At 71.9% G+C, this 162,844-nt stretch carries 151 protein-coding genes, 1 tRNA gene and 2 riboswitches (1 of these 154 only partly in view); of the genes, 56 read left to right on the top strand and 96 right to left on the bottom strand.

The annotated features are described in order from the left end of the window. The 15 genes from AAH991_RS14230 to AAH991_RS14160 form a co-directional block, all read right to left on the bottom strand. A partial coding sequence (locus tag AAH991_RS14230) for a DUF742 domain-containing protein (protein WP_346226260.1) occupies positions 1–256 on the bottom strand: 256 nt, incomplete at its 3' end. 119 nt (positions 257–375) lie between these two features. Further along, complete coding sequence (locus AAH991_RS14225) at positions 376–798, bottom strand: roadblock/LC7 domain-containing protein (protein ID WP_076434898.1); 423 nt, start codon at positions 796–798, stop codon at positions 376–378. Next, on the bottom strand, positions 798–4,040 hold the full coding sequence (locus AAH991_RS14220; RefSeq protein ID WP_346226259.1) for a sensor histidine kinase: 3,243 nt from the start codon (positions 4,038–4,040) through the stop codon (positions 798–800). The genes AAH991_RS14225 and AAH991_RS14220 overlap by 1 nt, the downstream gene beginning before the upstream one ends. Before the next feature lie 367 nt (positions 4,041–4,407). Continuing rightward, positions 4,408–4,944 (bottom strand): GTP-binding protein, encoded by a 537-nt coding sequence (locus AAH991_RS14215; RefSeq protein WP_346226258.1) that lies wholly within the window; start codon positions 4,942–4,944, stop codon positions 4,408–4,410. A gap of 28 nt (positions 4,945–4,972) precedes the next feature. Further along, a complete protein-coding gene (locus AAH991_RS14210; protein ID WP_030510865.1) occupies positions 4,973–5,332 on the bottom strand; it encodes a DUF742 domain-containing protein in 360 nt (119 codons plus the stop codon). 15 nt (positions 5,333–5,347) lie between these two features. Then, the gene (locus tag AAH991_RS14205) at positions 5,348–5,767 is read right to left on the bottom strand and encodes a roadblock/LC7 domain-containing protein (RefSeq protein WP_370022518.1); all 420 of its coding nucleotides are present in this window, start codon (positions 5,765–5,767) and stop codon (positions 5,348–5,350) included. Continuing rightward, positions 5,764–9,066 carry a sensor histidine kinase gene (locus AAH991_RS14200; RefSeq protein ID WP_346226257.1) on the bottom strand — a complete coding sequence of 1,101 codons (3,303 nt, stop codon included), beginning with the start codon at positions 9,064–9,066 and terminating at the stop codon, positions 5,764–5,766. Before AAH991_RS14200 ends, AAH991_RS14205 begins: the two co-directional genes overlap by 4 nt. Positions 9,067–9,296: 230 nt before the next feature. Further along, complete coding sequence (locus AAH991_RS14195; protein ID WP_346226256.1) at positions 9,297–11,630, bottom strand: [protein-PII] uridylyltransferase; 2,334 nt, start codon at positions 11,628–11,630, stop codon at positions 9,297–9,299. Between the two features lie 4 nt (positions 11,631–11,634). Further along, positions 11,635–11,973: a P-II family nitrogen regulator gene (locus tag AAH991_RS14190; protein ID WP_030510869.1), complete on the bottom strand. Its 339-nt coding sequence runs from the start codon at positions 11,971–11,973 to the stop codon at positions 11,635–11,637. Then, the gene (locus tag AAH991_RS14185) at positions 11,970–13,286 is read right to left on the bottom strand and encodes an ammonium transporter (RefSeq protein WP_346226255.1); all 1,317 of its coding nucleotides are present in this window, start codon (positions 13,284–13,286) and stop codon (positions 11,970–11,972) included. The genes AAH991_RS14190 and AAH991_RS14185 overlap by 4 nt, the downstream gene beginning before the upstream one ends. Positions 13,287–13,558: 272 nt before the next feature. Continuing rightward, entirely contained in the window at positions 13,559–14,491 is a 933-nt protein-coding gene (locus AAH991_RS14180; protein ID WP_142560260.1) for a sigma-70 family RNA polymerase sigma factor, read from the bottom strand. A 224-nt stretch (positions 14,492–14,715) separates the two neighbouring features. After that, a complete protein-coding gene (gene hutI, locus AAH991_RS14175) occupies positions 14,716–15,864 on the bottom strand; it encodes an imidazolonepropionase (protein ID WP_346226254.1) in 1,149 nt (382 codons plus the stop codon). Between the two features lie 53 nt (positions 15,865–15,917). After that, positions 15,918–17,261 (bottom strand): formimidoylglutamate deiminase, encoded by a 1,344-nt coding sequence (locus AAH991_RS14170; RefSeq protein WP_346226253.1) that lies wholly within the window; start codon positions 17,259–17,261, stop codon positions 15,918–15,920. 73 nt (positions 17,262–17,334) lie between these two features. Next, a complete protein-coding gene (locus tag AAH991_RS14165; RefSeq protein ID WP_346226252.1) occupies positions 17,335–18,021 on the bottom strand; it encodes an SDR family oxidoreductase in 687 nt (228 codons plus the stop codon). A gap of 45 nt (positions 18,022–18,066) precedes the next feature. After that, on the bottom strand, positions 18,067–18,405 hold the full coding sequence (locus AAH991_RS14160) for a tudor domain-containing protein (protein WP_346226251.1): 339 nt from the start codon (positions 18,403–18,405) through the stop codon (positions 18,067–18,069). Positions 18,406–18,444: 39 nt separating this feature from the next. On the opposite strand from AAH991_RS14160, the gene AAH991_RS14155 reads away from it, so the two are divergent. From AAH991_RS14155 to AAH991_RS14145, 3 genes are read left to right on the top strand one after another with little or no spacing between them, the layout of a single operon-like run. Then, the gene (locus AAH991_RS14155; protein ID WP_346226250.1) at positions 18,445–18,984 is read left to right on the top strand and encodes a PadR family transcriptional regulator; all 540 of its coding nucleotides are present in this window, start codon (positions 18,445–18,447) and stop codon (positions 18,982–18,984) included. A gap of 15 nt (positions 18,985–18,999) precedes the next feature. Next, positions 19,000–19,956, top strand: coding sequence for an ATP-binding cassette domain-containing protein (locus AAH991_RS14150; protein ID WP_346226249.1), 957 nt, complete (start codon positions 19,000–19,002; stop codon positions 19,954–19,956). Positions 19,957–19,976: 20 nt separating this feature from the next. Further along, positions 19,977–20,726: an ABC transporter permease gene (locus AAH991_RS14145; protein WP_346226248.1), complete on the top strand. Its 750-nt coding sequence runs from the start codon at positions 19,977–19,979 to the stop codon at positions 20,724–20,726. Here AAH991_RS14145 and AAH991_RS14140 read toward each other — a convergent pair. From AAH991_RS14140 to AAH991_RS14115, 6 genes are all read right to left on the bottom strand, one after another. Further along, entirely contained in the window at positions 20,723–21,541 is an 819-nt protein-coding gene (locus tag AAH991_RS14140; RefSeq protein WP_346226247.1) for an alpha/beta fold hydrolase, read from the bottom strand. The genes AAH991_RS14145 and AAH991_RS14140 overlap by 4 nt on opposite strands. A gap of 302 nt (positions 21,542–21,843) precedes the next feature. Then, on the bottom strand, positions 21,844–23,655 hold the full coding sequence (locus AAH991_RS14135) for an ABC transporter ATP-binding protein (protein WP_346226246.1): 1,812 nt from the start codon (positions 23,653–23,655) through the stop codon (positions 21,844–21,846). Positions 23,656–23,746: 91 nt separating this feature from the next. After that, positions 23,747–24,448, bottom strand: a complete 702-nt coding sequence (locus AAH991_RS14130; RefSeq protein WP_346226245.1) for a hypothetical protein — start codon at positions 24,446–24,448, stop codon at positions 23,747–23,749. A gap of 38 nt (positions 24,449–24,486) precedes the next feature. Beyond that, positions 24,487–24,681: a hypothetical protein gene (locus AAH991_RS14125; protein ID WP_346226244.1), complete on the bottom strand. Its 195-nt coding sequence runs from the start codon at positions 24,679–24,681 to the stop codon at positions 24,487–24,489. A 98-nt stretch (positions 24,682–24,779) separates the two neighbouring features. Further along, entirely contained in the window at positions 24,780–25,649 is an 870-nt protein-coding gene (locus AAH991_RS14120; protein WP_346226243.1) for a hypothetical protein, read from the bottom strand. Between the two features lie 44 nt (positions 25,650–25,693). Continuing rightward, positions 25,694–26,461, bottom strand: a complete 768-nt coding sequence (locus AAH991_RS14115) for a FadR/GntR family transcriptional regulator (RefSeq protein WP_346226268.1) — start codon at positions 26,459–26,461, stop codon at positions 25,694–25,696. A 151-nt stretch (positions 26,462–26,612) separates the two neighbouring features. Here AAH991_RS14115 and AAH991_RS14110 point away from each other — a divergent pair, with 151 nt between their 5' ends. The 11 genes from AAH991_RS14110 to AAH991_RS14060 all read left to right on the top strand — a co-directional run bounded on the left by AAH991_RS14110 (position 26,613) and on the right by AAH991_RS14060 (position 37,548). Continuing rightward, the gene (locus AAH991_RS14110) at positions 26,613–27,950 is read left to right on the top strand and encodes a glutamine synthetase family protein (RefSeq protein ID WP_346226242.1); all 1,338 of its coding nucleotides are present in this window, start codon (positions 26,613–26,615) and stop codon (positions 27,948–27,950) included. After that, the gene (locus tag AAH991_RS14105; protein WP_428833988.1) at positions 27,917–29,326 is read left to right on the top strand and encodes an aldehyde dehydrogenase family protein; all 1,410 of its coding nucleotides are present in this window, start codon (positions 27,917–27,919) and stop codon (positions 29,324–29,326) included. Before AAH991_RS14110 ends, AAH991_RS14105 begins: the two co-directional genes overlap by 34 nt. A gap of 4 nt (positions 29,327–29,330) precedes the next feature. After that, positions 29,331–30,095, top strand: coding sequence for a 3-oxoacyl-ACP reductase (locus tag AAH991_RS14100; protein ID WP_346226241.1), 765 nt, complete (start codon positions 29,331–29,333; stop codon positions 30,093–30,095). A gap of 9 nt (positions 30,096–30,104) precedes the next feature. Beyond that, on the top strand, positions 30,105–30,794 hold the full coding sequence (locus AAH991_RS14095; protein ID WP_346226240.1) for a gamma-glutamyl-gamma-aminobutyrate hydrolase family protein: 690 nt from the start codon (positions 30,105–30,107) through the stop codon (positions 30,792–30,794). Between the two features lie 431 nt (positions 30,795–31,225). Continuing rightward, the gene (locus AAH991_RS14090) at positions 31,226–32,005 is read left to right on the top strand and encodes an AfsR/SARP family transcriptional regulator (protein WP_346226266.1); all 780 of its coding nucleotides are present in this window, start codon (positions 31,226–31,228) and stop codon (positions 32,003–32,005) included. A 38-nt stretch (positions 32,006–32,043) separates the two neighbouring features. Then, positions 32,044–32,274, top strand: coding sequence for a ribbon-helix-helix domain-containing protein (locus AAH991_RS14085; RefSeq protein ID WP_346226239.1), 231 nt, complete (start codon positions 32,044–32,046; stop codon positions 32,272–32,274). Beyond that, positions 32,264–32,581, top strand: coding sequence for a type II toxin-antitoxin system PemK/MazF family toxin (locus tag AAH991_RS14080; RefSeq protein ID WP_346226238.1), 318 nt, complete (start codon positions 32,264–32,266; stop codon positions 32,579–32,581). Before AAH991_RS14085 ends, AAH991_RS14080 begins: the two co-directional genes overlap by 11 nt. Before the next feature lie 205 nt (positions 32,582–32,786). Then, a riboswitch (glycine riboswitch) is annotated at positions 32,787–32,884 on the top strand. Continuing rightward, positions 32,885–32,980, top strand: a riboswitch (glycine riboswitch). Between the two features lie 43 nt (positions 32,981–33,023). Beyond that, complete coding sequence (gene gcvT / locus AAH991_RS14075) at positions 33,024–34,115, top strand: glycine cleavage system aminomethyltransferase GcvT (protein WP_346226237.1); 1,092 nt, start codon at positions 33,024–33,026, stop codon at positions 34,113–34,115. Continuing rightward, positions 34,112–34,504, top strand: coding sequence for a glycine cleavage system protein GcvH (gene gcvH, locus AAH991_RS14070; protein ID WP_346226236.1), 393 nt, complete (start codon positions 34,112–34,114; stop codon positions 34,502–34,504). The genes gcvT and gcvH overlap by 4 nt, the downstream gene beginning before the upstream one ends. A gap of 24 nt (positions 34,505–34,528) precedes the next feature. Beyond that, positions 34,529–35,902, top strand: coding sequence for an L-serine ammonia-lyase (locus AAH991_RS14065; protein ID WP_346226235.1), 1,374 nt, complete (start codon positions 34,529–34,531; stop codon positions 35,900–35,902). A gap of 194 nt (positions 35,903–36,096) precedes the next feature. After that, complete coding sequence (locus tag AAH991_RS14060) at positions 36,097–37,548, top strand: hypothetical protein (protein WP_346226234.1); 1,452 nt, start codon at positions 36,097–36,099, stop codon at positions 37,546–37,548. Here AAH991_RS14060 and AAH991_RS14055 read toward each other — a convergent pair. Further along, complete coding sequence (locus tag AAH991_RS14055; protein ID WP_346226233.1) at positions 37,477–37,953, bottom strand: hypothetical protein; 477 nt, start codon at positions 37,951–37,953, stop codon at positions 37,477–37,479. The genes AAH991_RS14060 and AAH991_RS14055 overlap by 72 nt on opposite strands. Before the next feature lies 1 nt (position 37,954). Beyond that, a complete protein-coding gene (locus AAH991_RS14050; protein ID WP_346226232.1) occupies positions 37,955–38,632 on the bottom strand; it encodes a DUF6286 domain-containing protein in 678 nt (225 codons plus the stop codon). Positions 38,633–38,832: 200 nt separating this feature from the next. On the opposite strand from AAH991_RS14050, the gene AAH991_RS14045 reads away from it, so the two are divergent. Further along, complete coding sequence (locus tag AAH991_RS14045) at positions 38,833–40,008, top strand: amino acid deaminase/aldolase (protein WP_346226231.1); 1,176 nt, start codon at positions 38,833–38,835, stop codon at positions 40,006–40,008. Between the two features lie 311 nt (positions 40,009–40,319). On the opposite strand, the gene AAH991_RS14040 is transcribed toward AAH991_RS14045, so the two are convergent. Beyond that, positions 40,320–40,646: a DUF3618 domain-containing protein gene (locus AAH991_RS14040; protein WP_346226230.1), complete on the bottom strand. Its 327-nt coding sequence runs from the start codon at positions 40,644–40,646 to the stop codon at positions 40,320–40,322. 135 nt (positions 40,647–40,781) lie between these two features. On the opposite strand from AAH991_RS14040, the gene bcp reads away from it, so the two are divergent. The 3 genes from bcp to AAH991_RS14025 all read left to right on the top strand — a co-directional run bounded on the left by bcp (position 40,782) and on the right by AAH991_RS14025 (position 42,068). Continuing rightward, positions 40,782–41,249: a thioredoxin-dependent thiol peroxidase gene (gene bcp, locus AAH991_RS14035; RefSeq protein WP_346226229.1), complete on the top strand. Its 468-nt coding sequence runs from the start codon at positions 40,782–40,784 to the stop codon at positions 41,247–41,249. A gap of 528 nt (positions 41,250–41,777) precedes the next feature. Next, positions 41,778–41,851 (top strand) — tRNA-Leu (locus AAH991_RS14030). A gap of 94 nt (positions 41,852–41,945) precedes the next feature. Further along, the gene (locus AAH991_RS14025) at positions 41,946–42,068 is read left to right on the top strand and encodes a hypothetical protein (RefSeq protein WP_346226228.1); all 123 of its coding nucleotides are present in this window, start codon (positions 41,946–41,948) and stop codon (positions 42,066–42,068) included. A gap of 291 nt (positions 42,069–42,359) precedes the next feature. Here AAH991_RS14025 and AAH991_RS14020 read toward each other — a convergent pair whose 3' ends face one another. Next, on the bottom strand, positions 42,360–42,635 hold the full coding sequence (locus AAH991_RS14020; protein WP_346226227.1) for a hypothetical protein: 276 nt from the start codon (positions 42,633–42,635) through the stop codon (positions 42,360–42,362). A gap of 820 nt (positions 42,636–43,455) precedes the next feature. Here AAH991_RS14020 and AAH991_RS14015 point away from each other — a divergent pair. From AAH991_RS14015 to AAH991_RS14000, 4 genes are all read left to right on the top strand, one after another. Continuing rightward, a complete protein-coding gene (locus tag AAH991_RS14015) occupies positions 43,456–44,637 on the top strand; it encodes a sensor histidine kinase (RefSeq protein ID WP_346226226.1) in 1,182 nt (393 codons plus the stop codon). Positions 44,638–44,817: 180 nt separating this feature from the next. Continuing rightward, on the top strand, positions 44,818–45,483 hold the full coding sequence (locus AAH991_RS14010; RefSeq protein WP_346226225.1) for a response regulator: 666 nt from the start codon (positions 44,818–44,820) through the stop codon (positions 45,481–45,483). 113 nt (positions 45,484–45,596) lie between these two features. Next, on the top strand, positions 45,597–46,340 hold the full coding sequence (locus AAH991_RS14005; protein WP_169981977.1) for an ABC transporter ATP-binding protein: 744 nt from the start codon (positions 45,597–45,599) through the stop codon (positions 46,338–46,340). Between the two features lie 3 nt (positions 46,341–46,343). Then, entirely contained in the window at positions 46,344–48,836 is a 2,493-nt protein-coding gene (locus tag AAH991_RS14000) for an ABC transporter permease (RefSeq protein ID WP_346226224.1), read from the top strand. A 120-nt stretch (positions 48,837–48,956) separates the two neighbouring features. On the opposite strand, the gene AAH991_RS13995 is transcribed toward AAH991_RS14000, so the two are convergent. Then, complete coding sequence (locus AAH991_RS13995) at positions 48,957–49,580, bottom strand: TetR/AcrR family transcriptional regulator (RefSeq protein ID WP_346226223.1); 624 nt, start codon at positions 49,578–49,580, stop codon at positions 48,957–48,959. A gap of 83 nt (positions 49,581–49,663) precedes the next feature. Here AAH991_RS13995 and AAH991_RS13990 point away from each other — a divergent pair, with 83 nt between their 5' ends. Then, the gene (locus AAH991_RS13990; protein ID WP_346226222.1) at positions 49,664–50,614 is read left to right on the top strand and encodes an alpha/beta fold hydrolase; all 951 of its coding nucleotides are present in this window, start codon (positions 49,664–49,666) and stop codon (positions 50,612–50,614) included. A gap of 225 nt (positions 50,615–50,839) precedes the next feature. On the opposite strand, the gene AAH991_RS13985 is transcribed toward AAH991_RS13990, so the two are convergent. The 7 genes from AAH991_RS13985 to AAH991_RS13955 form a co-directional block, all read right to left on the bottom strand. Then, entirely contained in the window at positions 50,840–52,822 is a 1,983-nt protein-coding gene (locus AAH991_RS13985; protein WP_346226221.1) for a toxin glutamine deamidase domain-containing protein, read from the bottom strand. A gap of 107 nt (positions 52,823–52,929) precedes the next feature. Then, positions 52,930–54,597, bottom strand: coding sequence for a molybdopterin-dependent oxidoreductase (locus AAH991_RS13980; protein ID WP_428833987.1), 1,668 nt, complete (start codon positions 54,595–54,597; stop codon positions 52,930–52,932). Between the two features lie 67 nt (positions 54,598–54,664). Beyond that, positions 54,665–55,267 (bottom strand): RdgB/HAM1 family non-canonical purine NTP pyrophosphatase, encoded by a 603-nt coding sequence (gene rdgB / locus AAH991_RS13975; protein ID WP_346226219.1) that lies wholly within the window; start codon positions 55,265–55,267, stop codon positions 54,665–54,667. Between the two features lie 17 nt (positions 55,268–55,284). Then, positions 55,285–56,001 carry a ribonuclease PH gene (rph, locus tag AAH991_RS13970; protein ID WP_346226218.1) on the bottom strand — a complete coding sequence of 239 codons (717 nt, stop codon included), beginning with the start codon at positions 55,999–56,001 and terminating at the stop codon, positions 55,285–55,287. A gap of 5 nt (positions 56,002–56,006) precedes the next feature. Then, positions 56,007–56,759 carry an MBL fold metallo-hydrolase gene (locus tag AAH991_RS13965; protein WP_346226217.1) on the bottom strand — a complete coding sequence of 251 codons (753 nt, stop codon included), beginning with the start codon at positions 56,757–56,759 and terminating at the stop codon, positions 56,007–56,009. After that, positions 56,756–57,589: a glutamate racemase gene (gene murI / locus AAH991_RS13960; protein ID WP_346226216.1), complete on the bottom strand. Its 834-nt coding sequence runs from the start codon at positions 57,587–57,589 to the stop codon at positions 56,756–56,758. Before murI ends, AAH991_RS13965 begins: the two co-directional genes overlap by 4 nt. Positions 57,590–57,668: 79 nt before the next feature. After that, positions 57,669–58,463: a thioesterase family protein gene (locus AAH991_RS13955; protein ID WP_346226215.1), complete on the bottom strand. Its 795-nt coding sequence runs from the start codon at positions 58,461–58,463 to the stop codon at positions 57,669–57,671. A 170-nt stretch (positions 58,464–58,633) separates the two neighbouring features. On the opposite strand from AAH991_RS13955, the gene AAH991_RS13950 reads away from it, so the two are divergent. Then, positions 58,634–60,256 (top strand): DUF3352 domain-containing protein, encoded by a 1,623-nt coding sequence (locus AAH991_RS13950; protein WP_346226214.1) that lies wholly within the window; start codon positions 58,634–58,636, stop codon positions 60,254–60,256. A 271-nt stretch (positions 60,257–60,527) separates the two neighbouring features. Here the strand turns inward: AAH991_RS13950 and AAH991_RS13945 are convergent, their stop codons facing one another. The 5 genes from AAH991_RS13945 to clpS all read right to left on the bottom strand — a co-directional run bounded on the left by AAH991_RS13945 (position 60,528) and on the right by clpS (position 63,266). Beyond that, a complete protein-coding gene (locus AAH991_RS13945) occupies positions 60,528–61,475 on the bottom strand; it encodes a PLP-dependent cysteine synthase family protein (protein ID WP_346226213.1) in 948 nt (315 codons plus the stop codon). Then, complete coding sequence (locus tag AAH991_RS13940) at positions 61,476–61,754, bottom strand: MoaD/ThiS family protein (RefSeq protein WP_169981986.1); 279 nt, start codon at positions 61,752–61,754, stop codon at positions 61,476–61,478. Between the two features lie 273 nt (positions 61,755–62,027). Continuing rightward, positions 62,028–62,444, bottom strand: a complete 417-nt coding sequence (locus AAH991_RS13935; RefSeq protein ID WP_346226212.1) for a M67 family metallopeptidase — start codon at positions 62,442–62,444, stop codon at positions 62,028–62,030. Positions 62,445–62,454: 10 nt separating this feature from the next. After that, a complete protein-coding gene (locus AAH991_RS13930) occupies positions 62,455–62,979 on the bottom strand; it encodes a DUF2017 domain-containing protein (RefSeq protein WP_346226265.1) in 525 nt (174 codons plus the stop codon). Beyond that, entirely contained in the window at positions 62,979–63,266 is a 288-nt protein-coding gene (gene clpS, locus AAH991_RS13925) for an ATP-dependent Clp protease adapter ClpS (protein WP_346226211.1), read from the bottom strand. Before clpS ends, AAH991_RS13930 begins: the two co-directional genes overlap by 1 nt. A gap of 39 nt (positions 63,267–63,305) precedes the next feature. Here clpS and AAH991_RS13920 point away from each other — a divergent pair, with 39 nt between their 5' ends. From AAH991_RS13920 to AAH991_RS13910, 3 genes are all read left to right on the top strand, one after another. Then, on the top strand, positions 63,306–64,589 hold the full coding sequence (locus tag AAH991_RS13920) for a nicotinate phosphoribosyltransferase (RefSeq protein ID WP_428833985.1): 1,284 nt from the start codon (positions 63,306–63,308) through the stop codon (positions 64,587–64,589). Positions 64,590–64,653: 64 nt separating this feature from the next. Continuing rightward, positions 64,654–65,226 (top strand): nicotinamidase, encoded by a 573-nt coding sequence (locus tag AAH991_RS13915; RefSeq protein ID WP_346226210.1) that lies wholly within the window; start codon positions 64,654–64,656, stop codon positions 65,224–65,226. Positions 65,227–65,417: 191 nt separating this feature from the next. Next, on the top strand, positions 65,418–66,062 hold the full coding sequence (locus AAH991_RS13910) for a hypothetical protein (RefSeq protein WP_346226209.1): 645 nt from the start codon (positions 65,418–65,420) through the stop codon (positions 66,060–66,062). Positions 66,063–66,086: 24 nt separating this feature from the next. Here AAH991_RS13910 and AAH991_RS13905 read toward each other — a convergent pair whose 3' ends face one another. Further along, the gene (locus AAH991_RS13905) at positions 66,087–66,923 is read right to left on the bottom strand and encodes a hypothetical protein (protein ID WP_346226208.1); all 837 of its coding nucleotides are present in this window, start codon (positions 66,921–66,923) and stop codon (positions 66,087–66,089) included. Then, entirely contained in the window at positions 66,920–67,420 is a 501-nt protein-coding gene (locus AAH991_RS13900; protein ID WP_346226207.1) for a SigE family RNA polymerase sigma factor, read from the bottom strand. Before AAH991_RS13900 ends, AAH991_RS13905 begins: the two co-directional genes overlap by 4 nt. A 377-nt stretch (positions 67,421–67,797) precedes the next feature. Here AAH991_RS13900 and AAH991_RS13895 point away from each other — a divergent pair, with 377 nt between their 5' ends. Continuing rightward, a complete protein-coding gene (locus tag AAH991_RS13895; protein ID WP_346226206.1) occupies positions 67,798–68,676 on the top strand; it encodes a coiled-coil domain-containing protein in 879 nt (292 codons plus the stop codon). Positions 68,677–68,742: 66 nt separating this feature from the next. Here AAH991_RS13895 and AAH991_RS13890 read toward each other — a convergent pair whose 3' ends face one another. The 6 genes from AAH991_RS13890 to AAH991_RS13865 all read right to left on the bottom strand — a co-directional run bounded on the left by AAH991_RS13890 (position 68,743) and on the right by AAH991_RS13865 (position 76,354). Continuing rightward, complete coding sequence (locus AAH991_RS13890; protein WP_346226205.1) at positions 68,743–70,497, bottom strand: DEAD/DEAH box helicase; 1,755 nt, start codon at positions 70,495–70,497, stop codon at positions 68,743–68,745. A gap of 403 nt (positions 70,498–70,900) precedes the next feature. After that, positions 70,901–71,428 (bottom strand): hypothetical protein, encoded by a 528-nt coding sequence (locus AAH991_RS13885; RefSeq protein WP_346226204.1) that lies wholly within the window; start codon positions 71,426–71,428, stop codon positions 70,901–70,903. Between the two features lie 443 nt (positions 71,429–71,871). Then, complete coding sequence (locus tag AAH991_RS13880; RefSeq protein ID WP_346226203.1) at positions 71,872–73,062, bottom strand: hypothetical protein; 1,191 nt, start codon at positions 73,060–73,062, stop codon at positions 71,872–71,874. A 163-nt stretch (positions 73,063–73,225) separates the two neighbouring features. Then, on the bottom strand, positions 73,226–74,254 hold the full coding sequence (locus AAH991_RS13875) for a zinc metalloprotease (RefSeq protein ID WP_346226202.1): 1,029 nt from the start codon (positions 74,252–74,254) through the stop codon (positions 73,226–73,228). A gap of 185 nt (positions 74,255–74,439) precedes the next feature. Continuing rightward, positions 74,440–74,700, bottom strand: a complete 261-nt coding sequence (locus AAH991_RS13870) for a DUF3039 domain-containing protein (RefSeq protein WP_030510937.1) — start codon at positions 74,698–74,700, stop codon at positions 74,440–74,442. An 85-nt stretch (positions 74,701–74,785) separates the two neighbouring features. After that, positions 74,786–76,354, bottom strand: a complete 1,569-nt coding sequence (locus AAH991_RS13865; protein ID WP_346226201.1) for a DHA2 family efflux MFS transporter permease subunit — start codon at positions 76,352–76,354, stop codon at positions 74,786–74,788. Between the two features lie 135 nt (positions 76,355–76,489). On the opposite strand from AAH991_RS13865, the gene AAH991_RS13860 reads away from it, so the two are divergent. Next, positions 76,490–77,137: a TetR family transcriptional regulator gene (locus AAH991_RS13860; protein ID WP_346226200.1), complete on the top strand. Its 648-nt coding sequence runs from the start codon at positions 76,490–76,492 to the stop codon at positions 77,135–77,137. Positions 77,138–77,224: 87 nt separating this feature from the next. On the opposite strand, the gene AAH991_RS13855 is transcribed toward AAH991_RS13860, so the two are convergent. Beyond that, complete coding sequence (locus AAH991_RS13855; protein ID WP_346226199.1) at positions 77,225–78,262, bottom strand: leucine-rich repeat domain-containing protein; 1,038 nt, start codon at positions 78,260–78,262, stop codon at positions 77,225–77,227. Positions 78,263–78,626: 364 nt separating this feature from the next. Between AAH991_RS13855 and AAH991_RS13850 the strand changes: the two genes are divergently transcribed. Beyond that, positions 78,627–80,024 (top strand): cellulase family glycosylhydrolase, encoded by a 1,398-nt coding sequence (locus tag AAH991_RS13850; protein WP_346226198.1) that lies wholly within the window; start codon positions 78,627–78,629, stop codon positions 80,022–80,024. A gap of 184 nt (positions 80,025–80,208) precedes the next feature. On the opposite strand, the gene AAH991_RS13845 is transcribed toward AAH991_RS13850, so the two are convergent. From AAH991_RS13845 to AAH991_RS13835, 3 genes are all read right to left on the bottom strand, one after another. After that, positions 80,209–80,784 carry a YqgE/AlgH family protein gene (locus AAH991_RS13845; RefSeq protein WP_079315330.1) on the bottom strand — a complete coding sequence of 192 codons (576 nt, stop codon included), beginning with the start codon at positions 80,782–80,784 and terminating at the stop codon, positions 80,209–80,211. A gap of 105 nt (positions 80,785–80,889) precedes the next feature. Beyond that, entirely contained in the window at positions 80,890–82,299 is a 1,410-nt protein-coding gene (locus tag AAH991_RS13840; protein WP_346226197.1) for an NAD-dependent malic enzyme, read from the bottom strand. Between the two features lie 238 nt (positions 82,300–82,537). After that, positions 82,538–83,452 carry a tetratricopeptide repeat protein gene (locus AAH991_RS13835; protein ID WP_346226196.1) on the bottom strand — a complete coding sequence of 305 codons (915 nt, stop codon included), beginning with the start codon at positions 83,450–83,452 and terminating at the stop codon, positions 82,538–82,540. Between the two features lie 129 nt (positions 83,453–83,581). On the opposite strand from AAH991_RS13835, the gene AAH991_RS13830 reads away from it, so the two are divergent. Beyond that, entirely contained in the window at positions 83,582–84,088 is a 507-nt protein-coding gene (locus tag AAH991_RS13830; protein WP_346226195.1) for a DinB family protein, read from the top strand. A gap of 11 nt (positions 84,089–84,099) precedes the next feature. Here the strand turns inward: AAH991_RS13830 and AAH991_RS13825 are convergent, their stop codons facing one another. Beyond that, the gene (locus AAH991_RS13825) at positions 84,100–84,567 is read right to left on the bottom strand and encodes an Lrp/AsnC family transcriptional regulator (protein ID WP_346226194.1); all 468 of its coding nucleotides are present in this window, start codon (positions 84,565–84,567) and stop codon (positions 84,100–84,102) included. Positions 84,568–84,633: 66 nt separating this feature from the next. On the opposite strand from AAH991_RS13825, the gene AAH991_RS13820 reads away from it, so the two are divergent. Further along, positions 84,634–86,025, top strand: coding sequence for a pyridoxal phosphate-dependent decarboxylase family protein (locus tag AAH991_RS13820; RefSeq protein WP_346226193.1), 1,392 nt, complete (start codon positions 84,634–84,636; stop codon positions 86,023–86,025). Here the strand turns inward: AAH991_RS13820 and icmA are convergent. Beyond that, the gene (gene icmA, locus AAH991_RS13815; RefSeq protein WP_346226192.1) at positions 86,022–87,713 is read right to left on the bottom strand and encodes a coenzyme B12-dependent isobutyryl-CoA mutase large subunit; all 1,692 of its coding nucleotides are present in this window, start codon (positions 87,711–87,713) and stop codon (positions 86,022–86,024) included. The two genes, AAH991_RS13820 and icmA, sit on opposite strands and share 4 nt — an antisense overlap. Positions 87,714–87,908: 195 nt before the next feature. Here icmA and AAH991_RS13810 point away from each other — a divergent pair, with 195 nt between their 5' ends. Next, positions 87,909–89,645 (top strand): S8 family peptidase, encoded by a 1,737-nt coding sequence (locus tag AAH991_RS13810; protein ID WP_346226191.1) that lies wholly within the window; start codon positions 87,909–87,911, stop codon positions 89,643–89,645. A gap of 63 nt (positions 89,646–89,708) precedes the next feature. On the opposite strand, the gene AAH991_RS13805 is transcribed toward AAH991_RS13810, so the two are convergent. Together AAH991_RS13805 and AAH991_RS13800 are read right to left on the bottom strand one after the other, a co-directional pair. After that, entirely contained in the window at positions 89,709–90,419 is a 711-nt protein-coding gene (locus tag AAH991_RS13805) for a response regulator transcription factor (protein ID WP_346226190.1), read from the bottom strand. Then, entirely contained in the window at positions 90,412–92,181 is a 1,770-nt protein-coding gene (locus AAH991_RS13800) for a sensor histidine kinase (protein ID WP_346226189.1), read from the bottom strand. Before AAH991_RS13800 ends, AAH991_RS13805 begins: the two co-directional genes overlap by 8 nt. A 251-nt stretch (positions 92,182–92,432) precedes the next feature. Between AAH991_RS13800 and AAH991_RS13795 the strand changes: the two genes are divergently transcribed. Beyond that, entirely contained in the window at positions 92,433–93,782 is a 1,350-nt protein-coding gene (locus tag AAH991_RS13795; protein ID WP_346226188.1) for a serine hydrolase, read from the top strand. Here AAH991_RS13795 and AAH991_RS13790 read toward each other — a convergent pair. Then, entirely contained in the window at positions 93,772–94,317 is a 546-nt protein-coding gene (locus AAH991_RS13790) for a MarR family winged helix-turn-helix transcriptional regulator (protein WP_346226187.1), read from the bottom strand. The genes AAH991_RS13795 and AAH991_RS13790 overlap by 11 nt on opposite strands. Before the next feature lie 427 nt (positions 94,318–94,744). Between AAH991_RS13790 and AAH991_RS13785 the strand changes: the two genes are divergently transcribed. Together AAH991_RS13785 and AAH991_RS13780 are read left to right on the top strand one after the other, a co-directional pair. After that, the gene (locus AAH991_RS13785) at positions 94,745–96,892 is read left to right on the top strand and encodes a hypothetical protein (RefSeq protein WP_346226186.1); all 2,148 of its coding nucleotides are present in this window, start codon (positions 94,745–94,747) and stop codon (positions 96,890–96,892) included. 118 nt (positions 96,893–97,010) lie between these two features. Next, complete coding sequence (locus tag AAH991_RS13780) at positions 97,011–97,733, top strand: DUF4230 domain-containing protein (RefSeq protein WP_346226185.1); 723 nt, start codon at positions 97,011–97,013, stop codon at positions 97,731–97,733. Between the two features lie 84 nt (positions 97,734–97,817). Here the strand turns inward: AAH991_RS13780 and meaB are convergent, their stop codons facing one another. Both meaB and AAH991_RS13770 read right to left on the bottom strand, forming a co-directional pair. Next, entirely contained in the window at positions 97,818–98,846 is a 1,029-nt protein-coding gene (gene meaB / locus AAH991_RS13775; RefSeq protein WP_346226184.1) for a methylmalonyl Co-A mutase-associated GTPase MeaB, read from the bottom strand. Between the two features lie 12 nt (positions 98,847–98,858). Next, entirely contained in the window at positions 98,859–100,088 is a 1,230-nt protein-coding gene (locus tag AAH991_RS13770; protein ID WP_346226183.1) for an acetyl-CoA C-acetyltransferase, read from the bottom strand. Between the two features lie 93 nt (positions 100,089–100,181). Here AAH991_RS13770 and mce point away from each other — a divergent pair, with 93 nt between their 5' ends. Both mce and AAH991_RS13760 read left to right on the top strand, forming a co-directional pair. Continuing rightward, on the top strand, positions 100,182–100,604 hold the full coding sequence (mce, locus tag AAH991_RS13765; protein WP_346226182.1) for a methylmalonyl-CoA epimerase: 423 nt from the start codon (positions 100,182–100,184) through the stop codon (positions 100,602–100,604). Between the two features lie 180 nt (positions 100,605–100,784). Beyond that, positions 100,785–102,086: a DivIVA domain-containing protein gene (locus tag AAH991_RS13760; protein WP_346226181.1), complete on the top strand. Its 1,302-nt coding sequence runs from the start codon at positions 100,785–100,787 to the stop codon at positions 102,084–102,086. A gap of 379 nt (positions 102,087–102,465) precedes the next feature. On the opposite strand, the gene AAH991_RS13755 is transcribed toward AAH991_RS13760, so the two are convergent. The 4 genes from AAH991_RS13755 to AAH991_RS13740 all read right to left on the bottom strand — a co-directional run bounded on the left by AAH991_RS13755 (position 102,466) and on the right by AAH991_RS13740 (position 104,558). Further along, entirely contained in the window at positions 102,466–103,239 is a 774-nt protein-coding gene (locus AAH991_RS13755) for an alpha/beta fold hydrolase (RefSeq protein ID WP_346226180.1), read from the bottom strand. Between the two features lie 67 nt (positions 103,240–103,306). After that, positions 103,307–104,011 carry an alpha/beta hydrolase gene (locus AAH991_RS13750; protein WP_346226179.1) on the bottom strand — a complete coding sequence of 235 codons (705 nt, stop codon included), beginning with the start codon at positions 104,009–104,011 and terminating at the stop codon, positions 103,307–103,309. A gap of 20 nt (positions 104,012–104,031) precedes the next feature. Then, positions 104,032–104,349, bottom strand: a complete 318-nt coding sequence (locus tag AAH991_RS13745; protein ID WP_346226178.1) for an Rv1322 family protein — start codon at positions 104,347–104,349, stop codon at positions 104,032–104,034. A gap of 71 nt (positions 104,350–104,420) precedes the next feature. Beyond that, on the bottom strand, positions 104,421–104,558 hold the full coding sequence (locus tag AAH991_RS13740) for a hypothetical protein (protein ID WP_346226177.1): 138 nt from the start codon (positions 104,556–104,558) through the stop codon (positions 104,421–104,423). Here AAH991_RS13740 and nucS point away from each other — a divergent pair, their 5' ends adjacent. Continuing rightward, positions 104,559–105,233 carry an endonuclease NucS gene (gene nucS / locus AAH991_RS13735; protein ID WP_346226176.1) on the top strand — a complete coding sequence of 225 codons (675 nt, stop codon included), beginning with the start codon at positions 104,559–104,561 and terminating at the stop codon, positions 105,231–105,233. Between the two features lie 5 nt (positions 105,234–105,238). Here the strand turns inward: nucS and AAH991_RS13730 are convergent, their stop codons facing one another. Next, complete coding sequence (locus AAH991_RS13730) at positions 105,239–106,105, bottom strand: SDR family oxidoreductase (RefSeq protein ID WP_346226175.1); 867 nt, start codon at positions 106,103–106,105, stop codon at positions 105,239–105,241. Positions 106,106–106,176: 71 nt separating this feature from the next. Here AAH991_RS13730 and AAH991_RS13725 point away from each other — a divergent pair, with 71 nt between their 5' ends. From AAH991_RS13725 to AAH991_RS13695, 7 genes are all read left to right on the top strand, one after another. Beyond that, complete coding sequence (locus AAH991_RS13725; protein WP_346226174.1) at positions 106,177–106,962, top strand: TetR/AcrR family transcriptional regulator; 786 nt, start codon at positions 106,177–106,179, stop codon at positions 106,960–106,962. 96 nt (positions 106,963–107,058) lie between these two features. Further along, positions 107,059–107,946, top strand: a complete 888-nt coding sequence (locus AAH991_RS13720) for an ABC transporter ATP-binding protein (protein WP_346226173.1) — start codon at positions 107,059–107,061, stop codon at positions 107,944–107,946. Positions 107,947–107,986: 40 nt separating this feature from the next. Further along, positions 107,987–108,838 carry an ABC transporter permease gene (locus AAH991_RS13715; RefSeq protein WP_346226172.1) on the top strand — a complete coding sequence of 284 codons (852 nt, stop codon included), beginning with the start codon at positions 107,987–107,989 and terminating at the stop codon, positions 108,836–108,838. Then, positions 108,835–110,115 (top strand): sensor histidine kinase, encoded by a 1,281-nt coding sequence (locus tag AAH991_RS13710; protein ID WP_346226171.1) that lies wholly within the window; start codon positions 108,835–108,837, stop codon positions 110,113–110,115. Before AAH991_RS13715 ends, AAH991_RS13710 begins: the two co-directional genes overlap by 4 nt. A gap of 61 nt (positions 110,116–110,176) precedes the next feature. Continuing rightward, positions 110,177–110,794 (top strand): response regulator, encoded by a 618-nt coding sequence (locus AAH991_RS13705; protein ID WP_346226263.1) that lies wholly within the window; start codon positions 110,177–110,179, stop codon positions 110,792–110,794. Between the two features lie 212 nt (positions 110,795–111,006). Further along, on the top strand, positions 111,007–111,615 hold the full coding sequence (locus tag AAH991_RS13700; protein ID WP_346226170.1) for a TetR/AcrR family transcriptional regulator: 609 nt from the start codon (positions 111,007–111,009) through the stop codon (positions 111,613–111,615). A gap of 28 nt (positions 111,616–111,643) precedes the next feature. Beyond that, positions 111,644–112,234 carry a cob(I)yrinic acid a,c-diamide adenosyltransferase gene (locus tag AAH991_RS13695; protein WP_346226169.1) on the top strand — a complete coding sequence of 197 codons (591 nt, stop codon included), beginning with the start codon at positions 111,644–111,646 and terminating at the stop codon, positions 112,232–112,234. A 151-nt stretch (positions 112,235–112,385) separates the two neighbouring features. Here the strand turns inward: AAH991_RS13695 and AAH991_RS13690 are convergent, their stop codons facing one another. The 22 genes from AAH991_RS13690 to thrC all read right to left on the bottom strand — a co-directional run bounded on the left by AAH991_RS13690 (position 112,386) and on the right by thrC (position 135,065). Then, complete coding sequence (locus AAH991_RS13690; protein WP_346226168.1) at positions 112,386–112,784, bottom strand: DUF2550 domain-containing protein; 399 nt, start codon at positions 112,782–112,784, stop codon at positions 112,386–112,388. 19 nt (positions 112,785–112,803) lie between these two features. Beyond that, the gene (locus AAH991_RS13685) at positions 112,804–113,205 is read right to left on the bottom strand and encodes a F0F1 ATP synthase subunit epsilon (protein WP_346226167.1); all 402 of its coding nucleotides are present in this window, start codon (positions 113,203–113,205) and stop codon (positions 112,804–112,806) included. 71 nt (positions 113,206–113,276) lie between these two features. Then, the gene (gene atpD, locus AAH991_RS13680; RefSeq protein ID WP_346226166.1) at positions 113,277–114,704 is read right to left on the bottom strand and encodes a F0F1 ATP synthase subunit beta; all 1,428 of its coding nucleotides are present in this window, start codon (positions 114,702–114,704) and stop codon (positions 113,277–113,279) included. A 1-nt stretch (position 114,705) separates the two neighbouring features. Continuing rightward, positions 114,706–115,605 carry a F0F1 ATP synthase subunit gamma gene (locus AAH991_RS13675; protein WP_346226165.1) on the bottom strand — a complete coding sequence of 300 codons (900 nt, stop codon included), beginning with the start codon at positions 115,603–115,605 and terminating at the stop codon, positions 114,706–114,708. Positions 115,606–115,608: 3 nt separating this feature from the next. Beyond that, positions 115,609–117,258, bottom strand: coding sequence for a F0F1 ATP synthase subunit alpha (gene atpA, locus AAH991_RS13670; RefSeq protein WP_346226164.1), 1,650 nt, complete (start codon positions 117,256–117,258; stop codon positions 115,609–115,611). Between the two features lie 24 nt (positions 117,259–117,282). Beyond that, positions 117,283–118,092, bottom strand: coding sequence for a F0F1 ATP synthase subunit delta (locus AAH991_RS13665; RefSeq protein WP_346226163.1), 810 nt, complete (start codon positions 118,090–118,092; stop codon positions 117,283–117,285). After that, entirely contained in the window at positions 118,092–118,637 is a 546-nt protein-coding gene (locus AAH991_RS13660) for a F0F1 ATP synthase subunit B (protein ID WP_346226162.1), read from the bottom strand. Before AAH991_RS13660 ends, AAH991_RS13665 begins: the two co-directional genes overlap by 1 nt. A gap of 29 nt (positions 118,638–118,666) precedes the next feature. Continuing rightward, positions 118,667–118,897 (bottom strand): ATP synthase F0 subunit C, encoded by a 231-nt coding sequence (gene atpE / locus AAH991_RS13655; RefSeq protein WP_346226161.1) that lies wholly within the window; start codon positions 118,895–118,897, stop codon positions 118,667–118,669. An 80-nt stretch (positions 118,898–118,977) separates the two neighbouring features. Continuing rightward, positions 118,978–119,766: a F0F1 ATP synthase subunit A gene (gene atpB, locus AAH991_RS13650; protein ID WP_346226160.1), complete on the bottom strand. Its 789-nt coding sequence runs from the start codon at positions 119,764–119,766 to the stop codon at positions 118,978–118,980. A 132-nt stretch (positions 119,767–119,898) separates the two neighbouring features. Next, on the bottom strand, positions 119,899–120,114 hold the full coding sequence (locus AAH991_RS13645) for a hypothetical protein (RefSeq protein WP_169982030.1): 216 nt from the start codon (positions 120,112–120,114) through the stop codon (positions 119,899–119,901). Positions 120,115–120,176: 62 nt separating this feature from the next. Further along, a complete protein-coding gene (locus AAH991_RS13640) occupies positions 120,177–120,599 on the bottom strand; it encodes a Cg1360 family ATP-synthase-associated protein (RefSeq protein WP_346226159.1) in 423 nt (140 codons plus the stop codon). A 146-nt stretch (positions 120,600–120,745) separates the two neighbouring features. Beyond that, complete coding sequence (locus tag AAH991_RS13635) at positions 120,746–122,164, bottom strand: MraY family glycosyltransferase (RefSeq protein ID WP_346226158.1); 1,419 nt, start codon at positions 122,162–122,164, stop codon at positions 120,746–120,748. A 63-nt stretch (positions 122,165–122,227) separates the two neighbouring features. Then, positions 122,228–123,490, bottom strand: a complete 1,263-nt coding sequence (gene glyA / locus AAH991_RS13630) for a serine hydroxymethyltransferase (RefSeq protein ID WP_346226157.1) — start codon at positions 123,488–123,490, stop codon at positions 122,228–122,230. Positions 123,491–123,788: 298 nt separating this feature from the next. Beyond that, entirely contained in the window at positions 123,789–124,178 is a 390-nt protein-coding gene (locus AAH991_RS13625) for a hypothetical protein (RefSeq protein ID WP_169982033.1), read from the bottom strand. A 151-nt stretch (positions 124,179–124,329) separates the two neighbouring features. Continuing rightward, positions 124,330–127,035 (bottom strand): hypothetical protein, encoded by a 2,706-nt coding sequence (locus AAH991_RS13620; RefSeq protein ID WP_346226156.1) that lies wholly within the window; start codon positions 127,033–127,035, stop codon positions 124,330–124,332. Between the two features lie 144 nt (positions 127,036–127,179). Further along, positions 127,180–127,827: an L-threonylcarbamoyladenylate synthase gene (locus AAH991_RS13615; protein ID WP_346226155.1), complete on the bottom strand. Its 648-nt coding sequence runs from the start codon at positions 127,825–127,827 to the stop codon at positions 127,180–127,182. Between the two features lie 66 nt (positions 127,828–127,893). Further along, positions 127,894–128,748: a peptide chain release factor N(5)-glutamine methyltransferase gene (gene prmC, locus AAH991_RS13610; RefSeq protein ID WP_346226154.1), complete on the bottom strand. Its 855-nt coding sequence runs from the start codon at positions 128,746–128,748 to the stop codon at positions 127,894–127,896. Between the two features lie 144 nt (positions 128,749–128,892). Next, positions 128,893–129,939, bottom strand: coding sequence for a peptide chain release factor 1 (prfA, locus tag AAH991_RS13605; RefSeq protein ID WP_346226153.1), 1,047 nt, complete (start codon positions 129,937–129,939; stop codon positions 128,893–128,895). A 105-nt stretch (positions 129,940–130,044) separates the two neighbouring features. Further along, the gene (rpmE, locus tag AAH991_RS13600) at positions 130,045–130,263 is read right to left on the bottom strand and encodes a 50S ribosomal protein L31 (protein WP_346226152.1); all 219 of its coding nucleotides are present in this window, start codon (positions 130,261–130,263) and stop codon (positions 130,045–130,047) included. Between the two features lie 371 nt (positions 130,264–130,634). Continuing rightward, positions 130,635–132,623, bottom strand: a complete 1,989-nt coding sequence (gene rho / locus AAH991_RS13595) for a transcription termination factor Rho (RefSeq protein WP_346226151.1) — start codon at positions 132,621–132,623, stop codon at positions 130,635–130,637. 413 nt (positions 132,624–133,036) lie between these two features. Continuing rightward, positions 133,037–133,963 (bottom strand): homoserine kinase, encoded by a 927-nt coding sequence (gene thrB, locus AAH991_RS13590; RefSeq protein ID WP_346226150.1) that lies wholly within the window; start codon positions 133,961–133,963, stop codon positions 133,037–133,039. 43 nt (positions 133,964–134,006) lie between these two features. After that, a complete protein-coding gene (gene thrC, locus AAH991_RS13585) occupies positions 134,007–135,065 on the bottom strand; it encodes a threonine synthase (RefSeq protein WP_346226149.1) in 1,059 nt (352 codons plus the stop codon). A gap of 187 nt (positions 135,066–135,252) precedes the next feature. Here thrC and AAH991_RS13580 point away from each other — a divergent pair, with 187 nt between their 5' ends. Then, positions 135,253–136,839 carry a glycosyltransferase family 2 protein gene (locus AAH991_RS13580; RefSeq protein ID WP_346226148.1) on the top strand — a complete coding sequence of 529 codons (1,587 nt, stop codon included), beginning with the start codon at positions 135,253–135,255 and terminating at the stop codon, positions 136,837–136,839. Positions 136,840–136,947: 108 nt separating this feature from the next. On the opposite strand, the gene AAH991_RS13575 is transcribed toward AAH991_RS13580, so the two are convergent. The 4 genes from AAH991_RS13575 to AAH991_RS13560 form a co-directional block, all read right to left on the bottom strand. Then, entirely contained in the window at positions 136,948–138,609 is a 1,662-nt protein-coding gene (locus tag AAH991_RS13575; protein WP_346226147.1) for a glycosyltransferase, read from the bottom strand. Next, on the bottom strand, positions 138,606–139,721 hold the full coding sequence (locus AAH991_RS13570; protein ID WP_346226146.1) for a glycosyltransferase family 2 protein: 1,116 nt from the start codon (positions 139,719–139,721) through the stop codon (positions 138,606–138,608). Before AAH991_RS13570 ends, AAH991_RS13575 begins: the two co-directional genes overlap by 4 nt. Before the next feature lie 120 nt (positions 139,722–139,841). Then, positions 139,842–140,720: a polysaccharide deacetylase family protein gene (locus tag AAH991_RS13565; RefSeq protein ID WP_346226145.1), complete on the bottom strand. Its 879-nt coding sequence runs from the start codon at positions 140,718–140,720 to the stop codon at positions 139,842–139,844. A 58-nt stretch (positions 140,721–140,778) separates the two neighbouring features. Beyond that, on the bottom strand, positions 140,779–142,182 hold the full coding sequence (locus AAH991_RS13560) for a glycosyltransferase family 39 protein (RefSeq protein ID WP_346226144.1): 1,404 nt from the start codon (positions 142,180–142,182) through the stop codon (positions 140,779–140,781). 306 nt (positions 142,183–142,488) lie between these two features. Between AAH991_RS13560 and AAH991_RS13555 the strand changes: the two genes are divergently transcribed. Then, entirely contained in the window at positions 142,489–143,472 is a 984-nt protein-coding gene (locus AAH991_RS13555) for a hypothetical protein (RefSeq protein ID WP_346226143.1), read from the top strand. After that, positions 143,466–143,828: a GntR family transcriptional regulator gene (locus tag AAH991_RS13550; RefSeq protein WP_346226142.1), complete on the top strand. Its 363-nt coding sequence runs from the start codon at positions 143,466–143,468 to the stop codon at positions 143,826–143,828. The genes AAH991_RS13555 and AAH991_RS13550 overlap by 7 nt, the downstream gene beginning before the upstream one ends. A gap of 61 nt (positions 143,829–143,889) precedes the next feature. On the opposite strand, the gene AAH991_RS13545 is transcribed toward AAH991_RS13550, so the two are convergent. The 4 genes from AAH991_RS13545 to AAH991_RS13530 all read right to left on the bottom strand — a co-directional run bounded on the left by AAH991_RS13545 (position 143,890) and on the right by AAH991_RS13530 (position 148,153). Further along, positions 143,890–145,197 carry a homoserine dehydrogenase gene (locus AAH991_RS13545; protein ID WP_346226141.1) on the bottom strand — a complete coding sequence of 436 codons (1,308 nt, stop codon included), beginning with the start codon at positions 145,195–145,197 and terminating at the stop codon, positions 143,890–143,892. Between the two features lie 42 nt (positions 145,198–145,239). Further along, the gene (lysA, locus tag AAH991_RS13540; RefSeq protein WP_428833983.1) at positions 145,240–146,646 is read right to left on the bottom strand and encodes a diaminopimelate decarboxylase; all 1,407 of its coding nucleotides are present in this window, start codon (positions 146,644–146,646) and stop codon (positions 145,240–145,242) included. 128 nt (positions 146,647–146,774) lie between these two features. Continuing rightward, a complete protein-coding gene (locus AAH991_RS13535; protein ID WP_346226140.1) occupies positions 146,775–147,488 on the bottom strand; it encodes an anticodon-binding protein in 714 nt (237 codons plus the stop codon). After that, the gene (locus tag AAH991_RS13530; RefSeq protein WP_346226139.1) at positions 147,485–148,153 is read right to left on the bottom strand and encodes a TetR/AcrR family transcriptional regulator; all 669 of its coding nucleotides are present in this window, start codon (positions 148,151–148,153) and stop codon (positions 147,485–147,487) included. Before AAH991_RS13530 ends, AAH991_RS13535 begins: the two co-directional genes overlap by 4 nt. Positions 148,154–148,261: 108 nt before the next feature. Here AAH991_RS13530 and AAH991_RS13525 point away from each other — a divergent pair, with 108 nt between their 5' ends. Next, positions 148,262–149,197, top strand: a complete 936-nt coding sequence (locus AAH991_RS13525) for a zinc-binding dehydrogenase (RefSeq protein WP_346226261.1) — start codon at positions 148,262–148,264, stop codon at positions 149,195–149,197. Positions 149,198–149,214: 17 nt separating this feature from the next. Here the strand turns inward: AAH991_RS13525 and AAH991_RS13520 are convergent, their stop codons facing one another. Further along, entirely contained in the window at positions 149,215–151,236 is a 2,022-nt protein-coding gene (locus tag AAH991_RS13520) for a glycosyltransferase (protein WP_346226138.1), read from the bottom strand. 251 nt (positions 151,237–151,487) lie between these two features. On the opposite strand from AAH991_RS13520, the gene AAH991_RS13515 reads away from it, so the two are divergent. The 4 genes from AAH991_RS13515 to AAH991_RS13500 all read left to right on the top strand — a co-directional run bounded on the left by AAH991_RS13515 (position 151,488) and on the right by AAH991_RS13500 (position 157,591). After that, the gene (locus AAH991_RS13515) at positions 151,488–152,750 is read left to right on the top strand and encodes an ATP-binding protein (protein ID WP_346226137.1); all 1,263 of its coding nucleotides are present in this window, start codon (positions 151,488–151,490) and stop codon (positions 152,748–152,750) included. A 353-nt stretch (positions 152,751–153,103) separates the two neighbouring features. Further along, a complete protein-coding gene (locus AAH991_RS13510; protein WP_346226136.1) occupies positions 153,104–154,792 on the top strand; it encodes an asparagine synthetase B family protein in 1,689 nt (562 codons plus the stop codon). Positions 154,793–155,101: 309 nt separating this feature from the next. Beyond that, on the top strand, positions 155,102–156,835 hold the full coding sequence (gene treS / locus AAH991_RS13505) for a maltose alpha-D-glucosyltransferase (protein WP_346226135.1): 1,734 nt from the start codon (positions 155,102–155,104) through the stop codon (positions 156,833–156,835). A 165-nt stretch (positions 156,836–157,000) separates the two neighbouring features. Beyond that, on the top strand, positions 157,001–157,591 hold the full coding sequence (locus AAH991_RS13500; protein ID WP_346226134.1) for a superoxide dismutase family protein: 591 nt from the start codon (positions 157,001–157,003) through the stop codon (positions 157,589–157,591). Between the two features lie 68 nt (positions 157,592–157,659). Here the strand turns inward: AAH991_RS13500 and AAH991_RS13495 are convergent, their stop codons facing one another. The 3 genes from AAH991_RS13495 to AAH991_RS13485 form a co-directional block, all read right to left on the bottom strand. Continuing rightward, positions 157,660–159,933 carry an FtsX-like permease family protein gene (locus tag AAH991_RS13495; protein ID WP_346226133.1) on the bottom strand — a complete coding sequence of 758 codons (2,274 nt, stop codon included), beginning with the start codon at positions 159,931–159,933 and terminating at the stop codon, positions 157,660–157,662. Between the two features lie 216 nt (positions 159,934–160,149). Continuing rightward, on the bottom strand, positions 160,150–160,899 hold the full coding sequence (locus AAH991_RS13490; protein ID WP_346226132.1) for an ABC transporter ATP-binding protein: 750 nt from the start codon (positions 160,897–160,899) through the stop codon (positions 160,150–160,152). Beyond that, positions 160,896–161,402 (bottom strand): PadR family transcriptional regulator, encoded by a 507-nt coding sequence (locus AAH991_RS13485; protein ID WP_346226131.1) that lies wholly within the window; start codon positions 161,400–161,402, stop codon positions 160,896–160,898. The genes AAH991_RS13490 and AAH991_RS13485 overlap by 4 nt, the downstream gene beginning before the upstream one ends. A gap of 135 nt (positions 161,403–161,537) precedes the next feature. Here AAH991_RS13485 and AAH991_RS13480 point away from each other — a divergent pair, with 135 nt between their 5' ends. Both AAH991_RS13480 and AAH991_RS13475 read left to right on the top strand, forming a co-directional pair. Then, a complete protein-coding gene (locus tag AAH991_RS13480; RefSeq protein WP_346226130.1) occupies positions 161,538–162,800 on the top strand; it encodes an ABC transporter substrate-binding protein in 1,263 nt (420 codons plus the stop codon). Positions 162,801–162,802: 2 nt separating this feature from the next. After that, positions 162,803–162,844: the beginning of an ABC transporter substrate-binding protein gene (locus tag AAH991_RS13475; protein ID WP_346226129.1), read on the top strand. Its footprint extends 1,296 nt past the window's final position; the window shows 42 of its 1,338 coding nt (coding positions 1–42); the start codon lies at positions 162,803–162,805; its stop codon lies off the right edge, out of view.

The raw sequence follows: 162,844 nt of genomic DNA, 5'->3' as shown, positions 1-162,844 counted from the left end.
ACGTGCTGATCGCCTGGCGTTCGGGGGTGAGCGTGGAAAGGTCCTGATGCATCACCGTGGCGGAGGACACGAGTGCCTCCATGGCGAGCTGGAGCCGCGGTGCCGTACGTCCACCGGTGACGGCGTACGGCCGCACCAGCGAGCTCTGCTCCATCGGCGCCGGTGCCGGCGTCGGGACGGAGTTCGTGCCGCCGTACTGCCGGTGGGCGTCGCCCACCGGCGGATAGGCCTCGTTGTTCCAGCCGCCGCCTGCCACAGCGTCCTCCTGACCTTCTCGCTCTCGCTCCGGAACCCGGCGGCCGCCCCGGCCGCTCCGCTCTCAGGGCGTCTTCCCCGATCTGTCCTCCACCACGTGCCTCACTTCGCGGAGTCGCCTCACCGCGGGTGGGACGCCTGGAGTTCGGCGCGAACCGCGGGAGTCAGCACCTGACCCGCCCGCTCCACCAGCAACGTCATCTGATAGGCCACCAGACCCAGATCCGAATCCGCCGCCGCCAGCACCGCCAGACAGGACCCGTCACTGATCGACATGATCAGCAACAACCCCCGCTGCATCTCCACCACCGTCTGCGTCACCGGGCCGCCCTCGAACACCCGCGAGGCACCCTGCGTCAGACTGATCAACCCGGCCGCCACCGCCGCCAGCTGATCCGCCCGGTCCTTCGGAAACCCGTCCGAGAACGCCAGAGGCAACCCGTCCGCCGACACCACCACGGTGTGCGCCACACCCGGCACGTTGTTCACGAAGTCCGTGATCAACCAGTTGATGCCGCGTGCGGCCTGGCTCATTTCCCTCATCAGTCCTCCTTCTCAGTGTCCTGGGCATCGGGCGTGCCCAGGGCCGCCGCCCCGGGATATCCCTGGTCCTCCTCGGCCTCCCCGCGGGCGACGGCCCGGCCCTGCCGTACGCCCTGCTGGAAGCTGGAGAGCCTGCTGCGCACCCGCTCGGGCGAGAGCACGGGCGGGGGCGACGGCGGGGAGGCCGCCGCTGCCGCGGCGGGCTCCGCGGAGGGGGCGGCGGGAGCATTGGCCGAGCCGGGGACCAGGTTCGCCTTGGGCACCCGCTTGGGCAGGCCCGACGAGGTGACCCCGCCCAGGGCCGGCTCGCTGGCCGCCTTGGCCGCCTGCCAGCCGGCGTCCGCCGGGGAGGACCAGGCCCGGGTGTCCGTGCCGGTCTCGCCCTCGTCGTCGTTCTTGTCCGCCGGGACGTCGGCCTTCTTGAACCAGTCCGACTCGACCGCGGCGAAGATCGGGAGGAACTCCTCCTCCGACTCCAGCGGCGAGGTCCGCACCACCGGCAGCGGGCCGGTGTTGTCGTCGCCCTCGAAGGCGCCGCGGCCGGTCCGTCCGGCCCAGCCGGGACCGGTCTCCTGCGGGGTGCCGGGCCAGGATGCGCCTCCCGGCGGGGGCAGGTGGCCGGGCCACGGCGTGTCCACCGGGGCCTCCCCGACGTGACCCCGGTTGAAGGGGTTGGTGTCGAAGGGGCCGGCGTCGAACGCGCCCGAGTCGAAGTTCGTGGTCTCGAACGGGTCTCGCTCGGAGGGTGTCTTCTCGAACGGCGTCTTGTCGAAGGCCGCCCGGTCGAACGGTCCGGACTCGAACGGGCTGCGGCCGAACGGCTCGGACTGCCCGCCCTGACCGAAGCCGCCGGTGTCGAAGGGGTTGCGGGCGAACGGATCGGTCTCGCCCGGGCGCCCCGAACCACCGGTCTCGAAGGGGTTGCGCGCGAACGGGTCGCTGTCGGCGCTCCGGTTCGGCGGCGGCTCGAAGGGGTTGCGGGCGAACGGGTCGGGATCGAAGCCGACCGTCTCCCGCGGGAAGGACTCGAAGGGCCCACGCTCGAAGGGGTCGGCGCCGGGAGTGCCGACGCCGGGCGCGTCCGCGCCGAACACGGGAGTGCGTGACGGGTTCTCGAACGGCGTCGGGCTGGCGAGGGCCGGCGCACCGCCGAACACGGAGGCGCCGAACTGCGGCCCGGTCCCGACGGCCGGCATCGGGCTGGTCAGCTCGGGCTGCGGCATGCCGGGCACGCCGGGGAACGCCGGGCCGGCGTGGGCCAGCAGCGCCTCGGGCAGCAGCACCATGGCCGTCAGGCCACCGGTGTCCTGCTGGCGCAGCTGCACCCGGATGCCGTGGCGCAGCGCCAGGCGGCCGACCACGAACAGGCCCATGCGGCGGGACACCGACACGTCCACGACCGGCGGGTTGGCGAGCCGGTAGTTGGTCTGGGCCAGTTCCTCGGGCGTCATGCCGATGCCCTGGTCGCTGACGGAGATGATCAGCCCGCCGCCGTCGATGCGGTTGCTCGACACCGTGACCTTGGTGTCGCGCGGCGAGAAGGAGATGGCGTTCTCCACCAGCTCGGCCACGAGGTGGACGACGTCGTTGACCGACTGGCCGACGACCGACGCTCCGGACTGCACCTGGAGGTCGACGCGCTCGTAGTTCTCGACCTCCGACAGCGAGGCGCGCACGACGTCGACGATGGGCACCGGCTGACCCCAGCGGCGCGCGGCCTCCTGGCCGGCGAGGACCAGGAGGTTCTCATTGCGGCGCATGCGGGTCGCCAGGTGGTCGAGCTTGAACAGGTTCCCGAGCCGCTGCTCGTCCTGCTCGCCCTGCTCCAGGCCGTCGATCAGGGACAGCTGGCGTTCCACCAGCGTCTGCGTACGCCGCGAGAGGTTCACGAACATCGCGTTGACGTTGCTGCGCAGCCGGGCCTCGTCGCCCGCCAGCCGGATCGCCTCGCGGTGGACCTCGTCGAAGGCCCGCGCGACCTCGCCGATCTCGTCGCGGCCGATCACCTGGATCGGGGCGATGGGCGGGACCTCGGCGGCGTCGCCGGCCTCCCGCAGCTTCTGGACCGTGTCGGGGAGGCGGCTGCCGGCGATCTCCAGCGCCTCGCTGCGCAGCCGCCGCAGCGGACGTACGAGGGAGCGGGCGACGCCCGTGGTGACGAGCAGTACCGCGATCAGCAGGAGGGCGACGGCGACGGCCACGATGATGGCGCGCTGCTGCTCGTCGTCCTTGAGCGACTGGCTCCGCGCCACGATCGCGGAGGTCAGCTTTGCCTCGACGGTGCGCATCCGGTTGATGGGTTGCGACATCGCGTCGTACCAGAGGCGGGTGTCGTCCCGTACCGACAGGTCGAGGCCCTTGAGCGAGAAGCCCGCGTTGGCGCGGTCGAGCACCAGCGTGCGGATGAACTCCGCCTGGTCGACCTTGCCGCCGGTGACCGTGTTGTCGTAGTCGGTCCGCTCCTCGGGGGTGGCGCTCTTCCGGAAGGCGCGCAGCTCGGTCTCCTGCGCGGACACGGCGCCGAGGAAGTTCTGCAGCTGGGCCTGCTCGAAGCGGTCGACCGGCAGCACCGTGGTCAGCAGGCCGCGCTGCACGGAGGCGCTCTCCTTCGCGCGGGCGAGCGCGGCCAGCGTGACGGCCGACGCGGCGAGCCTGTCGTCCTGCGTGCTCTTGGCCAGGTCGTCCTGCAGGGCCAGCAGGGTGTCGATGACGAGGGTGTACTGGTCCAGGACCGCTCTGGGGAGCAGGTTCCCTTCCAGTGCCTGACTGCGCAGGGACTCCACACCGTCGAGTCTGCCGAGGATGTGCTCGATCTCGATGGCGCCGCGGCTGCCCACCTTCGACCTGACCTCGTTCGCCAGGTCGCGCACCGCGGTGGCCGCCTTGTTCGTGAGGATGATCTGCGCCTTGACGGCGGCGCTCGCCTTCGCCGGGCGGCCGATCGTCGCGTTCCAGGCGGCCCTGTCGCGCTCCGACTGGAGTTCGTGGGTGAGGCCCGCGACCTTGTCGACGAGCCGCGCCAGGTCACTGGTCTGCTGGTATTCGGACGCCGTGTTCACCGAGGTGATGACCCGAAGGCCGCCGAGCAGCAGCGCCGCCAGGGTGGGAATGAGAATCAGGGCCACAAGCCTGGAGCGCACGCGCCAGTTGCGCAGCAGGAAACGGCTTCCCTCGTCGGGCTCCTGCTCAGCCGGAACCCCGGTCCCGGGGCTCTCGTCGGTCCGGGGGTCTTGTGTCGTCACAGGCTTTGCAACCTCTCGCCGTATGTGCGCACAGGGGGGAGTGTCTCAGCACGGATGGGGCTGGCGTGACGTGCGAGACGTCCTGCAGGCGAGGGTAATTGCAGCACACCGACACCAGGGAGGCCAACCGAACACCCGTGCACAAATAGCCTAGACAGGCATGGAGATGATGTTATTTGGTTAAATATCGGGTCGGCATCAATACCGAATTCTGCCCTGCCGGCTAGGGAAGTGTCTGGCGAACGCGGCCCGCGGCTCCGGCCGCATGGTCGCACCGTACGCCGCGAGGGCGGCACCCTCCGGGGTGCCGCCCTCGCCGGACCCCTCTCCGGGGCGAGGTCTGTCGGGGACATGTGTACGTACGGGCTCAGTACTGCCTGCCGTACGCGGCCCGGACGGTCAGCACGTACTCGACCAGGCTGATGAGCGTGGATTTGACGGCATCCCGCGAGCGGGCGTCCGTACGGACGATCGGGACGTGCGGAGGCAGGGACAGCGCCTCGCGGACCTCCTCCTCCGAGTGGAGGAACTGCCCCTCCCAGCCGTTCATCGCGACCAGGAAGGGAAGCTGGGCCTCCTCGAAGTAGTCGATCGCCGGGAAGCAGTCGGCGAGCCTGCGGCTGTCGACGAGCACGACCGCCCCGATGGCGCCGCGGACGAGGTCGTCCCACATGAACCAGAACCGGTGCTGACCCGGCGTGCCGAACAGGTAGAGGATGAGGTCCTGGTCGAGCGAGAGCCGGCCGAAGTCCATGGCGACCGTCGTGGTCGTCTTGTTCGGCGTGAGCCCCAGGTCGTCGATGCCCGCGCTGGCGTCGGTCATCACGGCCTCGGTCGTCAGCGGCAGGATCTCGGAGACGGCACCGACGAAGGTCGTCTTCCCGACGCCGAACCCACCCGCCACGACGATCTTCGTCGAGGTAAGACCACGGCTAGAGCCTGCGTAGTCCACTGAGCACCCTTTCGAGCAGGTTGAGGTCTGGCTGTCCCTGGTTCAGCTGCGGCATGTGCAGGCGGACCAGACCCTCGTCGGCCATGTCGGCGATGAGCACACGTGCCACGCCGAGCGGGACCCGGAGCAACGCCGAGATCTCCGCGACCGATCGTACGGAACGACATAGCATCATGATCGACTCCTGCTCAGGGCTGAGCAGGGAATAGTCATTGCTCTTCAAGGTCACCGATGATACGAGGGTTTCCATCGCCATGTGGTAACGCGGCTCGGATCGGCCACCGGTGACGGCGTACGGACGGAACAGAGGCTCGTCCTCTGTCCCGTCGCGATCACGCATGGCCCGCTCCCATGATCATCGCCGTGACGTCTGCAGCTCGGCGCGCAGCGCCGGAGTGAGCACCTGCCCCGCCCGCTCGACGAGCAGGGTCATCTGGTAGGCCACCAGGCCCATGTCGCAGTCCGGCGCGGCGAGGACGGCCAGGCAGGAGCCGTCGCTGATCGCCATCACGAGCAGCAGTCCCCGCTGCATCTCGACGACGGTCTGCGTCACCGAGCCCCCCTCGAACACCCGCGAGGCGCCGACGGTGAGGCTGAGCAGGCCGGCGGCGACCGCCGCGAGCTGGTCGGCGCGGTCAGGCGGAAAGCCGTCCGATTGGGCCAGCCGCAAGCCGTCCGACGACACCACCACCGCGTGCGCCACGCCGGGCGTGGTGCCGACGAACTCGGTGATCAGCCAGTCGAACCTGCGTGCTTCCACGCTCAGCTCAGTCACGAGCCCTCCTCCTCTTTACCCGACCCTTCGGCGAAACCTCCGGCCGCTTGGGCCCGGCCTCGCCTAACACCCTGCTGGAAGCTGGACAGTCGGTTGCGCACCGCCTCGGCCGAGACCGGGGGACGCGGGGCGGCGGCGGCAGGGCCCTCCGCGCCCACCGAACCGGGCACCAGGTTGGCCTTCGGCGTGCGCTTCGGCAAGCCCGCCGCGGTCACGCCGCCCAGCAGGGGATCCCGGGCGCTCGCCGCGGCCTGGAAGCCGCTGTCGGCCCGCGACCGCCACCCGCCCGGGCGTTCGTCCTGTGGATCGGCGGGTCCTGGCGCCGGGGCGGAACCCGGCACCCTGGCGATCTCCCCGGTGCTCTCCCCGGCCTTCTCCTCGTCCTCACCGGCACCGGACCGCGCCGCGGGCGCGGCCTGCGGGCCGGTGTCCGAGGGACGCCGGAACCACGCGGACTCGACCGAGGCGAAGATCGGCAGGAACTCGTCTCCCCGCTCCAGCGGCGAATCCTCCACCGAGGGCAGCGGCCCGGTCGACGACGCTTCGTTCTCTGCCGCGAAGGCTCCGGGGCCGCCGGGAGACACCGGCGTGCCTGCCGCCCCGGCCGTTCCGGTGCCGGACGGCGGAAACGCCGTGGGTCCCGTGCTCGACGGAGAGAACGCCGTGGGCCCGGTGCTCGACGGAGAGAACGCCGTGGGCCCGGTGCTCGACGGAGAGAACGCGGTCGGCCCGGTGCTCGACGGAGAGAACGCGGTCGGCCCGGTGCTCGACGGAGAGAACGCCGTCGGCCCGGTGCTCGACGGAGAGAACGCCGTCGGCCCGGTGCTCGACGGAGAGAACGCCGTCGGCCCGGTGGGCGCGCCCCGCTGCGGGAGGCCCGCCGGTCCCGTGGGCAGGGACGGCCACGAATGCTCGGCACGGTCCTCGCCGCTCCCGCTCGCGGCCCCGGCCAGCGGCGACGCCGATGGTCCGGCGGACGCCGGAGGCCACGACGAGTCGGACCGCTCCCCGAACGCGGGGCTCGGGGTGTCGCCGTCCGCCGCCCTCCCGGGCGCGCCCGGCGCCGGATGCGGCCCCGAGTGCTCGGTGAACGCCCCTCCCGCGAACGGGTTCTCCGCGGGCCCGGCGGGCGCCTCACCCGTCGGCGCGCCGAACGCGGTGAACCCACCCGAGCCGTTGCCGCCGGTTCCGGCGCCGCTGAATCCGTTTCCGCCGGGCCCGTTCCCGCTGGTCGCCGGAGGCCTGCGGGATCCGACGCCGCCACCCGCCGCACCGTTGCCGGAGCTCCAGGGTTCGAACGATCCACCCCCCGGCGCGGAGCCGAGCGGGTCCGGCTCGGCGCCGAACGCCTGCCGGGCCGGCAGCCCGGCCGCCGTCTGCCCGGCCGGAACGGAGGGGCGCGGCATGGTGGGCTGGTCGGCGTTGCTGATGAGCTGGGTGGGGAACAGCACCATGGCGATGACGCCCGCGCCTTCGCCCCGGCGCAGCTGCACCCGGATGCCGTGCCGCAACGCGAGGCGGCCGACCACGAACAGGCCCATCCGGCGGGACACCGACACGTCGATCGTGGGCGGCTCGGCGAGACGACGGTTGATCTCCGCGAGCTCCTCCGGCGACATGCCGATGCCGGCGTCGGTGACGCCGAGCATCACGGCGCCGCCCTCGACGGGGCTGCTGGAGACGACGACCTTGGTGTTGCGCGGAGAGAAGGCGATGGCGTTCTCCACCAGCTCGGCCAGCAGGTGGACGACGTCGTTGGCGGCGTGCCCCGCGATCGCGATCGTACGGGGGATCCGGACGACGACCCTCTCGTAGTCCTCGACCTCCGACAGCGACGCGCGGACCACGTCGACCAGCCGGGCGGGCTGGCTGCGCTTGCGGGGCGGCTCGTGACCGGCGAGGACCAGGAGGTTCTCACTGTTGCGGCGCATGCGGGTCGCCAGGTGGTCCAGCTTGAACAGGTCGGCCAGGCGCCGGCCGTCCTCCTCGCCCCGCTCCAGGCCGTCGATCAGCGAGATCTGCCGCTCCACCAGGGTCTGCGTACGCCGCGACAGGTTCACGAACATCGCGTTGACGTTGGCGCGCAGGCGGGACTCCTCGGCGGCCAGGCGCACGGCCTGCGTGTGGACCTCGTCGAAGGCCTGCGCCACCTCGCCGATCTCGTCGCTGCTGTCGACCGCGATCGGCTGCACGTGGGACTCGCGCCCGGGGTCCTCGGACTCGCGCATCCGCCGGACGATCTCCGGCAGCCGCCGCCCGGCGATGTCGAGCGCCTCCGCCCGCAGGCGGCGCAGCGGCGAGACCATGGACCGCGCGATGAGCACGGTCGTGGCGAGCACGAGCACGAGGAGCGCGAGGATCAGGCCGCCGGCGATGAGGGCGTTGCGCTGCTCGGCCGACTGCAGGTCGCGGGCGCGGTCCTGCACCAGCCCCGACACGCGTCCCTCGACGGCCGCCATCTGCTCGATCGCCTTGGTGCTGTCCTGGAACCACTGCTGGGCCGTCCTGTCCCTGCCCCGGTATCGGCTGAGGGACTGGTTCTGCAGGCCGAGCGTGAGCGCCCACGACTTGGTCAGCTCGCTGTTGACCACGTTCGGGTCGGCGAAGAGGGTGACCAGGCGGCTCGCCTCGGCCGGCGGGGCCTCCGTGTAGAACGTCGCCAGGTAGCTCTGCTGACGTGACTGCGAGGCCAGGAAGTCCTGCAGCTCGAACGTGGTGAAGGTCTGGGTGCGCTCCATCAGCTCACGGGTGAGGATGGCCCGTTGCAGGGCCGCCTCCTCCTTGGCGTGGGCGAGAGCGTTGAGCGCGCGGATGTTGCCGACGATCGAGGCGTTGTCGTCGTTGTTGCCCAGCTCGTCCTGGAGACGCAGGATGTTGGCGATCAGGGCGCTGTAGTCCTCGGGCGCGCCGTTGTCGCGGATCCCCGCGAGGCTCGAGATGCGGCTCGAAAGCTGCTGCGCCTGCTCCACCGCACGGGTGCCGTAGTCCGCGTTGAGGTTCTTGAGGTCCGCCTTGACCTGCTGGATCAGCGGGTCGACCGCCGCGCGCTGCTGGGCGCGGGTCAGTTCGGTCTCCCCGTCGATGTTGAACTTGCGCCTGCTGGTGCCACCCCAGACGAACAGGTCCCGTTCGAGGGCGAGCTGCTCGGCGAGGTCCCGCAGGTGCACCGAGTACTCCGCCGCCGACCTGGTCCGCTGGTAGGCCGTCAGGCTGTCGATCGAGCCGACGACGCGGACGCCGGCGAGCAGCACGGCGACGAGCGTCGGGGCGACGATCAGCGCGGTCAGGCGTGTGGGCACTCGCCAGTTGCGCGGCGAGAGACGACTCCGCCGCCTGCGGTTATCGGTATTCGACTGCTCCATGCTCACCGGCCCCGCCATCGTTCGGCATGCCTTCACGCGTCTGGACAGCATGAAGTGACACAGCTATATAAGCGGGGACAATTCGACCACAAGGTCACGATGGTGAACGGCCCTACCCCTACCGCAACACCCCAATTGTTACCAAGAGGTGAGGATCGTGACCCAGCTCACCTGAGGGCGGCGAGCACGTGCTCCCGCACCTGCATACGCTGCTGCTCATCGAGGATGGGACGGCCTGTTCGATCCGCCACATAGAAGACATCCACCGCTTCTGCGCCCAGAGTCTCCACACGCGCGGCTCGTACGTCAAGCCCGCACTCGCCGAACGCGCGGCCGATCCGCCACAGCAGGCCGGGCCGGTCGTGCGCCCGCACCTCCACCACGCTCGCGGTGTTGGACGCGTCGTCGAGCAGGGTGACGCGGGGCGGCGCCACCGGCACCCGGGAGGGACGCATCGACCTCGCCCGCCGGGCCAGGCGCTGCTCGATGTCGAGCCGTCCGGCCAGGACGAGGCGCAGGTCGGCCTCCAGCGTCGCGGGGTCCGGCGGCGTGCCGTACTCGGGCGCCACGACGAACTCGATGACCGCCGTCGACCCCGCGGACGCGGCGGAGGCGGAGCGGACCGCCATACGGTGCGCCGCGAGCACTCCGGCCGCCCGCCACAGCAGGCCCGGCCGGTCGGGCGCGACCACGGTGACCGCGCTGCCGTTGACCCGCACCGCGCCGCCGCCGTGCCGGGCGAGCGCCGCCTGCTCGGGGGAAAGCGCCGGCGCGGGCGCGGGCGGCGTGCCGGACAGCACGGACCGCACCCGCCGGACCAGGTCGGAGACCAGGGACGCCTTCCAGGAGTTCCACGCGGCCGGGCCGGTGGCGTTGCCGTCGGCCACCGCCAGCGCGGACAGCAGTTCGAGCACCTGCCTCGACCCGACGGCCTCCGCGACCCGGGAGATCGTCACCGGGTCGTCCAGGTCCCGCCGGGTGGCGGTCTCCGGCAGCAGCAGGTGGTGCCGCACCACGGTCGCGAGGACGTCCACGTCCGCCTGGGGCAGGCCCATCCTGGTGCCGATGTCCCTGGCGACGATCTCGCCCGTGGTGGAGTGGTCGCCCGGCCAGCCCTTGCCGATGTCGTGCAGGAGCGCCGAGATGAGCAGCAGATCGGGCCGCGACACCTCACGGGTGAAGGCGGCCGCGCCGGCCGCGGTCTCGATGAGGTGCCGGTCGACGGTGTAGCGGTGGACCGGGTTGCGCTGGGGGCGGTGACGTACGCGCTCCCAGTCGGGGATGAGCTTCACGAGCACCCCCGCCTGGTCGAGCTCCTCCCAGACCGGTACGGCGGCGCGCCCCGCGCCGAGCAGCGCGACCAGCGCGCCGCGGGCCTCCGGGGGCCACGGCACGGGCAGCGGCGGAGACTGCGCGGCCAGCGTGGAGACCGTCGCGGGCGCGAGCGGCAGCCCGGCCTCCGCGGCGGCCGCGGCCGCGCGGAGAACGAGCGTGGGGTCGGTGCGCGGGTTGGCCCCGCGGGCCAGCACGACCTCACCGCCGTGCTCCACGACGCCGTCGGCGAGGGGCCTGCGCCCCCGGGGCGCGGGACCGGTGAGCAGCCGGTCGACCGTGCGCCAGGTGGCGTCGAACGCGTGGGAGACGGTCCGGCCCGCCTCGGCCAGACGCCGCATCAGCGCCTCGGCGTCCAGCAGGCCCAGCGTGCCGGCGACCGCGTCCTGCTCCTGGAGCACCAGGCGGTCGGTGCCGCGCGCGGTGACGAGGTGCAGCCCGTGCCGGATGTCCAGCAGCAGTTCGTACGCCTCGCGCACCCGGGGGCCGGGGGCCGAGGCGACCCAGGCGGCGGCCACGGCCTGCATCGCCTGCACGTCGCGCAGTCCGCCCCTGGCGTCCTTGAGGTCGGGTTCGAGCAGGAACGCGAGCTCGCCGCCCGATTCGGCGCGCTTGTCGGCCGAGGCGCGCAGCTCGGCCAGCCTGCGCCGGGAGTCCGCGCGCCACTCGGCGAGCACGGCCTCCCGCGCGGCCCTGGTCAGCTCGGGGTCCCCCACCACGTGACGGGCCTGGATCAGGCCGAGCACGGCCTTGAGGTCCTCCCTGGCGACCTTCACCGCCTCGTCCACGGTGCGGACCGAGTGGTCGAGGCCGACTCCGGAGTCCCAGATGGGGTACCAGATGCGGTCGGCGATCCTCGCCACGTCGTCGCGGCCGTCGTGGAGCAGGACCAGGTCGAGGTCGCTGCCCGGGGCGAGCTCGCCCCGGCCCAGGCTGCCGACCGCGACCAGGGCGATCCCGCTGATCCCGTTGGGCCCGGCGGCGGAGCCGGCCCCGAGGGGAGCGGCGGGGCCGCGCTCCTCGGGGAGGCCGCCCTTCCCTCCCGATCCCCCCTCCCGCGCGTACGGCCGCATGGCCGCCGTGCGGAACAGATCGGTGAGCCATCTGTCGATGTCCGCGGCCCGGTCCTTGCGGACCGCGGCGAACGAGCGCGCCTCCCCTCTCATCATCCGGTTACAGCGCCTCCGGCCCGCGCTCCCCGGTGCGGACCCGTACCACCGTGTCCACGGGGACCGACCAGACCTTGCCGTCACCGATCTTGCCGGTCTGGGCCGCCTTGACGATGACGTCGATGACGTCCTCGGCGTCGTCCTCCTCGGCGAGCACCTCGACCCGGACCTTGGGCACCAGGTCGACCTGGTACTCGGCGCCGCGGTAGACCTCGGTGTGGCCGCGCTGACGGCCGTAGCCGCTGGCTTCCGAGACCGTCATGCCCTTGATGCCGAACTGCTCCAGGGCGGCCTTCACGTCGTCCAGTTTGAACGGCTTGATGACTGCGGTGATGAGTTTCATGCGTCGACCTTCTTCGCGGACGCGGGCACGGGCCCGTTGACGGACGCCACTCCCGAGGAGTGGACGGTGCCGAGGTCGTACCCGGTCTCGGCGTGGGTGGTGATGTCGATGCCGGTGACCTCGTCCTCCTGGTCGATCCGGAAGCCCATCGTCTTGTCGATGATCTTCCCGATCACGTACGCCATGATGAAGGAGTAGAGGCCGACCGCGACAGGGCCGAGGGCCTGCACGCCGAGCTGGGAGATCGGGCCGCCGTAGATGAGGCCCTCGTTCTGGCCGTCCGCGAAGGGGTAGCGGGCGATGATGCCGAGGGAGACCGCGCCGATCGCGCCGCCGACCAGGTGCACGCCGACCACGTCGAGCGAGTCGTCGAAGCCGAGGCGATACTTCAGGCCCACCGCGTACGCGCAGACCGCGCCGGCGACGACGCCGAGGACGAGCGCCGCCCACGGGTCGACGAAACCACAGGCGGGGGTGATGGCGACGAGGCCGGCGACGGCGCCGGAGGCGACGCCGAGGGTGGTGGAGTGGCCGTCGCGCAGCTTCTCCACGAGGATCCACGCGCCGGCCGCGGCGGCCGTGGCGACCTGGGTGTTCATGAAGGCGAGGCCGGCGGTGCCGTCGACCGCGAGCTCGGACCCGGCGTTGAAGCCGAACCAGCCGAACCACAGCAGGCCCACGCCGAGCAGGACCAGGGTCAGGTTGTGCGGCCGCATCGGGTCCTTGCGCCACCCGGTGCGCTTGCCCAGCACGAACGCGAGCGCGAGGCCGGCGGCGCCCGCGTTCACGTGGACGACCGTGCCTCCGGCGAAGTCCTCGATGCCGAGGTTCGCCAGCCAGCCGCCGCCCCAGACCCAGTGGGCGACGGGGAAGTAGACGAGCGTCGCCCAGGCGAGGCCGAAGACGACCCACGCGCCGAACTTCGCCCGGTCGGCGATGGCGCCGCTGATGAGGGCCACCGTGATGATCGCGAAGGTGAGCTGGAAGGCCGAGAACACCAGGCTCGGCATACCGGTGCCGTCGTCCTTGGTGGTCGTGTCGATGAGGCTCTGCAGGCCCAGGGCGTCCCCGCCGCCGATGAACTTGTTGATGAAGTTGTCCCCGTCGCCGAAGGCGTCAAAGGCCAGCGAGTGCCCGTACAGCACCCAGGCCATGGTGACGGTGATGATGCTGACGAACGACATCATCATCATGTTCAGGACGCTCTTCGCCCTGGTCATGCCCCCGTAGAAGAACGCGAGCCCGGGGGTCATCAGCAGCACCAGTGCGGTGGCCGTGATCATCCAGGCGGTGGTGCCGGTATCGATCTTCACCGACGCGGCCCTCCTTACAATTTGGCGTGTGGCCGGTTATCACTCCCTCAGTGGCTTCGCCCGGGGTCACCATTGGCCGGCCGGCGCACTGACGTTGGCGACAGCGTGTTCTTCCGCCGTTTCAGCCCACGACCATGCGTGTTTCACATGTGTGAAACTCGCCGCCGACGTGTTTCGGGCGGGTTTCGGACGTGCTCGGAACGACAAAACGCGCACCCCAAGGGGTGCGCGTCGTCACGGCCGGAGTCTCCGGCCCCCGCCGGGGCCGCGGATTACGCGGCGCTGGCCATCTTGCGCAGCCGCACCAGCGCGTCGCGCTCGATGCGCCGGGCGCGGTCGCGGCCGATCCCGTAGCGCTCCCCCACCTCGGTGAGGGTGTGCTCGCGGCCGTCCACCAGGCCGTACCGCCAGCGCAGCATCTCGCGCATCTGGCCCTCCAGGCCGGTCAGCCACTGCTCCAGGCGCTCCTTCTCCAGGGTCGCCATGGCCTGCTGCTCGGGATCCGCCCAGGTCTCGTCGGCGATCATGTCGCCGAGCTCGGTCTCGTCCTCGTCGCCCACGCCGAGCTGGAGGGAGACCGGGTCGGAGGCCCAGCGGCGCAGCTCCTGCACCCGCTCGATCGGCAGGTCGAGCACCTCGGCGAGGTCGGCGTCGGTCGGCTCGGCGTCGAACTCCGCCAGCATGTCCCTGCGCACCCGCATGAGCCGCGTCATCTGCTCACCCGCGTGGGTGGGCAGGCGCACCGGCCGCGCCTGCTCGTGGATCGAGCGGCCCACCGACTGCCGGATCCACCAGGTGGCGTAGGTCGAGAACTTGTACCCCCTGCGGTAGTCGAACTTCTCCACCGCCCGGACCAGCCCGAGGTTCCCCTCCTGCACCAGGTCGATGAGCGGCATCCCCCGGCCGGAGTACTTCCGCGCGACCGCCACCACCAGGCGCAGGTTGGCCTGGATGAACTCGTCCTTCGCCCGCCGCCCCGAAATGGCGATGCGCTCCAGTTCCTCGTCGGTCGCGTCCGCGATCTTCGGCTCGCGCCGTCCGCTGTCGAGCAACTGCTCGGCGAACAGCCCCGCCTCGATGCGCTTGGCCAGCTCGACCTCCTGCTCCGCGGTCAGCAATGGAACGCGGCCGATCTCGGCCAGATACGTCCCCAGCAGATCCCGGTCAGAGACGTGCTGTTCCTGCGTCCGATTCCCCGTCGCCATCCGATGGCACCTCGTTCCGCCGCCGCGATATGCAATATGTGAGCCGGCGAACCGGGCGTGTCCGCCCCGCTCGGCACGGCCCCCGGTTTCCTGCTCCTGCCCCGGTAAACGGCCGGTCCAAGGCAAAGATTCCCCAAACGAATACGACCCGGGAATGGTTTCGTTCTCCTCCCCAAGGAGGATGCGGGGCCGGGAGAAAAGGCGATTACCCAGGTCCGGCGGGCTCAAACGAGGCGGCGTCCCATCCGCCAGACCTGCGCCGTCAGCGGCACCCCCGGCCGGTACGCCAGGTGGACGTACGACGGGGCCTCCAGGATGACGAGGTCCGCGCGGGAGCCTGCGCACAGGGTGCCCACGTCGGTGCGCCGCAGCGCCCGCGCGCCGCCGCGGGTCGCCGCCCGCACGGCCTCCAGCGGCGTCATCCCCATCTCGCGTACGGCCAGGGCGACGCAGAACGGCATCGAGGTGGTGAAGGAGGAGCCCGGATTGCAGTCGGTCGCCAGCGCCACGGTGACGCCCGCGTCGAGCAGGCGCCGCGCGTCCGGGTACGGCGACCTGGTGGAGAACTCCGCGCCCGGCAGCAGGGTGGCGACCACCCCGCTGGAGGCGAGCGCGTCCACGTCGGCGTCCGTGAGATGCGTGCAGTGGTCGGCGGAGGCCGCCCCCATCTCGCAGGCCAGCCGCACCCCGGGGCCCTCGCCCAGCTGGTTGGCGTGCACCCTGATCCGCAGCCCGGCCTTGCGTCCCGCCTCGAGCACCTCCCTGCTGTGCTCCTCGCCGAACGCCCCGCGCTCGCAGAACACGTCGACCCACTTGGCGTACGGCGCGCACGCCTCCAGCATCGGGCCGGTCACGAGCCGGACGTAGTCGTCGGCGGTCGTCCCCGGCGGGACGACGTGCGCCCCGAGGAACGTCGTCTCCTCGGTGAACTGGCGGGCGATCTCCAGGCTGCGGCGCTCGTGCTCGACCGTGAGGCCGTATCCGCTCTTGATCTCGAACGTCGTCGTGCCCTGCATGGTCATCTCCGCGACCAGCAGAGCGGTCGTCTCCACGAGCGCCGGGACGGTGGCCTCCCTGGTCGCGGCGACGGTCGAGCGGATGCCGCCCGCCGTGTAGGGCCGGCCGGCCATCCGCGCGGCGAACTCCGCGGTGCGGTCGCCGGCGAAGACCAGGTGCGCGTGGCTGTCCACGAAGCCCGGGACGACGGCCCGTCCCGCCACGTCGACCCGCTCGTCGGCGGGCGGGGCGTCGGCGGAGCGGCCGATCCACCGGACCACGCCGTTCTCCGCGACCAGCGCGGCGTCCTCGATCTCCTCACGCTCGGGGTCCGCCGTGTACAGCAGCCCGATGTCCGTGAAAACGACTGATGTCATGCCGCTCGGCCCCACGTCTCCTCATCCTCGCCACCCCGCGAACGGCGCAAACCTCACCGGCGCAGCGGGGCGAGCGCCTCGCGCAGCAGCGCCCCGGCGTCGCCGAGCACGTGCCGCCCGTCCTCCACGATCCGCCGCCCGCCGGCGACCACGGAGTGCACGTCGGGGGCGGTGGCGGCGAACACCACCGACTCCACCGCCGAGGCCTTCGTCGCGCCGGCCGTACGGACCGAATCGAGCCGTACGGAGACGAGGTCGGCCCAGGCGCCGGGCACCAGGCACCCCGCGTCGGGGAAGCCCAGCGACGCCTGACCGGCGGCGGTCGCGGCGTGCAGGAGCTGCGCGGCGGGCCAGTGCCCGCGCTCGCCCGTGACCAGCCGCTCGTCCAGCTCCACCGCCCGCGCCTCCTCGAACAGGTCGATGACCGCCTGGCTGTCGGTGCCGAGCGTGACCGGCGCCCCGGCCTCCAGGAGCCGGCGGGCGGGGCCGACTCCGTCGGCGAGGTCGCGTTCCGTGGTGGGGCACATGCAGACATGGGTGGTGGATCCGCCGAGCAGCGCCACGTCCACGTCGGACAGATGGGTGGCGTGCACCGCGGTCGAGCGCGGCCCCAGCACGCCGTGGTCGTGCAGCACCTGGACGGGTGTGGCCGAGTAGACCTCGACGCACGCCTCGTTCTCGGCCCGCTGCTCCGACACGTGCGCGTGCAGCGGCCCGGTGTGCCGGTGGGCGAAGTCGACGACGACGTGCATCTGCTCGGGCGGCACCGCCCGCACGGAGTGGATGGCCGCGCCGATCTCGACGTCCTCCTCGCCCTCGTGGACCCGGGCGAGCTCGTCGGCCCTGGCCGCCCAGCGTTCCGCGTCCCCGTCGCCGAAGCGCAGCTGGGTGCCGGTGAGCGCCTCGCCGATGCCCCCGGTCAGATAACAGGTGTCGAGCAGGGTGATGCGCAGCCCGGCTCGCCTGGCCGCCTCGACCAGCGCGTGGCCCATCGCGTTCGGGTCCGCGTACGGCCGGCCCCCGGGGCCGTGGTGCAGGTAGTGGAATTCGGCCACGGTGGTGATCCCCGCGAGCGCCATCTCGGCGTACGTCGCGGTGGCCAGGGCGAGGTAGCGGTCCGGGTCGAGCGCCTCGGCGGCCGCGTACATCCGCTCGCGCCAGGTCCAGAAGCTGCCGCGACCGGCCTGGGTGTGACCGCGCAGCGCGCGGTGGAAGGCGTGCGAATGACAGTTGGCCAGGCCGGGCAGGGTCAGCCCGGCCAGCCGTACGGCTCCGGGGGGAGGCGGCGCCTCGGGCCTGATCTCCGCGATGCGGCGGCCCTCGACGCCGACGACGACGCTCTCGACGACCTCGCCCGGCGACAGCCACGCCATCTCGCACCAGTAAGTCACGTGCACCGGTCCTCCAGGTGGGCGGCGTGGCGGTGCTGCCACTGCTGTCGAACGTGCGTCCCCGCGCCTCGCGCGGCCGTCAGCGGGTCGGCCCCGCCGCCGGCCGTACGGTGATCTCGGTGACGTGGGCGTCGGGCGTGGCCGTCACCGCGGCCAGCACGGCCCGCGCCACCGACTCCGCCTCCAGATACCTTCCCGGCTCGTACGGCCCCTGCTCCTGGGCGCGCACGTCCCTTTGCATGTCCGTGTCCACCCGACCGGGGAAGACGGTGGTGACGCGCACGCCGTGGGCGTTCTCCTCCTCGCGCAGCACGTCGGCGTACGCGCGGAGGGCGAACTTGCTGGCGGCGTAGGCGCCCCAGTTGGGGTTGGCCCGCTGCCCGGCGCCGGAGTTGATCAGCACGACGTGCCCCCGGGCCGCGCGCAGCGCGGGCAGCAGCAGCCGGGTCAGCTCGGCGACCGCGATGACGTTGACCTCCATCGTCCGCCGCCACACCTCGGCCGGGACGTCGGCGAGGTGGCCGAGCCTGGCGATGCCCGCACTGTGGACCAGCAGGTCGAGCCGGTCGATCCCCTCCACCTCGGCCGGGGTGAGCTCGGTGAGCTCCACCGCCCAGGGGCGGGCCGCCGGCAGTTCGGCGCACATGGCGTCGAGCGCGGTGCCGTCCCGCCCGCCCAGGAGAAGTTCGTGGGTCGGGGCGAGGGCACGGGCGATCGCCGCCCCCACGCCCCGCGAGGCGCCGGTGATCAAAGCCGTGGGTCGCATGGACCTCACCTTAGAGCGTCCCGCCGATCTCCCCCGGCACCGGCGTCACCGCTGCGGGCGCAGGGTCTGCGGGCCCGGGTGTTCCAGGCGCAGGGCGTAGACGTGGTGCGGGTAGCGGTGGTCGGCCGGGCGCACCCGCACCTCGCCGTCGGCGGCCTCCAGGATCACGCAGCGGTACCACTCGCCGTCCTCCAGGAACTCCCAGTGGCCGCTGAGCACGTCGAGCCCCGCGCGCCGCACCTCCTCCTCCGCCCGCTCGTACGGCCCGGCCGCGCCGAGGGGGTAGCCGAACACGGTCAGCGGCTCCCACTGCTCGCCGTCGCGCCGGACGTAGCCCAGCAGGGCCCCGTCGTCGTCTCTGCGGATCTCGTGTCTGTCGTTCACGGTTGACCACGATACTCAAGTTTGTATACAATTTTGAATATGTCATCGACGCGGGTGCTGATCCTGGGAGTGCTGCTCGACGGGCCGCTGCACGGCTACGAGGTACGCAAGAAGCTCGAACTGTGGGGCGCCCAGCACTGGGCCAACGTGGCCTTCGGCTCGATCTACCACGCCCTCGGGAAGATGGCCGAGGAGGGCCTGCTCGAAGTGGCCGGCGACGGCCGGCCCTCCGGGCGAGGGCGGACGGTCTACGCGATCACGCCCGAGGGGAGGGCCGAGTTCGACCGGCGGCTGCGCGAGCACTGGTCGGAGATCATGCCGATCGTCGACCCGTTCCAGGTCGCGCTGACGTTCCTGGACCGGCTGTCCAAGGCCGACCTGCAGGCGGTCGTGCGCGACAGGACCGAGCGGCTGCGCGAGGCGTTCGTCAGCTACGAGCGGGCCCGCGACGCCAAACGCGCGTCGGGCGCCCCGCGGCACGTGGACGAGTGCCTGGAACTGAACGCGGCCGAGTACCGCGCGCAACTGGAGTGGCTGGAACAGGCCGTCGACCGCATCGAGCGCGACGACATCCCCTAGACCGAGGAGCCCAAGATGATCATTGACGCACGGGGATTACGCAAGACCTACCGCCCCCGGGGCCGCCGCGCCGCCGAGCCGGTGGAGGCCGTGAGAGGGGTGGACCTCCGGGTCGCCGAGGGCGAGATCGTCGGCGTGCTCGGTCCCAACGGCGCCGGGAAGACCACGACGATCCGCATGCTGGCGACGCTGGTCGCACCCACAGGCGGCACCGCGACGGTGGCCGGGCACGACCTGCTGACCTCCCCCGAGCAGGTCCGGCGCCGCATCGGCTACGTCGGCCAGGCCGGCGGGGTCGACGAGAACAACACGCCCCGGGCCAATCTCCGGCTCGCCGCCCGGGTCAACGGCCTGGGAGCGGCCGAGGCCGCCGCGCGTACGGACGAACTCCTCGCGGCCTTCGACCTGACGGGCCCGGCCGACCGGCCGGCCAGAACCCTGTCCGGCGGCCAGAAGCGGCGCGTCGCGATCGCGCTCGGCCTGGTCCACCGGCCGCCGCTGCTGTTCCTCGACGAGCCCACGACCGGTCTCGACCCGCAGAACCGGGCCAACCTCTGGGAGCAGATCAAGGCGCTGCGCGACGGCGGGACGAGCGTCCTGCTCAGCACCCACTACCTGGACGAGGCCGACGCGCTGTGCGACCGCCTGGTCATCGTCGACCACGGGCTCGTCGTCGCGGCCGGGACGCCCGCCGAGCTCAAACGCGAGATCGCCGGCGACGTCGTGTCCGTACGCGTGTCCGGCGCGGAGGAAGCGGCGCGGGTGCTGGACGGCCTGCCGTACACGAGAGAGGTCAGGGCCGACGGCGGCCTGCTGCGCGTCTACCTGGACGACGGCGAGCGGGCGCTGCCGCACCTGCTGGCCGCGCTCACCGGGCGGGGCCTGGCCCTGGAGTCCGTGGCGCTCGACCGGGCCACGCTCGACGACGTCTTCCTGCACAGGACCGGCCGCTCGCTGCGCGACGCGGCCTGACCCCCCCGAAAGGTCCGACGATGCTGAAGCACACCGGCCTGTTCCTGGCCTACGAGTTGCGCAACACCGCCCGCAATCCGGTCTGGCCGCTGTTCGGCCTCCTCCAGCCCGTCCTCTATCTGCTGCTGTTCGCCCCGCTGCTGGCCAACACCATGCCCGGCGTGCCGGACGAGCGCACGCTCGCCATGTTCACCCCCGGCGTGATGGTGATGATCGCGCTGTTCGGCTCGCTGTTCGTGGGCTTCGGCATGATCGCCGAGATCCGCACCGGGGTGCTCGAACGCCTCGCCGCGAGCCCCGCGAGCCGCCCGGCCATCGTCCTCGGCCGGACGCTGCGCGACATGATCGTGCTGGTCGCGCAGGCGGTGCTGATCATCGTGGTGGCGCTGCTCATGGGCATGCGGCCCAGCCTGCCCGGCGTCGCCCTGATGCTCCTGCTCATGGCCTTGACCGGCCTGTTCGCCTCCGGCCTCTCGTACGGCCTGGCCCTGGCCGTACGGGACGAGAACGGCATGTCGCAGATCCTGCAGTTCTTCGCGCTGCCGCTGATCCTGTTCACCGGCATCCTGCTGCCGATGTCGCTCGCCCCGCCGTGGATGCGGACGGTCGCCCAGGTCAACCCGCTCTACCACGCGGTCGAGGCCGGGCGGGCGCTGTTCGCCGGCGATCTCGCGGGCGGCCACGTGGCGCTCGCGTTCGCCTTGATGGCGGTGCTCGCGGTGCCCGCCCTGGCCTGGTCGGTCCGCTCCATGCGCCGGCTCGCCGGCTAACCGTCTTTGAGGAAGGCCAGCAGGTCGTCGTTCAGGGCGTCCTTGTGCGTCACGAACAGGCCGTGCCCGGCGGTGGGGTACTCCTTGTAGACCGCCCCGGGCACGAGGGCGGCCGTACGGCGGCCGGTCGTCTCGACCCTCGCCGACATGTCGGCGGCGCCGTGCACGACGAGGGCGGGCACGCCGATCTCCCGCAGCCCGGCCCGGTGGTCGGCGTGGTAGAGCGCCTCGAAGACCCGCGACGTCGCCCACGGCGAGGCCGACAGGCACTGCGCGAGCGTCCAGTCGACGAGCGCCGGCGACACGTCGTTGCCGAGGTGCGTGGCGAACCACGCCTGCGCCTGCCGGGCGAACCACTTCGGCCGGTCGGTCGCGAACTGGGCGAGCGTCGCCCGCAGCGCCTCCTCGGGGGCGCCCTGCGGGTTGTCCGCGGTCCGCTTGAGGAACGGCAGCACGGCGGAGACGAACGCGACCCGGGCGACGCGCTCCTCGCCGTGCCTGGCGAGATAGCGGGCGATCTCGGCGCCTCCGGCCGAGTGCCCCACCAGCGTCACGCGGCGCAGGCCCAGGTGCTCGATCAGGGCGGCCACGTCGTCCGCCAGGCTGTCCAGGTCGTAGCCCGCGGAGGGGCGGTCGGAGCGGCCGTGGCCGCGCCGGTCCAGCGTCACGCAGCGGTAGCCGTGCTCGACGAAGAACGGAAGCTGGTACTCCCACATGTCGCCGTGCAGCACCCAGCTCGCCAGGAAAAGGATCGGCTCGCCCTGCCCGTAGTCCTCGTAGGCCAGTCGCGTGCCGTCGAAGGTCTCGAAGAACATGTCCACTCTCCCGCTGTCTCGCATCGGCAACCGGAGTCTGGCCGGGCGAGGTCAGAAGATCGATTACGCGGGAGGTAAAGCACGGCGGTGCGCCCCGGCCTGACCGGCCGGGGCGCACCGCCTCCGACCCGTGTCACCCGGACGCGCCCGCACGCGCGTTGGCTCCGGGAACCGGGCGGTGGTGAAGGAGAGGTTACGCACCACCGACCTTCCCGGTCTCCGGTCGAAAGAAGCTGTGGCCCGGTGTAAGGGCTGCTCACGGCTTCGCCATCGGCGTCTGCGGAGGTCCGCCGGGCCGCCGGTCAGGACGGGACGAGGAACTGCGTGGCGGCCAGCTCGCGGTAGAGCTCGTCGGCCGCGACCAGCTCGTCGTGGGTGCCGAAGGCCCGCACGCGGCCGGCCTCCATCACCACGATCCGGTCGGCCCCGGTCACGGTGGACAACCGGTGGGCGATCACCAGCACGGTCGTCTCGCGCGCCACCTCGGCCACGACCTCCCGCAGCCGCATCTCGTTGACCGCGTCGAGCTGGGAGGTCGCCTCGTCGAGCAGCAGCAGCCCGGGGCGGCGCAGCAGCGCCCTGGCGATGGCCACCCGCTGCCGCTCGCCGCCCGACAGCAGCACCCCGCGATGGCCGACCTGCGTCTCCAGCCCCTCGGGCAGCCGCTCGACCAGATCGTCCAGGCGCGTACGGGCGAGTGCGTGGGCGATCTCCTCGCCGGTCGCGCCGGGCGCGCCGAAGACGAGGTTCTCCCGGAGCGTGCCGGACAGCACCGGGGCGTCCTGCTCGACGTAGCCGAGCATGGCCCGCAGATCGCCGAGCGGCCAGTCGCGGATGTCCCGGCCGCCGACGGTGATCGATCCCTCCTGCGGCTCGTAGAACCGCTCGATGAGGCCGAACACCGTCGACTTGCCCGCGCCCGAGGGGCCGACCAGCGCGGTCATGCCGCCGGCGGGCGCCTCGAACGTCACCCCGTGGTGGACCACCGGCCGGTCCGCGCCGTAACGGAAGACGACCCCGGAGAACGTCACCCCGACGGGTTCGCCTCCCGCCCGCGTCCCGGGGGCGGCGGCGGGCTCGGTGGCGGGCTCGGTGGCGGGCTCGGTGGGCAGCGTGGCGATCTCCTGGATACGGGTCACCGCGGCCAGGCCGTTCTGGATCTGCGTGAGGCTCTGGACGATCTGGCCGATCGGGGAGACCAGGTAGAAGAGGTACATGAGGAACGCGATCAGGGCGGAGATCTCCATCTCCCCCGCCGCCACCCGCGCGCCGCCGACCCCCAGCACCGCGAGGAACGCGAGCTGGATCGACATCCACGCGCCGATCCCGGCCAGCGAGGTCCACGCGGCGGCGGCCACGCCCCGGTCACGCGCCTCGACGGCCGCCGCGCTCACCGCCGCGGTCTCCCGCGCCTCGGCCCCGCCGGCCTTGACCGTGCGGAACGCCTGGAGGGCGCGGTCGAGCACCGAGCCCATCTCGCCGAGCGCCACCTGCGCCTGCAGGGAGGCGCGGCGGATGCGCGGGGCGATGACCACGCCCAGGAGCCCGACCAGCGCGACGACGGCGAGCGTGACGACCAGCAGCGGGCCATCCATGATCGCCATCATCACGGCGGCGCCCAGGAACGTGAAGGCGGAGCCGACCAGCGAGGCCAGCGCGTCCGTGCAGACGGCACGCAGCAGCGTGGTGTCGGAGCCGACCCGCGACAGCAGGTCGCCGGGCTTGAGCCGGTCCACGTCGGGGACCGTGAGCCGCAGGATGCGGTCCACCAGGCTCCGGCGGGAGTCGAGCACGATCGTCTCGCCCATCCGCTCCAGCAGGAACCGCCCGGCCGCCGAGATCAGCGCGCCGGCCAGGACCGCGACCGACAGCCCGAGCACCGGGCCGGCCAGCGCGCCGCCCTCCCCGAACGTGTCGATCACCCGCTTGGCCATGACCGGCATGGCGAGCCCGGTGAGACTGCCGACGAGGCTGAGCACGCCGCCCAGCAGGAGCACCCGCCGGTGCGGGCGCACCTGGTCGAACAGCAGGCGCCAGGAGGCGCGCTCCCCCAGGGACGCCTTCGCCCCCGGTCCGGGCCGGCCGCCGCCGGGGCCGTCGCCGTCCGTCCCCATGGAGCCCCCTCGCGCGAACCCGGCGTGCGATCTCCCGGAGACACTAATTCACCGCAAACGCCGGTGCGCGCGGGGATTCAGCCGTCCCGGATCAGTCCACGTCCGGCACGTCGAGGTCGAACTCCGCGTCGCCGTCGTCGACGCGGCGCAGCTTGATGTCCTCCGCCCAGGCGTACGCGAAGCGGCGCACGGCGGCGACGCCCTCCTCGTCCAGGCCGCCGAACGCCTCGTCGGCGAGCAGGTCGACGGTCTCCAGCCGCTCGACCAGGTCCTCCACCCGCCACTCGTCGTCGTACCGCGCGCCGAGCTGTTCGAGCAGGCGGAAGGAGTACAGGCCGGACACCGAGGCGACGTCGGCGAAATCGCGCGGCAGGCCGCGGTCCTGCAGGGCGCGGACCTTGAGGCCCACCGCGTCGTCCAGGCCCACCACCCGGCAGGGCCCGGCGTCGGCGGGCCGGTCCCGCAGCGGCTCGCGGAGCAGGGCGACCTCGCACGACTGGCCGGTGATCTCGTCGGTGACGACGACGCGGCCGATACGGGCGCCCGCCTCGCACACCTCGGCCGACAGACCGGTGCTCCGGAACGCCTCGGCCAGCGCCGCGCCGATCTCCGTCAGCGGCGCCTCTCCGCCGGTGGCGAAGGTGAGGTCGTCGACCTGCCGCGACGTGCATCCATGCGCCAGCAGTGCGTAGCCGCCGGCGAGCAGCAGGCCGTAGCGGTCGAGGACGGGCCGCGCGTCCTCGATGAGGCGCAGGTGGAACGGCGGCGCGGAGAAGGCGCGGGACGCGGTCACCACCTCAGTATCGCCTCCGCACCCACCGTGACGATCGGTCATCCCGGCACCCCGTACAGCAGGCGGATCTCCCGGATCGTGTCCATAATCTCGTACCACGTGAGGCACAGGTCGGCCTCGGCCTCCTCACCACGTGCCTCGGCGGCCATCAGCCGGTCCCCGGTGAGCAGCGCCGCCTCCCGTTTGAGCTGGGCCGCCATCCGTTGGAACATCAACCGCTCGCGAGACTCCATTACCGCCCCTCCCGCCCCCCAACAGTTCTCACACAAGGGTGAAATACCCACAGAACCGCCTGAAATGCTCACGGAGGGATCGGCGCAGGTCACCGGACTCAGCGGGCCCGGGGACGGCCCGGCCGCCCGTGCCGCACGGTGTGGTCCGCGCCCGCCCGGGGACGCGGCGACACGACCCGACGGCGGGAGTGCCGTACGGGCAGCGCGGGCGCGGGCAGGTCGTGGCGGCCGGAGACGAACTCCTGCACCGCGATCTTCGCTCTGATCACCGGGCGGCGCCAGCGTTCCTCCCGGTGGAGCGCCCTGGCCATCAGCCGGGGCCGTGGCCGTCTCGCCCGCTCGGAGTAGCACCAGCGGGCCCACGGCGAGCCGGGCCGCGCCACCCGCACCGCCCCCACGTACAGCAGCGGCGGCACGAACAGTCCCAGCAGACCGCTCCAGATCTTCCCCTTGAGCAGGGTGACCACGGCGAAGACGAGGTTGACGACGAGGAACGCCGGGGCCTTCCAGCCCCCTCCGGCCTCCGCGCCGTCCGCGCCGTTCCAGGCGAGCGGGCGCAGCCCGAGCAGCAGCAGGCCGGTGGCCGCGATCGCCACGAAGACCGCGTCCACCGACGTCCGGCCCTCCTCCTGCCAGTAGACGTCGCGCAGGTGCAGGATCAGCGCGAACTCGTCGAGCACGAGAGCGGCGCCCACGCCGAACACGGCGGAGGAGAACGAATACCACCCCGTGGACACGTCCGACAGGACCAGCCCGGCCACTCCGCCGAGCAGCGTGAGCACCACCCCGAACACGACATGGTGGATGTGCATCTCGCCCACGCTGACGTTGCCGAGCCACCGCACCCGCGCCCTGATCAGCCGTACGTTCACCCGCGTGAAGACGAACGCCGTGATCAGCGCGACGAAGAAGCAGAACAGCGGCAGACGGTGCGCCTCGATGATGCGTTCGTGAAACCAGTCGGTCATGAAGCGATCCCCCGGCCTTCGATGCTACGGGGCGGCGGGAGTGGTCAGGCGAGGAAGCCGCGCAGCAGGGCGGCCGTGCCCTCCAGGTGCTCGGCCACCGCCCGCTCGGCCGCCTCGGGGTCGCCGTCGAGGATCGCGGCGGCGATGGCGGCGTGCTGGGCCGCCGCGTGCTCGATGTTGGGCCGCAGCACGGGAATCGCGTTGAGCAGGTCGGTCACCCGGAGCCTGGCGTCCGCGCAGGCGGCGGCCAGCAGCGGCGAGCCGGTCAGCTCCGCGATCGCCAGGTGGAACGCGATATCCATCCGGCGGTAGTCGGCCGGGGCCGCGTCGTTCACCCCGGCCAGCCGGGCGTCCAGCGTCTCCCGCTGCCGCCCGGTCAGCTCGGTGGTCGCGAGGACCCTAGCCGCCCCGCACTCGACGGCCATCCGGAACGTCAGCGCGTCCTCGAGGTCGTCTTCGCCCATGCGGGTGACCGCCCTGCGCAGGTCGCCCTTGCGCGGGCTCGGCGGCCGGTAGACGACGAAGGCCCCGCCGTACCGGCCGCGCCGTACGTCGAGGTAGCCGGCCTCCTGCAGCGCGCGGATCGCCTCGCGCAGCGTGACCCGGCTGATGCCGAGCCGGGTGGCCAGCTCGCGCTCCGGCGGCAGCTTCCCCCCGTGCGGCACGACGCCGAGCTTGATGGCCTGGAGAAGGCGTTCGACGGTCTCCTCGAACGCGTTGCCCGCCCGCACCGGCCGCAGCAGCGACACCACGCCGGTGATCCCCACGGCCGCGGGCCGCGGCCCGGACGCCTCCGCCGGGGTGGTCTCCATGCGCATCGTCCCTCCACCCGTCGCCGGGGCCCCCCGTTCCTTCGACCGAGGTTAAACCCCCGCAGCATTGTTGACGACGAGGGGAACATGGTGCTTGCATGCCCTCAATGGTCTGTTTCCAGACTTTTGGACGGGAGGCACCGTGCTCAGCGTGGAGCGACTCCGCGATGACGTCGAAGCGGGCCGCGTGGACACGGTCCTGCTCGCGGTCACCGACATGCAGGGGCGGCTGCAGGGCAAGCGGCTGTCGGCGCGGTACTTCCTGGAGGAGGTGCTGGACCACGCCGCCGAGGGCTGCAACTACCTCCTCGCCGTGGACGTCGACATGAACACCGTGGACGGCTACACCATGTCGTCCTGGGAGCGCGGCTACGGCGACTTCGTGATGCGGCCGGACCTGTCGACGCTGCGCCGGGTGCCCTGGCACGAGGGAACCGTCCTGCTGCTCGCCGACCTGGTGTGGGAGGACGGCGCGGACGTCGTGGCCTCCCCCCGGCAGATCCTGCGCCGCCAGCTCGCCCGGCTCGCCGAGCGCGGCTGGACCGCGTACGTCGGCACCGAGCTGGAGTTCGTCGTCTACGACGACAGCTACGAGCAGGCCTGGCAGCGGGGCTACCGCGACCTGACCCCGGCCAACCTCTACAACGTCGACTACTCGCTGCTCGGCACCTCCCGCATCGAGCCGCTGCTGCGCAGGATCAGGCTCGGCATGGAGGGCGCCGGGCTGTACGTCGAGTCGGCCAAGGGCGAGTGCAACCTCGGCCAGCACGAGATCGCCTTCCGGTACGCCGACGCGCTGGCGACCTGCGACAACCACGTGTTCTACAAGAACGGCGCCAAGGAGATCGCCGCCCAGGAGGGCAGGTCGATCACCTTCATGGCCAAGCCGAACCAGCGCGAGGGCAACTCCTGCCACATCCACATCTCGCTGCGGGACGCCGCCGGCACACCGGTGATGGCGGGCGGCGAGCCGTACGGGCTGTCGGAGACCGGGCGGCGGTTCATCGCCGGGCAGCTCGCGGCGATGCGCGAGCTGACCCTGCTCTACGCCCCCAACATCAACTCCTACAAGCGGTTCGTGCCCGGGAGCTTCGCCCCCACCGCCGTCAAGTGGGGCGTGGACAACCGCACCTGCTCGCTGCGGCTGGTCGGCCACGGCCCCTCGCTGCGGATCGAGAACCGGGTGCCCGGCGGCGACGTCAATCCCTACCTCGCGGTCGCCGCCATGATCGCGGCGGGGCTGCGCGGCATCGACGCCGGGCTGGAGCTGGAGGAGCCGTTCGGCGGGAACGCCTACGACTCCGGCGCCGAGCGGGTGCCGGCCACGCTCCGCGACGCCCTGGCGCTGTGGGAGGGTTCGCCGATCGCCGAGGAGGTGTTCGGCAAGGACGTGGTCGAGCACTACGCCAACAACGCGAGGGTCGAGCTGGCCGCCTTCGACGCGGCGGTCACCGACTGGGAGCTCTATCGGGGGTTCGAACGGCTGTGAAGATAGTCAATCCGGCGACCGAGGAAGTGATCGCCGAGGTCGAGATGGCGGACGCCGCCGAGGTGGACCGCGCCGTCGAGCGCGCCCGCCGGGCGTTCCCGGCCTGGAGCGCGGTGGCTCCGGGCGAGCGTGCCCGGCTGCTGCGCCGCTTCGCGCAGGTCGTGGAGGACCATGCCGAGGAGCTGGCCCGGCTGGAGATCACAGGCGCGGGCCACACCATCGGCAACGCCCGCTGGGAGGCGGGCAACGTCCGCGACGTGCTCAACTTCTACGCGGGCGCGCCCGAGCGCAACCACGGCAGGCAGATTCCCGTGCCGGGCGGGGTGGACGTCACGTTCGCCGAGCCGCTGGGCGTGGTGGGGATCATCGTGCCGTGGAACTTTCCGATGGTCGTCATGACCTGGGGGGTCGCCCCGGCCCTCGCCGCCGGCAACACGGTGATCGTGAAGCCGGCCGAGTGGACCCCGCTGACCGCGCTGCGGCTGGCGGAGCTCGCCCTGGAGGCCGGGCTGCCCGAGGGCGTGCTGCAGGTCGTCCCGGGCGAGGGCGAGGTCGCCGGCGCCCGGCTCGTCGAGCACCCGGACGTACGGAAGATCGTCTTCACCGGCTCGACCGAGGTCGGCAGGCTGATCGGCGCCAAGGCCGCCGAGCAGGTCAAGCGGGTGACGCTGGAGCTGGGCGGCAAGAGCGCCAACATCGTCTTCGCCGACGCCGACCTGGACCGGGCCGCGGAGTCCGCGCCGATGGCGGTCTTCGACAACTCCGGCCAGGACTGCTGCGCCCGCTCGCGCATCCTGGTGGAGCGTTCCGTCTACGACGACTTCCTGCCGCGGCTGTCCCAGGCCGTGCGGGAGGTCAAGGTCGGCGACCCGAACGACCCGGCGAACCAGATGGGACCGCTGGTCAGCGCCGAGCACCGCGAGCGCGTCGCCTCGTTCGTCACGGACGCGGAGGTGTACGCCGCCGGTTCGTGCCCGGACGGCCCCGGCTACTGGTTCGCACCCACCGTGCTGGCGGCGCCGGACGGCTTCGACCCCCTCGCGCCCGGCTCGGGGGCCTTCCACCGCGCGTACACCGAGGAGATCTTCGGCCCGGTGGTGTCGGTCGTCCCCTTCGACGACGAGGAACACGCCGTACGCATCGCCAACCACACCGCGTACGGGCTGTCGGGGTCGATCTGGACGCGCGACGTGGGCCGGGCGCTGCGCGTGGCGCGGGCCGTCGAGGCGGGCAACCTGTCGGTCAACTCGCACTCCAGCGTCCGCTACTGGACCCCGTTCGGCGGCTTCAAGCAGTCGGGCCTCGGCCGCGAGCTCGGCCCGGACGCGCTGTCCGCATTCACCGAGACCAAGAACGTCTTCATCGCCACGGAGTAGATCAATGCAGCGTTTGCAGGACCGCGTCGCCGTCATCACCGGCGGCGGCAGCGGCATCGGGCTGGCCACGGCCCACCGGTTCGCCCAGGAGGGCGCCAAGGTCGTGGTGGCCGACCTCGACGAGGAGGCCGGAGCCAAGGCCGCGGGAGAGGTAGGCGGCCTGTTCGTGCAGGCCGACGTGGCGAACGAGGACGACGTGGCCCGGATGTACCGGACCGCGTTCGAGGAGTTCGGCAGCGTCGACGTCGCGTTCAACAACGCGGGCATCTCCCCGCCGGACGACGACTCGATCCTCGAGACCGGCATCGACGCCTGGCGCCGGGTGCAGGAGGTCAACCTCACCAGCGTCTACCTGTGCTGCAAGCACGTGATCCCGTACATGCAGCGGCAGGGCAAGGGCTCGATCATCAACACCGCGTCGTTCGTCGCGGTCATGGGCTCGGCCACCTCGCAGATCTCCTACACCGCCTCGAAGGGCGGCGTGCTCGCGATGAGCCGCGAGCTGGGCGTCCAGTTCGCCCGCGAGGGCATCCGGGTCAACGCGCTGTGCCCCGGCCCGGTGGACACCCCGCTGCTGCGTGAGCTGTTCGCCAAGGATCCCGAGCGCGCCCAGCGCCGTCTCGTCCACGTGCCGATCGGCCGGTTCGCGCGGGCCGAGGAGATCGCCGCGGCGGTCGCCTTCCTCGCCTCCGACGACGCGTCGTTCATCACCGCCTCGGAGTTCCTGGTCGACGGCGGCATCTCCGGCGCGTACGTCACCCCGCTGTAGGGGGCGGGGATGGCTCGTCCCGTGATCGGCGTGACGTGCTACGTCGAGCCGGCGAGATTCACCGTGTGGGACATGCCGGCGGCGCTGCTGCCGTACATGTACGTCGAGCATGTCGAGCGGGCGGGCGGGCAGCCGGTCATCCTGCCGCCCGCCGGGGAGCCCGCCGAGCTGGCCGGGCGGCTGGACGGGCTGATCATCGCGGGCGGGGGCGACATCGACCCCGCCCGGTACGGCTCCGCCCCCGCCCCCCAGACCGGCTACGTCCGGAAATTTCGTGATGATGCCGAGTTCGGCCTGATGGCGGCGGCGCTGGAGGCCGGCCTGCCGTTCCTCGGCATCTGCCGGGGCCTGCAGGTCCTCAACGTGGCGCTCGGCGGCACCCTCCACCAGCACCTGCCCGACGTGGTCGGCCACACGGACCACTCCCCCGCTCCCGGCACGTTCGGCCGCCTCCCCGTACGGCTCTCGCCCGGGCTGGCCAAGATCTACGACGGCGGGGACCTGACGCCCGCCCACTACCACCACCAGGCGATCGACCGCCTGGCGGACGGCCTGGAGGTGACCGCCAGGTCGGACGACGGCATCATCGAGGCCGTCGAGGTCACCGGCGCGGCGTTCGCCCTGGCCGTGCAGTGGCACCCGGAGGCCGACGAGGACGGCCCCCTCTTCCACGCCCTCGTCGCCGCCGCCCGCCGTTGAGGGATCCGGGGCGACCCGCGCGTCGCCCCGGCCGAAATCCCGTCCCGTGGTAGGCGCACCGGCACGGCGTCCGGACCCTGCGTGATCACGCGCCGGACGGCCGGCGGTGCCCCGGTGAACACGGCGTTCGCCGATCGCGCACCCCGACAGGCGGGGCCGCCGGAAACACCCGGAGGCGCTCTCCCCGCATTCTGTAACCGATTTCATTTGATGCACGTGCATGTTCGCTCGGCATTCGGCGTTATACGGAACGCAATGTCAACTGCGGAACTGCACTCCCGGACAGGCGCCGAGAAAAACGCAATTTTGACGAATGCGGGCACAGAGGGATATCGTCAAATTCCTGTCAATGCCGCATCGCCGGCGCGTTCAGGCTGCTTTCACGTGCGAGGGGACCCGTGTTATACGCCGTGCTCGGACCGTTCCTGGCCATGAAGCCCTCGGGGGACGTCATCGCCGGACTGGCCCCCAGGCACCGGCAACTCCTGGCGCTGTTCCTGCTGAATGCCAATGTCACGCTTCATCGGGACAGGCTGATCGATCTGCTCTGGAATGGCTGTCCCACTAAATCCGCGCGCCGGAACCTTACCACCTACATCGCACAGATGCGGCGGCGGCTCTCGCCGCGGGACCCCGGCCTTTCTCCGCTCCACAGCGTGGCGGGCGGCTACCTTCTTTCCGTACCGCCGGGATCCGTGGATGCTGCAGTATTCAACCATTTCACGGCGCAGGGCAGAATCGCGCGAGACAATGGCGATTACCACAATGCCGCGCGGATGCTCGAGAACGCGCTGAGCCTGTGGCGGGGCGACGCCCTGTCCGGCATGAGGCACGTGGACGCGCTGGCCGCGTGGGCGGAGCGCCTCGACGAGGACCGGCGCGCGGCGACCGAGGACCTCTTCGACGTACGGCTGGCGCTCGGGGACCACCGCGAGATCGTCGGCGGCCTGACCCAGTGGGCGAGGCGGCACCCGCTGCGCGAACGGCCGCACCGGCAGCTCATGCTGGCGCTGCACCGGTCGGGCCGCACCCACGACGCCTCGGCGTCCTACCAGCGGCTGCGCCGGACCCTGGTCGACCGCCTCGGCACCGAGCCGTCCCCCGACACCCAGGCCCTTCACCAGCGGATCGTCACCGGCGACCCTTCCTCCATCCCGGCACGCGCCTGTGCGGGACATCGCCCGCCCCGCGACCTCGACCACGGATTGTGACGGATTGTCTGCGAAACGTATCGTCGTACCGTGACAATATGGCTGTGCTGACGATCGAGCTTGATCCGACGACCGAGCAGGTTCTCGCTCGGCTGACGGCCGACGGAAGATCGGCCACGGACGTGGTGCGTGAAGCCATCAGACTCGCGGACCGTCTCCGCCGGCTGGAGCAGGCCCGCGCCGACGCCGAGAGGCTCGGCAAGGATCCGGACGACCTGGCCGAGGTTCGGGCCATCCGCCGAGAGCTTGGCGACCCGGATGCGCGGTGACGTCCGCTTACGCGCCCCTCGAAGCCCGGTCGGCCACGAGCAGCATGGCGAGCGGTTCGCGGTCGTGGTGCAGACCGACGGCTTCGCTCTCCCCACTCTGGTCGTCACCCCCACGTCGACCAGCGCGGGGCGTGCCGTCTCCCGGCCGGAGATCGAACTGGACGGAAAGACCACGCGTGTACTGGTCGACCAGATCAGCGCCGTGGACGCTTCCCGGCTCGGCGACTTCGCGGGCCGCCTCGATCCCCACGAAATTCATGAGATCGACGTCGCCTTGAGGGGGTTCCTCGGCCTGGTCCACCGCTAGCCCGGCGCAGAGCGGCGGCCGACCCATCTCGGCATCGAGTCGTCCCTCGGCACGCAGGCTCTCCATCGGCGATCCTTCCGGCGACGCCCCCCTCCACCTGATGCGCCTTCCTGACCTCGGTGGCGCCGGCGGCGCGGGCGGGAATTCAGGGCGTCCGGCAGGTTACGTGGGTTGCGGCGAACCACTAGGCTGGGCAGCGCACCAGTGATCCCGTGCGGGAGAGCGTCCTGGCATCCGGTCAGGGCCCCTGAAGGAGCAAGCCCTCCCCGCGAACCTCTCAAGGCAAAGGACCGTACGGGCCAGGTGACCTCTGGAAAGAAGGCCGGCAGGCCTCGCCGAAGGTGAAAGTCCGGCAAAGATCGGACGAAGCTCTCAGGCGCCGATGACAGAGGGGGAGGATGCCCGATAGTTCAACGCAGCATCCGTCCTTTCCGAGGTGGGCATGTCCCGATCCACCCCGCTCCGCGGGGTCCACGAAAGCCTGGGCGCGACCCTGACCGACTTCGCGGGCTGGCAGATGCCCCTGCGTTACGGCAGCGAGTCGGCCGAGCACAACGCGGTGCGCACGGCCGCCGGGCTGTTCGACCTGTCCCACATGGGCGAGATCTTCGTCGTCGGGGCGGAGGCGGGCGAGGCCCTCGACCACGCCCTCGTGGGGCACCTCAGTGTCCTCGCGCCCGGCCGCGCCCGCTACACGATGATCGTGAACGAGACCGGCGGCATCCTGGACGACCTCATCGTCTACCGCCTCGACGAGGACCAGTACATGGTCGTCGCCAACGCCTCCAACCACGCCCTCGTCGCGCGTGAGCTCGCCGATCGGGTCCGGGGATACGACGCGCGGGTGACCGACCGGTCGGACGAGTGCGCGCTGGTCGCCGTGCAGGGGCCGCGCAGCGCCGAGATCCTGGCCCCGCTGACCGACGCCGACCTCGACGAGCTCAAGTACTACGCCATCCTCCCCGGCGTCGTCGCCGGCACGCCCGTCCTGATCGCGCGCACCGGGTACACCGGCGAGGACGGCTTCGAGCTGTTCGTGCTGAACCAGCACGCCGTGCCGCTGTGGAACGCCCTCACCGAGGCGGGCAGGGACGCCGGGCTCGTCCCCGCCGGGCTGTCGGCCCGCGACACGCTGCGCCTGGAAGCCGGCATGCCGCTGTACGGCAACGAGCTGAGCGCGGCGATCACGCCGTTCGAGGCGGGCCTCGGCCGGGTCGTCCGCTTCGACAAGCCCGGCGACTTCGTGGGCAAGGCCGCCCTCGAGCGGGTCGCGGCGAAGGACACCACCCGGCGCCTGGTCGGGCTGGTGGCGCGCGGCCGCCGCGTCCCCCGCCACGGTTACCCGGTCACCCGGGACGGCGCCGTCGTCGGCGAGGTGACCAGCGGCGCCCCGTCGCAGTCCCTCGGCCGCCCGATCGCCATGGCGTACGTCGACGAGGACGCCCTGGAAAAGGGCGGCCTGACCGTGGACATCCGGGGCAGCCAAGAACCGGTCGACGTCGTCGATCTGCCTTTCTACAGGAGGAGCAAGTGAGCACCATTCCGGACGACCTGAGCTACACCAAGGAACACGAGTGGGTGGCCGGGATCGAGGACGGCCTCACCGTGACGGTGGGCATCACGGCGTACGCGGCCGAGCAGCTCGGCGACGTGGTCTACGTGGAGGTGCACCCGGAGGTCGGCACGACGGTCGCGGCCGGCGACGCGGTCGGCGAGGTGGAGTCCACGAAGTCCGTGAGCGACATCTTCGCGCCGGTGAGCGGCGAGATCGTCGAGATCAACGCCGCCGTCACGGACACCCCCGCGCTCGTCAACTCCGACCCGTACGGCGAGGGCTGGCTGTTCCGCGTGCGCGTGGAGGAGGAGCCGGACGACCTGCTGTCGGCCGCGGAGTACACCGCGCTGACCTCCGGCGAGTCCTGACCGGCGGTTGAGAGGCGACGGTCAATGGCGATCAGCGTCTTCGACCTGTTCAAGGTGGGAATCGGGCCGTCCAGCTCGCACACGGGCGGCCCGATGGCGGCGGCGCACAAGTTCGTCCGCGGGCTGCACGAGGACGGGCTGCTGGAGAAGGTCACCCGGGTCGAGGCCATCCTGTACGGCTCTCTCGGGCTGACCGGCAAGGGCCACGGCAGCGACAAGGCGGTCCTGCTGGGCCTGTCCGGCGACAAGCCCGAGCTGGTCGACGTCGACACCGTCGACGAACGGCTGGCGGCGATGCGGTCGAGCGGCACGGTCACGTTGTACGGCGTGCACGAGATCCCGTTCGTGGTCGGCGAGCACCTCGTCTTCGAGCGCAAGCTGTCGCTCCCCCACCACCCGAACGGCATGCGGTTCACGGCGTACGCCGACGACACGGTGCTGCGCGAGAAGGTGTACTACTCGGTCGGCGGCGGTTTCGTGGTGGACGAGAACGCCACCGGTGCCGACCGGATCAAGCCCGACGACACGGTGCTGCCGTACGCCTTCACGACCGCGCACGAGCTGCTCGCGCACTGCGCGGAGACCGGCCTGTCGATCTCCGGCCTGATGATGGAGAACGAGAAGGCCTTCGGCCGTACGGAGGAGGAGATCCGGGCCCGCCTGCTGCACCTGTGGGAGGTCATGGCCGAGTGCGTACGACGCGGCACCAGCCGCGAGGGCGTGCTGCCGGGCGGCCTCAAGGTGCGCCGCCGGGCCCACCAGCTGTACCGGCGGCTGCAGGGCGAGGCCGACGGGACCGACCCGCTGCGGGCGATGGACTGGGTCACGCTGTTCGCGCTGGCCGTCAACGAGGAGAACGCCGCGGGCGGCCGGATCGTCACCGCGCCGACCAACGGCGCCGCCGGCATCGTCCCGGCCGTCCTGTCCTACTACATGCGTTTCCTGCCGGGCGCCGACGAGGACGGCGTCGTCCGCTTCCTGCTCACCGCGGGCGCGATCGGCGTGCTGTTCAAGGAGAACGCCTCCATCTCCGGCGCGGAGGTGGGCTGCCAGGGCGAGGTCGGGTCGGCCTGCTCGATGGCCGCGGCGGGCCTCACCGAGGCGCTCGGCGGGACGCCGGAGCAGGTCGAGAACGCCGCCGAGATCGGCATCGAGCACAACCTCGGCCTGACCTGCGACCCGATCGGCGGGCTCGTCCAGATCCCGTGCATCGAGCGGAACGCGGTCGCCTCGATCAAGGCGATCGCGGCGGCCCGCATCGCGCTGCGCGGCGACGGGCGCCACTTCGTGTCGCTGGACAAGGCCATCAAGACGATGCGCGACACCGGCAGGGACATGCTCGACAAGTACAAGGAGACCTCGCGCGGCGGCCTCGCCGTCAACGTCATCGAGTGCTGACCCCCACCGCCGTGATCTTGTAATTTGTCGCACGCAGGGCGCCTCACCTGCACCGGCACCCTTCATGATCATGCAGAGAATCGGCCGAAGCCCGTCTGACCTGGCGTGAATCCGATCGTGATCATGCGGACGGGCGGAACGTCGGCCGGGGCCAATAAGGTGGTGACCTCACCGACGAGGAGGAGGGCCGTCACGTGAGGTGGCGCGAGGCGCTGCGCCCGCATCGGGCGTTCCTGGTCGTGCTGGCGGCGGGTGTCGCGCTGCGGGCGCTCGCCGTGCTCGGCTACCGGCCCGCGCTGTGGTTCTGGGCCGACTCCTTCGCCTACCTCAGCTCGGCCCTCGACCTGCGGCCGCTGCCCTCGCGGCCGTCCGGCTACTCGCTGTTCCTGGCGGCGCTGAGCCCGCTGCACAGCATCACCGCCGTCGTGGTCGTCCAGCACCTGCTCGGCCTCGGCATGGCCGTGTGCGTGTACGCGCTGCTGCGCCGCCGCACCCGGCTGCCGGGCTGGGGCGCGGCGCTGGCGGCGACTCCGGTGCTGCTCGACGTCCACCAGATCCAGCTCGAACACCTCGTCATGGCGGACCTGCTGTTCACCGCGCTGGTCGTCGCCGCCGTGACGATCCTGCTGTGGCGTCCCAGGCCCGGCGCGTGGCCGGTCGTCGCCGCGCTGCTGCTGCTCGGGCTGGCGACGATCACCCGCACCCTGGGGCTGCCCCTGATCGCGCTGGCACTGCTGCCCGTGCTGCTGGCCCGGCGCTGGCGGACCGCGCTCGCCGGGCTCGCCGCCGCCTCCGCCGTGCTCGGCGGGTACGCCGTCTGGTTCCACGACGCCCACGGGTCGTACGGGATGGGCGGCAGCAGCACGTGGCTGTGGTCGCGGACGATGACCTTCGCCGACTGCGCGGTCATGAAGCCGCCGAAGGAGCTGGCGGTGCTGTGCCCGTCGGGGCCCCGGCTCGCCGCGCCCGCCTACATCTGGGACGCCGACTCGCCCATCCAGCGGGTGAAGAAGGACAAGGAGCGGCTGGCGGGCGAGTTCGCGTCGCTGGCGATCCGCAGCCAGCCCCTCGACTTCCTGACGACCGGTCTGCACGACGCCATGTGGGCGTTCGAATGGGACCGGAAGGTCTACCCCGCACCGGGCACGCAGAGCGCGTACGTGTTCCCCGCCTCGGTGAAGCCGTTCACCGCCAAGGTGGCCTCCTCGGGCCGTACGGCGGGCGAGCTGACCACCGCCTACCAGGGAAGCTCCGGGGACACCCACGTGGCCGAGCCGTTCGCGGGGTGGCTGCGCGCCTACCAGGAACAGGGCTTCCTGCGCGGGCCGCTGCTGGCGGCGATCCTGCTGGCCGGCCTCGCCGGGCTGGTGGCGCGGCGGTGGACCGCGCTGCTGCCCTGGGCCGCGGCGGCGGTCCTGCTCCTGCTGCCGCCCCTGATCGCCGCCTTCGACCACCGCTACGTGGTGCCCGTGGTGCCGCTCGCGTGCCTTGCCGCCGGGCTCGCGCTCGGCTCCGGCGCGACCCGCGCGCCCTGGCGATCGGAGGGGCGGTCAGCGGGGCGGTCAGCGGGGCGGTCAGCGGCGGCGGACGTGCAGGCGGACGACCGCAAGCGCGTCGTCCCTGCCGACCGCGCGGCGAACACGTGAGATCGCCGACTCGTCCAGCCGCCTGATCACCTGCCGCAGGTCGGCGGAGCGCTGGAGCGACACCGACACCCGCAGCCTGCCGTCGCGCACGAGCCTGACGGAGATGCGGCCGATCCCGTCGATCCCCTTGAGCGCCACGCCGAGCATGGCGATGCCGGAACCGGTGCGGCTGCCGACCCGGCCCCAGCCGAGCGCCATGACGAGCCAGCGGGTCGCGACCAGGGCGAGCAGCATGGCCACCCCGGCCAGCAGGGGCAGCGCCCACGGCCGCCCGTCGATCACGCTCGCGTCGGCCAGGGCCGCACCGGGCCGCCGCCGCGCGGCGGCCAGCAGGCCGGCGCCACCCGCGACCAGCGCGAGGCCCACGAGGCAGAGCCCGGCCCGGTTCCCCAGTCGCGGACGCACCTCAGCCCCCTCTCCTGCGCAGCCGTACGACGACCTCGTGGCGGGAGCGGACGCCGAGACCCGACAGCCGGTCTCCCACGGCCGCGCCGACCTCCCGCAGCAGGGCGCCGGTCGTGTCCGCGTCCGCCACCACGACGACCTCGATCCGCCTGCGGAGGATGTGGACGCCGGCCCGGCGGACGTGCTCGACCTCGCGGGCCGAGGCGGCGAGCGTCCGGCGCAGACCGGCGCGGGTCAGGCCCATGGCGAGAAGCGGGTCCCGGCATTCCAGGGGCACGAGCCGGGGACGGCCGGGGACGATCGCGAGGGCCACCAGCCCCACCCCGCAGACGATCATGCCGACCGCGGCGACGGGGACGGCGGGGTCGGCCGGCGTGAGGTTCAGCAGCCGGGGCGGCAGCCGCCAGGGCAGGGACCCGCCGATCATGACGGTGACGACCGCCGCGGTGAGCGCCCAGGCGAGCAGGGCGAGGGCGGAGGCGACCGCGACGGCGGCCGGGGTGCGGGCCGGCCGCAGGGCGCGCACGGCGGCCCGGCGGCCGGCCACGCGGCCCGCCGCCACGCCCATGCCGCTTGCGGGGCCTGTGCCGCTTTCGGCGCCTTCGGAGCTTGCCGCTCTTCCGGCGCCCTGGGCGCTCCTCGCCGACGAACCCGCCAGGATTCCCTGCACGACGCTCATCAGCCGTTCACCCTTCCCGCTCACCGCGCCGGGTCCGCTCGGTAGTCACGTCACCATGGGTACACGGAGCGGCGGCGGGAGGGGCGGGTCACCCGCCGCCTTGCGCGATCATGGCGGCTCCCCGGAGAAGACTTTGCCCGGGCGCGGTTAACATGAATTCGGCTCATGTATTTCGGCCGGTGCCGTACTAGGCTGCGCACATGGACGACCGCCAGCGCCTCGACCAGGCCACGGCCCACCTGGAGCCGCCCTTCGCCGTCCTCGACATGGACGCGCTCCGGGCGAACGCGGCCGCCATGGTGCGCCGGGCCCGGGGCAAGCCGATCCGGGTCGCCAGCAAGTCGATCCGGTGCCGGCCCGTGCTCGAACGGATCCTGGCCATGGACGGCGTCTCGGGTGTCATGGCCTTCACGCTGCCCGAGGCGCTGTGGCTCGTCTCCACCGGCCTGCGGGACGTGCTCGTGGCCTACCCGACCGCGGACAGGACCGCCCTGCGCACCCTGGGATCGGACGAGGCCGCGGCCCGGGAGATCACCGTCATGGTGGACTCGCCCGAGCACCTCGACCTGATCGAGAGCCTCCGGCTCCCCCACCGCGTCCGGGTGTGCCTGGACCTCGACGCGGGGTTCGTGGCCCTCGGCGGCAGGTTCCGCGCGGGCGCGCTGCGGTCGCCGATCCGCGAGCCCGAGCAGGCCGCCGAGATCGCCGCCCGCATCGCCGAGCGCCCCGGGCTGCGGCTGGCCGGGCTCATGGCGTACGAGGCCCAGATCGCCGGAGTGGGAGACGACGTGCCCGGGCCGTACGGGCGGGCGGTGCGCCTGATGCAGGAGCGGTCGCGACGTGAGCTGGTCGTGCGTCGCGGCCGCATCGTGCGGGCCGTACGTCAGGTGGCCGACCTGGAGTTCGTCAACGGCGGAGGCACCGGGAGCATCGAGAAGACCGTCGCCGAGCGGGCGGTCACCGAGGTCGCGGCGGGCTCCGGGTTCTTCCATCCGCGCCTGTTCGACTTCTACCGGGGCTTCACCGGCCGGCCGGCGGCGCTGTTCGCCCTGCCGGTCGTGCGCAAGCCGGCTCCGGACATCGTGACCGTGCTCGGAGGCGGCTACCCCGCCTCCGGTGCCCCGGGACCCACCCGGCTGCCCCAGCCGTACCTGCCCGCGGGGCTCACCTACCACCCGGACGAGGGCGCGGGCGAGGTGCAGACGCCCCTGCTCGGCGAGGCCGCGGCCGATCTCCGCCTCGGCGACCGCGTCTGGTTCCGGCACGCGAAGGCCGGCGAGCTGTGCGAGCGCTTCGCCTCGCTGCACCTGATCGAGGGCGACCGGGTGACCGAGGAGGTCCCGACCTACCGCGGCGAGGGCAGGACCTTCCTCTGACCGCCGGCCCCGGCCCCGCGGCTGCCTCTCGGCCTGACGGCTGCCTTACCGCGGCCTGACGGCTGCCTCTCGGCCTGGCGGCTGCCTTACCGCGGCCTGACGGCTGCCTCTCGGCCTGGCGGCTGCCTTACCGCGGCCTGGCGGCTGCCTCTCGGCCTGGCGGCTGCCTTACCGCGGCCTGGCGGCTGCCTTACCGCGGCCTGGCGGCTGCCTCTCGGCCTGGCGGCTGCCTCTCGGCCTGGCGGCTGCCTTATCACGGAAACGCGCGCGCCGCCGCGAACCGTGTCACGGCGGCGTCGTCCCCCGGCGGGTCAGCGGGAGCGGCGGCGCAGGAGCACGATGGCCGCGCCCACGACGACGGCCACGCCGATTCCGATCAGCACCGGGGCGATGTTGGGCGCCGGGTACTCCGCGGGCTGCTCCCCTTCGTCGTCGGCCGGGGCGTACGTGCGCGGCCCCAGGACCATGTCCTCCACGGACGTGACGAAGTCGCGCGCGTTGGCCTTCGCCTTCGCTACGCCGCGCTCCGCGACCCGCTTCGGGCTCACCCGGTCCGCGATGGCGTCGACCGTGCGAGCGAGCTCCGCCCGCGTGCGCTCGATCTTCAGCTCCAGCGCATCGGGATCGGTGTCCGCCATGCGATCCCCCTTCTGTGGTATTGGTGTGTGATCAGTCTGCCAGGTCCGCCGGTCGCCCCGCACAGCGGCTGAGCCGGTAGTTTGGTTGACGCTTGCCCCGCCGATCGCCGCGGGTCACCTTTTCCGGAGGACGTGATGAGCAAGCTCCAGCCCGGCGACGCCGCGCCGGACTTCACCCTGACCGACGCCGACGACCACGAGGTCTCGCTGGAGTCGTTTCGCGGCAGGCGGGTCATCCTGTACTTCTACCCTGCGGCGATGACCCCCGGATGCACCAAGCAGGCCTGCGACTTCCGCGACAACCTCGGCGCGCTCACCGAGCAGGGCTTCGTGGTGCTGGGCGTGTCCAAGGACAAGCCCGCCAAGCTGCGGCAGTTCCGCGAGCGCGACGCGCTCGCGTTCCCGCTCCTGTCCGACACCGGTCTGGACGTGCACAAGGCGTACGGCGCGTACGGCGAGAAGACGAACTACGGGAAGACCGTGATGGGCGTCATCCGGTCCACGTTCGTCATCGACCCCGACGGAAAGATCGAGAAGGCTCTCTACAACGTGAAGGCCACCGGTCACGTCGCCCGCCTCACAAAAGAGCTGGGAATTTCCTGAGATATCCCTTTCGTCGTACTCCCGGAATTGTCGGTGCCCGCCGATAAATTCCGGGGCATGGCGAAGTACAAGTACACCCCAGAGTTGCTCGCCGACGCGGCGGCAGCCGCGAGCAGCATCGCCGACGTGTTGCGTCATCTCGGCATCCCGTGGTCCGGCGGCGCCCACGCCCACATCAGCCGCCGCCTCAAGCACTTCGGTATCGACACAACCCACTTCGGCAGGCCCTTGCCGGACAGAGGCGCAACGACGCCGCGGCGATACCTGCCCGCGGAGATCCTCGTGCTGCTACCTCCGGGATCCGGCCGCGAGAAGCCCCGCAAGCTCAGGCGGGCGCTACACGAAGTAGGAGTTCCATACGTCTGCGCAGACTGTAGGATAGGCGGCACCTGGCAGGGTCGGCCGCTTACGCTGCACATCGACCACATCAACGGCAATTGGCTGGACAACAGAAAAGAGAATTTGCGATTCCTCTGCCCCAACCGTCATTCTCAGACGGAGAATTTCGCGGGCAAAGGAAGAGGAAAAGGGGTCGTAGCCCAATCGGCAGAGGCAACGGTTTTAGGTACCGTACAGCGCGAGTTCGAATCTCGTCGACCCCACAGCGATTCAGAAAACAATAACGAGCGGCACAATCACATAAGAACGCGAAAGCCGCTGAACCCCGAGCGCCCGGCGCTCGCGAAATTGAACCTGATGCTCGGGGCCGACGACCTGACCTTCCTGGAGCGGTTCGTTTCCGCCGGAGGGGCGCGCTCGCGGACCGCGGCGATCCGCACGGCCATCGCTCTGCTCCGTGCTCAGAGTGAGCGGGAGTGATCGTCATGGGGAGTTTCCGCACGCCCGGAGCGGCTCACCAGGACAACAATGTCCCCTGCTCGTCCGGCCGCACGACGGGCAGGAGCCGACGACGAGTTCCGCACCGTACGGCTCCCGCGGCACCTGCACGCCAGCAGGCACGCACGCTGGGGACCGGCCGGGCATGCCCGGGAACTTCGGTGCCCGTGACCGGGCGGAGCCGACAGTCACGGCGCCGTGGCAACCCGCCGGAGAAACCCGTGGGCGCGCGCCGGCCCCTCCGCCGGCGCGCGCCCTTCCGGGGAGCGAGGATCAGCCGGGCGCCTGGCAGCGCACTCCGGCCTCGGTGCTCCTGCACCACGGGGGCAGGAGATCGTCCTGGGACTGCGGGGCGTTCTGGCCGAAGCCACGGGGGAAGAAGCGCTGCCGGTCACCGCCGGTGTCCCAGCTCGCCCCCGCGTCCGCCCGGCCCCAGACCATCGCGGTGACGGCCACGATGCCACCGCCGAGGAGCGCTCCGACGAGCGCGGACGCGATGCCGACGGCCACCAGCCGCCCCGTGTGCCCGCGCGGGAGCCGATCCACCACTCGCGCGGGGAAGCCTGGCCGCGGAGCCGAATCGAACGACGGACGCGGGTTCTGCCAGCCGGGGGCCTTCCAACCCGCGCCTCCGGGTCCGAAGGCGTATCCGCCGCCGCTCGGGAGCGCGCTCGCGGGTCCCGGCGCCGGGCGGCCCGGGCCGGCGGAGCCTGTCCACGGCGCGTACGGCCCTGGCGCCCCGGGCGTGCCCGCTCCGGGCGTGTTCATCGGGCCGTTGTTCGGGTGGGTCCAGGGTGAACCCGGCCCCGCCGCCCTGGGCGTGTTCGCCGGGCTGGTCCATGGTGACGTGGGATTCGCCGGAGGCGGCGGTGGCGTCGGCCCGGCCGGCCCTGTCCGCGCGGTCGTGCCAGTTGGCGTGGTCGTGCCAGTTGGCGTGGTCGTGCCAGTTGGCGTGGTCGTGCCGGTTGGCGCACTCGGCGCGACCGGCGTGGTCTCTACGGGCCCGGTCTGCGCCGCAGGCCCGGCGGAGTCAGCGACAACGGTGGTCGCAGCCGGCTCGGCCGGCGCCGCCGGGCCGACGGGCTCAGCGGCCCCGCTTGTCGCGGTCGGCTCGCTCAACCCGGTCGGCCCGGTTTCCGGCTCCGGGCGCGGGCCGCGCGGCTCGTCCCCGGTGCCGCGCGACCCCGCGTCCTGATCCGCCATTCAGATCTCCCTTTACCCGCTTCAGAGAAGCGTTCCCGGGAACAAGGATGCGACGTGATCCGTAAGAACGGCGTAAACCCGGCGGGCGCCTGCGACCTGAGTCGTAGCGCGGTATCCACCGCAAGGGTGAGACCTTCCTGAGCAGCACATACATATGGTTGGGTACGTGTTCGGCAGACTACGCGCCTGGACCCGGCGCCACAGCAAGCTCGTGGACGCGCTGACGGTCTCCCCGCTGGCGCTGTTGAGCCTGGCCACCGCCGAGGCGTTCACCCGGTCGGGCTCGCTCGGAGCACGGGACGTGGGTGTGCCCGGGCTGCTGCTGCTGTCGGCCGCCCTCATCGCTCCGCTGACCTGGCGCCGCGAGCACCCCCGCGAGGTGTTCGCCGTGGTCGCCGCCGTCAGCTTCGTCCAGTGGCTGCTCGACGTCATCGTCCTGCCCGCCAACATCGCGGTGCTCGTCGCGGTGTACGGCGTGGCCTCGCGCTGCACGCTCCGGTGGGCGTTGGCCGCCGGGGCGGTCGCGGAGTTCGGGCTGCTGCTGGCGATGTTGCGCTGGTCTCCCGACGCCAGCCAGTCGTGGCCGTCGTCGTCGGCCTTCATCGTCGCCGTCTGGATCGCCGGGATCTACGCCAACACGCGCCGCCGCTATGTGGAGAGCCTCGTCGAACGCGCGGAGCGGGCCGAGCGGGAGCGCGACCAGCAGGCGCGCATCGCGGCCGCCGCCGAGCGCGCCCGCATCGCCCGTGAGCTGCACGACGTGGTGGCGCACAACGTCAGCGTGATGGTCGTCCAGGCCGACGGCGCAGGTTTTGCCCTCGACGGCGACCCGGAGCAGGCGCGGCGCGCCATGCAGGCGATCTCCGCGACCGGGCGGCAGGCGCTGGCCGAGATGCGCAGGCTGGTGGGGGTCCTGCGGCAGGACGCCGGCAGCCCGGCGGAGGAGTACGCTCCGCAGCCCGGTGTGGCCCAGCTGGGCGATCTGATCAGGCAGGTCAGGGACTCGGGGCTGCCGACCGAGTTCACCGTGTCCGGCACCGCGCGGACGCTGCCCGAGGGCGAGCAGCTCGCCGTCTACCGGATCGTGCAGGAGGCCCTGACCAACGCGCTCAAGCACGGCGGCCCCGGCACGCGGGCCTGGGTGGAGATGACGTACGGCACGGGCGAGCTCGAGCTGAGGATCAGCGACGACGGCAGGGGCGCCGCGGCGCCGCGCCTGGTCGGCGGGCATGGCCTGATCGGCATGCGGGAGCGGGCGGCGATGTACGGCGGGAGCGTCGAGGCGGCCCCCCGGACGGGCGGCGGGTTCCGGGTGGTCGCCAGGATCCCCATCGGGATGGCCGCGTGACCGGGCCGTCCCCCCACCGCGTGACCGCGCCGTCCCCCGGCCGTGTGACCGGCGTTGCCCGGCCGTGTGACCGGCGTTGCCCGGCCGTGTGACCGGCGTTGCCCGGCCGCGTGACCGGGCGCTCCCCCGGCCGCGTACGGTTGCGGGGATCGCGGCGATGACGAGCGGAGCGGAGCGGCAGTGATACGCGTCATGCTGGTCGACGACCAGGAGCTGGTGCGGACCGGGTTCCGGATGGTCCTCGGGGCGCAGCCGGACATCGACGTCGTGGGCGAGGCGGCGGACGGGCTGGCGGCCGTCGAGGCGCTGCGCACGGTCGAGGCGGACGTGGTCCTCATGGACGTCCGCATGCCGAGAATGGACGGCGTGGAGGCGGCCCGCGTCATCTGCGCGGCGCCGGACGGTCCCAAGGTGCTGATCCTGACGACGTTCGACCTCGACGAGTACGCGTTCGCGGCGATCAAGGCGGGCGCGGCGGGATTCCTGCTGAAGGACGTGCCGCCGGCCGAGCTCATCAGCGCGATCCGGTCGGTGCACTCGGGTGACGCGGTGGTCGCGCCGAGCACGACCCGCCGCCTGCTCGACCACTTCGCCGTCCTTCTTCCGGAGGGGGACACGCGGCGGCAGGACGCGGGTGTGCTGACAGCGCGGGAGCGGGAGGTGATGGTCCACGTGGCCCGCGGCCTGTCGAACGCCGAGATCGCGGCGCGCCTGCACCTCGCGGAGGCGACCGTGAAGACCCACCTGGGCCGCATCCTCGCCAAGCTGGGACTGCGCGACCGCGCCCAGGTGGTCGTCTACGCGTACGAGACCGGTGTGGTCTCCCCCGATCATCCGCGGGGCTGAGTCCGCACTACCTCGCTAGTCGCACACGTCCCGCCGGGCCCGTCCCGTGGCCGCACGCCGAGAACGTCCGCGAGGCCGAGGAAACGCCCTGATCACGGCCATAGCGTGGCGTCATGACCACAACAACCCAGGTTCGCACCGCGGTCGTCGCGCGGGGACTGACGAAGGTGTACGGCGAGGGCGACGCGGCCGTGCACGCGCTGCGCGGCGTCGACATCGGTTTCGCCGCGGAGGCGTTCACCGCGATCATGGGGCCGTCCGGGTCCGGTAAGTCCACCCTGATGCACTGCCTGGCCGGGCTGGACACCGTGACGGACGGACGGGTGAGCATCGGCGACGTCGAGATCACCGGTTTGAACGACAAGCAGCTCACGCTGCTGCGTCGTGAGCGCGTCGGTTTCATCTTCCAGGCGTTCAACCTGCTGCCGACGCTGACGGCCGAGCAGAACATCCGGCTTCCGCTGGAGATCGCGGGCCGTCAGGCCGACCAGGCGCTGTTCGACCGCGTGATCGAGACGGTGGGCCTGCGCGACCGGCTCAGACACAAGCCGAGCGAGCTGTCGGGCGGGCAGCAGCAGCGTGTCGCGGTGGCGCGGGCGCTCATCAGCAAGCCTCAGGTGATCTTCGCCGACGAGCCGACCGGCAACCTCGACTCGCGCAGCGGCGCCGAGGTGCTGGCGTTCCTGCGCCGGTCGGTGCGGGAGCTCGGCCAGACGATCGTGATGGTGACCCACGACCCGGTTGCGGCGTCGTACGCCGACCGGGTGGTCTTCCTGCGTGACGGCCTGCTGGTGAGCGAGATCGATCGGCCGACGCCGCAGGCCGTGCTCGACACGCTGATGGCGCTGGAGGCCTGAGCCGTGTTCAGGACCACTCTCACCGGGCTGCTGGCGCACCGCCTGCGCCTGCTGCTCACCTCCCTGGCGATCGTGCTCGGTGTCGGGTTCATCGCGGGCACGTTCGTGCTCACCGACACCATCGACGCCGGGTTCACGCAGTCGTTCGCCGCCGATGCCGACAAGGTGGACGTGGTGGTGACGCCCAAGGACGACGCCGAAGGCGACGGGAGTCTCCCGCAGAGCGCGCTCGCGGCGATCAGGGCGGTGCGGGGCGTGCGGGACGCCCAGCCCATGGTGTCCGGGGACGCGCCGCTGATCGGCAGGGACGGCAAGGTCGTCGGGGACTTCCCCACCGCCGGGGTGTCCATCCCGGCGGACCGCATCAAAATCACTGCGGGGCGAGCGCCCTCCGCCGCGGGCGATGCGGTGCTCGACAAGAACACCGCCAAGGCCCAGGGGCTGGCACCGGGGGCGACCGTCGCGGTGCTCGACCGGGCGGGCGAACGGCAGGAGTTCCGCCTCGTCGGGATCTTCGACGTGGGCGTCGACCAGAACCTCGCCTACCGGGGCGCGGTCGCCTTCACTCCCGACACGGCGCGGCGCGTCACCGGCGCCAAGGGCTTCACCGAGATCGACGTCGTCTCCTCGGGACCCTCGCCGGAGAGCCTGCGTACGGCCGTCGCGGCGGCCGTGGGCGGCGACGCGACGGTGATGACCGGACGGGAACGCGCCGACGAGGTGGCCAGGCGCAACCACGTGGACACTTCCTACATCCGGCTGGGCCTGCTGCTGTTCGGCGCGGTCGCGCTGCTCGTCGCCGCGCTCGTCATCTACAACACCTTCAACATCCTGGTCGCGCAGCGGATGCGCGAGATGGCGCTGCTGCGCTGCATCGGCGCCACCAAACGGCAGGTCTTCGGCTCCATCGTGCTGGAGTCCGCCGTGGTCGGCCTGCTGTCGTCGGTGCTGGGCCTGCTGACGGGCCTCGGCCTCGGAGCCGCGGCGGTCGCCGTGCTGAGGGCCGTCGGAACCGACATCCCCACGGGCACGGTGACCCTGTCCCCGCAGACGATCGCCGTCGGCCTGTGCACCGGCGTCGTCGTCACGATGGCCGCGGCCCTGCTCCCCGCGCGCCAGTCCACCCGTGTGCCGCCCGTCGCGGCGCTGCGCGCGCAGGTCGAGGAGCACACCTTCCGCACCGGGGTCGTACGGGTGGTCGTCTCGGTCCTGCTCCTGCTGGCGGGGGCCGGCCTCACCGCGGCGGGGGTGCTGCAGAAGCCGGGCCAGGCGGCGCTGCTGACGGTCATGGCGGGCGGCGTGCTCGTGTTCTTCGCGGTGCTGGTGCTCGGCCCGGTGATCGTACGGCCGCTGAGCGGGCTGGCCGGCTGGGTGCCGGCGCGGCTGTTCGGCGTGCCGGGGCGGCTGGCCGTGGACAACTCGCGGCGCAACCCCAAGCGGGCGGCCACCACGACGGTGGCCCTGACCGTCGGCGTGACGCTGATGACGTTCATGTCGGTCCTGACCGCCACGGTGCGGACCACGGTCGGCGGCGAACTCGACAAGCAGTTCCCCGCCGACTACATCCTGTCGGCGCAGACGGGCACGATCCCCCGCTCTGTCGCCGACGCGCTGCGCGGGAGCCGCGACCTCGCCGCGGTGACCGAGTTCCGCGGCAAGAAGGCCAAGGTGAACGGCCGCGACTACGAGGTGGGCACGGTCACCTGGTCGGCCATCGGCACCGCGATCAAGCCGGAGGCGTCGTCCGGCACGCTGAACGGCTTCGGCGCGGGCGACGTCGCGGTGGCCGACTACGTGGCCCAGGACCTCGGCGTCGCCGTGGGCGACACCGTGACCGTCACGTCGGGAGGCAAGAGCGCCTCGCTCGAGGTGGCGGCGGTGCTGAGGGGCGAGGTGTCCCTGCTGCCGGCCTTCACCATGGCCGAGCAGGCGTTCGAGCGGCACTTCGGCGCGGTGGGCGACACGCAGATCCTGGTGGACGCCGCCGACGGCGTGGCCCCGGAGCGGTCGCGCAAGGTGGTGGACGACGCCACGGCGGCCTATCCGGCGGTCAAGGTCGGCAGCACGACCGAGATCCGCGGCCAGTTCGACGAGGCGATCGACTCGATGCTCATGGTCGTCACCGGGCTGCTGGCCCTCGCGATCGTGATCTCGCTGCTCGGCATCGCGAACACGCTGTCGCTGTCGGTCCACGAACGGACCCGCGAGTCCGCGCTGCTGCGCGCCCTCGGCCTGACCCGGCCGCAGCTGCGGGGCATGCTCTCGGTCGAGGCGCTGGTCCTCGGCCTGGTGGGCGCGATCGTCGGCGTCGTGCTCGGCATCGCGTACGGCTGGGCGGCGACGACGACGCTCACGGAGACCGTCTCCTTCCAGCTTCCGGCCGTGCAGATCCTGATCTTCATCGCCGCCTCGGGCCTGGCCGGGGTGCTCGCCGCGGTGCTGCCCGCCCGCCGGGCCGCCCGGGCGTCGGTCGTCGGGGCGCTGGCCGCCTCCTGACCGCCGCCCCCGGTTCCGTACGGGCCGGGGGCGCCGGTCGCCCGGGTCAGCCGCGCGGGCGGGGGCCCGGGCGGGGGCGTCACCGGCGGGCCGGAGCGCACCCGTGTCGCCTGACGATCGTCAACCGGAGGTCTGCGGCGAGGGGGGAGAACCGGAGCCGGCCGGGGCGCCAGGCAGGATCCGCTGGAGATGGTGGTCGACGATCGCGGCCGCGTCGTTCACGTCGAGCTCCCCGAGCAGCACTTCGTCGGCGAGACCGCGCGCGAGGCCGAGCAGCACGTGGGCCTCCACCCCGGGATCGACGTCCGGGGCGGGACCGGAGGCCGCCAGCATCGCGGCGATCTCGCGGTGGACGGCGTCGCCGCCGGCACGGTAGAGGTCGCGGATCTCCGGATCGGCAACGGCCCTGCTCAGGAACGCGTGCCCGGCCAGCAGCGGGACCACAGCGGTCGCGCCCAGCCCGACGATCGCGAGCAGCACGCGCCGCAGCGTGTCCGCCGGGCCTCGGGCGTCCCTGACGGCTTCGCCGACATGGCGCTCGATTTCTCTTCTCATGACGTGGGCGCTGGCGCGCAGCAGATCGGCCTTCCCGGCGAAGTAGTGCTGCACGAGCCCCTTGGAGACGCCGGCCTCCTGTGCGACCTGGCCTATGGTCACACCGGCCAGGCCGTCCCGCGCGCACAGCCTCAGCGCCGCGTGGGCGATCTCCTCCCGCCGAGCCGCATGGTCGACCTGCTTGGGCACGGTCCCTCCTTTTCGCGATACGAGCGTATCGTGATATCAATGCAATACGATCGTATCGCCAAGGCCGAATGGAGGACCCGTACGTGAGCGGCATCGTGCGACCCAACATCGGAGCCGAGTTCCGCCGACAGCGCCTCGGGCACTTCCGCGACGCGCAGGCCTACGCGCGCTACCGGCGGATTTACGACCGGGCCATGACCGGCCTCCCGGCGCCGGACGCGATCCAGGACGTGCCGACCGGCTTCGGGACCGTTCGTGTCCATCGCTTCGGCACGGACGGCGCCGATGCCCGAACGCCGCTCCTCCTGCTGCCGGGACGCACCGCGTCGACCCCGATGTGGGCGCCGAACCTCACCGGTCTCCGCGCCTCGGGCCGCGTCGTCTACGCGATCGATCTGCTGGGCGAGCCCGGTCTCTCGGTGCAGAGCAGGCCGTTCGCGAGCGCGGCGGACCACGGCGTATGGCTCGCGGAGCTCCTCACCGGACTCCGCCTCGACCGGACGCACCTGCTCGGCGTGTCGATCGGCGGGTGGACCGCCTTCCGGCTCGCCATGCACGCCCCGGACAAGGTCGCCTCCCTGAATCTGCTCGATCCCGCCTGCTTGTTCGGCCGGATCACCTGGAAGGCGGTCGCCGTCTCGCTGGGCGCGTTCGGGCCGCTCCCCGAGCCGTGGCGCCGGCGGCTGCTGAGCTGGATCTCCGGCGGAGCCGATATCTCCGGCGACGAGCCGGTCGCCGCCCTGATCTCCGCCGGGATGCGGGACTTCACCGCCTTCCTCCCCCCGCCGACTTATCCCGCGGACGAAGAGGTCGCCGCGGTCGGCGTACCGACCCTCGCGGTGATCGCCGGGCGTAGCATCATCCACCATCCGGCCAGAGCCGCGGAACGCGCCCGCCGGCTGCTCGCCCAAGGGGTCGTCGAACTGTGGCCCGACGCCTCCCACTCCCTCAACGGCGAGTTTCCCGAGCGAGTCGCCACCCGGGTCCTCGCCTTCATCGAGCGGCTCGACGCGGACGACGCCCTCCGCCACTGACCGTCACTCGCCATCGGGCCCGCGCTCGGCCGGAAACAGGAAATCCGCAACGGCGCGGCCCACGGCGAGCGGAGGCGAGCGCGGAAGCACACAGACGAGCGGAGGCGAGCGCGGAAGCACACACGCGAGCGGAGGCGAGCACGGAAGCACGCACGCGAGCGGGCGACCGGCGCCGGGCGCGCATTGCTCACCCGGCGCCGTTCGGGAGCCCTCGATCGCGGGGCGTCACAGGCGGCGGCCCTGGCGGTCGATCACCACCGCGAAGACCCCCGTGACGTCCTCGTACGGCGGTTCCACGGCCATGTGACCCCGCTGGGCGTCGATCCAGAGGACCTCGCCGCGGCAGTTGACCGCGTTCCACGCGTGGCTGCCGCCCCCGGCCCAGCGGGTGATGAGGACGGCGGCGGCGCCGTGCCCGCCGAAGATCAGCCGCTGGGCGATGGCCACGTACGCCCGGCGGCCGTGGCCCACGTATTCGAACCGGTGCCCGAGCCACTCCTCGGCGCGGCCGACGCCCCCGGTCTCCCCGGTCAGCAGCGGGCGGCCCGACCCGTCGTACTCCGGCTGCCTGCGCGCCGCCACCACGGGCTCGCCGTGCCAGGTGGACATCACCGACAGCGCGCAGTCGACGGCGTTGTTGGACCTGAACGCGTCCTCCGTCGGCCCTTCGGCGTTGATCAGCCGGATCCAGGTGCCGCGCGGGTCCGGGAAGCGCCCGCTCACCGCCTGCGCGAGGCTCACCTGGCCGCCCGGATCCGCCTCGGCCAGGCCGCCGGGCCTGCCGTACGGGCGGGTCTCCTCCAGCCGCCGCGGGCGGCCCGGGCCGTCCAGCCAGTCGCACTCGGTGTCGTCGCGCAGCACGGCCGCCCAGAAGTCGTCGGCGTCCGCGAGCTCGCCCGTCTCCGGGCCGTCGTCCACGGCGCCGCCGGACCCTTCCTCGCGCCACTCGCTCCGGCCCGCCTCCGGCGCCGGCTCGTCGCCGGCCTGCGACGCGGGAATGCGCGGCGCGGGCGCGGTCTCGGCGTGCCACTCGTCCTGCCCGGCCGGGGACACGGCGGCGTGTCCCGCGCCGAGGAGTGGCCCGAGGAATGACTCGGGCAGCGGCTCGCCCGGCCGGTCGCCCCGGCTCACCGGGGTCGCCGCATCGTCTCGCCGCTCACGAGAGCCGGACGCCTCGGGGACGACCGCGCCCCGGCCGTTCTCGCCGGTCGCGGCGGCCGCCCCGGTCCCGTCGTCCACCGCGTCCCGCGTCCCGTCGGCGGTGACGCTCGCGCGCTCCCCGGGCGCGGTGACCGTCGGGTGCCCCCCGGGCGCGGTGAGCGTCGGGTGCCCCCCGGGCTCGGCCGGGTCCGCGGCGGTATCTGCAGCGGTGTCCGCAGTGGTGTCGGCAGTGGTGTCGGCAGTGGTGCCCGCGGTGGTGCCCTCGTTTCTCCTGGCGCCGGCACCATCGTGGCCCGCCTCGAATTCGGCGGCCGGGCGTTCCTCCGCGTGCGCGAGTTCGCCGGACTCTCGCAGGCCGGGCTCCCCCGGGTCTGGCTCCCGCGGGCCCGAGTCCTCCCGGGCGCGGGCATCCGACCCGGACTCGTCGCGGGCGCCGGTCTTCCCCGGATCAGGCTCGGCGTCCCCGGGGCCGGGTTCTCCCGATGTCGCTGCCGAGCCGGCGGTCCCTCCGACAGCCTCTGCGGAGGTTCCCCCTGTCGCCGGCTCTCCCGTCGCCGCACCGTCGTCAGGGGCGCGCCCGACGTCCCCGCCGTCGTCCGGCCCCTGAGCGTCGCCGACATCGCGGGCGTCCTCGGACACCTCGGCGTCCTCCGGGCCCCGGATCTCCTCGTCGTCCCCGGTCCCGGCATCGACCGGCGTCGTCACGGGAACGGCCTCCCGGAGGTCCGGCGGCCCGCCGCGGCGCCCCGCCGGCGTCCCCGGGCCGCGGCCCCCACGTCCCCCGATGTCGCCGTTCCTCGCCGCCGGCACCACCGGCATCGTGACGGTGCCGGTCATGGTGTCGGGCATGGTGTCGGGCATGGTGTCGATGCCCAGCGGCAGCGTCGCGATCCGCACGTCCAGGCGGCGGTCCTCGAGCGAAGGAGCAGGCGCGTCGGCCGCCTGCTCGTAATCCCGCCATCGCCGGCCGTCGGCCGACACGACCGGGTTGTACACACCGGACGGCAACCGCCACCTCGCGTGCCGGCGCGCCCTCTCCTGGTTCACGCGCTTGGCCCCCCTCCTCGCGCACATCAGGGTGCCGATGGTAGAGGCGGGCCGTCCGGGGCACGGCGGGTTTTCCCAACTCCAGACCCGGCTTGCCCCGGGGCCGGTCAGCGAGCCGTGACGGTGACGGTGTGGAGGCCGGTCGCGCCGTCGGGGGCGGGCGGGGCCTCGTCCTCGGTCTGGGTGTAACCGGTCGCGTCGGTGGCCCGCACCGAGATCGTGTGCCGGCCGGGCGTCAGGTCGAGGTCGAGCGACCACTGCCGCCAGGTGTCCGGGCCGGGGGTCTCCGCGAGCCTCGCCTGCCGCCACGCGCTGCCGTCCACCCGCACCTCGACCGCGTCGACGCCGCGGTGCTGCGCCCACGCGACGCCCGCCACGGTCGTACGGCCCGCCGTGACCTCGTCCCCGTCACGGGGCAGGTCGATCCTGGACTGGGTCTTGATCGGGCCTTTCGGCGCCCAGCCGCGCGGCGTCCAGTAGGCCTCGTCCCGGTCGAACCGGGTGACCCTGATCTCGGTGACCCACTTCGTCGCCGAGACATACCCATACAGGCCGGGCACGACCTGGCGGACCGGGAAGCCGTGGGACTCCGGGAGCACCTCGCCGTTCATCGCGACGGCGAGCAACGCGTCGCGGCCGTCCATGACCACGTCGACCGGTGTGCCGCAGGTCCAGCCGTCCTCGGAGACGCTGAGCAACATGTCGGCCTCGCTGCGGATTCCGGCCTCGCGCAGCACGTCGGCGAGCCGGGCGCCGAGCCAGCGGGCGTTGCCGATGTACGGCCCGCCGACCTCGTTGGACACGCAGGTCAGCGTGACGTCCGCCTCCATGAGGGGGCGCTTGAGCAGGTCGGCGAAGGTCAGCTCGACCGGCCTGTCCACCAGGCCGTGGATCTTCAGCGTCCATCGGGCCGGGTCCACCGACGGCACGACGAGGGCGGTGTCCACGCGGTAGAAGTCGGCGTTGGGCGTGACGAAGGGCGCCAGGCCGGGAATCCGCAGGTCCGCGCCCGAAGGGACGGGCGCGGCCGGGCGCGCCGCGCGCGGCAGCATCTTCGCCACGCTCCTGCGGGCGATCTCGCCGTCCTTCGTGCCCGACAGCAGCCAGCCGCCGAGACCGGCGGCGCCCGCGACGGCGACCCCGGTCGCCGCTCCCGTCAGGAGCCTGCGCCGGTCGAAAACGTACGGTGCCGCGCCCGCCCGCATGACGGCCGGCATGGCGGGGCCGGGCCCCGTCGAACGGCTGTCCTCGTCCGCCACCACGGCACCCGCCGGGCCGGAGACCGGGCGCGTGGCCGGCGCCCTCTCCCTGTCGGCGGCCCGGCTGGCGGCGACGTAGTCCTCCTCGCCGCTGTCCATGGCGCGGCGCGCCAGCCGCGACAGGGTCCAGGCGCCGGCCGCGGCGCCCGCGAGCGAGGGCAGGACGTGCGCCACCCCCGCGTCCGGCCGGGACAGCGCCGCTGCGGCGCCGACGAGGCCGAACACGGCCAGGCCCAGCGTGCCGTACGCCGCCCTACGGCGGGCGAGCAGGCCCAGACCGGCGGCGACGAGCGCGAGCACGACGACGATGCCGCCGAGCAGGACCGCCTTGTCGTAGGAGCCGAAGGTGCGGATCGCCCATTCCTTGAGGCCGGCGGGCGTGGCGTCGACCACCGCGCCGCCCACGGCGACGACCGGCGCCGCGCCGGGGTCGATAAGACCGGCGATGATCTGGGCCGCCCCGAGCGCCACCGCACCGGCGACGAGGCCGGTCAGCGCTGCCGCCCAGGCGGGCATGCGGGTGCCTGCTGCGTTCACGTGACGAACGCTACGCCCGTACGCCCGCGGGGGTCTTACGGCGGGATTACGGGACGACCTCGGCGATCACCGGGGCGAGCGCGCGGAACGCCTTGCCCCGGTGGCTGATCGCGTCCTTCTCCTCGGCCGTCATCTCGGCGGTCGTGCGGGTCTCGCCGTCCGGCACGAAGATCGGGTCGTAGCCGAAGCCGCCCGTGCCGCGCCGTTCGCGGATGAGGAAGCCGTGCACGGCGCCCTCCACCACGTGCTCCTCCCCCGTCGGCAGCGCGAGCGCGGCCGTGCAGGCGAAATGGGCCTGCCTGCGGCCGTCCGGCACGTCGGCGACCTGGGCGAGCAGCAGGTCGAGGTTGGCGTCGTCGTCGCCGTGCCGGCCGGACCAGCGGGCGGAGAAGATGCCCGGCATGCCGTTCAGCGCCTCCACGCACAGGCCGGAGTCGTCCGCCACGGCGGGCAGGCCGCTGGCCGAGGCGACCGCGTGCGCCTTGAGCAGCGCGTTCTCCGCGAACGTGAGCCCTGTCTCGGCCACGTCGCCGATCTGCGGGAACGCCTCCAGGCCGACGAGTTCGACCGGCACACCGGCGTCGGCGAGGATCCGGCGCAGTTCGACGATCTTCCCGGCGTTGCGGGTGGCCAGGACCACCTTGTTCATGCTGTCGTCCTCGATGTTCAGGAGAGGGCTTCCGTCTGGAGGCGGGTGAGCTCGGCGCAGCCGGCGGCGGCCAGGTCGAGCAGGCCGTTGAGCGCCGTCCGGTCGAACGGCGTGCCCTCGGCGGTGCCCTGCACCTCGACGTAGTCGCCCCTGCCGGTCATCACCACGTTCATGTCGGTTTCGGCCTTGACGTCCTCGCTGTAGTCGAGGTCGAGCATCGGCTCGGTGCCGACGACGCCGACCGAGACGGCGGCGACCGAGTTCACCAGGGGGTCGCCGGGGCACATCCGGCGCTGCCGCATCCAGGCGATGGCGTCGGCGAGGGCGACGTACGCGCCGGTGATGGCGGCGGTACGGGTGCCGCCGTCGGCCTGCAGCACGTCGCAGTCGAGCACGACGGAGTTCTCCCCCAGGGCCTTGTAGTCGACGCAGGCCCGCAGGGACCTGCCGATCAGCCGGGAGATCTCGTGGGTGCGCCCGCCGATCTTGCCGCGGACCGACTCTCGGTCGCTGCGGGTGTTGGTCGCCCGGGGCAGCATGGCGTACTCGGCCGTCACCCAGCCGAGGCCGCTGCCCTTGCGCCAGCGGGGCACGCCGCTTTCCACCGTCGCGGCGCACAGCACCCTGGTGCCCCCGAACTCCACCAGTACGGAACCCTCCGCGTGGGCGAGCCAGTTCCGGGTGATGGTCACGGGGCGAAGCTGGTCGGAACGACGACCGTGTGAACGAGCCATACGGGTCACCCTAGGTCATACACGGCCCCGCTCCGTGCCAACTCCATCGGGCCGCCGAAGCCGCCGCGTGAGGCGTCCTCCAGGATGCGGGACTTGTCGTACCACGGGACGAGATGGGTGAGGACGAGCGCGGCCGCGTCGGCGCGGGCGGCGTGCTCGGCCGCCTGCCTGCCGCTCAGGTGCAGGCCGGGGGTCAGGTCCGGCTCGTCGAGGAAGGACGCCTCGCACAGGAGCACGTCGGCCTCGTGGGCCAGCTTGACCAGTTCGGCCGACTCGCCGGTGTCCGCCGAGTAGGCGACGGACCTGCCCTGGTGGGTGACGCGGAAGCCGTAGGTCTCCACGGGGTGGTTCATCGTGGCGGCCGTCACCTCGAACGGGCCGACGTGGCGGGTGCCGGGCGACAGCCGTACGAAGTCGAAGGAGTTCTCGAGCACCGGCTCGTCCGGCATCGCGTATGCCGCGTTGAGCCGCTTCGAGGCGCCGGCGGGGGCGTGGACGGGCACCTTCGGCAGCGGGCCGTCGGGGGTGTAGGTGCGCACGACGTGGTAGGCGCACAGGTCGAGGCAGTGGTCGGCGTGCAGGTGGGACAGGAGGATGGCGTCGACCTCGTAGAGCCCGGCGTGCCGCTGGAGCGCGCCGAGCGAGCCGTTGCCGAAGTCGAGCAGCAGCCGGAAGCCCTCGGCCTCCAGCAGGTAGCAGGAGGACGGGCTGTCGGGGCCGGGGAAGCTGCCCGAGCATCCGATGATCGTCAACTTCATCGCGAACTCCCTACGCCGGTGACGTCGCCGATGCCGGGGGCCGTCCGCTCCACCGACTGGAGCTCGGGGCCGAGGAAGCGCTGCCCGAGCCGCGCGAACAGCTCGGTGTCGCCGGTCGCCCGGAAGCGGTGCTCCGGCTCGCCCGCGCCGTTGGACAGCCCGCGGTCGTGCAGGATGCGGTAGACGTCCTTGGCCGTCTCCTCGGCGCTGGACACCAGCGTCACCCCGTCGCCCGCGACGTACGACAGGGCGCCGGTGAGCAGCGGATAGTGCGTGCAGCCGAGGATGAGCGTGTCGCAGCCGGCGTCCTGGATCGGTTTGAGGTAGCCCCTCACCACTTCGATGAGGTCCTCGCTCATCGTCTCGCCCCGCTCGACGAACTCCACGAGCAGGGGGGCGGCCACCGCGACCAGCTCGACGTCGGGGGCGGCGGCGAAGGCGTCGTGGTAGGCCATCGATTCGATGGTGGCCCGCGTGGCGATCACGCCGACCCTGCCGTTCCTCGTGGCTCGCACGGCCCGCCGGGTGGCGGGCTGGATCACCTCGACGACCGGGACGTCGTAGCGCTCCCTGGCGTCCCTGAGCACCGCCGAGCTCGCGCTGTTGCACGCGATGACCAGCATCTTCACGTCGTGCTCGACCAGGTGGTCCATGACCTCCAGCGCGTACGCGCGGAGCTCGGCGATGCTCTTGGGCCCGTACGGCTGGTGGGCCGTGTCGGCCACGTAGAAGATCGATTCGTGGGGCAGCTGGTCGATGATCGCCCGGGCGACGGTCAGGCCGCCCACCCCGCTGTCAAAGATCCCGATCGCCCTGGTGTTGTCCGGCACGCTTCCCAAGGTTAGGGGAACGGCCCCCGCCGCTCGGGGTAAGAATGCTCACAACGCGCGCCCCGCGAGGGGACGGGGCTCAGCCCCGGCCGAGGCGGGCGAGCTGGCGGGACTGGGCGACCAGCCGTCCCGCCGAGTCCCACACCTCGACCTCCTCGTCGAACCAGCCGTCGCTGATCAGCCGTCCGCCGCCGAGCAGGGTCAGCCATCCCGGCGCGGGCAGGGCCCGCAGGTGCCAGGTCAGCTCCACCGTCGGAGCCCACCCCCGCGCCCCCGCGGAGAACACGACCGGCGGCAGCGCGTCCACCGCCAGCGCCAGCACGTACGGATCGGGGTCCTGCGGCTCCGCGAGGCGGAAGTACGCCCGCGACTCCGGCCGGCCGGTCGGCTCGCCGGCGAGCCAGCCGATCGTGGGCGGGTCGAACGCCATCTCGATCTGGGCGTTGAAGTTCATGTTCGACTCGGGCTTGGGATCGGGCAGGCGCACGCAGTCCGCCAGGTCCGGCATCGCGGCCGACGGGCCGTCCGCCCAGTCCGGCGCCGCCGCCTCGTCCAGCGTCGCGGTCGTGACGAGCATCTCGATGAACGACTCACCGTCCTGCACGAGCCTCGCCCGGGTCATCGCCGCCGTACGGCCCGCCTTGAGCGGCTCGAGGAGCACCCGGGCGGGGCCCGGCCGGGCCACCCGGAGGAACTGGGCGCCGGTGGAGACCGGGTGCGCGTGCGGAGAGGCGTCAACCACGGCGCGCAGCATCGTGGCCATGAGGTAGCCGCCGTTCAGCGGCCCTCCGATGGAGTATCCGTCGTCGAGACACACGTCGTAGGTGGTGTCGTCGACCCGGATGGCCTGCGTCGCCTCGTCGAACTTGGTCATGCGCCCCTCGCCGCTCTACCGAATTTTGTTCTGGTGATTACTCTAGCGTGGCACTCGGGCGGACCTTCCGGCGGCTCGCGGTCACGCGGTCAAGCGGCCTGCAAGCGCGCCGCTACCGGCCGGTCCTACCTTCGCGGCGTACCTGACGACGACGCATGTGAGTGAGCCCCATGTCCCCCGACACCTCCCCGCGCGGCCCGAGCCCCTGGCAGCCGCGTGACGAACCCGACCTCGACCGCACCGTCGCCTACCGCGTTCCCCGCCCGCCCACGGGCGGCGAGGCGCACACCGTGCGGATGCCGTCCTGGACCGAGCCCGAGGAGATCGGCTCCGTCACCCTGGCCGCCCCGCCGTCTGCCCCGGGGCGGGCCCGGCGGGCGCGCGGCTGGATCGTCGCGCTGGTGGCCGCCGTTCTCGTCGGCCTGGTCGGCGGCGGCGGAGTGTGGGCCGCCTCGAAGCTCAGCGGCGGCGGCACGCAGCCGCAGGACGTGCTGCCCGCGAACGCGCTGGCCTACGTCCGGCTCGACCTCGACCCGGCGGCCGGGCAGAAGCTCGCGTTGTTCGGCATCGCCCGCAAGTTCTCGGCCACCCGCGACTCCTTCGGCGGTGACGACCCGCGCAAGGCCCTCGTGACCGCGCTGCAGAAGGACGGCCCCGGACTTCCCGACATCGACTACGCCAGGGACGTCGAGCCCTGGCTCGGCGACCGCGTCGGCCTCGCCGTGCTTCCGGCGGCCGACGGCGGCGACCCCGTCGGGGCGCTCGCCGTACAGGTGAAGGACGAGGCGGCGGCCCGGACCGGCATCGGCAAGCTGGGCCTCGGCGACGGGAAGGGCGGCCTGGCGTTCCGCGAGGGGTACGCCCTCATCGCCATGAGCCAGCGGCTGGCCGACGAGTACGTCACGGCCGCGCCGCTGTCCGGCGACCCGCGCTTCGCCGACGACCTCAAGGCGCTGGGCGAGCAGGGCGTGCTGTCGTTCTGGATGGACGTGGAGAAGGTCGCCGAGGCCGGCTGGGCCGGCGCCTCCGCCACGCTCGCGCTGCCGCAGCTGAAGGGGATGCGGTTCGCCGGCGCCCTCCGGTTCTCCGGCGACTACGCCGAGCTGGCCGGGATCACCCGCGGCGGGACGCCGACGAAGGTCCGGCCCGAGCCGGTGAAGATCGGCGAGCTGCCCGTCTCCACGGTCGCGGCGGCCTCGTTCTCGGGTCTGGGCGACATGCTGCGCGAGCAGTGGCCGTCGATCGAGCAGGCGGCGGCAGTCCCGGGCGGCGAGGTGCTCAGGCAGACCCTCGACGGGGCGCGCGCGCAGTACGGCCTGTCCCTGCCGGACGACCTCGTGACGCTGCTGGGCCGCACCTTCACGCTCGCCGTGGACGAGCAGGACCTGGACGGCCCGACGCCCCGGGTGGGCGCGGTGCTCACGACGGACACGGCCAAGGCGCGCGACCTGGTGAACCGGGTGCAGGCCCACCTGAACGGCATGGAGAGGTCCGCCGACTTCGCCATCGCCGAGGGCGACGAGCGCTTCGTGATCGCGAGCACCCAGGACTACGCCTCCGCCCTGGACGCAAGCGGCCCGCTCGGCGAGAGCGAGACGTTCCGCCTGGCCGTCCCGGACGCCGGCAAGGCCACCTACGCGGTGTACGCCGACCTCGACCGGCTGGAGAAGCTGTACCTGGACAGCGTGCCGGGCCAGGCGCGCCCGGACGTCGAGAAGCTGCGGGCGATCGGCCTGAGCGGCACCCACGGCGAGGACGGCTCGGCCTTCACCCTCAGGGTCGTGTTCAACTGACCCCCCCTCCTACGCCGTGATCTTGTAGTTAGTCGCACCGACGGCGGGTGAGCTGCGGTTCCACCGTCCCTGATCTTGCAGTGATAGGCGACACACTCGCCGTACCAGGCAAAACGCGATTCGTGATCTTGCACTTCTCGTCATAGTGCAAGATCACGAATCGCGTTTGCGCTGCTCTCGCAACTCCAGGCTGATCTCGTGCGAGATCACGAAGGGTCCGATCGCAGGTCAGCGGGCATGCGTGCGACAAACTACAAGATCACGGGGAAGGTCAGGCCCAGAGCTGGCCTTCGAGGCGGTCCTCCGCCTCGTCGAGGGTCCCCTCGTAGGCGCCGGTCGACAGGTACTTCCACCCGCCGTCGGCCACGATGAACACGATGTCGGCCCGCTCGCCGGCCTGGACGGCCTTGCGGGCCATGCCCAGAGCCGCGTGCAGGGCGCAGCCCGTCGAGATGCCCGCGAAGATGCCCTCGGCGGCCAGCAGCTCACGGGTCCGGCGCAGCGCGTCGGCCGAGGTCACCGAGTAGCGAGTGGTGAGCACGGACGCGTCGTACAGCTCGGGCACGAACCCCTCGTCCACGTTGCGCAGGCCGTAGACCAGCTCGCCGTAACGCGGCTCGGCGGCGACGATCTTCACGTCGGGCACCTGCTCGCGCAGGTAGCGGCCGACGCCCATGAGCGTGCCGGTCGTGCCGAGCCCGGCGACGAAGTGAGTGACGGTCGGCAGGTCCGCGAGGATCTCCGGCCCGGTCGACTCGTAGTGGGAACGCCAGTTGGCGGGGTTGCCGTACTGGTAGAGCATCACCCAGTCGGGGTGCTCGGCCGCGAGGCCCTTGGCCACCCGCACCGCCTCGTTGGAGCCGCCCGCGGCCGGCGAGGAGATGATCTCCGCGCCCCACATGCGCAGCAACTGGCGGCGCTCCTCGGAGGTGTTCTCCGGCATGACGCAGATCAGCCGGTAGCCCTTGAGCCGGGCCGACATCGCCAGCGAGATGCCGGTGTTGCCGGAGGTCGGCTCCAGGATCGTGCATCCCGGCGTGAGCAGCCCGTCCTTCTCTGCCTGCTCGATCATCCACAGCGCGGGCCTGTCCTTGACCGACCCGGTCGGGTTGCGGTCCTCCAGCTTCGCCCAGATCCGTACGTCGGGGGACGGCGACAGCCTGGGCAGACCCACCAGCGGGGTGCGCCCGACCGAGTCGATCAACGAGTCGAAGCGCATCTAGCGCGCTCCGCCCGCGACGGCCGGGAGCACGGTCACGGTGTCGCCGTCGGCGACGGGGGTGCCGAGCCCGCCGAGGAAACGCACGTCCTCGTCGTTCAGGTAGACGTTGACGAACCGGCGCAGCCCGGAGTCGTCCACCAGCCGGTCCTTCAGGCCGGGGTGGCGCGACTCCAGGTCGCCGATCAGCTCTTCGAGGGTCGCTCCCTTGGCGTTGACCGCCTTGGCGCCATCGGTGTAGCTGCGGAGGATGGTCGGAATGCGGACCTCGATAGCCATGTCGGCTCAATCTCCTTGATCAGGGGTCGTCATGATGGTGGGCGTTCACCTGAGTGAAACATGGTCAGGTGGGAGTCGATTCCAGCGGTCATCTCCCCGGCGGACCCGTACGGGCGCCTCGGCCGGGCGGCCGGGTCAGCGACAGTCGTAGACGACGACAGAAGGCGTGTGCGCGAAGAGGAACGCCTGAACAGGAGACTCCGGGCGTACCCGGCGCGACAGGACAGCCGGTGACGACACGGGACGAGCGTCATCGATGGGCATAACTTCAGTTTAACCGTACGACTCGACGATCTTGACTTCCTCCTCCGTGACGACGCCGTCCACGATCCGGTAGGACCGGAAGGGCGTCTCCTCCTCGGAGGCGGTCGAGACCAGCACGTAGTGGGCGTCGGGCTCGGAGGCGTAGCTGATGTCCGTACGGGACGGGTACGCCTCGGTGGCGGTGTGGGAGTGGTAGATCACGACCGGGACCTCGTCGCGGTCGTCCATCTCCCGCCACACGCGGAACTGCTCCATCGAGTCGAAACGGTAGAACGTCGGGGAGCGCTCGGCGTTCTCCATCGGGACGAACCGCTCGGGACGGTCGGACCCGGCGGGCCCGGCCAGGACGCCGCACGCCTCGTCGGGGTGGTCGGCCCGGGCGTGGGCCACGATCTTGTCGACCAGCTCGCGTGAGATCGTCAGCATGCTGGGAAACCTACCAAAGCGCCCTGACGAGGGTGTCCTGCAGGTAGGTCAGCCAGTCGTAGGTCACGAACGCGGGATAGCGGGGATCGTCCTCGGACATCGCGGAGATCTCCTCGTGGACCTCCTCGGTGACCTCCAGCCGCACGCCGAGCGCGAGCCGTACGTCGTTGAGCGCCCGCAGCCACGCCTGCCCCTGCTCGGCCGTGAGCGTGAGCCGTCCCGGCTCCGCCGTCTCCAGCAGCGTGGTCGCGTCGGCCCGCTTGCCGTCGCGCAGCGTCGCCTCCGTGTAGCGCCGGAACTCCTGCGCCGCCTCCTCGTCGTCGGCGTACGCCGAGGGGAACAGCCGCGCGAGCACGGGGTCGGCCGGCGGGGCCGCCGCGCCGATGCCGAGGGCGCGCTCCAGCGGGTCGTCGCCGGTCGTCCCCGGCTCGACCAGGCCGAGCACCTGCGACACCAGCGAGCGCAGGATCGACACCTCACCCGCGTCGAGGTGGACGGTCACCCCGTCAGCCGTCGCCCTGAAGCCCGTGCTCATCATTTGTCCTGCTGGACGGTGGCCCACAGGCCGTAGGAGTGGAGGATCTGCACGTCGCGCTCCATCTCCTCCCGGGTGCCGCTGGCCACGACGGCCTTGCCCTTGTGGTGGACGTCCATCATCAGCTTCTCGGCCTTCTCACGGGGATAGCCGAACACGGCCTGGAAGACGTACGTGACGTACGACATCAGGTTGACCGGGTCGTTCCACACGATCGTGAGCCACGGCAGATCGGGGCGCACGTCCGACGACGGACGCTCGACCTCGGCTGGAGCTGTGCTACCCACGTAACCATCCTGCACCACGACCGTCGTAGTCTTCGACACGTGCGCATGACCACGGGCACGGCCCTGCTGACCGACCAGTACGAACTGACGATGCTCCAGGCCGCGCTGGCGAGCGGCGCGGCGCACCGCCGGGCGGTCTTCGAGGTGTTCGCCCGCCGGCTGCCCGGGGGACGGCGCTACGGGGTCGTGGCCGGCACCGGGCGGTTCCTCGACGCGCTGGAGGACTTCCGCTTCGACGAGCAGGACATCGACTACCTGTGCTCGGCCGGGATCGTGGACGAGCCGACCGGCGAGTTCCTCGCGGGCTACCACTTCTCCGGCAACGTGTACGGCTACCGCGAGGGCGAGGCGTTCTTCCCCGGCTCGCCGATCATGGTGGTGGAGGGGACGTTCGCCGAGGCCGTGCTGCTGGAGACGCTGATCCTGTCGATCCTCAACCACGACTGCGCGATCGCGGCGGCCGCCTCCCGGATGGCCCAGGCCGCCGGCGACCGGCCGCTCATCGAGATGGGCTCGCGCCGCACCCACGAGCACGCCGCGGTCGCCGCCGCCAGGGCCGCCCACCTGTGCGGCTTCGCCTCCACCTCCAACCTGATGGCCGGTCACCTGTACGGCGTGCCGACCGCGGGCACCGCCGCCCACGCGTTCACCCTGCTGCACGACTCGGAGGAGGACGCCTTCCGCGCCCAGCTCGACTCCCTCGGGCGCGGCACCACCCTGCTCGTGGACACCTACGACGTCGCCAAGGCCGTACGCACCGCGGTGGAGCTGGCCGGGCCCGGCCTCGGCGCGGTGCGCATCGACTCGGGCGACCTCGCGGTGGTGGCCGTCGAGGTGCGCCGCCTGCTCGACGAGCTGGGCGCGGACCGCACGCGGATCGTCGTCACCAGCGACCTCGACGAGTTCGCGATCGCGGCGCTGGCGGCGGCGCCGGTGGACGCCTACGGCGTGGGCACCGCCCTGTCCACCGGCTCGGGCCATCCGACGGCCAGCCTCGTCTACAAGCTCGTCGCCAGAGAAGACCACACGGGAGCCCTCCAGCCCGTCGCCAAGGCGTCCGTCGGCAAGCCCAGCGTCGGCGGGCGCAAGTGGGCCTACCGCAGGACCAGCGGCGGCACCGCCACCGCCGAGGTGATCACGCGCGAGCCGGTGGAGACGGAGGACCGCCCGCTGCTGGCCGAACTCGTGCGGGACGGCAAGGTCGTCGGCCGCGAACCCCTGCAGGCCGCCCGCGACCGGCACCGGGCGACTTTGACGGAGTTGCCGTTGGAGGCGTGCAGCCTCTCCCCCGGAGACCCCGCAGTCCCTACTATCTTCAAGTGATCGCGGAGGACCGGCGCATGAGGACGACGCCGGTCCTCCGCGATCGCCACTGTGAGGTGATCCCATGAAGACCGCGCTCGTCATCGTGGACGTGCAGAACGACTTCTGCGAGGGCGGCAGCCTGCCGGTCGGCGGCGGCGCCGAGGTGGCCGCCGCGATCAGCCGTCACGTCCAGGAGCACGCCTACGACCACGTGGTCGCCACCCGCGACTACCACGTCGATCCGGGGGCCCACTTCGCGGCCGAGCCCGACTACGTCGACACGTGGCCGCCGCACTGCGTGGTCGGCACCTCCGGCGCGGACTTCCACCCGGCCTTCGACACCGCGAAGGTCGAGGAGGTCTTCAGCAAGGGCGCGAGGCAGGCGGCCTACAGCGGGTTCGAGGGCGCCACCGGGGACGGCGTGGGCCTGGCCGCCTGGCTGCGCGAACGCGGCGTGGAGGCCGTGGACGTCGTCGGGATCGCCACCGACCACTGCGTTCGGGCCACCGCCCTCGACGCGGCGGCCGGCGGCTTCGCCGTACGGGTCCTGCTGGACCTGACCGCGGGCGTGGCCAGGGAGACGACGGAGTCGGCGCTCGCCCGCCTCGCCGAGGCCGGGGTCGAGCTCACCGGGGAGCCCGTCCTCCGCTCCTGACCCGCGACGCCGGCCCCCGGCCCGGGCACTACCGCCGCGGACCGGCGGACGGTCAGGTGCGGTGGCCCGCCCCGGCTCCCACAGGCGGCCCGCCGGTCGCCCGCGGGGACACGACCGCGCGGAATCGGATGTCAACGCCTTCACCACGTAGAGCCATAGGTGTATTACCTAGAGCGACGACCCTTCGTGGATTGGCGGCCCCGATGTTCGCGTTCCTGCTCGGCCTCACCTGGCTCGTCCTGACCCCGGTCTGCGTCTGGCTGCTCTTCGGCCGCGGCCACCGGAGCCTGCTCCGCGTCACGGGCGCGCTGACGCTCGCGGCCCTGCAGGCGGCCACGATGGTCGTGGGGTTCAACCAGGAGGCCGCCCGGACCCCCGCCCGGACGGTCGCCGTCCGCGCCCCTCACAGCGACGCCGGCCGGCCCGCGGACGTGCGGCCCTCCACCGGTGCGGCCGCCGCGCCCTCTCCGGTCCCGACCGGCTCTCCCGCCTGCGAGTCCCGCGTCCTCAACCCCGCGGCCGTACGGCTGTCGTTCCAGGGCAGGGCCCTGCACGGCCTTACGGTCTACTGGCCCGCGTCGCCCGCGCAGTGCGACACCGCGACGGTGGCCGTCCACCAGGCCGGGCACCGGCTGCGCATCTGGGTGCAGGAGGGCGCCTCGGTCCCACGGGCGGGGCACCACGAGGGAGCAGCGCACAACGTGCCCGTGCGGGTGGAGCAGGGAACGGCCTCGCTCAGCCTCCGGCTCAGCCCGGTCACCCGGCACCACCGCCGCTACGTGGCCATCAACGGCCAGACCGGCGACAAGATCCCGTTGCGCTCCCGCGTCTCCTGACGAGCGGTCACCGCCCGTCCGGCCTCAGCCGGCCGGCGTCGACGTGCCCGCGACAGGGGCGTCGGTGGCTGCCGGGGGTTCGCCGTCCGGCACGGACGTGAACGGGTCGGCGCGGTCGTAGATCCCGGCGGCCCACCTGCCCGGTCGTTCACCGAGCATGGCCGCCAACCGGTCGCGTACCTCGGGACGCCACAACGCCCGCCCGTCGGCGAGCGCGGGCTCGTCACACTCCTTCGGCAGCGCCCGGCACGCCGCCTCCCGCACAGGCGCGTCCGCCGGAAAGACCCAGATCCGGATGGACTGCGGGCCCTTCAGCCAGCCGGACGGCGCCGACTTCCGGTCGTGGTGCCCGCCACCCGCCGAGTCCCCGCACCGTCCGGTCGTGCCGCCCTTCTCACCGCCCTTGAGCGGCATCTCCACGACGACCCATGCCCGCGGGTCGTCGCACACCACTCTGGATCCGGTGAAGTAGCTCGTCGGGGTGAAGGTCAGTGTCCGCCCGACGCCCATCGTCTCGAACCTCCATATGCGAATGGGGCGCAGGTCGAACTTCTCGGCTCCCAGCACCACCGGCATCGTGCCGGGAAGCTTCGGCCCCTGCGCCGCCCGGGCCGAATCGGTGGGCTGCGCCGCCACCGTCGTACGGTCGGCGCGGGGCTGGCCGGTCAGCAGGCCGTTTCCCAGCGCGACGGCGGCGACGGCGCAGGCCACTGCGGCCCCGGCCGTCACGGCCCGCTGGGTGCGGCGCATGCGCCGGCCCCGCCGGACGATCGCGTCGAGAGAGGCGGCCGGCTCCCGGCCGGCGGGTGCCCGGCCGTGCTCGTCCAGCAGAGCGCGCAGGTCGGTTTCGGTATGTCTCATCGCTGTGCCCTCTCCATGGTCATGGTCTGGACGTCCGGGTCGACGCGAAGACGGGTGAGAGCCCGGCTGAGCTGGGTTTTCACCGCTCCCAGTGAGCAGCCGACGATGTCGGCGACCTGGGCGAGCGTCCGTCCCTCGTAGTAGTGCAGGACGATCACCGCGCGCTGGCGCGGGGAGAGCGCGCCGATCGCGCTCCACAGCGCGGCCTGGTCGTCCACCTCGGCGGACTCGTCGCGTGGATCGGCCGTCTCGGGAAGCGTCTCGGCCGGGATCTCCCCGCGCCAGCGCCTGCGCCACCACGAGGCGTGGGTGTTCACGATGATCCGGTAGACGTACGGGTCGGGGTTGCCCTCGATCCGCCGCCAGGCGAGCCACGCCTTCGCGAGCGCGGTCTGCACCAGATCCTCGGCCGTGCCCCAGTCCCGGGCGAGGAGATACGCCATCCGGCACAGCCGTAGATGCCGCTGTGCCACGTATTCGGCGAACCCGTCGTCCATCGATCATCTCCGTCTCGTCGTCTCCGGCGATGACTACCGCCCGGGAGGCGCGTTCGGATGACAGGAGACCGCACGAAAGACACCGGCCGCCCATCGGCTGCGGCATGGCGCACGCCGTGCCGAGGTTGAAGATGCGTCATTCATTAATCGGGGGAAATGTGGACATGACGCACAGAACGCGCAGAGCCAGGTGAATACTCGTCACACCGGTAGCGAAATATCCTCACCCCGCCGGCCGGGCCTCACACAATCCGCCCTGAACATTCTCATCCCGGCGGCCTCCGAGCTGATAGCAATTACCTCCGCGCACCTGCCGCGCTCCTACCTTCCCCCCAGCGAGCCTCGGCTACGCTGCAAGCAGCCTCGGAGGATCAGACGTGAGGACAACACTCAGAGAACGCGTCGAGCGCCTGGAGAACGAAGTGGAGAAACTGAGCGTCGATTGCTTCAAGCAGGCAGCAGCACACGCGTACGACGCACTGCAGCCGAATTGGGAAAAAATCGATGCGATGAGCGATCGCCTGATGCGAGTCGAGCAGATCGCCGAGGAGACCAGAGCCGACGTCGGCGTTCTCAAGAGGCAGATGACCGTCGCCACTGTCCGATTCGACCGCATCGACAGCGAGATCGGCCGTTTGGATCGGCGCATCGACGGACTCAGCGAACGTGTCGAGGGCCTCACCGAACGCGTCGACGGACTCAGCGACCGCGTGGACGACCTCACGACCCGAGTCGAGGGCCTCACCGAACGCGTCGACGGACTGAGCGAACGCGTGGACGGCCTCACCACCCGGGTCGACACCCTCACAGACCGGATGGACGGCCTCACCACCCGAGTCGACGGACTCAGCGAACGCGTCGACACCCTCACAGACCGGATGGACGGCCTCACCACCCGAGTCGACGAACTCAGCGAACGCGTCGACACCCTCACAGACCGGATGGACGGCCTCACCACCCGAGTCGACGGACTCAGCGAACGCGTCGACACCCTCACAGGCCGGATGGACGGTCTCACCACCCGAGTCGACGGACTCACCGAGCGGGTGGACGGCCTAGGAGAGCGAGTTTCCACATTGACCGAACAGGTCAACACGGTCAGCCGCCAGATGGACACCATGGCGGCGACCAACGCCGCGATGTTCAAACTGGTCCTGGATCGATTGGATTCCCTGTCCGCCACGACACGGCCGGCCCACTGGCGGGAACTCCCCGAGGCAGAGATCGACGGCGACCCCACACAACGCTCCGTCTGACGAAGCCCCATCTGCGGCCCTCGGTTCGCTGTCCCGGTCAGGCGGCGAGCCGAGGGCCTTGGTGCGTCACCTGCGCTGGGTGGCCCACTTGCGGATCATCGCGATGCGCTCGCGGACCTGCTCGGCGGTGGCCTGGGCGATCGCGGGGCCGCCGCAGGCCCGGCGCAGCTCGGCGTGGATGACGCCATGCGGCTGCCCGGTGCGGTGGTTCCACGCGCCGACGAGACCGTTGAGCTCCTTACGGAGCTCGGCGAGCTGCTCGTGCGGCGCGAGAGCCGGGGCAGGCTCCTCGCTCTTCTTGGTCTTGCGCTTGGCCGCCTGCTGGTCGGCCTGGCGCTTGCGCAGCAGCGAGGCCACCTGGTCGGGCTCCAGCAGGCCGGGCAGGCCGATGAAGTCCTCCTCCTCCGGCGATCCGGGGGCGGCGGCGGTACCGAACTCGCCGCCGTCGAACAGCACCCGGTCGAAGGTGGCCGAGGCCTCCAGCGTCTGGAAGGGCAGCTCGTCGCCGAGCGCGTCGGGCTGCTTCTTCTCCTGCTGGGCCTGCTCCAGCAGCAGGTCGTCGAGGCCGTCCTCGTCGCGGCGGCGGCCCAGGACGTGGTCGCGCTCTTCCTCCATCTCGCCCGCAAGGCCCATGAGGACGGGCACCGAGGGCAGGAAGACCGACGCGGTCTCGCCGCGTTTGCGGGCGCGGACGAAACGCCCGACGGCCTGGGCGAAGAACAGCGGGGTCGAGGTGCTCGTGGCGTAGACCCCCACGCACAGCCGGGGGATGTCGACGCCCTCGGAGACCATCCGGACCGCGACCAGCCAGCGCCGGTCGGAGGCACCGAAGTCCTTGATCTTCTTGGACGCGCCCGGGTCGTCGGAGAGCACGACCTCGGCGCCCTCGCCGGTCACCGCGCGGATGTGCCGGGCGTAGGCGCGGGCCGCCTCGTGGTCGGAGGCGATGACCAGCCCGCCCGCGTCGGGCACGCCCCGCCGCACCTCCGTGAGGCGCCGGTCGGCCGCGTGGATGACCTGGCGGATCCAGTCGCCCTTCGGGTCGAGGGCGGCCCGCCATGCCTGCGAGAGCTGGTCCTTGGTCAGCGGCGTGCCGAGAGTGGCGGCGATCTCGTCGCCCGCACGCGTCCGCCACTTCATCTCCCCCGAGTACGCCAGGAAGATGACCGGCCGGACGACGCCGTCGGCCAAGGCCGGGCCGTACCCGTAGGAGTAGTCGGAGACACTCCGCATCGCCCCCTCGCCGTCCTCGACGTAGGTGACGAACGGGATCGGGCTGTCGTCGGACCGGAACGGCGTGCCGGTCAGCGCCAGCCGCCTGGTCGCGGGCTCGAACGCCTCGCGGACGCCGTCGCCCCACGACTTGGCGTCGCCGGCGTGATGGATCTCGTCGAAGATCACCAGGGTCTTGCGCGCCTCGGTGCGGGCCCGGTGCAGCGCCGGATGCATCGCGATCTGCGCGTACGTGACCGCGACGCCGACGTAGTCGCGGGAGGTGGCGCCCTGGCTGTTCTTGAACTCGGGGTCGATGCTGATCCCGACCCGGGCCGCCGCGTCGGCCCACTGCCGCTTGAGGTGCTCGGTGGGGGTGACGATCGTCAGTGCGCGCACGACCCCGCGGCTGAGCAGCTCGCTGGCGATCCGCAGCGCGTACGTCGTCTTGCCGGCGCCGGGGGTGGCGACGGTCAGGAAGTCGCGCGGCTCACGGCTGAAGTAGAGGTCGAAGGCCTGCTGCTGCCACGCGCGCAGCTTCGGGGCGGTGCCCCAGGCGGCTCTGTCGGGGTAGGACGGGGAGAGGTGGGACGCGGCCGAAACGCTCAACGACGCCTCCCCGAACTCATCGGAACACTGGTGTCTCTATCGGTTCGCTCCCTCACAGTGGATTCAGACTAGCCCGCCCGACCGACAGGACGTGCCCCGCACACGCGAGGCGGTCCGAAATCACCCAGTGTGGCACTGGCCACATGCCCGATAGGTTCTCTTGGCAACAGGAGAAGCGGCACCGTACCGGACGCCCGGAACGGCAATGAGCCGCCTCGGATCGCGACCAGTTTCTCGTGACAGGACAAGACATCGCGTGCCCGCGTCCCCCGCGACGAGCGCTCGGGGCGCACCACTTGAGCTGCTCACCCTGCGGTTCGGCGCGTGAGAGCGGCGAGGGCGGGGACCGCCAGAACCGTCCGGCTCCGGGGTCCCCGCCCTGGTCACACGCTTGAAATCACCGTTAGGAGTTGGGCGGAATCTCCGTCTGACCCGTGCAGGTCGCGGGCGCCAGCGGCGTGACGATGCTCACCCTGCAATCGGCGAAGAAGATCCTGCCGTCCGCCTTCCGCACGGTGACCCGGACCAGGCCGCCGGGGACACCAATGGTGGTCAGCGGATTGGCGGCCGTGGCCGCCGAACTCGGGGCCGGTGCGAGCGAGATGTCGTACACGAAGCCCGGGAACACAGACGAGAGGTTGACCCACCGTGTACCCGCAGTGTTGACCGGCGAGTGGACCCAGGGAATACCCCTGCGCGCCGACCCAGTCAGGACGTCCGTCTGCTGCACGGCGACAGGAGCTGCGCCGCCAGCGAAGTTGGTGACGATGTTGGCCGTGTCGAGGCGCGGGTAGACGACGGTCCTCCCACCCCCCGCCGGGCTCGTCGCCGCCTGCGTGGCGGGGGTGTTCTTCGCCGGGGCCGCACTCGCTGCGACCGCGCCCGACAGCCCCACGGTCGCGCAGGTCACCGCTGCCGCGGCGGACCACATCAGCAGGCGACCGGCGCCACGCGAACCAGAGGCCGAGCTGCTCCTACGAGAAATCAATTTGATTTCCCCCCATGGTGAGAGAATTGGTCTTTCCGGGTCACCGCGTTTTCGTGCGATGCGTCATTGAAGATACCTGTCAGGGGAAACGCGGGCAGCGCGCCACTTACTGGATAGCGGCAAACAGATGTTACGCCTACCTCAAAGCCGTCCCGGAGATCCCACTATCTCCTCTTATTCCACAGGCGAATGCCGGAGTGCCGATCAACACGCATATATGCAGCTTCAACCGGACAATCAGGAAAAACAGCCGGGCGGATATGCCGACCAACCGCTTATATCAATGGCTATTGGGGGCCGAACATGCGAAGAGTGGGCGACAGAAGGTTATTTCCGGACATCGGTGCAGGGCGCCGTACGAGCGCGCGGCCGGTCCGGCGGTGAGTTCAGCGGGCTCCCCACATCAGGCCCTCGATTTCGGCGCGCGACCGGGGATCGTCGGGATGGGCCAGCCCGAGCAGGACCGTGCTGCCGCCGTCCGGCCGGGTCAGCAGGGTCACCCGCATGAAGGCGGGTTCGTTGACGACGTCGGTGTACTCGGCGCGTACGGCGCGGGTGTGGCCCGGCCGCCCGCCGACGGTGACCGCGCGATCGTCGAGCACGTCGACCTTGTCGCCGTGCAGCAGCAACTGCGTGTAGAGATCGCTCAGGTCGATGACGGCCGAGCGCAGGTTGGGCGGGTCCACCCGGTCGCCGGGGCGGGTCATGACCGTCGCGCTGTCCCCACGCGCGGCGGACGAGGTGAATCCGGTCACGGGCGCGACCACGCCCTCCCGCCACTCGGGCGGCAGCGTGTAGGTGACCCCCGCGATCTGATCGTTGACGACCGTGGGAGGCGCGCTCTCGGCCCGCTGCAGGACCGTGACCACCACCGCGCCGATGACGGCGGCCGAGCAGACCAGCGCGAGACTGCCGACGAGAAGGCGCTGTAACCAGCGAGGCATCCTGCGGGGCGGCGTGTCGGGCGCGCGATAGCGGCGGGCTGAGGGAGGCAGGTCGTCCCCGGGTTTGGCGGGCTCCAGGTCCAGCGAGGGCCACACCGGGCGGTCGGCCGCTCGCCTCTCGGAGACCGGCGCGCCGTACGGACGCGTGAAGCCGCCTCCGGCGCTCTCGGGCCCCGGATAGGCGGGCTTTTCCGGCGTCGCGTCGCCGGGCAGGCGGTACACACCCGGGAAGCCCTCGTCGGCGGGCCGCTGCGGCGGTCGCCTGCCCTCGTGTCCCGCCTCGCCTCTGTCCGGCATCAGGTAGGGGCGGGTGGCGAATCCCCCTTGCGCCGGTTCAGAAGGCCCGTGCCCCTCCTCCGCCGCGTCTCCCGGCAGGCGGTACGGGCGAGCGGCGAAGCCCTCCTGCTCCGGCCCGGCACGCCCGGGCCTCTCCTCCGCCACGCCGCCGGGCAGGCGGTACGCACGGGTGAAGCTCTCCTCCTCGGCCTCCCGGCCGCCGTACGGGCGTGTGGGCCACTGCGGGGGCGACGGCGGCTCGCCCGGAGCGCCGTACGGGCGGGTGGGGCCCTCCTCGGATGGCGGGGACTCCTCCTCGGCGGGGGGCCAGACCCGGCGCATCCACTGGTCATCCACAAAGCCTCCCCGGGCGGCCTGGCCGGGCGCGCGTGGGACGGAACCGGCGAGTGACTCGGCGCTCAGGGCCGGGCGCGAGGCTCCGTGACCATGAACGCTGCTGTGGAGTTACTCACACCCGCGCCGCCGCGTCAACGGCTCAGGGCCGATTCGTCATCACGCCCTATCTCGCGGCCTCTATGACCGCCTCCTCGTCGCCCTGGGCAGCGCTCGGCACCTCGTCGCCGGCGCCGTCCGCGGCGGGCCTCTCGATCGTGGCGGCGGCCTTCCGCGTCCCCGCGTCGGCTCCCAGCGGCGCCGGGCGGCGGTAGGCGTCCCACATCTGGTGGACGCGTACGCCCTGGCCCACCGTGAACTCGCGCATGCAGCGATCCTGGGCGTAGTCCATGAAGTTGTGGATCGGGTCGCCGCCGGGGGCGGGGCAGGTGTCCTTCTTCGAGGGGCAGCCGTTCGTCGGGTACGCCTCGGCCGGGGTGTCGTCCACCGAGTCCCCGGGGGCCTTGCAGCCGTTCTCGAAGGTGTGCAGCAGGCCGAACCAGTGGCCGATCTCGTGCACGGCCGTGAAACCCCTGGCGAAATCGCGCAGCGGGCCGCCCGGGACGCTCCGCCAGTCGATCACCACGCCGTCCAGCACGGGCTCGTCGTCGTACCAGTACGGGTAGGTGGAGTAGCCGAGCACGAGCCGGCTCAGCTGCGCGATGTACAGGTTGAGCGTCTCCGGACCCCCGACCCGCAGCTTCTTCTTCATCGGCTCCTCGAAGCCGAGGGGGTCGCGGAACCAGCTCCGGTTGTCGGTGTGGGTGATGCCCTTGAGCGCGAAGCGCACGCCGGTGTCGGCCCCGCCGTACCCGCCCGAGTAGGCCGTGTTCAGCACGGCGATCTGCCGGGCGACGGCGGAGTCGGGCAGGCCGAGCGCGTGGTCCCTGATGATGTGGACCCACACCGGAACGGTTATCCGCTCGAGGGTGCCGGAAGCACTCCCCCGCCGCGCGGCGTTCCCCCGCTCCGCCGGGTCCTCCCGCCGCGCCGTCCCGAGCCTGCGGGCCAGGTCGGCCGACATCCGGGCGACCTCGTCGGGCCCGGGCTCACGCGGCTCCGCCGCGTGGGTGAGCGCGCCCACGCCGTGCCGGCGTTGCGGCACGGCGTGGCGGGCGAGACAGGCGTCCGGCCGGGAGGCCGGCGAACCGCGCATTCCGGTGCCGGCGTGACCCCCGGTCGCCCGGGAGGCTGCGGACGCCGGGGCGGCGCAGGCGCCGCCCAGCGCGTAAAGGCATGCAAGGAAGACGGCGATGGGTCGCCGAACCATTCGTTCCCCCGATACGGCTGGTCAGAAGGCAGACCCTAGCCGCGGGGGACGTGATGATCCCGTATCGACACTCACTCGCCGGACGGTTCGCCCTTGGGCAGCCCCTCGTAGATCTCCTTGCACTCCGGGCAGACCGGGTACTTCTTCGGGTCGCGGCTGGGCACCCAGACCTTGCCGCACAGGGCCCGCACCGGCGCGCCGGTGACGTAGCTCTCGGTGATCTTGTTTTTGTCGGCGAAGTGCGAGAAGCGCTCGTGGTCACCGTCGCCGTGCGAGAGCCGGGGTGTTACGTCGCTCTCGGGAAGAATCTTCGTGCCGCTCACGGATACCAAGTCTACTGAGCGAGCAGGCGCTCCCGACCCGGACGCGCGTACGGCCCCCGCCGGGTGGCGGGAGCCGTACGGAAGGGAACGGACGTCAGCCCATGTGGACCGGGGCGCCCTCGGTCTTGCGGCCGGCCTTGACGAACAGGGCCAGGGCCGCCGCGACGAGGGCGACCGCCGTGCTCACGACGAAGCCGAGGTGCAGGCCGTCCATGAAGGACAGGTGCGCCGCGTCGGCGACCGTCTTGGCCACCTGGGCCGGGAGCCCGGGCGGGGCCTGGCCCACCGAGGCCAGGGCCTTCAGCCCTTCCATCTCCGCGGGCTTGACGGCCTGCGCCATCGGGCCGAGGTAGCCCGGCAGCACGTCGGCCACCTTGGCGGACACGACCGCGCCCAGGATGGCGGTGCCGAGCGCGCCGCCGACCTGCATCGCGGAGTTCTGCACGCCGCCCGCGACGCCGCTCAGCTCCTCGGGGGCGTTGCCCACGATGATCTCGGTGGCGCCGACGAACACCGGCGACAGGCCGAACGCGAGCAGCACGAACGGGATCGCGGTGTCGGCGAAGGCCGCGTCGACGCTGAGCCGCGACATGAGGAACATGGCGACGGCCGCGATCACCATGCCGCCCGCGATGGTGATCTTCGGACCGAGCTTGCCGATGAGAATGCCCGCGATGGGCGAGGCGACGATCATGCCGGCGCTCATGGGCAGCATCCGCAGGCCGGAGTCGAGCGGCGTGAGCCCGTGCACACCCTGGAAGAAGAACGTGAGGAAGAACATCGCGCCGAACATCGCGAACGACATGAGGATCATGAGGACGGTCCCGATCGAGACCGAGGCGTTGCGGAACAGGCTCAGCTGCAGCAGCGGCTCACGCGCCTTCGACTGCCAGAACAGGAATACGGCCCCGACGACCACGGCGGCGGCGAGGAAGCCGAGCGTCCTGGCGTCGCCCCAGCCCCACTCGGGAGCCTTGATGATGGCCCACACCAGCGCGAACATCGCACCGGACAGCAGCACGACGCCGAGCCAGTCGACCCTGGACAGCGTCTTGGCCTTGCTCTCCCGCAGCGCCCACAGCCCGAACGCCAGAGCCACCACGCCGACCGGCACGTTGATGAAGAACACCGACTGCCAGCTCACGTTCTCCACCAGCAGGCCGCCGATGATCGGGCCGCCCGCGCTCGACAGACCGATGATCGCGCCCCACGCGCCCATGGCCATGTTCAGCTTCTCGCCGGGGAAGGCCGATCGCAGCAACGCGAGCGCGGCGGGCTGCAGCAGCGCGCCGAACAGTCCCTGCAGCACGCGCAGCGCGATCAGCATGCCGATCGAGGACGACAGACCGATGGCGAGCGAGGTCAGCGCGAAGCCGGCGACGCCGATCAGGAAGACCCGCTTGTGGCCGAAGAGGTCGCCGAGCTTGCCGGCCGTGATCAGGAAGACCGCCAGCGCGAGCAGGTAACCGCTGGTCACCCACTGCAGGTCGGCCAGTGTCGCCTTGAGTTCGACCTGGATGACCGGGTTCGCGATCGCCACGACCGTGCCGTCGAGCATGACCATGATGACGCCGAGCGAGACGGCGAGCAGCGTGAGCCACGGATGGCCCTGGCCCCGCCCTGGAGGCGCGTCGGCGTCCACCGCCGATACGGCTTGAGTCATGGAGGTTCCCCCTTAGCAACACCGAGTAGACCCGCAGTAATTTATGTCAGTCGATGACAGATGACAAATCCTTTTATCCGACATACGGTGACATGTGGCAGTACGTGAACCGATGGTTTCGAGGAGGTGACCGCCGTGGGTCTGCGTGAGCGCAAGAAGCAGCGGACGCGGGACGCCCTGATCGACGCGGCCCTCGACCTTTTCCTCTCCCAGGGCTACGAGGCGACGACGATCGACCAGATCGCGGCCGAAGTGGAGGTCTCGCCCAGGACCTTCTTCCGCTACTTCGCCTCGAAGGAGGACGTGGCGCTCTCTCTGACCGCCGACGAGCAGGAGATGTTCCTCGCCGAACTGGTCGCACGGCCGTGGTCGGAGTCGCCGTTCACCGCGCTGAGTCAGTCGATGCGCGCGATGCTGAGCATCCTACGAGAGATCGACGGCGCCGAGGCGGGCAGGATCCTGAAGGCCCAGCGGCTCGTCCACACCACTCCGTCCCTGCTCGCGGGCGCCATGCGGCTGATCAGGGAGAACGAGCGCAGGCTGGTCGCCGAGGTGGCCCGCAGGATGGGAACGGCGCCCGACGACCTGCAGTCCCAGCTCGTCGTCTCGGTCTTCGTGAGCATCGGGCTGCTCTGCATGAACGGGCCCACGGAGGATCTCAACGGCCTGGCACGCCGGTACGAGGACCTGCTCACGCTGGCCGAGCGCTCCCTGCGTCCCGGCTGGGACCTGCCCGTACGCCCCGGTCAGGCGGAGGCGGAGCCGGCGTCGGCCGCGAGCTGACGTCAGCACCACCAAGAGAAGCACAGGGCAGGCACAGGGCAGGCACAGAGCAGGCACAGAGATGGCGCAGAGAAGCACAGAGCAGGCTCAGAGCAGGACGACGCACCCTCGCTCGCGCAGCGGGCGGACGCAGCCGGGCACCTGGTCGAACTTGACCCAGCGCAGGTCGAGTTTCTCCAGCCGGGGCAGCTCCGCCAGCCCGTCGGGCAGTGTGCGGAGACGGGTCGCCCGCAGGTCCAGATGGGTCAGGGCCGTCAGGCGGACCACGGAGTCGGGCAGCCGTTCCAGGGGATTGCCCCGCAGATCCAGGTGGCGCAGCGCGCGCAGCCCGCCGATCGACTCGGGCAGCGCCGCGAGGCGGTTGTTCTTCAGATGAAGTTCGCGCAGCCCGCTCAGGCGTCCGATCGTCTCCGGCAGCGCGGTCAGCCGGTTGTCCTGGACGCGCAACTCGTGCAGGCCGGCCATGCCGCCGATCGTCTCGGGCAGCGCGGCCAGCCGGTTCTCGGCGAGGTTGAGATAGCCGAGCCGGTCGAGCCGCCCCAGCGAGGCGGGCACCGACGTGAAGCCGTTGTCGCTCAGGTAGAGGTAGTCCGTGAGGCAGGGCAGGTCCCCGATCTCCACGGGCACCTCGCGCAGCCGGTTGTGGCCCAGGTCGAGCATGCGCAGCTCGCGGAGGCGGGCCAGGCCGGGAGGAAGGTCCGTGATCTCGTTCTCCGCCAGGACGAGCGACCGCAGCCGGGTCAGCCGCCACAGCGTGTCCGGAACCGTGGTCAGCGCGTTGTGCCCGGCGCCGAGATGTTCAAGCGACACGAGGCGGCCCAGTTCCGGCGGGAGCGCCGCGATCCGGTTGCCGTAGAGCAGCAGGACCCGCAGCCGCTCCAGACGCGCGATCCAGCCGGGCACCGTCGTGAGCGCGTTCCCGTCCAAATCGACATGGCGCAACGTGACCATGTCGCCGAGGGCCGCGGGCAGTGACGCCAGCCCCGCGCCGGGCGCCACCAGGGCGACCGGCACGCCGCCGGCGAACCGTACGGCGCCGGGAGGCGCCCAGCCCGCCGCGGGCACGGCGATGTCGGACGCGGCAGGACTGGGCGTGGCGGAGCCGGGCGCATCACGGCCGGGCACAGCGGCAGCGGGCACATCGGCAGCGGGCACATCGAAACCACACGCATCGGAACCGGGCACGACAGCCGACCCTACAGATCTCCCCGCCCACCGCCACAGGCCAGGCCAGCCCACCCCCACGCCCCACACCGCCGCGAGGCGGCAGCGCCGGCAGGTGAACGTTTCATCGGTGTTTCACGGCTCCGGCGAGAGCCACCGAGGGGAGATCGCGCTGGTCCGGGTGGCCCCCACAGCAGAACCGGTTCAGTTGGAGCAAAGCGATGGCCATCGCCTCGGAGGGCGCTCGCTGTACGGTTCCGGCTCCCCCTGTCTATGGTGCGTTCGGCGCTCCCACCGGCGCCGATCCCCCCACCCGAGGTACAGAATGAGAACACGTTTCATCGCCGCGGGCGCGGCCGTCCTCGCCCTCCTGATGTCGGTGATCGCGATGGCCCAGAGCGCGCAGGCCGCCACCGGACTCCACGTCAGCGGCACGAAGATCCTCGAAGCCAACGGGAACCCGTTCATCATGCGGGGCACCAGCCACGCGCACACCTGGTACGCGAGCCAGACGAGCTCGTTCGCGAACATCAAGTCCCTGGGCGCGAACACCGTCCGCGTCGTGCTCAGCGGCGGCCGCTGGACGGCCAACTCGGCGAGCGACGTCTCCAACGTCATCTCGCTGTGTAAGCAGAACCGGTTAATCTGCGTGCTCGAGAACCACGACACCACCGGCTACGGCGAGCAGAGCGGCGCGTACACGCTCGAGCAGGCGGTCGACTACTGGATCGGCCTCAAGAGCGTGCTGACCGGCCAGGAGAACTACGTCGTCATCAACATCGGCAACGAGCCGTACGGCAACAACAACCCGTCCGCCTGGACCAGCGCGACCAAAAACGCGATCACCAGGATGCGGGCGGCCGGATTCCAGCACATGCTGATGGTCGACGCGCCCAACTGGGGCCAGGACTGGCAGTTCGTCATGCGGGACAACGCCGCCTCGGTCTTCGACACCGACCCCCAGAAGAACACCGTCTTCTCGATCCACATGTACGGCGTCTTCGACACGGCGGCCGAGGTCACCGCCTACCTCCAGGCGTTCCAGACCGCCGGGCTGCCGCTCGTGATCGGCGAGTTCGGCAACATGCACTCGGACGGCGACCCCGACGAGGACACGATCATGGCGCAGGCCCAGTCGCGGGGCGTCGGCTACCTCGGCTGGTCGTGGAGCGGCAACGGCGGCGGCGTCGAATACCTGGACCAGGTGACGAACTTCAACGTCAGCCAGCTCACCTCGTGGGGCCAGCGGCTCTTCAACGGCGCCAACGGCATCAAGTCGACCGCCAAGGAGGCGACGATCTACAGCGGTCAGCCGCCGGTGAGCCCGTCCCCCAGCCCGTCGGTGTCCCCCAGCGCCTCCCCGAGCGCGTCGCCCAGTGCCTCCCCCAGTGCCTCCCCCAGCGCGTCCCCGAGCGGCGGCGCCAAGGGCTGCTCGGCGACCTACAAGGTCAGCAACCAGTGGGGCGGCGGCTTCCAGGGTGAGGTGACCGTCAAGGCCGGCTCCAGTGCCATCTCGGGCTGGACCGTGACCTGGACCTACACCAACGGCCAGACGATCACCCAGGCGTGGAACGCCACGGTCACGTCGAGCGGATCGTCGATCACCGCCAAGAACGTGAGCTACAACGGCGGCCTCGGCGCCGGGGCGTCCACCTCGTTCGGGTTCCTCGGCTCCTGGAACGGCACCAACTCGGTGCCCGCGGTGAGCTGCACCGCGAGCTGAAACGCGGCTGCCACCCACATCGGCTCTCACCCACAGCGGCTCTCACCCACAGCTGCTTTCATCCACAGCTGCTTTCTTCCGCCGCTGCTTCTCATCCACAACGGCTCTCACCCACGGCCGGGCGCGCTCCCCGCGCCCGGCCCCCGCGTGTCTCCGCCCGCCTTCGGAGCGGGGCGCGCCGGGGTCAGTTGAGCAGGGGGTCGTCCGGGAAGGTCGCGACGAGCGCGAGATCCCCCTTCTGCCTGCGTAACACGGTGCGCCAGAGCGTCGCCGGGTTCGGATGGAAGGTGTCCCCCGGCTCGGAGTCCACGACGTACCAGGCGCCCTCCTGAAGCTCGTTCTCGAGCTGCCCGGCGGTCCAGCCCGCGTAGCCCGCGAAGATCCGCATTTGGGAGATCTCCCCCGCGAGGATCTCCGGGGGCGCGTCCAGGTCCACCGTGCCGAGGCGCGAGACCGCGGCCCGGCCCTGCAGCCGGCGCCAGCCGAGAGGCTCTTCGCCGCTGAGCACGACGGCCAGTGCGAGCGCGCTGTCCGTCTGCACCGGGCCGCCCTCGAACAGCACCGGAGGACCCGTGACCAGGGCGTCCCAGGAGGGCAGAACCTGAGTCACGGCGATCTCGCTGGGCCGGTTGAGCACCACGCCCAGAGTGCCGCCGTCTTCGTCGTGCTCCAGGACGAGCACCACGCTACGCCGGAAGTTGGGGTCGTCGAGCAGTGGCGTCGCTACGAGCAACCCGCCGACGTAGATCGCTTCCGCCATACATCCCATCATGAGGGAGGATTGCGGATTCGTGTACGCCGACCCCGGTTCGCCGCGTCATATTACTTATCGCGACGGCGTGGTCACCGTGCGGGACCGAGAGGGTCAGGCCTCGGTGAAGCCGCGCGCCCTGCCCCCGGCCGACTCCCGTACGGCGGCCGCCACGGCGTTGGCCACGTCGGGGTGGAAGACGCTCGGGATGATGTAGTTCGGGCCGAGCTCCTCGCTCGTCACGACCGCGGCCAGCGCCCGCGCCGCAGCCAGGAGCATCTCCGGCGTGACGCCGTCCGCCTGGGCGTCGAGCAGGCCGCGGAACACGCCCGGGAACGCGAGCACGTTGTTGATCTGGTTGGGGTAGTCCGACCGGCCCGTCGCCACGACCGCCGCGTGCTCGCGGGCGTCGTCGGGGGAGACCTCCGGCTCGGGGTTGGCCAGCGCGAACACCACCGCGTCCTTCGCCATGGCGGCGACGTCGTCCCCGGTGAGGATTCCCGGCGCGGAGACGCCGATGAAGACGTCGGCGCCCTTGACCGCGCCGCGCAGGTCACCGCCGTACCCCTCGCTGTTGGTGTGCTCGGCGATCCACCGCAGCGAGTCGTCGAGGTCGTCGCGGCCGAGGTGCACCGCGCCCAGGTAGTCGCAGACGATGACGTTGCGCGCCCCCGCCGCCAGCAGCAGGCGCAGGACGGCGGTGCCGGCCGCGCCGGCGCCGGCCATCGCGATCCGCACCTCGGACAGCTCCTTGCCGACGACCTTGAGCGCGTTCGTCAGCGCGGCGAGCACGCAGATGGCGGTGCCGTGCTGGTCGTCGTGGAAGACGGGGATGTCGAGCAGCTCACGCAGCCGCCGCTCCACCTCGAAGCAGCGCGGCGCCGAGATGTCCTCCAGGTTGATGCCGCCGAAGCCCGGCGCGATGGCGCGCACGGTCGCGACGATCTCGTCCACGTCCTGGGTGTCGAGGCAGATGGGCCAGGCGTCGATGCCGGCGAACCGCTTGAACAGGGCGGCCTTGCCCTCCATCACCGGCAGCGCGGCGGCGGGGCCGATGTTGCCGAGCCCGAGGACGGCCGAGCCGTCGGTGACGACGGCGACGGAGTTCCGCTTGATCGTGAGGCGGCGGGCGTCCTCGGGGTTGCGCGCGATCGCCAGGCTGACCCGGGCCACACCCGGGGTGTACGCCATCGAGAGCTCGTCGCGGTTGCGCAGGGGGACCTTCGACTGCATCTCGATCTTGCCGCCGAGGTGCATGAGGAAGGTCCGGTCGGAGACCTTGTGGATGGCGACGTCCTCGACCGCGCCGAGGCTGTCCACGATCGCCTGCACGTGGTCGGCGTCCTTGGCCGCGCACGTCACGTCGATGCGGAGCTTCTCGTGACCCGCGTTGGTCACGTCGAGGGCGGTCACCACGCCGCCCGCGTTCTCCACCGCATGGGTGAGCAGGCTTACCGCCTTGCCCCCTGCGGGCACCTCGAGGCGCACAGTGATCGAGTAGGACACGCTGGGCACGGTGGCCACGTCTATCCGCTCCTTTGCGGGTGTTGCCTGGCCGTGCTCGCCCGGCTGCTCCAGTTGGGCGCGGCCTCCGCGTGGCGGCCGCGCTCGCGCATCCGGCTGGACGGCTCATGGGTGCTATCCATCGTGCCATCCTCCGCCGGGTGTTTCAGCCCGGACCCGTGCTGTTCACCTCACACTTCGCCCGGGGGCCGCGCGCCGCCGTACCCCCAAAAGGGGCGGCGGGCGCGGCCGGAACCGGTCAGAAGAGCGCGCTGGCCAGCGCCCTGCGCGCGCGCGTAACCGAGGGATCGTCGGCGGGCAGCGCGTCGAACAGGCCGAGCAGGTGGACCCGCGCCTTGTCCCTGTCCGCGCCCCGGGTGCGCCGCACGAGCGCGATGAGCCGGTCGAACGCCTCGTCCACCCGGCCGCCGGCCATCTCCAGATCCGCGGCCTGAGTCTGCGCGTCCACGTCGTCGGCGTTCTCGGAGGCCCGGCGCAGCACGTCGGCCGGGTCGAGGTCCTGCGTGCGCCGCAGCAGCCCGACCCCCGCGAGCCCGATCTTGGCGTCCTCGTCCGACGGCGACCTCGCCAGCAGGCGCTCGTACGCCGCGGCGGCGGCGTCCAGATCGCCCTTCTCCACGGCCTCCTCGGCCGCCAGGAGCTCGGGGTCGACCGGCGGCTCGGCGGGCTGGCCCTCGCCCGGCGCGGCCGGCTCCAGGCCGAGCTGCTCGAACACCTGCGCCAGCGCCTGCCGGAGCTGCGACTCCGGCAACGGGCCCTCGAACAGGGGCATGAGCTGCCCCTGGAAGGCCAGGTAGACGGTGGGCACCGCGCGCATCCGCAGCGCCTGGGCGAGCTGCGGGTCGGCCTCCACGTCCACCCTCGCCAGCACCCACGCGCCGGCCGCCTCCGCGGCCAGCTTCTCCATCACGCCGCTGAACTGCCGGACCTGCTCGGCCCTGGTCACCGTCGCTTCGACGATCACGGGAACGCTCAGCGAGCGCTCCACCACGTCGGCGTTGAAGGTGGCCGAGGTCACCTCGATGACCTCCGCCGAGGCGGCTCCGGCCGGCCCTGCGGCCTCACGCCGCGCCTGGGCCTCGAGTGCCTGCTTGCGCGCGCCGAGGTCCACGGCGCCGTAGAGCGATCCAGGTCGAGAGAACTCCGCTGCCATACCCCCAATCCTGCCGTACGCGCCCGCGTGATCCGTGCGTCCCCGCCGCGGTTCCTCCGCCGGATCGAAGCGGACTCGCGTCCGCCGTAGGGTGAACAGCGCACGTTCGCCACCCGGAGGGAGCAGGACATGGCCGTGGAACGCGTCGGGCCGCCGACCACCGGGGGTGAGCGGGAGATGCTGCGCGCCTTCCTCGACTACCACCGGGCGACGCTCGCGCTGAAGTGCGACGGCCTGTCGGACGAGGAGCTGCGCCGCAGGTCGATGCCGCCGTCGACGCTCTCGCTGCTCGGTCTGGTGCGGCACATGGCCGAGGTCGAGCGCACGTGGTTCCGCCGCGTGATCGGCGAGGAGGACGTGCCGCTCGTCTGGTCGGAGGAGGGCGACTACCAGGCGGCCTACGACCCGAGCGGGTCCACCGGGGCGGAGGCGTTCACCGCCTGGCAGGCGGAGGTCGAGCACTCCCGCAGGATCGAGCGCGCGGCCGAGTCGCTCGACGTCACCGCCTACCAGCCGCGGTGGGGCGAGGAGGTGTCGCTGCGGCTGGTCATGCTGCACATGATCCACGAGTACGCCCGGCACAACGGCCACGCCGACCTCCTGCGCGAGGGCGTCGACGGGACCGTGGGCGCCTGAGACAACCCCCTTCAGCCGACCGGGCCCTGGACGGTCCTGCGCTCGGTACGGAAGATCAGCGTCGTCTCGAGATGGACGATCTCCGGCCGGACCAGGATCCGCTCGAGGATCATGCGGTGCAGGTGATCGGCGTCGGGCACCGCGACGTGCACCAGGAAATCCTGCGGGCCGGCCACGTGGAACAGCGCGATCGTCTCGGGGAGCCCGAGCACGAACGCCCGGAGCGGGTCCACGAGCTGGCTCGTGTGGGGCCGCACGCGCAGCGCCAGCAGCGCCTCCAGCGGCCGTCCGAGCGCCTGCGTGTCGACCTCCGCGCGGAAGGCCGTGATCAGCCCCCGCCGGCGCAGCGACCGCACGCGTTCGAGCGCGGTGGAGGGGGCGACGCCGACCCGCTCGGCGAGATCCTTGTTGGGCAGCCGCGCGTCCTTCTGCAGCAGGTCGAGGATCTTCCTGTCGATCGAATCCAGTTCGGCGGTCACGGGCCTGTTCCTTCCTCGATTCGGCGTTCGTGGCGGACTGACGCCCGGCAGAGCCATTATTCGGGCATGACACCGAATCACACCTGGGACATCGACGACTTCGTCCACGCCGCCGAGGTGACCGTGCACGGGCTCGCCGCGTACGTGCGGGAGAGCCAGGGCGGTACGGTGCCGGTGATCCGCCGCAGACCCCCCGCTGAGCTGGCCGGGCGGCTCGGGCTCGCCCGGTGGATCCGGGAGGGGGGCATGACGCCGGAGACCTACCGGGAGTGGCTCGACGCCTATCTCGTGGAGGGAACGCGGCTGCACCATCCGGCCTACCTCGCCCATCAGACGGCCGCGCCCGACTTCCCCGCCGCACTGGCCGACTTCGTCCACGGCGCGATCAACAACCCCATGGCGATCTACGAGATGGGGGCCGCCGCGGCGACGGTCGAGTTCGAGGTGCTGCGCTGGATGCTCGGCAAGGTCGGCTTCCCCGAGGGCGGCGGCGTGTTCACCCACGGCGGGTCGCTGGCCAACCTGACCGCGCTGCTCGCGGCGCGGGCCGCCGCCGCCCCGGACGCGTGGGCCGAGGGCGTGCCCGGCGATCTCGCCGTCCTCGCGCCGCCGTCGGCGCACTACTCGATCACGCGAGCGGCGGCGATCCTCGGCCTGGGCGAGCGCGCGGTCGTGCCGCTCGACGTGGACGACCTGGGCAGGATCGACGTGGCGCGGCTGCCCGAGGGGCTCGACCGGGCGCGGCGGGCCGGCCGCCGGCCGATGGCCCTGGTCGCCGCCGCGTGCGCCACCGGCACCGGCCTGTACGACGACCTGCGGCCGATCGGCGAGTTCTGCGCCGGTCAGGGGCTGTGGTTCCACGTGGACGGCGCGCACGGAGCGTCGGCGCTGCTCAGCGAGGAGCATCGTCACCTGCTCGACGGCGTCGAGCTGGCCGATTCGGTCATCTGGGACGCCCACAAGATGCTGCGCACCTCCGGCCTCGCGGCCGCCGTGCTCGTCCGGCGCGAGGGCGACCTGGACGCCGCGTTCCGGCAGCAGGCCAGCTACCTGTTCTACGGCGACCAGGGGTTCGACCTGATCGGCAGGACCGTGGAGTGCACCAAGGCCGCGCTCGGGCTGAAGGTGTTCCTCAACCTGGCCTGGCGGGGCGAGCGGGGCCTCGGTGAGCACGTGGCGGGGCGGTACGCCACCGCGCACCGCTTCTGGGAGCTGGCCCGCGAGCGGCCCGGCTTCCACTGCCCGTACGAGCCGGAGAGCAACATCGTCTGCTTCCGCTACGGCGACGGCGACCAGGCCGCGATCCGCGAGACGCTGCTCGAGGAGGGCTCCTTCCACCTGACCTCGGCCGAGGTCGGCGGCGTACGCCACCTGCGGGTGACGGTCATCGCCCCCGCCACCGACGACAAGACCCTGGAGTCCCTCCTCGACCGCGTCGCCTCGCTGGAGGGCGTCTAGAAGGCGGCGGGCTCGGAGTAGGTGCCCCACTCCTCGCGCAGGACGTCGCAGATCTCGCCCAGCGTGGCCTCGGCCCGTACGGCCTCCAGCATGGGCGGGATCATGTTGTCGTCGCCCTTGGAGGCGGCCCGCAGGGCGGCCAGCGCCGCGTCGACGGCCTTCCGGTCCCGCGCGGCGCGCCGCGCGGCCAGCGCCTCACGCTGCTCGACCTCGACCTCGTGGCTGATCCGCAGGATCTCCAGCGGCTGCTCCACGGTCGCGGTGTGGCAGTTGACGCCGACGATCCGCTTGTCGCCCTTCTCCAGCTTGCGCTGGTAGTCGAAGGCCGACTCGGCGATCTCCGACATGAACCAGCCGTCCTCGATGCCCCGCAGGATGCCGGCGGTCATCGTGCCGTCGCCGCCCATCTCGCGGATCCTCGCGAAGATCTTCTCCGCCTCTGCCTCCAGCCGGTCGGTCAGCGCCTCGACGTACCAGGAGCCGCCCAGCGGGTCGACGACGTTGACGACCTCCGTCTCCTCCATGATCACCTGCTGGGTGCGCAGCGCGATCTCGGCGGCCTTCTCCGACGGCAGCGCGAGCACCTCGTCCAGCGCGTTCGTGTGCAGCGAGTTCGTGCCGCCGAGCACGGCCGCCAGCGCCTCGATCGCGGTGCGGACGATGTTGTTGTCCGGCTGCTGCGCGGTCAGCGACACCCCGGCCGTCTGGGTGTGGAAGCGCAGCCACTGCGCCTTCTCCGTGCGGGCGCCGTACACGTCGCGCATCCAGCGGGCCCAGATGCGCCGCGCCGCGCGGAACTTCGCGATCTCCTCGAAGAAGTCGATGTGCGCGTCGAAGAAGAACGACAGGCCTGGCGCGAACACGTCCACGTCGAGCCCGCGCGACAGGCCCAGCTCGACGTAGCCGAAGCCGTCGGCCAGGGTGAAGGCCAGCTCCTGCGCGGCCGTGGCCCCGGCCTCGCGGATGTGGTATCCCGACACCGACAGCGGCTTGTACGCGGGGATCTCGGCGGCGCAGAACTCCATGAGGTCGCCGATCAGCCGCAGGTGCGGCTCGGGGGCGAACAGCCACTCCTTCTGCGCGATGTACTCCTTGAAGATGTCCGTCTGGAGGGTGCCGTTCAGCTTCCCGATCGGCACGCCCTGCCGCTCGGCCGCCACCACGTACATGCAGAAGATCGGTACGGCGGGCCCGCTGATGGTCATGGACGTGGTGACGTCGCCGAGCGGGATGCCGTCGAACAGCAGGTCCATGTCGAGGGCCGAGTCGATCGCCACGCCGCAGTGGCCCACCTCTCCGAGCGAACGGGGGTCGTCGGAGTCGCGCCCCATGAGCGTCGGCATGTCGAACGCCACCGACAGGCCGCCGCCTCCGGCGCCGAGGATCATCTTGTAGCGCTCGTTGGTCTGCCTGGCGTTGCCGAACCCGGCGAACTGCCGGATGGTCCAGGGCCGGCCGCGGTAGCCGGTGGCGTACAGGCCGCGGGTGAAGGGGAACTCGCCCGGCCAGCCGATGCGCCCGAACCGGGGGTCGTCCCCGGAGGGCCCGTAGACGGGGTCCACGTCCAGTCCCGACAGCGTGCGGAACTCGCGATCCCGCTTGAAGGCGGCGTCGTACCGCGCCTGCCATCGGGCCCTGCCCGCCTCGATCGCCTCGATCGCCTCGGCGCCCGTCGCGTCCGGCTCCATGCGTCCCTCCCCGTGTCTCACTCTCCGAGAAGATACTAGGACGTCCTAGTAAATCCGGCCAGCACCCTCCCCCACTGACCGCCCGCCTCCACGGCGGTCATGTCACACGTTGGTCGCGAATTACCACGGACCTTTGACAGGACCGAGAAATCTTCAAACATGGTCAGCGCCCTTGAAGTCCACACGGAGGTGGATGTGAAGCGCTTGACAGTCGTCGCCGCGACCGCGGCGATGGTGGCGGCAACCCTCGCCCCACCCGCGCAGGCCGTACCCGCGGCCGCCGGAGCGGCGTCCCAGACCGAATACGTGGTTCTGTACAAGGAAGGCGCGGCCGCGGCGGACGCCCAGAAGGCGATCGAAGCGGCCGGCGGCAGCGTCGTCAAGGTGAACACGCAGGTCGGGCTGGCCACGGTCAGCACCGCCAACCCCGACTTCGCGAACGCGCTGCAGGGCTCGGCGGCCATCGAAGGGGTCGCGCGCAACCAGGTGATCGGCACCGCGCCGGACGACGCGAAGGCGTCCGCCGCCGCGAGGAAGGCCGTGACGCAGGCGGCCAAGAACAAGGCGGTGGAGAAGGAGGGCCGGGGCGGCGCCACGGGCCCCAAGTGGGGTCGCAACGTCAAGGACGAGCCGCTGGCCGACCTGCAGTGGGACATGAAGCAGATCCACGCGGACCAGGCCCACAGGTACGAGCAGGGGGACAAGGGCGTTCTCGTCGGCATCCTCGACACCGGCGTCGACGGCTCGCACCCCGACATCGCGCCGAACTTCGACCGCAGGCTGAGCCGGAACTTCACCGTCGACCTGCCCGCCGACGCGAACGGCACCCCCATCGACGGGCCGTGTGAGGAGGACCCCGACGGCTCCTGCACCGACCCGAACGACGTGGACGAGGACGGCCACGGCACCCACGTCGCCTCGTCGATCGCCTCGCCCATCAACAAGCTGGGCGTCTCGGGCGTCGCGCCGAAGGTGACGATCGTGAACCTGCGGGCCGGCCAGGACTCGGGCTACTTCTTCCTCCAGCCCACCGTCGACGCCCTCACCTACGCGGGCGACATCGGCGTCGACGTGGTCAACATGAGCTACTACATCGACCCGTGGCTGTTCAACTGCGCCGACAACCCGGCCGACAGCCCCGAGGAGCAGGCCCAGCAGCGGCTGTACATCGCCGCCACCCAGCGGGCGATCGACTACGCCCACGCGCGCGGCGTGACGCTCGTCAGCGCGGCGGGCAACGAGGCGATCGACTACACCAAGACGAACGTCGACGGCGGCAGCCCCGACTACGCCACCTTCCCCGGCCAGCAGACGGAGCGGACCCGGACCATTCCCCCGTCCTGCGTCTCGCTGCCGAACGAGTCCGAGCACGTGATCGCGGTCTCCTCGACCGGGATCAGCAAGCGGAAGGCCTACTACTCGAGCTACGGCAACGGCTACGTCGACGTGGCCTCGCCCGGTGGCGACGTCTACGACACCCCCGGCAACACGAGGGACATCACCAAGGCCACGCTCTCGGCCTATCCCAAGGCGCTCGCCGTCGCCAACGAGGAGATCGACGAGAACGGCGACCCGACGGTGCCGTACGTGGTGAAGGACTGCAAGGGCTCGGTCTGCGCCTACTACCAGTACCTGCAGGGCACTTCGATGGCCTCGCCGCGCGCGGCCGGCGTCGCGGCGCTGATCGTCAGCCGGTACGGCCAGCGCGACCGCGCCCGCGGCGGCCTGACGATGGACCCCGGCAAGGTCGAGGCGATCCTCAAGGGCACGGCCACCAGGACGCCCTGCCCGAACCCGCCCGCCTACACCTACACCCGCCACCTGCCGGACGGCACCACGGCGACCGCCACGCACACCTGTGAGGGCGCCGCCGACGACAACGGCTTCTACGGCAGGGGCATCGTCGACGCCCTGCGCGCCGTCGGCCGTTAGCCCTGCCTGCCGGTGGCGCACCCCACGCGGTGGTGCGCCACCGGCCCACCCGGTCGGAGCCGATCACGAACCGCCGAGATAGGCGAGGACCGCGGCGACCCGGCGGTGGATGTCCGGGCTGGCTTCCAGCCCCAGCTTCAGGAAGATCGAATTCACGTTCTTCTCCACGGCGGAGATCGACAGGGACAGCGCCCGCGCGATGCCGCCGTTGGACCTGCCCCGTGCCATCTCGCGCAGCACGTCACGCTCGCGGGGCGTGAACGCCTCCCGCTCTCCTCGTACGGCGCGGCGCGCCAGCAGCCCCTCCACCACCTTGGGGTCGATGACCGAGCCGCCCGCGGCGACCGAGCGGATCGCGCCGAGCAGCTCGTCGAGGTCCCCCACCCGGTCCTTCAGCAGGTACGCGAGACCTTCCGTGCCGTCCTTGAACAGTTCGAACGCGTAGATCGAGTCGGCGTACTGCGACAGCACGACGACGCCGACGCGGGGAGCCTCCGCGCGGATCCGGTGGGCGGCGTCGATCCCCTCGAACCCCGGACGCCAGCCCTCGCCCGGCATGCGGATGTCGGTGACGATCACGTCGGGACCGAGCCGCCTGGCCGCGTCGACCAGCTCCGCGGCGCTCCCCGGCGCCCCGACGACCGCGACCTCCCCCGAGCTCTCCAGCAACTGCCGGGTGCCCTCCCGTACGAGGTAGTGGTCGTCGGCGACCAGGGCGCGCAGCCTGCGCGGTTCCCTTTCGGCGGCGGGCTCCGCGGAGGGACGTTCAGGCATCGGCGGTCACCCAGGCGCGCACCCGCGTTCCCTCTCCGGGTCCGGCCGTCGTCTCCAGACCTCCGCCGAGCGCCGCCATGCGGTCGGCCAGCGTGGCCAGCCCGCGGCGTGCCACGGCCCGGGGATCGAACCCCGTCCCGTCGTCGGTGACGGACGCCTGGAGCCGGCCGCCCTCGTGCCGGAGCCGCACCTCGATCCGCGACGCCCCCGCGTGCTTGAGCGCGTTGGCGATCGCCTCGCTGACCACGAAATACATCGCTCCCTCGATCTCGTCCGGGAACCTGCGGGTGCGCAGGGCCGGGTCGGCCGTCACGGTGGTCGCGACCGGCAGGCCCGAGCAGCGTCCCTCCACGGCCTCCACCAGACCGCCCTGGCTCAGCACGGAGGGATGGATCCCGGCCGCGAGCTCCCGCAGGTCCGCCAGCGCCTGGCGGGCCTGTTCCCGCAGCAGGGCCAGGGACTCGGCCCCGCCACCCGTCGCGCGGGCCAGCTCCAGCCCCGCGATCAGCGCCACGAGCTGCTGCTGCGCGCCGTCATGGATGTTGCGCTCGATCCGCCGCCGCTCGGCCTCCTGGGCGTTCACGAGCCGGGCGGCGAGCGCCGCGCTGCGGATGGCGAGCCCGACCGGCACGGCGAGGGCGGCGAGCAGCCGCCGGTCGTCGCGGGTCAGCCGCCCCGCCGCCTTGGGCCCGCAGGTGATGCGCCCCAGCCCGGCCGGGACCGTGAGCACGGCGTCGCCCCGCTCCTCCCCCGCCACGACGCGGGTGCCGTCCGCCAGCTCCACTGCGGCCCAGCGGGCGTCCAGGCCCGTCCGCACCGCCTGCGCCAGCCTGCCGAGCTGCTCGACCGGCTCGGCCTCCTCCAGCTCGGGTCCGAGGCGGGACAGCAGTTCGTCGACCGTCGGGCGGACGTCGAACACGAGATACAGGCGAGAGCCCCGCACCCCGACCCGGATGTCGAGCAGGTTGTGCCGCAGCACGGCGGCGCCGATGGCGGCGGGCAGCGCCCCCACCACGCCCAGCACCCCGACGGCGTCGGCGGCGTCGTACGTCTCCGAGGCCCCCGCGAGCGCGATCACGACGAAGGCGCCGAGGTTGGCGAGCAGGCCCGCCACCATCCAGCCGAGCCGGCCCCGCTCGGGCGGGCGGCTGCGCCGCAGCCGGGCGAGGAGGCTCCCCAGCACGACCAGCGCCAGCAGGAAGGTGACGACCTGGCCCACCAGCGTGAGCAACCCGGCGACGACGCCGAGCGGTCCCCGCAGCGCGAGGGGGTTGGCGTGCGTGATCCCGCCCGGGTAACCGCCGGGCAGGAACAGCACGCCCAGCCAGTGCGCGGCGACCGCCGCGGCCCCGGTGACCGCGACGACGCGCCAGCGCCGTGACGGCAGCCTGCCGTCGGGGAACAGGAGCGGCACGAACACCCACGACAGGCCATAGAAGACCGGGAACAGCGAGCTCAGCACGGCGGCGACGACGACCGGCTGGTGCGGCTCCGGGCCGAGCCGGATCAGCAGGCCGACCCCGAGCCCGCCCAGCCCCATACAGTCCGCGGCCGCCAGAAGCAGCCAGCCGTAGGCGTTGTCCGGCCGCCGCGCGGCGATCAGCCAGCCGAGGGCGGGCAGGAGCAGGGCGATCACCAGGAACGCCCACTGTGACGCGGGGGCCGGCAGCCCCGTCTCGAGCAGCGCGCCGGCGACGATCCCGGCGGCGGCGACGGCGGCCATGCCCGCCGCGAGCGGCCGGGCCGCTGCCGTGGACTTCATGCCAGGCATCGTGGCGGGCCGGCGCGTCCGCCGTCTATGAGGTTGTCCTCACATTCGGTGCGGCTCCCCGCAGCCCCGAGCCGGGGGCCGGCCGGCTGCCGGGACCGCGCGGTGATCGTTAGCGTGAGATCACGTGGACGCCCGCCGCCACGGCGAACCGCCGACGGCACCTTGGGCACCGGATCCCCTACCGAAGGAGCTTTCTCGTGCCGATCGCGCCGAGATCGATGCGCAGCAGGATGATTCCCCTCATGAGCGCGGCACTGGCGCTCGCCGTGGCGGCCACCGCCGCCCCCGCCGCCGCGGCTGCCACCGCCGCCGGCACCACCGCGGCGCCCACTCCCGCTCCCTCCGGCACACCGGAGATTCCGGACTCGCCGGTGGGCGGGCAGCTGCGCTGGCTCCTGACGGCGGCCGCGGCCCTCCCGATCCCCGAGGACCAGATCAGGGCGCGCTTCAGCGCCGGCTTCCTCGCGCAGGTTCCCCCGGCCCAGCTCAACGAGGTCCTGAAGAGCCTGGGCGGGCTGCGGCTCGAGTCGCTGTCCGAGGCCACACCCACCTCCCTGTCCGGCCTGGTGACCACCGGGCAGGGGCGGCTCCAGATCACCATGTCCGTCGACGGCGACGGCAGGATCGACGGCCTCGGGTTCACCCTCGAACAGCGTCCGGCACCGGGCAGCTGGGCCGAACTGGACAAGCGGCTGCGTGCGCTCGCGCCCCGGGTGGGATTCCTGGCGGCCGAGGTCCGCGGGAACGGCGCCTGCCGTCCCGTGCACACCCTCGCGCCGGACACCCCCCGGCCGCTCGGTTCCATGTTCAAGCTGTACGTGCTGGGCGCGACGGCCGAGCAGGTCAAGAAGGGCCGGCTCTCCTGGGACACGCCCCTGACCATCCGGCCCGGGCTGAAGAGCCTGCCCAGCGGCACGCTCCAGGACCGTCCCGACAACAGCACGGTCTCCGTACGGGAGGCGGCCAAGCTGATGATCTCGATCAGCGACAACACGGGCGCCGATCTGCTGATCGACAAGGCCGGCCGCGCGAGGGTGGAGACCCAGATGAGCAAGTGGTCCCGTCACGCGTCGCTGAACCGGCCGTTCCTCACAACCAGGGAGCTCTTCCTCCTCAAGGGCGCGGACCACCCCCGCCTCGCGAAGAAGTACCTGTCGCTCGGCCGTTCCGGGCGGTACCGCTATCTCGCCACCACCGTCGCGCGTACGCCCCTGACCGCGGTGAAGGCGTGGAACAAGCCCAGGGACATCGACAGGCTGGAGTGGTTCGCCTCGCCCGGCGACGTCTGCCGCGCCTTCGCGGGCCTGTCCGCGCTGAACACGCCGCCTCTCCACGAGGCCATGTCGGCCAACGACGCCGGGCTGCGGCTCGACGCCAAGTCCTGGCCCACCGTCTGGTACAAGGGCGGCTCCGAGCCCGGCGTGCTCGCCATGGGCTTCCTCGCCCGTGACGCCGCGGGCAGGACGTACGTGGTGACCGCGCTGACGAGCGACCCCCGCTCCGCGCTGGACGAGACCGCGGCCGCGCCCGAACTGCTGGCCCTCGTCCGGGGCTCGTTCGCGATGCTGGCGAAGGACCGCGTCAGGGGCTGAAGTCCCCCGCGGCGACGCGCAGGGTCTTGAGCAGGCCGAACATCTCGCCGAGCTCGGCCTCGTCGTACATGCCCATGCAGAAACCCGCGTCCATCAGGTCGGCCGTGGCCCGCCGTACGATGTCCCGGCCCTCGTCGGTGATCTCGGCGAGCACGCCGCGGCCGTCCCGCGGGTTGCGCATGCGGCGGACCAGGCCGGCCCGTTCGAGGCGGTCCACCGTGTTCGTCACGCTCGTCGGATGCACCATCAGCCGCTCGCCGATCTTCGACAGCGGCAGCGACCCGGCCCGGCTGAACGTGAGCAGCACGAGGGCCTCGTACCTGGCGAAGGTCAGGTCGTACGGCTTGAGCAGCGTGTCCAGTTGCGCCAGCAGGATCTGATGGGCTCTCATGATCGAAGTGACGGCGGCCATGGCGGACGACGGCCCGAACGTCGAACGCCAGGTCTCGGCCGCCCGCTCGATCGGGTCGAACGGGAGCTTGAGCGGCCGGGGGCCACCCGTGGGCGGCGGTTCTGAGCTGGGCGGAACGGACACAGCGATATACGGTAGCGCGACGCCGACCAAGATCGACCGGCGCACCGAGCGTAACCGGATTCATTCCTTGACCCCAGAACTCCCCCCGTGAGGGTCACGCTCCGTTATGGTTGCCACGTCGAAAGGTGAGGCGGCGGCAAACCCGGCGGCACGGGGAACCCCGTCTGCTAGAGGACGTCTCGCGGATCTTGCCTCGCGCGGCCGCCCGGGTGACCGGGGTGGTCCCGCCGGGGCAAGGGGGGTCCGCGGGGGACGCGTCCGACGGCGGGCGAGGCGAGGCCGGCCGGCGAACCAGCGCCACGGGGAACGGCGTCGGTTCGCGCACCGCTCACACAGACACGGGGGAGATTCTCAATGGACAGCATCGCTGTCCCGGCGCCGCATGCGCGCCGGACTTCGGCGGCGCGGCCATGTGCCGCGCCCTGTTGTGGGTGAGCATAGGGGCGGTTCACGCGGTGAGCTGAGGCACGGCGCGCTGGTCGCGGCGACCGTGCTGCTCGTGCTGGCGCTCGTCGCCGCGTGGAGCGTCCTCATTCCCGGTTTCATGGACTGGGATGACATAGTGGCGGCCGTCATCGGCTCGCTGCGCCTGACGGGACCGCTCGGAGCCGCGTTCGCGGCCTGGGTCGCGTTCCGCAGGCGCCGCGCCGAGCGGGGCCGCGTCCTGACGCCGTGGCGGGCCGCACGCGCACCGCTGTCGATCATCGCGGTCGTCACCGGCTCCTTCGGCGCGACCGTGCTGCTGCTCGGGCTGCGCGCCGCGCTGACCGGGCAGGGCGGGCCGCTGCTGCCCGGCGGCCTCGCCATGTCCGTCGCCGGGCTGGGGCTGTACGTCGTGGTCGGCTGGATCCTGGGCTGGCTCGTGCCGGTCGTCGTCGTCCCGCTGATCGCGGGCGCCGGCACGTACGGGCTGTTCACCTGGCTGGCCGCCGGGCCCAACTGGGCCGACCGGCTCACCCCCGCCACGGGGAAGCCGTACGAGCTGATCGCGGGCGTCAGCGAGACCGCGTACACGGACCAGACGCTCTGGCTGCTGGGCCTCAGCACCGCGCTGCTGCTCGGCTGGGTGGCCCTGGTGACCCGGCGGACGCTGGCGCTGGCCGCCGCGGTGATCGCCGTCCTGGCCGCGGGGACCGGCGCGGCCAGGCTCGTCACCGTGCCGCGGACGATGCCCGTGAGCGAGCGCCTGGTGTGTCAGGAATGGCCGATCACCGTGTGCGTGCATCCGGCGCTGCGCGGGGGTCTGGCGGAGCTCGCCGGCGTGTTCACCGCGCTCGCGATGCGCCTGAACGGGACACCGGCCGCCTTCCACCGGGTGGAGCAACGGGCGTACGGCGAGGAGGGCCCGGCAGGGCCGGACGTGGTCGTCGTCCACGTCGACGACCTCGGGTCCGGGTACGCCCAGCGGGCGGCCACCGAGTTCCTCGACCGCCTGGCCCGCCCCTGCCCGGGAACCGCGGCCGCGGGCTACCGGAGCATCGTCGTCGCCTGGCTGCGGGGCGTCTCGCTGCCCGGCGGGCCGCTGCGCGAGCACCACCAGGCCTCCGTGTGGTTCTCCGAACTGACCGAGGCCCAGCGGCGCGACTGGCTGCGCATGTTCTACTCCGACTTCGTCTCCTGCGGGCTGCAGGGCAGGCACTTCGGCGGCGGCTCCCAGCCCGCCGGCCCCGTGGCGACGGGTTATCCGGCGAGCCCCACCCCCACGTACGCGCCGAACTATCCGGTCGAGCCGACCTATCCGGGCACGGCCGTCGCCACCGGCGTGCCGGTCGGCCCGGAGCCCGGCTGGGAGCCGAGCGCGGACCCGGGCGCCGGCGGAGCCGGGATGGGGTGGACCGGCCCGAGCCCGTCCGTCCCGGCGTGGCCGTCTCCTCCCGCCGCGAGCCCCGCGGGCCAGGGTCCGGCGGGTCAGGGTCCGACGGGTCAGGGTCCGGCGGGTCCGACGGGCGGCCAGGGGCCGATGGGCCAGGGTGGTCCGGGGTCGTGGGACATGCCGGGCGGCGCAGGCGCCCGGAGAGACGTCCCCTGGTCCCGCGGCCGGGGGCGGTCGCCGCACCCCTGGCGGCCCGGAAGGACCGGCAGGCCCGGGGACCCGGCGTCCCCCGATCGGCCGGGTGAGCCCGGCGCGAACCCGTCCCCCGTCCCGGTCACGCCCGGCGCTGCCCAGCCCGGCCGCCTCCGGCCCGGAGGTCCGGCGGCGCAGGGCGGGAACGTGCCGGACCGTGGGCGGCCATGGGGGCAGGGCGGCCCCGGCCGGACAGGGGGGCTTCACGGCGACGGCGGCCAGGGCGCGGACGACGCCCGGAGTGAACGTCGCGCCCGGCCGGAGCGCGTCCCCGGTCACGGCGGCGCCTCCGGCCGTGCCCCCGGTGGCGTCCCCGCCGGCGTCCCCGGCGGCGCTCCCGGCGGCGCGGGGAAGGACCGGCGTCCCGGGCACGACGCCGGACGCACCGACCGTGCCCGGCCCGCCACGGGCGACGCCACCGGCGCCCGCGGGGCGGACCCCCGGGAGGACACGCAGGAGGACCCCGGTGTGGCCGGCGTACCCGGCGCGCTCCTGGCCCCCGCCCCGTGACGCGGGCCCAGGGGCCGGGCGGGGCGGAAAGCGGATTTCGGAGGGCCGAAGCAGGGCTTCTCGAAGGAATCGATCTTGCGATGGGTGAGAGGGCGGGAATACCGGGAAGATTTCCGCCGTGGACCGTCAGACCCGTCCCTCGTTCGCGCCGGCCGACTCCGGCGCCGCCGCCACCGACGCCACGGCGAGCGCCGGGGCCCCCGCACGCCGCTCCCGGCGCGGCTGGCGGGTGCTCGCCGGCCTGCTGTTCGTGGTCCTGCTGCTCGTGGTCGGCGCCCGGCTGACCTGGTCCTGGCTCAACCCGCTGGGCGAGCAGACCATCGACCGCAGCGGCCCCGCGCTGCTCCGTTCGGTGCAGAACCTGAGCCGGTTCGAGGCCGCGACCGGCAACTTCCAGGTCATCGTCGACCTGGAGAAGGACGCGAAGTTCGTACCCGACGCGATCAAGGGCTCCCGGACGCTCTTCGTGGGAGCCGGGAACGTGGACGCCTACGTCGACTTCTCCACCCTGCCCAAGGACGCCTTCACGGTCTCCCCCGACCGCACGACTGTGACGGTACGGCTGCCGCACGCCGAACTGGAGAAGCCCAACCTCGACAACAAGCGGTCGTACGTCTTCGCGCAAGAGCGGGGCATCTTCGACCGGATCTCCGACTTCCTGTCGTCGTCCCCGCAGAACCAGCAGGAGCTCTACGTGCTGGCCGAAGGCAAGATCGCGGAGGCGGCGGCCGCGAGCGACCTGCGCTCCCGGGCCGACCAGAACACCAAGGTCATGCTGGAGGGCATGCTGAAGTCCCTCGGCTTCACGACGGTCACGGTCAAGTACGCCGGCGAGCCCTGACCCGCCGGCCCCTGACCCGTCGGCCCCTGACCCGTCGGCCGCCGTGAGGCGAGAGCCGTACGGGCAGGGCCGCGGGCCGGTGGCTCAGCGCAACGCCGCGATGAGGTCGTCGGCGGCGGCGTAGGGGTCGGTCTCGGCGCCGAGCAGCCGCTCGGCGAGCGCGTCGAGGCGGTCTCCGTGAAGCACGGCGAAGCGCGACCGGAGCTGGGCCAGCGCGATGGCCTCGATCTCGTCGCGGGCCCGGGCCAGCCGCCGCCTGCGGGCCTCGCCGGACTCCTCCAGGTACGCATAGTGCTTGTCGAGCGCGGCCAGCAGGTCGTCGGCGCCCTCGCCCCTGGAGGCCACGGTCGTGACGATCGGGGGCCGCCACGCCGCCTCGACGAGGCCCGTCATGTTCCGCAGCTCCCGCACGGTCGCCTGGACGCCGTCGCGATCGGCCTTGTTCACCACCAGGACGTCGGCGACCTCGAGGATGCCCGCCTTGGCGGCCTGCACGCCGTCGCCCATGCCCGGGGCGAGGATGACGACGGTCGTGTCGGCCAGGCGGGCGATGTCCACCTCGGCCTGCCCGACGCCGACCGTCTCGACCAGGATCACGTCGCACCCGGCGGCCTCCAGCACGCGAAGCGCCTGCGGCGTGGCCCACGCGAGCCCGCCGAGGTGCCCCCGGCTCGACATGCTGCGGATGAAGACGCCGGGGTCGGTCGCGTGGTCCTGCATGCGGACGCGATCGCCGAGCAGGGCGCCGCCGGTGAACGGGCTGGACGGGTCGACCGCCAGCACCCCCACCCTGCTGCCGCGTCTGCGGAACGCCCGGATGAGCATGCCGGTCGAGGTCGACTTGCCGACGCCGGGAGAGCCCGTCAGCCCGATGACCCTGGCGCTGTACGGCCGGGCGGCGCCGGTGGCCAGCTCGGCCATCGCCTCGCGCAGGGCGCGGCTCGCCGCCGGGGCCCCCGCCCGGTCTCCCCCGGCATGACCCGCGGTGCCGGCCGCGTTCTCCACGGCGTTGTCCACGGCGTTGTCCACCGCGTTCTCCACCAGCGAGATCAACCGCGCCACCGCGCGCGGCCGTCCCCGCCGCGCCTGCCCGACGAGCTCACGGACGTCCACGTACGGCTCCGATCAGGCGCCGGGCGCGGGCACCCGGACGATCAGCGCGTCACCTTGGCCGCCGCCGCCGCACAGGCCGGCCGCGCCGAGGCCACCGCCGCGCCTCTTCAGCTCGTGGGCCAGGGTCAGCACGATCCGGGCGCCGGACGCGCCGATCGGGTGGCCGAGCGCGATGCCGCCGCCGTTGACGTTGACCTTGTCGAGCGGAACGCCGAGCTCCTTCGCCGACTGCAGCACGACCTGGGCGAACGCCTCGTTGATCTCCAGCAGGTCGAGGTCTCCGACGGACAGCCCCTGCTTGGCCAGCGCGTGCTTGATGGCGTTGGCGGGCTGGGACTGGAGCGAGTTGTCCGGGCCGGCCACGTTGCCGTGCGCGCCGATCTCGGCCAGCCATTCGAGGCCCAGCTCCTCGGCCTTGGCCTTCGACATCACGACCACGGCGACGGCGCCGTCGGAGATCTGCGAGGCCGATCCGGCCGTGATCGTGCCGTCCTTGGTGAACGCCGGGCGCAGCTTCGACAGGACCTCGACCGTGGTGTCCTTGCGGATGCCCTCGTCGGCGGAGAACAACACGGGGTCGTCCTGTGTCTTCCCCCCTTGGCTACGCCCCGCCGCCCCCTTACGCTGCGGCAGCGGCACCGGGACGATCTCGTCGTCGAACAGGCCCTTCTCCGTCGCCTCGGCGGCGCGCTGGTGCGACCGCGCGGCGAACTCGTCCTGCTCCTGCCGGGTCAGGCCGAGCCTGGCGTTGTGACGCTCGGTGGACTCCCCCATCGCGATCTGGTCGAACGCGTCGGTGAGCCCGTCGTGGGCCGTCGCGTCCAGGATCCCGGCGCTGCCGTACTTCACGCCCTTGCGCAGGCCGGGCAGCAGGTGCGGCGCGTTGGTCATCGACTCCATGCCGCCCGCGACGACGACGTCGAACTCGCCCGCGCGGATGAGCTGGTCGGCCAGCGCGATCGCGTCCAGGCCGGACAGGCAGACCTTGTTGATGGTGAGGGAGGGAACGGTCATCGGAATGCCGGCCTTCACCGCCGCCTGACGCGAGGGGATCTGACCGGCCCCGGCCTGGAGGACCTGCCCCATGATCACGTACTGGACCTGGTCGGGGGAGACACCCGCGCGCTCCAGCGCCGCCTTGATCGCGATCCCGCCCAGCTCGACGGCGGACAGATCGGAGAGCGAGCCGAGGAGCCGTCCGATCGGTGTGCGTGCTCCGGCGACGATGACGGAACCAGACATTGAGACCCTCCACTACGAGATCGGGGCGACGGTGTCACCATACCCAGGAGTAGTACGGCCGCCCGGAAGCGGGCGCGGCGAAGGGAGACGGCGATGCTGCTGCGGATCGACCACGTGGGCGTTGCCTGCCACAACCTGGAAGAGAAGATCGAGTTCTACGAGTCCGTCTTCGGCCTGACCGTCGTCAGCCGCGAGGTGAACGAGGAGCAGGGCGTCCGGGAGGCCATGTTGCACGTGGCCGACGGCGACCAGGGCGCGTCGTACGTCCAGCTCCTCGAGCCGCTCCACCCCGACACCGCCGTGGGCAGGTTCCTCGCCAAGCGGGGCGAGGGCGTGCATCATATCGGGTACGGCGTGGCGGACGTCACCAGGGCCCTGGAGGAGATCGGGGCGAAGGGCGTGCGCCTGATCGACGAGCGGCCCAGGCACGGGTCGATGGGAGCCTCGATCGCGTTCCTGCATCCCAAGGACGTGGGAGGGGTTCTCACCGAGCTCGTCGAGACGTCCAGGCGCTAGACAAACGCAAGAAACGTTCATACGTAACAAGTCGCGCAGAAAGTCGGAGGGGGCCTCCAACGCGGCAGTACCGGAGTACGCTGGCGTACCACCGGACGTGGACGCCACACCGGCTTCCTCGCCTCGGAACGACCCCCCGTCCGGCCCCTGTAGCCGTCTCGACAACCAGGATCGAGCCTCATGCAGTCCGACATCGACGCCCAGCTCAACAACTTCTTCGAGGACGCTCCATCTCGCGAATTCGACGTGGTGCTCCGGGGTTATGACCGGCACCAGGTCCACGACCACCTGAAGACTCTCGACACCGAACTGCGTCAGGCGAAGGAACAGGTCAGCGCCCTCCAGCGGGAGCTGTCCGACTCCCAGCGCCAGCTGCAGGAGCAGGAGCGGCCGACGTACTCCGGCCTCGGCGCCCGCATCGAGCAGCTGCTCAGGCTGGCGGAGGAGCAGGCCACCGAGCTCGTCCAGGCGGCCAGGTCGGAGGCGAACGAGATTCGCGCCGCCGCGAAGGTGGACGCCGCCGACCTGCGTGCGGCGGCGGAGAACGAGGCGGCCGAGAAGCGGGCGCTCGCGGCGCGTGAGGCCGAGGAGATGCGCAGCAGCGCCGAGCGCGACGCGGAGGAGATCCGCTCGACCGCCAGGCGCGAGGCCGACGAGCTGACCGCCACCACCGAGCGCGAGGTCGCCAAGATCCGCGCCACCGCGGACCACGAGGTCGCGGAGAAGCGGGCGGACGCCGAGCGCGAGATCGCCAAGCTGCGCACCACGACGGAGCGCGAGGTCGCCCAGCTGCGGGCCTCGACCAAGCGCGAGCGCGACGAGGTGCTCACCACCGCCAAGCGCCAGGCGGACGAGATGCGGGCCCAGGCGCAGCGGATCCTGGAGGAGTCGGAGGCCAAGCGCGCCCAGGACGAGGCGGAGTTCGAGATCCAGCTCGCCGCCCGCCGCGAGGAGGCCGAGCGCCAGGAGGCCGAGCGGCACGCCACCGCCCAGGCCAACACCCAGAAGCTGGTGGCCGAGGCCGAGCAGCGCGCCGCCACCGCCGAGCAGCGGGCCGCCAAGGCCACGCAGCAGGCGGAGCAGACCCGCCGCGAGGCCGACACCCACGCCAAGCAGCTGCTGGCCAACGCCCGTAAGAACGCCGACCAGCTGGTGGCCGACGCGAAGGCCAGCGCCGACACGATCGTGACCGAGGCAAAGAGCGAGGCCGAGCGCACCCGTACGGCGATGCAGCGCCAGGTCGACGAGCTCACCCGCCAGCGCGACAGCATCACCAGCCACCTCGCCCAGCTCCGCCAGCTGCTCGGCGGCGCCCCCCTGCCGGGCGGCGACCCGGAGCCGGCGCCCGTCACCGCGGCCCCGCCGAAGCCGGCCCTGTCGGCTCCGCCGGTCGCGGAGAAGCCGGCCGTGCCCACCACGCCGGCGGTCGAGCCGATCAGCTCCACCAAGAGCGACGACGACGCGGAGTGGTGGCAGGAGTAACCACCGGCACACGCGGAAGTCTGCGACGGCTATCTGAGCGGGGCCCGGCGCTTGGCGCCCGGCCCCGCTTCCGCGTGATCTTGCAGTTTGTCGCAGAGACAGCCCCCAAGCAGGCCACATCCAGCCCGTGATCTTGCAGTTTGTCGCACGGAGGCCCCATGACCAGGCCTTGAGCACTTCGTGATCTCGCACTTTCGGGCACGTACGGCCCCCATCGGTTCGGCCCCTTCCCCGATCATGCAGGCCATACGGCCGCGATCGGCACTGCAAGATCACGAAGAACATTCCTGCAGGCAGAAGTACCCGCGCAGCATTCTCATGCATGATCACGAAAGGCATCTGGCCAGGTGAGGCGGGGTGCTTGCGACAAACTGCAAGATCACGGCGTGAGGGACGCGACGAACTCGGCGACGACCCGGTTGAACGCCTCCGGCTGCTCGATGGCGGACAGGTGGCCCGCCTTCTCGATCACGGCGAGCCGCGCCCGCGGGATGGCGTCCACCATCGCCCGGGCGTCCGTGATCGGCGACAGCTCGTCCTCGTCGCCCACGACGACCAGCGCGGGCACCGTCAGCGACCGCAACGTGCCGAACGCGTCGGGCCGCGCCGCCATCGCCCGCTGGGCCCACGCGACGGCCGCGGGCGGCGCCGCCTGGACGAGCCCGCGCACGCGCCCGAGGACCATCCCCCTGCGCTCCTTGGTGGTCGCGCCGACCATCGCGGGCAGCGACTCGGTCACCAGGATGTCCGTGCCGCCTTCCAGGACCGCGGCGGCGATGCGCTCCCTGTTCGCCCTGGCCGGCTCGGGATCGGCCTGTGCCTTGGTGTCGGCGAGGATCAGGCCGCGTACGCGGTCCGGGTGGCGGCGGCACAGCGCCATCGCCACGTAGCCGCCCATGGACAGGCCGCCGATCACCGCGCGGTCGACGCCTTCCCGGTCGAGCAGGCCGGCCACGTCGTCGGCCATGAGGTCGATGGAGGGCTCGTCTCCGCCGAGCAGAGTGCCGCCGAAGCCGCGCAGGTCCGGAGTGATCACGCGGCAGGCGGACGCGAGGCCCTCACGCTGGGCGAGCCACATCGCGGAGGACAGGGGGAACGCGTGGAGCAGGACGACTGGCAGGCCGCTCCCGGCGGATCGCGAGTACAGCTGCATCAGGTCACGGTAACGCGCCCCGCGCCCGCCGCCGCCGTTCGTCACCGATTCGCGATCCCCGGCCCGTTCAGACCGTGGTCGGCAGCGGGGCCGCGGCGGCGTTCACCCGTTTGACGATCTCGTTCAGCACGATCCGCACGTACGGCTCGCCGACCCACAGGTGCTTGGCCCCCTCCACGCCGACGACCTCGGCCTGCGGGGCCGCCGCGAACCGGTGCACGGCCTCCTCCGGCCGCAGGTAGTCGTCGTGCTCCGGCACCAGGGCGACCAGCGGGCGGCCGAACTCCCCCCAGGCGGCGACGTCCTTCTCGCCGGCCCGCTTCAGCGGCGGCGACAGCAGGATCGCGCCCCGCACGATCGGGTCGCGGCCCCACTTCAGGGCCAGCTCGGTGCCGAACGACCAGCCGAGCAGCCAGGTGTCCGGCAGGTCGTGGAAGTCGGCGTACTCCAGGGCGGCGGCGACGTCCCACCGCTCCCCCTCGCCGCCGTCGAAGGCCCCCTGGGAGGTCCCCCGGTCGGAGGTCGTGCCCCGCGTGTTGAAGCGCAGCACGGCGATGTCGGCGAGCGCGGGCAGCCGGTAGGACGCCTTGCGCAGCACGTGGCTGTCCATCATCCCGCCGTGGGTGGGCAGGGGATGCAGGCACACCAGCGTCGCCACCGGCGGCCGGCTCTCCGGGAGCGCCAGCTCGCCGACGAGGGTCAGCCCGTCGGCCGTTCGCAGCTCAATGTCCTCGCGCCGGGCAGGCAGCACCGTGGACGCCCTGATGTCCATTCCCACCTCAAAAGCTCGTGTCAGTAGCGGCTGCGGCCCGGGCCCCGGTTGGCCCGGTTGCGCCAGCACGCGGTGTGCCAGTGCCGCCGCTCGTCCTCTCCCCCGGACCAGGCCGGCCAACTCACCACATGCGGCAGCCCCGGCCTGATCTCCTGCTCGCATCCCGGGCAGCGGTACGCCTTCCCCTGGGCGGCGCCGGAGACGTTGCGCACGACCCAATCGCCGTCGTGCGCGCTCTCCACCCGGTCCACCCCGGGCACCTGGGAACCCACGGGCCGTACGGCACGGCCGTCCGGACGTTCGAACGGGCCGCGGCGGCGGGCACGGCGGGGGCTCACGGCGGGCATCCTTCCGGGGGGCTCATGTCAGGCAAGAACGGGAGATGACAGCCCATTCTTCCAGCACCGGCTCAGCCGGCGTACGCGCGGACGCCCAGAAAGCCGCGCACCACGCCGGTCCATACTCCGGTCTCCTCCGACTGTCCGGGCCGCCGGACGGTCTCCCAGAACGCCTCGGGACCTCCGCGATCCCGGTAGGGTTGGCGCACATGCGGCTGGTCATCGCGCGGTGCAGCGTGGATTACGTGGGACGGCTCACCGCCCATCTCCCCATGGCACCCCGGCTCATCCTGATGAAGGCGGACGGCTCGGTCTCGATCCATGCGGACGACCGGGCGTACAAGCCTCTGAACTGGATGAACCCTCCCTGCAAGGTCCGCGAGGAGGAGATCGACGGCGTGCTCACCTGGTCGGTCGTCCACGGCAAGACCGGGGAGAAGCTCGTGCTCACGATCGAGGAGATCCTGCACGACTCCAGCCACGAGCTGGGCGTCGACCCGGGGCTGCGCAAGGACGGCGTCGAGGCGCACCTGCAGGAACTGCTCGCCGAGCACATCACCACGCTCGGGGACGGCTGGACGCTGGTGCGCAGGGAGTACATGACCGCGATCGGTCCCGTGGACATCCTGTGCCGCGACCACCTCGGCGGCACGGTGGCCGTGGAGATCAAGCGGCGCGGCGACATCGACGGCGTGGAGCAGCTCACCCGCTATCTCGAACTGCTCAACCGCGACCCGCGCCTGGCTCCGGTCAAGGGCATCTTCGCCGCGCAGGAGATCAAGCCGCAGGCCCGCGTGCTCGCCGCCGACCGCGGCATCGACTGCGTGACGCTCGACTACGACGCCCTGCGCGGCATCGAACCGGAGAACCCGACGCTTTTCTGAACCGGTCAGCCCGTGAAGTCCGCCACGTGGTCACGGGCCCACTGGGCGAACGTACGTGCGGGCCGGCCGGTGACCCGCTCGGCGGTCGGCATCGGCGGAGGCTCCGGCACGCCCCGCGCGTCCGCGTCCGGCTCGATCTCCCGTCCCCCGTAGTCGGTGAATCCGAGCAGGAAGTCGGCGTTGGCCGCGGCGAAGCCGCCCATCCGAAGGTAGAGCTCACGCGCCGCCTCCCGGCCGACCCGTTCGAGACGGATCTCCCGGCCGATCGCGGCGGCGATGGCGGCCACCTGCTCCCGGCGGGTCACCCACTGCGGACCGGCGAGATCGTACGCGGCGCCGACGTGGCCGTCCTCGAGCAACGCGAGCACCGCCACCTCGGCGACGTCCCGTTCGTGCACGGGAATCCCGGTCTGCTCGGGGAAGGGGTCGCGGACCACCTTCTCGGTGCGGATCGACTCCCCCCACAGCTCGAGCCTGTTCGTCATGAACTCGCCGGGCCGCACATGCGTCCACTCCAGTCCCGACTCCTCCACGGCCCGCTCCACCGGCAGGTGGAAGTCCGTGTCGAGGCCGAGGGTCACGGCGCCCGAGGAGAGCACCACGACGCGCCGCACCCCCGCGCGCTTCACCTGCTCCACCACCGCGCGGGCGGTCGCGGGGTGCGGGAACAGGTAGACGCGCTCGACGCCGGACAGCGGGCCGGGCAACGTCGCCGGATCCGAGAGATCTCCGGACACCACCTCCGCCTGCGGCGGGAACGTCGCCTCTGCCGGCCGCCGGGTGAGCGCGCGCACCCGCTCACCGGCCCGGACGAGCTCTTCGACGACGATCCGCCCGACGTTGCCCGTCGCGCCCGTGACCAGGACAGTCATGTCCCGCTCCATTCTCGTATGCCGTACGGATAAGATTACCGTACCTCATACGAGAATGTAGGATCACGCTCATGGGAGTGGAGCGCAGCGGTGGCGGCGATCCGCAGCGGACGCTGGCGCTGCTCTGGCGGAGCCACGCGGCCACCGGCGGCGTCAAGCCGGCGAAGGGGCGCCGTCCCCGGCTGACCGTCGACCAGATCGTCCGCGCCGCCCTGACGGTGGCCGACCGCGAAGGGCTGACGTCGATGTCGATGGGCCGGGTCGGGGAGGAGCTCGGCGTCGGCACAATGTCGCTCTACACCTACGTTCCGGGCAAGGCCGAGCTGATCGACCTGATGGTCGACACGGCGCTCGCCGAGCGGGATCTGCCCGGTCCGGGCGACCCGCGGCCGGGAGGCTGGCGGGAGCAGATCGAGCTGTACGCGGAGCGCACCCGGGAGGCGTACCGGCGTCATCCCTGGCTGCGGCAGATCTCCACGGTGCGGCCGCCGTTGGGTCCGGGCCTGATGGCGCAGCAGGAGTACCTCCTGTCCGCACTGTCGGACATCGGGCTGTCACCCCGGCAGATGACCGCGGCCGCCGGGGCGATCGTCACCTTCGTCGACGCCGCCGCGGCCGTCGACGCCGAGTACGACCACGTGGAGCGGACGACCGGGGAGTCCGCGGACGCCTGGTGGGCGGCGCGCGGCTGGTTCTGGGAGGACTACTTCGACATGACCCGGCATCCCGCGATCACCCGTGTCTGGCGCGAGGGCGGTTTCGCCGCGGCGACCGCGGAGGCGAACGCCGAGTCCTACCGGTTCGGCCTCCGGCGGCTGCTGGACGGCATCCAGACGCTCACGGAGCAGGTCCGGTAGGCGCTGCGCCGCGCCGGATGTCCACCGTACGGAGGACACGGGTCATCGTCCGGTCGAGGGTGTTCCTTGATCCGCGCGTGGTGGATTCTTGGGGGCATGGAACACGCCATACGCGTACGAGGACTACAGAAGCGGTACGGCGAGGTCCAGGCCGTCGCGGGCCTGGACCTGGACGTCGAGCACGGCGAGGTGTTCGCCGTCCTCGGCCCGAACGGCGCGGGCAAGTCGACCACGGTCGAGATCCTCGAGGGATACCGCCGACGCGACGCGGGAGAGGTCAGTGTGCTGGGCAGGGACCCGGCCCGGCCGACCCGCGAGTGGCGGTCCCGCATCGGCATCGTGCTGCAGACCGCCGACGACCGGGCGGAGCTGACCGTACGGGAGACCCTGCGGCACTTCGCCACCTACTATGCGAACCCCCGCGATCCGGACGAGCTCATGGATCAGGTCGGGCTCACCGACAGCGCGGGCAAACGCCTCCGCCAGCTCTCCGGCGGCCAGCGCCGCCGGGTGGACGTCGCCCTCGGCGTCATCGGCCGCCCCGAGCTGCTGTTCCTGGACGAGCCGACGACGGGCTTCGACCCCGAGGCCCGACGGCGGTTCTGGGAGCTCATCGAGGGGCTGGCCCACGACGGCACGACGATCGTGCTGACCACCCACTACCTGGAGGAGGCCGAGACGCTGGCCCACCGGGTGGCCGTCGTGGCGCGGGGGCGCGTGGTCGCCGAGGGCGACCCCGCCACGCTGGGCGGCCGGGCCACCGCGAGGGCCAGGGTGGCCTGGTCGGACGGCGAGATCGAGACCGACAACCCCACGCGGGCCGTCCTGGAGCTGTCGCGCAGGTACGACGGGGAGATCCCCGGGCTCAGCGTCACACGGCCCACGCTGGAGGACGTGTATCTCCGCCTCATCGAGGCGGAGGAGCCGCCTGCCGGCGGCGTCCCGGAGACCACCGCCGCCGTTCCCGTGGAGAGTGCGCCATGACCGTCACCCCCGCCGCCACCCCGCGTGTGGAGAGTGCGCGATGACCGCCACCCCCGCCGCCGATTCGGCCGCCGTCCCGCGGGCGGCGGCGCCCCTGCCGTCCCCGCTCAGGATCGCGCTGGCCCGCGCGGCCGTCGAGACGAAGGTGCTCTTCCGGGAGAGGGACGCCGTCCTCTTCACCTTCGCCCTGCCGATCGTGTTCCTGGTGCTGTTCGCCTCGATCTTCTCCGGCAGCGCCGAGGGGACCGGCGTCACCGTCGCACAGCTCTACACCGCCGGGCTCATCGGCTCGGGCGTGATGGGCACGGGCTTCCAGAACCTCGGCATCGGCATCGCGGGCGACCGGGAGGACGGCACGCTGAAGCGGCTCGTCGGGCTGCCGATGCCGCGTGCGGCGTACTTCATCGGCAAGATCGCCAGCGTGCTGGTCATGACGGTGCTCCAGGTGGCCATCCTGCTCGCCATCGCGGTGCTGTTCTACGACCTGGAGCTGCCCGCAGAGGTGTCGACCTGGCTCACGTTCGCCTGGGTGTTCGTGCTCGGCGTGTCGGCCGCCTCGGTGCTCGGCATCGCCGTCAGCGGCCTGCCCCGCTCCGGCAAGAGCGCGACCGCGGTGATCAGCCTGCCGTTCGTCGTCCTGCAGTTCGTCTCCGGGGTCTTCATCCCGATCACGCAGCTGCCCGACTGGCTGGTCAACGCCGCCTCGATCTTCCCGCTGAAGTGGATGTGCCAGGGGTTCCGGGCCGTCTTCCTGGGCGACGCGGGGGCCGCCCTGGAGCTGACCGGGTCGTACGAGCTCGGCAGGGTGGCCCTGGTCCTGGCCGCCTGGCTCGTCGGCGGTCTCGTGCTGTGCGTGACGACGTTCCGCTGGAAGGGGCGGCGCGACGGATGAGTTCGACCGCGGAGCGCGGCGCCCGCCGGTCCTCCGACCGGCGGGATCGGGGACGCGGCCCGGGCGACGCCTCAGGAAGGCCTGGCGGAACCGCGACGGAGGCGGACGCCTGGAAGACCTTCTCGGGCTGGGAGATCCTCTTCGGCCTGGCCCTGGCGATGACCGCCGCCTTCGTCGCCGTGACCGACGGGCCGGCGGCGGCGAGGGCGGCGGTCGTCGGCGGCCTCGCGGCGCTCGCCGCGGCGTACGTGCTGCTCGCGCGCCGGTCGACGAAGCTGGACGGCGGGGACGACCGCCGAGCCCTGCTCTACTGGGTCCTGGTTCTGGCGATCTTCATCCCGGCGGCGATCCTGGTGCCGCCGGTGACGTTCGTGCTGTTCGCCCTGTGCCCGCAGGCGTTCGTGATGCTCCGGGTGCGGCGCGCCGTCATCGTCGTGCTGGTGCTCAACCTCGCCCCGGCCTTCCGATTCCTCCTCGACACGCGGTGGGATCCGGACGACCTGGTGAGCTTCTCCGTCTGGACGACGCTGGCTCTGGCCACCACGCTGGTGCTCGGGCCGTGGATCACCCGGATCATCGAGCAGAGCGCGGAGCGCGCCCAGCTCATCACCGAGTTGGAGTCGAGCCGGGCCGAGATCGCGCGCCTGTCGGCCGAGCGGGGTGCGCTCGCCGAGCGGGAGCGGCTGGCCGGGGAGATCCACGACACGCTGGCGCAAGGCCTGACCAGCATCATCATGCTCGTCCAGGCCGCCCAGGCCCAGCCCGACCCCTCGCGCCACCTCGCGCTCGCCGTACGGACCGCACGGGAGAACCTGGCCGAGGCCCGGGGCCTGATCGAGGCGCTCACACCCGCGCCGCTCGACGGCTCCACGCTGGAGGAGGCACTGCGGCGGGTCACCGGCAGGCTCGGTGAGGAGGCGGGCATCGACGCGTCGTTCACGGTGCGGGGCGACTCCCGGCCGCTGCCGCCCGGCGTCGAGGTCGTGCTCCTGCGGGCCGCGCAGGAGGGCCTGGCGAACGTGCGCAGGCACGCCGGCGCCTCGTCGGTGGTGGTGACCCTGGAATACGGCCACTGCGGCGTCACGCTCCGGGTTCGCGACGACGGCGCCGGTTTCCGCACGGGCGCCGAGCACGGATACGGTCTGCGGGCGATGCGTACCCGCGTCGAGCAGGTGGGCGGGACGCTCACCGTCGGCGGTTCTCCCGGCGGGGGCACCACGCTCGCGGTGACCCTGCGACTCGCGGGCGATCCCGACGATGATCCTGACGAGTCCTGAACGCCCGTCCCCGAGCAGTACGGAGCCCGCCATGCCCATGCCGCCCGTGTCCGATGACCCCGTGGTCCGCGTGCTGATCGTCGACGACCATCCCGTCGTACGGGAGGGACTGCGCGGCATGCTGGAGTCCGATCCGGCGATCACCGTGGCCGGTGAGGCGGGATCGGGCGAGGAGGCGGTGGCCCGCGCCTCGGCGCTCGCGCCCGACGTCGTCCTGATGGACCTGCGGATGCCCGGCGGAGACGGCGTGAACGCGACGACGCGCATCCTCGCGGCCCGGCCCGAGACCCGGGTGATCGTGCTCACGACCTACGAGACCGACCAGGACATCGTCCGCGCCGTGGAGGCCGGCGCCGCCGGTTACCTGCTGAAGGACACCTCCAGGGCCGACCTGATCGCCGCGATCGCCGCGGCGGCGCGCGGGGAGACCGTGCTGTCCCCCTCGGTGGCCACCAAGCTCGTCACCCGCCTGCGCGCCCCCGCCGCGACCGCCCTCTCCCGGCGGGAGACGGAGGTGCTGGCCCTGGTCGCGCGGGGGCTGACGAACGCCGAGATCGGCAGGGCGTTGTTCATCAGTGAGACCACGGTGAAGACGCATCTGTTGCGGGTGTTCGCGAAACTCGACGTGTCCGACCGCACCGCCGCGGTGACGACCGCCCTGGCGCGCGGTCTGATGTAATTGCCGATGCAATTGCAGCGAGAGTGATCTATCTCAATTGGTAAGCGTGCTGACCTCTTGACGGCCTTGTCAAGCTATTGACCCTCTTTGGCATAGCCCGGAAGTGCTTATTTCCCAGCACTTCCACAAAAAGGATCTTGCGTTCATAATGTGAGTTCTGGGGGGACCATGACACGGTGAGGTGAAAAGTGGCGGGACGGGACTATCGGGGGATGTCGGCTGCCGAAAGGCTTGCAGACAGGAGGGAACGGCTCATATCGGCCGCATACACCTTGTTCGCCCACCCCGGCTTCCATGCCACCACCATCGAGAGGCTGTGCGCGACGGCGCGCATCTCCAATCGTGCCTTCTACGAATGCTTCTCCAGCCGCGAGGACCTGATGCGCGCGGTTTACGAGCGGTGCATCGAGGAGACGCTGAGGTCGGTCACCGAGGCCATCGACAAGGCCCCGCCCGCGCTCGACGACCGCATCGTCGCCGGCATCGCCGAATACATCCGTTTCGTCACCGCGGACGTACGGCGCGCCCGCCTGATGCACCTCGAGGTGCGACGGGCCGGCAACGTGCTCAGCGGCGCCCGTCAGCAGGCGGTGGCCTCGTTCACCAAGGTCATCGAGTCCTCGGCGCGGGGCGCGACCCGCATGCCTCCCCTCGACCTCCACCTGCTGGCGCTCGGGCTCATCGGCGCCCTCACCGAGTTACTCATCGAGTGGGTGGTGACCGAACCGTCCCCGCCCACCGAGCAGCTCGTCGAGGCCTGCGTGTACATCTTCCGCCGCACCTTCGCCTCCGAGGGCCCCATGGCGGCCTCCGCCCAGTGATCCGGGGCCGGTGACTACGCTGAGCGGCATGACCCGAGCCGATAACGACAAGCCTGTCGTCCTGTCCAAGATCTACACGAAGACCGGCGACGACGGCACGACCGCCCTTGGCGACATGAGCCGCACCCGCAAGACCGACCCCCGCCTGACCGCCTACGCCGACGTGGAGGAGGCCAATGCCGCCATCGGTGTGGCCCTCGCGACGGGGGGCCTGCCCGAGGAGGTCGCGGCCGTCCTGCGCAGGGTGCAGAACGAGCTGTTCGACGTCGGCGCCGACCTGTGCTGCCCCGTCGTGGCAGACTACGAGTTCCCGCCGCTGCGCGTGGAGGAGTCGTACATCACCTGGCTCGAAGAGCAGTGCGACCGCTTCAACGCGGAGCTGAAGCCGCTGCGCAGCTTCATCCTTCCGGGCGGCGCCCCGCCCGCCGCCTTCCTCCACCTCGCCCGCACGATCGTACGGCGGTCCGAGCGGGCGGCCTGGGCGGCGCTGGAGGCGCACGACGACGTGAACCCTCTGACGGCCAAGTATCTGAACCGCCTGTCCGACCTGATGTTCATCCTCTGCCGCGTGGCCTCCGCCGGCGACGACATCCTCTGGAAGCCCGGCGCCACCCGCTAGCACAGTCGCCGAGGGGCGCGCCGCCGATTTGGACTGAGGAGCCGCGTGGGAGCGAAGCGACCAAGCGGCGACGAGGGCTGGCCTGTTCCCGCCTTCGGGCATGACCCGGCGGGTGTGAGCGCCCCGAGCGCCGCGCCGGAGGCGCGGCGATTCACGCCGCGTCGAGGTGGGCGCTGGGCGGGGCGGACTCGAGCCAGGCCAGGAAGCCGGTCAGCGCGTCCTCGCTCATCGCGAGGGACAGCGGGCCACGCTCGGCCGAGCAGACGACGGCCCAGTAGCCGGCGGGCCCCTCACCCGTGTCGAGCATCCTCCGGCTGGAAACGGTGAGGCCGCGCCTCGCGATCGCGTGGCGCGGCCTCAATCCGAGTCCCAGGAACGGGATCCAGTGGAGCTCTCCCCCTACATAGCGGGCGACCCCGCTCTTCCAGCCTCCCCGGTCGTCCCGTACCCGGCAGACGATCGTGCCCCGGGCCCGGGCCAGCACGAAGCCCCGGAGGACGAGGAGCGCGGCCACGGCGAAGACGCCCGCGAGTATCCCAAGCGCCGCCAATGCCGCCCTCCTCCTGTTGTCAGACCTCTTCGCCGGCCGCCCGCAGACGGGCAGCCGCACGCTTGGCCTTGAGCCGTGCGTCCGCGTCCTCCTGGTCGGCCTCGATCGAGGCCTGAGCACGCTGCAGCGCGTCCTTGGCCCGCGCGACGTCGACCTCGGAGCCGAGCTCGGCCGCCTCCGCCAGGATCGACACGTCGTTGTCGGCGACGGAGATGAATCCGCCGTGCACCGCGGCCACGAGGTCGCCTCCGTCGCCGCGCTTGACGCGCAGCACCCCGCCCTCGACGAGGACACCGAGAACGGGAGCGTGGTTCGGCATAATACCGATCTCGCCGTCCACGGTCTTGGCAATGACCATGTCGGCCTCGCCCGTCCAGATCTCACGTTCCGGCGAAACGACGCCCACGCGAAGCTTTGCCACTTCTCAGCTCCCTTTCGACGGACGCCTGTACGGCGCGGCCGGGGCCGTGCCGTACAGGCGTCGAAGGCGTCCTAGCGCTCGAGTTCCTTCGCCTTGGCGATGGCCTGCTCGATGCCACCGACCATGAAGAAGGCCTGCTCGGGCAGGTGGTCGTACTCGCCGGCGCACAGGCCCTTGAACGAGGCGATGGTCTCGTCCAGCGGCACGAACTCGCCCGGCTGGCCGGTGAACGCCTCGGCGGCGTACATCGGGTGGGACAGGAACCGCTCGATGCGGCGCGCCCGCTGAACGGTGACCTTGTCCTCTTCGGAGAGCTCGTCGATGCCCAGGATGGCGATGATGTCCTGCAGTTCCTTGTACTTCTGCAGGATCCGCTTGGTCTCCTGGGCGACCGCGTAGTGCTCCTCACCGATGATCTGCGGGTCGAGGATCCGCGAGGAGGAGTCGAGCGGGTCCACCGCGGGGTAGATGCCCTTCTCCGAGATCGGCCGGGACAGAACGGTCTGCGCGTCGAGGTGCGCGAACGCGTTGTGCGGCGCCGGGTCGGTGATGTCGTCCGCGGGCACGTAGATCGCCTGCATGGAGGTGATCGAGTGACCACGGGTCGAGGTGATGCGCTCCTGGAGCACGCCCATCTCGTCGGCGAGGGTCGGCTGGTAACCCACGGCGGACGGCATACGGCCGAGCAGCGTGGAGACCTCCGAACCCGCCTGGGTGAAGCGGAAGATGTTGTCGATGAACAGCAGCACGTCCTGCTTCTGCACGTCGCGGAAGTACTCCGCCATGGTCAGAGCGGACAGCGCCACCCGCAGACGGGTGCCCGGGGGCTCGTCCATCTGGCCGAAGACAAGCGCGGTGTCCTTGAGGACGTCCGCCTCCTCCATCTCCAGCCACAGGTCGTTGCCCTCACGGGTGCGCTCGCCGACGCCCGCGAACACCGAGGTGCCCGAGAACTTCAGCGCGACGCGGCGGATCATCTCCTGGATCAGAACGGTCTTGCCGACGCCCGCGCCGCCGAACAGACCGATCTTGCCGCCCTTCACGTACGGCGTGAGCAGGTCGATGACCTTGATGCCGGTGGGCAGCATCTCCGTACGGGCCTCGAGCTGGTCGAAGGCCGGGGCCGGGCGGTGGATCGGCCACCGCTCGGTGACCTGCAGCGACGCCTTGTCGGCGTCGAGCGGCTCACCGAGGGCGTTCCACACGTGGCCCTTGACCGCGTCGCCGACCGGCACCGAGATCGCCGCGCCGGTGTCGGAGACGGCGGCGCCGCGCACGAGACCGTCGGTCGGCTGCATGGAGATGGCCCGGACGATGTTGTCGCCCAGGTGCTGGGCGACCTCGAGGGTCAGGGTCTTGCTCTCGCCGCCGAGCTCGACGTCGACGGTGAGCGCGTTGTAGATGTCCGGCATGGCCTCGACGGGGAACTCCACGTCGACGACCGGACCGGTGACGCGGGCGACACGGCCCACGGAGGTCTCAACAGTCTGTGCGGTCATTTCACTCTTTCCCCGCTGCGGCGTCAGCCAGCGCGTTCGCGCCACCGACGATCTCGCTGATTTCCTGGGTGATCTCGGCCTGACGCGCCTGGTTCATCTGCTGGGTGAACACACGGATGAGCTCGTTGGCGTTGTCGGTGGCCGACTTCATCGCGCGGCGCCGCGCGGCGTGCTCGGAGGCGGCCGACTGGAGCAGCGCGTTGTAGATGCGCGACTCGATGTAACGCGGCAGCAGCGAATCGAGCACGTCACCGGCCGTCGGCTCGAACTCGTAGTACGGCGGGATGCCCTCCGGGGGCGCCTCCGCCTCCTCGACCTCGAGCGGCAGGATCCGCTTGACGATCACGTTCTGCGTCAGCATCGAGACGAACCCGGTGTAGACGATGTGGATCTCGTCGATCCCGTCCTCCGCCTTGAACGCCTCGATGAGCGTGTCCGCGATCTCCTTGGCGTTGCCGTACGACGGATTGTCGGAGAAGCCGTCCCACTCACCGAACATCTCCCGGCTGCGGAAGCGATGCCAGGTGAGGCCCTTGCGGCCCACGACGTACGGCTTCACCGTCAGGCCGCGCCCGACCAGGTGGCCCTTCAGCGCCTCGGCCTCACGGAGGATGTTGGCGTTGTAGCCGCCGGCGAAGCCGCGGTCGCTGGTGACGATCAGGACGCCGGCCGTGGCCGGCTGCTCCTTGGCCACCGTGAGCGGGTGGTCGACGTTCGTCGTGTTCGACAGGACCGCCGACACGGCGTGCGTGATCTCCCGCTCGTACGGCACGGCCGCCTGCATCCGCTGCTGCGCCTTGACGATGCGCGACGAGGCGATCAGCTCCTGCGCACGGGTGATCTTCGCGGTGGACTTGACCGACTTGATCCGCCGCCGCAGCTGTCGAAGCTGGGCACCCATGGGTTACTTCGCCTCGGCCTTGCGGACGTGCTTGACGACCTTCTCCTGGCCGACCGCGCTGGCGTCCAGCGCCTCCACCGGCTCGTCGTTGACGAGCAGCTCACCGCTGGAGGTGGTGAAGCCCTTCTTGAACTCCGTGATGGCGTCCTTGAGGGTGGTCACCGTGTCGTCCGTCAGCTCCTTGGTCTCGCGGATGCTGTCGAAGACGCCCTTCTGGGTGGTCCCGAGGTAGTCGAGGAACTCGGACTCGAAGCGGCGGATGTCCTCCACCGGCACGTCGTCCAGCTCGCCGGTGGTGCCGGCCCACACCGAGACGACCTGCTTCTCGACCGGGAACGGGCTGTACTGCGGCTGCTTGAGCAGCTCGACCAGGCGGGCGCCGCGCTCCAGCTGGGCGCGGGAGGCCGCGTCCAGGTCGGAGGCGAAGGCCGCGAAGGCCTCGAGGTCGCGGTACTGGGACAGCGAGAGACGGAGCGTACCGGCCACCTTGCGCATGGCCTTGACCTGCGCGGAACCACCGACTCGGGAGACCGAGACACCGACGTTGATCGCCGGGCGGACGCCGGCGTTGAACAGGTCGGTCTCCAGGAAGCACTGGCCGTCGGTGATGGAGATGACGTTGGTCGGGATGAACGCCGACACGTCGTTGCCCTTGGTCTCGATGATCGGCAGACCGGTCATCGAGCCGCCGCCCATGTCGGCGGAGAGCTTGGCGCAGCGCTCCAGCAGACGCGAGTGGAGGTAGAAGACGTCGCCGGGGAACGCCTCACGGCCCGGCGGACGACGCAGCAGCAGCGACACGGCGCGGTAGGCGTCGGCCTGCTTGGTCAGGTCGTCGAAGACGATCAGCACGTGCTTGCCCTGGTACATCCAGTGCTGGCCGATGGCAGAACCGGTGTACGGAGCGATGTACTTGTAGCCCGCGGGGTCGGAGGCCGGAGCGGCGACGATGGTGGTGTACTCCAGCGCGCCCGCCTCCTCGAGGCGGCCCCGCACCTGGGCGATCGTGGAGCCCTTCTGGCCAACGGCGACGTAGATGCAGCGAACCTGGCGGTTCGGGTCGCCGGAGAGCCAGTTCTCCTTCTGGTTGAGGATCGTGTCGACCGCGATCGCGGTCTTGCCGGTGCCGCGGTCGCCGATGATCAGCTGACGCTGGCCGCGGCCGATCGGCGTCATGGCGTCGATCGCCTTGAGGCCGGTCTGCAGCGGCTCCTTCACCGGCTGGCGCTGGACCACCGAGGGGGCCTGCAGCTCGAGGGCGCGGCGGCCCTCGGCGGCGATCGGGCCCTTGCCGTCGAGCGGGTTGCCCAGGGGGTCGACCACGCGGCCGAGGAAGTCGTCGCCGACCGGGACCGACAGGACCTCGCCGGTGCGGCGGACCTGCTGACCCTCCTCGATACCGCTGAAGTCGCCCAGGACGACCGCACCGATCTCGCGGACGTCGAGGTTCAGCGCCAGGCCGCGCGTGCCGTTCTCGAACTCGAGCAGCTCGTTCGCCATCGCCGAGGGCAAACCGGAGACATGGGCGATGCCGTCCCCGGCGTCGACGACGGTCCCGATCTCCTCGCGCGCGGCACCTTCCGGCTCGTACGCCTGGACGAAGCGCTCAAGGGCGTCCCGGATCTCGTCCGGCCGGATCGTAAGCTCCGCCATCTCTTTCTTGTCTCCCTATTCGCCTCAGCCGGCCAACCGGCGGCGGACTTCTTCGATACGTCCGGCGATCGTGGTGTCGATGTAGTCGTCTCCGACCCTCACGGAGAACCCACCGAGCACCTTCGGGTCCACCTCGACGTTCAGGTGGACGTCTCGCCCGTAGGTGGCTCGCAGCCAGGCCGCGAGCCGCTGCTTCTGCTGCTGCGTGAGCGGCACCGCGCTGCGGACCACGCCCACCAGGCGCTCGCGCGCCCGCGCGACGATCCAGCCGAACTCCTCCAGCGCCGTCTCCAGGCTACGTCCTCGCGGGTGCACAACGGCCTGCGTGACGAGCCGGACGGTGGAGGGGGCGGCCTTCCCGCCGATGAGCGTGCCGAGCAGTTCGCGCTTGCGCTCGGCCGGGATGGCCGGGTCGCTGAGCGCGCGGCGCAGCTCCGGGTTGGCGGCGAGGATGCGGCCGAAGCGGAACAGCTCGTCCTCGACGTCGTCGAGGCGGCGGTCCGACTCGGCCTCTGCGGCCGCGGACATCACGCCGATGCGCTCCAGGGCGTCCGGCAGGTCGCCGGCCCCGGACCACTTGGCCATGACGGCGGCGGCCGCGATCTCCAGTGCGGCGTCGCCGACCTTGCCCTGCAGGAGGGAGCGCAGGACGCTCTCCTTCTGCCCGGCCGGGCGCGAGGGGTCGGAAAGACCCCGGCGCAGCCCGTGCTCGCGGTCGAAGAGGTCGGCGACGGCGAACAGCTCCTCGGCGAGGGCGCCGAGGTCGGCGGTCGCGGCGGCGGTGTTGAACCGCTCCTCGACCTCCGCGAGGGCGGTCCTGCTGAGGCCGCGCATCAGCGAACCGCCTCCGGGCGGCCCTCGAGCTCCTCGAGGAACCGGTCGACGATGCGGCGCTGACGGACCTCGTCCTCGAGCGACTCGCCGACGATGCGGCTCGCCAGCTCGGTGGACAGACGCCCGATCTCACCGCGCAGCTGGGTGAACGCCTGCTGGCGGTCGGCCTCGATCTGGGCGTGCGCCGCCTCGATGATGCGCCGCGCCTCGGCCTGGGCCTCCTCACGGAGCTCGGCCTTGATCGCGGCACCCTGCTCGCGGGCCTCCTCGCGCAGGCGGGCCGCCTCCTGGCGGGCCTCCGCGAGCTGCGCCCGGTACTGCTCCAGAGTGCGCTGGGCTTCGGCCTGGGCGTCCTCGGCCTTCTTGATGCCGCCCTCGATAGCCTCGGTCCGCTCGGCCAGCGTCTTCTGGATGCGCGGGGTGAGGATCTTTCCGACGACGAGGAAGACGACGAGGAAGGCGAAGCTGCCGACGACCAGCTCGTATGCATGCGGGATGAGGGGGCTCTCGCCCTCAGCCGCGAGGAACGTAGCTGCCATAGTCATGGGTGCAGCCTTCCGTCAGAGTGGGTACGTCAGCTCGTGGGGTAGATGAAGGGCGCGACGAGGCCGATGAGGGCCAGCGCCTCGGTGAGAACGAAGCCGAGCAGCATGTTCTGCCGGATCAGGCCGTACGCCTCGGGCTGGCGGGCGATGGCCTGAACACCCTGGCCGAAGATGATGCCCACGCCGATGCCGGGGCCGATGGCGGCGAGGCCGTAGCCGATGGCGCCAAGGTTGCCGGTGACAGCAGCGAGAACGCTCATTGGTGTTCTTCCTTTACTGGTCGGCCGGTGAGTGCTTCACCGGTCTGGTCTTAGTCCGGGGGCGGAACTTTCGGGGACCGTCAGTGGTCGGGGTGCAGCGAGCCGCCGATGTACATGGCGGCCAGCATGGTGAACAGGAAGGCCTGCAGGAACTGGATGAACATCTCGAAGCCGGTCATCGCGATCGTCATGACGACGCCCAGCACGCCGAGGCCGGATCCGAGCGGCGTGAGCTTCTCGAAGAGGAACCAGAACCCGACCATGCTGAAGAAGGCCAGGATGAGGTGGCCGGCGAACATGTTCGCGAAGAGTCGGACGGCGTGCGTGAACGGCGCGATGATCAGGTTCGACAGGAACTCGATCGGCGCGAGCAGCACGTAGATCGGCTTGGGCAGTCCCGGCGGGAACATCATGTTCTTGAAGTAGCCGCCCAGGCCCTGGTGCTTGATGCCCAGGTAGACCTTGATGATGTAGATCACTGCGGCGAAGACCGCCGGGAACGCGATGTGCGACGCGACCGGGATCTGGATCAGCGGGATGACGCCGAAGAGGTTCCACAGCAGGATCAGGGAGAACAAGCTGAGCAGCAGCGGCATCCACCGCTCGGCGTCCTTGCCCAGGAACGGCCGGGCGACCTGGTCGCGGACGAACATGTAGCCCATCTCGCCGATGTTCTGCATGCCCCGGGGCACGAGCTTCGGGTTGGCGAAGGCGCTCCACGCCACGGCGGACACCACGAGGGCGCCGAAGATCGCCATCAGGACCGGCTTGGTCAGCCAGTACGGCGCACCCTCGTACAGCGGCGGGAAGTCGAAGATGGACGGTCCCGGCGCCGTGAAGTCATCGGCGACGAGCTTGAGGGGGGTCACTTGGCCACCTCGCCTACCTGCTCGGGGCCGAATGCCCGAAGCATGTGCTTGTTCGTCCGTTCGCTACGCTCGCGCACGGGCGTTCCCTTCAACGATTGGATCAACAGAAGAGCGTGGGAAGCGGGCCCGCTGTCAGCGGCCGTACTTCAGATAGACGAGGTAGGCAGCCAGCCCGACCCCGAGAATGACGCCTATGGGGATGAACGCATGCACGCCGGTCAACCAGCTCAGCAACCAGCCGAGGCCGCCCCACACCAGAATCCCGGAGAGCAGATAGCTCGGGACTGACCAGGCGGCGTCGGCGAAGTCGCGGCCGTCGGTCTCGGGCCTGCGCTCCTGTTCGCTCATCGCGGCACGACGATAGCAGGAGCCATGCGGACTAGTCATATCGGGCTGCCCCGTACGCGCGGTCATGACGGGCCCTGCCCGGGAACCTTCGCCTCAGGCTCCACGTAGAGCATCTTGAGTTTCATGAATCCGCGCATCTCACCGATGGTCCACGTGAGCGTGCACGCGATGACGCTCAGCGCGAACACGCGGGAGTTGAACGCGGTGGTGCCGTCGAAGGCGTTCAGCATCGCCATGATCGCCAGCACCTTGACGACGTAGCCGACCACGGCGGCCGTCATCATCGCCATCGGCGAGACCCGGCCGGCCCAGGAGACGACGATCAGGCCGATGGTGAAGAAGGCGGCGACGACCAGGAGACCGATGCCGGCGCCCAACGCACCCTTGGCCCCGGTCGTGAACACCGCGACGAGCGCGGCGAGAAGACCGACGATCAAGGTCGGCACGGCGGCGCCCTTGAGAACGCGCACGTCGTTGGCCTGCAATGGGACTCCAGAATCGGTTGTCAAACGAGCGATTGCTACCTGCAGGGGCGTCGTTGCCCTCGCCCCTTGCTAGTGAAAGCTATCACAAGCCCCGGAGTGCCGCCTTTACCAGGCGTTTCGGGTCGGCGTCCACCTGCGGGGACGGGTCAGCGGAAGGTCCCCGTGTCGGCTCGGGAAGTGGTCGGAGGGACCCCCGGGCCGCCCGGGGCGCCCTGACCCGGATAGGGATGCCGGCCGTGGGCGGGAAGCCTGCCCGGAGCGGCGGGAGCGGCAGGGCCCGGAGTGACGGGGCCGGGAGCGACGGGAGGCGCCGGCGCGGGGACGACGGGATAGACGAGCGTGTCGTGCTCCGTCGTCGTGCGCACGGCGGGGGCGGGGGCGGGGGCGTCCGGCCGGCTCCCGGCCGGACGCGCATCGGCCCGCTGGTCGCCCTTCTGCTCCTGGGCGGCGCTGCGGCGCGACCGCCACCGCGGCAGACCCATGATCACGAGGACCGCCACCGCGAGCACGATCGTCAGCGGGAACAGGATGAGCGGCACGCCGCCGATCGACAGGCCGACGATCGCGAAGGCGAACAGGAACGTCCACGCGTACATGATCAACACGCTGCGCCGGTGGGAGTGGCCGATGTCGAGCATGCGGTGGTGCAGGTGGCCGCGGTCGGGGGCGAACGGGGACATCCCGGCCGACGTCCGCCGGATGACGGCCATGACGAGGTCGGCCAGCGGCAGCACCACCACCGCGATCGGCAGCACCAGCGGCAGGATCACCGGGAACCGGTTGATCTTGCCGACGACCGCGTCCGGCTCGACCGACGACAGGCTCGTGATCAGCGAGGCGGCGAGCAGCAGGCCGATCAGCATCGCGCCGGTGTCGCCCATGAAGATCTTGGCGGGGTTGAAGTTGTGCGGCAGGAAGCCCGCGCACATCCCGATGAGGATCGCCGCGATGGCGGCGGTCCCGTTGATGCGCGACCCGCTCGCGGTCTGCTGCAGCACGATCGAGTACGCGAAGGTCGCCATCGCGGCGATCCCGACGATGCCCGCGGCCAGCCCGTCCAGACCGTCGACGAAGTTCACCGCGTTGATCACCACGACGACGATCATGATGGTGAGGATCGTGTACAGGGTCTTGTCGAGGGCCTGGGAACCGCCCATCGACTGAGGCATCGGGAGGAACTGCAGGTACATGCCGAAGTAGACGAGCAGCCCGCCCGCCGCGATCTGGCCGCCCAGCTTGACCAGCGCGTCCATGCCGAGCCAGTCGTCCAGGAACCCGGTGATGACGATCACTCCGCCGGCCGCGAGGAGGGCGACCACCGTCTTCCCCGTCTGGCCGCTGTCGAAGGCGCCGCCGACGTACGGCAGTTTGGTCGCCACGAGCAGCGCCGCCGCCATCCCGCCGAACATCGCGAGCCCGCCCAGACGCGGGGTGGGCACCGTGTGCACGTCCCGCTCCCGCACCTCGGGCGCCGCGCCGATGCGCAGCGCGAACGCCCTGACCGGCGGCACCAGCAGGTACGTCACCGCAGCCGCCACGAGCGCCAAGAGGAGATATTCGCGCACGGACCTAGTTTCCTGGATAGGCGGATCGGTTGTGACGGGCAAAAGACATAGATCGCCCTATCCCTAACGGGGATATGCCGGATGCGTCGCGGTCAGCCCCTTTACCCGTTCGAGGATCGACGTTATCGCACTGGGCTGCCGTATGGCCCGGACGACGAGAGACGCGATGTCCGCCATTTCCGCCCGGCCCATGCCCTGAGTGGTCACGCAGAGGGTGCCGACCCTGATCCCGGAGGTCACGGTCGCGGGCGCCGGATCGTACGGGATCGCGTTGTGGTTGAGCAGGATGCCGGCCTCCGCGCACCGCCGTTCCGCCTCCGTCCCGCTCACCCCGGTCCCGCGCAGATCGGCCAGCACGAGGTGGGTGTCGGTGCCGCCCGACACCGTGCGCAGCCCCTCGGCCGCCAGCCCCTCCGCGAGCGCTTTCGCGTTGTCCACCACCGACGCGGCGTACGCCCGGAACTCGGGGCGCAGCGCCTCGCCGAACGCCACCGCCTTTGCCGCGACCACGTGCATCAACGGCCCGCCCTGGCTGAAGGGGAACACCGCCCGGTCGATCTCCGGCGCGAGTTCGCCGGTGCACAGCACGCCTCCCCCACGCGGGCCGCGCAGCGACTTGTGGGTCGTGAAGGTCACGACGTCCGCGTACGGCACGGCCGACGGAACGGCCCCGCCGGCCATGAGGCCGATCTCGTGGGCGACGTCCGCCAGCAACCAGGCTCCGGCCTCGTCGGCGATGGCGCGGAACGCGGCGAAGTCGATCCGCCGGGGGTACGCCGTGGCCCCGCAGACGATCACTTTGGGGCGGTGGCGCAGCGCCAGATCCCTTACCTCGTCGTAGTCGAGCGTCTCGGTGTCCCGCCGCACGCCGTAGGAGACGACGTGGAACCACCTGCCGGAGAAGTTGACCCTGGATCCGTGGGCGATGTGGCCACCGTGTCCCAGAGCGAGCGCGAGGACGGTGTCCCCCGGCTGCAGAAGGGCCGCGTACGCCGCCAGGATGGCCGTGGTGCCGCTGTAGGGCTGCACGTTGACGTGGTCGGCCCCGAACAATCGCTTGGCCCGCTCCACGGCGATCTGCTCGGCGCGGTCGGCCACCTCGCAACCGCCGTAATACCTGTGGCCCGGATAGCCCTCGGCGTACTTGTCGTTCAGCACCGAGCCCAGCGCGGTGAGGACGGCGGGCGAGGACAGGTTCTCGCTGGCGATGAGCTGAAGCCCACCGCGCAGCCTGGCGACCTCGTCGAGCAGCACCTGGGCGATGTCCGGGTCCTGCGCGGCGAGCCGGGCGAAATCGGGCCCGTAGAACGGCTCCGAACTGTCCATTGGACCGACTCACAATCCGGTGGCGGTCTTCGCTCCAAGAGTAGACCGCCCAGACAACCGCACTCCCGTGCCGTAGTGGGTCGCCGTGACCCCCTGCGCGAGTCGGTCACTGACGAGCCTTGAGCGGGTCAGTCATTGACCAGACTTGAGCGGGTCGGTCACTGCCGAGCGTTGAGCGGGTCGGTCACTGCGCCGGAAGGAACCTCCGGTCCTCGCGAAGCCCGCTCCGCTGGGCCTTCGCTGCGGTCCTCGCTCCCTTCCGCTCCGCTCCCCGACCATTGATCGCGTGGGCGGCGTATCAGGAGGTGAAGGCGTGCGGTGCACCCGATTTGCTCGGAATCCAGCGCGGCGTGTCGGCCGCCTGGTCGCTGATCGCCGTCAGCACCGCCTGGCGGTACATGCCGAGCCGGTTGCGCCATTCGGCGATGTCCTGCACATACCGGCCGGCGACCGGAGCGTCCCACACGTCCCTGCTCCGCGCCATCTCGTATGGCTTGTCCAGGGACTTGGTGAGCTGGTCCATCAGCGGGACCACCTGCAGCCACAGGTCCACGAGCTTCTGGTATTCCGGGTTGAACACCCATCCCGTCGGCTGCCCGCCGGGCGAGAGCAGGTCGGTGCTCGACGGCGCCGGCGGGGTCTCCCCCGGCTGCAGCGGAGTGGGCGCCGGCGGGTCGACAAAGCTCACGATCACGCCTCCTGTGCGAAACCGGCGAGAATGCCGGCATTGGTCGTCGCATGCCCTGCGGCGGAGATGCCGGTGGGATTCCCACCGGCACTGCTCGGCCGGTCGCCCCACACCGCGCCCCGCCCAGGCGGTGTCGCTCGTGCTGGCACGCTCACTTCTCCGAATCCGGCGTACGGATCTCGACAACCTCGTCGCGCCTGTCGGGCTGGACCTTCCTGTCCACCCAGTCGTCCTTGCCCCACTCCCTTTCCGGGACGGGAATGTCCGGCGTGTCCACCGGCCCGAAGTCGCGATGGTGATCCGGGCGCATGCGCGGTGCGCCCTCGCCGTGGGAGTGGCGCGCGGGGTGGTTGAGCACGTCTCCGGGCCGCATGTCTCCGGGCCGCATGTCTCCGGGCCGCATGTCTTCGGGCTGCGCGGCAGCGGGCGATCGGGGATCGGGACGTGGGCCCGCATCCGGCGTCCCCGCCATCCCGTCGACCGCCGAGTCATGCATGTCCACGCCATACGCGCTCAGACCGTGCGCACTCGGACTATGCGCGCTCTGTCCATGCGCACTCGGGCTATGCGCACTCGGGGCATGTGTCCCGGCACCGTGCGTTCCCGGCCCATGCACCATCCCATGACTGCCCGCGCCCTGGGCGCCCGCGCCATGAGTACCTGGGGCATGAGCACCCGGGGTATGAGTTCCGGGGCCGTGCGTGCCCGTGCCATACGTGCCCGCGCCCTCCCGAGCCACGCCCGTCGTGCCCGTGGCGGCATCGTTGTCGCACACTCGCCCGCTCGCACCGGCCGCGCCGTCGACCCTGTCGCCCGCACCGATCCTCCCGGCGTGGTCCGTCGTGCCATCCCCGCCGGTGCCCGTCGCGGCGGTGGCTCCCACCGTTCCGGCCGCCTGGCCGTGCCCGGCCGCCGGGCCCGCCGCATGCAGGGTGCCGGTCGCCGTGCCGGTCGCACCCGCCGCCTGGCCGGCCCCGCTGGCGGAGCCGTCCACCGCCTGCAAAGCGCCCGTCGCCGTACCCGTTCCACCCGGTGCCGCAGGAGCCGCGTCCGCCACACCCGTGGCACCTGCCGTGCCCGCCGGAGGCGCGGCCCCCGTGGCCGCGCCGGCCGTCGCCGGATGGGCGGTGCCCGTGGCCGTCGCGGCCGTAGCAGCCGCCTGCCCGGTGCCACTCGCACCGGCAGTATCCACCGGATGCACCGCACCGACCGCCGTACTGGTCGTGTCGGCCGTACTGGTAGCGGGCGCCCCCGCCGGAGGCACGGTGGCCGCCGGGGTGGCTTCGGTCGTCGCCGCCGGCTGCGCGGCATTGATCGCCGTACCGCTCACCGCTGTGTCACCCGTGTACGCGTGACCGCCGGCGCTCGCGGTCACCGCGTTGTGGGCCGCCGGACTGCCCTGTGCTGCGCTCTGGTCGCCCGGGCCGTACGGCTCACCCGACAGGTTGTCGGCGGGCGTGCCGACATAGGCGCCCATGGGATCGCCCGGCGCGAGACCCGGTTGCGGAGGCTGCTTCGCCGCGGGGTTGGTCGGCTCGGCGGGCGGCACCAACCCGGGCGGCCCATCCGGGTGCGCGCCGCCGTCGCTCACCGTCTGTGCGTCCACGCTGGGGACATCCATCGGCTGGACGTCCTGCATGTGCTCGTTCAGCCATTGGATGTACTCGGCGCTGGGCTGGTTCATCGGCGTGCTGACGACCTTGACACCGTCGACGACGGCCACATGCCGGCCGGCCGGGTCGATGTCGTCCGGGTGATCCTTGCCGGGGGTGTCGTAGAACTGTGAGTCGTTGCCACCCGTGGAGGGCTGCTCCCCGGCCGCCTTGGAACCGGCCGGCGCACCCTGCCCCGGACTCTGGTCCTGCCCCTGGGCCACGGGTTGGTGCTGGGCGGCGGACTGGTTCTGACCGGCGCCCTGGCCGTCGCCGACCGGCTGCGCCTGGCCCGCACCCTGGTCGTGGCCCGCGCCCTGCCCGGCGCCGACGGGCTGGTTCTGGCTCGCGGCCGGACCCTCGCCGACGGGCTGACCCGGGCCGGCGGGCTGCTGCACCTGGCGGATGCCCGCGCCCTGGGCCGTCTCGGAGCCGGCTCCCGCGCCCGTGCGGGTCGCCGTACCACCGTCGTCGGCGGCGTGGGCGGGGCCGTGCGTCGAGGCGGGCATCTGGGCGAGGGAGCCCTCGACCGTGTGGCGGGGCTTGTCCGCGAGTTCCCCTTCGGCCACGCCGCGGCCTCCGCCGTCGCCGTTCGCGCGGCTGGCGCCGTCCGTGGCGCCGTGCGCCCGATGGGAGGTCTCGCCCTTCCCGGCCGCGCCGGAATCGCCCGAAACGTTCCCGGACGACGACGAGCGGGGAGCGTCCTGCCTCTCGTGACCCGCCTTCCCCTCGGACGTGCCCTCGGGCTTCGTGTCCGCCTTGCCGTCGGCCTTGTGGTCGTCCGTCTTCGCGTCGGCCTTGTGATCGGGCTTGTGATCGGGCTTGTGGTCCGCCTTGTGATCGGGCTTGGCGTCGCCCTTGTCGGTCTTGTCGCCCTGTGTGCCGGGCTTCGGCGCCGGATCGTCCGCGGGCGCGGTGGTGTCCCTCTCCTCGGTGAACGAGGCGTTGGCCGTGGGCGCCTTGCCCGCGCTCTGCTGTTTCTCCTTCTTCTCCAGCAGGACCACACGGTTCGTGACGTCCTTGACCATGGCCGAGCACGCGTCGGCGACCTGTGAAGGCCGGTGGGTCACATGCACGGAGACGCCGGCCGTGCGCGTCAACTGACTCACCCGGGCCTCGATGCCGTCCATCTGCCGCGCGGCGTGCTGAACCCCCGCCAGCAACTCACGGACGAGCTTCGGATCCATCCCGTCGAGCTTGGCCATCGGCGCGCCTCCACAGAGATATCGGCGCACTTCACGGTAGCCGGGGCGGCATCAGTAAAGAAGCCCGATAGCCAGACGGCATCGATCACCCTGGTCAGGGCCGCGGCGTTGTCTCACAGCATGAGACGTGCGCCCGGATCCCGGTCATTCCTCGGTCGCGAGGTACCCGACGAGGTTGCGGATCTTGTCCACCGGGATCGCGCCCTTGCGCAGCACCCGGGGCACGGCGGTGGTCAGGTCGACGATCGTGGACGGCACGGTGTCCTCGCAGGGGCCGCCGTCGAGGTACACGTCCACCGAGTCCCCGAGCTGCTCTTCGGCCTCGTCGGCCGTGGTGGCCGCCGGGTTGCCGGACCGGTTGGCGCTGGAGACCGCCATCGGGCCCGTCTCCTTGAGGAGATCCAGCGCGACCGGGTGCAGCGGCATGCGGACGGCGACCGTTCCCTTGGCGTCGCCGAGGTCCCACGACAGCGACCGGTTGGCCCTCAGAATGAGCGTGAGCGGCCCGGGCCAGAAGGTGTCCACCAGGTCCTGCCCGTACGTCCCGAGGCTCTCCACGAGCGCGTTGGCGGCGCGTACGGTGCCCACGAGGACCGGCACGGGTATGTCCCTGCCCCGGCCCTTCGCCTCCAGCAGCGCGTTGACGGCGGAAGGGGTGAAGGCGTCGGCACCGACCCCGTAGACGGTGTCGGTGGGCAGCACCACGAGCTCGCCCCGCCGTACCGCCGCGGTCGCCTCCGCCAGTCCGGTCATCCGCTCGATCTGGTCGGCACAGTCAAACCGTCGGCTCACGAAGTCATCCTTCCACGTGTTCCGCCCGGCTCAGCCGCCACCTGACCGCTCGCCGGGCCGTTCGGGTCAGTCCTGGCTCAGCCGCGCCGTGACGAACCGGTCCCGGCCGGTCAGGTCCTGGCGCAACCGCACGTCGCGCCAGCCGTTCTCCTCGGAGAAGAGCCAGTACACGGCGTTGCCCTGCTGGTCGGCGTGCTCGACCACGGCGAACCCGCCCGGCCGCAGCAGCCGCCGCGCCGTGCGCTCGACGGCCCGCACCTCGTCCAGTCCGTCCTCACCCGACCCGTACAGGGCGCGGGAGGGATCGTAGTCGCGCACCTCGGGATCGCGCGGGATCGCTCCGGGCGGGATGTACGGCGGATTGGAGATGACCAGGTCCACCTGGCCGTTCAGCTCGGGCAGGCAGTCGGCGAGGTCCTCGGGATGCAGGGTGGTGCGGCCCTGCCCGTGTTCGAGGATGTTGCGCTTGGCCCAGCCGTACGCCACGGGGTCGATCTCGACGGCGTGCACCTGCGCCAGCGCGACCTCCTGGGCGATCGACAGCGCGATGGCCCCGGAACCGGTGCCGAGGTCGACCACGACGGGGGATGCGACGTCCATCTCACGGAGCCGGTCGATCGCCCAGCCGGCCACCACCTCGGTCTCCGGCCTGGGCACGAACACGCCCGGGCCCACCTCGAGGGAGAGGTAGCGGAAGTAGGCCCGGCCGGTGATGTGCTGCAGGGGCTCGCGCGCCTCGCGCCGGGCGACGCCCTCCCAGAACCGCGCGTCGAAGTCGGCGTCCTTGACCGTGTGCAGCATGCCGCGCGGCACGCCGTGCACGAAGGCCGCGATCTCCTCGGCGTCCGTTCGCGGTGACGGCACTCCCGCCTCGGCGAGCCGGGCGGTGGCGAGGGCGATTTCGTCGAGCAGGAAGGTCATTGTCTCTTACGGCACGGTTGTCGCGGCGTGGCCTGGGGATCGTCGGTCGTGCGCGGGCCGGCCGCCGGGACGGCCCACGCTCGTCTGCGGACCCACGTCCATCACCGCTTCTCCCATCGTCCCCTCATCAGGCTCGCGATCGGCTCACGAATGAGCGGCCAGTTTCTCCGCGAGTTCGGCGTCGAGCAAAGCCTGTATCACCGCGTCGAGATCGCCGTCCAGGACTTGATCCAGGTTGTAGGCCTTGAAGCCGACCCGGTGATCCGAAATGCGGTTCTCCGGGAAGTTGTAGGTGCGGATCCGCTCGGAGCGGTCGACCGTACGCACCTGCGACTTGCGCTCGGCCATCGCGGCCGCCTCGGCCTCCTCCTGCGCCATCACGAGCAGCCGGGCGCGCAGGATGCGCAGCGCCGACTCCTTGTTCTGGAGCTGGCTCTTCTCGTTCTGGCACGAGACGACGACGCCCGTCGGCAGGTGGGTGATCCGCACCGCCGAGTCGGTGGTGTTGACGCTCTGGCCGCCGGGGCCGCTGGAGCGGAACACGTCGATGCGCAGGTCGTTGGGGTCGATCTGGACGTCGACCTCCTCGGCCTCGGGATAGACGAGCACGCCGGCGGCCGAGGTGTGGATGCGGCCCTGCGACTCCGTCACCGGCACTCGCTGCACGCGGTGCACGCCGCCCTCGAACTTGAGCCGCGACCAGACGCCCTCCCTGCCCTTGATGGCGACGGTGACGTCCTTGTAGCCGCCGAGGTCGGAGTGCTGCGCGTCGATGATCTCGGTCTTGTAGCCGATCCGCTCGGCGTACCTGAGGTACATCCGCAGGAGGTCTCCGGCGAACAGAGCGGACTCCTGGCCGCCCTCGCCCGCCTTGATCTCCATGATGACGTCCTTGTCGTCGTTCGGGTCGCGCGGGACCAGCAGACGGGTGAGCTTCTCCTCCAGCACCGGGATGCGGCCCTCCAGCTCCGCCGCCTCCTCCGCGAACGCCGGGTCCTCCGCCGCGAGTTCGCGCGCGGCCGCGAGGTCCTGCCGTACGCCCTCGAGTTCCCGGTACGTCGCGACGATCGGCGTGAGCACGGCGTAACGCTTGCCGTACGTCCGCGCCTTGCTCTGGTCGGCGTGCACGGCGGGGTCGGCGAGCCGCAGTTCCAGATCCGCGTACTCGCTCATGATCTCGTCGAGGTTCACCGCACGCTCCTTTGCTCAAGCTCCTCGTAAGGCCGTAATCACCAAGAACGCCGACCCGGAGACGCCCCAAGAAAGGGGCACCCCCGAGCCGGCGTCCTGGAGGAGCTACTTGCTCTGGGCCTTCTTGCCGAAGCGCTTCTCGAAGCGCGCCACCCGGCCACCGGTGTCGAGGATCTTCTGCTTACCCGTGTAGAAGGGGTGGCAGGCGGAGCAGACGTCGGCGTGGATCACGCCGTTCGTGGCGGTGCTACGCGTGGTGAAGGTGTTCCCGCAGGTGCAGGTCACCTGGGTGACCACGTACTCCGGGTGGATGTCGGGCTTCATGTCTCATTCCTAACGCTAGGCGCGGTCGCCGGGTCGCTCCGTCTGTCACGGACTCGCGCATCGGCACACCGTGATGCGCGGCGCGGGAACCGGTACCGCTGCGGTTCGGCTACCAGTGTGCCAGATCCTCCAACCATCCCAGGCCATGGACTATTCCCCCGCGACAGCGCGCTGGTCGCGCACGTCGAGGGCGGGCGCGGCAGGTCCGCCGCCGCGGCCGGACGGTGCGCGCTCATACGAAGCCCGCCAGGCGGGACGCTCCGACGGGGTACGGGAATGACACACGCAGTACAGCCGCGGGGACGCGCCCATGACCGGAAACGCCGGCGCCCCGGACGGCGAGGCCGTCCGGGGCGCAGGTCGAGCAGGCGTCAGTCGCGGTCGTTGCTGACCGTGGTCTTCTGCACCTGGAGCAGGAACTCGGCGTTGGACTTGGTCTCCTTCATCTTCTCGAGTAGGAGCTCCAGCGCCTGCTGCATGTCGAGGGCGTGCAGGACCCGGCGGAGCTTCCAGACGATGGACAGCTCCTCCTTCGCCATGAGGATCTCCTCCTTGCGGGTGCCGGACGCGTCCACGTCCACCGCCGGGAAGATGCGCTTGTCCGCGAGCGACCGGTTGAGCTTGAGCTCCATGTTGCCGGTGCCCTTGAACTCCTCGAAGATGACCTCGTCCATCTTGGAGCCGGTCTCGACGAGAGCCGTGGCGAGGATCGTCAGCGAGCCGCCGTTCTCGATGTTGCGGGCGGCGCCGAAGAAACGCTTCGGCGGGTAGAGCGCGGTCGAGTCGACACCACCGGACAGGATGCGGCCGCTCGCGGGCGCCGCGAGGTTGTAGGCGCGCCCGAGACGGGTGATCGAGTCGAGCAGGACGACGACGTCGTGGCCCAACTCCACCAGCCGCTTGGCCCGCTCGATGGCGAGCTCGGCGACCGTGGTGTGATCCTCGGCCGGACGGTCGAAGGTCGAGTGGATGACCTCGCCCTTGACCGACCGCTGCATGTCGGTGACCTCTTCAGGACGCTCGTCCACGAGGACGACCATCAGGTGGCACTCGGGGTTGTTGCGCGTGATCGCGTTGGCGATCGCCTGGAGCACCATGGTCTTGCCGGCCTTGGGCGGCGACACGATCAGGCCGCGCTGGCCCTTGCCGATCGGCGAGACGAGGTCGATGATCCGCGTGGTCAGGACGTTCGGCTCGGTCTCCAGGCGCAGGCGCTCCTGCGGGTAGAGCGGCGTGAGCTTGTTGAAGTCCGGCCGCTGACGGGCCTGCTCCGGGTCCATCCCGTTGACGGTGTCGAGACGGACGAGGGCGTTGAACTTCTCGCGCCGCTCGCCGTCCCTGGGCTGCCGGACGGCGCCGGTGATGACGTCGCCCTTGCGCAGGCCGTTGCGGCGGATCTGGGCGAGGGAGACGTACACGTCGTTCGAGCCCGGCAGGTAACCGCTGGTCCGTACGAAGGCGTAGTTGTCGAGGATGTCCAGGATGCCGGCGATCGGGATCAGGACGTCGTCCTCGCTGATCACCGGCTCGTTGCCCTCGAAGCGGTCACGCCCGCGGCGGCCGCGCTCGCGGAAGCGGCCACGGCGCCCGCGGCCCTCGTCGCCCTGGTCGCCCTTGGCGTCGCCGCGGCTGTCCGTACGGCTGTCGCCGCGCCCCTCGGAGCGGCCGTCACGGCCGTCGCGTCCTTCGGTGCGGTTGTCGCCGCGGTTCTGCTGGTCACGACGGCCCTGGCCGCCGTCCCCCGCGTCGGCGGCGCGCTGGTCACCGCGCTGGTCACCGCGGCCGTCACGCTCGCGGCCCCGCTCTCCCCGCTCGCCGCGCGTACGGCGCTCGCGGCGGTCGCCGCGTTCCGGACGCTCGGCGCGGGTCTCGGACGGCGCGGCCTCGGCCTGCGGCTCGGCGACGGCGGCGACGCCGTTCTGCGCGGCCTCGGCGGTCACGGCGGGCGCGGCCTCGACCACGGGACGCTCCTCGCGGGCCGCGACGGCCGGCTCGGCAGCGGACGTGGCGGCGGGCCCGGCAGCGGGCGCGGCCTCGGCTGCGGGCGCCGCGGCGGCGCGGGAACGTTCCCTGCGGCCACGGGCGGGGCGCTCGGCGACCGCGGGCGCCTCGGCGGCGGCCTTCGGCTCGGCCGCGGTCTCTCCCGATCCGCCCTGCTTCTCCTGGATGGCCGCGATGAGCTGGCTCTTGCGCATCCGTCCGGTCCCCGTGATGCCGAGGCTGGTCGCCAGGGCCTGAAGCTCGGGGAGCACCATGCCAGCCAGGCCGGTGCCGGAGCGACGTCGCGGACGGGCCGGGGCGGAAGTGGGGGTGTCGCCGGCGGCCTGGCCGTCGGAGAGGAGTTCGGTGGTGTCGCTCAACTAAGGGTCCTTCCCAGGGGTCGGGCGCCAGAATCGTGCGTCCAGGCGTCCCGGTGATGCGACCCGGCGGGACAGACCGGGTCGGGCTTCGCGAATCTCATGTGTCGATGACTCTCGGGATTCGCGAGCGGTAGGTGCCCGGGGGCGATCCCCCGGATTGCCGCCACCGACCAGATGTCTTGGTGGTTCGAACGCGCATGTCTCCGAGAACGCCACCCCCGGCCATGCCACCCGGAGGTGTGCCGACTGGAGGAAACGGTTTCGGGGAAATCGCCCTGCCCGCGTCGAAGGACGCGAGGCGAAGTGCAGCGATGTGCGAATGACAAGCACGCACCCAACACGGGGGCACCTGGTGCGGCTATCAGCCTAACATCACCAGCGCGCACAGCTATTCCCTGAAGGTCGAAGAAGCATCAGCGTGTCTCGGGAAACCGAACGTACGCACCAAGCGGGTCGACGTTCATTGGCTGGATGTGCCAGTCATTACCCACTTCTGGCGCGATCAAATCCTTGGTGTCCCGTGTCGTCAACGCGAGAACCGTCGGACCGGCCCCCGAGACGACGGCGGGCACCCCGGCCTCGCGGAGCCGTCGCACCAGTTCGGCGGTGCGCGGCATCGCGGGAGCGCGGTACCCCTGGTGCAGGCGGTCCTCGGTGGCGGCGAGCAGGAGATCCGGTTCGGGTCTCCGCGTCAGCGCCGCGACGAGCAGAGCCGCCCGCCCCGCGTTGGCCGCCGCGTCCGAATGCGGTACTTCCTTCGGCAGCAGCCCCCGAGCCTCCTCCGTGGACAACCGGAAATCCGGGATCAACGCCACCGGCCGGACGTCCTCGTGCGGAGTCAGTTTCACCATACTCGCCACCCCCGACTGGTCCGTCCAGGCGATGGTGAGTCCGCCCGCCAGGCACGGCGCCACGTTGTCGGGATGCCCCTCCAGCTCGGTGGCCAGCGCGAACACCTCGGTGTCCGGCAGGTCGCCCGCGCCCCGCCCGCGTGCGAGGGCGCGCGCGGCGAGGATGCCGGCGCAGATCGCGGCCGACGACGAGCCGAGCCCCCGCGCGTGCGGAATGCGGTTGCGACAGCGCAAGGCGATGCCGTCCGGCTGGGCGAACCCCATGCGGTCGAACGTGGCGCGCATGGTCCTGACGACGAGGTGGCCCTCGCCCTCGTCCAGCTCACCGGCGCCCTGGCCCTCCACGGAAATTCGCACACCGGGCGATTCGGTTATCTCGGCCTCGACCTCGTCGTACAGGTCGAGCGCGAGGCCGAGGCTGTCGAAACCGGGGCCGAGGTTGGCGCTCGTCGCCGGCACGCGGACGACGACGCCCTGACTGTCCGTCAATTCGTCACCTGAAGCCTTGAATGGGCGGGAATAAGAGTGCCGGTCAGGCGAGTCCCAGCGCGGCCGCGGCGGCGTAGGCGTCGATCGGGATCGTCACGGGCGCGGGCGCGCCGGAGATGGCCCAGTCGGGATCCTTCAGGCCGTTGCCGGTCACGGTGCACACGATCCGCTGCCCCGGCGTGAGCCGGCCCTGCTCGTGCGTCTGCAGCAGGCCGGCGACGCTCGCGGCGGAGGCGAGCTCGACGAACACGCCCTCCTCCTGCGCGAGCAGCTTGTACGCCGCGGCGATCTGGCGGTCGGTCACGGCCTGGATGTCCCCGCCGGACTCGTCGCGCGCGGCCTCGGCGAGCCGCCACGAGGCGGGGTTGCCGATCCTGATCGCCGTGGCGATCGTCTGCGGGTGGGTCACCGGGCTGCCCCCGACCAGCGGCGCCGCGCCGCTCGCCTGGAATCCCAGCATTCGGGGGCGCTTGGTCGCCACGCCGTCGTCGGCGTACTCCTTGTAGCCCATCCAGTAGGCCGAGATGTTGCCGGCGTTGCCGACCGGGATGCAGTGGACGTCGGGCGCGTCGCCGAGCGCGTCGACGATCTCGAAGGCCGCCGTCTTCTGGCCCTGCAGGCGGTGCGGATTGACGGAGTTGACCAGCGCGATCGGGTAGGTCTCCGCGAGCTTCCTGGTCATCTCCAGGCAGTCGTCGAACGAGCCCTCGACCTGGAGCAGCTTGGCGCCGTGGACCAGCGCCTGGGCGAGCTTGCCCATCGCGATCTTCCCACGCGGCACGAGGACGGCGCAGGTCAGCCCGGCGCGCACGGCGTAGGCGGCGGCCGAGGCGCTGGTGTTGCCGGTGGACGCGCAGATGACCGCCTGGGCGCCCTCCTCGACGGCCTTGCTGATCGCCAGGGTCATGCCGCGGTCTTTGAAGCTGCCGGTCGGGTTGAGGCCCTCGACCTTGAGGTAGACGTCACAGCCCGTGATCTGGGACACCCGCCTGGCGGGGACGAGCGGCGTGCCGCCCTCGAGCAGGGTCACCACGGGCGTCGTCGTGGAGACCGGAAGACGGTCGCGGTACTCCTCGATCAGGCCACGCCAAGCCCTGAACATTGGTCGCTCCTCCCACGCGCGCACACGCGTGTAACCAGGGGTATCGGTCACCGAGTCTACGGCCAACCGTCTGACGCGCGGACGCCGTCGTCCACCAAATGGACATATTGGGCGCCACCTTAGGGAACCGGCGCCCGGTTTCGCTAGGGTGGAGCCGCCTCTTGACCATCGCTGAGAAGGACGAGGATTGGCCCACCTGACGGGCGTGGAGCCCCGGCCGAGGATCCGCCACAACGACTACTCTCCGCTCACGCCGCCGCCCATCGGCGGCTGGACGCCCACGCTCGGCGCGAGTGTCGTCATCCCCGCCCACGGCGGGCAGCACCGCCTCGACCTGACGCTGGCCGCGCTGGCCGCGCAGACCTATCCCGCGCACCTCGTCGAGGTGATCGTGGTGGACGACCGCAGCGATCCGCCCCTGCGCCTGCCGGACCTGCGCCCCGAGAACACGCGGATCGTCGCGGCCCCGGACGGCGGGTGGGGCGCCGGGCACGCGATGAACGCCGGGATCGCCGTGGCCGAGGGCGAGATCGTGCAGCGGCTCGACGCCGACATGGTGATCTCGCGCGAGCATCTGGAGGCGCTGTTCCGCTGGCAGCACCTCACCGACTACGTCGTCACGATCGGCGGCAAGAAGTTCGCCGAGGAGCGCCCGCTCACCCCCGGGCAGGTGTACGACGCCGTACGGCGGGGCTCGCCGGAGGACCTGTTCGATCCGTCGGAGCTGGTGTCCAGCTCGACCGAGGAGACCATCCGGCGCCTCGACGGCCTGCGGGCCAGCAAGAACCCCTACCAGGTGTGCACCGGGCCGACGGTCTCCCTGCGGCGGGCCCTGCTCGACGAGGTCCGCGGCTTCGACACCGATGTGGTGCGCGGCCAGGACACCGAGTTCGCCTACCGGCTCGCCCAGGCGGGGGCGGTGTTCGTCCCCGACGCCGAGGCCCGCGCCGTGCATCTCGGCCTGCCCGCGCAGCGCGGCGAGCACGGCAGGTCGATCGTCCGGCTCGTCGAGACCCACCTGGCGCACCGGGTCCCGCTCCGCCGCGACCTGCGCAAGGAGCCCGGCAGGCGCTGGCTCGTGCCGTACGTCGAGGTGGTCTTCGACGTGACGGGGGCCGGCGAGGGGCGCATCGTCGCGGCGGTCGACGCGGTGCTGCGCGGCACGCTCACCGACGTCGCGGTGACGCTGACCGGCCCGTGGTCGCTGCTCGACGGGGGACGCAGATGGGCGCCGGGCACCGAGGCGTTCGACCTCGCCCTGGTGCGGGCGGCGTTCGGGCACGACGCGCGGGTGCGGTTCGCGGAGCGGGCGGCGCCGACCGCCGCGCCGGTCCCCTTCCGCTACACGGCGCCCGTCGGCGCCCCTCCCGCCCCGGCGCTGCTGGAGCGTGGGGTCAAGGCGATGCTGGAGGAGCGGATCGGCCTGCTGGTCGTGGAACTGCCCGAAGGAGGCACGGCGACCCTGGAGCGGACCGAGGCCGCCGCGCGGGCCCGCCGTCTCGCCCGGCCGGGCGAGGACCCGGCGGATGTGATCGCCCAGACCCACGGCGTACGGCACGCCGCGGCGGGCGAGTTCGAGAAGAGTCCCGCGCCCGCGGCGAAACCGGCCGCGGCCGCCGCGCCGCAGCCCGCCCGGCAGCCGGCCACCGCGAAGCCGGCCACCGAGAAATCAGCCAACGAGAAATCGGCCACCGGGGAACCAGCCACCGCGCACGCCCCGCAACCGCAGCCGGAGGCGTCGCCGCGCCGCCGCGGCCTGTTCCGCCGTTCCTGATCGCAAAATCCTGCCGGGATGACCGGCCGGAGACCGGCGCGCACCCGCGCGAGGCCGGCCGGGCCGGCGACGGGCGATCACCGCGCGCGGACGCCGCGGGCGACCGGGTCAGGACTTCTTGAACGTGAAAGGCCGGGTGAGGCCCCGCGCGATGCCGCGCAGGCCCTGGGCGTGGCGCAGGGCCGAGACCTGCCCGCGCAGCGTCGAGACCTGCCGCCGCAGGGTGCCGATCTCCCGGCGGAACTCGACGGCGGACTTGCGCCACTTCCCCGCCTCGTCCCGCCATTTCGTCACCTGGCCGCGCAGCCGCTCGACCTCCTTGGTCAGCCGCTCGACCTCGGCCTGCGCCTCCACCCGCTTGCGGTAGGCGGTGCGGGGGTTCATGTACGCGGGGGCCTCCGCGGCGGCGCGGAAGCCGTGGGTCTCGCCGTCGGCCCAGTAGGTGCCGAACATCTCGTCCACGGCGTCGTCGGCGTCCTCGCCCTCGGCGGTGACGAGCGCGGCGCGGGAGAACGCCTCGGTGCGCTCCAGCCGCGCGGCGGTGACGCCTTCGGCGCCCTCGGCCAGGAGCACGCTCACCAGCCCGAGCTCCCGCTCGCGCGCCATCGCGAGCAGCCCGCCGATGCTGTCCTCCCCCGGCACCCAGCCGGGCGGCAGACGCAGGCGGTAGGGCGAGAGGGTGTCGGACGCCGCCGTCGCGAGCCGTACCCGGCCCTCGTGCGTGTAGTGGGCGCGCAGCAGCGCGAGGTCGAGGCACGGGTCCTTGAGCGGCGCGCGCTGCTCGGGGACGAGCTCGTCCCACGGGCCGGTCAGCACGACGGCGAGGTCGGTCACCGTGCCGGCCAGCGCGCCGTCCACCGTCGCCCTGACCTCGTCGTACGACGCCGCGGTCGCGTCCACGAGGACCTCCACCTGCGGGACCTTCCACTGACGGGCGGGGTGGGTGCGCAGCCACCGATATCCGGGAACGCGGTCGGTCACCAGGGCGTGGCTGACGCGGTTGACGGGCGTGCTGTCGCGCATGCGCATGGACGGGCCGAGGTGATAGGCCCTGGCCTGCGGGTCGGGGATGAAGACGGCGCCGGCCTGCGCCAGCCGGTAGCCCATCTCGGTGTCCTGGCCGAGGATCATCTCGGGGTCCATCGGCCCGGCCCGCTCGAACAGCCGCGCGGAGACCGACGACGCGCCGCCGATGTGGATGCTGAACGGCCGGGGCGAGCGGGTCAGCCCCTGCGACCGCTCCACCAGGTCTTCGATCCACGCGTGCGGCTCCGCGGGCTCGAAGAGCTTCGCCAGGTCGTCGGCCCCCGCGACGTCCGCGGGATCGGGCAGCGGGGCGGTGGTGAAGCGCAGGTAGGAGGTGACCGACAGGTAGGGCGCGAGGTGATGCCAGCGCATGTGCGCCTCCACCTCCTCCGGCTCGGGGACGACGTCGGAGTCCATCCAGTGGATGACGTCGCCCGTCGCGGCGGCCAGCCCGGTGTTGCGCGCCCTGGCCCGGCCGGGCGTCTCGCAGACCAGCAGCCGCGTGTGGCGGGGCCGGATCTCCGGCAGGCGCAGCCGCGGCTCGCTGCCGTTGTCGACCACGATCACTTCGAGCAGGTCCGCCGGGTACGTCTGCCTGGCCAGCCCGGCGAGCGTCAGGTCGAGCTTGGCCTGGTTGGCGTACGCGGGGACGACCACGCTGGCGCGCAGGCGGGGCGTCCACGGCGATCCGAGGGCGGGCGGCTGGAGGACGGTGTAGTCGTTTCCCCTGATGCGTGGCGTCATGGTGCTTCCAGAATCACACTCGGGCGAAAGCCGCGCCATTGGTTCGCCGCGACTCGCAGGAAGTGGGCAAGGGGAAGATTCCAGGTGTGGTCGGCGCTGACGGACCGCCGCAGCACGTAGCCCAGACCGTGGGTGCGGTAGACGCGGCCGCCGGCCGCCTCGACCGCGCGCAGGAGGTGCGCGTCCTCCCCGCGGTTCACCGGCCCGAAGCCGCCGACCTCCTCGAAGAGCTCGCGGCCGAGCAGGATCGTGCCGCCCGCGACGTGGTCGGCCCACATCTCGCTGCCGTAGTCGACGCGGCGGATGGTCGCGTGGAGGGGCTGGAGGTAGAAGAACTCCGGCGCGGTCCCGACGAGCTCCGCCCCCGAGTAGGCCATGGCCAGCAGCAGGTCGGCGAGGTGCTCGGGGCCGTACCAGTCGTCGTCGTCCCATTTGGCGACGATGCCGGTGGACGCCCGCGCGGCCGCGCGGTTGAGGACGGTCCCGAGCGGCGCGTCCGGCTCGGCCTCGATCACCGTGATCGGACGGGGGAACTCCTCGACGGCCTGCCGTATCCGCTCGGCCGCGAAGCCGTGCAGCGCGACGACGACCTCGAGATCCACCCCGCGCTGGCGGGCGAGTTGCCGCAGCGCGTCGCCGACGTAGTGGGGCCGCCTCGTGGCCATGACGACGGTCACCGGGGCGAGGTTCGTGCCGACGCCCGCGGCCCGCAGGGCGTGCCTGCGCAGGCGCACGCTGTGCTCCTCCCGGCGCAGGTCGGCCACCGACTCGGGCCCGCCGTCGTCGGCCTCGGGGGTCCAGGCGGCGGCCAGGCGGGCGAGCACGGGATCGGCCTCACGCACCCACCCCGGCGGGTCTTCGCAGGTGAGCGGCACCCCCGCGGCGGCCAGGCGGGCGACCGGGCCGAACGCCTCGGCGGCGGGCTCGGCCGGCCACCGCACCCGCAGCCCGCGCAGCGGCCGGAGAGGGGCGACGTCGGCGGCCTCGAGCGGGACGGCCAGCGGCCGGCCGGCGATCGTCCACCGGCCGTCGCTCCAGGACAGCGTCGCGGTCTCCTCGGTGGGACGGCGCGTGAAGCCGTACGGCGAGCACATGTCCGTCGTCACCGTCACGGCGTTCCTCCCGTGCGTCCGTTTTCAGGCTGGTGAACTTCTATCAGCCGAACCTTGTGAATTCCTGTGACCGCCGCGGTCAACCTGACGACTCGCGGTGACCCGGCACGACGGCGGAGATCACATCTCGTCGGGGACGGGCCAGACACGCCCGCCGACGACGTCGCCCAGCGTCTTCACGTCGATCGTCTTGGCCTTGCGCTGCTTGGCCACCCAGTCGACGAAGGCGGCGAACTCCTCGGGCGCCGTCGCGTACTTGTCCCGGCGGTCGTCCTTGATCTCGTGGAACACGAAGACCACCAGACCGCGGGCGCCCTGCCGCTGGGCGCGAGTGACGGACTCCCGCAGCGTGCGGGCCGTACGCGGCAGACCGGTCTGGCTCGTGGCGCGCACGTCGGCGAGGTCCGCGGGCGGGATCTTCTCCATGACCGGGCAGGAGCGGCAGCTGTCGGGCCGGTACAGGCCGTTGATGCCGCGCGCGGTCGTGTAGCCGCAGCGCATCGCCAGCAGCTTGGTGGCGTCGTCGAAGTCGCCGAACGGATAGGCGAACGACCGCACGTCGAAGCCCAGCTTCAGCAGCGCCCGCCTGTCGTCGCAGATCTCCGTCTGCTGCACGGCCTCGAACTGCTCCGACAGGTGCGGGTGGTCGAGGGTGTGGCCGCCGATCTCGTGGCCCTCGCGGCCGATGGCCCGCAGGGCGGCGACGCTCAGGTAACCACGGCTGCCGAGCCGCCCGCTGTTGACGTAGAAGGTGCCCTTGAGACCGCGCTTGCTCAGCGTCCTGGCGGCGGCGAGGTGGTCGGCCGTGCCGTCGTCGAAGGTGAGGACCACGGTCGGCACTCCGGCCGCCCGCGCCTCACGCTGCGTCGCGTTCGCGGTCTTCATCTGTGGGGCCGCCGCGTGCGCGGAGACGGTCTCGCGGGCCGTCGCGGCGGCCGGATGCTGGAGCCCCGCGACCGACGCCGCGGCGACGAGACAGGCCGGTACGAGTCTCTTCACCGTAAGTCGCATAGAGGAAAACTTTACTTGCAGAAGGCGGAGACTTTGCCGTGACCCGTCACCCGTCGCCGCGCGGGCGCTGGAACAGCGCGACCGTCAGGCCCGGCAACTCCGCGGAGTGCCAGGCCGTCGCGAGGCGGTATCCGGCCGCCCGGACGGCGGCCACCCGGGGGATCTTCTTGCCCGTCAGGCCGGACTGCTTGGTCCCCCGCCAGACCACCCAGACGCGGCGGCGTCCGGCGAGCGCCTCGGCGAGGTCGCCGCGCTCGGCGTACTCGAAGGCCGGGCCCTGCCCCTTCAGCAGCACGTCGTCGGGCAGGCCCGCGCGGCCGTAGTAGACGAAGCCGGTGCGCAGCCGGCTCTGGCCGTACACGATGGCGTCGCCGGGGCGTTCCCGCGCCCGGATCACGCCGACCGCGCCGGGGAAGTCGTCGTAGTGGCCGTTGCGCTGCCGGTAGTCGGCCTGCGCGGGAAGCCCCAGCAGCGCCACGGCCAGGACGAGGGGCACCGCGACCAGCGTGGCGGGAAGGGCGGCCAGGCGGACGGAGGCCAGGGCCACCGCTCCCGCCAGCGCCAGGGCGGGTGCCGCGACGAACACGTAGCGGTCCACGTAGGCCGGGGTCACCAGCGCGTCGATCGCGAGCAGCAGCACCGGCGGGAAGACCAGCCAGCCGGCGGCGAGCACTCCCCAGGGGACCGACCTGCGCAGCAGGATCACCACCCCCACGACGGCGAGCGCGAACAGCGCGGGCCCGGCGACGTCGGAGCCCGCCGCGTGCTTGGGGAACTTCAGCAGCACGTCGGGCCCGTGCGGCTGGATCCAGCTGATCGCGTGGCGCTCGCCCCAGCCCACCAGAGCGAGGACCACGACGGGGACGCATCCCACGGCCGTCGCGGGGACGATCCTGGTCAGGAACGTACGCCGGGGCAGGGCGAGCAGCGCGGCGAGGAACTGGGCCGGGAGCACGAGTACGGAGAACAGGTGCGTGCAGCCGAGCAGCGCCACCGACACCGCGTACCAACGGACCCGGGATCCGGTGGGCGCCTCCGCCACGCGGTGCAACGCCCAGGCGGAGACGACGGCCGCCGCGGCCGCGAACGCGTACGGCCGGGCGTTCGCGCCGTGGTAGGACACCGACGGCAGGACGGCGAACAGCGCCGCGGCCAGCACTCCGGCGCGCGGCCCGGCCAGCCTGCGGCCGAGGTCGGCCAGGAAACCGGCCGCCACGCCGGCCGCCAGGGCCGAGGGCAGGCGCAGCCACCACTCGGCCTCCCCGAAGAACGACCACACGTGGACGAGCAGGTAGTAGGGCAGGAAATGGCCGTCGATGTGCCGCACGAGCTCCCACAGGCCGCTCAGCGGCCGGGCCACCGCGGCGCTGTAGGTGGCCACCTCGTCGCCCGACAGCGACGCCGTGGTGCCGGAGATGGCGACGCAGGCGGTCAGCAGCCCCGCGAGCAACGGCGTCCATCTGGGCCAGTCCCTCGCGCGCGCCCCCGCGCTCCGGCCGGATGTCCGGACCGCCTCGCCCGTAACCACACTTTCCCCCACAGACGCGAACACTTCGGTGACTTTAGGCACGCCGCACACGATCGACGCGCGAATGATCGCGGACGTTACCGGATCGAGCTCCTCGGCTCCGCCGGAGCCCGGGCCGCGTGTGCGGGTGCGCCTCACCGTACGCAGCCCCGCCGAGGAGCGCGAGCCGGGCCTTCCACCCCTCTGTTTGCATTGTTATAGTGATATGCAAACAGTTGGAGGTGGCCCGTGTACTACCCCCCTCAGTACGACACCGGGCGTCCCGGCCGGCCTCGCCGTCTGGTCCTGACCCTCGCGCCACCGGTTCTCGCCCTCCTCGGTCTCCTGCTGCTCTATGCCGCCTTCCGGGACCGGCTGCCCGAGCGGGCCTACGTCTCCGGCTGGGAGCCGCGATGGGCTCCCGGCTGGGGCAAGTGGCTGCAATCGCTCGCCCTCTCCATCGGGGTCTTCGAGGTGGTGTTCCTCGCCGCGTTCGCGCACTACTGGCGCTGGCCCGGACTGCAGCGCTGGACCGCCGCGACCTCCGTCGCCGTGGCTGTTTCGATCGCGACGGGGAACGGTGTCGGGGTGACCACGCTGATCGACTCCGCGGGGCCCGCGGCCCTGCCGGCGTGGGAGGTTCCCGTCGAGATCACCCTCACCCTTCTCGGAGGCGCCGCGGGCTGGTGGCTGTCGGGCCCCCTGCCGCCCGCGCCCGGGGCGCACACCGCACCGCCCCCGGGAGTGCCCCTGCTGTCACTCGCGCCGGCCCAGCGGGCCGTCTACGCCGTGTCCGCCTGGCATCCGCGCTCGCTCCTGCAGGGAGCGGTGATGCTCGCCTTCGCCTGGTTCGGGTTCTTCAACCTCTCACGCTCCTGGCAAGGGGCGGCGCTGATGGGGCTGCTGGGGCTCATCGCGGTCCTCTCGGCCCGCACCCGGCTCCGGATCGACGGCAGCGGCGTCGAGGTCAGCCTGCCCGGCCTCGGCGGCCTGCGCCGGGCCGTGCCGTACGACACGGTGCTCTTCGCCGCGGTGCGGCCGAAGGCGTCCGGCAGGGGGCTCGGTATGATCGGCGGCAGCAGAGGGTGGGGTTACGTGAGCGGTCGTGGTCCGGTGCTGGCCCTCCGGCTCACCGACGGGCGGGAGTTCCTGTACTCGACCCGGGACGCCGAGACGGCCGCCGCGCTGGTGAACGGGGCGCTCACCCGGACACGGGGAGCCGCCGGGTGCTGATCGTCGTCGACCCTTCCTCGGCCCAGCCTCTGGCCGACCAGGTGGCGGCCTCGGTGCGCGCGGCGGTCGCCAGGGGCGCGGCGGTCCCCGGCGACAAGCTGCCCTCGGCGCGGGCCGTCGCCGCCGCGCTCGGCATCAACCTGCACACCGTGCTGCGCGGCTACCAGCAGCTCCGCGACGAGGGCCTCGTCGAACTGCGCCGGGGCCGGGCCGCGACGATCACCGACCTCGCCGCCGAGGGCGGACGCCTGCGCCTGCGCGAGGCGGCCGAGGATTTCGCGGGCGCGGTGCGCCTCCTCGGCGCCTCCGAGGAGGAGGCCCTGGACGCGGTCCGCAAGGCCTTGGCGGAGCGCTGAGCCGGTCCCGGCGCGGGCCGCCGACGCTCGCGGCGGCGGCCCCTCGCGGTCTCGCGGTGTTTCAGGGAGTGTCGTCGCCCTCGACCCGCATGACGCTCGCGACGGCGCGGACGATGTTCAGGTCGCGCAGATCCTTGATCGTGCCCGACAGGGCGGCGTCGCTGGCCCGGTGGGTCACCAGCACGAGCTGGGCGTCGTCGCCGCGGCCCTCCTGCCGTACCGTCTGGATCGACACGTCGTGCCTGGCGAAGATGTCGGCGACGCGGGCGAGCACACCGGGCTTGTCCGCGACGTCCAGCGACACGTGGTAGCGGGTGACGCTGTCGCCCATCGGGTGGACCTTGAGGTCGGCGTACGTCGACTCCTCCGGCCCGCGGGTGCCGGCGAGGCGGTTGCGCGCCACGGCGACGATGTCGCCCAGCACGGCGCTGGCGGTGGGCGCGCCGCCCGCGCCCGCGCCGTAGAACATCAGCCGCCCGGCCGACTCGGCCTCCACGAAGACCGCGTTGTACGCCTCACGCACCCCGGCCAGGGGGTGCGACCTCGGGATCATGGCGGGGTGCACGCGGACGCCGACCGACCGGCCGTCGTCGGAGCGGGCGCAGATGGCCAGCAGCTTGATGACGTATCCCATGCCCTTGGCCGAGGCGACGTCGGCCGCGGTGATCTCCGTGATGCCCTCGCGGTGCACGTCGGCGGCCGTGACCCGGCTGTGGAAGGCGATGCCGGCCAGGATCGCCGCCTTGGCCGCGGCGTCGAAGCCCTCGACGTCGGCCGTGGGGTCGGCCTCGGCGTACCCGAGCGCCTGGGCCTCCTCCAGGGCGTCGTTGAACGAGGCGCCGGTGGAGTCCATCTTGTCGAGGATGTAGTTGGTCGTGCCGTTGACGATGCCCAGCACGCGGCGCACCCGGTCACCGGCCAGCGACTCGCGCAGCGGGCGCAGCAGCGGGATCGCCCCGGCGACGCTCGCCTCGAAGTACAGGTCGGCGCCGTTCTCGCGGGCGGCACGGTGGATCGTCGCGCCGTCCTCGGCGAGCAGCGCCTTGTTGGCGCTCACCACGGACTTGCCGTGCGCCATCGCGGCGAGGATCAGCGACCTGGCGGGCTCGATACCGCCGATCACCTCGACGACGATGTCCACGTCGTCGCGGGTGACCAGGGCCTCCGCGTCCGTCGTGAGCAGCGCGGGGTCCACGTCGGCGTCCCGCTTGCGCCCGAGCCTGCGCACCGCGACGCCGGCCAGCTCCAGCGGGGCGCCGACACGGGCGGCCAGGTCGTCGGCCTGCTCGCGGAGCAGACGCACGACCTGCGACCCGACGACGCCGCAGCCCAGCAGCGCGACCCTGAGCGCCGGTTTGGCTTTACTCACGACCCCTCCTCGCTTCGCCGCCGGACTGTCCGGAGCGGCCGGTCACAGCTGCCCCCGGAGCAGGTCGTCCTCGGTCTCCCTGCGGATGATGACCCGCGCCTGGCCGTTGGACACCGCGACGACGGCGGGCTTGGGCAGATAGTTGTAGTTGTTGGCCAGCGACCGGCAGTAGGCGCCGGTGCCGGCGACGGCGATCAGGTCGCCGGGGGCCAGGTCGCCCGGCAGGTACAGGTCGCGCACGACCATGTCGCCGCTCTCGCAGTGCTTGCCCACCAGGCGCGACAGCATCGGCGCCGCCTGGCTCACGCGGGAGGCGAGCACGGCCGTGTAATCGGCGCCGTAGAGGGCGGTGCGGATGTTGTCGCTCATGCCGCCGTCGACGCTCACGTAGGTGCGCAGGCCCTCCACGTCCTTGACGGTACCGGCCTCGTAGAGGGTGACGCCGGACACTCCGGCGATCGACCGGCCCGGCTCGACCGTGAGCCGGGGCACGGGCAGCCCGGCCGATTCGCACACCTTTGTGACGATCTCTCGCAGGCCGTCCGCGATGACCTTGACGTCCAGGGACTCGTCGCCGACCACGTACGGGATGCCGTACCCGCCACCGAGGTCCAGCTCAGGAAGCACGACGTCGTGCTCCTCCTTGACCTCGACCAGCAGCCGGGCCAGGCGGCGGGCCGCGACCTCGAAGCCGCCGGTGTCGGTGATCTGCGACCCGATGTGGGAGTGCAGGCCGACCAGTTCGAGCTGCGGCAGCGCGAGGATGCGCCGCACGGCCTCGGCGGCGGCGCCGCTGCTCAGCGACAGGCCGAACTTCTGGTCGTCGTGAGCGGTCGCGATGAACTCGTGGGTGTGCGCCTCGACGCCCACGGTCACCCGGATCATCACCTTCGGCCGCACACCGTGCTTGTCGGCGAGGAAGCCGAGGCGGGCGATCTCCTCGTACGAGTCGACCACGATGTGGCCCACGCCGGCCGTGACGGCCTTCTCCAGCTCGGCGAGCGACTTGTTGTTGCCGTGCATGGTGATCCGCTCGGGCGGGAAGCCCACGCTGAGCGCGACGGCGAGCTCGCCCGCGCTGCACACGTCGAGGCCGAGGCCCTCCTGGTCGATCCAGCGGGCGACCTCGCGGCACAGGAACGCCTTGGCCGCGTAGTGGACCTCGCCGTCGTGGAAGGCGGACCGGTACTCGCGGCAGCGTGAGCGGAAGTCCTCCTCGTCGATGACGTACAGAGGTGTGCCGAACTCCTTCGCCAGGTCGCGCACGTCGATTCCGCCGATCGTGACGGCACCGTCGGCCCGGCCGGACGTTCGCGGCCAGATGGCCGGTTCGAGCGCGTTGAGGTCGGCGGGCACGTGCGGCGGACGCTCCTCGGGCAGTCCGGCGGTGACGGCGACGATAGTTGAGGCGGCGTGCAGGTCGCCGGCAGGGTGGGCGAATCGACTCACCCGAACGAGGCTAGCCGACCCTGCGATTCACTCGCGCCCGCTGTTCAACCTGCGAGACGACCCCGAAGGAAGATATTCAGATCCGCAGGTCATCTACGGCATTGCTTCCGGCGATCGGCCGATTTGGTTCAGATTTTGCCGGGGGGCGTGACGCCGAGCTCCGCCAGCCCCTCGCCGAGCACCCGGCGCACCGCCTCCCCCATCCGCACCCGGGCCGCGTGGACCTCCGACGGCGCCTCGTCGCCTCCGGGGATCGGGGACGCGCGCTCGACGGCCGTGTGGTAGACCTCGGCCAGCCGTTCGAGGTACGCCGCCCACCCGGGATCGCGGCTCTCCCTCCTGCTCGGCAGCTCGGCCAGGACCCGCAGCACGGCCCGGTCGAACGGGCCGTCGAGAAGCTCTGGCCGCGCCGCCGCGCCGGCCCGCACGCCGAGGTCACGCGCCCATCGCCGTACGGCTCCCGCCCGCACGTACGCGTACCGCACGGCGAAACCGGGGTTGTCCCATGTGCGAGGGAAGTCCGGCCACGGCGCCGCGGAGGACGCCGGGGGCGGGGACTCGGCGGCCGGCGACCGGCGCACCGCGGCCGGGGCGGCCAGGAGCTCGTCGACGATCTCTCCCGGCGTGGCGACGCCGATGACGAGGAAGCCGTTGGGCCGGACCTCCACCCGCCGGATCCCGGGCGTCCCACGCAGCCGCACCGCGAGCCGCTCCGCCACCTCGAGCGGGGGCTCCGCCGTTCCCCGCAGCGCCGCGGTGGACACGAACCGCGCCTCCCGCTCCCACGACCCCTGCGGCACCGGCGGCACGCCGAGGACGCCGCGCATCGCCTCCATGATCATGACGTGGCCGGGCCGTCCTTCGGCAGGGCGGTCAGCGTGAGACACCCGGGGAGCGCGGCGAACGCCTCACGCAGGCACGCGGCCAGGTCTTCGGACGCGGGCTCGCCCGGCAGGGACGTCCAGAACTCCAGAGCACCGTGCCAGGCCGCCACGAGCAGGTCGAGCACGAGCCTCACCCGCAGGTCGTCCACCCCGCGCAGGTCGAGGCGACGGCGCAGGATCGCGAGCGCCTCACGCGTGGTGCGGTCGCAGAAGTGCAGGCCGTACGCCCCCATCGAGGGGGTCCGGGCGGCCAGCAGCTCGCTGAGCCGGGCCTGACGCGCCCAGCCGCCGGCGGTCATCCGTCCGACGGCGGCGAGCAGGCAGTCCTGCACCACCTCGATGAGCGGGCGTCCCGCGCCGGGCTCGCACCGCTCCAGCTCGTCGAGGAAGGCCGCCCACATGTCCTGCGTGGGCGTCAGCGCGACGTCCTCCTTGCTGACGAAGTTGCGGAAGAAGGTGCGCTTGGAGACCTCCACGGCCGCGCACAGGTCGTCGAGGGTCGTCGCCTCGAAGCCCCGCTCGGTGAACAGCTCCAGGGCCGCGTCGACCAGCGCGCGCCGGGTGCGCAGCTTCTTGCGCTCACGCAGCGGGAGCCGGTCGTCGGGGACAGGGGTCGTGGTCATCACGGCCAGTCTAGTCCCGCCACGCCGCTTGCTGGCAAATGCCACTGAGTGGCATAGTGGGCGACGCTTCCGCCACCGAGTGGCACTTTTTCCATCGAAGGGATGACCATGCGCGCTCTGCTCGTCGACAGGTCCGCGCCCGCCGGCCTGCGGCTCGGCGAGGCTCCGGACCCCGAGCCCGCCCCTCACCAGGCGCTGGTGCGGGTGACCGCCACCTCGCTCAACTACGGCGAGGTCACCGCCGTCGTCCGGAACGCTCCGGACGGCGCCGTCCCGGGATGGGACGCGGCCGGGGTGGTCGAGCGGGCCGCCGCCGACGGCTCCGGTCCCGCCGCGGGCACCCCCGTGGTGACGCTCGGCTTCGAAGGCGCGTGGGCGGAGTACCGCGCCGTGGACACCTCTTACATCGGCACGCTCCCCGGGAACGCCGACTTCGGCGCGGTCAGCACGATCCCGGTCGCCGCGGGCAGCGCGCTGCGCGCCCTGCACCGGCTCGGCCCCATCCTCGGCAGGAGGGTGCTGGTCACCGGCGCCACCGGCGGGGTCGGCAGGTATGCCGTGCAGCTGGCCCGGCTCGGCGGGGCCCACGTGGTCGCGTCCACCGGCGACCCCGGGGCGCACGGCGACGCCCTGCGGGCGCTCGGCGCGCACGAGGTGGTGGACCGGCCGTCATCTCTCGGCGACCCGGTGCACGGCGTGCTCGACATGGTGGGCGGGCCCACCCTCGTGGAGGCGTACGGCAGGCTGGCCGAGGGCGGCACGCTGGTGGCCGTCGGGCACGTGACCGGCGAGCCGGAGACCTTCCCGTTCGGCGCGCTCTCCGGCGACCTGGGTCATGACCGTTCGGTGGTCACGTTCTTCCTGCCCTCCTGCGGCGGGCTCGCGCCCGACTTCACCTGGCTCGCCGGGCAGGTCGCGTCCGGCCGTCTCGATCCCGGGATCTCCTGGCGCGGCGGCTGGCAGAAGGCGCAGGAGGCGGTGGCGCTCCTCCTCGGCCGCCGCCTCCACGGCAAGGCCGTGCTCGACCTCGGCCCCGTGTTCTGAAGCCTCGGACCCGTGGCCTAGAGCAGGGCGAGGGGCTCGGCCGGGACGTACCCCTCCATACGCGCCGAACCGAGCAGCGAGCCCTCGGCCGAGTCGCGGACGCAGACGTAGGAGTAGCGGTCGGCCGAGTAGACCCGCACCCCGTCCGTACGGCACTGCCGCATCAGGACCTCGCCCCACTCCTCGGAGACGTCGGCGAAGCCGAGCTCGGTGAGGACCTGGCGGCGGGCCAGGACGGTGCCCCCGGCCACCTCGGGGAGGAACCGGTGCTCGGCCTCCGGCTGGCGCAGCAGCGTCGCGCCGGTCTCCGGCAGGTGGGCGTAGAACGACGCCTTCCCCAGCACCTCGGCGTCGGTGGAGGCGAAGTGGCGGACGAGGTCGGCCAGGTAGTGCTCGCCGTACAGATCCCTGGCGTCGAGCACGGCCACGTAGTCGCCGTCGGCGAGCCGGACCGCGCGGTCGAGGGCGGCGCCCCGGGTGACCGGCTCCCGCGTGGCGCGGACCACGACGTCGAGGTCCGGGCACGCCTGGCGGACCGTCTTGTCCACCAGGCCCGCGTCCAGGCCGTCCGCCACGATCACGATCTGACCGGGCCGCTCGACCTGACGGGTGACCTGGGCGAGCAGGCGGTCCAGCTCGCCCGGGCCGGCGACGGCGGCGATCGCCGTGATCACGCCGCTGCCCCGTACGCTCGGCACGCCTAGGGTGTCGAGGATCGGGTCGAGCAGCGGGGTGACGCTCGTGCGGGCCCGCCAGGCGAGGTGGGCCTCCCTGGCCAGCCGTCCCGCGTCGGCCATCAGGATCTCGGCCGCCGCGAGGATCTCCTCGCCCTTGGCCCCGGCCCGCACCTGGAGCACCGGGGTGCCGCAGGCCGCGACCTCCCCTATCACCCTCGGCTCGGCGTCGGCGCCGGCGATCACCAGGGCCGGCCGCCGGTAGGCCGTCAGCACGTCGTCGTACGACGTCGTGTCGTCGCCCTGCCCGGCCAGCGGCGGCCAGGCCGCGCCGCCGGCCGGCGGGGTGACCGTGCCGAGCGTGACGATCTCCCCGGTCCTGCCGCCCTCGGCGGGGATGGGGTTGTGCACACGGGGCTGGATCGCGAGCGGGAGCACGCCGACCCGGTCGTGGCGCAGCGCCGACCGCCACTCGCGGGCGCGGGCCTCCGTGGTGGCCAGCACGTACTCGAAGTGCTCGGCCGCCGGCACGGCCCGCGACACCGCGCCGCCGGAGTGCCAGAAGACCGTCTTGACGCCCCGCTTGTGACAGGCCGCCACCAGGTCGCGCAGCGCCCGCGTCTCCCCGGCCAGCGCCTCCAGCCAGCGCCCGCCGTTGCCCTGCCGGGGGCCGGGCCGTACGGACTCGACGAACAGCACGTGCGGCCGCTGCTGGTCGAGCATGGCCTCCCAGTTGTCCGGGCCGAAGTTGGTCACCAGCCGCCACTCGTACCGCAGCAGCGCCTCGGTCTGCCGGTCCACGATCGCGGCGACCGTCATGTACGGCCGGGCCGTCGGGCCCTTGGGGACCACGAACGACTCGGCGAGCGGCGCGGAGACCTGCGGGGCCTTGGGCTCGGGCGCGGCGGGGGCCGCCTTCACCTCGGGGACGGCGGGGAGCTCGGGCGTGAAGTCCGAGCGCTTGGGCGCGGGGCGCTTCCTGACCGGCGCCTTGAGCGTCCTGGCCACCGTGCCGGGCTTCTTGCTGTGGATCGCGTCGCCGAGCTTGATCCAGCGGCTCTCCTGGAGCGAGGCGAGCTTCCAGTTGGCGACCTCGGTCTGGTACTTCTGCTCCGCGAGCTGCTTGGCGAGCTGCGCGTTCTGCCGCTCGACGGTCTTCAGCCGCGCCTCGGCCTCACGCATCTTCGTCAGCGCCTCGGCCTCCGAGCGCGCCACCTCCTCCAGCCGCCGCCGGTAGTCCGTGATCAGCCGGGCCAGCTCCGCCGCGCCGGAGGCCCGCTCCACCGCCTCCGCCAGCGCCTGCCGCAGCGCCGCCGGGTCGCTCCGCTCGGGCTGTCCGGCTGCCGGCTCGCTTACCTCGCTCATAGGGGGTGACTCCGCGGTAGACCTTCAGGACCAGAGTCACAATATTCGCAGAACACCCTGATCGCTCTCAGCCGGAGCCGAGACCTCTCCCACCACGGCGCTTCCCTCACCCAGCGACCGATGCCCCGGCGGCCCCGCGGCCAGGGCACCGTACGCCCTGCGACCAGTTCACCACGACGGCTGCGACCAACTCGTCATCGATCATGCGGCCAGCGTGCCACTGAGACTGTCTCTTGTGCCATTCTGAGCTGGTGAGAAGCTCTGCGCAGACCCCGCTCGGCCGGGTGGTTCCGCGGCGCGCGGAAAGGCCGGCCGCGGACGCCTTGAACGACACCCGCGTCGTGCTGATCAACGGAGCCCGGCAGAGCGGCAAGAGCACCCTCGTGCGCCTTCTCGCCAAGGAACGGACGGCCGAGTGGCGCAATCTGGACACCCCGGTCGTCCGTCAGGCGGCGCAAGAGGATCCCGCGGGCTTCGTGGCGTTCCCCGATCCGATGGTGATCGACGAGATCCAGCGCGTGCCCGAACTCATGCTGTCCATCAAGGAACAGGTGGACACCGACCCCCGGCCGGGACGTTTCCTGCTCACCGGATCCGCGCGGGTGCTCGGTCTGCGGGCCCTTCCCGACGCGTTGCCGGGACGTATGGAGACGATCGAGCTGTGGCCGTTCTCGCAAGGAGAGATCGACGACACCCCGGACAGGTTCGTTGACGCGATCTTCGCCGAGGGCGAGGACCTCCACCACACGTCCTCCTTGTCGCGGGCCGACTACGCGGAACGAGTAGTGCGCGGGGGATTTCCGGAGGCGGTGGCCCGGACGAACCCACGCAGACGTGAGCGCTTCTTCGACTCGTACGTCGCCGATCTGATCGCGCGGGACGTGAGCCAGTTGTCCGAGATCGAGCGAATCGCCGAGATGCGCGCCCTGGTGCGGTCGGTGGCCGCCCGCTCGGGACAGTTGCTCGTCGCCGGGGGGCTCGGGTCGGACATCGGGCTGTCCGCCAGCACCGTCAACCGCTACCTCGGCCTACTCGAAGAGGTCTTCCTGATCAAACGCATCCCCGCCTGGTCACGCAACCTCAGCAACCGCGCGGTCGGCACTCCCAAGGTGGCCTTCGTCGACTCGGGCGTCGCCGCGAACCTGCTGGGCGCCGACGCGAGGAGCCTGGTGCGGCCCGAGGGCCGGTTCGGACCGTTGCTGGAGGGCTTCGTCCTCATGGAGCTCGCCCGCCAGCTCACCTGGTCGGACGAGCGCGTGGATCTCTTCCACTACCGGACCAAGGACAAGGTCGAGGTCGACGCGGTGCTGGAGAACCGGCAGGGCCGCGTCGTCGGCGTCGAAGTCAAGGCCTCCTCGACCGTCCGCGGCGACGACTTCCGCGGCCTGCGCCACCTCGCCGGCCGTCTGGGCGACGACTTCGTGGCCGGCATCGTCCTCTACACCGGCACGCAGACCCTCCCCTTCGGCCCGCGGCTGCGCGCCATGCCCGTCAGCGCCCTGTGGCAGGTCTGACGCCTCGGCCGGGCCACAGCGGGCGCCTCCACGTACGCCGACAGGGCCGGCGCGAGTGAGCCGGCCCGAATGCAGCGGGCCGGGTGCCGTGGGGCCGGCGTGAATCTGAGGCCGGCGGCACCATGCCCACGATCCCCATGCCGGAACGCCTCGCCGAAGCCCTGGAGGTACGGCTCAGCGTGCAGTTCCAGCCCTTCCGGGAGGCAAGTTGGCCAGCACCGGCGCATCCCCTTCGGTCCGCGACTGCGCGCGATGCCGGTCAGTGCCCCGCCAAGCCGTACGTCTCGGGGCTTTCGTCCCTTTGGCGGCCGGGAGGTCCGTAGACTCGGCTGCGGTTCAAGGGAGGGCAAACCGTGCGCAAGGGTGAGTGGCCGCGATTCCAGGCCAGGCCGTACGTCTGCGGGGCCGTCGGGCCCTTCGAGCAGGCCAAGCTCGACCTGCTGGCGCGGTCGGGGCCCGCAGTGCAGGCCGTGCACAGCGCCCCGGAGGCCGCGCTGCTCGCCTCGGCTCCCCTGGCGCCGTACGCCACGGGCGAGCGGACGACCGCGTACGCGTGGGGCGGCCGTCGGCCGGAGACCGGAGGCGAGCCCCGGGCCAACGCGTGGCTGCGGGTCGCGGAGACGTACGAGACCCCGGGCCTGGTGGACGAGCCGGACGCCGTGAGCCTGCACACGGGCGGTCTCGGCCTGGTCGACGTCTACTACCTGCAGGACGGGGACGCCGTCTACTTCTCCTCGCTCATCGAACCGCTCCTCGCGCTGGCCCGGCGGCCGTACGAGGTGAACTGGGAGGCGTGGGCCGCGATCCTCCGGCTGACCTACCCGCTGCTGGAGGACACGCCGTACCGCGAGATCCGGCGCCTGCCCGGCGCGACCGCGCTGAGCTGGTCGCGCCGCACGCCCGGGCTGCGCGTGGACCGGCGGGCCCCGCGCTGGGTGCGGGAGGAGCCGGTGGACCGGGGCGTCACCGGCGGCGACCTGGTCGCGCTGCTGCACGACGCGCTCAAGCCGTACGAGCGGGTGCTGGTGCCCGTGAGCGGCGGGTACGACTCCCGGCTGCTGGCCAGCGTGGCGGTGGCCAGGAAGATGGACGTCGAGTCGTGGACCACGAGCCCGGACGACGGGCTGGACAACGACATCGACTTCGCCCGCTACATCACGCGTGAGCTGGGGATCCCGCACCGGATCATGCCGCAGGACCCGGCCGCCTATCCGCAGGAGGCGCTGTGGGCGGCGCGCCGCCTGGAGTTCCTCACCAGCCACCACGCGTGGTACTCCCCCTTCGCGCGGGAGGTCCACGGCGCGGGCCGGGCACTGGTGGACGGTCTCGCGGGCGGCCCGCTGATGAAGAACTTCCTGATCACGGCGGACGCCGTCGGCGCGGGCACCGGCGCGTCACGTCAGGAGGCGCTGCTGAAGGCGCTGGCGACCGGCGACGCCCACGTCCCCGTGCTCGGCGAGGCCGCCGCCGCGTGGATGGACGACCGGGTCCGTACGGCGTTCACCCGGGCGACCTCGATGCTGCACGGGCACCGGGCCGAGCTGCCGTTGAGCGTGCTGCACACCCGGACCGTGCGCGGCATCGCCCGGTCGCCGGTCAACCTCGTCGGCCCGGAGGCGACCCCGGTCTTCCCGTTCCTGCACCCGGAGTTCTTCGACGCGGCGCTGTCGGTGCCGGTCGCCCGCAAGGAGGGCGGGAAGTTCTACCGGGAGGTCCTCCGGGCCGCCAACCCCCGCGTGGCGGCGCTGCCCTCGACCAACACCCCGCTGATGCCGAACCGCCGCGTCCCGCTGCGCTCGAACGGGCCGGTCGCCCGCGAGTGGAATCACCGGATGCTGGTCAAGGCCGCGGAGATCCCCGGGCTGATGTCTCCCGCGATGCTGGAGGCGATCGCCGGCGGGCCGGACGCGCTGACCGCCTTCGGCTCGTGGAACTCGCGGTTCTGGCTGCGCGCCCTGGTGGCGTTCGGGGCCTGGCTGACCGACTACGAGGACGTCCTCGGCGACCTCGCCCCGCCCTGGACGGCGCCGTCCGGCGGGTAGCCCGCGCCGCACACCCGCGCCACGCCCCCCGGCCGGGCGCCGTCCGGCGGGTAGCCCCGCCACACACCCGCACCCCGCTGCGGCCGCCTCCGGCGGGCGGCCCGCACCGTCCGGCTGCGCGCCTGTGCGGTAGCCGTACGTGATCAGCCGTAAACAGGTAAAAACTGCATGTCAGACCCCTGTCAGCCTTTTCGGTCAGGCCACCTCAGGTGGTATTTTTGGTCAACTAGAGCCAAACATCACGGCGTGAGCTTCAAAGCTCGGGTGTGACCTGACCACGCGCCCCCTCTTATCTCAAGCGAGAACCAGATGAACGCTGCTGCGCCCTGCCCTGACCCCGTTCCGGGGCCACTCGGGGCCTCCACCGGTGATCTCCCGGAGATCACCGATTTCACCTCGCAGGACCCCCGCTGGTACAAGCGTGCGGTCTTCTACGAGGTGCTGGTCCGCGGATTCAAGGACTCCAACGGCGACGGCACCGGCGACCTGCGCGGGCTGATCGACAAGCTCGACTATCTCAAGTGGCTCGGGGTCGACTGCCTCTGGCTGCTGCCGCTCTACGAGTCCCCGCTCAAGGACGGCGGCTACGACATCTCCGACTACCTCAAGATCCTTCCGGAGTTCGGCGACCTCGGCGACTTCGTGAAGCTGATCGAGGCGGCGCACGAGCGCGGACTCCGGGTCATCACCGACCTGGTCATGAACCACACCAGCGACCAGCACCCGTGGTTCCAGGCGTCCCGCAACGACCCCGAGGGCCCGTACGGAGACTTCTACGTCTGGTCCGACGATCCGGACAAATACTCCGGCGTCCCGATCGTCTTCGTGGGCAGCGAGGAGTCGAACTGGACATACGACCCGGTGCGCAAGCAGTACTACTGGCACCGGTTCTTCCACCACCAGCCCGACCTGAACTATGACAACCCGGACGTCCAGGACGCGATGATGGAGGTCATCCGCTTCTGGCTCGACCTGGGCGTCGACGGCTTCCGGCTGGACGCGGTGCCGTACCTGTTCGAGCGCGAGGGCACCTCCTGCGCCGGGCTGCCCGAGACCCACGACTACCTCAAGAGGATCCGCGCCGAGGTGGACCGGATCTACCCCGACCGGGTGCTGCTCGCCGAGGCCAACGGCTGGCCCGAGGACGTGGTCGAGTACTTCGGCGACCCCACCGTGGGCGGCGACGAGTGCCACATGGCCTTCCACTTCCCGCTGATGCCGCGCATCTTCATGGCCGTGCGCCGGCAGAGCCGCGAGCCGATCTCCGAGATCATGTCGCGCACCCCGAAGCTGCCGGAAAGCGCCCAGTGGGGCATCTTCCTCCGCAACCACGACGAGCTGACGCTCGAGACCGTGACGGAGGAAGAGCGCGACTACATGCACGCCGAGTACGCCAAGGACCCGCGCATGCGCGCCTACCTCGGCATCCGGCGGCGCCTGGCCCCCCTGCTGGAGAACGACAGGGACCAGATCGAGCTGTTCACCGCGCTGCTGCTCAGCATGCCGGGCTCGCCGGTCATGTACTACGGCGACGAGATCGGCATGGGCGACAACATCTGGCTGGAGGACCGCGACGCGGTCCGCACGCCGATGCAGTGGACCCCGGACCGCAACGCCGGCTTCTCCGAGGCCGACCCCGGCCGGCTCTACCTGCCGGTGGTCATGGACCCGGTGTACGGCTACCAGGCCGTGAACGTCGAGGCCCAGATCAAGAGCGAGTCGTCGCTGCTGCACTTCACCCGGCGGATGCTGCAGATCAGGCGGGAGCACCCGATCTTCGGCACCGGCGACTACACCGAGCTGTGGTCGCCGAACCCGAGCGTGCTGGCCTTCCTGCGGGAGGAGGGCGACGACGTGGTCCTGTGCGTCAACAATCTGTCGCGCTTCGCCCAGCCGGTCGAGCTCGACCTGCGGCGCTTCGCCGGGGTCACGCCGGTCGAGTGCCGCGGCGGCGTCTCCTTCCCGGTGGTCGGCGACCTGCCCTACCTGCTCACGCTGCCGGGCTACGGCTTCTACTGGCTGTCCCTGCGGCCGTCGTCCTGATCAGGCCGTGCGGCGCCCCCGCCCTCGGGCCCTTCGCGGGCCCCTGGGCGGGGGCGTCGTCGCACCGGCGGCAGACTTGACGCCGTCTTGGCCCACCCATTTCGCCCGGCGTGCCTACCGTGACGTGGACGGACGGATCGCTCGCATCGGCGAGAGGGGAGCCTCATGCTCCGGCACACCTACCTGTCCCTGGCCGCCGCGTTGGTCGCGGGCGCGGCCGTCTCCGGGATCGCCGCGGCACGGACGCCGGCGGCGCCGCGCGACGTCGACGCCACCGCGACCCTCACGAACGCGCAAGGGCAGAACGTCGGGACGGTCGGCGTGGAGAACGACGAGAACGGCGGCACCGAGGTGAAGATCAGAACCACCGGCCTGCCGCCCGGGTTCCACGGCGTGCACGTCCACGACAAGGGCGTCTGCGACCCGAAGTCGACCGACCCGGCGACCGGCAGCCCCTTCTTCAGCGCGGGCGCGCATCTGGGCTCGGGCTCGCACCCCGGGCATACCGGGGATCTGCCCGATCTCCTGGTCCGCGGCGACGGCGTGGGCCGGGCCACCGCCGTCACCGACCGGTTCAGGGTGGAGGACCTGCTGAGCGGCGACGGCACCTCGATCGTCGTCCACGCCAAGCCGGACAACCAGGCGAACGTCCCCGACCGCTACAGCCGTTCGGGGACGGCCGGGCCCGACGCCGAGACGCTCAAGGCCGGCGATTCGGGCGGCCGGATCGCCTGCGGGGTCTTCAGGAGGGACTGAGCGGCACGGGCGGCCGGTGCAGATCCGCGGGCCTGCGCCACATCCGCTTCGCACACTCCGCCGTTCCTTCAGCGGGCGGTGACGGGCACCTGCGCCCGGGCCGCCCGCCGGGCCGGGATCAGCGCCACCAGCAGGGCCGCACCGATCGCGCTCACGAGGGTCGCGGCGAGCATGCCCGGCGTCGGGGCCTGGCCGATGCCCGCGCCGACGCCGCTGCCGCGGCCCTCCAGGTCGATCAGCCACCGTGAACAGGACGCCCCCGCCGCCGCTCCCAGCACGACCCCCACCGCCGCGGGCAGGCCGGTGGCGGTGACCAGCGTGGCCATCACCTGGCGGGGAGTCAGGCCCATCGCCTTGAGCACGGCCAGGTCGAGGACGTGATCGCGCAGCCCGAGCGCGCTGGCCGTCAGCAGGCTGGCCAGCCCGATCAGGGCCAGCACGGCGACCAGGGCGACGATGATCACCCGGATGACCGCCAGCCGGTCGGCCGGGTTCACGGCCTGGGCCACCTCGAGCCCCTGCCCCTGCAGCCGGGCGCGCACCTGTGCCGCGTCTGCGCCGGGCCGCAGCGCCAGGGCGTAGAACTGGGGCGGCAACGCGTCCTTGGCCGCCAGGCTGTCCACCCCGAACGACAGCACCTCGCCGTCCTGCTCCGGCTCGACCACCCGGCCCACGATCCGCACGATCAACGGGGTGCCCCCGATCGTCACGCGGACCCGGTCGCCGATCCGTACGCCGAGGAGGTCGAGCAGGCCCTGCCCGGCCACGGCCTCGCCCCGGTCGGCGAACATCCGGCCCTCCACGACCGGGAAGGGGTACGGGTCGGAGGACAGGCCGAGCGCCCTGGTCCGCACGGTCCTCGTCTGCCAGGGGACGAGCGCGTCGAGCTCGGCTCCCGGGTAGGCCGCCACCACGTCCGGATCGGCCATCGCCCGCTGGCGCGCCTCCTCCGCGGTCAGCTCGCCCGGCCGCAGGGACAGGGCCGCCGCCTGGCCCACCCTCTCGGGGTGCCGGCTGAAGTTGTCCAGGGTCGCCCAGCAGCCGAGCCCTATCGTGATCATCATCATCGGGATGGCGACGCCGCATACCGTGAGCGTGGCCGGCGTCCTGCGGGTGAAGGCGTCCCTGGCGCCGAGGACGAGCGCGGGCGGCAGCCGTACGAGCAGGGCGACCCTGGCCAGCCGGGACAGGTGCCCGCGCGGCGGCGCCGCGGGGGCGGCCGGGATCGGCGGGGTGCGCCCGCCGCGCCAGGCCGGGATCAGGACCGCGACCAGCACCGTCAGCGAGGTCCCGGCGATGATCGCCGCGAGAGGGCCGGCCGACAGCGGCACGACGACCGTCTCCCCCATGGCGTACGCCGTGATCAGGCGGGCGGCGACCACGCCGGCGGCGATGCCGAGCAGCCCGAGCGTGCCGTGCTCGGCGACGAGCATCCGGACCACCTGGCCCCGGGTGAACCCCAGCGACTTGAGCGTGGCGATGTCGCGCAGCTGGATCAGCACCCGGCCACCGGCGGCGTTGGCGAGCGCGAGCGCGGCGGCGACCAGGCCCGCGCCGCCGAACAGCGCGAGCAGCAGGCCGAGCAGGCGGTTGTCCAGCTCCATCGAGGCCCGCACCTCACGCCAGGTCGTCACCCGCTGCACCTGGTTGCGCAGCGTGAAGACGGCCCTCTGGACGACGAGGTCGGTGGCGGCGGCATCGGCCAGCCGCAGCCCGGTCACGGTCTCGGTGCGGCCCGGCGCGGGCTCGACGACGTCGAGCGTCTGCGCGAGCGTCCAGGCCAGGCCCGGGGTCCACTCCGGGTAGAAGCCCTGGTCGCCGCTCTCGGCCAGTCCGGCGACGGTCAGCGTGTGGGTCGCGCCGTTGAGTCCGGTGACGGTGAACGGGCTGCCCGGCCGCAGGCCGAGGGCCCGGGCGAACGACCGCTCGACGACCACGCCGTCCGGGGTGCGCACGTCGAGCCAGCGGCCCTCGCGCAGGAGCGGGCGGGCCACCGCGGGGAAGGCCGCCGGCGTCTCCTGCAGGGTGATCGGCACCCGCCGGCCCCGGGTGACCAGCGTGGCGGGCGCACTGCGGTACGGCCCGGCGACGTCGGTCACGCCGTGCAGCCCGCGCAGGGCGGACACGTCGGGGACGTCCTTGCTGTGGATCCAGATGTGCGCGCTGTTGCTGCGCGCGAACAGGCCGCGCCAGGGGTTGGTGCCGTCCTCCAGCAGGGTGGCCGCGACGATCAGGGCGGTGACGATGCCCGCCACGGCGAGGACCGTGAGCGCGGCCTGCCCCCGGCGCGCCCGCAGGTCCGCGCGGATCCACCGCAGCTCCGCGGTCCGCACCGTCACCACGTCACCTCCCCGCCGTGGTCGTGGAATGTGCGGCGCGGATTGGCTATGTCCTGTGATCGTGCGGCTTGCCGCGGCGAAGGGGCGCGACCCGCGACGGAGCATGCCATGATCCCGCGGTCTCCCGTGAGCCGGAGGCGGCGCGCACGGTGACCACGGTGACCACGGTGACCACGCGGACCGTCCGGGAGTTCGGGTGATTCCTGGCGGTGCACCGGGTCAGCTCCGCAGTTCCACGACGTCCCCCGCCGCTCCCGAAGGGCGCCGGCGTGACTTCGGGATGGCGCCGTCGTCGACGATCTGGCCGTCGAGCAGGCTGACGACGCGGTCGGCCATGCTCGCCACCCGGGCGTCGTGGGTGACCAGCACGATCGTCTGGCCCTGCCCGTGCACCTTGCCGAGCAGGCGGAGCACGTCACGGGTGTTGCGGCTGTCGAGGTTGCCGGTCGGCTCGTCGGCCAGCAGCAGCCGGGGCTGGTTGGCGAGCGCGCGGGCCAGCGCGACCCGCTGCTGCTCGCCGCCGCTGAGCTGCGCCGGCGACGCCTCGGCGCGGTCGGCGAGGCCGAGCTCACCGAGGAGGTACTCGCGCCGTTCCCTGGCCTGCCGGGGCGGAACGCCGCCCAGCAGCGCGGGAAGTTCGACGTTGTCGGCCACGGTCATGTTGGCGACCAGATTGAAGAACTGGAAGACGAAGCCGATCTTCTCGCGGCGGAGCACGGCCCACCCGCTCTCCGAGAGTGTGTCCGCCCGCTTGCCGTCCAGCCAGATCTCGCCGCTGGTACGGGTGTCCAGACCGCCGAGCATGTGGACCAGCGTGGACTTCCCGGACCCCGACGGGCCCATGATGGCGACGAACTCCCCGGCCTCGACCGTCAGGTCGACCCCGCGTACGGCCGGCACGGGCAGCCCGCCGGTCTGGTAGATCTTCACCAGGTTGACGGCCCGCACGACGGGGGCGTCGGCGGTCACGGCAGGTCCTCCTGGCAGCGTTCGAGCCAGTCGAGGTCGGCCTGCAGGTGGAGCATGGCCCCCTCGATGAGCAGCAGCGCGACGCGGTTGGCCGGGTCGGTGCGGTCGGCCAGCTCGCGGAGGTCTCTCATGAGCGCAAGGTAGTGCCGTCGCTGCCGGTTCACCAACGCCATGCGGTCGGACAACCCGGTCATCGGGGCCAGCACGAGCTTCATGAAGAACTCGTCGCGCACGCGGGGGCCCTCGGTGGGCTCCTCCACCCAGGTCTCCAGCGCCTCCCGGCCGGTGGCGGTGATGTAGTAGACCTTCTTGTTCGGCCGGTTGGCCTGCTCGACGTCGACCGAGCGGACGAAGCCGTCCTTCTCCAGCCGGCCCAGGGTCACGTAGATCTGCCCGATGTTGGGCGACGGGTAGGCGCCGCCGAAGATCGTTTCCAGCGCCTGTTTCAGCTCGTATCCGTGGGCAGGTTCCTTCGCAAGGAGCGCCAGCAGCGACTGCCGCACGCGCCCACCCCCAAGCCGTATCGAGCAGTTATCGGAGCGTTACGGGCTGATCCGTTGACGCTCACATTATCGCTATGCATAACATGCATGCACCTACCTAACACGTATGTAACCGGCTTTTCACGCGGAGGCCACATGGTTCGCCGAGCCGTCGTCGTCCTGGTCACCTTCCTGGTGGCCGGGTGTGCGGGGCTCGCCGACACCGGCACCCAGTCCGCTGTGGGCAGCGACGGCACCGGGCCGATCACGCTGGCGATCGGCAGGGACACCACCGCGTACCTCCGCCCGCTGCTGGACCGGTGGAACCAGGCACACCCGGACGAGCCGGTGTCGCTGCTCGAACTGCCCGAGGCGGCCGACGAGCAGCGCGCCCAGATGGTGGCCAACCTGCAGGCGCACAACGACGTCTACGACGTGCTCGCACTCGACGTGATGTGGACGGCCGAGTTCGCCGACGCCGGCTGGATCGCCCCGCTCGACCGCAGCCTGTTCCCCCTGGACAAGCTGCTCAAGGGCGTCGCGGACACCGCCATCTACCGCGACAGGCTGTGGGCCGCGCCGTACACCAGCAACGCCGGCCTGCTCTACTACCGGTCGGACATCCTGAAGAAGGAGCACCTGAAACCGCCCAGGACCTGGGCGGAGCTGCGCGAGCAGGCCACGCGCCTGAGCGCGAAGTATCACATCGGGGGATATGCCGGACAGTTCCTGCCGTACGAGGGACTGACCGTCAACTTCGCCGAGGCCGTCCAGTCGGCGGGCGGGTCGATCCTCAGCCCGGACGCCCGCACGGTCACGATGGACCTCGGCAGCGCGCGGGCCGCGCTCGGCTTCCTGGTCGGCGGCGTCAAGGAGGGGTGGATCCCCCGCGAGGCGCTGACGTACAAGGAGGAGGAGTCCCGGCTCGCCTTCCAGGAGGGGCGGCTGCTGTTCGCCCGCAACTGGCCCCACGCGTACGGGCCCGCCGCCCATTCGAAGCTGGCCGGGAAGTTCTCGGTGACCCGGCTGCCCGGCCTGAACGGGCCCGGGTCCAGCTCGCTGGGCGGTTACAACCTCGCCATCAGCGCCTTCTCCAAGCGGCAGAAGTCGGCTCTCGACTTCATCCGCTACTTCACCGGGCGGGACAACGAGCGGCTCGTGCTCACCGAGGGCTCGTTCCCCCCTGTGTGGGCGGACCTGTACGACGACCCGGAGCTCATCGAACGGTTCCCGTACCTGCCCGTGCTCAAGGAGGCCATCGTGTCGGCCCGGCCCAGGCCGGTCACCGCCGACTACAACCAGGTCAGCCTGCTGATCTCCAGCGCCGTCACCGGCGCGCTCACCCTTTCCACACCCGTAGACGAGACCGTCGCCGACCTCAAGCAGGGGCTCGGCGAGGTCATCCAGCCCGGAGGATAGATATGCGCAAACTCCCCCCGATCATGGTCGCGTGCCTCGCTCTC

The sequence above is a fragment of the Microbispora sp. ZYX-F-249 genome (assembly GCF_039649665.1).
Taxonomy (GTDB): domain Bacteria; phylum Actinomycetota; class Actinomycetes; order Streptosporangiales; family Streptosporangiaceae; genus Microbispora; species Microbispora maris.
Note: the sequence above shows the minus strand (reverse complement) of the source record. Positions and strands in the feature narration are given on the sequence as shown.

Excerpts from the sequence above, each read along its gene's own strand:
- AAH991_RS14225 (WP_076434898.1), bottom strand. The coding sequence starts at position 798 with ATGAGGGAAATGAGCCAGGCCGCACGCGGCATCAACTGGTTGATCACG.
- AAH991_RS14210 (WP_030510865.1), bottom strand. The coding sequence starts at position 5,332 with ATGCGTGATCGCGACGGGACAGAGGACGAGCCTCTGTTCCGTCCGTAC.
- AAH991_RS14195 (WP_346226256.1), bottom strand. The coding sequence starts at position 11,630 with ATGATGAGAGGGGAGGCGCGCTCGTTCGCCGCGGTCCGCAAGGACCGG.
- AAH991_RS14190 (WP_030510869.1), bottom strand. The coding sequence starts at position 11,973 with ATGAAACTCATCACCGCAGTCATCAAGCCGTTCAAACTGGACGACGTG.
- AAH991_RS14180 (WP_142560260.1), bottom strand. The coding sequence starts at position 14,491 with ATGGCGACGGGGAATCGGACGCAGGAACAGCACGTCTCTGACCGGGAT.
- hutI (WP_346226254.1), bottom strand. The coding sequence starts at position 15,864 with ATGACATCAGTCGTTTTCACGGACATCGGGCTGCTGTACACGGCGGAC.
- AAH991_RS14165 (WP_346226252.1), bottom strand. The coding sequence starts at position 18,021 with ATGCGACCCACGGCTTTGATCACCGGCGCCTCGCGGGGCGTGGGGGCG.
- AAH991_RS14155 (WP_346226250.1), top strand. The coding sequence starts at position 18,445 with ATGTCATCGACGCGGGTGCTGATCCTGGGAGTGCTGCTCGACGGGCCG.
- AAH991_RS14150 (WP_346226249.1), top strand. The coding sequence starts at position 19,000 with ATGATCATTGACGCACGGGGATTACGCAAGACCTACCGCCCCCGGGGC.
- AAH991_RS14145 (WP_346226248.1), top strand. The coding sequence starts at position 19,977 with ATGCTGAAGCACACCGGCCTGTTCCTGGCCTACGAGTTGCGCAACACC.
- AAH991_RS14140 (WP_346226247.1), bottom strand. The coding sequence starts at position 21,541 with ATGTTCTTCGAGACCTTCGACGGCACGCGACTGGCCTACGAGGACTAC.
- AAH991_RS14135 (WP_346226246.1), bottom strand. The coding sequence starts at position 23,655 with ATGGGGACGGACGGCGACGGCCCCGGCGGCGGCCGGCCCGGACCGGGG.
- AAH991_RS14125 (WP_346226244.1), bottom strand. The coding sequence starts at position 24,681 with ATGGAGTCTCGCGAGCGGTTGATGTTCCAACGGATGGCGGCCCAGCTC.
- AAH991_RS14120 (WP_346226243.1), bottom strand. The coding sequence starts at position 25,649 with ATGACCGACTGGTTTCACGAACGCATCATCGAGGCGCACCGTCTGCCG.
- AAH991_RS14115 (WP_346226268.1), bottom strand. The coding sequence starts at position 26,461 with ATGGAGACCACCCCGGCGGAGGCGTCCGGGCCGCGGCCCGCGGCCGTG.
- AAH991_RS14100 (WP_346226241.1), top strand. The coding sequence starts at position 29,331 with ATGCAGCGTTTGCAGGACCGCGTCGCCGTCATCACCGGCGGCGGCAGC.
- AAH991_RS14095 (WP_346226240.1), top strand. The coding sequence starts at position 30,105 with ATGGCTCGTCCCGTGATCGGCGTGACGTGCTACGTCGAGCCGGCGAGA.
- AAH991_RS14090 (WP_346226266.1), top strand. The coding sequence starts at position 31,226 with ATGAAGCCCTCGGGGGACGTCATCGCCGGACTGGCCCCCAGGCACCGG.
- AAH991_RS14085 (WP_346226239.1), top strand. The coding sequence starts at position 32,044 with ATGGCTGTGCTGACGATCGAGCTTGATCCGACGACCGAGCAGGTTCTC.
- AAH991_RS14080 (WP_346226238.1), top strand. The coding sequence starts at position 32,264 with ATGCGCGGTGACGTCCGCTTACGCGCCCCTCGAAGCCCGGTCGGCCAC.
- gcvT (WP_346226237.1), top strand. The coding sequence starts at position 33,024 with ATGTCCCGATCCACCCCGCTCCGCGGGGTCCACGAAAGCCTGGGCGCG.
- AAH991_RS14065 (WP_346226235.1), top strand. The coding sequence starts at position 34,529 with ATGGCGATCAGCGTCTTCGACCTGTTCAAGGTGGGAATCGGGCCGTCC.
- AAH991_RS14050 (WP_346226232.1), bottom strand. The coding sequence starts at position 38,632 with ATGAGCGTCGTGCAGGGAATCCTGGCGGGTTCGTCGGCGAGGAGCGCC.
- AAH991_RS14045 (WP_346226231.1), top strand. The coding sequence starts at position 38,833 with ATGGACGACCGCCAGCGCCTCGACCAGGCCACGGCCCACCTGGAGCCG.
- AAH991_RS14040 (WP_346226230.1), bottom strand. The coding sequence starts at position 40,646 with ATGGCGGACACCGATCCCGATGCGCTGGAGCTGAAGATCGAGCGCACG.
- bcp (WP_346226229.1), top strand. The coding sequence starts at position 40,782 with ATGAGCAAGCTCCAGCCCGGCGACGCCGCGCCGGACTTCACCCTGACC.
- AAH991_RS14025 (WP_346226228.1), top strand. The coding sequence starts at position 41,946 with ATGCTCGGGGCCGACGACCTGACCTTCCTGGAGCGGTTCGTTTCCGCC.
- AAH991_RS14005 (WP_169981977.1), top strand. The coding sequence starts at position 45,597 with ATGACCACAACAACCCAGGTTCGCACCGCGGTCGTCGCGCGGGGACTG.
- AAH991_RS13980 (WP_428833987.1), bottom strand. The coding sequence starts at position 54,597 with ATGCCCGCCTGGGCGGCAGCGCTGACCGGCCTCGTCGCCGGTGCGGTG.
- rdgB (WP_346226219.1), bottom strand. The coding sequence starts at position 55,267 with ATGAACAAGGTGGTCCTGGCCACCCGCAACGCCGGGAAGATCGTCGAA.
- rph (WP_346226218.1), bottom strand. The coding sequence starts at position 56,001 with ATGGCTCGTTCACACGGTCGTCGTTCCGACCAGCTTCGCCCCGTGACC.
- AAH991_RS13965 (WP_346226217.1), bottom strand. The coding sequence starts at position 56,759 with ATGAAGTTGACGATCATCGGATGCTCGGGCAGCTTCCCCGGCCCCGAC.
- AAH991_RS13955 (WP_346226215.1), bottom strand. The coding sequence starts at position 58,463 with ATGACCAAGTTCGACGAGGCGACGCAGGCCATCCGGGTCGACGACACC.
- AAH991_RS13950 (WP_346226214.1), top strand. The coding sequence starts at position 58,634 with ATGTCCCCCGACACCTCCCCGCGCGGCCCGAGCCCCTGGCAGCCGCGT.
- AAH991_RS13945 (WP_346226213.1), bottom strand. The coding sequence starts at position 61,475 with ATGCGCTTCGACTCGTTGATCGACTCGGTCGGGCGCACCCCGCTGGTG.
- AAH991_RS13940 (WP_169981986.1), bottom strand. The coding sequence starts at position 61,754 with ATGGCTATCGAGGTCCGCATTCCGACCATCCTCCGCAGCTACACCGAT.
- AAH991_RS13935 (WP_346226212.1), bottom strand. The coding sequence starts at position 62,444 with ATGCTGACGATCTCACGCGAGCTGGTCGACAAGATCGTGGCCCACGCC.
- AAH991_RS13930 (WP_346226265.1), bottom strand. The coding sequence starts at position 62,979 with ATGAGCACGGGCTTCAGGGCGACGGCTGACGGGGTGACCGTCCACCTC.
- AAH991_RS13915 (WP_346226210.1), top strand. The coding sequence starts at position 64,654 with ATGAAGACCGCGCTCGTCATCGTGGACGTGCAGAACGACTTCTGCGAG.
- AAH991_RS13905 (WP_346226208.1), bottom strand. The coding sequence starts at position 66,923 with ATGAGACATACCGAAACCGACCTGCGCGCTCTGCTGGACGAGCACGGC.
- AAH991_RS13900 (WP_346226207.1), bottom strand. The coding sequence starts at position 67,420 with ATGGACGACGGGTTCGCCGAATACGTGGCACAGCGGCATCTACGGCTG.
- AAH991_RS13885 (WP_346226204.1), bottom strand. The coding sequence starts at position 71,428 with ATGTGGTCCGCCGCGGCAGCGGTGACCTGCGCGACCGTGGGGCTGTCG.
- AAH991_RS13875 (WP_346226202.1), bottom strand. The coding sequence starts at position 74,254 with ATGCGCGGTTCGCCGGCCTCCCGGCCGGACGCCTGTCTCGCCCGCCAC.
- AAH991_RS13865 (WP_346226201.1), bottom strand. The coding sequence starts at position 76,354 with ATGACTCAAGCCGTATCGGCGGTGGACGCCGACGCGCCTCCAGGGCGG.
- AAH991_RS13850 (WP_346226198.1), top strand. The coding sequence starts at position 78,627 with ATGAGAACACGTTTCATCGCCGCGGGCGCGGCCGTCCTCGCCCTCCTG.
- AAH991_RS13845 (WP_079315330.1), bottom strand. The coding sequence starts at position 80,784 with ATGGCGGAAGCGATCTACGTCGGCGGGTTGCTCGTAGCGACGCCACTG.
- AAH991_RS13835 (WP_346226196.1), bottom strand. The coding sequence starts at position 83,452 with ATGGCAGCGGAGTTCTCTCGACCTGGATCGCTCTACGGCGCCGTGGAC.
- AAH991_RS13830 (WP_346226195.1), top strand. The coding sequence starts at position 83,582 with ATGGCCGTGGAACGCGTCGGGCCGCCGACCACCGGGGGTGAGCGGGAG.
- AAH991_RS13820 (WP_346226193.1), top strand. The coding sequence starts at position 84,634 with ATGACACCGAATCACACCTGGGACATCGACGACTTCGTCCACGCCGCC.
- icmA (WP_346226192.1), bottom strand. The coding sequence starts at position 87,713 with ATGGAGCCGGACGCGACGGGCGCCGAGGCGATCGAGGCGATCGAGGCG.
- AAH991_RS13805 (WP_346226190.1), bottom strand. The coding sequence starts at position 90,419 with ATGCCTGAACGTCCCTCCGCGGAGCCCGCCGCCGAAAGGGAACCGCGC.
- AAH991_RS13800 (WP_346226189.1), bottom strand. The coding sequence starts at position 92,181 with ATGAAGTCCACGGCAGCGGCCCGGCCGCTCGCGGCGGGCATGGCCGCC.
- AAH991_RS13795 (WP_346226188.1), top strand. The coding sequence starts at position 92,433 with ATGAGCGCGGCACTGGCGCTCGCCGTGGCGGCCACCGCCGCCCCCGCC.
- AAH991_RS13770 (WP_346226183.1), bottom strand. The coding sequence starts at position 100,088 with ATGTCTGGTTCCGTCATCGTCGCCGGAGCACGCACACCGATCGGACGG.
- mce (WP_346226182.1), top strand. The coding sequence starts at position 100,182 with ATGCTGCTGCGGATCGACCACGTGGGCGTTGCCTGCCACAACCTGGAA.
- AAH991_RS13760 (WP_346226181.1), top strand. The coding sequence starts at position 100,785 with ATGCAGTCCGACATCGACGCCCAGCTCAACAACTTCTTCGAGGACGCT.
- AAH991_RS13755 (WP_346226180.1), bottom strand. The coding sequence starts at position 103,239 with ATGCAGCTGTACTCGCGATCCGCCGGGAGCGGCCTGCCAGTCGTCCTG.
- AAH991_RS13750 (WP_346226179.1), bottom strand. The coding sequence starts at position 104,011 with ATGGACATCAGGGCGTCCACGGTGCTGCCTGCCCGGCGCGAGGACATT.
- nucS (WP_346226176.1), top strand. The coding sequence starts at position 104,559 with ATGCGGCTGGTCATCGCGCGGTGCAGCGTGGATTACGTGGGACGGCTC.
- AAH991_RS13730 (WP_346226175.1), bottom strand. The coding sequence starts at position 106,105 with ATGACTGTCCTGGTCACGGGCGCGACGGGCAACGTCGGGCGGATCGTC.
- AAH991_RS13725 (WP_346226174.1), top strand. The coding sequence starts at position 106,177 with ATGGGAGTGGAGCGCAGCGGTGGCGGCGATCCGCAGCGGACGCTGGCG.
- AAH991_RS13720 (WP_346226173.1), top strand. The coding sequence starts at position 107,059 with ATGGAACACGCCATACGCGTACGAGGACTACAGAAGCGGTACGGCGAG.
- AAH991_RS13715 (WP_346226172.1), top strand. The coding sequence starts at position 107,987 with ATGACCGCCACCCCCGCCGCCGATTCGGCCGCCGTCCCGCGGGCGGCG.
- AAH991_RS13710 (WP_346226171.1), top strand. The coding sequence starts at position 108,835 with ATGAGTTCGACCGCGGAGCGCGGCGCCCGCCGGTCCTCCGACCGGCGG.
- AAH991_RS13700 (WP_346226170.1), top strand. The coding sequence starts at position 111,007 with ATGTCGGCTGCCGAAAGGCTTGCAGACAGGAGGGAACGGCTCATATCG.
- AAH991_RS13695 (WP_346226169.1), top strand. The coding sequence starts at position 111,644 with ATGACCCGAGCCGATAACGACAAGCCTGTCGTCCTGTCCAAGATCTAC.
- atpD (WP_346226166.1), bottom strand. The coding sequence starts at position 114,704 with ATGACCGCACAGACTGTTGAGACCTCCGTGGGCCGTGTCGCCCGCGTC.
- AAH991_RS13675 (WP_346226165.1), bottom strand. The coding sequence starts at position 115,605 with ATGGGTGCCCAGCTTCGACAGCTGCGGCGGCGGATCAAGTCGGTCAAG.
- atpA (WP_346226164.1), bottom strand. The coding sequence starts at position 117,258 with ATGGCGGAGCTTACGATCCGGCCGGACGAGATCCGGGACGCCCTTGAG.
- AAH991_RS13665 (WP_346226163.1), bottom strand. The coding sequence starts at position 118,092 with ATGCGCGGCCTCAGCAGGACCGCCCTCGCGGAGGTCGAGGAGCGGTTC.
- AAH991_RS13660 (WP_346226162.1), bottom strand. The coding sequence starts at position 118,637 with ATGACTATGGCAGCTACGTTCCTCGCGGCTGAGGGCGAGAGCCCCCTC.
- atpE (WP_346226161.1), bottom strand. The coding sequence starts at position 118,897 with ATGAGCGTTCTCGCTGCTGTCACCGGCAACCTTGGCGCCATCGGCTAC.
- AAH991_RS13645 (WP_169982030.1), bottom strand. The coding sequence starts at position 120,114 with ATGAGCGAACAGGAGCGCAGGCCCGAGACCGACGGCCGCGACTTCGCC.
- glyA (WP_346226157.1), bottom strand. The coding sequence starts at position 123,490 with ATGGACAGTTCGGAGCCGTTCTACGGGCCCGATTTCGCCCGGCTCGCC.
- AAH991_RS13620 (WP_346226156.1), bottom strand. The coding sequence starts at position 127,035 with ATGGCCAAGCTCGACGGGATGGATCCGAAGCTCGTCCGTGAGTTGCTG.
- prmC (WP_346226154.1), bottom strand. The coding sequence starts at position 128,748 with ATGACCTTCCTGCTCGACGAAATCGCCCTCGCCACCGCCCGGCTCGCC.
- rpmE (WP_346226152.1), bottom strand. The coding sequence starts at position 130,263 with ATGAAGCCCGACATCCACCCGGAGTACGTGGTCACCCAGGTGACCTGC.
- thrC (WP_346226149.1), bottom strand. The coding sequence starts at position 135,065 with ATGTTCAGGGCTTGGCGTGGCCTGATCGAGGAGTACCGCGACCGTCTT.
- AAH991_RS13575 (WP_346226147.1), bottom strand. The coding sequence starts at position 138,609 with ATGACGCCACGCATCAGGGGAAACGACTACACCGTCCTCCAGCCGCCC.
- AAH991_RS13535 (WP_346226140.1), bottom strand. The coding sequence starts at position 147,488 with ATGATCATGGAGGCGATGCGCGGCGTCCTCGGCGTGCCGCCGGTGCCG.
- AAH991_RS13530 (WP_346226139.1), bottom strand. The coding sequence starts at position 148,153 with ATGACCACGACCCCTGTCCCCGACGACCGGCTCCCGCTGCGTGAGCGC.
- AAH991_RS13525 (WP_346226261.1), top strand. The coding sequence starts at position 148,262 with ATGCGCGCTCTGCTCGTCGACAGGTCCGCGCCCGCCGGCCTGCGGCTC.
- AAH991_RS13520 (WP_346226138.1), bottom strand. The coding sequence starts at position 151,236 with ATGAGCGAGGTAAGCGAGCCGGCAGCCGGACAGCCCGAGCGGAGCGAC.
- treS (WP_346226135.1), top strand. The coding sequence starts at position 155,102 with ATGAACGCTGCTGCGCCCTGCCCTGACCCCGTTCCGGGGCCACTCGGG.
- AAH991_RS13500 (WP_346226134.1), top strand. The coding sequence starts at position 157,001 with ATGCTCCGGCACACCTACCTGTCCCTGGCCGCCGCGTTGGTCGCGGGC.
- AAH991_RS13480 (WP_346226130.1), top strand. The coding sequence starts at position 161,538 with ATGGTTCGCCGAGCCGTCGTCGTCCTGGTCACCTTCCTGGTGGCCGGG.